This is a genomic window from Kitasatospora aureofaciens (assembly GCF_001188955.3).
GTDB lineage: Bacteria > Actinomycetota > Actinomycetes > Streptomycetales > Streptomycetaceae > Kitasatospora > Kitasatospora aureofaciens.
The window spans coordinates 1-192,705 of sequence record NZ_JPRF03000016.1; the positions used below are offsets into that span (position 1 = coordinate 1).

Here is a 192,705-nt window from a genome sequence, read left to right on the forward strand (position 1 = left end):
CGACTCGGGCCGGTGGCCGTACGCGCCGCGGCGCGCCGCCCGGCCGGGGCCGGGTGTCCCCGGCCGGGCGGCGCGGATTCTGCTCGGAGGCCGAGCCGGCGGCCGTCGTCAGCGCTGGGCGATGTCCACGTTCTCCAGGACGCCGACGGCGTCCGGAACCAGGATCGCGGCCGAGTAGTAGGCGCTCACCAGGTAGGAAATGATGGCCTTCTCGTCGATTCCCATGAACCGCACCGAAAGGCTCGGCTGGTATTCGTCCGGAATTCCGGTCTGGTGCAGGCCGACGACGCCCTGGTTGTCCTCGCCGACGCGCATCGCGAGGATCGAGCTGGTGCTCCCGCCGACGATCGGGATCTTGTTGCACGGGAAGATCGGCACCCCCCGCCAGGCGCTGACCTGCTTGCCCTCGACCTCGACCGTGCCCGGGTAGAGCCCGCGCTTGTTGCACTCACGGCCGAAGGCGGCGATGGCCTTGGGGTGGGCCAGGAACATCTTGGTGCTGCGGCGGCGGCTGAGCAGCTCGTCCATGTCGTCCGGGGTGGGCGGGCCGGAGTGGGTCTGGATCCGCTGGTCGTACTCTGCGTTCTCCAGCAGGCCGAACTCGGGGTTGTTGATGAGCTCGTGCTCCTGGCGCTCGCGCAGGGCCTCGATCGTCAGCCGGAGCTGGTGCTCGGTCTGGTTCATCGGCTTGTTGTAGAGGTCGGCGACCCGGGTGTGGACCTTGAGGATGGTCTGCGCGACGCTCAGCTCGTACTCGCGCGGCTTGAGTTCGTAGTCCACGAAGGCACCGGGCAGCTCGTACTCGCCCTGGTGGCCGGCGGAGAGGTCGATCGCCGCCTCGCCGTGCTTGTTCTGCGCCTGCTGGAAGCCGTTCAGGTACTCCATGATCTGCAGCTGCAGCGACTCGGAGCGGTCGTGCAGCTCCTGGAAGGACGGCCAGGCGAGCACCATCACGGTGCCTGCGGTGGCGGCACGGACGGTGTACGGCCAGCTGCCGTCCTCCTCCTGGAGCGCCTCGTCGCCCAGATGGTCGCCGTCGGCCAGGGTGCCGACCACCGTCTCCTCGCCGTACTTGCCGGTGCCGAGCCGCTCGAGCTTGCCGTGCGCGATCAGGAAGACCTCGCTGATCGGCGTGCCGGCGGTGACCAGGACGTCGCCCGCCTGGAACTGCCGCTGGACGAAGCGGCCGGCCAGCTCCTCCAGCACCGCCTCGTCCTCGTAACCGCGCAGCACCGGCACCTCGGCCAGCGTCTGCGGGACGATCCGCACCTCGGAACCCGTCTTGACGAAACTCACCCGGCCGCGGCCGACCTTGTGGCGCAGGCGGCGGTTGACCCGGTAGGTGCCGCCGGAGACCTGCACCCAGGGCAGCGTCCTGAGCAGCCAGCGCGGGCTGATGCCCTGCATCTGGGGCGCGGACTTGGTGGTCGTGGCGAGGTTCCGCGCGCCCGCCGTGCTCAGGGACTGCTGCTGCCGGATGTCCGGCTGCGCGCCCGGCGCAGGAATACCGGCATTGGTTTCGGTCGACATAGGGAAAACCCTTCGCATGCCCGATGAAGTGTCGCCTTGCACATTCTCGTTACAGCTTCATGGTGGGCCGTTCGAGGGAGGTCCGCAATCACTCGTTCGAGTGGTTCTGAATAACCGAACAAATAGTACGACTAGATCGCCTGATCGATATTTGTTCGACTTCTTATTCGAAAACACCGGGATGCCGCGCCCGGTCCTCCTCCGTCGACCGTGCGGCTGACACTACAGCGGACCGTTCCAGTCCAGTGTCGGTTCCAGCACCCCTTCCAGGGTGAGCAGCCAGCGTTTCACGTCGATGCCGACCCGGCCGCCGCCGAAACCGCCGATCCCGTCCGCCGCCACCACCCGGTGGCAGGGCACCAGCAGGGCCACCGGGTTGGCGGCCATCATCTGCCCGACCGTCCGGGCGGCCAGGCCCGGTTCCGTGACGTCCTCGAACACCCCGCTGCGGGCGGCAAGTTCACCGTAGGTGATGGTCCGTCCGTACGGCACCTGCTCCCGGAGCGTGCGCAGGACGGTGCGGTGCGGCCCGGAGCTGAGGCTCCAGTCGATCGGCAGGCCCAGCTCCCGGGTGCGGCCCGCCAGGTAGGCGCCGATCCGCTCGGTGACGGCGGTGACCTTCGCGGGGTCGGTGCACGGCGGCGTCTCACCGTCCCGTCCGCCGTAGCCTGCGGCCGCCACCCCGAGCGGGGTCACCGCGATGTGCATCGGACCGCTGGGCAGCGGGGTCGGCACGGTCAGCCAGGACAACGACCAGGACTGCGGCACGCTCGGGCCCCCACCCTCCGCCGGGTCGGCCGCCAGCCGGCCCGGCGACCTCGGGGCGCTCCGACCGAGCCGCCCCGCGCGCCATCGTACGGCGGGCGGGGCGGTCGGTGCGGGCGGTGCGGACGGGGCCGGTCCGAAGACGGGCCCCGTCCCCTCGGCCGGTCCGGTCAGAGCTGCCCCTTCAACCTGCGGGCGGTCGACGCGCAGAAGTGCACCAGGTCGGCGCGGTCCGGCGAGTGGCCCTCGCACAGCACGGCGAGCTGGGCGTCGGTGATCCGGTCCGGCCCCGGGATCTCCAGCAGGTACGCCAGGTCGGCCAGTACGGTGGCCAGCCGCTCCGCGTCCACGTGGTCCAGGGTGGCCGCGGCCTGGTGATGGCTGATGGTGAGCGAACCGGGCATGGTCAAACCTCCTCCGTACCCCCTCCGTCCACGGTACGACCGACCCGGCCACCCCGCCCGCCGCGGAGGCACGCACGCGTGGGCGGAGCGACCGGCTGTGCTCCGGGGCCGGCCGGGTACGGTGCGCGGTGGGCCGCACCGGTACCGGCCGGGGGTGCGCCCCGGAGCCGTCCGAGGGGTGAGTCAGCGGTCCGGGCCCTCCTCCCAGCGGCGATCCCGTACGGCCGGCAGGCCCAACACTACGGCCCCCGCCGCCACTTGCCAGACGGCTCCGACCAACAGCACGCCGCCGGTGCCGTACCGGGCCGACAGCGGACCGGCCGCCGCCAGGCCGAGCGGTCCCACGGCGAAGGAGCCGACCGCCCCGAAGGCGCTCAGCCTGCCCAGCAGTTCCGGCGGCACCCAGTGCTGCACCGTGGTGCTGTACAACGTCCCGCAGACCGCCGAACCGAGCCCCGCCGCCAGCGCGGCGGACGGCACCCCGCCGCCGACCGCTGCCCCCACACCGGCCGCGCCCGCCTCTCCTACCGCCGCGCGGCCGAACTCTTCATCGCGCACACCAGCGCCCTCGGGCCGGGCTGGACGCTCCGGCAGCTGAGGGAGCGGCGGTGAGGACCACGCGCCGGGCGGGGGTACCGCGCGGCGGCCCTGAGGGAGCAAATCGCCGTGGGTGTCGGCGAATCGGGTCTCGCGCGACGGAGCGGACTCACAGCCCGCGCGTTCACCCGGCGGCCCAGGTCGGGGTCACGGCCCGGTCGAGCCGGGCGTAGCCGGCGTCCTGGGTGAGCAGTTCCCGGTGGCTGCCGCAGGCGACCACGCGGCCCCCGCGCAGCAGGACGATCCGGTCGGCGTTCCGCACGGTGAGCAGGTTGTGCGAGATGATGATCGTCGTCCGCCCGCTCATCAGCCGCCCGAGCGGCTCCAGGATCCGCCGCCCCGACTCCGAGTCCAGGCCGGTGGTCGGCTCGTCGAGCAGCAGCACCGGTGCGTCCCGGACCATCGCCCGGGCGATCGCGATCCGCTGGCGTTGGCCGCCGGACAGCAGCCGCCCCTGCTGGCCCACCACCGTGTCGTAGCCCTCCGGCAGCCGGCTGATGAACTCGTGCGCGTCGGCGGCCCGGGCGGCCGCCACGATCTGCGCGTCGGTGGCCCCCGGTCGGCCGTAGGCGATGTTGTCCCGGACGGTGCCGTGGACGACCAGGGTCTCCTGGAGCAGCACCGCGATGTGCTCGCGCAGATCGCTCAGCGCCAGGCCGCGCAGGTCGATGCCGTCCAGCCGGACGGCACCGCGCTCCGGGTCGTAGAAGCGCAGCAGCAGCTTGGCGACGGTCGACTTGCCCGCCCCGCTCTCCCCGACCAGCGCGACCGTCTCGCCCGGTTCGGCGCGGAAGGAGACGTCGTTCAGCGCCAACCGGGACACGTTCGGGTAGCGGAACCGCACCCCTTCGAAAGCCACTGCTCCACGCACCCGGGCCGGACGCAGCGGTTTCGGCGGATCGGTCACGTCCGGCTGCTGGTCCTGGAGTTCGATGATCCGCTCGGCGGCGGCCGCGGCCGAGAAGAAGCCGTTGCTGAGCCGCCCGATCCCCTTGACCGGGCCGTAGAGGCGGCTCAGGAGGGCGACGAAGACGAGGAGCTCGCCCAGGGTGAGGCGGCCCTGGGTCAACTCCCAGGCCCCCAGGCCGAGCACGATCAGCGCACCGGCCAGTTCCAGCATCTCCACGATCGGCTCGAACAGCGCGCGCAGCCGGGTCGCCGCCATGGTCGCGCGGAACCGCGCCAGGTTCTCCCCCAGGAAGCGCTTCTGCTCCCAGTCCTGCCGGTTGTACGCCTGCACCAGAGCGATGTTACCGAGCGTCTCCTCGGCGAGGGCGCTGACCGAGCCGCTGCGGCGGCGCCGTTCGCGGGACGCGGTCCTCACCTTCCCCGAGAAGCGCCGGGCGGTGATCCAGAACAGCGGGGCCACCACCAGGGCCGTCAGCGTGAGGTCCCAGCGTAGGTAGAACAGCAGGCCGAGGAAGACGGTCAGCTCGGCGACGTACGCGACCGCTTCCAGGACGCCCGAGAGCAGGAAGGTCTCGACCGCCTCGACATCCGCGGTCAGCCGCGACAGTACGTCGCCGAGCCGCCGCCGCTCGAAGAAGCCCAGCGGTAGGCACTGGAGGTGCCGGAACACGTCCGTGCGCAGGTTGAGGAGGAAGCGCTCGCTGACCCAGGTGGAGAGCGTCTCGTCGACGAAGCCCAAGCCTCCCGCCAGCAGGGTCAGCCCGGCGTAACCGAGCGCCACCGGCAGGAACAGCCCGAGTCTGCGCGGCACCAGCACGTCGTCGACGACGATCTTGAACAGCCAGATCATCGCCGCGTCGACCACCGGGCCGAGCAGGACGATCGCCACCAGGAGGATCAGCCAGCGCCTCCCCCCTCGGGTGTAGGGCCAGAACTGCCGGAAGGTCCGCCGCAGCGGCACGACCGGGGCCGGGGCGACGACCGGGTCCGCCCGGCCGTCGCCGTCACCCGTGTCGACGGCCGTCAACCGCCGCAGGGACCACACCAGTTCGTCCTAGCCAGGGACCATCACCGGTCCGTGACCGTCAGCACCGGTTCCAGCGGCGCGAGCCGCGAAGGCCACGACGGCCCTCGTCGTCGAAGTCGCCGAAATCGTCGAAGTCGCCCCGGCCGCCACGGAAGTCCCCGCGGTCGTCCCCGCGGCCGCCGTACCCGCGGCCACCGCGGTCGCCGCGGTCGCTCCGCAGCGTCGGAAGGAGGTTGGCGAGGATGCTCATCACTGCCGCCTTTCTCTCGGTTTGTCCCCCACCGGAAAGTACGGACGGGCGGGCGGAAGTACTCAGCCCGGGACACATGTCACCGGATGTGTCCGGTGTCACCGAGTGTGTTCCGACGTGCGTCACGGGCTCCGTCACGGCTTCCGTCACGGGCCCGTTCCGCTCGGCCCGGGGACCGTTACCCAGCCGATGGGCGACCGTGACGCGGCCGGGCGGGCACCGCGACACGGTCCCCCTACCGTCACCGACGACGCATCGGACAACCGCGCGGGCCGGCCTCAGGGACCGGCCGTACGGGCCGGAGGCGTTCGCGAGAGCCGCGGTCTCGCCGTTGACGCGTTCGTTCACCAGAGTCTTCGTCTTCGAAGGAGCACCACCGTATGAGCAAGAGCCGTACCCACCGTTCGCCCGCCCGCACCACCCCCGTGGGCGCGCCGACCGCCAGCGCCCGGACGCTCGCCGCCTCGCCGCCCACCCGGCTGCTGATCCCCGCCATCAGCGTGGACGCCCCGGTGACCGACCTCGGCCTGAACGCCGACGGCACCGTCCAGGTGCCCTCGGCCGACCATGCCGACCAGGTCGGCTGGTACCGCAACGGCCCCACCCCGGGCGAGGCCGGCCCGGCCGTCCTGATCGGCCACCTCGACACCAGGAACGGCCCGGCGGTCTTCCGGCGCCTGCCGGAACTCCACCCGGGCGACCTGATCCGGATCCGGCGCTCGGACGGCGGCAGCGTGGACTTCAAGGTCCGCAGCCTGCTCCAGGCCGCCAAGGACCACTTCCCCACCGACGCGGTGTACGGCGACACCCCCGGGCCCGCACTGCGGCTGATCACCTGCGGCGGGCGGATCGGCTCGGACGGCCACTGGACGGACAACATCATCGTTCTGGCGGACCCGGCCTGACCGGGCCGCCGACAGCGGGGGCGGAACCGCCGGTCACCGTCCGCACGACCTACCCACCGGACCGGCCACCAGGACGGACCGGCTACAACGGTCACAGCAGCAGGACGGCCGGAGGGACGGCGAACCGGCACCGCGCCGCGCGCACACCGCGAACCTGGAGGACGAGCACCGACCGTGGCACCACCGACCCCGCTCCGCCGCCGCCCCGGCGCCGTGCCCGCGGCCGCCCTCGCCACCCTGGCCGCCCTGACCGTCCTCGGCGTCCTGGCCTTCGGCCACCCCGCCCCGGGCGGCCTGCGGGACGACGGCCCGCGCGTGGCCGTCACCCCGCCGACCTCGGCCAAACCGCTCTGGCCCGGCCTGGCCACCGCACCGCCGCCCGCCACGTCCGCGACCGGGTCCAGCACCCAGGCACCTCCGCCGCAGCCCGTACCCGACCTGACCGCCCCCGGGCACGACCTCACCGCGGTCGACCTCCACACCCTCCTGGCCAAGGACCCGGCGGTGAGCGCGGAGGAGCGGCGCGCGCTCGACTCCTGCACCGGCTGCGAGGTGCGGGCCCCCGAGTTCCGCGACCTCACCGGCGACGGGCTGCCCGAACTGATCGCCGCCGTCGCCACCCCGGGACAGGTCGCGCTGCACGTCTACACCCTCACCGGGGACCGCGTCCTGCCGATCCTGCGGGTGCAGATCAAGCCGGACTTCGGCGCCGCCACCCTGGACTCCGACCTGTGGCTGTACGAACCGACCACCGTCACCACCCGCACCACCAGCCACTACCAGTGGGACGGGACCAGGCTCGCCCTGGTCGAGAAGCGGGTGGACGGCATCGGCCTGCTCCCGCCCACCGATCCGGGCACCGACCCGCCGACCGGCACCGGAGCCGTCGGCGCGGTTCCCGGGCCGGTCCGCCCCTCCGCCGAGGCCAGGCCGGGCGCCGGCGCGGCCGTCCCGACCGCGCGCCCCGGCCGACCCCAGCCCCAGCCCGCTCAACCGTCCCAGCGGTACCAGCCGACCCCGCAGTACCAGCAGTCCTCTCAGTACCAGTCGTCCCAACCGTCCGCCCCTGCCGTCGTCCCGGAAGCGAAGCGATGACCACCGCCGCCGCCCCCGCCCAGCCGCACATCCTGCTCGTCGAGGACGACGAGGTGATCCGGGAGGCGACCCGGATGGCCCTGGAGCGCTACGGCTTCCCGGTCACCACCGCCGCCGACGGCCTGGAGGGGCTGGAGGCCTTCCACGCCGTCCGCCCCGACCTGCTCCTGCTGGACGTGATGCTGCCGCTGCTCGACGGGGTCGGCCTGTGCCGCCGGATCCGGGAGGAGAGCCAGCTGCCGATCCTGATGATGTCGGCCCGCACCGACCCGGTGGACGTGGTGTCCGGCCTGGAGGCGGGCGCGGACGACTACGTGGTCAAGCCCTTCGAGAGCGCCGTCCTGGTCGCCCGGATCCGCACCGTGCTGCGCCGCATCCGGGTGGCCCCGGCTCCTGCCGCTGCGTCTCCTGCCGTCCTTTCCTCCCCCTCCTCTTCCTCCTCCCCTTCCTCCTCCTTCCCCCCTTCTTCCGCGTCGCCCGACTCCCCGGCAGCCCCCGTCGCCCCCTCCCCCGCTCCCTCCCCCACCCACGCCGTCCGCAACTTCGACGGCCTGCAGGTGGACACCGACAGCATGGAGGTGCGGGTCGACGGCCGCCTCGTCCCGCTCACTCCCACCGAGCTGCGGCTGCTGCTGGAGTTCACCGCCGCGCCCGGCATCGTGCTGGAGCGCTCGACGCTGCTGGAGCGCGTCTGGGACTACGAGTGGGGAGCCGACACCCGGGTGGTGGACGTCCACGTCCAGCGGCTGCGCGCCAAGATCGGCTCCGGCCGGATCGAAACCGTCCGCGGTTTCGGCTACAAGCTCCGGCGCCCCGCATGACCGTACGCCGACCCCGACCGCTCCCCTCCCGGCTGACGCTGCGCCGGATGACCCTGCGCCGTCAGATCGCCACCGCCGTCGCCGCCATCTCCGTCCTGGTCGCGGTGGCCGTCGGCCTGCTGGTCCACCAGGCGATGATCCGACAGCATGTCGACCAGGCGCGCTCCTCCGCGCTCACCGCCCTCAACTCCGCCCTCACCGACTACGCGCGCGGCCTGACCCCCAACCCCGTCGCCGCCCTCGACGACCCGGCCCTCCCCACCCGGCTGCACGACCTCGCCGCCGGCGGGCGAGAGGGCACGGTGCTCGCGACCGACCAGCAGGGCGAGTCGATGTGGGCGGCGGCCCCGGTCCGGGGCGGAGTGCTCTCCGCCCGGGTGGACTTCACCCAGGACCGCCGGGCCATCGCCGACCTGGACCGGATCATCCTGCTCACCGTCGTCGCCGCGGTCTTCACCACCGTGCTGGCCGGCGTGCTCGTCGCGGACCGGATCAGCCGCCGCCTGCGCACCGCGGCCACCGCCGCCCGGGGCATCGCGGCCGGCGGCACCGACACCCGGATCGGCGAACTCGTCGACGGGAAGGACGAGGTCGCCGACCTCGCCGCCGCCGTCGACCTGATGTCCCGCACCCTGCACCGCCGCCTGGAGGACGAACAGCGCTTCACCGCCGACGTCGCCCACGAACTGCGCACCCCGCTCACCGGCCTGGTCACCGCCGCCGAACTGCTGCCGCCCGGCCGCCCCACCCAACTGGTGCAGAACCGGGTCCAGGCCCTGCGCGCCCTCGTCGAGGACCTCCTGGAGGTCTCCCGCCTGGACGCGGACGTCGAGTCCCCCGACCTCTCCGCCGTCCCCCTGGAACGCGCGGTGCGCCGCACCGTCACCCTCACCGGCCTCGACGTCCGGATCGGGATCACCTCCGACCAGGAGGTCCGCACCGACCTGCGCCGCCTCGACCGCATCCTCGGCAACCTGCTGCTCAACGCCCACCGCCACGGCGCCAGCCCGGTCGAACTCCACGTCGACGGCCGCCGGATCACCGTCCGCGACCACGGCCCCGGCTACCCCGACGACCTCCTCGACCACGGCCCCCAGCGCTTCCGCACCAACGCCCCCGAACGCGGCCACGGCCACGGCCTCGGCCTCACCATCGCCACCGGCCACACCCGCGTCATCGGCGCCACCCTCACCTTCGCCAACCACCCCGCCGGCGGCGCCCTCGCCACCCTCACCCTCCCCCCGGACTGACCGCCTCCTCATCGCGTGGTGGCTACGGACGGCGGTCTCTCCGGTCGTCCCGCGAGTCCCATTCGTCGAGGGTGCGCCGGGTCTCGGCGGCGAGCGGGTGGTGCGGGCCATAGAGCCGCTCGGTGTCGACGAGTACTCGGAGCTGGGCCGTGCGGGCGCCGATGTGGTCACCGGTCGCGAAGAGCAGGTGTGCTGCGCGGCCGCGGACCTCCAGTGCGAAGGCCGGATCGTCGTCGGCGAGCCGGTCCAGCTGAGGAAGCAGGGACCGGTACTCGGCGAGTGCCGAGACGTGGTCGCCGAGGTGTTCCAGGCACTGCGCTGCCTCGACGCGGAAGCGTAGGGCCTGCGGGTCAGCCGGGCCGGCCTCGGCGGAGCGCTGCTCGATCAGCAGCCGGAACTCCGACAGTGCGGCGCGGAACTGACCGTCCTCCAGCAGAGTCGCGGCGTAGTGCTTCCGCAGCATGTGGACGACCGGAGAGTTCCGGCCACGGGCCTCAGCGGCACCGGACAGCGCTCTGCCGAGCACGCTCACGGCTTGGGTGACCCGACCCGCGTCCAGCAACCCCTTGGCCTCCTTGACGGCGGCGCCGATCTCGGCCGTCCCGCCGACGGGTGCGGGAGGGCCCGGGTGCGGGTCCGCGGCGGGCACGGTCGGCGAGTGCCGTGACCGGCACGGCGGCTGCCCGCCGTGCCAGGGCGCGTAGGGCTGCCGGAACGGACGGGTCGGGTCCATCGGGACCCCGGGGCCGTCAAGGCGGTTCGACGCGGGCCCGGGAAGCAGGGGCGCCAGCTCGCGGTAGACCTCCGCCGCATCGGCCGGGCGGTCCCGCGGGTCCTTGGCGAGCAGCCGCAGGACCAGGGTCTCCAGTGGTTCCGGCACCTCTGGCCGGAGCCGGCGCAGTGGCAGGGGCGGCTCGTGGAGGTGCCGGTGCAGCACGCCCAGCGCGGAGGCACCGGCGAAGGGGACCGTGCCGCCGAGCAGTTCGTGCAGGATCACGCCGAGCGAGTAGAGGTCGGCGCTCGGGCCGACCTCGCCTCCCATGGCCTGCTCGGGCGCCATGTACGCGGGGCTGCCGATGGGAGAGCCGGTGAGGGTGAGGCGCGTGGTGTCGGAGTCCAGGACGGCGGCGACACCGAGGTCGAGCACGACGACGGTGCCGTCGGGACGGACCATGACATTGCGCGGCTTGAGGTCGCGGTGCACGGCCGGTACCGCGTGCACGGCGGTCAGCACCGGGCAGAGCTGCGCCGCCACGGCGACCGCCCACGGCCAGGGGTAGGGATCGTGCTCGGCCAAGTGGTCGGCCAGGTCCGCGCCTTGGACGTACTGCATGACCAGGTAGAGGTCGTCGCCGTCGCTGGCGGCATCGTGCACGGTGACCAGTCCGGGGTGATCGACCTGGGCGGTGACCCGGCACTCCCGGACGAAGCGCCGCCTGACCCCGTCGAAGTCCTCCGCCGCTTCGGGCATCCGGTCGGTCCGGAGCAGCTTGACCGCCACCTGCCGGTCCAGGACGTTGTCGTGGGCCGTCCACACCTGGCCCATGCCGCCCTGCCCGACGAGCGTCGCCAGCTCGTACCGCCCGGCGACGAGCCGGCCCTTCATGAGCGCTCCTGCTGCTCGAGGTAGGCACTCAGTTCGTCGAGCCCGGCCCTGACCTGCCCGATGCGGTCCTGGCGAGGCAGGCCCACAGGTGGGTGGCCCGGTGGCACCGCCAGCAGTGCCACCGGGGTCCCCTGGCCGGGAACCGCCCCGCCCGAAGGCTGCGGCCGCAGGTCGACGGCAAGGAAGTACGCCGGGACGAAGACCATGGTCCCGAGCAGGAGCACCACCCCGGTGGTGGCCTGCCAACTGTCCTTCCCGGACGGCCCGATCAGCGCCACCCCGCCGACGGACGCCGCCGCCACCGCGACGAGCACCAGCCAGTCGCGTCGGCGGCGGTGCACGAGCGCGAGGTACAGCATCGATATCCAGCCCAGCATGCCGATGGTCAGCACCGGAACGGCGGTGAGGACCACCCTGAGAAGCACCCTCCACACGCGCGCGCCACGTCGACGCGGCGGCGTTGTGGGGACGGGGCCGTACATGGGCCAGCTCCTGCTCGGCGGAGGTTGATCGGTGATTGCCGGGGTCAGCCTACCGACCCGTCCGCCGGGCGCCCTCCGCCCATCAGGACGGGCTGATGCTCCCGTCCGTCAGCCCGTCGTACAGGCCCTGGACGAACAGTTCGCCCAGTCTGGCCGCCAGGCGTGCCGCCTCCTCGAAGGCGGCGACCGCGCGGAACCGCTCACCGTAGCGCTGCTGGTCGGCCAGCGGCAGCCGGGGCACCTGGAGCCGGCGCACATCGAGCCGGGTCGCGGACGTGGTGAAGCTGCTGGCCTGCCGGTTGTTGGCGCTGCTGCGCAGGAAGCCGGCGAGGAACCACGGGTCCAGGGTGGCCGGGTCGGGGCGCAGCAGGTAGACGTTGCGGCCCAGCGCGGCACCGGCGGTGGCTTCGTCGATCACGCGGGTCGCGGTGCCCCGGCCGAGCACGGGGATCACCACGTCCCCGGCCCGGATGAGCACTGGCTCCTCGTCCTCGCCCTCGGGCAGCACGCCGGAGGGGGCGCCGCCCGACACGATGTCGTGCTCGCTCAGGACCGGCGGGCCGCCGGTGCCGGCTCCGGCACCGCCCGTCCGCATCACCAGGGCTCCCGTCCTGGCCAGTTCGCCCAGGCTGGTCATGGGCCAGCGCACGAGCGCGCCCTGGACGCCCACCACCGGCGCCAGTTCCACGGTGCTCCGCAGGGCATCGGTCAGGCGTTGGCGGACCTCGCTCAGCCCGGCCTCTCCGGTGCCCGCCGCCCGAATCGGCAGGTGCCGGGCCGGGGTCACGTCCACGTCGTCGTCCAGCAGGTCGACCAGCGGGACGGTGCGGCTGACGCCGGGCCGCTCCGGTGCCGCGCCGGCGTGGTCGAAGGCGTACCAGTCCGCCAGCACCGTGTTGCGCAGTTCCTGCCAAGGCAGCTTTTCCCCGCCGTCCGAGTGCTCGGCCGCGTTCACCAGCAGCAGTCGCTGCGGTTGCGGCGCGTCCGCCGCAGGACGGCGCAGCACCCACAGGTGCAGGGGAATCCCGTACGGCGGGGCCACGCCCGCGGGCAGCGCGACGACCGCCCGGAGCGCGCCGCGCCGCAGCAGGTCCGCCCGGATCCGCCGGCCCGACCGGCGGGACGCCGCGGCGGGCGGCATCAGCAGCACGGCGCAGCCGTTATCGCGCACATGGGCGAGGGCGTGCTGCACCCAGGCCAGCTCGGACTCGGTCCGCGGCGGCAGCCCGTACTCCCAGCGGGTGTCGTAGGCGAGCTCCTCGTGCCCCCAGGAGCGCTCGTTGAACGGCGGGTGGCACAGCACGACGTCCGCGCGCACGCCGGTGTGCGCGTCGGCGCGCAGGCTGTCGCCCACCTGGATCCGCACCTCCCCGTCCGTGTGCAGGGCGAGGCGCACCGCGGTCAGCGCGGCGAGGTCCGGATCGGCCTCCTGACCGATCACCGTGGTGGTGGGACCGGCCGCGCCGAGCAGGCCGCCGAATCCGCAGGCGGGGTCCAGCACCAGCTCGGCCGGGCCGGCGAGTTCGGCCATCAGCTCCGAGAGCGGCGCGGGGGTGAGCGTGTACTGGCGCGGCCCCGCCTCCAGGTGGCGCCCCATCAGGAACTCGTACGCCTGGCGTGCGCCGAGTTCGTTCGCGAGCTCCACGCCACCGCGCAGCAGCGCCAGACGCCCTGTCAGCTCGGGCCCGCTCGGCACGGGTACCGGGTGGTTTTCGCCCAGGCGGGCGCGAAGTGCCTCGGCGAGCGCTCCGGGCAGCTCGCCGGCCAGACGGCGGTCGTCCGCGGTGGCCAGCTCCTGCCAGCGGGTGGGCTGATCGCGCAGCAGGAGCACGGCACCGACCAGCCGCAGCGCGGTCGCCGCGCCGTCCGGATCCCCTTCGATCTGTTGCCAGACCCGTTCCCGCAGGGGCACCTGCGCGAGCTTGCCCTGGTCGCGCAGCCACTGCTCGACGTCGGCCAGGTCGAAGACCGGGCTGGTGTCGGTGCCGCCGACGGGCTTGGGGAAGTCCGTGTGCCTGCGCCGCCAGTTGCTGACCGCGGCCCGGCCGACACCGGCCAACCGCGCGATCCCGGCGGCGGTGACGTCTGTCCTGTTCTCCGGCACCGAGTGGGCCCCCTCCCCGCGACGCTACGACTGAGAACGATTCTACAACCAGCCTCACGGCGAGTTCTCATGTTGACGCGGTTCACAGGCGATGATCTGATTAGCCCGCCGCTCACACAGCTCCCCGCCCGAAAGGTGCACGCCCCGATGTCTCAGCAACTCCGCCGGGCCACCCTGATCGCCTGCAGCGCCACCGCGGTCCTCGGCCTCGCCGCCTGCGGCCCGGACAACGCGAACCCCTCGGCCACCGCGGCAGCCCCCGCCGCGTCCGCCCGCGCCGCATCGTCCACCGCGCCGGCCCCCGGGCCCGCCGCGAGCACCGCCGGCCTCCCCGACGGGAACAAGCTGAACGCCCTGCTCCTGCCGGCCACCGCGATGCCGCCGAAGTTCAAGCTCGACCCCAGCGGCTCCCAGAGCACCGGCGACGGCGCCATCCCGCCGGCCTCGCCTTCCGCGGTGCCCGCCGACAAGGCGTGCGACATGCTCAACGGGACAGGGTGGGTCAACTCGGCGGGGATCATCGCCGCGTCCTTCGCCAAGAACAACTACGCGGACGAAGCCCAGAACATGTTCGCCCAGGAGCTGGACGCCTACCGCGGCGACGACGCTCAGACGGTCATGGCCAACCTGAAGAAGACCCTCACCGCCTGCCACACCTTCACCGTCACCCAGGACGGCCAGAACTACTCCGCGACCGTCACCCTGCAGAGCCTGCCCGGCGTCGGGGACGAAGCACTCCAGGCGGTCATCACCTCTCCGGAATGGACCGGCGGAAGCACGCTGGTCGCCGCCCGCGTCGGCAAGGTCGTGGTGGCGACCTATGACAACGAGCAGAGCAAGACCGGAACCGCCGGCGTGGCCCTGACCAAGACCCTGGTCAAGAACGCGGCTTCCGCGCACTGAACTCGGGGCCCGAGCGAGCAACCCATGCCCGGCCGTCCACGACGGCGGCGGCGCGGCGGCAGGCCCGGCGCGGCGAGGGGAGCGCCGGGCCTGACAACGACGAAGGGCCGGCTCGATCGAGCCGGCCCTTCCACCACTGAGCCCCCTGTCGGGTTCGAACCGACGACCCCCGCTTTACAAGAGCGGTGCTCTGGCCAGCTGAGCTAAGGAGGCACGGTGGCCGTCCGCGACGGATCACGGCGGCACCGGGGGCAGTCTACCGGGCCGGGGTGGCGGGGTGGGGGGATATCCGGGGGTTGGCGGGGTGGGTGGGGGGTGGGCGGGAGGCGGGTGGGCGCGGGGTGAGCGTGATGGAACCGATGCCGAAATCGGGGCGGAGGGGGCTGACAAGCGTCGGTGGCGCAGGTAGCGTCGCCGGGAGTCGGCTCCGGTAGTGGTTCAGACCACTGATGGACCGACGGAGACGAACCACCCCCCCTTTACTCGGATCGTCCGGCACGTTCCTGCCGGTGAAGGAGAGAACGACCATGGCTTCTGTCACGTACGACCAGGCGACCCGCATCTACCCCGGGGCGACCAAGCCCTCGGTGGACGCGCTGGACCTGGAGATCGCGGACGGCGAGTTCCTCGTGCTGGTCGGCCCGTCGGGCTGCGGCAAGTCGACCAGCCTGCGCATGCTGGCCGGCCTGGAGGACGTCAACAGCGGCGCGATCCGGATCGGCGACCGGGACGTCACCCACCTGCCGCCGAAGGACCGGGACATCGCCATGGTGTTCCAGAACTACGCGCTCTACCCGCACATGACCGTCGCCGAGAACATGGGCTTCGCGCTCAAGATCGCCGGCGTGAACAAGGCGGACATCCGCACCAAGGTCGAGGAGGCGGCGAAGATCCTCGACCTCACCGACTACCTGGACCGCAAGCCGAAGGCGCTCTCCGGTGGTCAGCGCCAGCGCGTCGCGATGGGCCGCGCGATCGTCCGCCAGCCGCAGGTCTTCCTGATGGACGAGCCGCTGTCGAACCTGGACGCCAAGCTCCGCGTCTCGACGCGCACCCAGATCGCCGGCCTGCAGCGCCGCCTGGGCATCACCACCGTGTACGTCACCCACGACCAGACCGAGGCGCTCACCATGGGCGACCGGGTCGCGGTCCTCAAGGACGGTCTGCTGCAGCAGGTCGACACCCCGCGCAACATGTACGACAAGCCCGCCAACCTGTTCGTGGCCGGCTTCATCGGCTCGCCGGCCATGAACCTGGTCGAGGTGCCGCTGGTGGACGGCGGGGTGAAGTTCGGCGGCTCCGTCGTCAACATCTCGCGCGAGAACCTGGCCGGCGCCGGCACCGACAAGACGGTGATCGTCGGCATCCGCCCCGAGCACTTCCAGATCGTCGACGCCGGCGGCATCGAGGGCGTCGCCGTGACGGTGAACGTGGTCGAGGAGCTCGGCTCGGACGGCTTCGTCTACGGCACCACCCAGATCGGCGGCGTGGACAAGGACTTGGTCGTCCGGGTGCCCGGCCGCCAGATCCCGACCCGTGGCGAGACCATCCACGTGGTGCCGATCGCCCAGGAGACCCACGTCTTCGCCGCCAGCAGCGGCGTGCGCCTGAGCGTCTGCGACTGAGGAAGCCGCACCTGGCGGAGCCCGTCGGACCCCTTCCGGTCCGGCGGGCTCCGTCCGTACACCCCCGCGTCAACACGGTGCAGGGACGAACCCGGACACCCTGTCACTCGATGGTGTAACGGAGGGCGATCCGCCCCGTACCCACCGCTACTCTCCTGAGGGTGAAGCAGCTTGTGCGCCGTATCGGCCAGACCTTCGCCCTGACCCTGCCGGTCGTCCTGGTGACCACCGGCACCCTCGCCGTGACCCGCGTCCCGTGGGCTCCACCGACCGGGCTCGACCAGCAGGTCGTGGCGGCGGCCAGCGGCGACGGCGCCGGGATCGGGCGCTCCGCCACCGCCACCACCAAGACGGACGGGCTCGCCCCGCAGGACTCGCTGCGGGTGGCGCTGCTGGACGAGCTGCGCGCCAAGAACCCGTCGGCCGCCCTGGACCTGCTGGAGCGCTCGATGCGCGAGCAGCCCTCGCTGACGCCGTACTGCACCTCGCTGGCCACCGAGTTGGGCAAGGCCGCGGTGCGCAAGTACCAGGGTGACGTGCAGCGGGCCCGGTCCTTCGCCCGCCCGGTCTGCGACGGCTCCTTCGCGGCCGGCGTCACCGGCTGACAGGCCCGTCCCGCCTGACAGTTGAAGCAGGCCGCCCCCGACCGGACGGCGTCCTATTGTTCAGGCATGACCGCTGACTCCGGCCCCACCGCCGACCTCGCGTCCTCGCAGACCCACCAGCCCCACCAGCCCCGGCCGACCACGACGCCCGTCACCCAGGCCGTGATCCTGGCCGGCGGCCAGGGCTCCCGGCTGCGCCCCTACACGGACGACCGCCCCAAGCCGCTGGTCGAGATCCCGGGGACGGGCATCCCGATCCTCGGCCACCAGCTGGCCTGGCTGGCCGCCGAGGGCGTCACCGACGTCGTGGTGTCCTGCGGCCACCTCGCCGACGTGCTGGAGGAGTGGCTCGACCGGGCGGACCTGCCGCTGCGGGTCAGCACGGTGGTCGAGGCCGAGCCGCTGGGGCGCGGCGGCGGCCTGAAGCTCGCGGCGAAGGCGCTGCCGCGCCCGGACGAGCCCTGGTACGCCAGCAACGGTGACATCTGGACCCGCTTCAGCCTGCGCGACATGGCCGCCTTCCACCACGAGCGGGACGCCGTCGCGACGCTCGCGCTGGCCCGGCCGCGCATCCCGTGGGGTGCCGTGGAGACCGACCAGTTCGGCAACGTGCTGGACTTCATCGAGGCCCCGCCCTCGCCCTTCCTGATCAACGCCGGCCTGTACGTGTTCAGCCCGGAGTTCGCCGAGCTGCTGCCGGACGTGGGCGACCACGAGCGGACCACCTTCCCCCAGCTCGCCCGCGGCAAGCGGCTCGCCGGCTACCAGCTGGCGCTGGGCGTGTACTGGCGCGCCATCGACACGGCGAAGGACCTCACCGAGGCGGCCAAGGAGCTCGCCGCCTACCGCGACAGCGCCCAGTGACCCAGGGCGCGGCCGCGGCAGCGCTACGGCCGGGTGCTCCCCCACGGAGCACCCGGCCGTAGCGCGTCCGGCGGCCTCAGGTGGCGGTCGGCGTCCCCGGACGGGAGGACTGCCCACCGGGCAGGTCGGACAGCGGACCGCTGCCCAGCACCGGCCCGCTGCCCAGCACCCCGCCGAGCAGTCCGGAGCCGTTGCTCGGGCTGGGCTTGGGCGCCGTGCCCGAGCCGCCGGGGGCCGGGGTCCGCTGGGTCGGCGCGGAGCCGGACCCGGCGGATCCGGCGGACGGGGCGGAGGTGGCCGACGAGGAGCCGCCGGTCTCGGCCTTGCCGGAGTGCTTGCCGCTCGGCGAGGCACCGGCCGGCTTGGCCGGGGCGCTGGAGGGCGCGGTGGCGCTCGGCGTCGGGGTGGCCGGGCGCGGGGCGGCGGGCGGGGGCGAGGTGGACGTGCCCTGTCCGCCCGGGGCGCCGGACGGGCTGCCCGACGGCCAGACCGGCGTGCCGTAGTCGGTGGCCGGACGGCCCGGTGTCTGGTGGGGCCGGGCGCCGGTGCGGACGGCCGCGCCCAGCATCGAGCCGAGCAGCAGGGTCAGGCCGACCACGACGGTGGTGACCACCGCGCCGCGGCGCAGCACCCGGCGGCGCAGGGCGCCCGGCGCGCCGGAGCCGATCCGCCGCCAGGCCTCCAGGTTGAGCCGCCCGTCGAGCGAGGCGAAGGGCGCCCCGGCGATCAGCAGCGGGCTCCAGGCCGCGAGGAAGATCAGGTCGGGGGTGTCGTAGACCGGTACGGCCCGCCAGCTGACGGTGAACAGCAGCGCGGCGGAGAGCAGCATCGCCGCTCCGGCCGCGAGCCGCTGCCAGAGGCCGAGGACGGTGAGCACGCCGACCACGATCTCGGTGAACGACACCACCAGGCCGGAGCCGACGGGGTGCGCCATCGCGAAGGCGAGCAGCGGCTCGGCGACCTTCCACGGGTGCAGCGAGGAGAGCCAGCGCATCATCGAGCCGCGCTCGCCGCCGTCGAAGTACACCGGGTCGCAGAGCTTGCTGAACCCGGCGTAGAGGGAGAGCGAGCCCAGCACGGCGCGCAGCGGCAGCAGCACCAGGCCGAGGTCGACCCGTCGGCCGGGGTACCAGGGCTGCCTGCCCTCGGCGTCGGTGGCGGAGACCTCGGGCAGTTCGCCGCTGGGGGTCCAGCCGTGCGGCTCTCCGACCGGGCCGATGCCCGCGTCGGTGGCGGTGCCGGTGCCCTCGCGCGGCTGGCGGGGGACGGTCCGGGCACCGGGGTAGGCCGGGAGCACCTGGGTGTCGGCCTCGTCCGGGCCGGTGCCCGCCGGGGAGCGGTTGGTCCGCACCGCCTCCAGCAGCCGGGTGGCCGCGAGGTCCCCGGGGGCCGTCTGGCCGGTCCAGGTGACGGGGGTGACCCGGCCCTTGCGGCGCGGTGCGCCGCCGGCGGCCCCGGCGGCCGCCCCGGCCAGCGCCGGGACGGCGGAGGCGGGTACGACGACCTGTGGGGTGACCAGCGGACGGCGGATCAGGCCCTGGTCGGCGTAGGGGTCGCCGAAGGCGGCGCCGGTGGACAGGAGTCCGACCGGGGTCTCGATCAGCGGCGCCACCGGGGCGCCGAGCTGGAGCCGGAAGCTCGCCTGGGTGTTGCTGAGGCGCGCGGGGTCCGACGGCACCTTGACGGTGTCGAGCGCTGGGCTCGCGTCTATCCCGGTGCTGCCGCCGCCGAACAGGGGGCGCCGAGGTGTTCTGGTGTCCACGTCCACGCCCGACTAACCGGGTGACGGCCGCTTAGGACACTCTCGCGGGTGGATGTCCGGCGCATACTTGAAGTGATCATGAAAAAAGCGATCGGACCCGGTCGGGCCCGATCGCTTTCCACTCGGATCACGGGGAATTCAGAAGATCCCCTGCGGGCGGCACACCCGCCGTGCTCGGCGCTGCGGACGGAACGCCGCCCGCCGCGCTCAGCGCTCAGCGCTCCGCGTTCAGCGCTTGGCGCGCAGCCGCGCGGCCTCGTACAGCACGATGCCGGCCGCGACACCGGCGTTCAGCGACTCGGTCAGGCCGCTCATCGGGATCCGCACCCGCATGTCGCAGGTCTCCGAGACCAGCCGGGACAGGCCCTTGCCCTCGCTGCCCGCGACGATCACCACGGGGCCGGTCAGCAGCTCCAGGTCGCCCAGCTCGGCCTCGCCGTCGGCCGCCAGGCCCACCACCATCAGGCCGGCCTTCTGGTAGGCCTCCAGGGTGCGGGTCATGTTGGTGGCACGGGCGACGGGCAGCCGGGCCGCGGCACCGGAGGAGGTCTTCCAGGCACCGGCGGTCATGCCGGCCGCGCGGCGCTCGGGGATGACCACGCCGTGCGCGCCGAAGGCGGCGGCGGAGCGGACCACGGCGCCCAGGTTGCGCGAGTCGGTGACCCCGTCCAGCGCGATGATCAGCGCGTCCTGGCCGGCGTCGGCGGCGTCGGCCAGCAGGTCCTCGGGGTGGGCGTACTCGTACGGCGGGACCTGCAGCACCAGGCCCTGGTGGTTCATCCCGCCGGTCATCTGGTCCAGCTGGGGCCGCGGGGCCTCCATCAGCGGGATGCCGCGGTCGTTGGCGGCCTGGAAGGCGTCGCGGACGCGGTCGTCGGTGTCGATGAACTGCTGGACGTACAGCGCGTTGGCCGGGACGTCGCCCTGCAGCGCCTCGACGACCGAGTTGCGGCCGAAGACCAGCTCGGCGCTGCCCGCGCCGCCGCGACCGCCGCGACCGCCGGCACCGGCCCGGCGCATGCCGGCCCGGGCCTTGGCGTCCCGCTCGCGCTTGAGCGCGGCGTTGGCGGCCCGCTGCTTGGGGTGGCCCTTGCGCGCCTCACCGGGCGGGGTCGGGCCCTTGCCCTCCAGTGCCCTCCGGCTGTGCCCGCCGGTACCGACAGACGCGCCCTTCTTCGATCCGGGGTTGCGGCGGTTCCTGCGCTGGCTGTTGCCGGCCATGGCTGTACTTCCTGTCTGTCCGGCATGCCCGGCCGCCCCGCTCGGTGCGGCGGCGGCCGACGGCATGCGCTACGTCATGCGGGAGGGCCGCACCGGTCCGGTACGGCCCACCCATCACCCCGATCATCAGATGGGGTTACTGGCTGTTGATCGTCCAGCGCGGGCCGGACGGGGTGTCCTCGATCACCAGCCCGGCCAGGCCGAGCTGGTCGCGGATGGCGTCCGCGGTGGTGAAGTCCTTGCGCTGACGCGCCGCCTGCCGCTGGTCCAGGACCAGGCGGACCAGCGAGTCGACCACGCCGTGGAGGTCCTCACCGCGCTCCGTCCCGGCCCACTGCGGGTCGAGCGGGTCGAGGCCCAGTACACCGAGCATCGCACGGACCTCGGCCAGACGCGCCACCACGCTCTCCTTGTCGTCCGCGTTCAGGGCACTGTTGCCCTGGCGGACGGCGGTGTGCACGACGGCCAGCGCCTGCGGGACGCCGAGGTCGTCGTCCATCGCCTCGGCGAAGGCCGGGGGCACCTCGGGCGCCGCGTCGACCGTGCCGCAGCGCTCGACGGCCCGCTGGACGAAGCCCTCGATCCGGCCGAACCCGGCCTCGGCCTCGCGCAGCGCGTCCTCGCTGTACTCGATCATCGAGCGGTAGTGCGCGGCGCCCAGGTAGTAGCGGAGCACGATCGGCCGCCAGCGCTGGACCATCTCGGAGACCAGCACCGAGTTGCCGAGCGACTTGCTCATCTTCTCACCGGCCATGGTGACCCAGGCGTTGTGCACCCAGAAGGCGGCGAAGTCGTCGCCGTAGGCCTTGGACTGGGCGATCTCGTTCTCGTGGTGCGGGAAGATCAGGTCCAGCCCGCCACCGTGGATGTCGAAGGCCGTGCCCAGGTACTTGTGGGCCATCGCCGAGCACTCCAGGTGCCAGCCCGGGCGGCCGCGGCCCCACGGGGTGTCCCAGCTCGGCTCGCCCGGCTTGGCGGATTTCCACATCGCGAAGTCACGCTGGTCGCGCTTGCCGGTCTCGCCCTCGCCCTCGGGCTGGCGCAGGTCGTCCAGCTTCTGGTTGGAGAGCGCGAGGTAGTCGGGGTACGACTTCACGTCGAAGTAGACGTTGCCGTCGGCCGCGTAGGCGTGGCCCTTGGCGATCAGCCCCTGCATCATCTCGATCATCTCGGGGATGTGCCCGGTGGCCCGCGGCTCGACGGTCGGCGGCAGGCAGCCGAGCGCGCTGTAACCGTCGTTGAAGGCGCGCTCGTTCTCGTAGGCGATCTGCCACCACGGCGTGCCGAGCTCGCGCTCCTTGGCGATCACCTTGTCGTCGATGTCGGTGACGTTCCGGGCGAAGGTCACCTGGTAGCCGCGGTAAGCGAACCACCGCTGCATGATGTCGAAGTTGAGGCCGGACCGGATGTGCCCGATGTGTGGCGCCGACTGGACGGTAGCGCCGCACAGGTAGATCGAGACACAACCCGTTACAAGCGGGACGAAGTCGCGTACCTGGCGGGTGCTGGTGTCGTACAGACGAATGCTCACAGCGTCAAGCGTAGTGGGCGGCGGGGGGTGCCCCGCGACATTACCGGGGAACGGCAGGGCGTTCCCCGGGATCCGGCGGGTGCGGTCCCGGGGAAGCGCAGGTCGCGCGTGCGGCTCAGATGCTGCCGACCACCTTGCTCGGCGAGAGCCGGACGACCACCCGGACGTCCTCCGGACCGTCCCAGGTGTACTCGTCCTCGCCGCGGTACTTGGCGGCCAGCTCGTTGATCAGCTCCCGGCCGCCCTCGGTGGTCATCGTCACCGAACCGCGGGCCTCCAGGTACTCGTACGGGCTCTCCGCCGGGTTGATCAGGATCGAGACGCGCGGGTCCTTCACCAGGTTGAGGTGCTTGCGGCGGCCCTGGACGGTGGAGAACAGGATGTCGTCGCCGTCTCGCTTGACCCAGACCACCGAGGACTGGGGGCTGCCGTCGGGCTGGATCGTGGAGACCACGGCGAAGCTCTTGCCGTCGATCAACGCCTTCGCACGGTCGGAGAGTTGGGCACTCATCGGATTCTTCCTCTTCTGGTCGGCGACGATACGGACCCGAGGGCGAGCTCCGCACGGGCCCGGATCGAACCCTACCGATCCGGGCCCCCGCGACATCCGGTGAACACCCGTCAACAACGGTGTATTTCCGGCCGACCGACCGGCGGGCGGCTCAACGCCGCTCGTACACCAGCGCGGTGGCGATCGCGGCCAGCCCCTCGGCCCGGCCGGTCAGTCCCAGGCCGTCGGTGGTGGTGCCGGAGACCGAGACCGGCGCGCCGACCGCCTCGGACAGCGCGGCCTGCGCCTCGGCCCGCCGCTTGCCGATCTTCGGGCGGACACCGATCACCTGGACCGCGACGTTGCCGATCTCGAAGCCGGCCGCGCGCACCAGCCGGGCCGCCTCGCCGAGCAGCTTCACCCCGGAGGCACCGGCCCACTCCGGGCGGTCGGTGCCGAAGTGGGCGCCCAGGTCGCCGATCCCGGCGGCCGAGAACAGGGCGTCGCAGGAGGCGTGGGCGGCGACGTCGGCGTCCGAGTGCCCGGCGAGCCCGAACTCGGCGTCCGGCCACTCCAGTCCGGCCACCCACAGCGGGCGGCCGGCCTCGAAGGCGTGCACATCGGTGCCGATCCCCACCCGGGGGATCAGGGGTTCAGTAGGCATCGGCGGCCCTCCGGCGGGCGAGTACGGCCTCGGCGAGCACGAGGTCCAGCGGACGGGTGACCTTGAACGCCTCCTCGTGGCCGGGCACCACGACGACGGTGCCGCCGTAGCGCTCCACGAGTCCGGCGTCGTCGGTGACGGGCGGGGCGGCGACGCCGCCCGCGGTTTCCTCGGCCAGCGCCTTGGCGTGCACCTCGACCAGGGTGGCCCGGTCGAATCCCTGCGGGGTCTGCACCGCGCGCAGGGTGGCCCGCTCGGGCGTGTCGACGACCGGCTCGGGGCCGCCCGGGTTGGGCTCGACCCGCTTCACGGTGTCGGCCAGCGGCACCGCGGGGACCACCGCCCCGCACCCGGCCCGGACGGCGGCCGCGACGGCGTCCACCACCTCGACCGGGACGAGCGGGCGGGCCGCGTCGTGCACCAGGACGATCCCGACCTCCTCGGGGATCGCGGCCAGGCCCAGCCGGACCGACTCCTGGCGGGTCGCGCCGCCGGCCACCACCCGGATGTCCTTGTCGTCCAGTCCGTGGCTGTCCAGCAGGGCGACCACCTCGGCCACCCCGTCGGCGGGCGCGGCGACCACGACCAGGCCGACCGCCCGGCTGCGGGCGAGGGCCCGTACGGCGTGCACCAGGAGCGGCACGCCACCCAGTTCCCGCAGGGCCTTCGGGGCGCCGGGCCCCAGCCGCTCACCGCGTCCGGCGGCGGGCACCACTGCTGCTGCGACTGCTCCTGAGGCGTTCAGGTTTCACTCCTTCGGCGAAGTGGGTATGGCCTTGGCGTGCCCGGCGGGCGCGGGGGCCCCTTCCGAAGAACCACTGGTCCACTGCCCGCCGTACACCTGCGCGGAAACGGTCTTGCAGGCCTGGACCGGCTCGGGCGGGGGGGGCGTCGTCCGGACACGCCTCAGCGCCCGGAGTGCCACTGCACCACTCCCAGACGGTTCGTCCTGGGAACGGCACGCCGGCACCGGGCGCTGTGGGCAATGGGCGGCAGCCCGACCGCACTACGAGGCGAGGACCTCGTCGAGCAGCGTCTCCGCCTTGTCCTCGTTGGTGTTCTCCGCCAGCGCGAGCTCGCTGACGAGGATCTGACGAGCCTTCGCGAGCATCCGCTTCTCGCCGGCCGAGAGGCCGCGCTCGCGCTCACGACGCCAGAGGTCGCGCACGACCTCGGCGACCTTGATGACGTCGCCCGAGGCGAGCTTCTCCAGGTTCGCCTTGTAACGACGGGACCAGTTGGTCGGCTCTTCGGTGTACGGTGCGCGGAGCACCTCGAAGACCCGGTCCAGACCCTCCTGGCCGACCACATCGCGCACGCCGACGAACTCCGCGTTCTCGGCGGGCACGCGGAGCGTCAGGTCTCCCTGCTGCACCTTGAGCACCAGGTAGGTCTTGTCCACACCTTTGATCTGGCGAATTTCGATGGCCTCGATCAGCGCAGCCCCGTGATGGGGGTAGACCACCGTGTCGCCAACCTTGAACGTCATGTGACAGGACCCCTTCCGTGGCTTTCCAGAATAACACGCCTTGCGGCTCACCCGAAGGGCGTTTTCGCAGGTCAGGGCCGGTCTCGGGGCTTGACAACCACCCCCATGACGTGCTGCGACCGATGTTCGAGACGGGCTTCCCGCAGGTCGGAGGCGGTTCCGACGTCTGCCGAAACCCTTGCGCAACACCCCGGCAGCCATGATTGGATCTTGAGCTTTCACCCCTTTTCCGGCCGTGACCCGATCGTTATTCGATCTTGGTCGAAGCTTGTCCTGAAGCTGACTCGTCCATGCCATAGGGGTGGCCGGACGGCCCCCGCGGAGCCCCGGGAGCGCGACACGGGGACCACCCCGTGAGGAGCGCATAAGTGAGGTCGATAATCTGAGGCCTGACCTGTCGACACGTGACCTAGGAGTAGCCGCCGCCGTGAGCCGCAGCCTTCGACGCGGCAGCATCGCCGCCATCGCCGCCATCGCCATCGCCTCGCTGTCCTCCTGCGCGGCCAGCACCACGCCGGACACCCTGCAGATCAAGCCGGACAACGCCGCGGCGACCCTGGGGACGAACCTTCGACTGAACAACATCGTGCTCGTCACCGGGGTCGGCACCTCGGGTGACTACACGGGCCCCGCCAATGTGGTCGTGAACATCTCCAACACGGCCGGCACCCCGGCGGAGCTGCAGTCGATCACCGTCGGCAGTGCCACCGCCACCTTCGCGGACGCCGCGGGCGCCCCGCAGTCCAGCATCGTCGTGCCGCCCGGCGGCTCCGTGGTGCTCGGCGGCCAGGGCAACCCCTCCGCCTCGTTCAGCTCGGCCTCCGTCCACATCGGCGGCTTCGCCACCGCCACCTTCGCCTTCAAGGACGGCCAGAAGGTCGATGCCCAGGCCGGCGTGAGCCCGGACTCCGGCGAGAACGGCCGCGGCCTGTACAAGGGCTTCGGCCCGACCCCGCCCCCGACCCCGACCCCGGCCGCCGCGCCCACCAAGGCCGCCACGCCGTCCGCCGGCGCCACCGCCACGGGCACCCCGACGGCCCCGGCCACCCCGTCGGCCGGCGCCACCACCGCGGGTGCCCCGGTCGCCGGTGCCACCGCGACGGCGACCGCCCCGGCCGCCCACTGACGCAGTCAGGGCAACGCGGGAGGCCCCGCCGGCAGTCGCCGGCGGGGCCTCCCGCGTCCGCTCGGGCCCGCGGTCTACGGCTCGAACTTGTAGCCCAGGCCGCGGACGGTCACCAGGTAGCGCGGCGCGCCCGGGTCGGGCTCGATCTTCGCCCGCAGGCGCTTCACATGGACGTCCAGGGTCTTGGTGTCGCCGACGTAGTCCGCGCCCCAGACCCGATCGATCAGCTGCATGCGGGTAAGCACCCGGCCCGCGTTGCGCAGCAGCATCTCCAGCAGGTCGAACTCCTTGAGCGGCAGGTCGACCTTGGCGCCGTCCACCGTCACCACGTGCCGGTCCACGTCCATCCGCACCGGGCCCGCCTCCAGGGCGCCCGGGCCGCCGCCGTTCTCGCCCGCGCCGCCGTCCTCGCCGCGGCGGCGCAGCACCGCGCGGATCCGGGCGACCAGCTCGCGGGTGGAGTACGGCTTGGTGACGTAGTCGTCAGCGCCTATCTCCAGCCCGACGACCTTGTCGATCTCGCTGTCCTTGGCGGTCACCATGATCACCGGGACGTTGGAGCGCACCCGGAGCTGGCGGCAGACCTCGGTGCCCGGCAGTCCCGGCAGCATCAGGTCGAGCAGGACGAGGTCGGCACCGTTGCGTTCGAACTGCTCCAGGGCGTCGGGGCCGGTCGCGGCGACGGCCACCTCGAAGCCCTCCTTGCGGAGCATGTACGAGAGGGCGTCGCTGAACGACTCCTCGTCCTCGACCACCAGTACTCGGGTCACGATCAGGCCTCCGGGGCAAGCTGGGTTGTCTTTGTCAGGGGTACTTGCCGCTCCCCGGCGGGGAGCGAACGGGCCGTACGGTCGGTGCGGTCCGTGGTGAGGGTTCGGGGTGCCGCGGCGGGCCCGGCGGTCTCGGCGCCGGGCGCGTCGCGGGGTCCGCGGTCGTCGGCCAAGTGGTCGTCGGACCCGTGGCCGTCGGACCCGTGGCCGTCGAGGGCGTCGCCGTCGGAGTCGTCGGCGAACCCGTCGTCGCCGGCGGGCGCCTGGCCGGCGGGCAGGCGCACGGTGAACGTCGAACCCTGCCCCTCGACGCTCCACACCGAGACGGTGCCGCCGTGCGAGGCGGCGACGTGCTTGACGATGGACAGGCCGAGGCCGGTGCCGCCGGTCTGCCGGGAGCGGGCCGGGTCGACGCGGTAGAAGCGCTCGAAGACCCGCTCGCGGTCCTTCTCGGAGATGCCGATGCCCTGGTCGGTGACCGAGATCTCGATCAGTTCGCCGTCCGCCTCGCCGAGCGCCGCGGCGCTGGAGATCCGGCGGGTGGCGATGGCCACCCGGGTGCGGGGCGGGCTGTAGTTGACGGCGTTCTCCACCAGGTTGCCGAGCGCGGCCGCGAGCTGGCCGCGATTGCCGTGCAGGTAGAGCCCTGCGATGCCACCGGCCGCGATCAGGATCTGCTTGGCGGCGGCCTGCTGGCGGCAGCGGTCGATCGCCTCGGCGATCAGCTCGTCCACCGCGACCGGCTCCGGGTCGGCCATCAGCCGGTCGTCCTGGACCCGGGAGAGGTCGATGATCTCCTGCACCAGGCTGGCCAGGCGGGTCGCCTCGACCTGCATCCGGCCGGCGAAGCGCTGCACCGCCTCCGGGTCGTCGGCCGCGTCGGCGACCGCCTCGGAGAGCAGCGAAAGGGCGCCGACCGGGGTCTTGAGCTCGTGGCTGACGTTCGCCACGAAGTCCCGGCGGACGGCCTCCACCCGGCGGCGCTCGGTCTGGTCCTCGACCAGCACCAGCACCAGCCGGGAGCCCAGCGGGGCGACCCGGACGGAGACCGCGAGCGGCTCGGCCGCGCGGGCCGCGCCGGGGCGGGGCACTTCCAGCTCCACCTGCCGGATCTCGCCGTCCCGGCGGGTGGCACGGGCCAGTGCCAGCATCTGGTCCACGGCGACCGCACCACCGCGCACCAGGCCCATCGCGTACGCCGCCGAGCTGGCCTTGACCACCTCGTCGCCCTCGCCCAGCACGATCGCGCAGGAGCGGAGCACGGAGAGTACGGTGTCGACCCCCGGCGGCAGCGGGGGCTCCGGGGTGCCGGTGCCCAGTGCCTGGTGCCGGCCGTACTGCTTGCCGCTGGTGTACCTGCCCCTGGCCTGCTCGCGCTCGCTCCAGCGGAAGGCGATGGAGGCGGTGAGGCCGACGCCGAGCCCGGCTATGGCACAGGCAGCGGCAGCGGCCACGTTCACGTCCATGTGGCCAGCGTAAGCGCACGGCCACACCACTCCCCAAGGGCTGGATCAAGGCATCGACCGTGCGTTGCCGAGAATTCACCTCCACGTGGCTGCCGATTCACCGTAGCGGCCGTGCGCCGTCGCCCGAACGGCACAGAGTTGTCCATGCAGCCCGTGTGGGAGAGACCGGTGCGCCGAACGGCGGCCAAGGTCTCGGGTGTGCGCGTACCATTCGCGCCACCAGCAGCGGTCGCCCGAACGCCAACGGCGGTCGGACGGGCTGACCGGTCGGCACCGCCACCGACACAGCTACTGAGGAGAGAACATGCGCGACGCGTACCACGAGGAACTCGATGCGATCGGCGACAGCCTGGTCGAGATGGCCCGGCTGGTCGGCTCGGCCCTGGGCCGGGCCACCACCGCTCTCCTCGACGCGGACCTGGCGCTGGCGGAGGGCGTGATCGCCGCCGACGAGAAGATCAACGACCTCCACCACGAGCTGGAGAACCGGGCCATCGACCTGCTCGCCCGTCAGCAGCCCGTCGCCACTGACCTGCGGATCGTGGTCACCTCGCTGCGGATGAGCGCCGACCTGGAGCGCTGCGGCGACCTCGCCCGGCACGTCGCCAAGGTCGCGCGGATGCGCTACCCGGAGTCGGCGGTGCCCGCCGACCTGCAGTCCACCGTCCTGGAGATGGGCCAGCTCGCCCAGCGCCTGGTGGCCAAGGCGGGCCTGGTGATCGCCACCAAGGACGTCGACAAGGCCCTGGAGATGGAGCAGGACGACGACCGGATCGACGCCCTGCACCGGGAGCTGCTGTCGCACCTGATCGACGAGCGCTGGCACCACAGCATCGAGACCGCCGTCGACATCACCCTGGTCGGCCGCTACTACGAGCGCTTCGCGGACCACGCGGTGTCGGTCGCCAAGCGCGTGGTGTACCTGGTGACCGGCGAGCACGTGGCCGAGTTCGTGGCCGCCGCCGAGGCGGCGGAGGCCGCCGGGGTGGAGTGACGGCGCGGGGTTGAGTGACGCCCGGGTGGAGTGACGGCCCGGGTGGAGTGACGGCCCGGGTGGAGTGACCGTCGCTCACCCCGGGGGCCGAGTAAACCTGTGGCGAGGGGGGTGTGGACGCACGGTCCTCCGTACGTCCCACCACTGCGCGCCCGTTGACGCTCCCACCGAACGGCGGCTTCACTCGAGGGTGGGGCACCGCGGTGTGCCCGTCACTAGGAGGGAAGAGCTCGATGAAGGCCAACCCGACCCGACCGGCAACCGCCCACGACACCGTCGAGCCGCCCACCCCGAAGCTGTTGCCCGTCCTCGCGGCCGGCTGCGGCTGCGGCCCGGGCTGCGGCTGCGGCTGCCAGTCCGGCGCGCCCTGCCAGTGCGGCGGCGCGGACGGCGGCTGCTGCGGCGGTCACTGAGGAAGTCCACCGTCACCGGACCGGGGGGCGGCCCGGGATGCACCGTTCGTGCATCCCGGGCCGCCCGTCCTGCGGTTGCCGTCAGAACTGCACGTCGGTGCAGGAGTAGAAGGCGTTCCCGGTGTCGGCGATCGTCCACACCGCGACGACCACCTGGTGCCCGGTGCGGCCGGTCGGGACGGTCGCGGTGTGGCTGAGCGTGCTGGGCACCTGCGCACCGCCGTACGGGACGACCAGGAAGGGCGTCAGGTCGAGGTCGGCCCGGGTGACGGGCTGGGAGGCGTCGTAGCCCGGTTTGGTCAGGTAGTACCTGAAGTCGGTCGTCGCGTGCCTGGCCGTGAACCTCCAGGTGAAGGTGAGCCGCTGACCCGCCGTCACCGGCGTGGTGGGCCAGGCGCCGCCGTGCGGGTCGTCCAGTTCGGCGAAGCGGGCGTTGCCGCCGGCGCAGATGGTGCCGTCGGAGGGCCCGGAGGCCGGGAAGCCCTTCGGCCCCTCGACACTCTGCGGCTCCCACTGGATGTCGCCGCAGTCCCACGGGACGGCGCTCGCGTCCGCGTCGCAGAGCGCGGCCCGGCTGGGCGGCGTGGTGATGTACCCGTGGGACTGGGCCGGGACGGCCAGGGTGAGCGGGATCGCCAGCGCGGCGGCGACCGCCCCGACCAGATGACGTGTGCGCATGGTGCTCCTCCGTGGGGGTGGATGGAGAGTGCGCCGGGGCGCAGACGCGCGCGTGGGGGTGCGGCGGCCCGGGACATGGGGGATCCCTTGGCATGCCTGCGCCAGCCCGGTGCCCTCACGGTAGGAGCCGGCGCCACCACCCGTCAATGGTCTGAACCATTTTGGACGAGACCACAGCTCGCCCACCAGACCCCAACTCGCATGAACCCCAGTCCCGTTGAACGCCGAAGGCCCCGCACCCGGCGAACCGGGTGCGGGGCCCTGGGACGACCTGAGACCTGCGGCTTACTTCTTGCCCTGGTTCTTGACCGCCTCGATGGCCGCGGCGGCGGCGTCCGCGTCGAGGTAGCGGCCACCCTTGGCGACCGGCTTGAAGTCGGCGTCGAGCTCGTAGACCAGCGGGATGCCGGTCGGGATGTTCAGGCCGGCGATGTCCGCGTCGGAGATGCCGTCGAGGTGCTTGACCAGCGCGCGCAGACTGTTGCCGTGGGCGGTGACCAGGACGGTCCGGCCGGCGGCCAGGTCCGGGACGATGGCGTCGTACCAGTACGGGAGCATCCGCTCGACGACGTCCTTCAGGCACTCGGTGCGCGGACGCAGCTCGCTCGGGATCTCGGCGTAGCGGGCGTCACCGGCCTGCGAGTACTCGGCGTCGTCGGCCAGCACCGGCGGCGGGGTGTCGTAGGAGCGGCGCCACAGCTGGAACTGCTCCTCGCCGAACTCGGCCAGGGTCTGGGCCTTGTCCTTGCCCTGCAGCGCGCCGTAGTGCCGCTCGTTCAGGCGCCAGCTGCGGCTGACCGGGATCCAGTGGCGGTCGGCCTTGTCCAGCGCGATCTGCGAGGTGCGGATGGCACGGCGCAGCAGCGAGGTGTGCACCACGTCCGGGAACAGGCCCTCGGCGGCCAGGAGCTCGCCACCGCGGGCGGCCTCCTTCTCGCCCTTCTCGTTGAGGTCGACGTCGACCCAACCGGTGAACAGGTTCTTCTGGTTCCACTGGCTCTCGCCGTGGCGGAGCAGGATGAGTCGGTACGTCGTGTCAGCCATGGCCCCCAGCTTAGTGGAGGGCAGGAAAACCCCTGGTGGGGACCTCGGGCGGCTGTGTAACGTGTGCGGCGGTTACCTGCCACTTACCCACGTCGGCTGACCGGGCCTGCCCGCGCCGCTCAGCGGACGCCTGCCCCCGGGAGCCCCCACATGCTCGTCGCCCTGGCCGCCAACCCCCGGATCCGAAGACTGGTGCGCGAGACGGTGGGCGGGCTGCCGCGGCAGTTCTGGTGGCTCTGGGTGAGCACCCTGGTGAACCGGCTCGGGTCCTTCGTCGTCACGTTCCTGGCGCTCTACCTGACCGCCGAGCGGGGGTACTCGGCGTCCTACGCCGGGCTGGTGGCCTCGCTGTTCGGTGCCGGCTCGGCGGTCGCCGCGGTCGGCGCCGGGGTGCTGACCGACCGGATCGGGCGCCGTCCGACGCTGGTCGCCGCCCAGCTCGGCACCGCGGCGTCCACCGCCGTACTCGGCTTCGTGGACGGCCAGGCGGCGATCGCCGCGGTGGCCTTCGTCGTCGGGCTGTGCAACAACGCCACCCGGCCGCCGACCTCGGCGATCATCGCCGACCTCGTCCCGGCCGAGGACCGGGTCCGGGCGTACTCGCTGAACTACTGGGCGATCAACATCGGCTTCGGCCTCTCCGCCGCCGTGGCCGGCCTGATCGCCACCCGCGGCTACCTCACGCTCTTCCTGCTGGACGCCCTCACCACCCTGGTCTGCGCGGTGGTGATCTTCATCCGGATCCCGGAGACCAGGCCGCAGGCCGCGCCCGGGAGGGACGCGGACGAGGCCGGGGCGAGCACCAGCCTGCTCACCGTGCTCCGGGACGCCCCCTTCATGGCGCTGGTCGGGCTGACCCTGCTGATCGCCCTGGTCTTCCAGCAGGGCAGCACCACCCTGGCCGTCGACATGGGCGCCTCCGGCATCACGTCCACCGAGTACGGGCTGGTCATCGGTCTGAACGGGCTGCTGATCGTGGTGCTGCAGATCCCGCTGACCCGCTGGCTGGAGGGCCGCTCGCGGACCGCGATGCTGATCACCAGCTGCCTGCTCACCGGCTGGGGTTTCGGGCTGGCCGCGCTGGCCGGATCCTCGGCCTGGCTGTTCGCGCTGTCGGTGGCCGTCTGGACCGTCGGCGAGATCCTCCACACCCCGGTGATGATGGGCCTGGTGAGCGAGCTGGCGCCGACCCACGGGCGCGGCCGCTACCAGGGCGTCTACTCGCTGTCCTGGTCGCTCGCCTCGCTGCTCGGCCCGGCCGGCGGCGGGCTGCTGCTGCAGTACGCCGGGCCGGCGGTGCTGTGGTCGGTCTGCGGGGCGATCGGGACGGCCGCCGCGCTCGGGTACGCGGTGCTGGCCCGTCGCACGGGTGCGACGGGGCGCCGTCCGGGTGCGGTGATCGAGGTGGCGCCGGCGGAGGAGACCGAGAAGGCCCCGGCGGGCGCCTGAGCGCCCGGGCGGGTCAGGCTCCCGGGCTCCCCTCGGCGGCCGGGGCGCCCGGGGCGGCCAGGTGGGCGAAGGCGGCCAGGTTGCGGGTGGACTCCCCGCGCTTGGTGCGCCACTCCCACTCGCGCCGGATCGCCGAGGCGAAGCCCAGCTCCAGCAGGGTGTTGAAGGGCTCGTCGGCGTTCTCCAGCACCGTGCCGAGCAGCCGGTCGACGGCCTGCGGGGTGAGCGCCTCCAGCGGCAGGCGCCCGGCCAGGTAGACGTCGCCGAGCGCGTCGACCGCGTACGCCACGCCGTAGAGGCGGGTGTTGCGCTCCAGCAGCCAGCGGTAGACGGCCTCGTGGTTCTCGTCCGGGCGGCGGATCACGAAGGCGTTCACCGACAGGGTGTGGTCGCCGACCCGCAGGGCGCAGGCGGTGTTCAACTTGCGGGTGCCAGGGAGGGTCGCCACCAGGGTGTACGGGTCGGCGGCGGCCGGCTCCCAGGCCACCCCGGCCTCGTCCAGGGCGGTGCGCAGGAGGGTCAGGGCCTCGTCCTTGGTGCGGATTGCCATGGGGGTGACGTTACTCGGCGGTACGGGGACAGCGCAGCCCGGTGCGGGCCGCAGGAGTCAGCGGCGCAGGGCCCCGGTCAGTCGGCCGGCCGGACGGGCCATGCTGCCGGCGTACACCTCGGCGGTGGTCGCCGCGGCGGTGTCCCAGCCGAAGGCCGCCGCGTGCCGGGCCGCCGCCGCACCGCGCCGGGCCACCAGCGCCCGGTCGGTGACGTACGGCTCCAGCGCGTGCGACCAGGCCAGCGGGTCGTGGCCGTGCACCAGGGTGCCGGACTCGCCGTCCCGCACCGCGACCGGCAGGCCGCCGACCGCGGCCGCCACCACCGGGGTGCCGCAGGCCTGGGCCTCCAGCGCCACCAGGCCGAAGGACTCGCTGTACGAGGGCATCACCAGGGCCGTCGCCGCGCGGTACCAGTCCGCCAGCCGGGTCTGGCCGACCGGCGGGTGGAAGCGCACCACGTCGCCGATGCCCAGCTGGGCGGCGAGCTTGTGCAGGCTCTCCGGCCGGGCCAGCCCGGTGCCGGACGGCCCGCCGACCACCGGCACCACCAGGCGCTCGCGCAGCTCCGGACGGCGATCCAGCAGCGCGGCCACCGCTCGCAGCAGCACGTCCGGCGCCTTCAGCGGCTGGATCCGCCCGGCGAACAGCAGCACCGCGGCGTCCTGCGGCAGGCCCAGCCGGTCCCGGGCGTCGGCCGCGGTCCGCGGGCCGCCGGGGCGGAAGACGTCCAGGTTGACCCCGGGGTGGACGACGGCCAGCTGGTCCGGCCGGGCCGCGTAGTGCAGCGCCAGCTCGGCGGCCTCCTCGGTGGTGTTGGCGATCAGCCGGTCGGCCGCCTCGACCACCTGGGTCTCGCCGATCACCCGGGCCGCGGGCTCGGGCGTGTCGCCCTCGGCCAGTGCGGCGTTCTTGACCTTCGCCATGGTGTGCATGGTGTGCACCAGCGGCACCCCCCAGCGCTGGGCGGCCAGCCAGCCGACCTGCCCGGAGAGCCAGTAGTGCGAGTGCACCAGGTCGTAGTGGCCGGGGCGGTGGCCGGCCTCGGTGCGCAGCACCCCGTGGGTGAAGGCGCACAGCTGGGCCGGCAGGTCCTCCTTGACCAGGCCCTCGTACGGCCCGGCGGTGACGTGCCGGACCAGCACGCCCGGCGCCAGCTCGACCGTCGGCGCGTCGTCCGAGCAGATCGCCCGGGTGAACACCTCGACCTCGATGTTGAGCTCGGCCAGGCGCTTGGCCAGCTCGACGATGTACACGTTCATCCCGCCCGCGTCCCCGGTGCCGGGCTGGTGCAGCGGCGAGGTGTGCACGCTGAGCATGGCTATCCGGCGCGGGCGCCGGCGGCCCGGGACGAGCGACTGGAGCCGGCCGCGCGCGGGCGCGGCCGACTGGGCACGGCGTACCGAACGGACGGGGTGCTGGATCACCTGGCTGAAGCCTCCTCGTGTGCGGCCCGTCTCGGCGGGTCCGCGTGGACGGGCCGCCGCATGTCCGGTGTGCGCTGCCCCGTCCGGGCACACATCACCACCAGTGTGCCAACCACGCGGCGGTCGCCCGGCATTCCCGGTCGCGGCGATCGACCGGCCGCTCCGGCATCCGCCCAGGTCAGGGCGGCGGCCGACCGGCCCCACCGGGGCCGATTACCCTTCTCGCATGGCTGCCTCCTTCGACCCCGCGACCGCCGCGCCCGCCCGCGGCCGGGCCGGACGGCCGGTGGGGACGGTCACCCGGGGCACCACCAACACCAACCGGCTGCGCCGGATGGACCGCTGGATCGCCCACACCCTGGGCCGGACGCTGCGCGCCGCCGAGCGGCCGCCGGTCGCGGTCGACCTCGGCTACGGCGCGGCGCCGTGGACGGCCGTGGAACTGGCCGGACGGCTGCGCACGGTGCGGCCGGACGTCCGGGTGGTCGGGATCGAGATCGAGCCGGAGCGGGTCGCGGCCGCGCTGCCGTACGCCGAGCCGCCGCTGCTCACCTTCCGGCGCGGCGGCTTCGAGGTGCCGCTGGACGGCGGCGGGCCGGCCCAGCTGATCCGGGCGGCCAACGTGCTGCGGCAGTACGACGAATCGGCGGTGCCCGGGGTGTGGGAGCGGCTGTGCTCCCGGCTCGCCCCGGACGGGCTGCTGGTGGAGGGCACCTGCGACGAGATCGGGCGGCGGCACGTCTGGGTCGCGCTCGGGCCGGAGGGGCCCCGAACGGTCACCTTCGCGGCCCGGCTGGGCGGCCTGGTCCAGCCCTCCGACCTGGCCGAACGGCTGCCGAAGGCGCTGATCCACCACAACGTGCCGGGGCGGCCGGTGCACGCCTTCCTGACCGACTTCGACCGGGCCTGGGCGGCGGCCGCGCCGTACGGGGCGTTCGGGGCGCGGCAGCGCTGGGTGGCGGCGTGCACGGCGCTGGCGGGCAGCTGGCCGCTGGTGGACGCGCGGGGGCGGTGGCGACAGGGCGAGGTCACACTGCCGTGGACGGCGCTCGCACCGTAGCGGCCCCTTTCCCTGCTGGTGGACCTGCGCGCTGGTGAGCGACACGACGCATTCACTCGAACGAGTTATCGAATATCTCTGGCGCGTTGACGCCCCGTCACGCCACGATGGAAGCCACCGAGCGGCGACACCACACGCCGCTCGGTGGCCGCCCTGTCCAGTCACGCACAGCACCGCAGCAGCCCGTCAGCAGCCCTCCGGCCCGAGCAGCTCCCCCCGGGCCCGTTCGAACACCCGGTACATCTCCGCCCCGAACAGCACGAACCGCACCTCCGCCAGCTCCGCGCCCGCCCGCGCGTCATCGCCGTCCAGCACGCCGGCGACGGTGCCCAACGCGATCCGGGCCGCATCCGCCGGCGGCCAGCCGAAGATCCCGGCCGACACGGCCGGGAAGGCCACCGTGCGCGCGCCCAACTCAGCCGCCGCACGCAGCGACTCGCGATAGCAGGAGGCCAGCAGCCCAGCCCGCTCCTCGTACTCCTCCGCCAGGTACACCGGCCCGACGGTGTGCACCACCCACCGGGCCGGCAGCCGCCCCGCCGTGGTCGCCACCGCCCGCCCGACGGGCAGCCCCCTGCCCCAGTGCGAGGCCCGCAGCCGACGGCACTCCGCCAGGATCTCCGGCCCGCCCCTTCGGTGGATCGCGCCGTCCACCCCGCCCCCGCCGAGCAGGGACGAGTTGGCGGCGTTCACCACCGCGTCCACCCGCTGTTCCGTGATGTCACCCTCGACCAGGGTGATCCGTGCCACCGTCACCAACCCCTTCCCCGGGCCCGCCCGGCAGCCGCCGGGCCGGGATCCGAGCCGTCGTCCGAATCCGATCACCGCACCGCCACCGGCGTGGCAATAACCACAACGGCGCCGGTCGGCCAGAGAAATCCCCGGAGATCACGTTATGGTCGCGAGAAGTTCCCCGACGCACGGTGCCAGGCGGGCACTGCGGACGGACTCCGGCCGTTACGCAGTCGGGGAAAGGGAGGAACCACCGATGCCCGCAACGGGAGACGGGCGGGCACCTGGTGCCGCGGACCTGCCGGGCGCCCATGACGGCGCCCCGGTCGGCCATGCCCGCAACCGCCCGACGACCGGCCCGGCCACGGCCACTCCCCCGATACCCCACCCCCGCTCGCAGCCGGTCCGGACCGCGCACGGCACCCGCCACCCCGCGCACCTCGTCGAGGCGGGAAGCGTTCCGGCGGCCGGTGACGGGCCCGCCGACGGCAGCACGCCACTGCGGCTGCTGGTCATCGAGGACGACGCCTCGGACGCCCAGTTGATCAAGGCGGCGGTCGCCGACAGCGGCACCTCCATCGAGATCCACTGGGCCCGCGGCCTCGAACAGGCCACCCAGCTGCTCGCCCAGGCCTTCCCCGCCACCCGGCGCGGGCGCTCCCGCGGCAACGACTTCGGCTGCGTGCTGCTCGACTTGGCCTCCCCGGCCGACCTGCCGCACCCCTCCGACGCCTCGGACGGCCTGGAAGGCCTGCACGAACTGCTCCGCCGCGCCCCGCACATCCCCGTGGTCGTGCTCACCGACGCCGCCGGGGCCGAACTCGGCGCGGCCGCCGTCGCCGCGGGCGCCCAGGACTTCCTGCTCAAGCACGAGACGGACGGCCCGCTGCTGGCCCGCGCACTGCGCTACGCCGTCGAACGCAAGCGCGCCGACGAGTCCCAGCGCCGCCTGGTCGAGGCCGAATTGCGGGGCCAGGAGAACGCCCGGCTGCAGCGCCACCTGCTGCCCACCCCGCTGCTGGACGGCGCCGGGCTCTCCTTCACCCGCCGCTACCGCCCCGGCCGCCGCCGCGCCCTGCTCGGCGGCGACTTCTACGACGCCGTGCGCACCGACGACGGCACCGTCCACGTCGTGATCGGCGACGTCTGCGGCCACGGCCCGGACGAGGCCGCGCTCGGTGTCGCGCTCCGGATAGCGTGGCGCACCCTGGTCTTCGCCGGCCTCACCGGCGAAACCCTGCTCACCACCCTCCAGCACGTGCTGGAGCACGAACGGCGCAGCGACGAGATCTTCGCCACGCTCTGCATGCTCGTCATCGAACCCGGCGCCGCCGTCGCCGGCCTCGACTCGGCCGGTACCCCCGAGCGGGCCCGGCTCTACCTCGCCGGACACCCGGCGCCGCTGCTCCTCGGGCGCGACCACCCCCCGGTCACCCTGCCCTCCGAGTTTGCGGGGCCCGCGCTCGGCCTGCTGCCGTGCCACGACGGGCAGGCCGCCTGGCCCGCCCACGAGGTCGAACTCCAGCCCGGCTGGCGGCTGTTGCTCTACACCGACGGGCTGATCGAGGGCCGGGTCGGGGCCGGGTCGCGGCGCCTCGGCCAGGACGGGCTGGCCGACCTGGTCGCCGACCACCAGTCCGCCGGGCTCACCCGGGGCCGGCTGGTCGACAGTGCGATCGCCGAGGTCGAGGAACTCAACGGCGGCGCGCTGACCGACGACGTCGCGGTGCTGCTGCTGGAACGCAATCCGGTGCAACTACTGCTCGGCTGAGCCCAGCCGCAGGAAAGGACGCAGCCCGGGCAGGGAGTTCACCTGCCCGGGCTGCGGTCTCGTTCCGCCGGGTTCGCTACCAGGGGCCGTACGGGCCGGTGTTGCTCCGGCCGCCCCGGCCGCTGCCGCCGGTCAGGGCCCGGATCGCGGGGCGGACGTCCACCACGTAGACGATCGAGGCGACCAGGCCGGCCAGGGTGCCGATGCTGCCGAGGAAGTTCGCGCCGAACAGCAGGTCCCAGCCGAAGCTGATCCCGAGCACAGCCAGCCAGAACCCCTTGGTCTTCTTGTCCGCCGCCCGGTAGGCGTCCTCCCGGCGGGTGGCCGCGTCGACCAGCGCGAAGAACTTGTAGCCCAGAATGGCGACGGCCATCCACCAGAACGGGTTCAGGTAGGAAAAGGCCAGGATCTGGAACACTCCGGTCATCGCGGTCTCCTACGTCTCTCGGCTTGCTGCACCCCGGCCGCCGCCCATCCTGGCACGGCGGCCACCCGCACGTGTGAACGTCCCACCGTCACCGGATGTGCCCCGGCCGGGCGGGGCCGGTCACTCCGAGGCGTCGGCGCCGCCCTTCCGGGCCTTGGCGGACTTCTGCGGCGCCGGAGCCTCGGCGTCGTCCACCAGTTCGCCCCGGACGGGCTCGTCCGCGGAGTCCACGGCCTCGGTGTCCGGGGTGTTCTGGGGGCGGGCCTTGTCCACGACGACCTTGCCGCGCTCGGCCAGCTCGTCGTACGTCTCCTTGGCCCGGACGGCCAACTCCAGCGCACGGGCCACCTGCTGGAGGGCGAAGTCCTGGGCCCGCTCCTGCAGGACCTTGAGGTCCGTGGGGAAGGCGGTGACGGCCTCGCTGACCTTGGCCGGTGCTCCGGCCAGCAGCTCCTGCGCCTCGTGCAGCCGGGCGGTCGCCCTGTCCTGTGCGGCCTGGCGGTCGGCCGCCAGCGCCTCGACCCGGCCCGGCACCTCGCGCAGCTTCTCGTACGCGAGGTCCCCGGCACCGGCCAGGGCGTAGAGCGGGGTCGGGTCGGTGAGGGTCTTCTTGATGTCGTCGGTGATCGGCATGGTTACCGGTCCTCCAGGGGGGTGTGCTGGGTGGCCGCGCCGTCGGTCATCGGGGTGGACCCCGAAGCGGCGTTCTCCTTGAGGAAGGCGTCGTAGACCGCGAGCAGCGCCTGCTTCTGCTGCTCGTTGATCAGCGGATCGGCCAGGATCGACGCCCGGAGCTCCAGGCCCTCACCCCGCCGCTCCTCCAGGATCCCGGCCTGGACGTACAGCGTCTCCGCCGAGATCCGCAGCGCCTTCGCGATCTGCTGCAGGATCTCCGCGCTCGGCTTGCGCAACCCTCGCTCGATCTGGCTGAGGTAGGGGTTGGACACGCCGGCGGCCTCCGCCAGCTGGCGCAGTGAGTACTGCGCGTTGCGGCGCTGCTCGCGGATGTACTCGCCGAGGGAGCCGACGTTCAGGGAGGCCATGGGGACAGCGTGCAACACCCTGCTTGCAATTGCAAGCACGGTGTTAGCGGGAGCAAACGCGGCGCGCCGACCGGGTGACCCCGATCGGGCGTTCCGGTGACTTCAGGGCAGGCGGACCGGCATCAGGACGGAGAAGGTGCCGGTTCGGCCGGGGGTGCGGATGGCCAGGGGGGCGATGGGGCCGCCGAGTTCGAGGAGGAGTTGTCCGGGGTGGCCGGCGCGCAGGGCGTCGAGGAGGAAGTCGCGGTTGACGGCCACCTGGAAGTCCTCGGGGGCGGGGTCGTCGGCGACGGTGAGGTGGCCGTCCTCGGTGAGGGTGAGGAGGGTGACCTGGCAGTCGGCGCCGTGCGGGCCGGAGGGGAGGGTGCAGGTGGCGCCGGCTTCGACGGCGGCGCGCAGTTCGGCGGCGGGGAGGGTGATCCGGTGCCGGGGGTCGAGCCGGGTCAGGGTGCGGTGGTCGGGGTAGTCGAGGTCGACCGTGGTGCCCTCGACGCGGTGGTCGGGGGTTTCGGCGCGGAAGGTGCCGGCGCCCAGGGTGAGGGCGATCTCGGTCGGGCCGGTGGGCAGGAGTGCGCGCAGGGCGTCGACCAGGGCGGTCGGGACGGTGCTGCCGGCGGTGGGCTGCTGGGGCGCCCCGAGGGCGGGCAGCTCGGCCAGGGCCATCCGGTAACGGTCGGTGGCGACCAGGCGCAGGACCGGACCGTCGGGTTCGAAGAGCACTCCGGCGAGAGAGGGCAGTTCCGGGTCGCCGCAGACCGCGAAGCGGACCGCGTCCAGGGCGGCGGCCAGGCCGTCGGCGCGGACGGTGAGGCGCAGCTCGGCGGGGGTGGTGGTCATCGGGTGCTCCCTCTGCTCGATCGTTGTGCGGATCAGGGAGAGTTCGCGGCGGGCGTCGGACAGGCCGTCCTCCAGCCGGCGCAGGTGGGCGTCGAGGACGCGCTCGGCCTCGCCGCTGCCGGGGACGGCGGCGAGGACCGCGCGGATCGCCGTCAACGGCAGGCCGACCCGGCGCAGCCGGGCCAGCAGGCGGGCGTCGGCGAGTTGGGCGGGCCGGTACCAGCGGTAGCCGGTCTGCGGATCGACCCAGGCGGGGGTGAGCACCTCGGCGCCGTCGTAGTAGCGCAGGGTGCCGACGCCCAGGCCGCTGGCGCGGGCCAGTTCGCCGATGCTGTGCAGCTCGCTCTCCATGCCGGTGACTCTCGGGGCTCGACCTGGTCGAGGGTCAAGCGAGGTGGGCGAGCTTGTGCGGGTTGCGGACGGCCCGGATCTCGGAGACCAGGAGGGAGCCGTCCGGTCCTTCGGTGAAGTCGAGCACCGAGACGGAGTCGACGGCGCCGTCGACGGTGATCAGCAGGCCGGGCTGGCCGTTGACCAGGACCGGTCGGGCGCCCACGCCATCGCCCAGCTTGCGGAGCAGGCCGAGCAGGAAGCGGGCCACGTTGTCGGCGCCGGTGACCGGCCGCACCGCCGCGGTGATCACGCCGCCGCCGTCGCTCCAGGTGGTGACGTCGGGGGCGAGCAGGGCGAGCACCCGGTTGAGGTCGCCGCCGACGCACGCCGCCAGGAACTCGTCGGTGGCCCGGCGGCGCAGCTCCGGCGGGGCGTCGAAGCGGGGGCGGCGGGCGCGCACGTGCGCCCTGGCCCGGCTGCCGACCTGGCGGCAGGCGGTCTCGGTGCGGTCCAGTGCCTCGGCGATCTCCTGGTAGGAGAAACCGAAGGCCTCCTTGAGGACGAACACCGCCCGTTCCAGCGGGGAGAGGCTCTCCAGCACCACCAGCAAGGCCAGCGAGACGGTCTCGGCACGCTCGACGCCGTCGGTCGCGTCCGGCTCGGTGACCAGCGGCTCGGGCAGCCAGGGGCCGACGTAGGACTCGCGGCGGACGGCGGCGGAGTCGAGGCGGTTGAGGGCGAGGTTGGTGACCGTACGCGCCAGGTAGCCGCCGGGGCTGGCGACCGGGCCGGTGACCTGACTCCAGCGCAGCCAGGTGTCCTGGACGAGGTCCTCGGCGTCGGCGACGCTGCCGAGCATCCGGTAGGCGATGCCGAAGACCGTCCGCCGGTGTCGTTCGAAGTCGGCGAGCCAGGTGTCGGGGGTGTCGGTCACGGTCGGGACGCTACCGCACGGTAGCGGGGCGGGACGGCCCCTAGGAACGGAAGGTGTCGTAGGCGGGGGCCAGGAGGGCGGCGAGGTCACGGCCGTGGACGGTGATGCCGGAGCGGCCGAGGCGGTTCAGCGAGGGTTCGGCCGGTTCCTCGTCGGGGGTCTTCAGGGTGAAGTCGCCGCGCCAGTAGGCGGCGACGTTGACCGTCTCAGGCTTCGGCCGTTCCGTCACGCGTCCTCCTCGGCCACGGCGTCCTCGCGGGTGAGGGCGACCAGTTCACGCAGCGCCTCGACCGGCAGGTCGGTGAGCCACTGCTCCCCCGCGCCCACCACGGTGTCGGCCAACGAGCGCTTGGCGGTGAGGAGTTCGTCGATCCGCTCCTCGACGGTGCCGACGCAGACCAGCCGGCGGACCTGGACGTCGCGGCGCTGGCCGATCCGGAAGGCGCGGTCGGTGGCCTGCTCCTCGACCGCCGGGTTCCACCAACGGTCCAGGTGGATCACCTGGTTGGCGGCGGTCAGGTTGAGGCCGGTGCCGCCGGCCCGCAGCGAGAGCAGGAACACCCCTGGGCCGTCCGGGGACTGGAAGCGCCGGACGAGCTCCTCGCGGCGGCCACGCGGAACGCCCCCGTGCAGGTACAGCACCTCCTCGCCGAGTCGGCGTTCCAGGTACGGGCGGAGCATCGTGCCGAACTCGGCGTACTGGGTGAAGACCAGGGTGCGGTCGCCCTCGGCCAGCGCCTCCTCCAGCAGTTCGGCGAGCCGGGCGACCTTGCCCGAGCGCTCGCCCAACGGCGAACCGTCGTGCAGCAGTTGGGCCGGGTGGTTGCAGACCTGCTTGAGCTTGCCGATCGCCGCCAGCACCGTGCCGCGCCGCTCCACGCCCCGGATGCCCTCGACCCGCTGCAGCAGGTCGGCGACCACCGCCTGGTAGAGGCCGGCCTGTTCGGCGGTGAGGTTGCACCAGACGGTCATCTCCTGCTTGGCGGGCAGCTCGGCCGCCACCGCCGGATCCGACTTGAGCCGGCGCAGCACGAACGGGGCGGTGCGGCGCCGGAGTTCGGCGGTCCGCCCGGGGTTGCGGTGGACTTCGACCGGGATCGCGTAGCGCTCCTTGAAGCGCTCGGCCGGGCCGAGCAGTCCGGGGTTGGCGAAGTCCAGTACGGCGTGGAGTTCGGCGAGCCGGTTCTCCACCGGGGTGCCGGTGAGGGCGATCCGGTGCCGGGTGACGGGCAGCGCGCGGATCGCCCGGGACTGGGCGGTGCCGCTGTTCTTGATGTGCTGCGCCTCGTCGGCGACCACCCGGCGCCAGCGGATCGCGCGCAGTGCGGCGAGGTCGCGCTGGACCAGTCCGTAGGTGGTGATGACCAGGTCCACTCCCCCGACCGCGTCGGCGAGTTGCCCGGCGTCGAGGCGGCCGGCACCGTGGTGGACGTGGCGGCGCAGGGCGGGGGCGAAGCGTTCCGCCTCGCGCTGCCAGTTGCCGACCAGGGACATCGGGCAGACGAGGAGGGTGGGGCCGGCTTCGCCGTCGTGCTTCTCGGCGGCGAGCAGGGCGAGGGTCTGGACGGTTTTGCCGAGGCCCATGTCGTCGGCCAGGACGGCGCCGAGGCCGAGGCCGGACATGGTCCTGAGCCACGCGAGCCCGCGCCGCTGGTAGGGCCGCAGTTCGGCCCGGAAGTCCGGTGGCGGCGGCCGGTCCTCGGGGGCGGCACCGGCACCGCCGGCGAGCAGGTCGCCGAGCGGGCCGTCCACCCGGACGCCGGTGACCGGCAGCCCGGCGACCGTCGCGTCGGGGTCGAGGGCGAGCCGCAGCAGGTCGGCGGCGACCAGCAGGCCGTCGCGCTGCTCGGTGAGGAAGGCGAGCGCGGCGGCGATCTGGGCCGGGTCGGCCTCCAGCCAGGTGCCCCGGACCCGCACCAACCCCTGTTTGGCGGCGGCCAGTTCGGCGAGTTCCTGCTCGGTGAGCGGAGTGCCGTCCGGGCCGAGCGCGGCCTGCCAGCGGAAGGCGACGACGGCGTCCCGGTCGACCTGGCTGGTGACGGCGAGGGTGCCGGGCGCGGGCGGGGTGGTGGCGCGCAGGGCGAGTCCGAGCCGGGGGCGGCGGCGCCACCAGGCGGGCAGCAACACACCGAAACCGGCCTCGGCGAGGGCGGGCGCGGCGGTGCGCAGGAAGTCGAGGGCACCGGTCCGGTCGAGCGGCAGGGCGGACGGGCGGGTGCGGTGGCGCAGTCCGTCCAGGACCGGCCAGCGGTGGGCGGCGCGGCCGAGTTCGGCGGCCAGGACCTCGGCCGGGCCGGCGGGCTCGTCCGTCGGAGCCGCGGGCGGCCCCTGCGTGGTCCTGCGGGCGAGTGCGGCGTACGCCGCGCCGCCCTCGTGCAGGTCGGCGGCGCGGACCAGCAGGGACGGCTCGTCGACGGCCTGGAGCAGGAACTCCAGGTGCCAGGCGTCGTCGGAGGGGCGGCCCCCGGGGCCGTCGTCGGCGGGGCCGAGCGGTTCGACCAGCCGGAAGCAGAGCCGCAGCGCGGGGTCGGCGGGCTCGGCGGTGGCGTACCAGTCGGCGATCCGGCGGCGCAGTTCGGCGACGTCCCGGGGCGGGGCGTCGACCTCGCCGGAAGGGGTGGTGAGGGCGTGCAGCCAGCGGTCGGCGGCCGTCCCGCCGGAATCGGGGAAGGGCGTGTCGGCCAGTGCGGCGCGGGCCTCGGCGTCCACCAGGGCGGCCAGGGCGGCGTCGAGCAGCGCCTCCCCGGTGGTCGCGCCGGTGGGCCACTCACCGAGCAGTACGGGCGGGCAGCCCGCCGCGAGTGCGGCGGCCTCGTGGCGCCCGGCCGGGGTGGGATCGGGCCGCCAGCGGGCCTGTGGACGGCCGTCGGCCAGGACGGGCAGCGGCAGCACCCGGCCCCGGCCGACCGTGCGCCAGGCGAGGTCGTGCACCCCGGTGAGCCAGCGCAGCGAGGGGCCGTAGACCACCTCGACCCGGCCGGTGCCGGGCAGGTCGGTGTCGGTGACGGCCCAGTGCGGGTCGTGGACCTCGCCGAGCAGCTGGGCGGCGGCTCCGGCGTCGAAGAGGAGCGCGGGCACCCGCCAGGGGGCGAGGACGGCACCGCCGCGCGGCGGGGTGACCGGCAGGTCGGGCGAGGGGGCGGGCAGGGTGCCGACGGTGGGCAGCAGGAGGGTGGCCCAGCGTTCGGGGGCCTGTGCGGCGAGCCAGCCGAGCCCGGGCCCGATGCCGCCGAGGACGGCGGCCAGGCTCCCGGCCGGGCAGGCGAAGGGGTGGGCGCGCGGGGCGGGCCGGTCGGGCCGGGGTTCGCCGGCGCCGGGGTGGGCGCGGGCGTCCTCGGCCCAGAGGGCCAGCCGTCCGTCCGCCCGCCAGAGCGCGTGCAGGACGAACATGCGGGGCCTTCCGGGGGGATCGGACTGTCCTTCGCAGCCTAGTCGGGTGGTCCGACAGTGCCCGTCGGCCCGGGCACCGGGCCGTTCGGGGGTCCGGAAGAAGGCTTCGGAGGAACGCTTCGGAAGGAGGCTCCGGGCGCATGGTTGAAACTTGAACGAAAGCGTCGTACGCTGGAGCCAAGAAGTTGAAGCCTAAACAATTGGCTTCGAACCCGAGGAGGAGCCATGGGCCTGTTCAACCGCACCAAGACCGCCACCACCGCCACTGTCCAGGCCCCGGCCGGCCCGGATCTGTCGCACCTGACCGGCGACTGGACCGTCGACGCCATGCACAGCGAGATCGGCTTCTCGGTCCGCCACGCGATGGTCACCAACGTCAAGGGCCGCTTCACGGAGTACGACGGCAAGCTGCACCTGGACGGCGCCACGCCGGGCAACTCCTCGGCCGATCTGGTGATCAAGGTCGCCAGCATCGACACCAACCAGGCCCAGCGCGACGAGCACCTGCGCACCGGCGACTTCTTCGCCGCCGAGACCTACCCGGAGATCCGCTTCCGCAGCATCTCCACCGAGGCGGTCGGCGAGGACTCCTACCGGATGAACGGCGAGCTCACCATCAAGGACACCACCCGCCCGGTCGTCCTGGACCTGGAGTACACCGGCAGCGCCACGGACGCCTACGGCGCCGAGCGGGTCGGCTTCGAGGGCAAGGCGGTCGTGGACCGTACCGACTTCGGCCTGACCTACAACGCCGCCCTGGAGACCGGCGGCGTGCTGATCGGCGAGAAGGTCAAGCTCAGCTTCGACATCTCCGCCGTCAAGGCGGCCTGAACCGGCCGTCCCCGGCCCGGCGGCCCGTGCCGTCGCCGAGCCCACCGAGCCCACCGAGCCCACCGCCCCTGCCTATCCCCCCGAGGCAGGGGCGGTGTTCTGCGCGGCGGCGACCAGTTCCGCGTCCGCCGCTGGCAGCCAGCTGCCCGCCGGGCGGCTCAACCAGCTCTCGGCCGTACCGAGTTCACTCGCGGCGGCGGCCAACGCACGCAGCCCCGGGTGACGCTCGCCGGGCCGGTGCACCAGGCTCACCAGGCACAGCGGCACCGGCTCCACCAGCGGCACGTTCACCGACCCCGGGATCTTCGGCCCACCGACCGTGGTCAGCATCGGGTCGCCGTGCCGGGCCAGGTAGCGGGCGGTCTCGTCCAGGCCGACCGGCGGGACGTACGGCTCGGCCGCGGCCAGCCCGTGCTCGCGCAGCAGCCGGGCGCCGAGGTCGGCCCACTCGGTGGTCGCCGGGTTGCCCGCGCAGATGTCGACGGGGTGCCCGGCCAGTTCGGCCGGCCGCAGCGCCGGGCGGCGGGCCAGCGGGTGGGTGTCCGCCATCATCACCGAGATCCGCTCCAACCGCACCGGCAGCTGGGCGAGTTGGCCGCGCACCGGGGCGGACAGGCCGGCGAAGCGGCCGAACGAGGCGTCCAGCCGGTGCGCCAGCAGTTCGGCCGCGGCCGCGGCCAGGCCGCCGTGGAACCGGGCCAGCAGCTCGCCCTCCGGCCAGGCGGCGCGGGCCCGTTGGAGCACCCGGTCGGCGGTGAGGTCCGGACCGGTGACGTCGCTGTTGAGGTCGAGCAGCAGCGGCCGGGCGGCGGCGCCGGCGCCGGTGCCCGCCTCGGCGAGGATCTCGTCGTGCAGCGCGAGCAGCCGGCGCGCCCTGGGCAGCAGCCGCTGCCCGGCCGGGGTCAGTTCGACGCTGCGGGTGGTGCGGACGAACAGCGTGTCGCCGAGCAGCCCCTCCAGGGTGCGGACGTCGCGGCTCAGTGCCTGCTGGGCGACGTACAGCCGCTCGGCGGCCCGGCCGAAGTGCAGGGTCTCGGCGGTCGCGACGAAGCCGCGGAGCAGACGGGGGTGCAGGTCACGGGGCATGGGCGAGAGATTAACAACAAGGTGTTGTGGGAGTGGCGAAACAGGTGTTGGACGCCCGCCCGCCGACACGGCGAGGCTTGGGGCATCCCCTCCCGCCCCGTGCCCCAGGAGCCCGTTTGCCCCCGCGCGCCCTCCTCGCCTCCTACCGCCGGCTGTTCGCCGCCCCCGGCGCCACCGCCTTCACCCTGGCCGGGCTGCTCGGTCGGCTCGCGCTGTCCATGAACGGCGTCTCGCTGGTGGTGCTGCTCGCGGAACGGCGCGGGTCCTACGCGCTGGCCGGGACGGTCTCGGCGGCCGGGCTGGTCACCGGCGCGCTCGGGATGCCGCTGCTCGGGCGCCTGGTGGACCGGTACGGCCAGTCGCGGGTCGCGGTTCCGGCCGCGCTGTACAACGCCGTACCGCTCTTCGCCCTGCTGCTCTGCGTACGGCTCGGCGCACCGGACTGGACGCTGTACGCCTGCTGGACCGCCTGCGCGGCCGCGCCGAACCTCGGCGGCATGGCCCGGGCCCGCTGGGCGCACCTGTACCGGGACGACCAGGCCGCCCGGCACCTGGCCAACTCCTTCGAACAGGCGATGGACGAACTCTGCTTCATGGCCGGTCCGGTGCTCGCGATGCTGCTCTGCACCACGCTCGCCCCGGAGGCCGGGCTGCTCGCCTCCGGAACCCTCGGCACCACCGGCGCCCTGCTGTTCGCCGCCCAGCGGCGCACCGAACCGCCGCTGCCCGTCGGTGTACCCGCCGGTCAGCGGCACGGCTCCCCGCTGCGGGTACCCGGGCTGCGGGTGCTGGTGCTGACCTTCCTCGCCACCGGCACGGTCTTCGGCGCGACCGAGATCACCACCGTCGCCTATGCGGACTCGCTCGGCCACAAGGCCGCGGCCGGTGCGCTGCTGGCCCTGGTCGCGGCCGGGTCCTGCGTGGCGGGGCTGGTGTTCGGCCTGCTGACGCCGCGTCGGGCGCCCGGGGTGCGCTTCCTGGTCGGGGCCGCCGCGATGGCCGGGGTCCTGCTGCTGCCGCTCGCCGCCGGGCTGGGCGGAGCCGGGCTCGCGGTGCTCGGCGCGGTGCTGTTCGCGGCCGGCACGGCCACCGCGCCGACCATGGTGACCGGCATGACGCTGGTTCAGGAGCTGCTGCCGCAGCGGCAGTTCAACGAGGGGATGGCGGTGGCGGTGTCCGGCATCGTGGTCGGCATCTCGGCCGGGGCCGCGCTCGCCGGAACGGTCGCCGAGCACGCCGCGCCCGGCACCGGCTACGTCCTGCCCGCCGGAGCGGCCGCGCTCGCCCTGCTGATCGCCCTGGCCGGGCGGCGCCACCTGCGCGCGGCGGGGGTGCGGGAAAATGCCGAGCGGGTTGTCAGTGCCTCCGTCTAACTTCTAGGCATGGCGGAAATCACCTACGTCCGAGGCGATGCCACCACGCCCCGTGGCAAGGGCGTGAAGGTGATCGCGCACGTCTGCAACGATCTGGGCGGCTGGGGAAAGGGCTTCGTGCTCGCGCTCTCCAGACGCTGGCCCGAGCCCGAGGCCGCGTTCCGACGCTGGCACCGGGAGCGGGCGAAGAACGACTTCGGCCTCGGCGCCCTGCAAATGGTGCAGGTCGAGCCGTACGTCTGGGTGGCCAACCTGGTCGGCCAGCGCGGCATCCGGACCGGGCGCTCCACCGGCGTGCCGGTGCGGTACGAGGCCATCGACACCGGGCTGGCCGCGCTCGCCGAGCACGCGCTCGAACTCGGCGCCTCCGTCCACATGCCGCGGATCGGCTGCGGACTGGCGGGCGGGCGCTGGTCGAAGGTCGCGCCGCTGATAGCGGACCGGCTGACGGCGCGCGGCGTGCCGGTGACGGTCTACGACGTCGACTGACCCGGCCGAACCGGTCGAGTCGGTCGAGTTGGTCGAGTCGGTCGAGTTGAGCCGGTCAGGTCGGCTGAGTCGGTCAAGCCGGTCGAGCCGAGTCGGCCGTGGCGGCGCCGGGCGCTGACCCGGGCCCGGCCGGCCAGGCGTACACGTACTCGGGCAGCAGGTACCCGCCCGGGAACTCCCCTTCCTGCGCCCTGATCCGCACACCGCCCTCCCGCTCGTAGAAGGCGATCGCGCGGGTGTTGGCGCTCAGCACCTCCAGGTACAGGTCGGCACCGGGGTACCGCGCGGCGACCTCGGCGCGGGCTGCCGCCAGCAGCTCCCGGCCGATCCCACCGCCGGTGAGGCCCGGGCGGACGTGCAGGTTGTCCACCAGCACCCCGCCGTCGGGCTGCGGCACCAGGTAGACGAACCCGGCCGGTTCCCCGGCCCGTTCGGCGATCAGCAACACGGGCGTGTTCTCCGGCGTCCCGTAGTCGACCGTCAGGCGCAGCTCCCACAGCTCGCGCCGCTGGACGGCCAGTCCGTCCCCGATCGCTTCGTCGGGGACGATCCCGCGGTAGCTGGTGCACCAACTCTCGGTGTGCAGGTCCGCGACGTGCACGGCATCCCGCTCTCCGCCGTGCCGAATGGTGATCCGCCCTGATCCGGTCATGTGACGAGCCTCCCACAGAGATGGAGTTGAACATGTTCAACCTCAACGCCTACAGTTCTGCCGAGCTTTTGAACGCGTTCGAAAAGATGGGGGCGGTGGGCGTGGCACCGGGTGCGGAGGGGGCATCCGGTGCCGCGAGCACCGACAGCACCGACACCGGGTGGAGCGTCGTCTCCGGTTAGGCTCTGCCCGTGGACGACCTGGCAGCGACGAACCGAACGGACGGCGGGAAGGGTGCGGCCGACGCCTCGGCCGCACCCGGCACGGACGGCGGGCCCATGCCCGGCGGCCGGGCCCAGCCCAAGACAGACAAGAGCGAGGCGACCCGGGCGCTGATCCTGGAGACGGCCATGCGGCTGTTCCAGGAGCGGGGCTACGAGAAGACCACGATGCGCGCCATCGCCACCGAGGCGGGCGTGTCGGTCGGCAACGCCTACTACTACTTCTCCGCGAAGGAATTCCTGATCCAGGGGTTCTACGACCGGATGACCCACGACCACGCGGCCGACGCCAGGCGCCGCATGGCCCACACCCGGGACTTCTCCGAGCGGCTCCAGATCGCGCTGACCTCCTGGCTCGACACGGCCGCGCCGTACCACGAGTTCGCCGCCCAGTTCTTCCGCACGGCGGCCGACCCGACCAGTTCGCTGAGCCCGTTCTCCAACGAGTCCCACCCCGCTCGGGCGACGGCCGTCGAACTGTTCCGCGACGTCCTCCAGGGCTCCGACCTGGCGCCGAAGCTGGACGCCGAACTGGTCGAGCTGCTGCCCGACGTGCTCTGGCTGAACCTGATGGTCGTGGTGCTCTACTGGGTCTTCGACCGGACCGAGGACACCGAGCGGACCAGGGAGTTCGTCCGGCGCTCGACGCCGATGGCCGCCCGGTTGATCAACCTGTCGCGCTACCGGGTGTTCCGGCCCATCGTGCGGGACGCCAAGGGGCTGATCCAGGACTTCATCCTCCCCACCATCGGGAAGACCGCGGTGAAGTAGACCGCGGCTCGCAGGACTTGTGGAACCCCGGAGGCCGGCCCGCGATCCGCGGGCCGGCCTCCGCCGTGGTCGCCGGCCTCCGCCGTGGTCGCCGGCGGCTCAGAACTCGGTCGGCGTCCAGGCCCGCAGCGGGGTACGCAGCAGCAGATCGGCGGCGGCCGCCGCGCCCGGGCGCAGTTCGGTGAGCAGTCCGGCCGCAGCCAGCCTCGGGGCCGTCTCGGAACCCAGGTAGAGCGAGCCCAACGCGCCGGCGCCCAGGGCGAGATCGGCGTCGTCGGTGGTGCGGGTGCAGCGGCCGGTGCCGTCCTCGGCGACCTCGATCGCGAAACGGCCGGAGGCGTAGCCGAGCCGGTCCTCGACCTCCAGCACGACCCGGCCCGCGGCGCCGTACGTCCTGGCGCCGAAGGCGGCCCCGACGTCCAGCAGCCGCAGCCACATGAGGTCGGCGTTCGCCTCGTCCGGGACGGCCGCGCGCGGGTCCTGGAGCAGCAGCGGCAGCGGGTCGTCCGGGGAGACGCCCTGGACCACCACCTTGCGCACCCAGTCGACGGACAGCACCAGGCGCCACAGCTCGACGGCGGTCGGCAGGTCGAGGGCGAGGAAGTCGTGCACGGTGAGCGTGCCGGCGGGGAGGGCGCCCTCCCACTTGTTGTCGATCCGGTAGACCACCATCCCGGTGACCCCGCCGTCGGCGTCCCGGTGGACGGCGGCGAACGGCTCCTTGAAGCTGTCGCCCGGCACCTGGATCACATTGGTGTTGCGCTCCCACCAGATCCCGTCACGGGCGATCGCGCCCGGCTGGGTGAGCCTCCAGCGGTCGTACAGCTCGGCGCCGAGCTCGCGCTGCTCCGCGAGCGTCACGAAGTCGATCCGGCCGCCGGGCACGCCGGGCAGGCCCTCGCGCAGACCGCTGGTGCGCCCCAGGTCGATGCGCCAGCCGGAGCCCCACGTGGCGGGGCCGAAGCCGAAACGGCCGTAGATGTTGTACTCGGCGGCGGCCAGGATGGCGACCGCGCAGCCACGCTCGGCGGCGGAGGCGAGGTCCCGGCGCATCATCGCGCTGAGCACGCCCCGGCGGCGGTGGGTGGAGCTGACCGTGACGTTGGTGATCGCGTCGGCCGTGACCACGGCCCCGCCCGGGACGGTCAGTTCGACGTCGAAGCTGCGGAAGGTGGCGATCTGGCGCTCGCCGTCGAAGCCGGCCACCATCCGGCCCGGCTGCCACTGCCGACGGCGCAGGTCCGGCGCGACGCCCGCGTGCGGCCGCAGGAAGCCGAAGTTGAGCGCCCGGTTCCACTCCTCCACTTCGTCCACGGAGACGGCCCTGACCTGGACCCCGTTCACGGTGTCGACGGCCGTGTCATCGATGCTCTTGCCCATCGAGCCACCGTACGGCCGCCGACCTGGGGCGTCATTCGAATTATTCGGTGCCCGACCCGGCCCGCGCTCCGTCGTGCCGCCCGGGCGTCACGACCCAGTGGTTGGTGCGCAGGATCCGGTCCGCGAAGTCGAGGTCCCGCTGGCCGAGCAGCCGGAAGCCGAGCGCACGGCAGATCCCGTTGGACGGGCCGTTGGTCACCCCCGGGTTGGCGTGCACCTCGCCCCAGCGGCCGTCCGCCGCGGCGGCGTCCAGCACCTGCCGCACCGCCGCCTTGGCGAGACCGCGGCCCTGGAACCCGGGCAGCACCATCCAGCCGATCTCGGAGACGGTGACGCCGTCCTCCTCGTCCTGCCAGAGCGTGACCAGACCGGCCGCCCCGCCCGGCCCGGCGTCGCCGTCCGGCACGATCACCTTGATCCAGGCGCTGTCCGCCGCCACCAGGGCGAGGTCCTTGCGCAGCCGCGCCTCCACCTTCTCCCGGGGCAGCGGGCCGCCCAGCTCGGCCATCATCCCCTCGTCACAGCGCATCCGGACGTACGCCTCGGCGTCGCCCGGTTCGACGTTCCGCAGGTGCACGACGCCTCCTCAGAAGTGTTCGGAGCGGCCACGCTAACGCGGGCCACCGACATCGGCGCGGGAGCCGGTCCGACATCTCCCGTGCCGGCTCGGGCACGACGGCGAGCCGAGCAGCCCGGCCACCCCGACACCCCCGCCGCCGAGCACCTCGCGCCGACCCTCCTCCAGGCCGACGCCCTGGTCACCCCCGCCCCGGAGCCGGCGCGGGAGGCGAAGGACGTGGTCACGCTCCCCCCGTCCGGGAGCCGACCGGCCGGCCGTGAGCGCGGGCCGGTCGGCTCCCGGGCCCTGGCTAGGGCCGGGCGTAGTAGTCCGGGATGCCCATGATCCAGAGGCTGGCCTGCTTGACCGGCATGCCGACCCGTGGGGCCTCGATCATCTGGTCGTCGCCGATGTAGAGGCCGACGTGGTGGATGTCGGCGGCGCGGCCGGTGTCGGTCCAGAAGACCAGGTCACCGGGGCGCAGTTGGCCGTAGCCGATCGGGGTGGACTGGGCGTACTGGTCGGCCGCGAAGTGGTTGAGCTGCTTGCCGCCCTCACGCCAGGCCATCATGGTCAGCCCGGAGCAGTCGTAGCCCTCCTGCCCCTCGCCGCCCCAGACGTAGGGCAGGCCGATCTTGGACTTGGCGAAGGCCACGGCGGCGGCCGCGCCCTCGGCCGACCAGGGGCGAGGCTCGGGCAGTACCGCCTGGGCCCTGGCGGCGGCCGCGGCCGTTTCGGCATCCCGGGCGGCCTGCTCGGCGGAGGCGCGGGCGGCCGCCCCCGCCTCCGCTTCCCGGGCGGCGATCGCCTCCAGTGCCTCGCGGCGTTCGCGCTCCAGCTCGACCGTGGTGTTCCGGGCCGCGGCCAGCTCGGCGAGCAGCCGCTCCCGGCGCCGGTCGGCGGCGGCGACCTCGCCCTGCTGGGCGGCGAGCCGCTGCTGCGCCCTGGTCCTCGCCGCGCCGACCTCGGCGGCGGCCTTCTCCGCGGCCTCGGTGGCGGTGCGGGCGGCGGCGGAGGCACTGCGGGCGGCGGCGGCCGTGGAGGTGGCGGCGTCCAGGATCTGCCGGGTGCGCTCGCTGACCACGCCGACCGCGGCGGCGCGGTCGCCGGCCTCGCGCGGGCCGTGGGCGCCGAGCAGGGCGTTGAGGGCGGACAGTTCGGCGCCCGCGCCCTGGCGGTACGTCTCGGCGGCGAGCCGGGCCGCGTCCTCGGCGGCCTCGGAGCGCTCGGTCTCGGCGGCGGCCGCGCGCCGGTTGGCGGCGGTCTCCTCGGTGCGGGCCCGGGTGAGGGCGAGCCGGGCGCCGTTGTATGCCTCGACGGCCTGTTCGGCGCTGCGGCCGGCCCGGTCGAGTTCGGCCCGGGCGGCGGTGAGCGCCGCTTCCAGTGCGGCCGCGGAGACGGCGTTGCCGTCGGCCTCGGTGCGGGAGCGGTCGATCTCCTCGGTGGACGGGTACGGGTCCTGGCCGACCGGGGGCTGCCCGGCCGGGGCCTGCCCAGCCGGGGACCGGACGGACGGGGACCGGACTTCCGACGGCTGACCGCCCGGTGGCCGGCCGGTCGCCGGGTCGGGGTCCGCCGGGTCGGCCTGGGCGGCGGGGAGCAGCCCGAGCAGGGCGGTGAGGGACAACAGGAGGGTCGGCAGGATCCTGCGCGCCACGAGACATCCCTTCTCACGGGTCCGGAGGGGACGGCGGCGGATGCCGAGCTGCGCGCGGGCGGGCGGCGGCCGGGCAACAGCGGGAGGTCCGACGAATCATCCCATCACGTGACAGAACGGTCATTCGTCGCTCATGTTCTCAACTCCGGCGCCGTTCACACCGCGAACGCGCTCCACCGACCGGGTGACCATCCGATGATCCGACCAGGCACCAACTCCGGTCCGGCGCACGGGGCATACGAACTACCGGTGGATCCGGCGGGTCCTCGTCCGCAGGTGGGGATGCCGCCCGGGCCGGCGCTCCGCCCCGGCCGGGCCGACCCCGTACGTCCGGTTGCGCCCGGCACGGATCGTACGGCGGCGCTGCTGCGCCGCGGCCGAGCGGCCCGGGACGCTGCCGACGGCCACCTCCACCGGCTGCGGGTGCACCGCGGGCTGGTGCGCCGCCGACCCGGCCACCGCCGCAAAACGGCGGTCGGCCAGCCGCGCCTGGCGGCGGGCCAGCGCCCGGGCGGCGTGCGCGTCGAGGTGGGCGGAGGCCCGCGCGGCCATCCGCTCGGCGACCCGGTGGGCGGCCGGATGGTTGGCGGGCACCTTGTCGGGCGCGCCGGCGATCAGGTCGAAGAGCCAGGTGCGGGCACGGTCCGCACGCCGGTGCAGCAGACGTTCGCGTCGGAGCGCACGCGCCCGGCGGCGGGAGCGCGTGGTGTACCGCCAGCGAGCCCACGGACTGCTCGGGCGGGCCAGCCGGATCGCGCCGATCCAGGACAGGCCGGGGACCATGATCCCGAGCAGGCCGGTCCACACCTTGCCCTTGAACAGGGTGATCACCGAGGCCAGCGCGTTCACCGAGATCACGGTGATCAGGCCCCAGCGGGTGTCCTCGCCGGGCAGCGCGCCGAACGGCACGTACCCGATCAGCAGCAGGCCGGTGAACAGGATGCCGAAGATCACGGCGTCCACCGACTTGCGGCCCTGTTCGCTCCAGTACACGTCGTCCAGGTGCAGGATCAGCGCGAACTCGTCCAGCACCAGGCCGCAGCCGATGCCGAAGAGCAGCCCGAACCAGTCGATCCACGGGGGCGTGCCGTAGGCGGCGAACACCCCCATGCCGCCGACCAGCAGGAAGCCCAGGCCGAACACCATGTGGTGGATGTGGAGGCCACCGGGGGTGACGTTGCCCGGCCACCAGCGCACCTGGGCGCGGATCATCCGCACGCTGAACCGGATGAAGACGAAGGAGGTGATGAAGCCGACCAGCAGCAGGAACAGCGGTTGCTTCTGCGCGTTGACGATGTGCTCGCGGTAGCTGTCCAGCAGTGTCGACATGGGTCTTACCTTCGTTCCTGGTGCTGCGTCCTGCCTGCCGTGACATGGCCCGAAACCAGTGCCGGCCCGAATGCGCCGGCCCCGGTCAGAACCCCCGGGTGCGCTTGGCCGCCCGGCGCGGCACCGCCGGGTAGAGCGAGGGCAGCTCGGCGCCCACCGGCAGTTTCAGGAACAGCCGGGCGATCTCACCACCAAGATTCACCCCGATCGCCAGCGCCATCGCGATCGCCGCCGCCCGGAACACCGACACCAGGCCGGTGCTGGAGTGCCCCTGGGCGAAGGCGAGCATCCCGAGGTAGAGCGCCGAACCCGGCATCAGCGGGCCGATCGCGGCGGTCACGTACGGCAGCGCCGAGCCGTTGCGGTAGCGCGCCATCAGCTGGCCGAACAGGCCGACCAGTCCGGCCGCCACCCCGGTCGCGGCGATCGGGTTGACGTGCGCGTTGTACACCAGCGCGCCGTAGCTGGCCCAGCCGATGCCGCTGTTGAGGGTGACCAGCGCGAGGGTGCGGCGGTCGGTCTGCAGCAGCATCGCGAAGGCCAGGGTCAGCACCATCGCGGCGACCATCTGCACCGGCGGGTAGCTGATGCCCACCAGGCTCTCGTCCGGCTTGAGCCTCGCCTCGAAGCCGACGCCCAGGTAGAGGATCATGATCACGCCGATCACGATGCCCGCGACCAGGTAGATCACTTCCAGCAGCCGGGCCGCAGCGGTGATGTAGAAGCCGGTCAGGCCGTCCTGGACGGCGGCGACCAGGGCGCGCCCGGGGAGCAGGGCGAACAGGCCGCCGGTGATCACCACCGAGCCGCGCAGGCCCCAGTCATTGAAGGACAGGATGATGCCCGAGGCGGCGGCCGGCATCGCGGCCGCCACGAACTGGTAGAACTCCGGCAGCCGGCGCCGGGCCAGCGCGGAGGCCAGCCGGTCGCCGAGGACGGCCGCGACGAAGGCGCTGCCGAAGACCAGCCAGGCCTTGTCGTCGAGCCGCCCGCCGACCAGGAAGGTCGCCGCGCCGGCCAGCAGACCGGTGGTCAGGGCGAGCAGCCAGGCCGGGTAGGGGTGCCGGTTGCGGCGGATCAGGGCCAGCCGGCGGTAGGCGTCGTTGACCGTCACCTTCTCCGCGGTGATGTCGGCCACCAGCTCGTAGACCGCGTTCAGCCGGGTGTAGTCGGAGGTCCGGCGGCGCACCACGCGGTCGGCGGTGACCGGCGGCTCGACCAGCGAGGGCTGGTGCGAGATGCCGATCAGGGTGAAGGTCACCTGCGGCTCGCAGCGGTCCAGCCGGTAGGCGTGCGCGATGCCGAGCATGGCCGCCTCGACGTCCTCGGCGGCCTCGCCGCTGGCCAGCAGCAGTTCGCCGATGCGCAGCGTCAGGTCGAGGATGCGCGGGACGTTGCGGGCAGTGCCCGCGGAGGGGTGCATCTCGCGGGCGGTGCGCTCGAAGGCGGGGCGCTCGGACATCGGGGTGCGCAGCAGGGTGCGCATCCGGTCCGGCCAGGGCACCTCCCCGGGGGCGCCGACGGTCAGCTCGGGGACCGGGATGCCGGTGGGCGGGGTGTAGCCGGCCGCGCGCCACTCCTCGGGGGTGAGGGTGTCCTCGGCGACCGAACGACGGCGGCCCGGGCGCTCGGCGGCCGGGCGCCCAGGGGCCGTGTCCTGGGGAGCCGCGTCCCGGGGGCGCAGGTCGACGGTCAGTTCGGGGTGCGGCTCCAGCGGCGGCTCCGGCGACGGCCCGGGCTGCGGTTCGACCCGCGGCTCGGACGCGGGCTCCGGTTCGGGGGCCAGCAGGCCCCTGGTCTCCGGGACCGGTGGGGCCAGCGGCACCTCGATGGTGGGCTCGACGGGCGGCGCGGGGTGACCGAGCAGGCCTTCGGTGGGCGGCGCCTCGGCGGGGTGCACAGGCCGGGGAGGTGTCTGCCCCACCTGGCGGACCGCCCGGCCTCCCCTCGCCCGCTTGCCCGCACCCGGTCGGCCCCGCTTAGGCACTTCCGCTCCTTGCCGCCCCTGGTGGCCGCCGGCCACCGTTCGATCTCGGGTTACACCTTGCCTGATCGAACAGCTGGACGCACATGTACGAGACGTCCCGCGGCGGCGGGCCCGGGCGCCTACCCGGCGCGGTGAACGGGCGGCGTGCTCCGCGCCGGAGCGGCGGGCCCGGAGCAGCTCGACCGCCACCGGGATCCCCGAGACCAGCGCGATGCCGACCAGGACGGCCGCGACGGTGTCCCGGACGAAGGGGATCCGCCCGGGGGAAGTACCCGAACAGGTAGCCGACCTGGTCCGTTGAAAAGACTCGCCCGGATCCGGAATGGTTCCCCGGCCCGCCGCGCGGGGCCGACCGGGCCGGGGAACCGGACCGCCTGCGGCTCAGATGTCGTAGCGCTCGATGATCTCGGTGTGCCGTCGGAGGTCCGCCCCCGCCGCGTCGGCCAGGTCGAGCCAGGTCACCGGGTGCTCCCAGCCGGCCGTCAGGTCGTGCAGCAGCGCGTCGGCGCGCTCGGCCGAGGCGGTCGGCGGGAGGCCGAGGGCGGCATAGACGCCGGGCAGGTCGCCGTCCTCCCGCTCCGGGTCCGAGAGCCGGTACTGCTCCCCGCTGTACACCCAGACCGCGTAGCCGGCCGCCCGCAGCGCGTCCCGGAACGCGGCCCAGGCCTCGTCCCCCGGCCGGACGCCGTCGATCCAGTAGGTGGTGTAGCCGGCCGGGTCGAGCAGGGTCAGCAGCCCGAAGGTGGGGCGCCACTCCTCCCGCTCCTCCTCGGCGGCGTCCTCCGCCGGCGGGCGCTCCAGCAGGGCCGGGGCGAAGACCACCACGTCACCGTGGTTGAGCGTCAGGTCCGCGCCGAGCACCGGCAGGATCCGGGCGGTGGCCGGGCCCGTCCGGACGGCGGGCAGGTCGGCCCTGGTGCCGTTGGCGCGGGTGGCGCGGACGTTGATCAGCTGCCACTCCTCGTCCACCGGGCCGTCGGGCTCGTCGAACTCGATGCCGATGCGCGCGCCGGTGGAGCGGACCACGGCCCAGTCCCGGTTGGCGGTGGCCGCGGTGATCAGGTGCCAGAGGTCGGGTTCCTGGACCGTCCGGTGGAGTTCGTCCTCCCCCGCCTCCTCGGCGGGCAGGGCGTGTTCCAGCAGCTCCTGGTAGAGGCGCTGGGCGGTGGCGTGGTCGCCCAGCTCGGTCGCGGCGGCGGCGGCCAGCCGCCGGGTGTTGATCCGGCTCGCCTCCAGCGCCAGGATCGCCTCGCACTGCTCCAGCACCTCGGCCCAACGCTCCTCGGCGGCGGCCCAGCGGGCGCGTATCCAGTGCCCGTCGGCCGGGCTGGTCGCGGCCAGCCGGTCGGCGAGGCGGCGCACGCCCTCGGCGTCCCGGGCCTCGATCAGGGCCTGACCGAGCGTGCCGGTCAGCTGCTCGCTGCCCGGGTCGGCGTCCAGCCGCTGCCAGAGCAGCTCGGCGGCGGCCCGGGCGTGGCCGAGGCCACCGAGCACGTTGGCCAGCAGCACGGCCAGGTCGGTGGCGCCGGCCTGCTCACCCCGGTACCGGTCCAGGGCGACGGAGAGCAGGTCGGCGCCGGTCTCGAAGGGCACCCGGGCCTCGGCCAGGTGTGCCGTCAGTTCGCCCGGCGGGACGGGCAGCTCGGGCACCGGCAGTGCCTCGGCGGCCGCGCGCAGGGCTGCGACCTGCTCGGCCACGCCGGCGGTGCGGCGCAACTGGGCGAGCTTACGCTCCCCGGTGGCCGCGAGCGTGAGCGCCACCGTACGGGCGCCGCGGGCGAGCGCCAGCCGACCGGCCGCCAGCAGCAGGTCCACGCAGGGGCGGTGGGAGCCGGTGCCGTCCAGGTAGCCGACCCAGCCGGCCAGCACGGCGCCCAGCTCGGCGTCGTTCTCCCATGCACCGGCCGCGATCAGCAGCTCGACCGTCTCCGTCCAGCTCTGGCGCAGGTCTGCGTGCCGCTCGGCCTCGGCCCGCTCGGGCAGCAGGGCGAGCGCCTCCTCGGTGCGCCCGAGCGAGGCGAGCGCGCGGGCCCGCTGCACGGCGCCCGAGCGCCGGTCGCTCTCGTCGAGCTCCTCGCCCCGGGCCCTGGCCGCCCGGTCGGCGGTGTCCAGCAGGGCGAGCACCTCCTCGTGCCGCCCCAGCAGGTGCAGGGTGCCGGCCCGGGCGCGGTGGAAGCGGAGCGAGACCTGCTGGCCCGCGTTCCGCATCCGGGCGGCGGCGGTGTCCAGGTGGGCGAGGGCGTCGGCGGGCCGGCCGTCGTCCTCCAGGGCGTCGGCGTACTCGCGGGAGAGGCAGTCGAAGCAGGCGCGGCCGGGCTCGATCCGGTCCAGCGTCTCGCCGACCACGTCGAGGCGCTCCCGCACGTACCCGGGGCCGTCGACCCGGGCGTGGCAGATCGCGAAGTCCTGCACCACGCAGACGGACTGCGGGCAGCCGGCCGTCTCCTCCCGGTGAGCGAAGTCCAGCAGGTCGACCACCTCGGGCAGGACGGACTCGCCCTGCTGCCGCTTGTTCAGCAGGTTCTGCATCCGCCAGTGCCGCAGGTAGACCTCGACCCAGGGCAGGCCGAGGGCCCGGGCGGAGGCGACGGCCTCCGGGTAGACCGCGTCGAGCTGCTCGTTGCGCCCCTCGGTCGCGTGCTCCGGCAGCTCGTACATGGCGTCGGCCAGCCGCCGGTGGCCGGCCGCGTGCAGCTGCTGGTGGGTGTCGCGCACCCAGGCCCAGATGTCGGTGGTCATGTCCGTTCCCCCTGCGTCGTGCTGATGAGTTGTCTACCGCGGGCCACTGACAATCCGTCCGCCGGGCGGTCGGTCACGCCTGTTCCCGGAGGTCGCCGGGGCTGTCCGGGACGTCCGGCAGGCCGGCCGGGACGGCGGCGGTCAGGGCGGAGACGGCGGTGCCGACGCCGGCCAGCGCGGCGCCGAGGTCGCCCTCGGCGGGGCCGGTCGAGGCCGCCGCCATGATCACCTTGAGCGAGCGGAGCAGTCCGGCCGCGGTGGCGCTGCCGGTGTGCCCGGCGCGGTAGGCGGCGAGCAGGTCCTGGACGGCCGGGCAGGCCAGGTTGAGGTAGAGCCGGGCCCTGACCTCGCCGTCGGTGCGGGCGGTGAACGCCCGGGCCAGCCGCAGCGCGGCGGACGGGATCCGGGTCTCGGCCTGGTCGTCCTCGATCCGGGCCTTCAGTTCGGCCTCGCGGTCCGGCACCAGGACCAGCGGCAGGCCGGGCGGGTCGAAGCGGGCCGGGACGAGCTGCTCGCCCGGGTCGGCGAGGGCGCCGGCCAGCCAGGCCGACTCCTCGGGCGGCAGCGGGCGCTCCGGGTCGCGGAACAGCTCGCGGTTGCCCTGCTCGCTGCCCAGCTCGACCAGACGGCAGCCGCGCAGCTGGGCGTAGCGGCGCAGGAACGGCAGGACGGCGTAGCGGTCGCCGCGGGCGATCGGCACCCGCATCGCCCGGTACAGCATCTCCTCGAAGCCGCCGCCGCTGCCGAGCGCGACGTGCACGGCTCCTCCGCCGGCCGCCCGCAGCCCGCCCGCGGTGAGGTCACCCTGCGAGGTGGGCACCGGGACGTCGTCGGCGAGCAGGGTGAACAGCCGCTCGTCGCAGAGCGCCGCGCCGAGCAGGTCCTGGCCGTGCCGGGTGAGGATCCGGCGCCAGGCGGCGGGCCGCAGCCGGGCCGTCTCGTAGAGGCCGTCCACGACGGCGTCGGCGAGGACCTGCTGCAGCGCGCGGTAGTGGTCGTCGCGCTGGAGGTTCTCGCGGCTGGCGGTGGGGGTGAGCCGGTTGGACTCGATCACCCCGCCGATGAACCCGGCCCAGCTGGGCAGCAGGTCGCGGGCGTCCTCGGCGAGCAGCATGCCGCGCAGGTAGACGGCGAGGTCGCGGTTGTCGCTGCTGCCGTAGGTGCCGCCGTCCTGGACCCAGAGCAGCCCGACGGCGTCGGTGGCGCCCTCGGACGGGCCGACCGGGAAGGCGGTGAGCGGTTCGAAGCGGCGGCCGAAGGCGGTGGCGAAGCGCATCCGGGCGGCGTGCCGGTCGCCCGCCACTTGTTGGCGCCAGGGCACCTGGACGGCGTTGACGGGCTGCTCGTCCTCGCCGACGAAGACCGGGATGGGCAGCAGCACGCAGTAGCGGCCGAGGACTTCGCGCAGCGCGTGCTCGTCGGCGAGGTGGGCGTGCTCGGCCTTGAGCGCCAGCTCGACCACGGTGCCGGGCTGCGGGCGGGCGGGCACCGGCTCGACCTGGTAGTGCTCGCCGCCGCGGCTGCGGTAGCGGTGGCCGAGCTGCGGCTCGCGGTGCGAGGTGGTGGTGACGGTCACCTCGTCGGCGACCGAGAAGGCGGAGAGGAAGCCCAGGCCGAAGGCACCGATCAGCTCCTGGTTGCCGGTGAGTTCGCGCAGCATCCGGGTGTAGCCGGTGCCGACGGTGGCGAGGTAGGCGTGGATCTCCGGTTCGGTGAGGCCGGCCCCGGTGTCCTCGATGGCGACGGTCCGCCGTGCGGCGTCGGCGCGTACCCGGATCAGCGGCCGGTGCTCGCCGTCCGGGTCCTCCAGGAGCCGGCGGGTGTGCGAGTCGTGGGCGTTCTGGACCAGTTCGCGCAGGGCGACCAGCGGGGTGGAGTAGAGATGGGTGGCGAGGACGTTCACCAGGCCGCCGAGGTCGACCTCGGTGGTGCGCAGGTTCTCGGCGGGGGTGGGCTCGGTCGTGGCACCTTCAGACATGGGTCCCCAGTGTGCCAGTGCGACAATCTGCCGACCATTTCTTTCTCTGCATCAGCCCGCACCGCTGAAATGACGGATTCTGGTCAGCTCCGAATTGACCGATCCCCCACTATCGAGGGAAATGCCACCCGTTTGGTGGAGTTCGTCCACGGCGCTGGTGAAGGCTGATCACGCGACGTCAGGCAACGGTGCTCCGGGGCGGCCACTCCGGACCGCGCCACATTCGCACTTCCAGTCCAGGAGCCCAGCGTGTCCCGCATCCGCGCAGCCGCCGCCGTCACCGCCCTCGGGGCGTTCCTCCTCGTCGGTGTCGGTGCCACCACCGCGCACGCCGACAACGGCGCCGGCGCGAACGACCACTCCAACAGCAGCGTCGTGAGCGACGCCGGTTCCGGCAACGTCATCGGCACGGTCGCCGGGAACGTGGCCAACACCCAGCAGACGGCCACCGGTTCGGGGGCGAGCAACCAGAACAACGGCCTCGCCGTGACCGGCAACGGCGGCAGCATCGGCGCCCTGCAGGGCAACGGGAACGTCGGCGCCCGGGTCTCCTACCCGCACGTCCTCCACTAGACCGCCCTCCCGCCCCCGGGGCCGGGTGTCCGCCTCCCCCGACGCGCGGGGCGGGCATCCGGCCCGCGCGCTACTCCGGCACCCCCAGCACCGCCCGGCCCAGTCGACGCAGGCAGTCGCCGAGGTCCGGCCTGGCGCTGTGCGGACGGTTCCGCACCCCGTCGTTGACCAGCGAGAACAGCGCGTGCACCCGGATCCGGGCGGCCAGCGCGTCCTCCTCCGGGCGCACCTGCCGCAGCAGGCCGACCCAGGTGCGCAGGAAGTCGCGCCGGAAGTCCACCGCGATCCGGCGGTCCGGCGGGGCCAGCCGCTCCGTCTCGCTGAGCATCGCGCCCAGGTAGTCGCCGTTGCGCAGCGCGAAGTCGACGTACGCGCCCAGTCCGGCCGCCAGCGCCGCCCGCGGCCCGGCGGCGGTCGCGATCGCACCGTCCACCTGGTGCCAGAGCCGCTCCCGGCTGCGCACCAGGGAGGCGGCGAGCAGGTCGGCCTTGCTGTCGAAGTGCCGGTACACGCTGGGCCCGGAGATGCCGACGGCGGCGCCGAGCTGGTCGGTGCTGACGTTGTCGAAACCGCGCTGGTGGAACAGCCGGACAGCTGCGGCGAGCAGTTCCTCCCGGCGCGCCTGCGGCCTCGGCCGCGACACCGGCGCGGCTTCCGGCCCGGCGGCCGTACCGTCCAGGGACACCGCGAGGACGGCCGCGACCAGTTCGCGCAGCAGCGCCTCGGCCCGGCGGGGCTGCGGCGCGACCGACAGGTAGGACAGCCCGGCACAGCCGGAGAGCGCCGACCAGCACAGCAACTCCGCGTCCGCCCGGGCCAGCTCGGGCCGCTCGGCGCGCAGCACGGCTGTCATCAGGGCGACGTCCGTACGGAGTTCGCGGCGCAGCTCGGCCCGGCGGGCGGGCGGCAGCAGCCGGGCGTCGCGCTGCACCAGGGTGCCGAGCGGGCGGTGGCCGACCGCCACCGCGGCCAGTGCGGCGCCGAGTTCGGCGGTGGTGCGGGCCGTGCGCAGGCCGTCGGCGAGTGCGTCCAGGCCCAACCGGACGGCGCGGTCGAGCAGTTCGGGCTTGCCGCGGAAGTGCCGGTAGAGGGCGGGCGCGGTGATGCCCACCCCGGCGGCGACCTCGGTCATCGAGACCTGGTGGTAGCCGCTGCGGTGGAAGCGGTCGGCGGCCACGGCGAGGATCTGGGCGCGTCGGCCGGGCGGCCGTCGGACCACCATGGCGGGCCTCCCTCGCGTTCGTCCTCAACCCCGCCAGAAGGCTAGCAAGGATTCACTTCGCCGCCGGGCGGGACTGCTCTTCCAGGCCGGTTCCCAGGGGTCGCAACGCTGGACAGTCGAGGCTACCGGGGATTAACTTGTCGGGCCACCACCTGGCACGTTCCGCCTCCGCCGGCCCGCCGGCCGGCACCGTCGAAGGGAGCGCCGCCGTGCGCCGCACCGTGTTCAACGAGGACCACGAGGCCTTCCGGGAGACCATCCGGGACTTCATCGCCAACGAGGTCGTCCCGGTCTACGAGAGCTGGGAGGCCGACGGCCACCCGCCCCGCGACTTCTACCGCCAGCTCGGCGAACTCGGCGTCTACGGCATCGAGGTGCCGGAGGAGTACGGCGGCGCGGGCGAGAGCGGTTTCAAGTACCAGGCGGTGATCGCCGAGGAGACCGCCCGGGCGGGCGTGAGCTTCGGCTCCTCCGGCGTGCACACCGGGCTGGTGCTGCCGTACCTGCTGGAGTACGCCAACGAGGAGCAGAAGCGGCGCTGGCTGCCCGGCTTCGTCTCCGGCGACATCATGACCGCGATCGCGATGACCGAGCCCGGCGCCGGCTCCGACCTCGCGGGCATCTCCACCACCGCCCGGCTCTCCGAGGACGGCACCCACTACGTCCTGAACGGCGCCAAGACCTTCATCACCGGCGGCGTGCTGGCCGACCTGGTCCTGGTGGTCTGCCGCACCGCACCGTACGACCCCGAGAACCGCCGGGCCGGGCTGTCCATCCTGTGCGTGGACACCACCTCGCCGGGCTACTCGGTGGGCCGCAAGCTGCAGAAGATCGGCCTGCGCACCTCGGACACCGCGGAGCTGGCGTTCAGCGACGTCAAGGTGCCGGTGGAGAACCTGCTCGGCGAGGAGGGCCGGGCCTTCTCCTACCTGACCCACAACCTGGTGCAGGAGCGGCTGGCGATCGCCGTCGGCGCGTACGCGGCGGCCGCGGCGGCGGTGCGGTTCGCGGTGCAGTACGTCAAGGACCGCAAGGTGTTCGGCAAGGCGGTGGCCGAGTTCCAGAACACCAAGTTCACCCTGGCCGACTGCCAGGCCCAGGTGCTGGCGCAGCAGTCGATGGTGGACCGCGCGCTGGAGCTCTACCAGGACGGCGAGCTGACCGTGGCGGACGCGGCCGCCGCGAAGCTGTTCTGCACCGAGTCGGCCTCCACCGTCATCGACAAGTGCCTTCAGCTGCACGGCGGTTACGGCTACATCCTGGAGTACCCGATCGCCCGGCTCTACACCGACAACCGGGTGTTCCGGATCTACGGCGGCACCAGCGAGGTCATGCGCAGCATCATCGCCAAGTCCCTGGGGCTGTAGGGCGGACCGGCCTGACCGACCGGGCCGACCGACCGGGCCGACCGAGCCCGATGCGGCCCGGTCGGCTCAGTTGGCCGAACCGTGCTCGGCCCGCCAGGCCTCCCAGCCCGCCGCGGAGGCCACCTTGGCCTCGCGCAGGGCCCGCTGGGCAAGCACGGCCGGCGCGGCCTCCAGGCCGCGCACCCAGCTGCGGCCCGCGCTGAACAGCGCCGCGCACACCAGCGCCGCCCCGGCCGCGCCGAGCACCGAGCCGATGCCGGCCAGTGCAACGCCGCCGACCAGCAGGGAGCGGTTGACCTGGAACCCGTTGGAAGTCGTCTGGTTGGTCGCCATGCCTCCACGATGCGGGCAGTCGGCGCGGGCCGCACCTCGGGTGGCCCGCTCCGGGGCTCTCCGGGTGCGCGTCGCCGGTGCGTCCGCCAGCCTGGGCACACAACCCGGGCACCCGGCTTGAGGAGGAGGTGGCGCGATGCCCGATCTCGAACGGCTCGCCGTGGAGCACACCGGCCTGGCGGCCGAGAGTCCGCACGGGCGCAGCGCCCACCTGGTGCTGCACGACGGGATGCTGCGGCAGACCGTGATCGCGATGACCGCGGGCACCGCGCTGGACGAGCACAACCCGCCCACCGCCGGGAGCGTGCAGGTGCTGCGCGGTCGGGTCTCGCTGACCATCGCCGGCCGACAGCTGGAACTCTCCGTCGGCGAGCTGGAGCCCGTCCCGCAGGAGCGGCACGGGCTGCTGGCGCACGTCGACTCGGTGGTGCTGCTGACGGCGGTCACCGCGTAGCGTCGGCCCCCGGGGCGCCGGCGTCGGCCCCCAGGACGCTGCCGCTGACCAGCCGGAGCCCGCGCAGGAACTCGAACCCGTCCGGGGCCAGTTCGGGCGCGGCCAGCCACTGGGCGACATAGCCGGCCAGCAGGATCTGGTAGAAGGTGCCGCGGGCGAGCTCCTCGTCGTTGTCCGGCACCTCGGTCACCCCCTGGAACACCGCGGCGAGACCGAGCCGGCCTTCCTTCTGCACCTCCTCGAGGGCCCGCGCCAGCTCGGGGTTGTGCCCCGCCTGGGCGAGGGCCTCGAACTGGGCCGCCCAGAGCCCGCGGTGCTCGACGAAGACGTCCCGGAGGCCGTTCCAGACGGCCGCGAAGCGCACCTCCGGATCGTCCGACACCTGATTGGCGCCGTACACCACCGCCCCCAGGGCCTCGCCCATCTCGCCGATCGCCTCGATCATCGCGGCGTTGAGCAGCGTGTCCTTCGAGCCGAAGTGGTAGCCGATCGCGGCCAGGCTGACGCCCGAGGCGGTCGCGATGTCGCGGGCCGTGGTGCGTCCGTAGCCCTTCTCGTACAGGCAGCGCTTGGCGCCGGCCATCAGGTCTTCGCGGTTTCCCATGCCCCGATCGTACGGAAGTGCTGCACAGATGTCTTGCACGAGAGTCTTGGACTTTCGTTTTACACGCTTGTACTAGACAAACGTCTGACACGTCCGTACCGTCTTTCCCATGACCGCAACCACCGGCCGCGCAGGCCGTCGCGAATGGATCGGCCTGGCCGTCCTCCTGCTCCCGACGCTCGTCCTGTCCATGGACATGGGCGTGCTGTTCTTCGCAGTCCCGTACATCTCCACCGAGCTGGCGCCCAGCGGCACCCAGCAGCTGTGGATCATGGACATGTACTCCTTCCTGCTGGCCGGGCTGCTCATCACGATGGGCGCGCTGGGCGACCGGATCGGCCGCCGCCGACTGCTGCTGATCGGCGCCGCGGGCTTCACCGGGGCCTCCCTGCTGGCCGCCTGGTCCGGCAGCGCCGAACAGCTGATCGCCGCTCGCGCCCTGCTCGGCGCCGCCGGGGCCACCGTGATGCCCTCGACCCTCGCGCTGATCCGCAACACCTTCCACGACACCAAGCAGCGGCAGACCGCGCTCGGTGCCTGGGGCGGCATGCTCACCGCCGGCGCCACCCTCGGCCCGGTCGCGGGCGGGCTGCTGCTGGACCACTACTGGTGGGGCTCGGCCTTCCTGGTGGCCGTGCCGGTGATGGTCCTGGTGCTGCTGACCGTGCCCGTCCTGCTGCCCGAGTACCGCACCACCGCCCCCACCGGCCGCTTCGACCTGCCCGGCGCCGCGCTCTCGCTCGCCGCGATCCTCCCGCTGGTCTACGGCGTCAAGACCCTCGCCGTGGACGGCTGGAGCCCGCGGCCCGCCCTCGCCACCGCGGCCGGACTGCTGCTGGCCGGCGCCTTCGTGTGGCGCCAGCACACCGCGGCGAACCCCCTGATCGACCTGAGCCTGTTCCGGATCCGCACCTTCAGCGGGGCGATCAGCGTCAACACCCTCGCGATGTTCGCCATGATGGGCTTCGCCCTCTTCACCTCGCAGTACCTGCAGCTGGTCAAGGGCATGAGCCCGTTCACCGCCTCGCTCTGGTCGCTGGTGCCCAGCGTCGGCGTCGGCGCCGCGATCGGCATCGGCTCGGCGCTGGCCGGCAAGGTCCGCCCGGCGGCCCTGATGTGCGGCGGCTTCGTGGTCGGCGCGACCGGCTTCGCGATGATGACCCAGGTCGGCCCCCACTCGCCGCTGGCCCTCATCCTCACCTCGGCGGGCGTGCTGGCCGCGGGCACCGTCGGCACCATGACGATGACCGCCGAGATGGTCGTCTCCGCCGCCCCGGCCGAGCAGGCCGGCGCCGCCTCCGCCACCTCCGAGACCGCCGTCGAACTCGGCAGCTCCCTCGGCATCGCCCTGCTGGGCGCGGCGGGCGCCGCGGTCTACCGCCACCAGCTGGACGGCGCGCTCCCGGCGGGTGTCGACGTCGCGGCCGCCGGCACCGCCCGGGACACCCTCGGCGGCGCGGTATCCGTCGCCGCCCACCTTCCCGGACGGCTCGGCCCCGACCTGCTGGAGACCGCCCGCGGCGCCTTCACCGACGGCCTGCACGTCGCCGCCGTCGTCGGCCTGCTCTTCGCCCTCGGCGCCGCCCTCCTGGCCTACCGACTGCTGCGCCACCTCCCCGCGGCCGCCACCACGGCCCCGGAGCAGGAGCCCGTCGCCGCCTGACCCGTCCACGGCTTCCGGTCCGCGCGAGTCATCGAGAGCCTCCGCCCGCCCGGGCGGGGGCTCTCCGCCGTCCGCGCCGGAGCCAGGGGCGGGGTTCGCGAAGACCCGGTGCAGGAGTGGCCAGGCATGCCAGGGTGGCGGCCATGGAGAACGTTCACGGGCGGGTGCGCGGGAGTTACGACGCGGTGGCGGAGGAGTACCTGGAGCGGATCGGGGGTGAGCTGGCGCACAAGGTGGTGGACCGGGCACTGCTGAGCGCCGTCCTGGAGGAGGCGGCCGGCGGAGTCGTGGCGGACCTCGGGTGCGGGCCCGGGCACGTGGCGGGGTGGCTGGCCGGGCAGGGCGCGCGGGTGGTCGGGATCGACCTCTCGCCCCGGATGGTCGAGCTGGCCGGGCGTGAGCACCCGGAGGCCGCGTTCCGCACCGGCGACCTGCTGGCGCTGCCCGCCGGGGACGGGGAGTTCGCGGCCGCGGTGGCACTGTACTCGGTGATCCACCTGGAGCCGGACGAGCTGCTGCCCGCCTTCGTCGAGATGCGGCGGGTGCTTCGGCCCGGCGGGGTGCTGCTGGTCTCCTTCCACCTGGGCAAGGAGGTCCGACGGCTGGAGGAGTGGTGGGGCCACCGGGTCCACGTGGACTTCCACTTCCTGGAGACCGACGCCGTCGCCGACCGCCTCGCCGAGGCCGGGTTCGCCGTCGAGGCTCGGCTCGAACGGGTGGGCCTGCCCGAGGAGGCCGACACCCGGCGCGGCTACCTGCTGGCGCGGCGCCCGTAAGGGCCGCTCCACCCGGGGGTGGACACCGCTGCGTCCACCTCGGGGTGCGTGTCGCGGCGGCCCGACCGGAGGACCGTTGAGGGGTACCCACGACCGTCAGGAGCCACCCGATGTCCCTGCCGTCCCTCCTCTCCCTGCTCGGCCTCCTCTGCTGGATCGCCTACGAGCTGCTGCTGCGACGCCGCGAGGACGGCGAGGCCGGCACCTGGCACACGGACGACCGCGACCGCGGCTCGACCCGGCTGCTGCTCTCCTGCTACGCCGCGTCCGTGCCGGCCGTGGTGCTGTTCGACCGCGCCTCGATCGGTGAACCGCCGACCTGGGCACGCTGGTTCGGGGTCGCGCTGGTCCTCGCCGGGCTGGCCCTGCGAGCCTGGGGCATGCGGACCCTGGGCCGCTACTACACCCGCACCCTGCGCACCGTGGCCACCCAGCACGTGGTCCGCTCCGGCCCGTACCGGCTGATCCGCCACCCCGGCTACGCCGGCAGCCTGCTGGTCTGGATCGGCTACGCGCTCGGCGCCGGCGGCTGGGCCGCCGCCCTGGTGGTTGCCGCGCTGCTGCTCGGCGCGTACGGCTGGCGGATCGCCGCCGAGGAGCGGCTGCTGCTGGCGTCCTTCGGTCCGGCGTACGCGCGGTACCGGAAGGAGTCCAAGCGCCTGGTGCCGTTCGTCTACTGATCGGTCCGGCCGTGGGGCGGGTGCGGGCGGACACCACTTCGGGGCCGCGTCGCTCACGCTCCGCTCGAACGGCACCTGGTTTTCGGCCAGCGTTTCCCGGCTGGTGTATCCGTTCGCCGTCAGGTCCAGGCATACTGGCGAGCATGGGCGCTCGCGCCCACCCGTGACTCTAGACAAGAAGGGACCGGTGGCCAGGGATGCTGCGGAACGGTCTTGAGCCCTGGCACATTTTGGTGGTGCTGGCGGTCGTAGTCCTGCTGTTCGGATCGAAGAAGCTGCCGGAGATGGCCCGCGGCCTGGGCAAGTCGATGCGCATCCTGAAGGCGGAGACCAAGGCGATGCGCGAGGAGGACACCCCGGCGGACGCCGGCACCGCGCAGAGCACGGCCACCCCCCAGCAGGGCGCCGACCGCCCGGCCGTCACGCCGACCAACGTGACCAAGGCCACCGAGACCAAGCACACCGGCACGACCGCCTGAGTCGTCCGAACTCCCCGTCGAGCCCCTGGTGGACCTTCCACCAGGGGCTCGACGCCGTTCGGGGGTCGGAGCCGGGACCGGAGCCGCGGGCCGGGCGTCCGGCGGCGGATCGGCCGAACAGCCGATCGGGGCGGGCGGGGGCCGTGCCGGTGGGCGAGGCTGGGCAGGATGTCCGAGAACCCTGGCTCTCCACCCCTCGACTTCCGGGCCGGAGCGTGGCTGCTCTGCGCGTTCACGCTGCTGATGGTCGGGTACTTCACGCTGCCCCTGGAGTGGTTCGGTGACCGTCGGCCGGTGCTCAGCTGGCTGGTCTTCGCGGGGGCACTGGGCGGGATGACCTGGCTGATGGTGGTCAAGATCGTCGGGGTGGTGCTGGGAACGGCGAAGCGGCCGGTGGTCTGGCTGGCCTTCCTGATCTTCCTGGCGATGACCATCTTCTCGGCGTCGTACTACGTGATGGGTACGCACAGGGCCGAGTTCGCGGGGCTGGAGACGCGGCTGGACGCGCTGTACTTCACGGTCGTGACGATGTCGACGGTCGGGTACGGGGACATCACTCCGGCCGGCCAGTCGGCGCGGCTCGTGGTGGTGCTGCAGATCGGGTACAACTTCGTGTTCCTTGCGGCGGCCGCCGGGACGGCGTCCCAGGCGGTCCGGAGCAGCATCGAACGGCGGGTCCGGCGCGAGGAGTGACTCCGGCTCGGCGGCCTGCCCCCACCCGGCCCGCCGCGCATCCTGCCGGACTGTCAGCCGTGGGGCTCGGGCGGCGGAGTGCGGGTCCGTCCACAGGCTGTGGACGGACCCGCACTCCGCCGTGGCAGGACCGACGACAAGGCCCGGACCCCCGGTGCGGCCGTCCGGGACGCCCTGGCGCGGCGTCAGTCGTCCTGGTTGTCGGCCGTCGCGTGGAGGGTGGTGAGGAGCGCGCCGAGGCGGGCGTTCCAGTTGGCGTAGGTGAGGGGATCGATGGAGTGCTTCTTGCCCAGGTCCTTGACCGTCTTCTGGGCGGCCCTGAGCTCCTGGGCGGCGTCGTCGGGATTGCCCTCGTTGAACCGGGCGGCGCTGTCGTCGAGGATCCGCAACAGGTCCGCCTGCTTGTCGCGTTCCTTGGTGATCGGAGCCTGGGCGACCGCCTGGCGGAAGGACTGGAGCTGGAGGGCCGCGGGCTGGTTGCGCGGGACGGCCTGGGTGGGCGCGGCCTGGGACGCAGCTGCGGTCGGGGCCGTCGGGGCGGCGGAGGAGGCGCCGGACGTGGGGGGCGTGGCCGGCGTGGTGACCGGAGCGGTGGCCGCGGGCTTGGCGGCGGTGGGCTTGGCGGCGGCGTTGCCGGCCGGCTCGTCGAAGGCGGTGAGCGCCAGCGCGGTGATCCCGGCTATGCCCGCTATGCCGAGGGCGCCGAGGACGAGCGGCTTGTTGCGGCGGTTCCGCGCCGGCGCGGGCGTGCCGGGGAAGCCGGCGAGGGCCCCGGGCGGAGCGGCGGGGACCGACGGCAGCAGGGAGGTGGCGGCAGCGGGTTGGGACGGCAGGAGCGCGGTGTGCTGCTGGTTCGGGGACACCGGCTGGTGTGACGGCACCGGCTGGTGTGACGGCACCGGCTGGTTCGGGGGCACCGGCGGGAGCATCTGGGTGGGAGCGGCCGTCGCGAGCAGTTCGGCGGTCGGGTCGCCGACCGCCAGGCCCGGGACGGTGGAGAGCAGCTCGGCCCGTGCCGCGACGGCGTCGGCCGGGCGGTGGGCCGGGTCCTTGGCCAGCAGGCGCAGCACCACGGCGTCCACGGCCGGCGGCAGGCCGGGACGCCGGGCGGACGGCGGCAGGGGCTGCTCACTGACGTGCTTGAAGGCGATCGCCACCGGAGACTCGGCCGTGAACGGGGTCTCGCCGGTGAGCATCTCGGTCAGCACGCAGCCGACGGCGTAGAGGTCGGTGCGGCCGTCCAGGTCGGAGGCGGTGGCCTGCTCGGGCGAGAGGTAGGCGGCCGTACCCAGCACGCTCGCGGTCTGGGTCAGGTTGCTGGAGGACCCGGCCCTGGCGATGCCGAAGTCCACCACCTTCACGCCGCCGTCGTCGGTGATCATGATGTTCCCGGGCTTGATGTCCCGGTGCACCAGCCCGGCCCCGTGCGCGACCGCCAGCGCCTCGCACACCGCCGCCGCGATGCCGACCGCGCGCTCCACCGGCAGATTCGGCTGCTGGACCAGGACGGCGGCCAGCGAACGGCCCTGGACCAGCTCCATGACGATGAACGGGGTGCCCTGGTCCACACCCGAGTCGAAGACCATGACGATCCTCGGGTGCACCAGCATGGCGGCGTGCTGCGCCTCACGGCTGAAGCGCTCGGCGAAGCGGGGGTCGTCGGCGAGGCCGCCGTTGAGGACCTTGACGGCCACCTGGCGGCCCAACACCCGGTCGACGCCGCGCCAGACGGTGGCCATGCCGCCGACGCCGAGCATCTCGACGAGTTCGTAACGCCCGTTCAGCGCCCGTCCGATCACCTGGAGCTCCCCTCACGTGCGGCGCCCGGGGTTCCGGGGATGCCTGGTGCACCCGTGCACGATAGCCGTCTTGAGGTGGGGGACGGTTGGGGGCTGTGCGGGGTTCTGCGGGTGGGGGTGGGCTCTCGGGAGAGTGGGTGACGCCGGGGCGGTTCCCGCTCGCCCGGTTCGGTGGGAGGCGGTGAGGCGGGCGTTGCCCTGCGCGCCCACGGAGGGGCAGGGCCGGGCGTGGCGGCCGGGGGACCGGGCAGCGGTCCCCCGACCGCCGGATCGGGGTGCGGCCCGCCCTGACTGCGGGCGGGCGGGCCGCACGTTCCGGGCCGGCCGGCCGGGGCGCGTCCGGGGTGAGCGCCCGCCGGTCCGGCCGGGGCCGGCCGGGTGGACGGCGGGCACGGGGGAGCCGACCGGCCACCCGGGGTTCGGGTGGTTGTGCGTACTGCGGTTACTGCGGGGTGGTGCGGTCCGGGTGGGCGGCGAGCCCGGGGGGAGTCGCTCGCCGCCCACCCGGAGTTCTGGGGGTCATCTCCGGGCCGACTGCTCGTCCTCGGAGGGGCCGGTTCTGCTCGGACGGGCGTTCGGCGGGGTGGGTAGGGCCGGTGGGAGCGTGCCGGTCACGCCGCCCTTGCCGGGCTTGGCGCCGTTGCCGCCGCTGGTGTCCTCGCCGTTGGTGTTGCCGTTGGCGTTGCCGTTGCCGTTCGGGGTGCCGTTGCGGGTGGACGGGCTCGGCTGCGCGGGGGTGCCCTGGTGGTCGCCGTTGGAGTGGCCGGGCGTGCCGTCGCAGAAGTCCGGTACGCCGTCCGCTCCGCCGGCCGCCGCGATCAGCGGGGCGAAGAGCGGGTCGGCAGCCAGTTGGCGGGGGCGTTCGCCCTTGTTCGTACGATCCGCGAAGTTCTGGCAGAGCGGGACCAGCGCGGCGGGTGGGCTGGGGTGGTCGCCGCGGGCGCCGGGTGTGGCGGGGGCGGACGGGGCGACGCCGTGCGGCGGGTCGGCCTGGGCGCCGGTGGTCGGCCGGGCGGATCCGCTCGGGGAGGCGGAGCCGGGGCTGCCGGTGGTGCCGGGGCTGGCGGTGGTGCCGGTGGTGCCGTGGGTGGAGTCGGTTGGGCTGCCCGAGGCGGCCACCGAGTGCTCCGGCTCGGTCGGGCCGCCGAGGGCGGGCAGGTTCCCGGTGCCGGCGGCGACCGCGACCCCGCACAGCGCGGTGGCGCCGAGCACGGCGGCAGCGGCCTTCGTGCTGAAGGCCCTGGCCAGCGCGGCGGTTGCCATCGATCGTCTCCGGACGGGGGTCACTAGGGGGTCGGGCGTGAGACTCGCCTCCCGGAACGCGGCCAGCGCGGCCTCCTCGCCGGCCAGTTCCGCGGCCGTCGCCGGGGCGGCGGCCGCGGCCAGTACCCGGGCGAGCTGCCCGGGACCGTCCGGTCCGGTGAGCGAGGCGTCCTGCCCGGCCGACGGGCCGCCCACGGCACCGCCGAGCAGCTGCTCGGCGGCATCACGGTCGATCCGACGGGATCGGTTGGTGCTCATCTCATGTCCTTCAGCGTCGCGGCCCGGCGTTCTGTCACACCCTGCGGAGAACTTTTTTTCGCGGGTTTTCCGGCGGCTTCCTCCGCGGGCTTCCCGGCGGCCGGGATCCCGACGCCGGAGGCGAAGGGCTGCTCCAGCAGCTTGGCCAGCCGCCGCAGCCCCCGGTGGGCGGCCATCCGGACGGTGCCGGCCCGCTTGCCGAGCACCTGGGCGGCGCTCTCGGCGTCCAGCTCCATGACCACTCTGAGCAGAACCGCCTCGGCCTGGTCCCGCGGCAGCCGGGAGATCAGGGCCAGTGCGTCGGCGGTGCCGACCGTGGTGAGCGCGGCGCGCGCGGTGTCGTCCCCGGCGGCCAGCTCGACCAGGTACTCGAACGGCAGGTCGGTGACCGGGCGGCGGCGCCGGGCACGCAGGTGGTCCATCGCGCGGTTGCGGGCGATGGTGGCGGCCCAGCCACGGAAGCCGTCCCCGTCGCCGGAGAAGCCGCGCAGGTCGCGGGCGATCTGCAGCCAGGTCTCGGAGGCGATGTCCTCGGCGTCCTGCACGTCCTCCGGCCGTCCGCCGACCAGCACCCTCAGGTAGCGCAGCAGGCCCGGCTGGACGGTCCGGAACAGCAGCCGGAACGCCTGTTCGTCCCCGTCCTGGGCGGCACGGACCGCCTCGGTCAGGTCGGTGGGAACGGGGCCCCTGCCCGGTGGTGGTACTGGTCCGGACCGGCCGAGGGGGCTGCCGGTGCCCGCTCCGGGGCTTTCTGCACTCTGCACCCGCCACATCATGCGCCATCCGGGCGAACGGGTCGGCTCCGGTCGGAGGACCGGACCGGCCGGGGTCGAGGTCCCGGCGACGGCCGCCGGGCGGCCAAGGCCCCCGGTCGCTGTTCCCCGCCCGGGTCGTCGGTGGGCGAATCGATTCGACCCGCCGACGTGTCCCCGGCGCGCTCGCGCTCCGGGTGGCTGCCCGGGCCGTGCCGGCATCTGCCGCTGGACGCTGCGCGACTACGGCCTGCCGTGGCCGCGGCACCGCGCAGAGCCGGCCCGCACCTCCACGTGCAGGTCAGCGGGGGTGTCACGGGCCGCCCAGTGACAACTGTCATGCGGATCCCGCAACGGACGGCACTGCTCTGACGGAGGGTCGGCCGGAAAGACTGGAGGCACGACGCGGGCAGCGGCCCGCAGTCACCAGTCGGGGGAGGAACCCACCATGAGCAGCCAGACCGTCGCCGTCGCCACCACCGCTCCCGCCCAGGCCGACGAGGCGCCCAACCCGCTGGCCGCCGGCCTGCGCCCGCTCGTCCTCGACGTGGTGGCGCCGCTGGCCGGGTACTACCTGCTGCACTCCGCCTGCGGCCTGAGCGAGTTCGCCGCGCTGGCCTGGAGCAGCGCCTTCTCGGCCGGCCGGACCGTCCTCGGTCTGCTGCGCGAGCGCAGGCTCAACCTGTGGTCCTCGCTGATGCTGGTGGTCAACCTGGCCGGTCTGGCGCTCACCTTCGTCACCGGCGACGCCCGGATGATGATCGCCAAGGACGGCCTGCTGAGCGGCAGCGTGGCGCTGGCGATCCTGGCCTCGGCACTGATCGGCCGGCCGGTGATGACCCCGATGCTGATGCCCTTCGTCACCAAGGGCAAGCGGGACCGCGCCGCCGCCTGGCAGCGGCTGGCCGAAGGACGGGCGGCCGCCTCGCGGGCCTTCCACCGCCAGGAGCGGGTGTTCGCCGGCATCTGGGGCGGCGCCCTGCTGACCGAGTGCGCGGCCCGGGTGGTCGGCGCCTTCACCCTGCCGGTCTCGACCATGGCCTGGCTGTCCACCGTGTTCCTGATCGGCGCGATCGTGGGCGGCTCCCTGCTCGGCCAGATCGCGGTCGAGCCGATCGAGAAGCTGGTCGAGGCCGAGGCCGAGGCCCCCACCGCCGCCTGATCCCCGCTCGGCCGCTGCCCGGACTGCCGGTTCCGACCGTTCGAACGGTCGGAACCATCGGGACCTCCCGGGAGTCCTTATAACGAGGGGGTAACGGGCCCCCCATCCAGGAAACGGGGAGCCCACCATGCGGACCGACGCGCTGACCACCACCGAGGACCGCACCCTCGCCTGGGACGGCTGCCTGAACGTCCGCGACCTGGGCGGACTGCCCACTGCCTCGGGCCGCCCGACCGCCCGTGGCGCGATAGCCCGGGCGGACAACCTGGACCGCCTCACCCGCGAGGGCTGGGGCGCCCTCCTCGACCACGGTGTCCGCACCGTGGTCGACCTGCGCAACGCCGAGGAGTACAAGCCGCTCCTCCCGCTCCCCGAGGGCGTCGAGCTGGTCCGCGTCCCGCTGGACGAACTGGCCGGCCCCGCCTGGTGGCGGACCCACGGCCGACTGGACGGCACCCCATTGGCCTTCCGGCCCTACCTGGAGCACTGCCCGCACGCCGCCGCCGCGCTGGTCACCGCGATCGCCGACGCCCGACCCGGCGGGCTGGTGGTGCACTGCGGCGCCGGCCGCGACCGCACCGGCCTGGCCGCCCTGCTGCTGCTCGCCCTGGCCGGGGTCGACCGGGCCGCGATCGCCGAGGACTACCTGCTGAGCGGCCCCAACATCCGCCCGCTGTACGGGATGCTCGGGCTGCCGGACCCGTACCGCCGGATCGACGCGGTACTGGCCGAGGCCGGGACCACCGCCGAGGCCGCCCTGGAGGCCACCCTCGAAGGGCTCGACCCGACGGGCTACCTGCTCGCGGCGGGCGTCACGCCGGCCCGGATCGCCGCCGCCCGGAGCCGGCTGCTGCCCGGCGCGTAGGGCGCCGGGGCGTTCGAGGGACAGGAGAACAACCTACCTGCGGGTAGGCGTCAACTGATGGTTGACGATCCTCGGATCGACAACCTACGGTTGACGCATGGAGAATCCCGTTGTTCCCAACACCACTCCGCTGCGCCTCGACGACCTGATCGCCGCGATCAAGAAGGTCCACACCGACGCGCTCGACCAGCTCTCCGACGCGGTCATCGCCGCCGACCACCTCGGCGACCTCGCCGACCACCTGATCGGCCACTTCGTGGACCAGGCCCGCCGCTCCGGCGCCTCCTGGACCGACATCGGCCGCAGCATGGGCGTCAGCAAGCAGGCCGCCCAGAAGCGCTTCGTCCCCAAGGGCCCGGGCACCACCGCCGACCTCGACCCCAGCCAGGGCTTCGCCCGGTTCACGCCCCGGGCCCGCAAGGTCATCGTGGCCTCGCAGGAGGAGGCCAGGAAGGCGAGCAACCCCGAGATCACCGCCGTGCACATCCTGCTCGGCCTGCTCGCCGAACCCGAGGGCATCGGCCTCAAGGCGCTCGCCGCCCAGGGCGTCACCCCGGAGGCCGTCCGGACGGCGGCCACCGCCGCCCTGCCGGCCGCCGTCGAGCAGGCGATCCCCGCGCTGATCCCGTACGACGCGCAGGGCAAGAAGGTGATCGAGCTGACCTTCCGCGAGGCGCTCAAGCTCGGCCACAACTACGTCGGCACCGAGCACATCCTGCTCGCGCTGCTGGAGTTCGAGAACGGCGAGGGCGTGCTCACCGGGCTGAAGGTGGACAAGCCCGAGGCGGAGACCTTCATCGCGGAGGCCATCGCCGCCATCGTCGCCGCCCGGGACGCGGAGTCCGGGCAGCAGCAGTGAGACCTCCGTCGGACCGCCGTGCCCGGGGTGGAACTCCCGCCCGGGGCACGGCACTTCCGCGTTCCGCTCAGAAGCCGGAGACGTGGGTGGTGACGATCCGGACCCGTCCGTCGACGGCCGCCTCCAGCGCCGCCCTGAGCCGGGCCGAACGGGCCGGGCCCAGCAGTTCCATCGCCTCCTGCGTCGACGCCCAGCGGTGGGTGTCCAGCTCGCCGGCCGGCACGGTCACCGGGGTACCGTCCGGGACGGTGCCGAAGTCGAACATGAAGTGCTGGGCGGGGTGGTCGAGTTCGGCCGAGGCGTGGGTCCAGGAGATGGCCAGCAGGTCCCCGGCCTCCTTGACGATGCCGGTCTCCTCCTCCAACTCCCGCACGGCGCACTCGACCGGGCCCTCGCCGAGGTCGATCGTCCCGCCCGGGAACTGCCAGTGCTCGCGGTACCCGGCCTTCACAATCAGGATCCGGCCGGACTCGTCGCGCAGCAGGCAGCCCGCCGCCGCGTAGATCCGGGGCAGGGACGCCAGCCACTCCTCGCGGGATCTCAAGGGCTCAGCCGTCACGGTGTTCCTCCAAGGGCAGGGGGCGGTTCAGTCGCCCCCACTCTGCCATCGCCGTCCGGACGCCATCGGACGCCATCGGACGCCGCTTGGACGTCGTCGGATGCGGCTTGGATGTCGTCGGATGCGGCGTGGATGTCGTCGGACGCCGCCGGATGCCGCGGGATGCCGTCGGGGTCGGCGCCGCCGGGACCGATGAGTCGGGGCCCGCGCGACGGTCCAATCCGCATGGAGAACGTTGCGGCCGAAGCCGTACTGACCTGTGACCTGGGCGCGCTGACCGCCCCCGACCTGGCCGTCGTCGACGCCCTCGCCCGGCTGCGGCTGGCCGCCGGACGGCACCGGGTGGGCGTGGTGCTGCTGAACGCGAGCGGCCCGCTGCGGGAACTGCTCGCGTTCAGCGGGCTCGCGGCACTGCTGCCGGGAGCGGGCGATCCGCCGGACGCCGTGGAACTGCCCTGGCCGGCCGCCCTACTCGGCGGGGAGCCGGTCCGGGAGGCCGAACAGCGGGAAGAGCACGTCGGTGTCCAGGAAGTTGGTGAGCCCGGTGATCCGGCCCTCTGACACCTCCAGCACCACCAGCGCCCACGGCTCGTGCCCGCCGTCCGGGCTCGGCCGGTACTGGGCCAGCGCCGGGCCGCCGTTGGCCGTCACCGGGAGCAGCCGGGAGCCCCGGCAGCCCTGCCCCGGGCCCAGCATCCACGCCCGGATCTCCTCCTGGCCCTGCAGCCACATCGAGAACGGCGGCATGTTGAGCGTGACGTCCTCGTGCAGCAGCGCGGCCAGGCCGTCCATGTCGTACGCCTCGAAGGCGCGGACGTAGCGGTCCAGCAGCGCCCGGTGCGCGTCGTCCAGCGCGGGGGCCGGGCGGGCGGCCGAGGCGTCGGCGGCGAGCACCGAGCGTGCCCGCTGCAGCGCGCTGTTGACCGACGCGACGGTGACGCCGAGCAGTTCGGCCACCTCGGCGGCCTTCCAGCCGAGCACCTCGCGCAGGATCAGCACGGCCCGCTGCCGGGGCGCGAGGCGCTGCAGCACGGCGACGAAGGCCAGCTTCACCGACTCGCGCTGGGCGGCCACCTCGGCCGGGTCCCCCGTCTCGGGGAGCACCCGCCCGTCCGGTGCGGGGCCGATCCACGTGACCTCGGGGAGCTGGGTGGCGCTCGCGGTGGCCACCGTCACCGGCCCGGCGAGGTCCATCGGACGGGCGCGGCCCTTGCGGCCGTTGAGCGCGTCCAGGCAGACGTTGGTGGCTATTCGGTACAGCCAGGAGCGCAGCGCGGCCCGCCCCTCGAAGCCCTTGTGCCCGCGCCAGGCCCGGACCATGGTCTCCTGCACCGCGTCCTCGGCCTCGAAGACCGAGCCCAGCATCCGGTAGCAGTAGCCGGTGAGTTCGGTGCGGTACCGCTCCAACTGGAGCTCGACCGGCTCCTCCGTGATCACGTCGGTCATGGCGCGCCCCCCGTCGTACTGCCGTGTGCTGGCTTACGGGACGACGGTAGCGCAGCCCACTGACAACTCTTTCCGGGGCCAACGGGAAGGCTCCCTGAGCACACGTCAGGGGCGGACGCCGGGTCGGTGGCGTCCGCCCCTGACGGCCCCGCAGGCGGGAGTTCGAAGACGGCCCCGGGGGCCCTCCGGGGAGCTCCGGGGCCCTCCGAGGACCTCCGGGGGGCGGCCGCCGGTCAGTGGGCGGAGTGCTTCTCCGCACCACGGTGCCGGTGTCCCTTGAGCTCCCCCTGGACCGGTGGGGCGGCGTGCACCCCCGGGGGCGTGACATCGCGCCCGATGTGGCGGAAGGTGTCGCCGTTGGCGTGCCCGGCCTCGGCGGTCACCGCGCCGGGCCGCGGCTTCGGCCCGAGCCGGCTCGGTGTGGTCGCCATGCCCCGGCGGTCCAACAGGTCCAGGGTGCCCTGGCGGAACTTGGCGGTGCTGCCCGCTGCGTGCTTGGTCACGTCGACCTCCCTTCGGCGGCCACGGCCGGACGGGTGCCGGCCGGAGGGACCGCATGGGCGTTATGTCGGGATTTTACCCGGGTCACGGGCCGGTGCCACCGCGGAGGCAGGGCGTGCTCAGCCCATGACCTCGTGGACGAAGCACCAGCGCCAGTCCTCCCCCGGCTCGTACGAGCGGATCACCGGGTGGGAGGTGTCGTGGAAGTGCGCGGTGGCGTGCCGCTGCGGCGAGAAGTCGCAGCAGCCGATGTGGCCGCAGTCCAGGCAGATCCGCAGGTGCACCCAGTCCCGACGGCCCTGGGCCAGGCAGTCGGCGCAGCCGTCGACGGGTGCGAGGGGATCGATGTCCCGGGGTGCCACGGCGAGGTCTTCGCAGGCGCTCATGCTCGAAGGCTATGACGGCCCGGGCGGGGCCGCCGCTTCAGGACGCGCCGGGGGTGGGCGGCGCGGCGGGGGTGGGCGGCGCGGCGGGGGTGGGGATGGGGGGCGTACCGGGCGAAGTGGCCGGTGCGGCACCCGGGGCCGTCCAACTGGCCAGGAGGGCCAACTTCTGGGCGGTGGGCGAGTCCGGCGGGGCGGTGTAGACGACCAGCATCTGGTCCGGCGAGCCGTTGACGGTCAGGGTCTCGTAGCCGAACTCCAGCTCGCCGACCAGCGGGTGCCGGAGCAGCTTCACGCCGCTGGTCTTCTCCCGCACCAGGTGATCCGCCCACAACCGGCGGAACTCCTCGCTGCGCAGAGACAGTTCGCCCACCAGCGCGGCCAGGGCCGGGTCGTCGGGGTGCAGTCCGGCGTCCCGGCGCAGCTGGGCGACGGTCTCCGCGGCGACGGCGTCCCACTGGGGGTAGAAGTCGCGGGCGGCGGGGTCGAGGAAGGCGTCCCGGGCCTGGTTGGGGGGCGAGCCCGCGGTGGCGCCCGCGCGGTCGGAGAAACCGTTCACCGCGTCGCCCAGCGCGTTCCAGGCCAGGACGTCCATCCGGCGTCCCAGCACGAAGGCCGGCACCCCGGTCATCAGGTCCAGCAGCAACCGCGTCCCCGGGCGGACCCGCCGGTCCCCGCGGGCCCGGCCGGCCGGGGCCTTCGGCGGGCGGTTCAGCGAGCGCAGGTGCGCCGCCTCCACCTCGTCCAGCCGCAGCACCCGGGCCACCGCGCCCAGCACCGCGTCCGAGGCGCTGCCGCCGCGGCCCTGCTCCAGCCGGATGTAGTAGTCCACGCTCACCCCGGCGAGCTGCGCGACCTCCTCCCGGCGCAGGCCCTGCACCCGGCGACGGCCGTGCGCGGGCAGGCCCACCTCCTCCGGCTGGATCCGGGCCCGGCGCGAGCGGAGGAAGTCCCCCAGGGTGTTCTCCATGCCAGGCAGGGTAGCTCCGGGCGGGCGGCGCGAGGGTGGTACTGCCTTTCCCGGGATGCCCGTTCCCGGGAACGGGCATCCCGGGTGAGGGGTTCCCGGGTGAGGGGTTCCGGGGAAGGACGTGGCCCTGGGTGGGCGCGCGGCACCGGCGCAGAGTGGTCGACGTCAGCCCGCCGACCCGGCCCAGGAGTCCCCGATGAGCTACCCCGCCCTCGCCACCCGCACCGCCGTCGTCACCGGAGCCGCCAGCGGCATGGGCGCCGCCACCGCCCGGCTGCTCGCCGCCAACGGCGCCCGGGTCGCCCTGCTCGCCCGCCGCACCGACCGGATCGAGGCGCTCGTCGCCGAGATCGCCGCGGCGGGCGGGCAGGCCCTCGCCGTCACCGCCGACATCACCGATCAGGACTCGGTCGACGCCGCCGCCGCGGCCGTCCACGACGCGTACGGGCCGGTCGACCTGGTGGTCAACAACGCCGGGGTGATGCTGCCCAACCCGCTCGCCGACGGCCGGATCGACGAGTGGACCCGGATGATCGACACCAACCTCACCGGCGCCCTGCGGGTCATCCGCGCCTTCACCGCCGACCTCACCGCGGCCGCCGCCGACGGCCGCACGGCCGACCTGGTCAACGTCTCCTCCATCGGCGCGCACGTCGTCTTCCCCGACTACGCGGTGTACGGCGCCACCAAGGCCGCGCTCACCCAGCTGTCCACCGCCCTGCGCGCCGAACTCGGCCCGCGCGACGTCCGGGTCAGCGCCGTCGAGCCCGGCCTGACCGACACCGAACTCGGCGGCCACATCGACAACCCCGCACTGCGGGAGCAGCTCGGCGGGATGTTCGCGGCCATCCCGGCGCTCACGGCGGAGGACGTCGCGGATCTCATCGCCTACACCGTCAGCCGCCCCCGGCACGTCAACCTGCGCCACCAGGTGGTGCTGCCGACCCGGCAGGCGTGACGGACGGACGCAGATCCCGCTCCGGGTCCACGGGTGGCATGGGAGCATGCCACCCGTGGCGATCGTGACGGGGAGAACGAACGGCGACACCGACGGGGGCGGCAGTACGGCCCCTGCGCGGCGGCCGGACACCAGCGGGGGCATACCCGGGCAGCCGGGCGACGGCAGGGGCAAAGGCGCCCCCGGGCAGCCGGGCGGTGAGCGGCGGCGGGCCCGACCGCTGTCCGACGGCGGCCGGATACGGCAGCCCGTCGCCCTGATCCGGCTGCTCACCGGCCTGCTCGCGATCGCGCTCACCCTGCTGCTCGCGGACTACGCCCGGGCCACCACCGGGGGCTTCGCCGCCGACGTCGCCGAGGCCGGCGCACTGGTGCCGCGGCCGCTGGCGAGCCTGGCCGGCGGACTCACCACCGCCGCCGTACTGCTGCTGCCCGTCGGACTCGCCGTCCGCCGCCTGCTCGGACCGGACCGGCGGCGCGCCCTCCAACAGGTCTCCGACGGACTGCTCGCCGCCGTCACCGCGTACGGCGCGACCCTCGCCCTGGACCTCTGGGCCGACGACCTCGCCCCGACCTCGCTGCTCACCACCCTCACCCACCGGCTGCCCGGCGACGTGCTCGGGCACACCGAGCCGGTCTACGGCTATCTCGCACCCGTCCTCGCCTTCATGACCGCCTCCGGCAGCCGTGAACGGCGCCTGCCCTGGGCCGTCCTCGCCCTCTCCGGCCTCGCCGGACTGGCCGGCGGGTACGCCACCCCCACCGCGCTGCTGCTCGGCCTGCTGATCGGCTGGACCGGCGCCCACGGCACCCTGTACGCCGTCGGCACCCCGGACCCGCGGCCGAGGCCCGGGGACGTCCTGCGTGCCCTGCGGGACAGCGGGCTGCGGCCGGTCGAGGCCGTCCCCGCCGGACCGGACCGCTACCGGGTCCGGCAGGCCGAGGAACGGCCCGACCTCGACGTCCAGCTCCTCGACCGGCAGGCCGTCACCGCCGCCGCCGTCGGCCGCGCCTGGCGCCGCCTGCGCCTGCGCACCGCCCCCCACCCCCGCGCACTTCGCTCACCGCGCACCGGGCTGGAGCACGAGGCCCTGGTCACCTACGCGGCCCTCGCCGCAGGCGTGCGCACCCGCCGCATCGCCGCCACCGCGGGCCTCGGCCACGACACCGCCCTGATCGCGTACGAGCACCTGGCCGGGCGCACCCTGGACCAGCTCGACGACGCGGAGATCACCGACGAGCTCCTCACCGACGCCTGGAGCCAGCTCGCCCTGCTCCAGCGCCGCGAGATCGCCCACCGCGCCCTCGTCCCGTCGTCCCTGCTGGTCGACGACAGCGGCGCGGTCCACCTGGTCGACTTCGCGGACGGCGACATCGCGGCGAGCGAACTCGTCCTGCGCTGCGACATCGTCCAGCTCCTCACCACCCTCGCCCTCCGCGCCGGCGCCGCCCGCTCCGTCCGCACCGCCACCGACGTCCTCGGCCCCGACCCCCTGGGCGCCGCCCTGCCCCTGCTCCAGCCGATAGCCCTCGCCCGCACCACCCGCCAGGCACTCAAGCGCGGCCAGGGCGGGGAGTCGGACGCGCGGGCGCTGGGGGTCGGCCCGGAGGAGGCGCCCGGCGGCGCGCGCCCGACCGGGCGGCACACGGCCCCGCTCCTGCTCACGGGCGCGGCCGGCACCACTGTCCCGGCGGCCGATGTCCCTGCGACCGATGCCCCGGCGACCGATGCCCCGGCGGCCGATGTCCCTGCGACCGGAGTCCGGCCGGGGCACGGCGACGCGCCGTCGGCGGCCGGGACGGCCCACCCGGCGGGCGCGGCTTCGAGCACCGACCCGACCGGAGCGCGCTCCCGGCACTCCGACACCGGCGCGCCCACGACGATCGGCACACCCGCCGACCGGGCCGATCCCGCAGCTGCCGGGCCGACCGCAGGAGGAGACGGCGGCACGGGCAGCGCCCCGTCCATCGCCGGGGAGCAGCCGCAGGTGCCCCGCGCCGAACGGTCGGCCAGGTCCGGCGACATCCCTGAAGCCCCGGACCAGGCCCCCGACGAGGCCGACCCGACCGGCGGGTTGCTGGAGGAGATCCGGGCGGAGGTACTGCGCGGTCGGCCGGAGGTGGTGGGGCGGCCGGTGCGGCTGGAGCGGTTGCGGCCGCGGACGCTGCTGGCCGTGGTGGGCGGGGTGGTGGCCGGCTGGCTGCTGATCCCGCAGTTCTTCGCGGCCGAGGACAACCCGGTCGCTGCCCTGGCCGACGCCGATCCGTGGTGGCTGGCGCTGGCGCTGGTGGCGGCGGGACTGAGTCATGTGGCGGCCGGGATGGGGTTCGTCGGCTTCGTCCCGGAGCGGCTGAACTTCCGCAACGTGGTGCTGACACAGCTCGCCGGGGCGTTCGTGAAGCTGGTGTCGCCCGGGGGTGTCGGCGGGATCGCGCTGAACACCCGGCTGTTGCAGCAGGCGAACGTCCCGACCGCGAAGGCGCTGTCCAGCGTCGGGGTGGGGCAGGTGATCGGGCTGGTGCTGCACCTGCTCCAGCTGGGGGCCTTCGTCTACCTGGTGGACGCGCAGCCGGGCGGTTCGGAGCTGGAGGCACTGCCCGCCGTGGTCGTCGGGCTGGTGGTGGCCGCGGTGCTGCTGGCGGTGGTGTGGTCGATCCCGCCGGCCCGGCGGTGGCTGGCGGCGCGGCTGCGACCGCTGACCGCCGAGGTGCTGCCGCGACTGCTGGACCTGCTGCGCAACCCCGGGCGGCTGGCGGTGGGGGTGGCCGGGCAGCTGCTCGTGTCGCTCTGTCTGATTGCCTGTCTGTACTGCTGCGCCCTGGCGATCGGCCGGGAGCCGTCCTTCGCCTCGGTGGCGGTGGTGTTCCTGGTGGGCAACGCGGCGGGCAATGCCGCGCCGACCCCGGGCGGGGCCGGCGCGGTGGACGGGGCGCTGGTGTTCGGGCTGCAGCAGACCGCGTCGATGGAGGAAGGCGGTGCGGTGGCGGCGGTGGCGCTCTTCCGGCTGCTGACGCTGATCCTGCCGGTGCTGCCGGGCTGGGCGGCGATGACCTGGCTGCAGCGCCGCAAGGCGCTGTAAAGGTGTGTGGCTGTGGAGCCGTGTGGCTGTGTGGCTGTGGAGCCGTGTAGCTGTGGGGAGGCTGGGGGCCGGGCGGCCTACTCGCGGTAGTCGTCCTCGTCGAGCTGGACGATCCGGTTCTGCTCGGCGGCGTCCGCGACGTCGGTGGCCGGGTCCGCCCCGAGGGCCCGGCGCTCGGCGACCTCGTCGTACTCGTCGCTGGTGACCTCCTCGTCGGGCTCGACGGTCTCGACGGTCTCGTCGATCAGGTAGTCCTCGTGGTCCTGCGGCATGGCGTCCGTCCTCACTGTCGGGAGACTCCCAGGGCCCGGATGGCGTACTGGCAGTATCCGTCGCCGGGCGCGCTGACGCGACGCGCCGGGACCGCTCCGGCGTGTTGGCCGGGCCCTGCCGCCGGAAGCGGAATTGACCCATGAATCCTGCCCCTGAATGACCCATGGAACGGGTGCATTCTCCTCCTAGGGTCGTAGTCATGACGACGAACGAGATCACCACCACCCCCGCCCGCCTCGACTACGCCCGCACCGTGCCCAAGGTGTTCCGCGCGATGATCGCCCTGGACGCCGCCGCCCGCGAGGGCCTGGACCCGGCGCTGGTCGAGCTGGTGCAGATGCGCACCTCGCAGCTGAACAACTGCGCGTACTGCCTGGATATGCACGCCAAGGACGCCCGCAAGGCCGGCGAGACCGACGAGCGGATCTACCTGCTGCCCGTCTGGCACGAGGCCCCGGCCGGGGTGTACAGCGAGCGCGAGCGGGCCGCGCTCGCGCTCGCCGAGGAGATCGTGCGGATCGGCGGCGGCGTCTCGGACGCGGTGTACGCCCGGGCCGCCGAACACTTCGCCGAGGCGGAGCTGGCGCAGTTGGTCTCCGTGTGCTTCACCATCAACACCTGGAACCGGATCAACATCACCACCCGCAAGACCCCGGGCACCCGGTAACCGCGGCGGCCGCGGCGGGGCGGTGCGCACCCGGCCCCGGTGGACCCTCCGCGGTCCCTTCGCGGACCCGCGGCCGGACCGGGCGGACCCGCGGCCTGACCCGGCGGGCCCACCGAAGGCCCCGGTGGGCCCACCGAAGGCCCCGGCGGATCCACCGAAGGCCCTGGCGGACCCGCACCGCAGGGCCGCGCGGAACGCGCCGCAGGCCACCGGGGGTACGATCGGTGCCGTACCCAGGGCTTACCCACACCCACCCGGTGGCCCCGAGCCCATACCGACGACGGGGAAAAGATGTCCGGCTCGCACTACTTCTCCAGTGCACCCGAGGTCGCCAGCGAGCGTCGGCCGATCACGGTCTCACTGCCGGACCTGACCCTCGAACTGACCACCGACACCGGGGTGTTCTCGCACGGTCGGCTCGACCCTGGCACCCGGATCCTGTTGGAGCACGCCCCCCAGCCGCGGGTGCGCGGACCGATCCTGGACGTCGGCTGCGGCTACGGCCCGATCGCGCTGACCTGGGCGACCCGGCGCAAGCGGCTGCCGGTGTGGGCGGTGGACGTCAACGAGCGCGCGCTGGAACTGGTCCGGCTGAACGCCGAGGCGCTGCGGCTGGGCAACGTCCACGCCGCGCTGCCGGACGACGTCCCCGAGGACCTCCGGTTCGCCACCATCTACTCCAACCCGCCGATCCGCATCGGCAAGGCCGAGCTGCGCCGCCTGCTGACGCACTGGCTCGGCCGGCTGACTCCGGACGGCTCGGCGTTCCTCGTGGTGCAGAAGCACCTGGGCTCGGACTCGCTGCAGAAGTGGCTCAACGAGCAGGGCCACCCGACCTCCCGGGTCACCTCGGTCAACGGGTTCCGGATTCTGGAAGCGCGGCCCCGCCCGGATGCGGGCGAGGGCTCGGAGAGTGGACGGGGAACGACGTCGTGAAGCAGCTGCGCGGGACCGAACTGAAGCGACTGCACCGCTCGTGGCGGCGCAGCAACGAGTTCCGGCTCGCGATGATCCTGGAGAACCTGCAGTCGCCGTTCAACGTCGGCTCGGTGGTCCGGACCGGGGCGGCGATGGGCGCCGAGAAGCTGTACCTGACCGGGGACACCCCGTCGGTGCGCTCGTCCGGTGCGCAGAAGGCCGCCATGGGCACCGACAAGTACCTGAAGGTGGAGCACTTCCCGACGGTCGCCGAGGCGGTCGCGGCCGCGAAGGCGGACGGCTTCAAGGTGGTCGGGCTGGAGCTCGCGGACGAGGCGGTGCCGATGTTCGCCGCCGAGCTGACCCCGGCGGTGGCCTTCGTGCTCGGGCACGAGGACCGCGGGATCACGCCCGAGGCGCTGGCGCTCTGCGACCAGGTGGTGTTCGTGCCGCAGCTGGGCCGGGTCGGCTCGCTGAACGTCTCGGCGGCCGCGACGGTGGCCTGCTACGAGGCGCGCCGCCAGGGGTACGCGCTCAGCGGCACCCCGGACGGGAGCGACGCCGGGGGCGACCTCGGGGGCGACTTCGGCGACGAGGACTGAATCGACCGGAGGGCCGAACCGGCCTGACATCTGGACCAGATGACCGGAGGGGTGTGCCGAAAGGCCCACCCCTCCGGCGTTTTTCCGCGCCGGAAGCGCTCGGATATCTGCCGAACGGCAGATGTGCGGATGCGGCCCGGCCGGAAGCATTTCGGGCGTGACCGAACTCCAGATCCTCGACCTCACCAAGGAGTACCGGGGCGGCAAGCGCGCCGTGGACTCCTTCACGCTGACGCTCCGGCCCGGAGTGCTCGGCCTGCTCGGCGCCAACGGCGCCGGCAAGTCGAGCCTGATGCGCATCCTGGCCACGGTCACCCGGCCCACCTCGGGGCGGGTGCTGTGGGAGGGGGTGGACATCACCCGCAGGCCCGGGCCGCTGCGCCGTGCCGTCGGCTACCTGCCGCAGGACTTCGGCGTCTACCCGCAGCTCACCGCCCGCGAGTTCCTCGCCTACCTGGCCGCCGCCAAGGGGCTGCGCCGGCGCTCCGCCCGGGCCAGGATCGAGGAGCTGCTCGAACTGGTCAACCTCTCGGACGCGGCCGGGCAGCGGCTGGGCGCGATGTCCGGCGGAATGCGCCAACGGGTCGGCATCGCCCAGGCGCTGCTCAACGACCCGGCGCTGCTGATCGTCGACGAGCCGACGGTCGGGCTCGACCCGGAGGAGCGGCTGCGCTTCGGCAGCCTGTTGAGCGGGATGGGCGCCGAGCGGATCGTCGTGCTCTCCACCCACATCGTGCCGGACGTGGCGGCCACCGCCGACCGGATCGCGGTGATGGGCGGCGGGCGGCTGCTGCACCACGGCAGCACGGAGGAACTGCTGCTCAGCGCCGAGGGCTCGGTCTGGGAGCTGACCGTCCCGGCCGACCAACTCCCGCCGCTGCGCTCGCGGTTCCTGCTCGGCGGCACCACCCGTACCCCGCAGGGCGTCCGGGCGCGGGTGCTGTCCCGGCACGCGCCCGCCGCCGGGGCGCGGCCGGTACCGCCCCGGCTGGAGGACGCGTACCTGCTGCTCACCGCCGACCGGTCCGCGACGGAGCAGGTGGCCGCATGGTGACGCGCATCGGGGCACTGGCCCTGGCCGACTTCCGGGAGCGCCGACGGCGGCCCGGCTACCTGGTCGTGCTCCTGGGCACGCTCGCGCTCGGGCTGCTGGCCGCGCCGGTGGGTGACTCCCGCTGGGAGGTCTTCCAGGTAACGGACCTGCACGGCCGCTACACCAGCGGCTACGTGGGCACGGTGACGGCGCTCGGCGGTGCGGTCTGGCTCTCGCTGGCGGGCTTCGGGATTGCCCGGGGCGCCATCGGGCGGGACGAGCAGAGCGGCGTCGGCCGGCTCCTCGCCGCCACCCCGCTGAGCCGGGTCGGGTACCTGGCGGGCAAGTTCGTCAGCAATCTGCTGCTGTTCGGCTCGATGCTGCTCGCACTGGCGGGGACGGCGCTCGCGGTGCAGCTGATCAAGGGCGACTCCGACCGGGTGGACACGGTGCGGCTGCTGCTGCCGTACGTCCTGGTCACGCTGCCGCTGCTGGCGGCGGTAGCCGGGTGCGCGGTGCTGTTCGACACGGTGCCCGGGCTGCGCGGCGGGCTCGGGGCGGCGGTCTGGTTCGTCGTCTGGCTGGTCCTCGTGCTGGGCGCGCAGGCCGGCGGCGGGCCGGACCTGCTGGGCATGCGGCGGATCACCGCCTCGATCCGGGAGGTGCTCGCGGCCGGCGGGCGACCGGTCGACGGGGTGGAGTTCGGCGTGGGCCTGACGGCGGACAACCGGGTGCTCGGCACCTTCGACTGGCCCGGCCTCGGGCCCGGCGAGGCGTTCGGACCGGCAGCCACGGGGGTGCTGCTGGTCGGTGCGGCGGTGGGGATCGCGCTGATCGGGGCGCTGTGGTTCCGGCGCTTCGACGGGCCCCGGGCCCACCCAGCAGCCGGGGCTGGCGGGGCGATCGGGGCTTTCGGGCCGACCGGGGTCCTCCGGCGGACCTGGGACCTCCGGCTGGCCGGGGTTTTCCGGCCGACCGGCCAGGACGGTCCGGCCGGGGGCGCGGCGGCGTCCTCGGCCGGACCGGCGGGCTTCGCCCTGGATCCGACCCGGCTGACCGCTCCCCGCCAGGGGCGGATCGGGTTCGACGCGCTGCTCGGGGAGCTGCGGATCCTGGTGCGGGGGCAGCGGCTCTGGTGGGTCGGGGTGGCCGTGCTCGCGATGGCGGCGGCGGCCGTCGCCCCCGACGGGCCGAGCCACGCGGTGCTGCCATTCGCGATGCTCTGGCCGATGCCGCTCTGGTCCCGGATGGGTCACCGGGCCGACGGCGGCAGCATCGACCAACTGCTCGGCGCCTGCCCGTCCCCGCTGCGCCGGGGGCTGGCCGGTCTGTTCGCGGGCATCCTCCCGGCGCTGGCGGTGGCCGCCGTACCCGCGCTGCGACTCGCCGGTGCCGGGCAGGTCCGGGCGGCGGCCGGCGCTCTGGCGGGCGCCCTGCTGATCCCCGCCCTGGCGCTGCTCTGTGGCAGCCTCACCCGCGGCCCCCGGATGTTCCAGACCGTCTACCCGCTGCTCTGGTACGGGATGGTCAACCACGTCTCCGGGCTGGACTTCCTCGGCGCCTCCGGGAGCCGCGCCCCGGCCCCGCTCGCGGTCGCGGGCCTGGCCACCGCACTCGCCGCGGCCGCCCTTGCCCTGGACGCGATACGCCACGCTGTCCGGTGACACGCCACTCCGTGCACCGCGCGGAGGAGGGACGGTTCCCCCGACGGGGGGAGCCGGTCCCGCCCCGCGGCGGAGGCCGTGACCAGGAGTGAACTGGGAGCTTGGAGGCAGCCGGAGAACCGGCCGATTCCCTTCTCTCCGCAGAGGATTGACCATGCGCAAGTTCACCGCCGCCGTCGCGCTCACCACTGCGGCCCTGGCCCTCGCCGCCGGGTCCGCAGGCACCGCCTCGGCCGCGCCCGTACCGGCCCAGCGCCCCGGCCAGCACCTCACGCTGCACAGCTGGACCCTGCTCAGCGACCACGGCCCGGGCCCCACCCCGGGCGAACGGCTCACCGCGCAGGTCAGCGCCCGCACGATCGACGGCCGCGCCCAGGGGCACGTCGTGGTGCAGCACGTCTTCGAGACATCCGGCACCGTCCGTGCCGAGTTCGACGTCGACTGCCTGGCCGTCGACGCGAACGGCGCCGTCACCGTGACCGGGCCCATCTCGAAGACCGTGATCACCCCGCTCGGGGGCGAGCCGTACCTCTTCGAGGAAGGCCTGCACCCCGAGGCCGGCCTCACCTTCTACCCGACCGACGAGCAGCACCAGCGCCGGGCCGGCTGGAGCCGGACCGACCCCGACCTGCACACCGAGGTCGTCAAGTGCGGTGCGGTCCCGGCCAGCCTCTGGGTCCTCGACGGCGGAACCTTCCTGCGGCGGTGAGGGCGACCGCCCACCGAGCCCCTCCGACCTCCTCCGGGCTCCCCCGCTCGGCCCGCCCCGCCCCACTCGGCCCGCTGAACGAGCACAGGATCCGATCCATCGTCAACCCATCGTCACGGTCGGGGATTTGCGGTAACGTCGCCCGCGCCGACTATGCCGTGTTTCAGGCGGGGATCACCGGATTCACCAGGTCCCCGACCGAGGAGTGCGGCCCGCGCGGCGTGCGAGCCATCGTGGTCGCCCCGGCCCGATCGCCACCGACACGGTCGGCGACCTGCCCGGGGCCGCGCTGGAACGGATGCGGGGAACGTTGCGCTCGGCCGGGTCGGCAAGCCCGAGGAGGCGGCCGATCCGGTCTCCTCCCTGCCCTCCGATCGAGCGGCGCACATCAACGGGCCGGCCTTCGAGATCCACGTCCATGGCGGCACCTTCCGATGGGCAGACGAGTGGGGGCGGAAATGCGGGAAGTGCAAGGTCCGACGGCCAGAGCCGGCGAGGAACGCTACGACGCGATCGTGGTCGGCAGCGGCCTCGGCGGACTGGTCAGCGCGGCCTACCTGGCCGCCGACGGGCGCCGGGTGCTCGTCCTCGAACAGCACGACGTTGCCGGGGGCAACGCCCACGTGTTCCGGCGCCGGCGCAAGTACGAGTTCGACGTGGGCACCCACTACATCGGCGACTGCGGGCCGAACGGCATCTTCCCGGCCATCCTGTCCGGCCTCGGCGTCCGCGACCGGGTGACCTTCCGCCCGATGGACAACGAGCAGGGCTTCGACCGGATCATCACCCCCACCGCCACGCTGGACGTGCCGGCCGGCTGGGACGCCTACCGCGACCGGCTCCGCGCGGCACTGCCCGAGGAGGCCGAGGGGGTCGACCGCTTCGTCCACATCGCCCGGACGGTGTCCGGTGCCACCCGGGAGAGCCTGGTCGGCCACCACATGGTCGAGCTGTTCCGCGAGCAGCCGGACACCATGCGCTGGGCCCGCCGGAGCCGGTCCCTGGCCGAGGCCCTGGACCACTGCGGGCTCTCCCCGAAGGCCCGCACCCTGGTCGCCGCACAGGCCGGCAACTACGGCACCATGCCGGACGGCATCACCTTCGCCGAGCACGCCGCCATGCTCGACCACTACATGCGCGGCGCCTACTACCCGGAGGGCGGCGGGCAGATGCTGGTGGCCGCCTTCGTGGAAGCCCTGGAGTCCTACGGTGGCGAGCTGCGCACCCGCTGCGAGGTGCGCCGCATCCTGATCGAGCAGGGGCACGCCACCGGTGTCGCACTCGCCGACGGCACCCGGATATCCGCCCCCCTGGTGATCTCCAACGCCGACTACCGCCGCACCGTGCTCGACCTGTGCGGCGGCGAGCAGGCCTTCCCCGCCGACCTGGTCGCCCGCACCCGCGCCGCCACCATGCGCGGCGGCCTGGTCACGGCGTACGTCGCGCTCGACACCGAGCTGCCCGGCCTGCCCAACGCCAACATCTGGTGGCACGGCAGCGACGACATGGAGGCCGCCTACGCGGCGATGGTCGAGAGCTGGGAACGCGACGGCACGGTGGACTCGATCCCCCAGCTGCTGTTCTCCTTCGCCTCCCACAAGGACCCGGGCGCGGCCGCCGTCTGCCCGCCCGGCCACAGCAACTTCCAGCTGATGACCCTCTGCCCGCCCGGCTACGGCTTCTGGGGCGTCCGCGGCGGCCCGGTCGACGGCGAACCCTACCGCCGCGACGCCGCCTACCAGGCCCGTAAGCGGCACTTCACCGAGCTGATGGTGACGGCCGCCGAGAAGGTGATCGGCCCCTTCCGGGACCGCATCACCCACCTCGAGGCGGCCACCCCCCTCAGCCACGAGCGCTACATCCGCGGCACCGGCGGCACCCCGTACGGCATGGCCCGCTGGGGCAACGTCAGCCAGCGCCCGGACGTGCGCACCGACGTCGAGGGCCTCTACGTGGTCGGCCAGAACATCCGCTTCGGCAGCGGCCTGAGCGCGGTCGCCACCGGCGGGATGGCCGCCGCCGGACAGATCCTCGGACGCCAGCTGCTCCCCGAGGTGGCAGCCGGCGCCGTCCTCGGCGACCCGGCCAAACTGCCCGACCGCGGCCCGGACTGGGATCCACTGCTGGTCTCCCGCGGCCTCGCCCGCCGGACCGCCAAGGGCTTCGCCCGCCTCGGCTGACCCCCGCCCGACCACTCCCGCGACGCCCGCCTCTCCCCGGGGCGGGCGTCCGTCGTCCCCGTCCTCGCCCACCCGGACCAGTAGCCCCGACCTCCCGCCCCACGCCGCCCACCCAACGCAAGAGGCCCGGCCAGAACATCCGACCGAACCTTCCACCTATCGAGCCGCCTACGGGATTCGAATCCGCGACCTACGCATTTCGACCGAGAGTGATCATGCTGGCCGCTGCCAGTATCGACCACCTGGTGATGAACCCGCAGTTCAGAGCGTTGCACCGTGATCCACGATCTCACCCGAACCGGCCCTGTGCTGCCCCCGTCCGCTCACGCATCGCTCACGCACTGGCAGGTTGCTACGCGCGCCGAGACGGGGGCATAGCTACGTCTTGTCGGTTCGAGCTCGCCGCCCGGCGGTCGACCTGCTCTGCGACCGCTGAACAATCCACTCTTCGATGACGGCCGGCCTCCAAACAAGCGTTCTCTCCTCGTGCCTGAACGATGTACAGGTGTCCTCGTGGGATACAGCGCATTCCAGTCGCGATCGGAACTGACGAGGAGTGAGCGGTCCGCCGCCGCCACCGCCCGGGCCGCCCGGGCCGCCCGCGAGTTCCTGCACACCGCCCTGCGCGACGGACTCCGTTCGCTCACTCTGCTTGTCCTCGCCGACGCCGGCCAAGCCCGCCGGGAACCCTCCTGGGGCGAGCCGGCCCGGCTGTCCCTACCGCACGGCGTCCAGGACGGCCTCACCGCCGCCCTGGGCGCCGCCGTCACCGACACCCCCGACACCGCCCCGCTGTGCACGCTGTTACGCTGCGCCGGCCCCTCGACGGCCGTGTGAGCGAAGGCCTGCCCGCACCGCCCCGTCCGTCCGCGTCTCCACAGAGAAAGACCCAAAGCGCCGTCATGGCTGTTCTTCTCCTGCTCATCCCGCCGTTGATATGGGCCCTCGCCAAACTCGCGACCCGGTACTTCAACCGCCGCACCGCCGATCTCCAGCAGAAGACCGAGGCCCTCAAGGCCGCCAGTGCCGCCCGCGCCCAGATCGACCCCACCGCGTTCGGCCTGCCCTCCGACGGAGATCTCGACCCGACCCGTGCCACCGCGCCCGGCGCCGACGCGGCACAGTTGGCGCAGGCTGAGGAAGCCGCAACAGCTGGCGACTGGAAGCCCTTCGCCGCCTACCTCGCCGAGGCCGGCACCGACTGGAACGAGCGCTACCGCCGCCTGTGGAAGCTCGCCGAGCACGCCAGCAAGGACGACGGCTGGCTCAGCGCCTGGCGCGCCGCCGAACCTGGCTCTGCGGACGCGGCCGTGGTCCACGCCACCGCGCTGATCGACCTCGCCTGGCAGGTCCGCAGCAGCAAGCAGGCCAAGCACGTCACCCGCGAGCAGTTCGACGCTTTCCACCGCGTCCTGGGCGAGGCCACCGAGGCGAGCCGCGCCGCCGCCGAACTCGCCCCCGACGACCCGTCCCCGTTCGTCTCGCAACTGCCCATCGCCATGGGCCTCGGCTGGTCACACGAGCAGTTCGATGCCCTGTGGCAGCAGGTGATCGCCCGAGCTCCGTACCACTACAGCGCCCACCAGACCGCGCTGCAGTACTGGTGCCGCAAGTGGAGCGGCTCGCACGAGCAGATGTCCGCGTTCGCGGAGCGGGCCGCCGCCGGAGCGCCTCCCGAGAGCCTGCTCTCCGGTCTGCGCCTGGCCGCCCTCCACGAGCTGGAGTTCACCGAGGACGACTACCGGTCCTGGATGACTCCGCAGGCGAACCAGGCCATCGACAAAGTCATCGCCGACCTGAAGACCGTCCCGACTGACGACCCACGCCTGCCCGGTCTGCACCACCTCCTCGCCTACGGTCTCACCCACAACCGCCGCTGGGCAGAGGCCGTCGAGCAGTTCCGCCTGGCCGACCGGTACATCGACCACGCGCCCTGGACCTACACCGGCCGACCGAAGGCCACCTACATAGAGATCCGCAACCGCGCCCGCACCGGCTGGGACAAGGCGGGCCGCCCCACACCGCCCACCGCCTGACAGGGACGCCCGTCAGCCGAGTGATCGGCAACGGGCTATACGCCCATCGCGCTGGCCAAGTCCAACGCGCCCCACCGATAGTCTGTTTACCTCGTACACCTTTACGGGACCGCAGGCGACCGTCCCGATCGCCTGCGACCGTCCGACTGCGACATGACAAACCCCGTGGGCGGCAGTCTTGACCTCCTGTCGGCCCGGAGCAGATGGCAGGCCGGGACCGGCAGTTGGAGGGCTACTGTCAGCGGATGCTCGACGCCATCCGCGACTTCGCGGGCGGCATCAGGCGGCGCGCGACGCCGGTCGACTCCCTGCGCGCCATGACCGCGGCACGCTTGTCCACCGGCTGTCCACCGAGGCTCTCCGGCACCGAGTGAATCAACTCGCCACCCTCGACATAACTGCAGGTCACAGGCTCCCTCCGGAGAATCGGTGACACCAGCGAACCGACGACCCACGCACTGCGATGCACAGAATCCGGGTGTCCGATCTTCCCGATTCCCATGGCCAAGGAAACGGAAAAACCCCAGGTCAGATGCCTGACCTGGGGTTCACCTTGAGCCGCCTGCGGGATTCGAACCCGCGACCTACGCATTACGAGTGCGTTGCTCTGGCCAACTGAGCTAAGGCGGCACCACTGCCATGTGTGGTGGCAACGCGGGTCAGTCTACACAGGTTCGCAGGTGATCCGTAGCCGGGATGGTCGGGGGGCGGGTGGGGGTGCGTGGGGGCAGATAGTTTTCGCTTCAATCGATCGCCGGTGCGACGTTACGATGAGCGCCCCCTGTCACCCCTTCCCCACCTCCGGAGCGCACCGTGTTCGGTGTCAACGACCTGACGACGTACGTCCTCGGCGCCCTCGTGATCATCCTGCTGCCTGGTCCCAACTCGCTGTACGTGCTGTCGGTCGCCGCCCGCAAGGGCATCCGGACCGGGTACCGGGCCGCGGCGGGCGTGTTCGTGGGCGACCTCACGCTGATCAGCCTGACCTCGCTGGGGGCGGCCTCACTGCTGAAGGCCAACCCGGCGGTGTTCGCGGTGGTCAAGTTCGGCGGCGCCGCCTACCTGCTGTGGATCGGGTTCGGGATGCTGCGGGCCGCCCGCCAGCTCTGGCGCGAACGCCGGGCGGAGGCCGACCCGGCGGACGGCGCGGAGGCGGCGGTGGAGGCGGGCGAGCGGCCGTTCCGGCGGGCGCTGGTGATCAGCCTGCTCAACCCCAAGGCGATCCTGTTCCTGCTGTCGTTCTTCACCCAGTTCGTCGACCCGTCCTACGGGCAGCCCGCGCTCTCCTTCGCCCTGCTCGGCGGCATCCTGCAGACCTTCAGCCTGCTCTACCTCTCGCTGCTGATCTTCGCCGGCACCACGCTCGCCACCGCCTTCCGCCGCCGCCGGCGCCTGTCGGCGACCCTGACCAGCGGTGTCGCCGTGCTGTTCGCGGGCTTCGCCGCGAAGCTGGCGGTCTCCTCCGCCTGACCGGCGGCACGGCGAGCCCGCCGACGGCACGGCGGACACGGCGAGCACACCCCGCGGACACGACACGGCGAGCACGGCGGCCACCGCGGGCACGGCGCCGACCGCAGCAGGAGGGTGACTACGAGTCGCAGCGCCTGTCCTGCTCCGGCGCCTCTCCCGTGAGCAGGAACCGGTTGACCGCGCCGTCCACGCAGGTGCTGCGCCGCCCGTACGCGGTGTGGCCGTCCCCGTCGTAGGTCAGCAGCCGGCCGGACTCCAGCTGCCCGGCCAGCGACCGGGCCCAGTCGTACGGCGTGGCCGGGTCGCGGGTGGTGCCGACGACGACGATCGGGGCGGCGCCGGCGGCCCGGATGGTGTGCGCCGCGCCGGTGGCCCGGACCGGCCAGTAGGCGCAGGTCAACGCCATCCAGGCGATGTCCCGCCCGAAGTGGGGCGAGGCCCGCTCGAAGTCCGGCACCGCCCGCTGGACGTCCTCCGGCGAGCGGAACGGGGCGGGCAGGTCGAGGCAGTTCACCGCCGCGTTGGCGAACATCATGTTGGGGTACGAGCCGTCCGCCTCACGCCCGTAGTAGGCGTCGGAGAGCTTCAGCAGCCCGGTGCCGTCGCCCGCCTTGGCGTCGCTGAGCGCGGTGCGCAGCTCGGGCCACAGGAACTCGGCGTACAGGGCCTGGACGACCCCGGTGGTGGCCTGGGACCCGGTGAGCCGGCGCCCGTGGTCGCTGCTGCGCAGCGGGTTGGCGTGGACGGCCGCGAGCAGGGCGGTGAGCTGCTCGCCGACCTGCTGCTCGGTGCGGCCGAACGGACAGTCCTCGCGCTTGGCGCAGTCCTTGGCGAAGGCGGCCCAGGCGGTCTCGAAGCCGCCGGCCTGGGTTCGGTTGCCGGTGACGGAGTCGAGCGCCGGGTCCATCGCGCCGTCCAGCACCACCCGTCCGACCCGGCTCGGGAACAGCCCGGCGTAGGTGGCGCCGAGGAAGGTGCCGTACGACTTTCCGACGAAGTTCAGCCGCTCGTCGCCGAGCAGGGCACGCAGCACGTCCATGTCGCGGGCCGCCTCGACGGTGCTGAGGTGGCCGAGGACGGGCCCGGCCTGCTTGCGGCAGCCCTCGGCGAACTCCTTGTCGGCGGCGACCAGCGCGTCGATCGCCCGCTGGTCGCCGGGGGCCAGGTCGGCGGAGGTGAAGGCGTCCATCCGGTCGCCGCTCAGGCAGCTGACGGGGTTGCTGCGGCCCACCCCGCGCGGGTCGAGGCCGACCAGGTCGTAGCGAGCGCGCACCGCGCGGTCGTACGTCCTGGCGACGGCCTCCAGGTACTCGATCGCCGAGCCGCCGGGGCCGCCCGGGTTGAGCAGCAGCGAACCCACCCGGGGGTCGCCCGAACCTGCCGCCTCGACGGCCGCGCGGGCGGCCGAGAGGGTGAGGTCGCCGTCGCCGGGGCGGTCGTAGTCCATCGGCACCCGGAAGGTGGTGCACTCGAACCCGCCATCGCAGGGCTGCCAGGTCGGCCGCTGCGCGTAGTACGGCGCGAGCGCGGCCGTGGCGGCGGTGGGCAGCGGCTCCAACGGGGTGACGGCGGAGGTCGCCCCGGGTACGGCGGAATCGGTCGAGTCGGACGGGCCGGGCCCACCGGACGCCACGCTCGGCCCCCCGCTGCACCCGCCGGCCGAGACCGCCACCAGCCCGGTCGCGAGCGCCACTGCCGCCACCCGCGCCCAGACCGGAACCCGGCCCTGCACCCGGCCCGGCACCCGGCCCCGGCCCGGCACCCGCACCCGCACCCGCACCCGCACCCACCCGAAGCCCCTCATCCGCTTCCTCTCCACCACGCCGGGAAAATCCGAGAAAGTACGAGACCGAAGAAACGTCGCTGCCCGGCACCCAACCCGGGTACCGGGCAGCGTAACGACCAGGTGGCCAGCGCCGACCGGAGCTCAGGACGCCCTGGTCAGCGTCTCGGCCAGGAACTGCGCGGCCTGCCGGACCAGCCGCAGCCGCTCCCGGTCCGCGGTGTAGTCCTGCACGTTGTCCGAGACCCGCACCTCGGCCTTGGCCGCCGGACCCGGCCCTGCCTTGAGCGCGGTCTGGAGCTTGCGGGCCGCGTCCAGCCCGGCGGCGTCGCCCTTGGCCGCGGCCAGCAACAGCTTGGCCGAACTGCCCGCGGGGGCCTCGGCTCCGGTCTGGGCGAGCGCGGCGGCGTCGTACCGGCCGGAGACCGCGGCGGCCGCGCCGTAGAGGTCCGGCCTGGCCAGCCCGGCCGCGGCCGCGCAGGGCGCGCCGCCCTCGACCCCGAGGGCGCCCCAGGAGGTCGGGCCGGGCGGGAGGGTGCGGAAGGAGGCGGCGATGGTGACCCGCAGCGTCGCGTCGTCGGCGACGGCGGCCGGGGCGGCGGCGACCAGTTCACAGGGGTGCGCGGTGCCGTTCGGCGCCTCGGGCGCGACCAGGATGAACGGACGGATGCGGCCGGTCTGCAGGGCGGCGCCGACGCCCTCGACGACGTCCGGCACCTCGGCGTCGGCGGTCTTGCCGGGAGTGGCGGCGTGCATCACCACGACCGGGAAACGCGCGTTCGACTCCTTGGCGTACTGCGGCGGCAGCCAGACCCGAACGTTGCGCGGCTTCCCGTCGGGGCCGAGCACGGCGGACTGGAGCAACTCGCCGCCGCCCGGGTGCCCGACGCTGTCGAAGCGGCTGGCCACGGCGGACGCCCCGGCAGGTGCCGCACTCGCAGCCGACGTCGCGGCGCCCGACGCCGCGGCCGACGCGGCAGCCGTGGGCGGCGCCGCCTGCTGCCGGACCGCCGTCTCCGGCACCGACCCGGGCCAGGCCCCCGCCTCGGCCGCGTCCACGGCGGACTGCGCCCGGTCCGCTCCCGTCCGGCCCCTGCTCAGAACACCGAACGCCCCGAGCGCGGTGAGCAGCGTCAGCGCGGTGACGCACACCCCGCACACCATCGCCCCGCCCGCCCGCACCAGCATCGGCCACCGTTCGCCCGCGAGCTCGTAGGTCGCGGCGGCCCGCAGGTCGCGCCAGCGCTGGAGCGCACCGCGTGCCAACCAGATCCCGCCGAGAGCGGCAGCCAGCAGGGGGATGACGAGGAGCGGACGAACCACGGAACGCACCACCTCGGGAGGAGGGCCGACGCCGGGATGGACCCAGTGCCGTACAGGAGGCGACCGCTCCGGCGGCGGGCCCTCCCGGACGGGGAGGCCCGGGTACGGCCGGGGCACAGTCGGCCCCCAGCGTGCACAACGGGTGCGCCGTCACACGCGGGTGTGCCCGGCGAGTACCGGCCGTTCACTCGAAGGTGGGACGCCGGACCGACTCCGGGAGGCCTACAACAACAAAGCGAGACGGCGGTGAACCGGTACGAGGCGGCGAGAGCCCGAACGCCGGACGGCCTCAGCCCGCCCGCAGCGCCACCGTCATCGCCTCGACCGCGAGCAGCGGGTCCACGTTGCGGTCCAGCGCCGTGCGGCAGGCGAGCACCGCCTCGATCCGGCGCAGCGTGCCCTCGGCCGGTCCGGACTGGGCAACCCGGTTCAGGGCCTGGCGCTGGTCCTCGTTGGCGAGCGCGCCGGTGGAGCCCAACTGGATCGCCAGCACGTCCCGGTAGAAGCCGAGCAGGTCGAGCAGCGCGACCCCGAGGGTCTCCCGACGGGTACGGGTGGCTCGGCTCTTCTGCCGCTTCTCCAGTTCCTTGACCGCCCCGGCCATGCCCCGCGGCGCCTTGCCGCCCTCGGCGGCGCCGTAGACGGCCTTCAGGTCGCCCGTCTCCTTGGCGTCCTGGGTCTCGGCGAGCGCCTCGGCGTCGGCCTTGGCGGTGTCGACCAGTCGCTGGGCCGCGGTCAGGCAGCCGCCGATGTCGGCGACCTCCAGCGGGATCCGCAGCACCTCGGCGCGGCGGGTGCGGGCCTGCTCGTCCACGGCGAGGCGGCGCGCGCGCTCGATGTCGCCCTGCCCGGCGAGCGCGGCCAGCCGGGCGGTCTCCGGGTCGACGCCGTCCCGGCGGACCAGCATGTCGGCGACCGCGTCGGCGGCGGGGGTGCGCAGCACCAGCAGGCGGCAGCGCGAGCGGATGGTCGGCAGCACGTCCTGGACGGAGGGGGCGCAGAGCAGCCAGACGGTGCGCGGGGAGGGCTCCTCCACCCCCTTGAGCAGCGCGTTGGCGGCGGCCTCGGTGAGCCGGTGGGCGGCGTCCACCAGGATCACCGACCAGCGGCCACCGGTCGGATAGCTGGAGGCGCGCAGCACCAGGTCGCGCATGTCGCCGACACCGATGGACAGGCCGTCGGTCCGGACGTACTTGACGTCGGCGTGGCTGCCGGCCAGCACGGTGTGGCAGCCGTCGCAGAACCCGCAGCCGGGCGTGCCGCCGAGCGCGAGGTCAGGACTGGTGCACTGGAGGGCTGCCGCGAAGGCGCGCGCCGCGGTGACCTGCCCGGCCCCCGGCGGGCCGGTGAACAGCCAGGCGTGGGTCATCAGGGAGGCGTTCCCGCCCTGGCCCGGAGCGGCACCGCGGCCGGCCTCGACCGTCGCCCCGGCTGCCCGGGCCGCGGCGGTCAGCTGGTCGACCACCCGATCCTGGCCCACCAGGTCGTCCCAGACGGCCACAGCTGCTCCCAAGCTCCGTACGGCAGCGCTCCCGGCGCCGATTCCCCGCCGTCGAGCATACGTCTCCGCTCCGACAGCCACTGCTCCGTCCGGGTCACGGGGGTCACGGGTGCGGCCCAGCTACGCGCCACCGCAGCACGCAGCACCGCAGCACGCAGCACCGCGACATGCAGCCGGCAGCACCACGCAGCCGGCAGTACAGCGACGGGACGGGCGGCGCCCCCGGGGACCACTGCCCCGACGGCGCCGCCCGTCCATCCATCCGTCCATCCGTCCGCCCGTCGTCCGGGCCGGCTCAGCCCCGGCGGCCCCAACGCCGGCCCTTGCCCTTGCCGCCGCCCTCGCCCCGGCGGTCGTCCCCGTCGTGCCGGTCACCGCCGTCGCGCGGGCCCGGCTCGCCCGGGCCGCCGCCCTGCTCCCAGCGCGCCCACTCGTCGCGTGAGCCGAGCAGGGTGTCGGTGAGGCTCGGCAGGTCGTCCATCGGGGTCTCCTCGGCCCACTCGGGCCGGGGCCGCTCGGCGCTGGACTGCGGGTCGACCGCAGACGGGGCAGCGAGCGGCTGGGCGGCCGACCGACCGTCCACCACCGGCAGCTCGCGGGTGCTGTCCACCTGCTCCCCGGGACGAGCCGGCTCGACCCGCGGCAGGACCGCGGTCTCGTCCACCGCCGGCACCTTGGGCAGCACGGCCGTCTCGTCCGCCGCCGGCACCTTCGGCAGCACCGCCGTCTCGTCCACCGCCGCCGGAACCCTGGGCAGCTGGGTGGTCGCCTCGGCGGCCTCCGCAGCCCGGACGGCCGCCTGCCGATCGCGCAGGGTCAGCTCGCGCGTCGCCTCGTCGCCGAGGCCCTCCGCCGCACCCTGCGGGCTCTCCGGGACCGCCCGCAACTCCGTCGTGGCCGCGTCCCGGCCCGACGGACCCGAACCCGCACCCGAACCCGGCCGATCCGAACCCGCACCGGCCCCAGAACCCACACCGGTCCCGGAGCCAGAACCCGAATCGGCTCGGTCCGAAGCCGTCTCCGCCGCCGCAGCAGCCGCCGCGAGCGCCGCGGCCTGAGCCAGCCGGGCCTCCTCGGCCCGCTGGAGCGCCTCCTCCGCCCGGCGCCGCTGCTCCTCGCGCGCCAGCTCCCGCTGCCGCTGGAGCTCCGCCTGGGCGGCCGCCTCGGCGGCGATCCGCTGGCGCTCGGCGGCCTCCGCGGCCAGCCGCGCCTCTTCCTCGGCCCGCCGACGGGCTTCCTCCTCGGCGCGGCGGCGCGCTTCCTCCTCCGCGCGGCGGCGGGCCTCCTCCTCGGCCTTGCGCCGGGCCTCGGCGGCGGCCCGCTCCGCCTCCTCCTTGGCCACCCGCTCCTTCTCGGCCTGCTCGGCCCGCAGCTGCGCCAGCACCTCCTGGCGCTTGCGCTCGGCGGCCTCCTCCTCGGCCTTCTTGCGGGCCTCCTCCGCGGCGCGCCGCTCGGCCTCCTCCTTGGCCAGCCGCTCCTGTTCGGCGCGCGCGGCCTTCTCCTGCTCGGAGAGCGGCAGCTCCCGGTCGAGCCGGTGCCGGATGGCGGTGGTGACGGAGCCGGGGGCCTGGCTGCCGTCCACGACCAGGTAGCGCGCCGGGTCGGCGGCCGCGAGGGCGAGGAAGCCGGACCGGACCCGCTGGTGGAACTCGGTGGGCTCGGACTCCAGCCGGTCCAGCGCCTCGGTGAAGCGCTCCCGGGCCCTGTTCGGGTCGACGTCCAGCACCACGGTCAGATCGGGCAGCAGCCCGCCGGTCGCCCAGCGGGAGATCCGGGCGACCTCGGTGGCGGCCAGGTCGCGCCCGGCGCCCTGGTAGGCGATGGAGGAGTCCATGTACCGGTCGGTGATCACCACGGCGCCGCGGGCGAGGGCCGGCCGGATGACGTTCTCGACGTGCTCGGCGCGGTCGGCGGCGTAGATCAGCGCCTCGGCGCGGTGGGACAGGCCGGTGTTGCCGACGTCCAGTACGAGGCCGCGCAGCCGCTGGCCGACCGGGCTGCCGCCGGGCTCGCGGGTGAGCACGACCTCGTGCCCCTTGCCGCGGATCCACTCGGCGAGCGCCTGGGCCTGGGTGGACTTGCCGGCGCCGTCCCCGCCCTCCAGGGCGATGAAGAAGCCGGTGCCCGCGCCGCGGTGCGGCACCGGGCCGCTGCCGCCGCGCACCGCGTCCACCAGGTCCCGGCCGAACGGCACGGTGCCGCGCCGGTCGTCGGTGCGCAGCAGCACGACGGCGGCGAGCACCAGCGTGAGCAGGCCCGAGGTGGCGACGGCGAGGGCGGCCCCGCCGTGGATGAAGGTGAAGGAGCCGGGCTCGACGGTGCCGTACTCGACGTCCCCGTAGGCCGCGGCGATCAGCGGCACGGCGACCAGCGCGGCGGCGACCACGGCCCGCAGCACCGCGTGCAGGTGCTCGGTGACCTTGGGCAGCCGGGCCTCCTCGACCTCCTGGGCGAGCAGGGTGCGCCCGGCCGAGACGACGATCCCGGCGGCCAGCCCGGCCACCACGGTGAGCAGCAGGACCAGCACGAAGTCCAGCACCAGCCCGGCCAGGATCAGCGCGACGCCCTCGGTGAGCAGCGCCAGCGCGAGCAGCCGGCGGCGGGAGAGCGACGGCAGGGTGGCCCGGGTGAGCCCGGCACCGAGCGCGGGGGCGCCGGCCGCCGCGAGCACGATCAGGCCGTAGCCGATCGGCCCGGCCCGGTGCTCGGCGGCCGTGAGCAGCGCCAGTGCGGCGACGCCCGCCATCGAGGCGAACCCGGCCGCGACGGCGAAGGTGAAGTACGGGGCGCTGCCGGTGCGGCCCTTGCTCAGGGCGGGGCCGGGGGTCGCGTCCGTCGGGGCGCGCAGGCCGGTCAGCGGCGAGTGCGGGGCGACGGCCACCGGACCGCCGGGCAGCTGCTGGAGGTAGCCGCGGACGGCCGCGGCGGCGAACAGGCCGGCCGCACCGAGCGACGCGAAGGTCAGCTGGTGGGCACGCAGCCAGTCCGAGCCGAGCGCCGCGCCGATGTTGTTGAGCAGGGTGAAGACGACCAGGCCGACGGCGCCGAGCGCCACGGTGACCCAGCCGGTGAACCGGTCGAGACTCCGGACGGTGTCCAGGTTGGCGGCGGCCGGCCGCTGTTCGGCGGCGGGCGCGTACGGGTTGGCCGGCGGCAGCAGGCCGGGGACGGCGGCGGCCTTGGCGATCCCCCACACCCGCTCGGCGGCACCGGTGAGGAACACCGTGGCGAGCAGCACGTAGGTGGCCGCGCCGGAGGGCTTCGGGCCGGAGCCCAGCCAGACCGTCCACCAGGGCGCGATGCCGATCAGCAGGGCTCGCAGCGCGTCCGCGCCGAACAACGTCCAGCGCCGGTCGAGCTTCCCGGCGACCAGCCGGTGCACCGGCTCCAGCAACGCCACGCCGACCAGCCCGGTGGCCACCACCCGAACGGCCAGGACCGCCGCGGTGGCGAAGGCGAGGCTGCGCGGCAGGTCGCCGAACTGGCCTGCCCGGGCGGCGGCGATCACGGTGAGCGCGAGCAGCACCAGAAGCCCGAGCCGGTCGGCGGTGCCGCCGATCAGCTGGGTGGTCCACAGGCGCCGGTAGGGCCTGGTCCGCAACAGTGCCCGGGCCCGGTCCACGGGGGTTCCGGCGGGCGCGACCTCGGGCAGGTCCGGCCCGGTGGCTCTGGCGGCCGGGGCGGCGCTGGGGATGGGCTGCTCCTCGCTCGTCATACGGTCAGCGTAGCGGTCTGGGCTTTGCCCGATTGAGATGAACGGGGTTCCGGTTCCCCGTCATCACCGGCTTGTGACGATCCCCGCACAGAGCGGTCGGCCGCCCCGCACGGACCAGGGGCCGCCCCGCACAGTCCCGGCGTCCGGGCCGCACAGTCCCAGACGGCCGCCCCGGACGCCGTGGGCCCCCGGTCCCGCGCCGCCGCAGCCGTACCGGTCACGCGCCGACCCCGGACGGGCCTCGGGCCCACACCCCCGGACGAACGCCGGGCCCGCGCTCCCGGACGGGGGGCACGGGCCCGGTGGTACCGCTGTCGGAGGGATCAGCCCTCGTCGGTGGCGGCGGCCTTGCCCGCGGCGGTCTTGCCGGCCGCGGCCTTCTTCGTGGCCGTCTTCTTCGCCGTCGCCGTCTTGGCGGTGGTGGTCTTCTTCGCGGCCGTCTTCTTGGCGGCGGTCTTGGTCGCCGCCGTCTTGGTGGTGGTCGTCTTCTTGGCCGCCGCCTTCTTCGCCGGGGCCTTCTTCGCCGCCTTCTTCACCGGCCCGCGGGCCCGCTTCTCGGCGAGCAGCTCGTAGCCGCGCTCCGGGGTGATGGTCTCGACGTCGTCGTCCTTGCGCAGCGTGGCGTTGGTCTCGCCGTCGGTCACGTACGGGCCGAACCGGCCGTCCTTGACCACCACCGGGCGCTCGCTGACCGGGTCGGTGCCCAGCTCCTTGAGCGGCGGGGCGGCGGCGGCCCGGCCGCGCTGCTTGGGCTGGGCGTAGATCGCCAGCGCCTCTTCGAGGGTGATCGTGAAGAGCTGGTCCTCGCTGGTGAGCGAGCGGGAGTCGGTGCCGCGCTTGAGGTACGGGCCGTAGCGGCCGTTCTGCGCGGTGATCTCCGCGCCCTCGGCGTCGGTGCCGACCACGCGCGGCAGCGAGAGCAGCCGCAGCGCGTCCTCCAGGGTGACGGTGTCCAGCGACATCGTCTTGAACAGCGAGGCGGTGCGCGGCTTGACCGCGTTCTTGCCGGTCTTCGGCGTGCCCTCGGGCAGGATCTCGGTCACGTACGGGCCGTAGCGGCCGTCCTTGGCGACCAGCATGTTGCCGGTGACCGGGTCCGGGCCGAGCTCGAAGTCGCCGCTGGGCTTGGCCAGCAGCTCCTCGGCCAGCTCGACGGTCAGCTCGTCCGGCGGCAGCTCGTCCGGGATGTCGGCGCGCTGGCCGGGCTCGCCCTCGACGGCGGAGGCGCGCTCGACGTACGGGCCGTAGCGGCCGACCCGCAGGGTGATGTCCTCGCTGATCCGGAACGAGCTGATCTCCCGGGCGTCGATCGCGCCGAGGTCGGTGACCAGCTCCTTCAGGCCGCCCAGGTGGTCGCCGTCGCCGTTGCCGGCCTCGGCGGCGGCACCGGCCGCGCCCTCGCCCTCGCCGAAGTAGAAGCGCTTCAGCCACGGCACGGACTGCGCCTCACCGGCGGCGATCCGGTCGAGGTCGTCCTCCATCTTGGCGGTGAAGTCGTAGTCGACCAGCCGGCCGAAGTGCTTCTCCAGCAGGTTAACCACGGCGAAGGAGAGGAAGGACGGGACGAGCGCCGTGCCCTTCTTGAACACGTACCTGCGCTGGATGATCGTGTCGATGATCGACGCGTAGGTGGAGGGACGGCCGATCTCCCGGTCCTCCAGCTCCTTGACCAGCGAGGCCTCGGTGTAGCGGGCCGGCGGCTTGGTGGCGTGGCCCTCCGGGGTGATCCGGTCGGCGGCCAGCGGGTCGCCCTGGGCGACCTGGGGCAGCCGGCGCTCGCGGTCGTCGAGCTCGGCGTTCGGGTCGTCGGCGCCCTCGACGTAGGCCTTGAGGAAGCCGTGGAAGGTGATGATCTTGCCGGAGGCGGAGAACTCGACGTCCCGGCCGTCGGCGGAGGCGCCGCCGACCCGGACGGTGACCGACTGGCCGACCGCGTCCTTCATCTGGGAGGCGACGGTGCGCATCCAGATCAGCTCGTACAGCCGGAAGTCGTCGCCGCTCAGCCCGGTCTCGGCGGGGGTGCGGAAGCGGTCGCCGGAGGGGCGGACGGCCTCGTGCGCCTCCTGGGCGTTCTTGACCTTGCTGGCGTAGGTGCGCGGGGCGTCCGGCAGGTAGTCCGCGCCGTAGAGCTGGGTGACCTGCGCGCGGGCGGCGGCGATCGCGGTGTCCGACAGGGTGGTGGAGTCGGTGCGCATATAGGTGATGAAGCCGTTCTCGTACAGCTTCTGGGCCACCTGCATGGTCCGCTTGGCGCCGAAGCCCAGCTTGCGGCTGGCCTCCTGCTGGAGCGTGGTGGTGCGGAACGGCGCGTACGGCGAGCGGCGGTAGGGCTTGGACTCGACGCTGCGGACGCTGAACGCGGTCTGCGCCAGGGCGGCGGCCAGCTGGCGGGCGGCCTGCTCGTCCAGGTGCAGGGTGTTGGTGCTGCCGGCCTTGAGCCGGCCGTCCGAACCGAAGTCACGGCCGCTGGCGATCCGCTTGCCGTCGACCGAGGCCAGCCGGGCGCCGAAGGTCTCCGGGTTGGCGGCGTCGGCCGGCGTGCGACCGGTGCCGAAGGTGCCGACCAGGTCCCAGTACGAGGCGGTGCGGAAGGCCATCCGCTCACGCTCCCGCTCGACCACCAGACGGGTCGCCACGGACTGCACCCGGCCCGCCGACAGCTTCGGCATGACCTTCTTCCACAGCACCGGCGAGACCTCGAAGCCGTAGAGGCGGTCGAGGATGCGGCGGGTCTCCTGGGCGTCGACCAGGCGCTGGTTCAGCTCGCGCGGGTTGGCCACCGCCTCCTGGATCGCCGTCTTGGTGATCTCGTGGAACACCATCCGGTGCACCGGCACCTTGGGCTTGAGCACCTGCTGGAGGTGCCACGCGATGGCCTCGCCCTCGCGGTCCTCATCGGTGGCGAGGAAGAGCTCGTCGGACTCCGCGAGCAGCGACTTCAACTTGCTGACCTGGGACTTCTTGTCCGCGTTGACCACGTAGATGGGCGCGAAGTCGTGGTCGACGTCCACTCCGAGGCGGCGCACCTCGCCGGTGTACTTGTCCGGCACCTCGGCCGCGGTGCTGGGCAGGTCGCGGATGTGCCCGACGCTCGCCTCGACGATGTAGCCGGGGCCAAGGTAGCCCTTGATCGTCTTCGCCTTGGCCGGCGACTCGACAATGACGAGTCGCTGTCCGTGCGCGGTCTCGCTGCTCGGGGACACCTTCGCTCTTCTCTCCCGGTCCTGATTGGCTGGTCGGCGCTGGCAGCACGGGCTGCGCTCCGCCCGACCCCTCCACCGTCCCGGGGTCGCCGCTGAACGACACCCCACCAGCGGAGTGTGACCGTACCCCGGCCACCCTTGTCAAACGGACGGATCCCGCTTTTTCGCTTGCCGCGCTCACCGACGCCACTCGAACGGTAACCCGATGACGGAGGTTCGCGCCCCGTGGAGGGGGGCTTCGGCAGGTTCCGGAGGATGGAATGACGGATTTCAAGATCTGTCAACGGATAAATCGGGGCGCTCGCGGTATGCGGTACTGCGCCCTCCGGATCACGCCGGGGCCTCAGCGGCCCAACGCGGCCAGAAGTCCGGCGCCCGCCACCAGACAGGCCGCGCCCAGTGCACCCCACAGCAGGTCGACGGCCGCCGCCCGGCCGGCCTCCCCGGCCGCCAGCACGGCCCGGCAGGGGCGGTCCGGGTCGTAGCAGATCCGCACCGGGGCGCCGGGGGCGAAACGCTCCGGCCGGCGCAGCGGGGTGTGCCCGCGCGGGCGGGTGAGCACGAGTTCGGCGATCCGGCCGGCCCCGGAGCGGTCCGCGCAACCCTCCGGCGACAGCACTGAGAAGGACAGCAGCGGCGCGCTGTCGAGCTGACCGTGCGCGTCGTTCTCGGCGACGACCGTGGCCACCGCCGACACCCCCCGGCGGCGCACCCAGTGGCGCAGGCGCACTTCGGCGGCGCACCACAGCAACAGCACGCCACCGAAGAGCGCGAGCACCAGCCCGCTCACGGCCGCCGTCGTCGTGTCCACCCCTGGCCCCCGGCTCCCCAGCTCTGTCCACAGCCTGTGGACAGAGCCTCACAGCAGCCGACCAACAGGGGGCGGCCGAGCGGGGACCACGGGGCGAACCTGGGGGCACCGGCAGGTGAACGGGGGGATCCGCAGCCTCACGCGGGGCCGTGGCGGCTCGAGGGAGCTGCCGGACGGGCCTGACCGGCCTGACCGGACCGGCCTGACCGGACCGGCCTTCGCCGGACGGGCCTTGCCGGGCAGGCCTCGCCGGAGCGGGCTTCACCGGGCCATACCGACCCGGCCTCAGCGAACCGGGCCTCAGCGAACCGGGTTGATGAACCCCTGCTCGGTCAGCAGCCGGAGCGACTCCGGCACCCGGTCCCGGAGCACGACCCGGTCCTCGCCCAGCAGGTGCGCGATGGCGTCCACGATCTCGCCCGCCGACAGCGTCCCGTCGCAGACCCCGACGAACCCGGCGCCGACGGTGTCCACCTTGGTGGCCCGCCGCATGCCCCTGTTGTGCCGCAGCACCACGTGCTCCGGGTCCTCCGCCCCCGGCGCGCCGACCTGCTCCTGCACCACCTCGTCGGCCAGCACGTAGCGGGCCGCGAGCAGGCCCGCGTCGTCGTGCGAGCGCAGGAAGTCCTGCCGGTCGAACCACTCGTCGATGTGCGGGCCGAGCGGCTGCTCCACCGGGTGCGGCCACTCCTCCACCCGTACGATCGGACGCTCGGCTCCGCCGGCCCGCAGGGTGATCCAGCCCATTCCGATGCCCTCGACCCGGCCCGCCTCGAAGGCGTCCAGCCACTCGCCGTACCGGGCCTGGTAGTCGCCGCCGGGACCGCGGTGGTCACCGCCGTCGCGCAGCCACAACTCGGCGTACTGGGCCACGTCCTGGACCTCGCGCTGAACGATCCACGCGTCCAGTCCGGTGCCCGCCACCCAGCCGGCCAGCCGCTCGCGCCAGTCCTCGCCCCTGACGTGCTGCCAGTTGGCGAGCAACTGGCAGTAGCCGCCCGGCTCCAGGTGCTCGGCGGCCGAGCGCACCAGACTGCGGCACAGGTCGTCCCCGGCCATGCCGCCGTCACGGTAGGTGAACCGGCCGGCTGGCGAGATGACGAACGGCGGGTTGGAGACGATCAGGTCGAACTTCCGCTCCCCGACCGGCTCGAAGAGGCTCCCGGTGAGCGCCTCGGTGTTCTCGAACCCGGACAGCGCCAGGGTCAGTTCGGTGAACCGCAGCGCGCGCGGGTTGAGGTCGGTGGCGGTGACGCTACGGGCGTGCCGGGCGGCGTGCAGCGCCTGCACCCCGGAGCCCGAACCGAGGTCCAGCGCGGCCCGGACGGGCCGGCGCACGGTGATGTTGGCCAGCGTCGTGGACGCCCCGCCGACCCCCAGCACCAGGTCCTTGCGGGACACCCCGTGCGCGGTCTCGCCGGAGCCGATCCCACCCGCGCCGCCCACCGCGCACCCCAGGTCGGAGACCACCCAGGCATCCGAACTCGGGAGCCCGGCCACCTCGTTGGCGTACGGCCGAACGTCCACCGTGGCGCGCACCAGATCGCCGTCCGGGCGCAGCCAGCCGTCCGCCAGGCAGTCCTCCACCGGTAGCGCGGCGGCCGCCGCCTTGTACGGCACCGGCTGCTGCAGCAGGAACAGCCGCACCAGGGTCTCCAGCGGGGTGCCGCCGCGCGTCGCACGCAGTGCCGGAACGGCCTCGCTACGGGCCAACGCCGCGTAGCCGGTGGGCCCCAGCAGGTCCAGGCACCCATCGGCGGTGAACGAGGCGGCCAGCAGCGCCTCGCGCAGCTTGGCCAGACGGGTCGGGTCGAGAACGGGGCTACTGATCACCCCGCCATTGTCCCCCGGTCCACCCCGCCCCGGCCCCACCGGCCCACCAGTCCACACGGAACGGGCGAGGGCCCGCCCTCGGCCGGTCCCGGCCCGCTACAGGCTTGTCCGGGCCGGCGCGCGGTCGGTCCGCCACCGGGGGGCGGGCCAATCACCACCTCGCCCCGGGCCAGGGGGCCCCACCCCTCAGCAGGAGCGCGCCCTCACCCACACGCCCCCTGCCACGGCTGAGTCCCCCACCGTCCGGACCGGAACACCGACCGCGAACGCAGGCGCCGGGGCCGAGGTCGGATCCGGGCCCGGGTCCGGGTCTGGGTCAGGGTCTGGGTCAGGGTCCGGGGAAGGCCGTTCCCTTGAACGGCCCCGGCCCCTGCTGCTTCCCTGACCTTCCCCGCCTTCCTCCCCCGCTTCTCCGCGCCCTCGATCAGCTCGCGCTGGGTGCCGGAGTGGCCGGGGTCGTGGCCGAGGCCGCCGGGGTGGTGGAGGCGCCCGCCGAGGGGGTGGCCGCCGGGCTCGCGGTGTCCGTCGCGCCCGGCGCGGGGGTACCGCTGGGGGCGCCTGCCGAGGCGGAGGCACCGGCGCTCGGGCTCGCGCTCGCGCCCCCGGTGGCCGGGGAACCGCCGGCACGGCCGCTCGCCCCGGCGCTCGGGGTCGTCTGGGTGGGCTTGCAGCCCTCCTGCTTGGCCATCGCCGCGCCCAGGTCGCCGCGTTGCAGCTTGGCCTGCGCCTGCGTGGACAGCGAGGACAGCTGCTGCAGCCGGTCGGCGACGCTGTGCAGCCCGTCCGCGAACTTCGCCTGGTCGTTGTTGGGCAGCGCGTCCAGCTTCTTCTGGACGTCCAGGTAGCCGTCGGACGCCTTCTTCAGCTCGTCGACGGTGTTCTTCTGCAGCGCCGCTCCGTTGTCCACCTTGGGCACACCGGCCGCGTCGATGGCGGCCCCGATGTCCTGGTTGGTCTTGGCGAGTCGCCCGATGTCCGTCGAGAGCCGCTTCTGCAGGTCGGCCGGGGACTCGCCGGTCTTCACCTGGCCGGTGTCGGCGAGGGCGGTCTGTGCCTGGGCGATCGGGTCCTTGGCCGCACCGCAGACGTTCGACGCCCAGGACTCCAGCTGCTTGCTGTTGTCGTCGCCGCCGCAGCCGACGGCTCCGAACGCGAGCAGCACGCCGAGGGCGGGTACGGCCAGCAGTCGCTTGTTCACCGGGAGAAGCCTTTCGGTTTCGGTCGTCTTCGGTCGTCGAACCTACACGGCCGTCACCAGGCGCCCGGTTCCCGCCCGCTCGACTGCCGGGCACCTCGGCTGCGCCGCTGCTCGGCTCCCGGATCGTCCCTGCCCGAACTCCCACCCCGGCCCGCTCAGAGCACGCCCCCGCCGCCGCTCAGGCCCGCTCGACCCTGATCGGACCGCCCGGCCGGACGGTGCGCAGCACCTGGGCGTCCCCGTCCAACGCGCCGAGGACGTTGCAGGGACTGGCCAGTCGGCACTCGCCCTCGTGCGAGATCGGGGTCGGGCCGTACGGCAGGGCGAGGCTCTAGCCATCGGTCCAGAACGCGACCGTGCCCGGCTCGACGCCCTGCCGGGCGCCGTCCTCGCGCGGCGCGCTGACGGGCGTGCGGAAGTAGACCTCCTCGCCCCAGGGGCCGGTCGTCGAACTGATCGGCAGCCTGGGCCAGAGTGCCTCGGTGGTGGGGGTGGCCGACAGCGTGGCGGTGGCCTGCCCGGCCGGCCACAGGATGCGTATGTGCTTCCTCTTCCGCGACTGGTCCGATCGAGGATCGGACCCGGTCGTGCCGGAAGCAGCGAACCGCCAGGCTCAACAATCTGTCAACGACTGCCCGGAGGGCGGGAACGCCGGAGGGCACGAGGCCGGAAGGCGGAACGCCGGAAGGAATCCCGGGCGCCGCCGGGAAGCGGTCCACGGACCGCGACGAGGTCGGAGAGGTCAGACCGCGACAGAGGCGGCCGAGACCGGCCAGCTCATCCGGATCACGCCACCGTCGGCACCCTTGGTGACCTCCAGGTCCTCGACCAGACCGGTGATCACAGCGAGGCCCAGGGTGTCGTCGTCCGGGTCGCCGCCCTCGGCGGCACCGGGGGCCGGGACCGCAGCGGGGCCCGCTTCGTCCTCGACCTCGATGAGGAAACGCTTCTCCTGGTCGGTCAGCGCGACCCGCACCGTGCCGCCGATGCCACCACGCTGGTGCAGGCCGACCGCACGCGAGCACGCCTCACCGACCGCGAGCCGCACCTCGTCGAGCACCGACTCGTCGACCCCGGCCCGTCTGGCGACGGCCGCGGCGACCAGCCTGGCCGTCCGCACGTGCTCGGGAAGCGCGCTGAATCGAAGTTCGACGGTTGCCATCTCTCCCCCTCGGGGTGCTCCGACCGGAGCCGACGGTGCGGCCCCGCGGGGCCGGCACTCGACCGGCCCTGAGGCGTCCGGGGAACACGGGTCCTCATACGGGCCCCTGCGCCCCGGACGCGTTGGAACGGGCGGGCCGACCACGTGGACCGGCCCGGACGCGTCAGTCGGTCGCGGAGACCGCGTCGTCCACCGAGGTGTGGATCGGGAAGACCTTGGTCAGACCGGTGATCCGGAAGATCTTGAGAATACGCTCCTGGTTGCACACCAGGCGCAGCGAGCCCTCGTGGGCACGTACCCGCTTCAGGCCACCGACCAGCACGCCCAGACCGGTCGAGTCGAGGAAGTCAACGCCCTCCATGTCGACGACGAGGTGGTACTTGCCGTCGTTGACGAGCTCGACCAGCTGCTCCCGCAGCTTCGGGGCGGTGTACACATCGATCTCGCCGCCAACCTCGACGACCGTACGATCGCCGACTGCGCGGGTCGACAGGGACAGGTCCACGGAACCTCCAGCACCTTGCCTTGCTACGTCATGTGCGATCCTCGGCCGGACGGCCGCCACCGCATGGTCGCGAGCCCGGGCACGCCAAGCCAACGCGTGGCAAGCCTCAGCGCTGCGACCCACGGCCGTACGGCCGTCACGGCCACATTCAACCACCTGCGACCATGCCCGCACGATGGCTTACGACGATTCTGCGTCACGCCGGTGACACACTGGGTCCTCATGCCGCCCCGACACAGCCTGCCCGAGGCACTGCTCACGACCCTGTCCACCAGTCGGGGCCGGGCCGATCGGCTCACCCATACGGAGCACCTTCCCGCCCGACCTGCGCGTTATTCACCGTGGCCCGACTCGATCCGACCGGAGATCGTCGCCTCGGCCCGGGACATCGGGGTGGAACAGCCCTGGGCGCACCAGGCAGAAGCGATGAACCTGGCCAAAACCGGCCAGACTGTGGTCATCGCCACAGGCACCGCCTCGGGCAAGTCGCTGGGCTATTTGGCGCCCGTGCTCAGCGATCTGCTGGAGGGCACCGAGGCCCGCAACGGCCGCGGCGCCACCGCGCTCTACCTGGCTCCGACCAAGGCGCTGGCCGCCGACCAGCGCCGCCGCGCCGCCGAACTCGCCCCGCCGAGGGTCCGGGCAGCCCTGTACGACGGCGACACCCCGCCGGAGGAGCGCGAATGGGTGCGCCAGTACGCCTCCTACGTGCTCACCAACCCGGACATGCTGCACCGGGGCATCCTGCCCGCGCACGCCCGCTGGGCCTCCTTCCTCAAGGCGCTGCGCTACGTGGTCGTGGACGAGTGCCACAGCTACCGGGGCGTGTTCGGCTCGCACGTCGCCCAGGTGCTGCGGCGGCTGCGCCGCATCTGTGCCCGTTACGGTTCGTCACCCGCATTCCTGCTCGCCTCCGCCACCACCGCCGACCCGGCCGTGACCGCCCGGCGGCTGACCGGCCTGCCCGCCGTGGCCGTCACCGAGGACGCCTCGCCGCGCGGGCCCATGGTCTTCGGCCTCTGGGAGCCGCCGCTGACCGAGAACGTCGGCGAGCACGGCGCCCCGGTACGCCGCACCGCCACCGCCGAGGCCGCGCACCTGCTGACCGACCTGGTCGAACGGCAGACCCGGACCGTCGTGTTCGTCCGCTCCCGCCGCGCCGCCGAACTCGTCGCGCTGCAGGCCCAGGACCAGCTCGGCCGGCCGCTCGCCGAGCGGGTGGCCGCCTACCGCGGCGGCTACCTCGCCGACGAACGCCGGGCCCTGGAGCGCGACCTGCACTCCGGCCGACTGCTCGGACTCGCCTCCACCTCCGCTCTCGAACTCGGCGTCGACATCTCCGGACTCGACGCCGTCCTGATGGCCGGTTACCCCGGCACCCGGGCCTCGCTCTGGCAGCAGGCGGGCCGGGCGGGGCGTGAGGCCCAGGGCGCATTGGCCGTCCTGATCGCCCGGGACGATCCGCTGGACACCTACCTGGTGCACCACCCGGAGGCGCTGTTCGCGACGCCCGTCGAGGCCACCGTGCTCGACCCCGACAACCCGCACGTGCTCGCCCCGCACCTGTGTGCGGCGGCGGCCGAACTCCCGCTCACCGACGACGACCTGGAGCTGTTCGGCCCCTCCACCGCACCACTGCTGCCGGTGCTGGAGCGGCGCGGCCTGCTGCGCCGGCGCGCCGACGGCTCCTGGTACTGGACCCGCCGGGAGCGCGCCGCCGACGCCGTCGACCTGCGCGGGAGCGGCGGCAGCCCGGTGCAGATCGTCGAGGCCGACACCGGCCGGCTGCTCGGCACGGTGGACGCCGCGGCCGCCCACACCACCGTGCACACCGGGGCCGTCCACCTCCACCAGGGACGCACCTACCTGGTCCGGGAACTCGATCTGGAGGACTCGGTCGCCCTGGTCGAACCGGCCGACCCGCCGTACACGACGGCCGCCCGTGACATCACCTCCATCTCCGTCCTTGACACCGACACCACCGTCCAGTGGGGCGAGGGCCGGCTCAGCTTCGGCTCGGTGGAGGTGGTCAACCAGGTGGTCGGCTACCTCCGCAAGCGGATCTCCACCGGGGAGATCATGGGCGAGAGCAAGCTCGACCTCCCGCCCCGCACCCTGCGCACCCGCGCGGTCTGGTGGTCCGTCACCGAGGACCAGCTGCTCGACGCGGACCTCCCGCTCGACCGGCTGCCCGGCGCCGCCCACGCCGCCGAACACGCCTCGATCGGCCTGCTGCCGCTGTTCGCCACCTGCGACCGGTGGGACATCGGCGGCGTCTCCGTCCCGTTGCACCCCGACACCGGGCTGCCCACGGTGTTCGTCTACGACGGCCACCCGGGCGGGGCCGGCTTCGCCGAACGCGGCTTCCAGCGGGCCGTCCCGTGGCTCACCGCCACCCGCGCCGCAATCGCCTCCTGCGAGTGCGAACGCGGCTGCCCGTCCTGCGTCCAGTCGCCCAAGTGCGGCAACGGTAACGACCCACTGGACAAGGCGGCAGCCGTCCGGCTGCTCGACGTCCTACTGGCCGGGGCGCCGGGGACCGGCTCCGCAGCGGGCCCGGACGGTGGAGCGCCGGCCGCTTCATGACCCTGCCGCCGCACCGCTCGTGCTGCTCGGAACACCGCCGGGACCTGCACCGGCACCGCCATCCGCACCCGGGCCAGCACCGGAGCCGGCACCAGCGCCGCCCTCGGCCGCGGTGACCGTAGCCCGAAGCGGTCCGGCCCGGGCCCTCGCCCGCACCGGGCCGACCGGCAGCCGCAGCGGGAGCCCGCCCACCGACACCTCGGCCACCACCTCGACGGCGTCCGCCGAGCGGTCCACCGTGCAGGACGCCAGAGCCGCGCCCTGCGTCGCGGCGATCCCGGCGGCCCGAGCGCAGCCGCCGTCCGGATCCAGCAGCAGCCGGTCCGCTGCCGCGAGGGCTGCCAGGTCGGCGGCCGACTCGGCCCGGTGCCGGGCGGCCACCACCGCACCGACCGCGATCGTCGCGGTGAAGGCCACCGTGCCCAGCATCGCCAGGGCGAGCAGCCAGACCGTCGCCGAGCCCGCGTCCGCCCCGTACCCGTGCCGGCCGGCCGCAGCGGCCCGGGCGGTGCGGACTCGCTCCAGCCGCTCCACCGGCCACCGGCGGCCGGTCAGGCGGGCCACGAGCCACCACCTCCCTCCGCGGTGCCACCCAGTACGTCCTCCCGGGCGGCCACGGCCATCGCGCCGACCCGCACCGCGAGCAGACCGCCCAGCCGGCCCGGCCCCGCGCACGGGGCGTCCACGTCGACCCGCACCGTGTCCGCCGCGACCGCCAGCCGTACCCGCGCTCCCGGCGGCGCCGCCGCGCGGGCGAGTTCGACGGCGTCCGTCTCCCCGCGCGCGGCCGCCCTGGCACCGATCCGGGCCGCGTCCACGCAGGTGATCTGCGCGGCCGCCGCGAGTACGCCCCAGATCAGCATCGCCGCGAGCAGGACGAGCGCCGGCAGCACCACCGCCGTCTCCGCCGTGACGAAGCCACCGTCCCCGCGCCGCGCCGACCGCACCGCCTGGCGCTGTGCCGCCGCCGAGCTCCCGCAACGCCCGTCGGCCGCTCGGAGGACGGGCGCAGCACGGGGCCTCGGCCTGCCCCTACGTCGCATGGAGTGCCCGTTCCAGCATCTCGGTCAGCGCCCCGGTGATGGCCGTGCTGGTCACCACCTTGTAGAGCCCGGCGGCAAGGGCGCACGCGCCCAGCGTTCCCACTGCGTATTCGGCGGTGGTCATTCCGGCGTCCGACCGGCCCCGGCGCCGGACCGTCCGGCGCAGCCGGCCCTCGGCCCCGCGACTCCTCCGTCGCCATCCCCCGAGCAACTGCCGAAGCGGCTGTCCGGTCCCGGCCTTGATCATCATCACTGCGGTCATCGTTCTCTCCTGTCTGGAGTTTTCTTCCGGTTTCGTTCCGGTCTTTCCCGTGACTCCGGCGGCGCGGGAGCCGACGTCCACTCACATCGCCTGGGCGAAGCGGCTGGTGAGGCCGATCACCACCGGCACCACGCCGATCAGGACGAAGGCCGGGAGGAAGCAGAGCCCGAGTGGCGCGGTGGCGAGCACCGCGGCCCGGCGGACCCGGGTGTGGGCCGCCCGCGCGGCCGCTGTCCGCTGTGCCTGGGCCAGTCCGATCAGCGGACCGGCCACAGGGGCCCCGCCGAGGCTCGTCCGGACCAGGCAGCGTGCCAGCGGGGCCAGTGCGGGGTGCTGTTCACCCAGCCTGGTCCAGCACAGTTCCGGCGGTGCGCCCAGGGCCAGTTCGGCTCCGATCGCCACCAGCCTGGGCCCCAGCGGTGCGCCCACACTCCGGCCCACCGCCGACACCGCCACCGAGGGCAGTGCCGCCGATCCGAGGCAGGCCGCCAACAGCTCAGCGCCCAGTGGGAGTTGCCTGGTCAGCAGTTCCTCCTCCAGCGCCGCCCGGCGATCCGTCGGCGAACGGGCCCGAGCCGACCAGCGGTGGACCCCCGCCGCTGCCAGTCCCCCGGCCACGACGCCGACGACATCCCCGACCAGCACCGCCACCGCCAGCCCGGCGCCGACCGCCGAGACCAATCGCCGCAGAGGACCAAGCCCTGGACGTCTCGGGCTCGTTCGCCGTCGCTCCGCGCCCCGCTCAGGCGCCCAGGCGAACGCTCGCCGCCCGGCCGTACGCCGCAACGTCCCCACCGTCATGGCGGCCGCCGTCACCGCCGCCGCAGCGAGGGGCCCGGCCGCGATCCATCCGGGGCCTCGCATTACGCCACCCCCGCTCCGGTACCGAGCGCCCGCGCCTGCAGCGGTCCTCGACGCCCGTCACCGCCTCCACCAGGCCACTCAGCGCCCTGCGGGGCTTCCAGCGCGCCCCGGGCCGCCACCCGGACGATGCGGGCCGTCCAGAGCACCCCTAGACCCTCCAGAGCCGCACCCGCCGCAAGGCAGCCCAGTCCGGCCGAGGTGTGCAGCAGGACCTCCAGCGGGCGTGCCCCTAGCCCACTGCCCAGGAGCAGGCCCGCGCCCGGCAGGGCGGCCAGGACCGCGATCGTCGTACGCGGGCCGGCCAGCTCCCCGGCGATCTCCTCCGCCAACTCCCGTTCACCGCGCAGCGCCTCGGCGACCCGGTCCAGCGCCGCGGCCAGCCCCGATCCGCCGTCGGAGGCGACCCGCCAACAGGCCGCGATCGCCGCCGCCCCGCTGCCACCTGGCAGTTCGGCCAGCAACAGGAGCGCGGCGGGAACGTCCCCGCCGTACCGGCCCGCGGCCAACCGGGCCACCGGTTCGGCTCCGAGCCGGCGCAGCCCCTCCGGATCCGCGGCGAGCCGCGCGGTGACCAGGTGCAGCGCCTGCTCCGGCGTCGCGCCGCTGCGCAACTCCCCGGCCAGCGCGGCGCAGAGCTCCACCACCGCCGCAGCCCGCTGCCCGGCCTCCGCGGCCAGGCGCCGCCGCAGCCGCCACCGCCGCAACGGAAGGACGGCCAGTGCGGCCGCGAGCACCGGTACCGGCGAGTCGGTGGCCCGGCCGAAGGCCAACCCCGCAGGCAGGACCAACAGTTCGGGGACCAGCAGTCCCGGAAACCGAGCCCAGCCCCGTCGTTCCGCCTGCGGGCCCGGCCCGTACACCGGGGGCCCACTGCCCGCCAGCACCAGTCTGGAGCGCCGCCCGCCCGGCAACTGTTCCTGGACGGCACGCCACCCGGCGACGGTCAGCAGGCAGAGCACCGTCGCCCAGCAGAACCCGATCTGTTCCTGCGTCACCTCACTCACCTCCACGTCATCGCCTCTTCCGGCCGCAAGACCGGAGCAGCACCAGGGCACCCGTCGCGCACCCGGCCAGCAGCAGCACGAACCCGATCTCGACCAACCGCAGCTCCCGTGCCGCCTGGGCCGCCGACGCCATCGACACCGACGTGGTCAGCGCCGACACCGCCGCCGCGCTCATGGCGCCACCGCCTCGAGGACCACTCCGCGCGCCGCCAGCAGCCTGACCAGTCGCTCCCAGCCCGCCCCGGGCACCAAGCCACCCGCCGGGGGGAACTCCACCGCCGGGATGGTCACGGCCAGCCCGTCGCGGTCCCCGGCCAGGGTGTGGATCTCCGCCACCCGGCGGCGCCCCGAGCCCGGATCCCGGACCAGGTGCACCACCACGTCGAGCGCGGCGCGCAGTTGGCTGTGCAGCGCCGGCCGGTCGAGCCCGGCGAGCGAGCCCAGTGCCTCCAGCCGGACCGGCACGTCCGCCGCCGTATTGGCGTGGACGGTGCCGCAGCCGCCTTCGTGCCCGGTGTTGAGCGCGGCCAGCAGGTCCGACACCTCGGCTCCGCGCACCTCGCCGATCACCAGCCGGTCGGGGCGCATCCGCAGCGCCTGCCGGACGAGGTCCCGCAGGGTGAACTCGCCCAGCCCCTCCTGGTTCGGCGGTCGGCTCTGCAGCCGAACCACGTGCGGGTGGGCCGGGCGCAGCTCGGCGGAGTCCTCGGCGACCACGATCCGTTCGTCCGGACCGACCAGGGCGAGCAGCGCCGCGAGCAGCGTCGTCTTGCCCGAACCCGTACCGCCGGAGACCAGCAGCGACAGCCGGGCCCGCACGATGCCGGCCAGCAGCTCGGTGCCCTCCGGCGGCAGCGCTCCGCCCGCCGTCAACTCGTCGAGCGTGAACGGCCGGGGTCGGCAGACCCGCAGCGAGATGTGCGTGCAGCCGGTCGCGATCGGCGGCAGCACCGCATGCAGTCTGGTGCCGTCGGGCAGCCGGGCGTCCACCCAGGGCCGGGCGTCGTCCAGGCGCCGCCCGGCCGCGGTGGCCAGCCGGTGGGCCAGCCGCCGGACCGCCTCGGCGTCGGCGAACCGGATTCCGGTGGCCCGGTGCAGGCCGCCGCCACGGTCGACCCACACCTCCTCCGGACCGTTCACCAGCACGTCCGTGACGTCCGGCGCCGCCAGCAGCCGCTCCAGCGGGCCCGCACCCACCAGTTCGGCGCGCAGCGAGCGCACGGTGTCCAGCACCTCGTCCCCGCCGAGCGGCGGCCGGGTGGCACGCAGCACGGCCGCGACCGATCCCGCCGTCGGGGCGGCCCCCGACTCGGCGAGCCGCAGCCGCACCGCGTCCACCAGCTCCGCCGTCCGCTCCTCGCGGGCCGTCCGGCCGTACGGGCAGGGCCCGTGATCGGCCGACGGCGGCCCGCCGGGCGGCGGCACGCTCCGGAGCGGCCGGTGCTCCCGCGCACCGTCGCCCGGGCCCGGGGCACCGCCTCGAAGACCTGTTCTGCGCAGGCGGACCATCAGTACACACCTCCTCCGACCGCCGACACCGGCGGTAGCACTTCGTTCAGGAAGGTCGCGCAGAAGCGCGCGAGTGGGCCGCCGTCCCGCATCCCGGGCGGCACGCCCTTCTCGACGTCCTCGGCCAGGCCCGGCTCCGGTTCCAATTCCCCGGCCAGCTCCAGTCGCAGCCCGCGGGCGATCCGGTGTGCCGGGAGCCCGCTGGCCCGCACCGGCCGGACCACGGCCCGGACGTCCCCGAGTCGCATCCGGGCCGCCGAAGCGACCCGGTCGGCGGCCGCCACGGCGCGCAGCTCGGCCGGGACCACCAGCAGCGCCAGGTCGGACTGCTGCAGCGCCTGTCCGGCGGCCGCGTCGAGATGACGGGGCACGTCGACGACCACCAACCCGCCGCGTCGCCGGGCGGCGGCCAGCACGCTGCGCATGGCTTCCGGCGGCACAGTCAGGGTGTCGCCGCGGTCCCAGGACAGGCAGGACAGCGCGGAGAGCCGTTTGAGGGCCGGCAGCGCCCGGGCCAGCTCGGCCCCGCTGACCCGTCCGCGCGCACCGGCCAGGTCGGGCCAGCGCAGACCGCGCGCCGTCTCCCCGCCGAGCAGGACGTCCAGACCCCCGCCCAGCGGATCACCATCGAGGAGCATCGTCCGCCGCCCCGTCCGTGCGGCCGTGACAGCGAGGGCGCAGGCCAGCGTGGAGGCCCCGGCGCCGCCCCGGCCGCCGAGCACGGCGACGGTGACCGCCGGCGAACCGACGCCCTCGGCCGCGTCCGCGATCCGGTCCAGCAGCCAGGCCTCGGCGTCGGGCAGGAACAGCACGTGCTCGGCGCCCAGTTGGACGGCCCTGACCCACACCCCGGGATCGTCGAGGTCCAGCCCGAGCAGCAGCACCCCGGCGCGCCTGCCCAGCCCCGCGCAGCGCTCCGCCTGGTCATCCCCGACCAGGACCAACGGGGCGGCGTCCCACAGCTCGCGCGGCGGCGGCGCGCCCCTGATCAGCCTGGGTTCGGTGCCCGCCGCCGCACAGAGCCGCAGCAGGTGCTCGGCCAGGCCCTCGTCCGCGGTGACCACGAGCGGCCCAGCGGCCGCGGGGCCTTCGGCGGTGACGTGGTCGGCAATCGGCGTCGACATGGTGTTCTCCCCTCTGCGCCGCGGCCACCGGGGTGGCCACGACGCGCGTCGGACGGTTCCGACGGACGGCCGCCGGGCGGGCCTCTGGAAGAAGGGGGGATGAGGCCCTGCCCGGCGACCGCCGCCGACCATCACGGTGGGGGGAGATCCGGATTCCGTCATCCACGTTCCGATTGCCTGTGGATAACTCGGGGGCTGTGGATGAAAACGTTCACCCGGGCGGGGGGCTATTCGTCGAAGAATTGACGAAAGGGGATCACGGAGATGAACCGGCTCTCCGCCGCCCCGAGGCCGACCGCCTTCCGGACGCCCACGCGCCGGCTCTTCCGCACCCCGTCGTAGCGGCCCGCGGCACAGCTCGAAACGAGCGCGCGCGCCGCGCCCGCCATGAGCAAACGGCAACGCAGAGTGACGAAAGGTGGTGGACAGACGGAGCTGTCGACACCCCCTGCACACCGCCGACGAGGCCCTGCGGAAGCTGCGGCAACGGGCCTTCAAGCCCTGAAAACGGCCCCGGACGTGCGACGACCCCCGCCGGGGGGGAGAGCGGGGGTCGTCTATCCACAGCCCGACTCGGGGGGGAGGAGCCGGACCGGGTTAGCACGGTCGCGAACGATCCGTGACTTCCATGGTGTACCCGAGCGGCCAGAAACACAAACCCGCACGCCCGCGAGTACACCGAATGGCGGGGTGTTTTGTGGCTCCCTCTATCCTCGGTTCCCGTGGACACCACCGAGAACGCCGACGACCACGCCGACGAGTCCCAGGGCGGCCCCACCGGGCCCGACGAGCCGACCGCACCGGGCCGACCCCGGCCGAACGGACTGCGCACGGCCGCCTTCTTCGACCTCGACAAGACCATCATCGCCAAGTCGAGCGCGCTGGCTTTCAGCCGCTCCTTCTATCAGGGCGGTCTGATCAACCGTCGGGCCGTACTGCGCAGTGCGTATGCCCAGTTCGTCTTCCTGGTAGGCGGCGCGGACCACGACCAGATGGAGAAGATGCGCGAGTACCTCTCCGCGCTCACCCGGGGCTGGAACGTCCAGCAGGTCCGCGAGATCGTCGCCGAGACGCTGCACAACCTGATCGACCCGATCATCTACGACGAGGCCGCCTCGCTGATCGAACAGCACCACGCGGCCGGCCGGGACGTGGTGATCGTCAGCAGCTCCGGCTCCGAGGTGGTCGAACCGATCGGCGCGCTGCTCGGCGCGGACCACGTGATCGCGACCCGGCTCAAGGTGGAGGACGGCTGCTACACCGGCGAGATCGAGTACTACGCCTACGCCGAGAACAAGGCCGCCGCCATCCGGGAGTTGGCCGAGGCGGAGGGCTACGCCCTGGCCGAGTCCTACGCCTACAGCGACTCCTCGACCGACCTGCCGCTGCTGGAGGCGGTCGGCCACCCCTCCGCCGTCAATCCCGACCGCGCGCTGCGCAAGGAGGCGCAGGCCCGGGAGTGGCCGGTGTTGGTCTTCGACCGGCCGGTGCAACTGAGACGGCGGCTGCCCGAGTTCTCGGCGCCGAGCGGTTCGGTACTGACCGCGGTGGCGATCGGGGCGGCGGCGGTGACCGCCGGGGTCGTCTGGTACCTGGCGCGTCGGCGCAGGCCCACGACCCTGCGCCCCCGACGGAAGCCGTGATCTAGCACGAAGACCGCCAAAACGGGCAATCGACACAGACTTCTCGTTTCGGGTTCCCCTTTCGGCCGAAACGCGATACAAATGAAGCACGGCCCGCGAGACCCGGTCAGGACCGAAGAGGTCAAACCGACAACGCAGTTCAGGCCCACGGACCGCACGTACAGGTATCCGAGCACCCACATGCAGCCGACCCGCTGTCGGGCCGCCGGACCAGACGAACGGGCAGGATCCCCGTCTGATCGGCACTTCCGGTGCATGCTTGGTCACCCGGTATCTGCACCAGCGGCGGCACCCAGCAGGATCAGGTGCCGCCGCATCTTCGTGTCCGCAACGTCTTCAGCGCCCGCAGCGCCCTCGGAGCCGGCTACGCCCTCGGGGTCCGCAGCGCCTCCGAGCGAGGGCGGCCGGGCCGCTCAGGCCATGCCGCGCTGCATCGCCTCGCAGACCGCCGTGCTCTCCCGCACCCCGAGCCGCAGCGCCCGCCCGCAGTGCGCGATCCAGGCCGCCATCCCCTCGGGCGTACCCGCCAGGTAGCCCGCCAGGGCGCGGCGGTAGGTGCCGGTGCCCAGCTCGGCCAGGCCGACCTCGGCGGGGCAGATCGACTTCGGGTCGAGGCCCTCGGCAATCAGCACGATCCGCTGGGCGGCCCGCGCGATCAGCCCGTTGTGGGTGCCGAACGGCCGCAGGGCGAGCAGTTCTCCGTGCACCACCGCGGCGACCACCAGGGCCGGCGTCCCCACCCCGTGCCCCTCCGCGCGGGCCACCAGCAGCCGGGAGAGCTGGTCCAGCCGGGCCGCGACCTCCTCCGCGTCCGGGGCGGGTGGCAGCACCGGCAGCGGCCCGGTCCCGGCCTCGACCTCGACGCTCTCCACCGGCTCGAGCTCCAGTGGGAACAGTTCGTCGGCGCGCTCCCCCGCCCGGCGCGGCCGACCGGCGGCCGGGTCGGCGTCGCCGACCGCGAGCAGGTGCAGCCTGGCCAGCACCTGCAGCGGCGAGTGCCGCCAGACGCTGAGCAGCTGCCCCGCCTCGGCGGCCATGCGCAGGGCCGCGCCGACCGTGCGGGCCTCGGTGTCCAAGCCGAAGTCGGTGCGGCGCCGGACCTCCTCCAGCGGCCAGTCGGCCCCGGCCACGGCCGCCGACGCGCGGGCGCCGCGCAGCGCGGACTCGGAGGTGACCTCGGCCGCTCGGCGGCGCATCACCCGGTGGCCGTACAGCCGGTCGACGGCCTTGCGCACCTCGGCCACGGCGTCGGGCACCCCGGGGAGCTGGGCCAGCGGGGCGAGGGGATCTGTTCCAGTGCTCACCTACCCGAGAGTAATGAACGGCCCGCCCCTCCCGGAACAGCAACCCCACATCACCCGTTCGAGGCAATCCTCACTTCCCTTCCCCGGCGGGGCACAAACCCCCGCTAGCATGGCCACTATCGGAGACGATAACTATTTCCAGTTAGGGGTGTCCCACGCGCGCCCCTGAGCACGCGGCCCGCCCCCAGGGCCCAGAGCGAGAGCCGGAGCCCCAGATGAAGATCGCCTTCGTCGGCAAGGGCGGCAGCGGGAAGACCACGCTGTCCGCACTGTTCATCCGCCACCTGGCCGCCATCGGTCGGCCGGTCATCGCCGTCGACGCCGACATCAACCAGCACCTGGGCCCCGCCCTCGGCCTGACCGACGCTCAGGCGGCCGAGCTGCCCCCGCTCGGCGGGCGCCTGCCGGAGATCAAGGAGTACCTGCGCGGCAGCAACCCGCTGATCCGCTCGGCCGACGAGATGATCAAAACCACGCCGCCCGGCCGCGGTTCGCGACTGCTGCGGATCGTCGAGGAGAACCCGGTCTACGCCGCCTGCGCCCGCCCGATCGCACTGGACGAGGGCTCGGTCCGACTGCTGGCCACCGGCGCGTTCACCGAGGAGGACCTCGGGGTGGCCTGCTACCACTCCAAGGTCGGCGCGGTGGAACTGCTGCTCAACCACCTGCTGGACGGCCCGGACGAGTACCTGGTCACCGACATGACGGCAGGTTCGGACTCCTTCGCCTCCGGCCTCTTCACCCGCTTCGACCTGACCTTCCTGGTGGCCGAGCCGACCCGCAAGGGCGTCTCGGTCTACCGCCAGTACAAGGACTACGCGCGGGACTTCGCGGTCCAGCTGCGGGTGATCGGCAACAAGGTGCAGGGCCCGGACGACCTGGCCTTCCTGCGCCGCGAGGTCGGCGACGACCTGCTCACCACCTTCGGACAGTCGGACTGGGTGCGCCGGCTGGAGCAGGGCGCCGAGCCGCCGCTGAAGTCGCTGGAGCCGGCCAACCGGGCCGTGCTGGAGCAACTGCGGACCGAGGCCGAGGCTGCGTACGAGCTGCGCGACGCGCGCCGCTACACCGAGCAGGCCGTGCTCTTCCACCGGCGCAACGCGGAGAGTTGGGCAAACGCCAAGGTCGGCGTCGACCTCGCGACCCAGGTGGACGAGGGCTTCGTGCTCGGCGGGTTCCCGGGCGAGTTCACCGCCGACGGCGCGTCGGCCACTCCCGCGGGAGCCACCGCCTGACCCCAGCGCGAACGGCACCCCCACCTGCGAATTCCCGCCAGTTCGATCACCACCCAATGGGGTGAACCGGGGATTTTCCGCTTCCCGTCGGGAACGACGCCGTGCAAAGCTTTCATTACCCTCGGTTTACCGAGTCTTGACGGCCCTCCCGCGGCCCTCGGCGAGACATCCCGCGCCTCGCCCTGGCCCTCGGCGGGCCGGATGGTCGACGCCGGCCGGTGACACCCGCACTCCCCGCCGCGCCCACGCCATCCCGCCACACCGTCGCGCCCACGACAGCCGATCCGCCCCGGAGCCCGACCCCGGGCTCACCACCGGACCTGACTGCGTTCGTTCCCCCGGACAGACGGGAAGACCATGACCCTCGACATCTCCAGTGCCCCCATCGCCTCAGACACCACCGACCACGCGCCACCGGACCCCGGCCCCCGGATCCGCTGGACCCAGGACCTCTCCGCCTCCCTGGTGGTCTTCCTGATCGCCGTGCCGTTCTCCCTCGGCATCGCGCTCGCCACCGGCGCCCCGCTCACCGCCGGTCTGGCCGCCGCGGCCGTGGGCGGCATCGTGGTCGGGCTGTCCGGCGGCACCCCGCTCATGGTCAGCGGTCCCTCCGCCGCGCTGACCGTGATCACCGCCGGGCTGATCGCCCAGTACGGCTGGCGGGCCACCTGCGCCGTCACCGTCGCCGCCGGACTGCTGCAACTCCTGCTCGGCGCACGCCGGGTGGCCCGGACGGCACTCGCCGTCTCGCCCGCGATCGTGCACGGCATGCTGGCCGGAGTCGGACTCACCATCGCCCTCGCGCAGCTGCACGTCGTCCTCGGCGGCTCCCCGCAGAGCTCGGCGGTCGCCAACCTCCTGGCGCTGCCCGAGCAGTTGTCCGGTCCGCACCCACCGGCGGTGCTGGTCGGCGCGGTGACCGTGGCCGTGCTGCTGGGCTGGCCCCGGCTCGACCGACTCCCAGGCCGTGCGGGCGAGTTCGGTGCCCGTCTGGCCAAGGTGCCCGGCCCGCTGGCCGCCGTGGCGACCGCCACCGCGCTCGCCCTCGCGCTGGACCTGCGACTCGCCCACATCGAACTGCCCTCCTGGCAGCCGCAGTCTCTCGTGCCCGCACTCCCGCACGGTTCGCTCGCCGGGGTGCTCGCCGCCGCCCTCACCGTCACCGCCGTCGCGAGCGTGGAGTCGCTGCTGTCCGCCGTGGCGGTGGACCGGATGTCCCAGCGCACCGGTGACCTCGACCGCGAGCTGCGCGGACAGGGCCTCGCCAACCTGGTCAGCGGGCTGGTCGGCGGACTGCCGATCGCCGGCGGCGCCGTGCGCAGCACCGCCAACGTCCGGGCCGGCGGGCAGACCAGGTGGGCCTCGGTGCTGCACGGCGTCTGGGTACTCGCGGCCGCACTGGCGCTGGCCGGTGGGCTGCGCCGGATCCCGCTGGCCGCCCTGGCCGCCCTGGTGCTGGTGGTCGGGCTGCAGATGGTGAGCTTCGCGCACATCCGCAACGTGCACCGGCACCGCGAGTTCCCGGTCTACCTGATCACCATGCTCGCCGTGGTCGCCTTCGGCGTGCTGTGGGGTGTCGGCCTCGGCGCCGCCACCGCCGTACTGCTCGCGCTCTACCGGCTGACCCGTGCCCACGTGGACGTCGAGACCGGCCCCGACGGCTCGGTCACCGTCCACACCCATGGGCCGCTCACCTTCACCGCCGTCCCCCGGCTGAGCCGGGCGCTGGCCGGAATCCCCGAGGCCACCGAGGTCACCGTGGTGCACGACGGCTCCTTCCTGGACCACGCCGCGTACGAGACGCTGCACGACTGGCGGACGGGACACCAGGCCGCGGGCGGCCGGGTCTCGCTGGTGACGCGGCGCCAGGACGACGAGGTGCTCGATCCCGACGGCACGGTCCGCACGGGCAGCTCGCCGGGCCCGCACCGCTGCCGGGCCTGGACGCCCTGGGTCGGCCACCACTGCATCGAGCAGCAGGAGGACCCGCACGGCCGGCTGCTGGACGGCGTCCGGGTGTTCCAACAGCACACCGCCCCGTTGATCAGGCCCGAACTCGCCAGGCTGGCCCGAGAGGGGCAGACGCCCTCCCAGCTCTTCCTGACCTGCTCGGACTCGCGGATGGTGACCAGCATGATCACCAACAGCGGCCCCGGCGACCTGTTCGCCGTCCGGAACGTGGGGAACCTCGTACCAGCCCCGTTCGAGCCCGGCGCGGCGGACGACTCGGTGGCCGCCGCGGTCCAGTACGCGGTCGAGGTGCTGGAAGTGCGCTCGATCACGGTCTGCGGCCACTCCGGCTGCGGCGCGATGAAGGCCCTGCTGGACGGCGTGCACGACGAGCGCACCGGGCCGCCCACCCCGCTGGCCCGCTGGCTGCGCAACGGCCGCGGCTCACTGGACCGGCTGCGACGGGTCCCGGCCGAGTTCGCCGACCGGCCGGTGGTGGACCTCGTCGAGCAGCTCTGCATCACCAACGTGGTGCAGCAGCTGGACCAGCTGATGGCGAATCCGGCGGTGGAGCGCCGGGTAGAGGAGGGCAGCCTGCGACTGGTCGGGATGTACTTCGACTTCGCCACCGCCCAGGCCTACGTCCTCGACCGCGCCGCCGGGACGTTCAGTCCGGTCGAGGCCCGCACCGAAGCCCACGCCGGCGCCTGTGCCGAAGCCCGGCCGGACGGGCGACCTGACGAGAAGTCGGCCGAACGAGCGGGAAAGGACGGCCGGGTTCCCGTCGACGGCGGCGAGGACGGGCCCCAGCTGGCCGCCTGAGAGCCGGGCCCGTGTCCCCGCCGGGCGGGCCGGGGCGCGGGCCCCCCGGCCGCCGTGCGGTCCGCCGCCCCGCGCGGCGGACCGCACGGCCGGTCGTTCGATCTTCGGTCATAGGTCTACACCAATTCCAAGGAGCCTCTTGTCAACTGACCCGTTCGCCTGGTGAGCTTGTGCGCTGGGACACACGGGACAATCCCCACGCACGGGATCGCCCCAGATCATGACTCGATGAGGAGTGCGCGTTGAGCAACGAGAGCCTGGCCAACCTGCTCAAGGAGGAGCGGCGTTTCGCCCCGCCGACAGAGCTCGCCGCGGCCGCCAACGTCACCGCGGCCGCGTACGCTCAGGCCTCCGAGGACCGGCTGGGCTTCTGGGCCGAGCAGGCCCGCCGCCTCAGCTGGGCCGTCGAGCCGACCGAGACGCTCGACTGGTCCAACCCGCCCTTCGCCAAGTGGTTCGCCGACGGCAAGCTCAACGTGGCCTACAACTGCGTGGACCGCCACGTCGAGAACGGCCTCGGCGACCGGGTCGCCATCCACTTCGAGGGCGAGCCCGGCGACAGCCGCTCGATCACCTACGCCCAGCTCAAGGACGAGGTCTCGCAGGCCGCCAACGCGCTGCTGGAGCTCGGCGTCCGCAAGGGCGACCGGGTGGCGGTCTACCTGCCGATGATCGCCGAGGCGGTCGTCGCGATGCTCGCCTGCGCCCGGATCGGCGCCACCCACTCGGTGGTCTTCGGCGGCTTCTCCTCCGACGCCGTCGCCTCCCGCATCCAGGACGCCCAGGCCAAGCTCGTCATCACCGCCGACGGCGGCTACCGGCGCGGCAAGCCCTCCGCCCTCAAGCCGGCCATCGACGAGGCGCTCACCAAGGTCGAGGGCGTCGACCACGTCCTGGTGATCCGCCGCACCGAGCAGGAGATCCCCTGGACCGAGGGCCGCGACGTCTGGTGGCACGAGATCACCGCGCGCCAGTCCACCGAGCACACCCCCGAGGCGCACGAGGCCGAGCACCCGCTGTTCATCCTCTACACCTCGGGCACCACCGGTAAGCCCAAGGGCATCCTGCACACCTCGGGCGGCTACCTCACCCAGACCAGCTACACCCACCACGCGGTCTTCGACCTCAAGCCGGAGACCGACGTCTACTGGTGCACCGCCGACATCGGCTGGGTCACCGGCCACTCGTACATCGTCTACGGCCCGCTCTCCAACGGCGCCACCCAGGTCATCTACGAGGGCACCCCGGACACCCCGCACCAGGGCCGGTTCTGGGAGATCGTCCAGAAGTACGGAGTGACGATCCTCTACACCGCACCGACCGCGATCCGTACCTTCATGAAGTGGGGTGACGACATCCCCGCGAAGTTCGACCTGTCCTCGCTGCGGGTGCTGGGCAGCGTCGGCGAGCCGATCAACCCCGAGGCGTGGATCTGGTACCGCGAGCACATCGGCGGCGGCAAGTGCCCGATCGTGGACACCTGGTGGCAGACCGAGACCGGCGCCGTCATGATCAGCCCGCTTCCGGGCGTCACCGAGACCAAGCCGGGCTCGGCCCAGCGCGCCCTGCCGGGCATCGCGGCCACCGTGGTGGACGACGAGGCCAACGAGGTCCCCAACGGCTCCGGCGGCTACCTCGTGCTCACCGAGCCGTGGCCGTCCATGCTCCGCACCATCTGGGGCGACGACCAGCGCTACATCGACACCTACTGGTCGCGCTTCCAGGGCCGTTACTTCGCCGGTGACGGCGCCAAGAAGGACGAGGACGGCGACATCTGGCTGCTCGGCCGGGTGGACGACGTCATGCTGGTCTCGGGCCACAACATCTCCACCACCGAGGTCGAGTCCGCCCTGGTCGGCCACCCGTCCGTGGCCGAGTCCGCCGTGGTCGGCGCCGCTGACGTCACCACCGGCCAGGCCATCGTCGCCTTCGTGATCCTGCGCGGCGGCATCGCCGAGAGCCCCGAGCTGGTCGAGGAGCTGCGGGCGCACGTCGGCCGCACGCTCGGCCCGATCGCCAAGCCGAAGCAGATCAAGGTGGTCGGCGAGCTGCCGAAGACCCGCTCCGGCAAGATCATGCGCCGCCTGCTGCGCGACATCGCCGAGGGCCGCGAGGTCGGTGACACCACCACCCTCGCCGACAGTACGGTGATGAGCCAGATCCAGGCCCAGCTGCCGCCGAACGGCGACAACGGCTGAGTGCGGCGCTGACGACGGAGCGCGCAGCGGGCTCGGCGCGCTGAAGCCGTGACGGGGCCCGGGCGGTGTTCACCGCCCGGGCCCCTTCGTCATGCCCGCAGACGGTGTGACACCCGGGCGACGGGCAGGTCGTCGTAGCGCGGCCCAGCTGCGCGGCCCAGCTGCGCCGCCCGACCGCGGTGCCCGACCGCGTTGGGCGACCGCGGTCCGAGCGGTCCGCAGCCGGGCTTGGAGTAGCGCACCTGGAGGCCCGGCGTCTCCCGGACGGGGGCGGCGGCTGCGGCCGATGACAGGGGGGCGTTCACCCGACTGCGCGCGGCCCGGGCTGTTCGGGCGACGGTCCACTGCTACTCGGGAGTGCAGAACCGTCCCGCAGGGCTTAAGTCCTTTAACAGGACGATCCCGATGTCACCCGAAAAGTCCCGTTAGACTGCTAAGGACGCATCAAGATCCTTGAGCAGGAGTCGCGGGCGTCAGAGGGCGCGCCGGGAAGTCTGGTCGGCAACTGCACCACCCGTGCATCCGTCGCCGCTCCCCGCCCCAGGAGGTCCCACGTGACCGACCAGCCGCCCGTCCACGAGCCGACGACCCGCCGCCAGCAGTTCCTCGGCCGGCTGTCACTGCCCGAGCGCACCTTCATCACCGACGCCCTGCGCACCGAGACGGTCGGCGGCATGCTGCTGCTGACCGCCGCCGTGGTCGCCCTGATCTGGGCCAACGTCTGGCCGCACTCGTACGAGAGCGTGCTCGACTACCGGATCGGCCCGTCCGCCCCACTCCATCTCGACCTCACCCTGGCCACCTGGGCCAAGGACGGCCTGCTGACGATCTTCTTCTTCGTGGCCGGCATCGAACTCAAGCGCGAGTTCGTCGCGGGCGAGCTGCGCACCCCGAGCGCCGCACTGCTGCCGGTGGTCGCCGCCGTCTGCGGCGTCGCCATGCCCGCGGTCCTGTTCGCCCTGGTGAACTCCGGCAGCGGCGGACACCCAGGCGGCTGGGCCATCCCGACCGCCACCGACATCGCCTTCGCGCTCGGTGTGCTCGCCGTGGTCGGCAGCCACCTCCCCTCGGCGCTGCGCGCCTTCCTGCTCACCCTGGCCGTGGTGGACGACCTGATCGCGATCCTGATCATCGCGATCTTCTACAGCTCCGGGATCAAGTTCTGGGCGCTCGGCCTGGCCTTCGCCGGCCTGGTCCTGTTCTGGTTCCTGCACCGGCGCGGGGTGAAGGGCTGGTACCTGTTCGTACCGCTGGCCGTCGTGGTCTGGGCGCTGATGCACGAGAGCGGCGTCCACGCCACCGTGGCGGGCGTCGCGATGGGCCTGATGCTGCGCTGCCACCGGGAGGGCGACGAGAAGCACTCCCCCGGCGAGCACATCGAGCACCTGGTCCGCCCGCTCTCGGCCGGGCTGGCCGTCCCGGTGTTCGCGCTGTTCTCGGCCGGGGTGACGATCTCCGTCCCGGCGCTGCGCGAGGTCTTCACCCAGGCCACTCCGCTCGGCATCGTGACCGGTCTGCTGGTCGGCAAGACGGTGGGCATCTTCGGCGGCACCTGGCTGGCTGCCCGGTTCACCCGGGCCGAGCTGAACCCGCGGCTCAAGTGGGCCGACCTGTTCGCCGTCTCGGTGCTCGCCGGGATCGGCTTCACCGTCTCGCTGCTGATCAGCGAACTGGCCTTCCCCCACGACCTGGCGCTCGCCGACCGCTCCAAGACCGCCGTCCTGGTCGGCTCGCTGCTCTGCGCGACGATCGCCACCGTGCTGCTGAAGCTGCGCACCCGGCACTACCGCACGCTGTGCGAGGAGGAGGACCAGGACGCGGACGGCGGCGTGGGCGGCAGCGTGGACGGCGACGGCGTGCCGGATGTCCGCCAGCAGGACGAACCGGCCCGGCGCCTGCCCCGCGAGGGGTTCGGAGGCGACGGCTGAAGCCCTTCCGGAGGGGTCCAGCACGCCTTCCGAAGCCAGGACACGTCCCTCCGCCGGGGCCCCGGAGTGGTGTCCGACTGACCGGTAGGGGCATGATTCTGAGCTGTCGACACACCACTGACGCCTCCGGATCCCCCACCGGCACCGGAAACCGCACACCGCGACGGCGTCACGCCGCAACAGCTGCAGAGGAGAACCGCTGATGCCCACAGGAGCCGCAGACCCGTCCAGCAACGGCCGGGCGCCCTACGAGGGTGAGCGTTCGGTGGGGCAGCTGTTCGCGGCGGCCACCGCCGACCTGTCCTCGCTGGTCCACGACGAGATCGCGCTCGCCAAGGCCGAGATCAAGACGGATGTCAAGCGCGGCGCCGCCGGCAGCATCTTCTTCGTCGTGGCCGGCGTGATCGGCCTGGCAGGCATTCCGATGGCGAGCATCGCGATCGCCTTCTTCTTCCACTGGCTGGGTGTGCCGCTGGGCTGGTCGTTCGCGATCTCGTTCGCCCTCCACGTGTTCGTCGCGGCGCTGGTCGGCTTCGTGGCCGTGCGCATCTTCAAGAAGGTGACCAAGCCGGAGCGCACCATCGAGGGCGTCCAGAAGACCGCCGAGGTGCTGAAGAACGCCCGGCCGCGGCCGGCCACCCAGGAGGAGATCGACCGGGGTCTGGGCCGTATCCCGTAACCGCGGGAGGGGCGCTCGAACCCGCCGAGAGCGAGTGCCGGGCACGTGTCCGGCTCGCGGATGTGACACGCTCTCGGTATGCCGCTCGACCAGACGCCCGTGACCGCGCAGCCGTCCGCCGACTCCGTCCCCGACGTCGGCCCCGGCACCGTCCCCGGCACCGTCCCCGGCACCGTCCCCGGGCCGGCCGCCGAGCGGCACGGCGAGGGCGCTGCCGAGGCCTGGAACATCCGGCAGTCCGGCCCGTGGGGGCACCGCGACCTCGCGGCCAACGGCGCCCGTTTCCACATCACCGAGCTGGGTTCCGGCCCGCTGGTGCTGCTAGTGCACGGCTGGCCCGAGTACTGGTGGGCCTGGCGCCACCAACTGACCGCGCTGGCCGCGGCCGGCTACCGCGCGGTGGCGCTCGACCTGCGGGGCATCGGCGGCAGCGACCGCACCCCGCGCGGGTACGACCCGGGCAACCTCGCCCTGGACATCACCGGCGTGATCCGCTCGCTCGGCGAGCGCCGGGCACACCTGGTCGGGCACGCCTCCGGTGGCACCCTGGCCTGGGTGGCGGCGGTGATGCGCCCGTCGGTGATCCAGAGCCTCACCGTGGTCTCCGCGGCGCACCCCCGGGACCTGCGCCGGGCGCTGCTGACGGACCGCAAGCAGATGGCCGCCTTCGACCACGTGCTGGGCTTCCAACGGCCGTGGATACCGGAACGCCGCCTGGTCGCCGACGACGCCGCGCTGGTCGGCCGCTACCTGGACGAGTGGACCGGGCCGAACAAGCTGGACGAGGCGGCCGTGCACGCGTACCGGCAGGCCATCCAGATCCCCAGCACCGCGCACTGCTCGATCGAGCCGTACCGCTGGCTGCTGCGCTCGATGGCGCGCCCGGACGGCATCCAGTTCGCCCGGCGGATGAAGAAGCCGATCACCGCGCCGACCCTGCACGTCCAGGGCGCCTCGGACCCGGTGCTGCTGCCGCACACCGCGCTGGGCGGCGGCGAGTACGTGGCGGCGCCGTACCGCTGGCGGCTGATGCCGGGGGTGGGGCACTTCCCGCACGAGGAGGCGCCGGAGGAGTTCACCGCCGAGCTGCTGGACTGGGTCGGCCGCCACAAGGAGTGACGCCCGGAGGGTCCGCCGGACGGTCTCCGCGACGGGATCGGACGGCCCAACTCCCTTAATGTTGTGCTCATATGACAAACGCATAGGCCAGTTCTGGCGAGCCCGGGCGGTTACTCCCACCGGCCCAGGGGCATCCATTCCGGTATGACCTGGATGCCCGATCGCGACGACGCCCCGCGCGGCCGACGCCACAACAGTCCCCAGCGCTCCGCACACCGCCCCGACCGGGCGGACGACCTCGGCTTCGACGGCCTCGACCGCCGTCAGCGCGGGGTGCAACGGCAGATGGGCATCCGGCGCATCCTCGGCCGGCGCGCCCGGTGGGTGGGCGCACGACTGCGGCGCGAGACCTGAGGCCCCGCGCCGCTCCGGCGGTCCGGACGACGGCCGATCAGCCAGCCGGCCGGTCAGTCGGACGACGGCCGGTCAGCCGGTCAGCCGGTCAGTTCACGATCTGCGGCGACAGCGCGGTGAACCAGAGCAGGACGAAGGTCGCCACCGACATGATCGGCACCAGCACCTTGGTCTCGACGCTGTTGCCGCTGCGCTTGATCAGCACGATCTCGTAGCGCTCCTTGTGCGGCCACAGCAGCGGCGCGCCCTTCTTGGTCAGGCAGTCGCCCAGCAGGTGCGCCAGCGTGCCCAGTCCGACCGCGTACGGCAGCCAGCCGGGCGAGTTGGGCATCCAGGTGTTCATCCCGAAGGTGCCGAGCGCGGCCAGGCCTATGACGGTGATCCACGCCTCCGGCCCGTTGCTCGGCGGGCAGAGCCGCAGTGCGCGGATCGCCAGCGCCAGTAGGAAGAACGTCACCGAAAGGGTGAAGTAGCGGCCCAGGAAGGTGACGCCCGCCCAGGTGCCGCCGCCCATCAGCGCGACGAAGAGCAGCGAGTGGGTGGCGTGCCGGTGGCCGCCGGAGGCCCAGGCCACGAAGCGGCAGAGCGCCTTCGAGACCGGGCCGAGGAAGTTGGCGATCGAACCGTCGTGGTGGTCGAGGTCCGGCAGCAGCGCCGCGCCCGCGCACAGCACCGTGCCCATCAGTATGTCCGCCGGCTGCAGCGTGGTGTGCAGCAGCAGCGGGGGCAGGAACGGAGCCGAGGCCGCGTACAGCATCGCCCCGCTCACCGCATGTGAATGACCCATCATCGGACTGCCACGACCTCCCGTTGACTCACTCCGGGACGGCAACCCGGTTGAGCCGAACGGGTGAGCGCGGCCGAGGCTACCAGGGCGGACTGACGGTACGACGGATCCCGCACCGGCCGCCGCCGCGAGTCGACGAGAGGTCAGAGCGCGCAACCCTGGGTGTCCACCCTGGCGCTCGCACTCCCGCCCGCCGTCGCGTCCTCGCGCACCTCGGCCGAGGTCAGCACGTACCCGGTGTCGGCGCTGTCCAGGGACTTGGCGAAGACCACGCCGTACACCTGGCCGTCCGGGGTGAGCAGCGGGCCGCCGCTGTTGCCCTGGCGGACCAGCGAGCGGACCGAGTAGACGTCGCGCACCACCTGGCCGCGGTGGTAGATGTCCGGGCCGTTGGCCTGGATACGGCCGCGGATGCGGGCGGGCTGGACGTTGAAGGCCCCGTTCTCCGGGAAGCCCGCGACGATCGCGCTGTCGTTGGTCCGCGCCTCGCCCGCGAAGGTCAGCGGGGGCGCGTTCAGCTTGGGCACGTCCAGGACGGCGATGTCGCGCTGCCAGTCGTAGCGGACCACCGTGGCGTCGTAGAGCTGGCCGACGCCGCCGATCTGCACGGTCGGCTCGTCGACGCCGCCCACCACGTGGGCGTTGGTCATCACCCGGTGCGGGGCGAAGACGAAGCCGCTGCCCTCCAGGGTCTTGCCGCAGGAGGTCGCGGTGCCGACCACCTTGACCAGGCTCTGCCGGGCCTTGGCCACCGCCGGGCTGTTGGCCAGCGCCGGGTCGGGGGTGTCGACCTGGGTGATCGGCTCGTGCTCGAAGGGGTTGAAGACCTGGGGGAAGCCGTTGCGGGCGAGCACCTTGGAGAAGTCGGAGAACCAGTTCGGCGCGTCGCCGGGCAGCGCGTCCTGGACGCCGCCGAGGATCGCCGAGGTCCGGACCTGCTTGGAGACCGTCGGCAGGGACGTCCCGGCCAGCGCGGAGCCGATCAGCCAGGCCACCAGCAGCATCGAGATCACGTTGACCACCGCACCGCCGGAGGCGTCCAGCAGCCGGGCCGGGCGGCGGTCGATGTGGCCGCGCAGCTTCCAGCCGAAGTGGGCGGTGACCGCCTGGCCGATCGCGGCGCAGACGATCACCACCACGACGGCCACCACCGAGGCGGTGGTGCCGGGGCTGAGGTGGTCGAGCAGCAGCGGCAGCAGCTGGACGGCCAGCAGGCCGCCGCCGAGGAAGCCGACGAGTGAGAGGACGCCCACCACGAAGCCCTGCCGGTAGCCCGAAACGGCGAATCCGACAGCGGCGAGGATCAGCAGCACATCCAGGACGTTCACCCCGACACCCTCCCACGCTTCGCGACCGTGTCGCGCCGACGGTGCGTCACGAGCTGCCGGCGTCGCCGCCCGGCAGGGCACGGGAGTGCTCGAGGTCACCCTGGACGAGCGCGAGCGCGTCGTCCGAGAGGTCGACGATCCGGGACGGGTCCCAGGGCAGCTCCAGCCCGCTGTGGTGCAGCACCCGGTCGATCACCCCGGCGGTGAACCCCCAGACCAGCCGCCCGGCGACCGCGAAGGCCGGACCGACGTGCCCGGACGGGTGCCGCAGCCGGACCCGGTTCGCCGGGTCGGCGAGGTCGGCGATCGTCACCCGGAACACCGCGCCGGTCTCGCCCTGGTCCACGGGGTGGACCGGCGACTCCTCGCGCCACCAGCCCAGCACCGGGGTCACCACGAAGCTGCTCACCGGGATGTACAGCCGGGGCAGCGCGGCGAAGACCTGCACCCCGGCCGGGTCCAGGCCGGTCTCCTCCCAGGCCTCGCGCAGCGCCGCCGCGATCGGGCCGGGACCGTCCGGGTCGCCGTCCTCCGGATCCAGCGCGCCGCCCGGGAAGGACGGCTGGCCGGCGTGCGAGCGCAGCGAGCGGGCCCGCTCGATCAGCAGCAGGTCCGGCCCGTCCGGGCCCTCGCCGAACAGCATCAGCACGGCCGCCGCCCGGCCGCCCTCGCGCGGCGGCAGGAAACGGCTCAGCTGCTCCGGCAGCACCCGCTCGGCCGCGTCCCGGACCGGCTCCAGCCAGCCCGGCAGGCCGCTCCGCTCGATGGCTCCCTTGATCACGTGTCCACCCCCAGGTCGGCGACCCGGCCTTGGTGGGCGGCCGCGTCGGCGCGGGCGGCGGCCTCGCCGGGGAAGTCCGACGGCGGCTTCAACCGCTGGCCGGGCTGACCGCCCATCTCGTACTTGAGCAGCTTGCGGGCCTTCTCCGGGTCCAGCTCGCCCTCCCCGTACGCGGGGCAGAGCGGGGCGATCGGGCAGGCCCCGCAGGCGGGCTTCTGGGAGTGGCAGATCCGGCGGCCGTGGAAGACCACGCGGTGCGAGAGCATCGTCCACTCCGACTTCGGGAAGATCTCGGCGACGGCCAGCTCGACCTTCACCGGATCCTCCTCGGTGGTCCAGCCGAACCGGCGGGCCAGCCGCCCGAAGTGGGTGTCCACGGTGATGCCGGGAACACCGAAGGCGTTGCCGAGCACCACGTTGGCGGTCTTGCGGCCGACGCCGGGCAGGGTCACCAGGTCGGCCAGCCGGCCGGGGACCTCGCCGCCGAACTCGTCGCGCAGCGCGGTGGAGAGGCCGATCAGCGCCTTCGCCTTGTTCCGGAAGAAGCCGGTGGGGCGGATGACCTCCTCCAGCTCCTCCGGGTTCGCCGCCGCCATGTCCTCGGGCGTCGGGTACTTCGCGAACAGCGCCGGGGTGGTCTGGTTCACCCGCAGGTCGGTGGTCTGCGCCGACAGCACGGTGGCCACCAGCAGCTGGAACGGGTTCTCGAAGTCCAGCTCCGGGTGGGCGTACGGGTACAGCTCCGCCAGCTCGCGATTGATCCGCCGGGCCCGCCGCACCATCGCCAGGTGCGACTCCGGTTTCCTCGGCTTCACGGGCGGCTTCGCGGCCGCCTTCGCAGTCGGCTTCGCAGTCGCCTTCACGTCCGGTTTCGCAGCCTGCTTCACGTCCGGCTTCACGTCCGGCTTCGCGGCCGACGTCACGGCCTGCTTCGCGGCCGGCTCGGTCGCGGTCTTCCGGGCCTTGCTCTCTGCCATGCACGAAGGCTACGCCGAGCGGCGGACCGCTCGGGACCGATCAAGGACGTAAAAAGGGCCTGCCGGGGCGGCTGTTGTGTAGTGGGGGCGGTCCGGCTGGTGGGAGAGCGGATGATCAGGGTCCTGTCGGCCGAGGACGTGACCATCGTGCGACAGGGGCTGGTCGCCCTGCTCGGGTACGAGGCCGACCTGGTGGTCGTCGCCGACGTCGAGCGCGGGGACGAAGTGGTGCCGGCCGCGCTGCGGACCGGGCCGGACGTCGCGGTGATCGACATCGATCTGCCCGGACCGGACGGGCTTCGCGCGGCGGCCGAGCTGCGCGAGCGGCTCCCGGCGTGCCGCACTCCTCGCCGGACAGCCGCGGCCCGCCGAACTGCGCCGGGCGCTGGCGGCCGGGGTGCCCGGCCTCCTCGGGAAGGACGTGCCGGCCGAGGAGTTGGCGGCCGCGACCCGACGGGGGGCCGCCGGGGAGCGGGTCGTCGACCCGGAACTCGCCGTGGCCGCGCCGGGGTGCGGGAGAACCCGCTGACGCCCCGTGAGGCCGAGGTTCTGCGGCCGGCGGCGCAGGGCGCGACCGTCACCCAGATCGCCGCCCGGTTGGTCCTCTCCACCGGCACCGCGCGCAACCACCTGGCGGCCGCGGTGGCCGAGCCCGGCGGGCGCAGCCGGGTTGGACGCGGTCCGGATCGCCGGGGAGCCGGGCGGGATCAACCGGCGGTGGTCCGGCCTGTGGCCGGCACCGAGGCGGCGAAGGAGCCGACCGCCGGCAGGAGGGCGATGCCCCGGGTGCCGCGGGCCATCGGATCCGGTCGGCGGGTGTTCACCGCAGCGAGCGGCCGATGGTGCCCTCAAGGGTGTTGAGCAGGCCCGCCAGGGCCTCGGCGAGGCGGTCCTGCTCGTCGGGGGTGAGCCCGGAGAGCAGGACGCGGTCGTAGGCGACGAGCTCCTGGACCAGGCCGTCGACCAGCTCCCGCCCGGCGTCGGTGAGCGAGAGGTGGGCGACCCGGCGGTCCCGTTCGTCGGTGCGGCGGCTGACCAGTCCGCGCTCCTCCAGCAGCCGCAGGCGCTTGGTGACGGCGGCACCGGAGGCGAAGCTCTCCCGGGCCAGCTGGGTGGGCGTCAGCTCGGCGTCAACCCGGCGCAGGGCGCCGAGGATGTCGAACTCGGCGCGGGTGAGGCCGGCCCGGGTGAGCGGGTCGGGGGTCTGCTGGAGGAGCGCGGCGCAGCGGTTGATCCGGCCGAGGACGGCGATCGGGCCGGTGTCCAGGCCCGGATAGGCGCGCTCCCACTGGCGCAGCACACCTGCGACGACGTCCTCCACGTGCGCTGCTCCCGTTCCGCGACCGACCGTCCGTCGATCCTAGGGTCTGGCGCCGCGCCGCTCCAGAAGGGCCGCCAGGAGGTGGTGGGCGTGCTGTTCGGTGTCGGCGGTGCGCTGGTGCGGGAGGGCTGGACGGCGCCACTCGCCGGTGGCGGCGTCGGCGGCCTCGCGCAGCTCCAGCAGGGCGGTGGCCAGTCCACTGCGGACCGCCGCGGCCTCGGAACCGACGGCCGCGTCGGCTGCGGCCACCCGGGCCTCGCGGGTGGCGGTCTCGGCTCCGGTCAGGGCGCGGGACAGCCGGGTGGCGGCGCGGCGGTTGGTGACCAGAAGACAGGCGGCGAGGCCGGTGAGCGCGCCCACGCAGGTGTCCAGCCACCGGTCGGCGACCAGGGTCCGGGCGGGCTGGAGGCCCGCGAACTCGGTCATCAGCAGGGCCATCGGGGTGACGAAGACGGTGGCCAGCCAGTAGCTGCGGGCGATCGTCGCCTCGGCGCCGAACTGGCACAGCAGCCCCAGCCCGATCATGGCCGGCTGTCCCGAGTGGGCGAGGGGCAGTACGGCGGTGAACACCGCCAGGCCGATCAGGTTGCCCAGCACCCGCTGCAGCGCGCGATGCCAGGAGAGCGTGCTGTTGGCCTGGAACACCGAGGCCGCGGTGACCACCGCCCAGTACGGACGGCCGACGCCGAACGCCAGCGAGAGCCACCCGGCGGCGGCACAACCGACCGCGACCCTCAGGCCGATCGGCAGCAGCGCGGAGCCGGGGCGCAGGGCCTGGCGCAGCGAGGGGCGGGGGCCGGGGCGGTGGGCGCGCAGTTCGGCGGCCTCGGCCTCGGTGAGGTCGAGCAGCGGCAGCGGGCGGCCCCGGCGCAGGTCACGGGCCCAGGCCGTGTACCGCTCGGCGGCAGCGGCAGCGGATTCGGCGGCCGATTCGGTCGTCGATTCGGTCGTCGATTCGGTCGTCGATTCGGTCACCGATTCGGCGGCCGGACCGGCGGGCGCGGCCAGGGCCGACTCCGCGTGGACGAGCAGCCGCTCGGGCGCGTCGCCGAGCGCGCGCCACCGGGCCGGGGAGGAGAGGGCGAGGCTCTGCCGGGCCGCGTCGACCGCGCCGACCAGGGCGGTGCGGGCGGCCGCGTCGGGGGTGCCGGGCGCGCTGCGGGCCAGCCGGGCGGCGGCCTCCAGCGCGCGGGCCGTGGCGATCCGCTCGGGCCCGTACGGGCGCAGCAGCGCGGGGGCCATCCCGACCAGCCAGGCGAGTGCGGCGCCGAGTGCGGTGAGCGCCAGGTGCGGCGGGAGGTCGGCGGGGCGCTGGGGGACGAAGGCGCAGCTGGCGCTGGTGAAGGTGATGATCAGGCTGCCGGGCGGGCCGATCCGGGCGGCGTCGCAGCCCAGCTTGTGCAGCGCGGCGAGCCCGGCCGCCACCGCGACCAGCACCACGGCGTCCCGGGTCAGTGCGGCGGCGGTGAGGGCGGCGGCGGTGCTGAGCACGGTGCCGAGCAGCACGCCGGCCAGGGTCCGGGCCCGGGCGCGGTAGGGCAGGCCGTGGCCGTACAGCGCGCCGAGGCCGCCGGCCGAGGTGTAGAGCGCGAGGTCGAGCCGGCCGAGGGCGAGCAGGGTGAGGTTGAGGACGCCGAGGGTCGCCACGGCGCTGAGCGCGGGTTTGTGCCAGATGTCCCCGGGCGGGCCGACCCGGAGTGCCTGTCGGAACTGGAGGGCTGTGGCCATGGAAAAAGATTAGCAGGTAATTTACCTGTGAATCATCTGCCATGACAGGTCGGGAAAAATATTTCTCCCCGGAGCGATGAGTTCTGCGACGAGCCCCGGTCTACCCCCATGACCGACTCGCCCGACAGAAGGAACACCCCATGAGCACCGTGATCTCCGCCGACGGCACCACCATCGCCTGCACCGTCACCGGCTCCGGCCCGGCCGTCGTGCTGGTCGACGGGGCGATCGGCCACCGCGCCTTCGACCCGGGCGTCGCGGTCGCCGAGCAGCTCTCCGCCCACCACACCGTGTGGGCCTACGACCGCCGCGGCCGCGGCGGCAGCGGGGACACCGCGCCGTTCGCCGTGGAGCGCGAGATCGAGGACCTGGCCGCCGTCATCGCGGCGGCCGGCGGCTCGGCGGCCGTCTTCGCCATCTCCTCCGGCGCCGCGCTCGCGCTGCGGGCCGCCGCCGCGGGCGTCGGGATGGCCCGACTGGCCGTCTACGAGCCGCCGTTCAGCACCGAGGAGGGGCAGGCCGAACGCTTCGTCGGGTACGTCACCGAGCTGGAGGCGGCGCTCGCCGAGGGACGGCGCGGGGACGCTGTCGCGGCCTTCCTGACCTTCGTGGGGCTGCCCGGGGAGATGCTGGAGGGCATGCGTTCCGCCCCGGTCTGGCCGGTGTTCGAGGCGGTCGCGCCGACCCTGGCGTACGACGCGGCGGCGCTCGGCGCACGGACCGGTGCGACCGTGCCGGTCGAGCTGCTGGCCACCGTCGCCGTGCCCACCCTGGTCCTGGACGGCGGCGCCAGCCCGGAGCTGCTGCGGGCCCCCGCCCGCGCGGTGGCCGGGGCGGTGCCGGGCGCCGAGTACCGGACGCTGGCCGACCAGACCCACGAGGTGGCGGCCGAGGCGCTGGTCCCGGAGCTGCTGAAGTTCTACGCCTGACGGACGCCCGTCCCGAGCCGCTGAACCCCCGTCCACCGCCGCGTCCTAGTCTTCCCACGGTCCGACCATCAGGGAAATCACCGATGGAATCGAGGAAAGAGGAAGCATGGACGGGGACTTCAAGGACTTCGCGGACATTCCCACCACCACCCTGGCCGATGTCCTGGGCCGCGCCCAGGTCATGGACATCGGCCTGCGCCCGCTCTGGTCGGGCATGCCCCGGGTGGCCGGACCGGCCTTCACCGTGCAGTGCCCGCCCGGCGACAACCTGATGCTGCACGCGGCGATCTACCGGGCCGAGCCCGGCTCGGTGATCGTGGTGGAGTCCGGCGACCTGGACCACGCGCTGGCCGGCGGCAACGTCTGCGCCGTGGCGCAGCGCCGGGGCGTCGCCGCCTTCGTGGCCGACGGCCTGATCCGGGACCTCGGCGAGGTGCGGGAGTTGGGCTTCCCGGTGGTCGCCCGGGGCGTCATCCCGATCCCGGGGGCGAAGAAGCAGCTGGGCACCCACGGCGCCCCGGTGCGCTGCGGCGGCGTGCTGGTGGCGGCCGGCGACATCGTGGTGGCCGACGAGGAGGGTGTCGTGGTGGTGCCCGCCACTGAGCGGGTGACGGCCCTGGAAGCGGCCCGGGTGAAGCTGGCCAAGGAGTCCGCCGAGACCCTGGACGACTGGCAGGCCGCCCACCACGCCCGGATCGAGCAGAGCCTGGCCGAGCTGGGCTTCACCGGTTGACGCCTCCCGGAACCGCCGGTACGACGCGCCGGCGCAGCGCGTCAGTACAGTCCGTTCAGCTCCCCGAAGCCGAGCGCCCCGTCGAGCTCCGTCAGCGTCCCGGCGCCGAGCAGTTCGACGGCGGCCCGGTGGGCCGTGGTGTACGCGGCCTGGGCGAGCCCGGTGCCGACGCTGACCCGCCGCACCCCGGTGGCGGCGAGTTCGGCGACACCCGGCCCGCCCGCCCCGGCCATCGCGTTCACCGGCAGCGGGGAGCGCCGGCACAGCTCGGTGAGGACGTCGAGGTCCAGCAGCCCGGGGACGAACAGGCCGTCGGCGCCCGCCTCGGCGTAGGCCTCGGCCCGGACCAGCACGTCGTCGAGCCCGCCCAGTCCGAACAGGAACACGTCGGTCCGGGCGTTGACCAGCAGTTCGGGCAGTCCGGCCGCCGCTGCCGCGGTACGGGCCGCGCGCAGCCGCCCGGCCTGCTCGGCCACCGGGAACAGCGGCCCGCCGACGGCCGTCGAGTCCTCCAGGTTGACCCCGGCCGCGCCGACGCCGACCAGTGCGGTGACGGTCGCGGCCACGTCGGCGGCCAGCGGCCCGTACCCTCCCTCGGCGTCGACGGTGACCGGCAGGTCCACCGCGGCGACGACCCGGCGGGCCGCCTCGACCGCCGCCGCCCGGTCCATCCGCTGGCCGTCGCCGTGGCCCAGCGACCAGGAGACGCCGCCGCTGGTGGTGGCGATCGCCCGGGCGCCGGCCGAGGCGATCACCGCGGCGCTGCCCGCGTCCCAGGCGTTGGGCAGGACGAGCACGCCCTCCGCGACGAGCTCGCGCAGCCGCAGCGCCCGCTCGCGGGTCTCGGGGGTGGTGGACATATCGGGTCACCGGCTTTCGTACGGATCGGTGGGGACGCAGGCATCCTGCGCCCCGGCCGTAGGCCGCCACCAGTGATTAAGCTGGGGCCGAATCTTCCGAAGGGGGACCGCGGATGCGGACGGAACTCCAGTTCTCCACCCAGGACTTGGCGCTGACCCGGTTCGCCGTCAGCCCGATGCAGGAGGTGGTGACCAGCCTGCGGGCGCTCGCCTGCTCCCCCGTCCCGGCGCTGCACCGCCGCTGGGCCGGGCAGGTGCGCGCCCGGCTGGCCGCCGCCGGGCTGGACCGGGGCCGGCTGGCCGCGATGGTCCCGCCCGACGGCCACCTGCCCGACTTCCTCAACCCCGCCCCGGCGGGTTGCTCGACCACGCTCGCCGAGGAGCTGGCCGTGATCACCGCGACCGGCGCCGAGCAGGTCCGGGCCGATCTCGACGTCCTGGCCGCCGAGGCCGGCGGCCGGCTGCCCGCCGCACTGACGGCGCTGCACCGGGACCCGTCCGGCCAGCTGCCCCGGCTGGCGGCCGAGATCGAGGCGTACTGGGAGCTGGCGCTCGCCCCGTACTGGGCGCGGATCCGGGCGCTGCTGGCGGCGGACGTCTTCCACCGCTCCCGGCAGGCGGCCGAGCACGGCCCCGCGCGGATGCTGGACGACCTGCACGAAACGGTCCGCTGGGACGGCACCGCGCTGCGGCTGGAGCGGCGGCACTGCGCCGTCACCCGGCTGACCGCCGGGGCCGGCCTGCTGCTCGTGCCCTCGGCCTTCGCCTGGCCGCGGGTGCTCACCCGGGTGCTGCCGCCGGACCCGCCGCAGCTGGTCTACCCGGCGCGCGGTACGGCCGCGCTGTGGGAGGAGCGGCCCGGCTCGGCGGCGCGCACCGACGCACTGGCCGCCGTCCTCGGCCGGTCCCGGGCCCAGTTGCTGGCCGAGCTGGACTCCCCCGCCTCGACCACCGAACTGGCCCGCCGGACCGGACTGTCCCCGGCCGCCGTCTCCCAGCACCTCACCGCACTGCGCGCGGCGGGCCTGACCAGCGCCCACCGGGCCGGCCACACCGTCCTCTCGGCCCGTACGGGAGTGGGCGACTCCCTGTTCGACACCGACGGACAGTCGCTCGACCGGGCGACGCCCGCGGGGCGCCCCGCCCGATGACCCGCCGGTGCGAATGGCCCCGCACCGCACACCCGGACACACCCCCTCCTCATATGATCGGAGCGACATGCGCCATGCTTGGTGATGCAGAACACTGAACGGAACTTGCGCCGGACGGCCCACCCGCCGGACGGCCGAGAAGGAGGAAGCACGTGGACGACGTTCTGCGGCGCGCCGCACTCTTCGCGGCACTCGACGACGAACAGGCCGGCGAGCTGCGCGCTTCCATGACCGAGGTCACCCTCGCCCGTGGTGAGTCGCTGTTCCACGAGGGCGACCCGGGCGACCGGCTGTACGTCGTCGCCGAGGGCAAGGTGAAGCTGCACCGCGCCTCCCCGGACGGCCGCGAGAACATGCTGGCCGTGCTCGGCCCCAGCGAGATGATCGGCGAGCTGTCGCTGTTCGACCCGGGCCCGCGCACCGCCACCGCCAGCGCGCTGACCGAGGTCAAGCTGCTCGGCCTCGGCCACGGCGACCTGCAGCCCTGGCTGCACGCCCGCCCCGAGGTCTCCATCGCGCTGCTGCGGGCCATCGCCCGCCGACTGCGCCGGACCAACGACGTGATGTCCGACCTGGTCTTCTCGGACGTGCCCGGCCGCGTCGCCAAGGCCCTGCTGGACCTCTCCCGCCGCTTCGGCGTCCAGTCCGAGGAGGGCATCCACGTCGCCCACGACCTCACCCAGGAGGAGCTGGCCCAGCTGGTCGGCGCCTCCCGCGAGACCGTCAACAAGGCGCTCGCCGACTTCGCCGGCCGCGGCTGGCTGAAGCTGGAGGCGCGCGCGGTGGTCCTGCTCGACGTCGAGCGGCTGTCCCGCCGCTCGCGCTGACGCGCCGAGCACTCCGAGCGCTCCGAGCACCGCGAAGGGCCCGTCCGATCCGGACGGGCCCTTCGTCGTTCCCCGGCCCGGTCCCCACCAGGCCTCGGGCAGGAACGGTCCGGGCCCGGGATCAGTCCTGGTCCGGGATCAGCCCGTGCTCCTCCAGGTACTCCAGCTGGGCGCGCACCGACAGCTCGGCGGCCGGCCAGAGCGCCCGGTCGACGTCGGCGTAGACCCGGGCGACCACGTCGGCGGCCGTCCGGCAGCCCGCCTCGACCGCGGTCTCGACCTGGGCGAGCCGGGTGGCCCGGTGCGCCAGGTAGTAGTCCACGGCGCCGAGCGCGTCCGCGAGCACCGGCCCGTGGCCGGGCAGCACGGTGCGGACGCCGTGCGCGGAGGCCATGGTGTGCAGGTGGCGCAGCGAGTCCAGGTAGTCCCCGAGCCGGCCGTCGGGGTGGGCGACCATCGTGGTGCCGCGGCCGAGCACGGTGTCCCCGGTGAGGACCGCGCCGTCGTCCGGCAGGTGGAAGGTCAGCGAGTCCGAGGTGTGCCCCGGGGTGGCGACGACCCGCAGGTCGAGGCCGCCGACGTCCAGCCGCTGCCCGCCGACCAGGCCCTCCGCGCCCAGCCGGTGCGCCGGGTCCAGGGCCCGCACCTCGGTGCCGGTGAGCTCGGCGAAGCGGGCCGCGCCCTCGGAGTGGTCGGCGTGGCCGTGGGTCAGCAGGGTGAGTGCGATCCGCTTGCCGCGCTCCTCGGCGAGGTCGAGCACCCGGCGCAGGTGGCCCTCGTGCAGCGGGCCCGGGTCGATCACCACCGCGAGGTCCGAGCCCGGCTCGGAGAGCAGCCAGGTGTTGGTGCCGTCCAGCGTCATCGGCGACGGGTTCGGCGCCAGTACGCACAACGCCCGGGGGGTGGCCTCGCCGCCGACCACGGCGGCGGGGTCACCCGGCAGGAGCCCGCTCATGCGCACTCCTCGACGGTTCGCTCGCTCCGCTCGTTCACCGGCCGCCCTCGCCGTCGCGATGCAGGGCCCGCAGCGGCAGGGCCCGGACGAGCGCGCGCTGGGCGACCTCGACGAACGGGACCTGGCTGGTGCAGGCCGGGGAACGGGAGGGCAGTCGGCGGGCGGGCAGCTCGGGGGTGGTCCGGCGAGCCACGTCGTTGTGGTCCATCGGTCGTCGGTCCTTTCTGGTTCGTCTGATCGGCATCTCTTCAGCGGTGGTCATCGGTACCGGGCTCGGCGGCACCCGGCTCAGGAGCTCTCGGGGAACTCCCCGTCGATGGTCAGTTCGTCGTACCCGGGCCAGCGGACCGTCATCCGGTCACCGCGCACCTCGGCGCGGCCCAGTACCGGCTCCAGCGTCCGTCCGGCGGCCGCGGCCAGCGCCTCGGCGGCGGTCCGCACCGGCGACAGCTCGCGCAGCACCGTCACGGTCGGCGGCAGCATGCCGAACCGGCCCTCGTGGTAGCCCCGGACCGCCTCGACCGGCGTCAGCCAGGCGACCCGGTCGGCCTCGCCGACCTCCAGTGCCGCGCGCTGACCGGCCGGCAGGGCGGCGACGAAGAACCAGGTGTCGTAGCGCCGCTCCTCGAACTCCGGGGTGATCCAGCGGGCCCAGCCGCCCAGCAGGTCGCTGCGCAGCACCAGGCCGTGGTCCCGCAGGAACTCGGCGAGGGACAGCTCGTGCGCCTCCAGCGCGGCCCGCTCCGCGGTCCAGTCACGCGGCGCGGCGACGCTGTGCGCGTCCGGGCCGGCCAGCAGCACGCCGGCCTCCTCGAAGGTCTCGCGCACGGCCGCGCACACCACCGCCCGCGCCGTCCGGGCGTCCACCCCGAGGCGGCGCGCCCACTCCTCGGGCGACGGCCCGGCCCAGCCCGGCTCGACCTCGGCGTCGCGCGGGTCCACCCCGCCGCCCGGGTAGGCGTACATCCCGGCCGCGAAGGCCATCGAGGTGCGACGGCGCAGCAGGTAGGCCTCCGGCCCGTCGGCGCCGTCGCGCAGCAGCACGACCGTCGCGGCGGGCCTGGGCACCGCGGGGGTGAGCAGGCCGGAGTCGACCGCCCGGATGCGGGCGGGCCAGCCGGGCGGCATCGGGAGCGTCGTTGCTCGATGGTCCATGCCCGGATGCTAAGCGCACGGAGGCGGGGTTGGACAGGCCCGACCCCGCCTCCGCGATCACACTCAGGCGTTCTTGACGCGCACCTGGAGCTCGACCTCGACCGGGGCGTCCAGCGGCAGCACCGCGACGCCGACGGCGCTGCGGGCGTGCACACCGGCGTCGCCCAGCACCTGGCCGAGCAGCTCGCTGACGCCGTTGATCACGGCGGGCTGGCCGTGGAAGTCGGGGGCGGAGGCGACGAACCCGACGACCTTCACGACCCGCTCGATCCGGTCCAGGTCACCGATCACGGACTTCACGGCGGCCAGGGCGTTCAGCGCGCAGGTCTGCGCGAGCTCCTTGGCCTCCTCCGGGGACACCTCGGCGCCGACCTTGCCGGTCGTCGGCAGCTTGCCGCCGACGACCGGCAGCTGGCCGGAGGTGAACACGAACTCGCCGGACTGCACGGCCGGCACGTACGCGGCGACCGGGGCGGCCACCGGCGGCAGGGTCAGACCCAGCTCGGCGAGCTTCGACTCGACCTGGCTCATGCGTTCTTCTCCCGCTTGAAGTAGGCCACCAGCTGCTCGGGGTTCGGGCCCGGCACGACCTGGACGAGCTCCCAGCCGTCCTCGCCGAAGTTGTCCAGGATCTGCTTGGTGGCGTGCACGAGCAGGGGCGCCGTCATGTATTCCCACTTGGTCATGGCCAGACTCTAGACGAGCCGTCCCGGCGATCGCCGCCGCCCGCCGACCGGCGTGTGAGGTGGGGCACAAAGGGGGCATGATTCAGTCCTGGCACCCCGGGTGCTCCGGGCATCGGCAGCGCTCCCTGGTTACCCTCGCGAGAGGGCACCCTCATGGAGGAAGGCCCCACCCGTGCGGGCCCCGGCAGGGGCGCCCCGCGGGAGGGGAGCCCGTAGGGACGGAGACGGACGGAGACGCAGCGTGGCACGCACCCCCGGCCAGGCGGCCCGGCGCGACCCCGACTGGGAGGGGGTCCGGCTGCACGTGGTCAGCGGCAAGGGCGGCACCGGGAAGACCACGCTGGCCGCCGCGCTGGCCCTGGCCCTGGCCGCCGACGGCGGACGGGTGCTGCTGATCGAGGTCGAGGGGCGGCAGGGCATCGCCGAGCTGTTCGGGATCGCCGCGCTCCCGTACGAGGAGCGCCGGATCGCCTCGGTCTCCCCCTCCCAGCTGGGGCTGCCGGCCGGGGAGGTGCCCGCGGGCGGGGCGCGCGCCGGTGAGGTGCTCGCGCTGGCGATCGACACCGAGCAGGCGCTGCTCGAGTACCTGGAGATGTTCTACAAGCTCGGCCGGGCCGGCAAGGCCCTGCAGAAGGTCGGCTTCGTCGACTTCGCCACCACCATCGCCCCCGGCGTGCGGGACGTGCTGCTCACCGGCAAGGCCTGCGAGGCGGCCCGCCGCAAGGGCCCGGACGGGCGGCGCCGGTACGACGCGGTGGTGATGGACGCCCCGCCGACCGGGCGGATCACCCGGTTCCTGAACGTCAACTCCGAGGTCGCCGGGCTGGCCCGGATCGGCCCGATACACACCCAGGCGCAGGCCGTGATGCGGGTGCTGAGGTCGCCGGAGACGGCCGTGCACCTGGTCACCCTGCTGGAGGAGATGCCGGTGCAGGAGACGGTCGACGGCATCGCGGAGCTGCGCGAGGCGAAGCTCCCGGTGGGCGGGGTGATGGTCAACATGGTCCGGCCGCCGGTGCTGGACGCGGCCGCGGTCGCCGCGGTGGACGGGGACCACCGCGAGGAGGTGGCGCTGGCCCTCGGCGAGGCCGGGCTGGGGGGCCGCTCACGCCGGACGGAGACGGTCCGGGCGGCGGTGGAGCCGCTGCTCGACCCGCTGCTGGAACAGGCCAGGGAGCACGCCGAGCGGGTCGAGCTGGAGCGCGAACAGCGCGCCGACCTGCAGCAGCTGCGGCTCCCGACGTACGAACTGCCGCTGCTGGGCGAGGGCGTGGACCTCGGCGGGCTGTACCGGCTGGCGGGCGAACTGAAGCGGCAGGGGGCGGCATGACCTCGACGAACAGCGGCATGGCCTCGGCGAACAGCGGCATGGCCTCGACCGGCAGCCGGCTCGCGGTGGACGGGCTGATCGACGACCCGGGAACCAGGATCATCGTCTGCTGCGGCTCCGGCGGCGTCGGCAAGACCACCACCGCCGCGGCGATCGGCCTGCGGGCCGCCGAGCGCGGCCGCAAGGTCGTGGTGCTGACCATCGACCCGGCCCGGCGGCTGGCCCAGTCGATGGGCCTGACCGAACTCGACAACACCCCCCGGGTGGTCAAGGGCGTCACCGGCAACGGCGAGCTGCAGGCCATGATGCTCGACATGAAGCGGACCTTCGACGAGGTCGTGCTGGCCCACGCCGAGCCCGAACGGGCCAGGGCGATCATGGAGAACCCGTTCTACCAGTCCCTGTCGGCCGGCTTCGCGGGCACGCAGGAGTACATGGCGATGGAGAAGCTCGGACAGCTGCGCGCCGCCGAGGAGTGGGACCTGATCGTCGTGGACACCCCGCCGTCCCGCTCGGCGCTGGACTTCCTGGACGCGCCCAACCGGCTCGGGTCCTTCCTGGACGGCCGGGTGATCCGGATCCTGACCGCGCCGGCCAAGGTCGGCGGTCGCAGCGCGATGCGGTTCCTCAACGCCGGGATGGGCCTGCTCACCGGCACCCTGGGCAAGATCTTCGGCGCCCAGCTGCTCACCGACGTGCAGACCTTCGTGAGCGCGACGGACTCGATGTTCGGCGGCTTCCGCGAGCGCGCCGACCGCACCTACCAGCTGCTCAAGGCGCCGGGCACGGCGTTCCTGGTGGTGGCGGCGCCCGAGCGGGACGCGCTGCGCGAGGCGGCCTACTTCGTGGACCGGCTCGCCGCGGACCGGATGCCACTGGCCGGGCTGGTACTCAACCGGGTGCACAGCACGGGCGCGCCGCAGCTCACCGCGGAGCGGGCGCTGGCGGCCGCCGAGGCCCTGGACGACAACGGCTCGGAGCACTCCTCGCCCGAGGCGGAGCTGCTCGCTGCCGGGCTGCTGCGGCTGCACGCCGAGCGGATGCAGATCATGGGGCGCGAGCGGCGCACCCGGGACCGCTTCGTCTCGGTGTACCCGGACGTGCCGATCGTGGAGGTGGCCGCGCTGCCGGGCGATGTGCACGACCTGGACGGGCTGCGGGCCATCGGGGAGCGGCTCAGCGGCGCGGCATGAGCACCCCCCCGGGGGGCCGTGCCGACGGCGCACCGCCGCCGGGCTCAGCCCGCCTGGGCGTAGTCCGTCAGTATCACGCCGGTCGCGAGGGACTCCTCGTACTCGGTGCGGGCCGTCTCCAGCAGCCTGCGCCACGAGATGACCGTCGGGCGGCGGCGCAGCAGCGCCCGGCGCTCGCGCTCCGTCATCCCGCCCCACACCCCGAACTCCACCCGGTTGTCCAGCGCGTCCGCGAGGCACTCCGTACGGACGGGGCAGCCGCTGCACACCGCCTTCGCCCGGTTCTGTGCCGCCCCCTGGACGAACAGTTCGTCCGGATCACTCGTGCGGCAGGCGGCCTGCGCACTCCAGTCGTCAACCCAGCCCATGCCGGCGCCGTCCTCTCCCGATGATTCGAGGCTCCCCCACGGCGGCAACGGCATATTCACCGTTGCCAGTTGAGGACGTTACGGAAGATGGACAGCTTGCAACAGCCCCTTCGGGCTCAATCTCGAATGACCCGATCGGACTATGGGTATCGGTCATCTCACTCGTTGGAGTGATCGCAGGTCGCGAGCCTTGCCAACCCGCAGGCCCCCACTCTCGCCGCAAACGCCGTCACGGAGCGCAGTCGTTCACTCGAGCGCGGCAGGTCCCAGCCGCCCCAAAACCCGTGCGATACCGGGCAATCCGGGCAAGTCTCCGCACTCACAAGAGTGAATGATGTTGACGCACCGAAGCTGTCGCAAGCTTGTGACAAGCCTAGGCGAACACCTGCCCCCATGTGCGGGAATTGGGGACGTAGGGTTCTCCCCATGGCACCGAAGCGCCCACTGGCACCCCAGCCCCCAGGCAACCCCGGAGCTCCGCGCCGCAGGAGCAGCGGATCACCGATGGACCACGTCGGCAACGGCGTGAAGTTCCTGGGCGTCAGCGTGCTCTCCGGAGTCCTGCTGGCAGGCCTCGCCCTGCCGGCCGTCGGCGCCATGGGGCTGACCGCCAAGGACACGGCGGAGAGCTTCCAGAACATCCCCGACGACTTCAAGACCCCGCCGCTCACCCAGGCCACCCAGATCTTCGACGCCAAGGGCGGCCTGATCGCGAAGGTCTACGAGCGCGACCGCACGGTCCTCAGCGCCGACCAGATGTCGCCGTACATGCGCCACGCCCAGGTCGACATCGAGGACGCCCGCTTCTACGAGCACGGCGCCGTCGACCTCAAGGGCGTCCTGCGCGCGGTCGGCAAGAACGCGGAGAGTGGCACGGCCGCCCAGGGCGCCTCCACGCTGACCCAGCAGTACGTGAAGAACGTCAACGTGGAGAAGGCCGGTGACGACCAGGCCGCCGTCCTGGAGGCGCAGCGCAAGACCCTGGGCCGCAAGATCCAGGAGCTCAAGGTCGCCATCAAGCTGGAGGAGGACCTGACCAAGGATCAGATCCTCACCAACTACCTCAACATCACCTTCTACGGCCACCAGGCCTACGGGGTCGAGGCCGCGTCCCAGCGCTACTTCAGCAAGAGCAACAAGGACCTGACCATCGCCGAGGCCGCCACCCTCGCCGGCCTGGTCCAGAACCCGTCACAGTACGACCCGGTGCGCTACCCGGACAACACCATCAAGCGGCGCAACACGGTCATCGACAAGATGCTCGAGAACAAGCACATCACCGCCGACCAGGCGAAGGAGGCGAAGGCCGCCCCGCTGGGTCTGAAGTACAAGGACCCGCAGAACGGCTGCATCACCGCCCAGGCCGGCATGGGCTTCTTCTGCGACTACGTCCGCCACGTGGTCAAGCAGGACCCGGCCTTCGGCAAGACCGCCGACGACCGCAAGAAGCTGTGGGACACCGGTGGCCTGAACATCTACACCACGCTGGACCCGGACAAGCAGGCCGCCGCCCAGAACGCCGTCACCAAGAAGGTCAACGTGACCGACCAGGTGTCGGCCGCGGCGACCATGATGGAGCCCGGCACCGGCAAGATCCTGGCGATGGCCCAGACCCGCCCGTACGGCCTGGACCAGAACAAGAACCAGACCGTCGTCAACCTCAACGTCGACGCCTCGATGGGCGGCGGCAACGGCTTCCAGACCGGTTCGACCTTCAAGCCGATCCTCGCCGCGGCGGCGCTGGAGGCGGGCATGTCGAACACCCAGTCGTTCCCGTCCGAGAACAAGATCGACTACCCCCAGGTGTCGACCTGCAACGGCACCTGGAAGAACACCGACAAGCCCAAGGCCACGGTGAAGAACGAGTCGGCCGGCGAGGTCGGGCCGTACGAGCTCAAGCAGGCCATGGCGCTCTCGGTCAACACCTACTTCGTCGAGATGGAGCAGCAGGTCGGCCTCTGCGCGATGAAGCAGATGGCGAACAAGCTGGGCATCACCCAGTCCGCCAAGGGCGACGCCTTCCAGGAAGTGCCCTCGATGGTCCTCGGCACCCTGGAGCTCTCCCCGCTGACCATGGCGAACGTCTACGCGACCTTCGCCGCGCGCGGCAAGTACTGCACCCCGATCGCGATCAACAAGATCACCACGGTCGACGGCAAGGAACTCAAGGTCCCGCAGTCCCAGTGCAACCAGGTCTTCTCCGAGCAGACCGCGGACTCGCTCAACACCGTCCTGCTCAACGTGACCGAGAAGGGCACCGCGGCCGCCCTCGGTCTCGACGACGGCCGCAAGATCGCCGGTAAGACCGGTACCACCGACGAGAAGAAGGCCGCCTGGTTCGACGGCTACACCCCGTCGCTGGCCACCGCGGTCTGGCTCGGCGGCCCGGCCGGCGGCGTCAAGATGAAGAACATCAACATCGGCGGCAAGCACTTCGACGAGGTGTTCGGCGCCGACGGCCCCGGTCCGATCTGGCAGATGGCGATGAACCAGGCGCTCAAGGGCACGCCCCTGGAGCCCATCCAGACCACCAACATCCCGGACCCCCAGGCGACCACGCCCCCGCCGGCCGCTCCCCCGGCAGCCGACCCGAACGCCCAGCCGCCGCAGCAGCAGCCGGGTGCCCAGAACCCGCCGCCGGCCGGTCCGGGGAACGGGAACGGCCCCGGTGGGGTGATAGGAGGAGGGTTCACCCTCCCGCCGGGCATGATCGGCGGCGGGAACGGCAACGGGAACGGCAACGGCGGCAAGCACGGCGGCGGCAACGGCTGACCGGGGCTCTCCGGCTCTCCCGCCCGTACGAACGCCGAAGGGGCGCCCTCCGGAAGATCCGGAAGGCGCCCCTTCGGCGTTCGTCGTGCCGTGCGCCGTGCCGTGCGTCCCGCTCAGGCCAGCGCGGCCTTCACCGCCGCGGCCACCCGGCCGCCCTCGGCCAGTCCGTCGACCTTCGGCTTCACCAGCTTCATCACGGCGCCCATCGCCTGCGGCCCGCTCGCCCCGCTCTCGGCCACGGCGGCGGCCACGATCGCGGCCAGTTCCTCGTCCGACAGCTGCTTGGGCAGGTAACCCGCCAGCACCTCGCCCTCGGCGCGCTCCCGCGCGGCCTGGTCGACCCGGCCACCCTGGTCGAAGGCCTCGGCCGCCTCGCGGCGCTTCTTCGCCTCGCGGGTGATCACCTTGAGCACCTCGGCGTCGGACAGCTCGCGCTTCTCCTTGCCCGCCACCTCCTCGCTGGTGACGGCGGACAGCGTGAGCCGGATGGTGGACGAGCGCAGCTCGTCCCGGTCCTTGATGGCAGCCGTGAGGTCCTCCTGCAGCTGCTCCTTGAGCGTCGTCATGGCCACGAGTCTCCCACCTGCGCCGTTCGGTCGCTTGCCATTAAGCGCCGGGTGTCCCCTGGCCCGGCCTGTAACCACTTACCCTGGTTACATGACCGATCGAGACGGAGCGCCGGACCCCGAACACCCCGCGCCCGGCCTGGTCCTCACCACTCCGGGCGGCAGAAGCTTCCTCTTCGACCCCGGTGCCCTCTGCCTCGAACTGCTCACCACCGGCGGCCCCGGCGACCTCTCCCGGTTCGAGGCCCTGCACCGCCCGTCCGACCTCACCGACTGGCTCCCCCGCTCCCGGCTGCGGCTGCCCGCCGGAGCCGTACGGATCACCGCCGAGCAGCTCACCGACGCCCGCACCCTGCGCGACGCCCTCTGGCGGCTGGCCACCGCCCGCGCCCACGGCACGACCGGCACCGTGGCCGACCACGCGGCCGACCACGCGGCCCTCAACCGGGCCGCCGCCCACCCGCCGCTCGTCCCGCAGATCGGCCCCGACGGCACCGCGGCCGCCCCGCTGCCCGCCGACGGGGCCCAGCTGGTCTCCACCCTCGCCCGGGACGCCATCGCCCTGCTCGCCGGCCCGTACGCGGACCGGATCCGGGAGTGCGGGGCACACAACTGCCGGCTGCTCTTCGTCGACACCTCGCGGCCCGGGCGGCGGCGCTGGTGCTCGATGGAGCGGTGCGGCAACCGCAACAAGGTCCGGGCCCTGCGCGCCCGCCGGGACTCCGAGGATTCCGCAGCGGGGGTCGTGCCCGCAGCGGGGACCGCGCCCACAGCAGGGGCCGTGCCCGCAGCGGGCCACCGGACGTTCACCAGCTGATCCACCGTCTGAGAGCATGGGCTGATGCGACCGCTGTACTCCGTTCCCCTCGGTGTCGCCGCCGCCGGCGCCGCCTGCCTCGCCTACTCCGTCGGGTACGAGGTGCGTGCCTTCCGGCTCCGCCGGATCGAGGTCCCCGTCCTGCCGCACGGCGCCAAGCCCGTCCGGATCCTGCAGGTGTCCGACATCCACATGGTGACCGGGCAGGGCAAGAAGCAGCGCTGGCTGAAGAGCCTGGCCGGCCTGCGCCCCGACCTGGTGGTCAACACCGGCGACAACCTCTCCGACCCGCTCGGCGTCCCGGCCACCCTCGACGCGCTCGGGCCGCTCATGGACTTCCCCGGCGTCTACGTCTTCGGGTCCAACGACTACTACGGCCCGGCCCGCAAGAACCCGGCCCGCTACCTCCAGGCCATGCGCAGCGGCGTCCACGGCATGAACAACCCCGACGGCACCGGCAACCGCGGCATCAGCGGGGCCGTCCACAACCCCTGGGAGAAGCTCCGCGACGGCTTCGACGCGGCCGGCTGGCTCGACCTGACCAACACCCGCGGCCGCCTCACCGTCAACGGCCTCGACATGGAGTTCACCGGCCTCGACGACCCCCACATCCGCCGCGACCGCTACGCCGAGGTCTCCGGCGGCCCCTCCGCCGACGCCGACCTCTCCCTCGCCGTCGTCCACGCGCCCTACCTGCGCGTCCTCGACGCCTTCACCGCCGACCGCTACCCCCTGATCCTGGCCGGCCACACCCACGGCGGCCAGCTCTGCATCCCCTTCTACGGCGCCCTGGTCACCAACTGCGACCTCGACACCCGCCGGGTCAAGGGCCTCTCCACCCACCAGGCCGGCGGCCACCGCTCCTACCTCCACGTCTCCGCCGGCTGCGGCACCAACCGCTACACCCCGGTCCGCTTCGCCTGCCCCCCGGAAGCCACCCTCCTCACCCTCACCCCCGCCCCCCGCTGACCCCGACCGGACGCCCGCCCGAAACCGGATTTCGTGTCTCGGCGAGCGTCCGGTAGAGTTCTACTCGTCGCGAAGGAGACGGAGCGACAAACAGAAAGACCGGGGTGTGGCGCAGCTTGGTAGCGCGCTTCGTTCGGGACGAAGAGGCCGTGGGTTCAAATCCCGCCACCCCGACCCAGTAGGACCAGCTCAGGGCCGGTATCCCGCAAGGGAGACCGGCCCTGACTGGTTTTTCGACTCCCTTGGGGGCCGCTGGGGAGTGAGCTGGGAGTGGATCATGGAAGGCCCCTCCGGCGCGGCTTCTACTGACCCCCCTTCAGCAGGGCGTCGAGCACAGCCACGGGCTGCGCCGTTGGCGGCTCCGTGGCCGCTGAAGACGTAGGTCCGTCCGTGGCAAGCGCAGGGCTTCGGCCGGTTCCGCTCGATCTGCCTGGTCAGCAGGGCCGAGAGGAAGGGCGGGGTGTCGATCGTGCGGTACGAGTCGTCCTTGGGCGGGCAACGGTGGAGCTCCCCGTTGTCCAGCTCGTACAACTGCCACTCGATCCGCACGCTCGTGGTCCGGACGTACTCCGTTGATCCCCGAGGACCAGGTGCAGCGTGCTGCGCCAGATTTTGATGCTGCTCACCGCGCAGCCGCGCTCCCGCTCCGCCTTGGCCCACCCCCGATCCGGGCTCGCGCTCGTCGGTCTTCTCCGCACCGGAACATCACCGAGATCCTTCCGGTTCACCGCCCGGCCCTGGCGGCGAAGGCCTGGCCGGACGCTCGGCCGGGACTTCCCGGCCGAGCGCCCGGCGAGGGTGGCGGCTGAGTCGGTCGGCGACGGCGGCAAGCCTTCGGGGAGTGGTCAGAGCCAGCCCAGCCGGGCCGCCTTCAGGCCGGCCTCGAAGCGGCTGCTGGCGTCGAGGCGCTCCATCAGCGCGGCCATCTGCCGTCGGACGGTGCGCAGCGAGACGCCCAGGCGCTTGGCGGCGGTCTCATCGGTGAGGCCGGTCGCGAGCAGTTTGAGCAGTTCCTTCTCGACCGGGCTGAGCCCGGGCTCGGCATCGGAGCCGGAGGGGGTGTCGGCGCCGAGTGGGACGGCGGTTTCCCAAGCCTGCTCGAACAGTGCGACGAGATTGGCGACGATGGCCGGCTCGCGGGTGCACAGCGCGCCCCGCCGGGTGTTCGCGGGGTCGATGGGGACGACGGCGACCTTCCGGTCGAAGACCAGCAGCCGGGGCGGGAGCACGGGGGCGGTCCGCACCTGCCCGCCCAGCCCGGTCATCCAGCGCGCGTAGCCGAAGGTGGCCGCGTCATTGCGGACGCTGTTTTGATACAGGGTCAGCAGTGAGATTCCCCGCCTCATCGCGTCCTCGTCCAGCGGGCGGGAGGCGTCCAGGCTGGCCTGCGACTGGGCACCGCCCGGCATCACGCTCAGGCACTCGGTGCTGAGCTCCCGCGCCAGCGCCTCCAACTGGGCCTGGATGGCGTCCAGTCCGACCAGGCGCACACTGCCCTCGTGCTCGGCGAGCGGGCGCTGGTCGGCGTATTCGGAGACCGCGCGGGCAGCGGCGGCCCGCTGTGCGACCAGCTCCTGCTGGCGGCGGAGCAGTTCCTGCTCCTGTCGACGCAGAGCGGCCTCCAGGGCCAGCTCCGGACTGACCACCCGGAAGGTGCCCGGTGCGTCGCGGGAAGGCCGCAGCAGCTCACTGTCGGCCAATTGGTCGAGCGCGTCGCGGACCTGGGACTCCGGCATGGACAGCCGGGCGCTCAGCTCGGCCACCCCGCGGGCGGGGCAGGCGAGCATGGTCTCGTAGACGGCGGCGAGCCATTCGGGACGAAGAGGCCGTGGATTCACATCCCGCCACCCCGACCCGGTGCAGAGGGCCCGTCGGAGAGATCCGATAGGCCCTCTGACGTTGCATCCGGAAGAATCCCCGCGCCCGGCGCGGGTGGAGGTCGGGCAGGTTTTCGCGAATCGGCGGGCGCTCTCCGATGCCCAGGTGCACCGCCCGCTTCAGGCGGGCACCAGCGGCATACGGGAACGCGGGGCCGAGTCCGTCGTCGTCGGCTGGGTCGGCTGGAACGAAGACGACCGGGACCACGGCGACGAGATCGTCTTCACCGGCCGGGGCGGCCGCGCCCTCGACGCGGGGCGGCAGGTCGAGCACCGGAGGTTCGAACGGGGCAACGCCGCCCTGGTGACCAGCATGACCACCGCGAGGCCGGTACGGCTCGTCCGGTTCGAAGGGGGCGGGCGGGCGCCCGGGTACCGGTACGGCGGGCTGTTCCGGGTCGAGGAGTGCTGGTGCGAGAAGGGGCGGTCGGGCTTCCTCATCTGCCGCTACCGGCTGGTGCGCTCCGGCTGATCGGTCAGAGCACGGTAAGGAGGGCGGTGCGGGAGGTGATGCCGAGTTTGGGATAGGCCTTGTAGAGGTGGTGGGCGACGGTGCGGGGGCTGAGGAAGAGTTGGGCGGCGATGTCGCGGTTGGTGAGGCCCTGGGCGGCCAGGCGGGCGATCTGGAGTTCCTGAGGGGTGAGGGAGTTCAGGGGGGTGAGGGGGCCTGGGGGGGGGGTGCCGGTGGCGGAGAGTTCGGTGCGGGCGCGAGTGGACCAGGGGTGGGCGGCGAGGCGGTCGAAGGTTTCCAGGGCGGCGGTGAGGTGGGGGCGGGCGTCGGTGCGGCGGCGGGTGCGGCGGAGCCATTCGCCGTAGAGGAGGGCGGTGCGGGCGTGTTCGAAGGGGCGGTGGGCGGTGGCGTGGAGGTCGAGGGCGGCGAGGTAGGCGGGTTCGGCGAGTTCGTCGGGGCCGAGCAGGGCCTGGCAGCGCAGCCGTAGGGCTTCGGCCCAGGGGCGGTCGGCGGCGGCGGTCCAGCGGGCGAAGCGTTCGTAGGGTTCGGCGGCGCGGTCCGGGGTGCCGAGGCGGACGGCGGCCTCGACCAGGTCGGGGACGGCCCGGGTGGCGCTGACGTGGTGGCGGTGCGGGCCGGTGGTGAGGGCGTGGAGGCGGTCGGCGGCGCCGGCGGCCCGGCCCTGGCCGAGGTCGTGCAGGGCGAGTGCCCACTGGGCCCAGGGGTGGCCGGCGGCGGGGGCGGCGGTCTGCGGGCCGGTGGTGGCGAGGGAGGTGGCGGCCAGGTCGGTGCAGCGGTCGGTGCGGCCGTCGAGGGCGGCCAGATAGGCGAGCAGTGCGCTGAGTTGGCTGACCCACTGGTGCTGGCCGGTGTCCTGGGCGAGGGCGAGCGCCTCGGTGGCGGTGAGTTCGGCGTCGGCGTGGCGGCCGTGGAAGAGTTCGGCCTCGGCGAGGAAGAACTGCAGGGTGGGCATCACCCCGAGGGCGCCCTTGGCGCGGGCCTCGGCGACCAGTTCGCCGCCGAGGTCGACGGTCTCCTCGTCGCGGCCGAGGATGAGGGTGGCGCCGCAGAGTTGGACCAGGTCGGCGGGGCTCTCGGCGCCGGCCCGGCGGGCGGCTTCGACGGCCTCGCGGGCGGCCGGAAGCGCGGCGGCGGGCCGGCCGAGGGCGGGGAGCACCGCAGCGGGCAGGTAGCGGGCGAGCGGGGCGACGGGGTCGTCGGCGGCCAGGGGGAGGGCGGCGAGCCGGTCGAGCACGTCGGCCACCGGCTCCTCCCCCGCGTACCAGGCGGCGTGGAAGGCCTGGAACAGCATCCGGGCGGCGTGGGCGGGCTCGATCGCGGCGCCGCCCTCGGTGTCGTCCGCAGCGCCGTCCGCAGCGCCGTCCGCAGCGCCGTCCGCAGCGCCGCCCGCCGTACCGTCCGCGGTGGAGTGGTCGACGGCGAGAGCGGCGTCGAGCAGCAGCCGGTAGGCCGTCGGGTACGAGCCGCGCCAGAAGTGCGCGGTGGCCCGGACGTGGTCCAGCAGGGCGTGGGCGAAGGGGCTGTCGGTACGGGCGGCGGCCTCGTCGGCGAGGGCTTCGGCCCGGGTCAACTCGCCTTCCTCGGTGGCGGCTTCGGCGGCCAGGACGAGGCGGCGGGTGGCGCCGTCGCGGTCGGGGGTGAGCCGGGCGGCCCGTTCGTAGGCGGCCGCGCCGCCGTGGCCGCCGCGCCGCCCGGTGCGGACGGCGGTGCGCTCCAGCGCGTCGGCGAGGGCGGCGTCGGGGGCGGTGGCGGCGAGGGCGAGGTGCCAGGTGCGCCGGTCGCCCTCGGGCAGGGCCTCGGCGATGGTGCGGTGGACCGTCAGCCGCTGGTGGTGCGGGGCTCGCTGGAGGATGGCGGAGCGCAGCAGCGGGTGGCGGAAGGCGATCCGGCGGTCGGGGGCGACGGTGACCAGGCCGGTTTCCTCGGCGGGGGTGAGGTGTTCGGCACCGATGCCGAGCGCGGCCGCGGCGGGCAGCACGACGTCGAGTTCGCCGCTCTCCTCGGCGGCGGCGACCAGCAGCAGGGTCTGGGTGGCCGGGGGCAGGCCGGTGACCTGGCCGTGGAAGGCGATCAGCAGCCGGCTGGTGAGCGGCAGCCCGGCCGCGGTGTGGGCCTGCGGGCCGCTGGCGACGGGGAGTTCGGTGAGCGCGAGCGGGTTCCCGGCGGCTTCGGCGAGCAGTCGGTCGCGGACGGCGGCGGGCAGGTCGGGGCCGGCCCGCTCGGTCAGCACCCGGGTGGCGTCGGCGTCGGCGAGGGCCGCCACCCGCAGTTCGGGCAGGCCGAGTCGGCGATCGAACGGGGCGGCGCCGCCCTCGGTGCGGGCGGCGAGAAGCAGGGCGACGCCTTCGGCCTGGAGGCGGCGGGCGGCCAGCAGCAGGGCGTCCAGGGAGGCCTTGTCGAGCCACTGCACGTCGTCGATCACGCACAACAGGGGCCGCTCGGCGGCCAGTTCGGCGAGCAGCCCCAGGGTGGCGAGGCCGACCAGCAGCCGGTCGGCGGCCCCGGCGGCCGGTGCCGTTCCCGGCTCGGCCGAGCCGTCGCCGAGCCCGAACGCCGTCTCCAGGGCCCGCCGTTGCGGCCCGGGCAGCACGTCCAGCCGGTCCAGGCCGGACGCCAGCAGCAGGCTGAGCCCGGCGAAGGGCAGTTCGGCCTCGTACTCGACGCCCGCCGCCCGGATCACCCGGAACGCCTTCCCGGCCCGTTCGACGGCGTCGTCCAGCAGGGCGGTCTTGCCGATCCCCGCCTCGCCGCGGAGCAGCAGCGCCCCGCTGCGCCCGTCCCGGGCCTGCGCCAACAGGTCGTCGACGGCGGCCTGTTCGTGTTCCCTCCCGTACAGCATGCCCCGACCCTACCGAGCCGGCCGCCGGTACCCGGGAGCAATACCTACGTAGGCACGTACGGATACGTGACGGATTCGCCCGCGGCCGCCCGTCCCTACCTTTGTGAGCAGCGGGAACGACCCGCCGACGACGCGGGAACGACCCGCCAACCACTGACCGGAACACGGGAGATGACCATGACCGAGATCACCGCCGCCACCCTCCAGCAGCTCGCCGAGCGCTACCTCGCGGTGTGGAACGAGACCGACCCGGCGGCCCGCCGCAAGCTGATCGACGAGGTGTGGGCCGAGGACGGCCGCTACACCGACCCGCTGGCCGCCGTCGTCGGCCGGGACGCGATCGACGCGCTGATCGGCGCAGCCCAGGCCCAGTTCCCGGGGCTGGAGTTCACCCTCGGCCCGGTGGACGCACACCACGACATCGCCCGGTTCACCTGGAACCTCGGCCCGGCGGGCGCCGAGCCGGTGGTGATCGGCTTCGACGTGCTGGCGGCCACCCCGGAGGGCCGGATCGCCACCGTGCACGGCTTCCTGGACCGCGTGCCGGGCGCCTGAGCAACCCGGACACCCCACCACAGGGGCGCCGCACCCCCACGGCGGCGCCCCCACCCCGGAGGAGAGCCCCACATGAGCACCGCCCTGGACACCCCACCGCCGACCGGAGCGGCGGCCCCGACGGAGCAGGCACCCGGCCCGACGGGACAGTCGCCCGCCCCGACGGAGCAGGCACCCGCCCCCAGGGGCCTGCTGCCGGTCGTCCTGACCGCCACCTTCATGACCGCCCTCGACACCTTCGTCGTCAACGTCGCCGTCCCCTCCGTCCAGGCCGACCTGGGCGCCGGCCCGGCGGTCGTCCAGTGGGTGATGGCCGGGTTCGGCCTGGCGATCGCCGTCGGCCTGGTCACCGCCGGACGGCTCGGCGACCGGTACGGCCGCCGCCGGGTGTTCGCGCTCGGCCTGGCGCTGTTCACCCTCGCCTCGGCGGCCTGCGGCCTGGCCCCCACCGCCACCGCGCTGGTCGGCGGCCGGGTCGCCCAGGGTCTGGCGGCCGCACTGATGGGCCCGCAGGTGCTGGCGATCCTGCGGACCGCGTTCAGTGGCCCCGCGCAGGCCCGGGCCTTCGCCCGGTACGGACTGACCATGGGCATCGGCGCGGTGTTCGGCCAGCTGATCGGCGGGCTGCTGATCCGCGCGGACCTGCTGGGCCTCGGCTGGCGCAGCTGCTTCCTGATCAACCTGCCGATCGGCCTGGCCGCCCTGGCCGCCGTCCGCCGCTGCCTGCCGGAGTCGCGCGCCCCGCAGCGGCCGGGCCTGGACCCGGTCGGGGTGCTGCTGGTGTCCGTCGCGCTGACCGCCCTGGTGCTGCCGCTGATCCAGGGCCCCGGGCTCCACTGGCCGCTGTGGACGGTGCTCTGCCTCGCCACCGCCGCCGTCCTGCTCGCCGTCTTCGCCGTCCACCAGCACCGGGCCACGACCGCCCAGGGCACTCCCCTGGTCGACACCCGGCTGTTCCGCAGCGGCGCCTTCCGCACCGGGCTGCTCGCCCAACTCGCCTTCTGGCTCGGCCAGGCCTCCTTCTTCCTCGTCCTCGCGTTGCACCTGCAGCTGGGCCGCGGGCTGGACGCGCTGGGCTCCGGGCTGGTGTTCACCGCTATCGGCCTCGGCTACCTGCTCACCTCGAACGCCACCCACCTGGTCACCGCCCGCCTCGGGGAGCGCCGCACGATCACCGTCGGCGGGCTGCTGATGGCCGTGGGGCTGGGCCTGCTCGCCCTCGCCGCGTACGACGCGGGGGACGCGAGCGTCTGGTGGCTGGCGCCCGGGCTGTTCGTCGACGGCTTCGGCATGGGCCTGGTCATCGCCCCGGTGACCACCGTCTCCCTGGCGGCCGTCGAGCCCGGGCTGGCCGGCGCGGCGGCCGGGGTGGTGGCCACCGTGCAGCAGGTCGGTGGAGCCGTCGGGATCGCGCTGATCGGCCTGGTCTACTACGGCGCCGGTGACCCGGCCGCCGCCTTCGGCCGCAGCGTGACGGCGCTGGCGGTGCTGGAGCTGGTGCTGGTGGGACTGGTCGGGCTGCTGCCGCGCCGTTCGTGAACGCCGTGACAGCCGCGGGCGGGTGGGGGTGAACCCCACCCGCCCGTTCCGTTCCGTCCCCCCGATCGGGTTGGATGGTCGGATGAGCGAGGAGAAGAGCGCCCTGCCGGCGTGGGAGCAGCGGTTCCGGGCGGCGCGCGTGTCACTGCCCGACTGGGCCGAGGACGCCCCCGACCGGGCGCTGTACGTGTCCAACGCGACCGGCACCTACGAGGTCTACGCCTGGGACCGGGCCACCGGCACCCACCGACGGGTCACCGACCGCCCGAACGGCACCACCGACGCCGAGCTGTCCCCGGACGGCGACTGGGTCTGGTGGTTCGACGACCACGACGGCGACGAGTTCGGCATCTGGCGCCGCCAGCCCTTCGCGGGCGGCCCGGACGAGGAGGCCGTGCCCGGCCTCGCCCCCTCCTACTCGGCCGGACTGGCCCTCGGCCGCGACGGCACGGTGGTCGTCGGCCGGTCCACCGACGAGGACGGCACCACCCTGCACCTGCGCCGCCCGGGCGCGGCCGAGCCGGTCGAGATCTACCGGCACGAGGAGTACGGCGGCGTCGGCGACCTGAGCCACGACGCCACCCTGCTCGCCATCGACCACACCGAGCACGGCGACGCGATGCACTCCGCGATCCGGGTGCTCCGGCTCACCGGTGACGGGGTCGAGACCGTCGCCGAGCTGGACGAGGTGACCGGCCGGGACGAGCCGCGCGGCGTCGCCTGCCTGGGCTTCGCCCCGGTCGAGGGCGACACCCGGCTGCTGGTCGCCCACCAGCGCACCGGCCGCTGGGAGCCGATGATCTGGGACGTCGCCACCGGCGCCGAGACCGCCTTGCCGCTGCGCGACGAGCAGGGCCGCGAACTGCCCGGCGACGTCTCCGCGCAGTGGCGCCCGGGTGCCGCGGAGCTGCTGGTCGAGCACGAGTACGAGGCGCGCAGCGAGCTGTTCACCTACACGCTCGCGGACGGCCGGCTGACCAGGCTGGAGACCCCTCGCGGCACCGTCGGCGGCGCCACCGCCCGTCCGGACGGCACGGTGGAGTACCTGTGGTCCTCCGCCGCCGAGCCCTCCGCCGTCCGCTCCACCGCCGGGGCGGTCGTGCTGCGGGCGCCCGGCCCGGTGCCGCCCGGCTCCGTCCCGGTCGAGGACGTCTGGGTGGACGGGCCCGGCGGGCGGGTGCACGCCCTGGTGCAGCGTCCGCGCACGGCCGGCCCCGGCCCTTACCCCACCGTGTTCGAGATCCACGGCGGCCCCACCCACCACGACAGCGACTCCTTCACGGCCGGCCCGGCCGCCTGGCTGGACCACGGCTTCGCGGTGGTCCGGGTCAACTACCGCGGCTCGACGGGCTACGGCCAGGCCTGGACCGACGCGCTGCACGAGCGGGTCGGTCTGATCGAGCTGGAGGACATCGCGGCCGTCCGGGAGTGGGCGCTCTCCAGCGGCCTGGCCGACCCGCGGCGGCTGGTGCTCACCGGCGGCAGCTGGGGCGGCTACCTGACCCTGCTCGGCCTGGGCGTGCAGCCCGACAGCTGGTCGCTGGGCGTCGCCGCCGTGCCGGTCGCGGACTACCACACCGCGTACGCCGACGAAATGGAGGCGCTCAAGTCGCTGGACCGCACGCTCTTCGGCGGCACCCCGGAGGAGGTCCCGGAGCGCTTCACCGCCTCCTCGCCGCTGACCTACGTCGAGCAGGTGCGGGTGCCGGTGTACATCAGCGCCGGGGTCAACGACCCGCGCTGCCCGATCCGGCAGATCGACAACTACGTCGAGCGGCTGGAGCAGCTCGGCAAGACGCACGAGGTGTACCGGTTCGACGCCGGGCACGGCTCGCTGGTGGTGGAGGAGCGGATCAAGCAGCTGCGGCTGGAGATCGACTTCGTCCGGCGGCACCTCGGCGTTCCGGGCGGGAGCTCCGGAGGGGCCGGGTGAGACGCCTGCCTGCGTTCGCGGGGGCGGTGCTGGCCGGGGCGCTGGCGCTCAGTGGCTGCTCGGGCTCGCACGGCGACGAGGCGGACTGTCCGCCGCCGGTCGCTCCCCGGCCGGCGAGCCCGGCGGCGGCCACACCGACGGCCGCCGCCTCCACGGGTGCGGAGGAGGACACCGCCGAGCGCGGCGGGTCGCACGGGTCGAGCGGTTCGCACGGGTCCAGCGGTTCCAAGGGCTCGTCCGGCTCGAAGGGCTCGTCCGGCTCGAAGAGCGGCGGCACCGTCCACCACCACGTCGACCACCACGACTCGAACGACGTGGTCGGCGGCCACGGCCACTGCAGCGGTGGCTCCGCGCCGGTGAACGAGGACACCGGGGCGCCGTTCGGCGGCGGGGTGAACACGCCGGCCCCGTCGCAGTCCCCGACACCGACCGTGGTGCCGACGCCCGTCGCGCCCCCGGCCAAGCCACTGCCCAGTCCGACCGGCAAGCCGTCCAGATGAGCCGGTCGGTCGCGGCCGGTCGGTCGCGAGCCCGCCCATAGCCCGCCTGTCGCGAGCCCGCCTGTCGCGAGCCGGTCAGTCCAGGACCGGGTCCAGCCCCAGGGCCCGGTCCTGCTCGGCCTCCGCCTCCCGGCGCATCAGACGGAACCACATGAAGATCACGAAGCCCGCGAAGACGAACCACTCCAGGGTGTAGCCCAGGTTCTGGAACGCCCGCAGGGTGAGCCCGTCCCCGCCCTGCGGCTGCACGGTCGGGACCGCGGTCAGCCCGGCGGGCACCTGGTCGGCGGCCACCCAGCCGTCGTACCAGCCGTCGTACTCCAGCACGTTCAGCAGCGAGGCCCGGTTGATCATGCCGAGCTGCCCGGCGGGCAGGCCGCCCGCGACCGCGCCGTTGCTGCCGACCGACTCGTTGGCCTGCAGCCGCCCGGTGACGGTCACCTGCCCGGCGGGCGCGGCCTCGGCGGCGGAGGCGGAGCCGGACGGGGCACCGGGCGCCCAGCCCCGCACCACGGCGACGGCGTGTCCGTCGGCGGTGCGCAGGGGGGTGAGCACGTAGTAGCCCTGCTTGCCGTCCAGCACCCGGTTGGGAACGAGGAGTTGGTGCTCCGCGTCGAAGCTGCCGGTCACCGTGACGGGCTTGCCGACGGTCTCCGTGGTCACCTGCGGGGTGGCCTGGCCGAGCAGTGCGTCGATCGGCCGGGCATCACCCGAAGCTGTGAGGGACGCCTTGGTGTCCTGGTGGGTGGAGACGCGGTCCTCGAACCGGCCGAGCTGCCAGGAGCCCAGCCAGACGCACACCACCACGGCCGCCATCGCCAGGGCGGTGCCGCCCAGCCAGCGCGGAGTCAGGAGGAACCGGTACACACCCCCCACGGTAACCATTCCTCACACCTCTGCGGACCACAGGGTCCGTCGCCGCACGCCGGTCCGGCCCGGGCGGGCGCTCAGCCCGCCGCGGGGGCCCCGGTCGGCTGGGCCGCGGCGCCGCCGACCTGCTGCACGCCGCCCCGGTAGAGCGTCCCCCCGCAGCCGACCGGCAGCGAGGCCGTCGCGGCCTCCGGGCTGCCCGGCGCCGGGGTGTGGGCGATGGTGGCGGTGGCCTGCGCGGAGGTGGGGTTGCCGCTCGGGGTGGCCGTCGGGCTCGGCGCTGAGCTGGTGCCGGACGTGGGCGAAGGGGTCGGCAACCGGCGCGAAGGGGTCGGCAACCGGTGCGAACGGGGCGGCGGCCTCGTACACCCCGGGTTCCTCGCCCGCGGGCCCGGCGCCGTACGGCGAAGCGGGGGAGGGTGCGGCGCCCGGCTTGGGCGCCTTGCCCTGGGCGGGCACCGGACGGCCGTTGGGGCGGGGCGCGTCGGTGGCCGGGGTCGGGCGGGTGCCGTTCGGGGCGCCCTGCGGACGGGCCTCGGCGGCGCCGGGCACGGCCGGGGCCTCCGGCGCGCTCGGTGCGCCGGACGCCACCGTGGCCGGGGCGGGCTCGGCGGCGGGGGCCTTCTTCTGCCGCGGCCGGAACCAGGCGCCGGTGGACTCGGACTCCGAGGTGGCCGGCGGGATCGGCGGGATCTGCCACTCCGGCGGCAGGTTCGGCGGGGTGGCGGAGCGGCCGCCCTCCATCACGCCGAGGACGGGCGAGGCGGGCGCGGAGCGGTGCCGGGGGCCGCCCGGTTCGCCGGGGGGTGCCTGCTCGGCCGGTCCTTCGTCGCCCTTGGCAGTCTCGTTCTTGACGGTGCTGCGGACGACGACCGGCGGGATCGGGCGCGAGCCGGGGATGTTGATCCGGACCCGGGTGGTCAGGGTGGTCTCGGTCCTGGGACCGTCGTCCTCGCCGCCCGACCCGGCGTCGGTGCCGGCCGCGGCCCGGTCGCCGCCGGGGAGGCCCGGGGTGCCGTAGGGCGGCGTGCCCGACGGGTAGGCGTCCGGACCCGTGCGCCGGGGCGTCGGGTTGGCGTTGTCAGATTCGCGGCTGCTCAATGCTGCTCTGCTCCGGGTTCGCGGGCGGGCCGTGCGGCGCGACCGCGGTTCGTGGTCGCCGGGCCTGGGGCAAACGGCGGTCGGGTACGACGTACTGCGGGACCACCATACTGGGAAGAACTGAGCGGTGAACGGCTTCGGACAGATCCTGATACGTCCGGTTCCTCCGGTATGAGAGTACGGCGGAGTGGTCCTGACTGCGCGTTGTGCGCGCTACCGTACGCGGCTGCCCACCGGGGTCAGCGAGGGGGGTTGGGCACTCCGGGGAACCAGCTGCTCCGGGTGGGCAGGGTGGCGCAGATCACGCCCAGGATCGAGCCGACGAACAGCCAGGCCAGCGAGGTGGCGTTGGACCACAGCACGTTGTCGCCCTCCGGCCGGGGCACCATCAGCAGCACCATCGCGAGGAACCAGCCGGCGGCCGGCGCCGCGGCGCCCAGCCGGGTGCCGGTGACCCGCAGGCCCGCGTAGAAGGTCGCGGCGGTGGCGGCGAGCGCCAGCAGAACTCCCACGGGCGGCCACAGGGCCTGCACAAAGGATCCGCAGGCGGACACCACGACGCCCAGCAGGAAGAACAGGACATACGCCGCGATCCGGGCGAGGCGCGGGGGTTGGGGCTCGGCCAGCCGCTGGTCACGGGTGCCGAAGGCGGTCACCGCGATCGAACGGCGCTTCGGCTTGGCGGCGGACGCGGTCATCGGGTGTTCCCCTCGCTGGGAGTCGGGGCGGTGGTGTCGAGGCCCGCGAACAGGTCGCGTTCGGGCCGCCCAGGCCCGGCCTGGCCGTGCACCAGCTGGTAGTACTCGGTGGCGAACAGCGGCTGGCCGAGGTGGTTGGAGAGCGCGAACGAGGAGCCGTTCACGGTGATCTGGGTGGCGTGCGCGGCCATCGCGGCGGCCTTGCGCCCGGCGTGCGCCGTGCCGTCCAGCACGGTGGTGACCACCTCGTCGGCCACCACCCCCGGCACGTCGGCGGGTTGGGCGGTGCCCGGGAAGGCCGCCTCGGCGGCGGTCGCGGCGAGCCCGGCGTCGAGCACCGAGCGGGGCATCCGGTTCCAGTACACCTTGGCGATCCGCCAGGGCGCGCCCAGCTCCGGGCGGTGCGCCGGGTCGGCGGCCAGCTCGTACGCGCGCATCGCGACCCGGTGCGCCTGGATGTGGTCGGGGTGCCCGTAGCCGCCGTTCTCGTCGTACGTGACCAGCACCTGCGGCCGCACCTCGCGGACCACCGCGACCAGGTGGTCCGCCGCCTCGTCCACGTCGGCCTGCCAGAAGCAGCCGGGGGCGTCGTTGTCGGGCACGCCCATCATCCCGGAGTCGCGGTAGCGCCCCGGGCCGCCGAGGAAGCGGAAGTCGGTGACGCCGAGGGCGCGCATCGCCTCGGTCAGCTCGCCGATCCGGTGCGCGCCGAGGGTGTCGTCCCGATCGGCCGTCAGGTGGGCCAGCTCCGGCTGGATCACCTCGCCGCCCTCGCCGAGGGTGCAGGTCACCAGCGTCACCCGGGCGCCCTCGGCGGCGTACCGCGCCATGGTGGCGCCGTTGCCGATCGACTCGTCGTCGGGGTGGGCGTGCACCAGGAGGAGGCGGCGGCCGGTAGTCGCGGTCATGGGAGGAAGCCTAGGGCCTGCCGCGGAACTCGCCTCGTCCGCCCGCAGGCGGGAGTCCGGCGGTAGACCCTCGTCCACGCTCGCGGGGGGTTCAGAGCTTCAGACCGTTGATCATCCCGGCGAGGTTGCTGGTGACCTGGGTGATCGACGGGGCGATCGAGCTGGAGGCCAGGTAGAAGCCCAGCAGCGCGCAGACGATGGCGTGCGAGAGCTTGAGGCCGGCGCGGCGGACCATCACCACCACGATGACGAGCATCAGCACGGCTGCGGAGACGTTCATGGCCATGTCGGCGCATACCCCTTCTCGGGCGCCGCCCCTGGGGTGGGCGGCGGTGGGAGCGTACGGGAACCGGGGTCGGGTGACCGGGGCCCGGGACGGGGCCGACGATCACTCGCGCGACCAGTCATACCCGATGGGTAAGGGGAGCATTACATTCAGTGAGTCCACGCGTGCCGGGCACTCGGCCGTCCGAGGGGCGCACGGGCCGGTCGGAGGCGGTTTGGGGCCCTTTGGGGTGTACCTGGAGACGATGCTCCGAACGAGTGATCGTCAGTCACCCGGCAGTCGGAGTCAGCCGTCGTAGGGTCTGGTGCCATGACCTCCCACACCCCTGCGGACACCTTCCCCCGGCAGTACGCGCGGACCCTGCGCTACACGGTCGGCGCCCCCCGCTCCTTCTCCGTCGCACCGGACGGCTCGCGGGTCGTCTTCCTCCGCTCGCGCTCCGGCAGCGACCGGGCCAACCTGCTCTGGACCCTCGACACCGCCACCGGCGAGGAGCGGATCGCCGCCGACCCGGCCGTCCTGCTCGGCGGCGGCGAGGAGGACCTCTCCCCGGCCGAGAGGGCCCGCCGCGAGCGCAGCCGGGAGGGCTCGGCCGGCGTCGTCGGCTACGCCCTGGACGCGGAGGGCCGGCAGGCGGCCTTCGCGCTGTCCGGCCGGCTGTTCACCGCCGATCTGCTCACCGGCGACGCCCGCGAACTGCCCGCCCAGGGCCCGCTGCTGGACCCGCGGATCTCCCCGGACGGCGCCCACGTCGCCTACGCCAACACGGCAGGCGAGCTGCGGCTGACCCGTACCGACGGCACCGGCGACCGGACGCTCGCCGAGCCGGAGGGCCCCAACGTCACCTGGGGGCAGGCCGAGTTCATCGCCCAGGAGGAGATCGACCGCGACCGCGGCTTCTGGTGGTCCCCGGACGGCGAGCGGCTGCTGGTCGAGCGCGCCGACGACAGCCCCGTGCGCCGCTGGTGGATCGCCGACCCGGCCAACCCTGACCGCGAGCCCGCCGAGGTCGCCTACCCGGCCGCCGGTACCCCCAACGCCGAGGTCGGCCTCTGGCTGATCGACCTGCAGGGCGGGCGCACCCAGGTGTCCTGGGACCACGAGGCCTTCCCGTACCTGGCCCGGGTGCACTGGTCCAAGGGCGGTGTGCCGCTGCTGCTGGTCCAGTCCCGCGACCAGCGCGCCCAGCGGGTGCTCGGCCTGGACGTGGCCACCGGCGGCACCGAGGTGCTGCTCGAGGAGCGCGACGAGGCCTGGCTGGAGGCCTTCCCGGGCGTACCGGCCTGGACCCCGGACGGCAAGCTGGTGCGGATCTCCGACGAGGGAGGGGTGCGGGCACTGGTGGTCGGCGACCAGGCCGTCACCGGGGCCGACCTGCACCTCCGCTCGGTCGTCGCGGTCACCGAGCGGGAGGTGTTCTTCAGCGCCTCCGGCGGCGCCGGGGAGACCGACCCCGAGCCCGGCTGGATCGCCGTCGGCCGGATCAGCCACGACGGCAAGCAGCTGTCCTGGGAGTCCGCCAACGGCCGCCCGTTCACCTCCGTCACCAGCGCGGTGCACGCGGGCGGCATCACCGTCCGGGCCACCGCCGAGCCCGACCTGCCCGGCACCCTGGTGCAGGTCGCCCGTGACCTGCCGGAGGGCGTGGTGGTCGACGACGTCGCCACCGTCGCCTCGTACGCCGAGACCCCGGTCATCACCGCCCGCCCGGTGTTCCGCTTCGCCGGCGAGCGCCGCATCCCCTCCGCCGTCTTCCTGCCCACCGGCTACGACCGCGAGCGCGACGGCCTGCTGCCCGTCCTGATGGACCCGTACGGCGGCCCGCACGGCCAGCGCGTCGTCCAGGCGCACAACCCGCACCTCAACTCGCAGTGGTTCGCCGACCAGGGCTTCGCGGTGGTCGTCGCCGATGGGCGCGGCACCCCCGGGCGCGGGCCGGCCTGGGAGAAGTCCATCGCCTTCGACTTCGCCGGGGCCACCCTGGACGACCAGGTGGAGGCGCTGCGGGCGCTCGCCGAGGAGTTCCCGCTGGACCTCGGCCGGGTCGCCATCCGCGGCTGGTCGTACGGCGGCTACCTCTCGGCCCTCGCCGTGCTGCGCCGCCCCGACGTGTTCCACGCGGCGGTGGCCGGAGCGCCGGTGGCCGAGTGGGCGCTGTACGACACCCACTACACCGAGCGCTACCTGGGCCACCCGGCCGAGCGGCCCGAGGTGTACGAGGCCAACTCGCTGACCGGCTACGCGGCCGGGCTGGAGCGCCCGCTGATGATCATCCACGGCCTCGCGGACGACAACGTGGTGGCCGCCCACACCCTGCGGCTGTCCTCGGCCCTGCTGGCCGCCGGGCGCCCGCACACCGTGCTGCCGCTGTCCGGTGTCACCCACATGACCCCGCAGGAGGAGGTCGCGGAGAACCTGCTGCTGCTCCAGGTCGACTTCGTCAAGCGCTCGCTGGGGCTGTAAGGGCCCCCGACCGGCGCGAACGGCGGCCGGCACCCCCGAGCGGGGCGCCGGCCGCCGGCATGACATCCGTCATACCGAAGGCACGACGGCCGACACTGCCGCCGGCCCCCGCCCGCGCGGGACTCTGAGGTGGTGCGGACAGGACCGCACGCGACAACCGTCAGGGGAGAGGAGCCGGGCGATGGCTTCCGAGGTGGCCGCCTTCCGCGGCGTCGGCAAGAGCTACGGGCGGGTGCGCGCCGTGGACGGGCTGGACCTGGTGCTCCGGCCGGGCGAGACCGTCGCCCTGCTCGGCCCGAACGGCGCCGGGAAGTCCACCAGCCTGGACCTGCTGCTCGGCCTGCGCGAGCCCGACCAGGGCAGCGTCACGCTGTTCGGCGGCACCCCGCGGGCGGCGATCGCGGACGGGCGGGTCGGCGCGATGCTGCAGAGCGGCGGGCTGATGACCGACGTCAAGGTCCGCGAGCTGGTCGAGCTCGCCTGCAAGGTGCACCCGCGCGGTCGGTCGGTCACGGGGGTGCTGACCGACGCCGGGATCACCGAGATCGCCGAACGCCGGGTGGACAAGCTGTCCGGCGGCCAGGAGCAGCGGGTCCGCTTCGCCCTGGCGATCGCCGGCGACAGCGACCTGATCGTGCTGGACGAGCCCACCACCGGCATGGACGTCAGCGTCCGGCAGGGGTTCTGGGCGAGCATGCGCGCCCAGGCCGACGCCGGCCGCACGGTCCTGTTCGCCACCCACTACCTGGAGGAGGCCGACTCGATCGCCGACCGCGTCCTGGTGCTGCACCGGGGCCGGCTGATCGCCGACGGCAGCTCCGCGGAGATCAAGGCGCGAGCCGGGGCCCGCCGGATCGCCTTCGAGATCCATGACGTCGACCTCTCCTCGGCCGCCGTCCCGTTCGACGAGACCGTGCTGCGCGCCCTGCCGGGCGTGCAGTCGCTGGACGTCACCGCCCGCGTCCCGGGGGTGCGGACGGTGCGGATCCGGACCGCCGACGCCGACGCGGGCGTGGCCGGGATCTATCGGGCGGGCCTGTACCCGCGCGGCCTGGAGGTCACCGGGGTCGGTTTGGAGCAGGCCTTCCTGACCATCACCGGCGAGCTGGACAAGCAGGACCTGGCGGAGGAGAGCGCGCGATGACCACCCTGATCAAGCTGGAGATCCTGCGGACCCTCCGCAACCGGCGCTACCTGTTCTTCACCGTCGTCTACCCGGCGCTGATGTACGTCTTCTTCATCAACGCCTACGGCTCCGGCAACCAGGCCGGCGGACTGCCCGTGAAGACCTACTTCATGGTGTCGATGGCCACCTTCGGCGCGGTCGGCGCGGTGCTCTCCGGTAGCGCCCAGCGGATCTCGCTGGAGCGCAAGAGCGGCTGGGTGCGGCAGCTGCGGCTGACCGCGCTGCCCGGCCGGGCGTACACCGTCGGCAAGATCGCGTCGACGGCGGTGACCACGCTGCCGGCGATCCTGGTTGTCTTCGTGGTCGGTGCCACCCAGGGCGTCTCGCTGAGCGCGCCGCAGTGGATCGGGCTGGCGGCCGCGCTGTGGCTGGGCAGTTTCGTCTTCGCCGCGCTCGGAGTGGCGCTCGGCTACGCGGCGGCGCCGGACGCGGTGCAGCCGATCGTGATGATCACGTACATGGCGATGGCGCTGCTCGGCGGCACCTGGTTCCCGGTGAGCGGCTCGCTGGAGAAGTTCGCCCGGTTCAACCCGGTGTTCCTGTACAACAAGCTGGCCACCTTCACCCAGCCCGGGCACTCCCTGGACCTGGTCGCGGTCGCCGGGCTGGCCGCCTTCTTCGCGGTGTTCACCGCCGCCGCCGCAGCGCTGTACCGGCGCGACACCCGCCGGGCATGATGATCCACATGAGTGACGCGCGCCGGACCCACCGCACCGACGAGCAGCCGGAGGCGGGTGCGGCGCGCGCGTCGTTCATGAACTCCCCCGGCTCCCCGGTGGAGACCAGGCGGCAGCTGCTGGTCAAGGTCGCCTGGATGCTGCTGTGGATGACCTACCTGGCCTACCCCGCGGGCGACCTGATCAACGGCGGCCACAGCCTGGTCGGCCAGGTGCTCGGCTGGGGCTGCCTGGCGGTCTTCGTGGTCTCCTACGTCCTGCTGGTGATCTTCCGCTCGCAGGCGGGGATGAAGCCGCGGGCCTGCCGGGTGATCGTCGGGACGATGATCGTGCTCGCGGTGGTGTCCTCGTTCGCGCTCGGCGGCGCCTTCCTGACCATGTTCATCTACGCCTCGGTGTGCCTGGCGGTCATCAGCCCGCCGAAGCACGCGTTGCGCGCGCTGGTCGTCATGGCCGCGCTGACCGCCGCGACCGGCCTGCTGGTCCACGCCGGGAACGACAACATCTCCACCTTCGCGCTCAGCGCCTTCCTCTCCGGCGTCGCGATGACCGGCCTGCAGCGGCTGGTCGAGACCATGAAGGAACTGCGCGAGGCCCGGGCCGCGGTGGCCCACCTGGCCGCCTCCGAGGAGCGGCTGCGGCTCGCCCGCGACCTGCACGACCTGCTCGGGCACTCGCTCTCGCTGATCACCCTGAAGAGCGAGCTGGCCGGGCGGTTCATGGACGCCGGCAAGGACGAGGCGGCGCGGGCCCAGGTCGCCGACATCGAGCAGGTCGCCCGGCAGTCGCTGATCGACGTGCGGGAGGCCGTGACCGGCTTCCGCCGCCCCACCCTGCCGGTCGAACTCGCCGCCGCCCGGACCGCCCTGTCCGCCGCGCAGGTCCGGCTGGAGGCCGCGCCGGAGCTGGTGGACGCCTGGCCGTCGCTGGCCAACGAGGAGGCGGGCGCACTGGCCTGGGCGCTGCGCGAGGCCGTCACCAACATCGTCCGGCACGGCGAGGGTGCCACCGTCTGCACGGTGACGGCGGACGAGACATGGGAGGGCAGCGGCGAGCGCTACGCCGTCCTGGAGATCACCGACAACGGGCGCGGACCGGGCAAGTCCCAGCCGGGCAACGGCCTCTCGGGCCTGGACGAGCGCCTCGCCCTGGTCGGCGGACGCCTGGAGACCGGCCCGGGCGAGCGCGGCAAGGGCTTCCGCCTGCGGGCCTGCGTACCGCTGCGCACGGTGTCGGCCCCGTCCGAGCCGCCCAAGGTGGTCTCCTAGCCGTCCGGCCCCTCAACTGCCTTCCAGGCCACGGTGGTACCGGACGGCCGGGCGGCCGTCCAGCAGGAACTCGGCGATGACGGCGAACCCGTTGTGGGCGAGGACAGCCATCGAGGCGGGGTTGTCGAGCGTGGTGACGGCGGTCAGGGAGCGCAGACCGTAGCTGTGGGCGGCGAGCCGGCGGACCTGGGCGACGGCCGCCTTGGCGACGCCCCGCCCGGCTGCGGACTCGGCGATCCGGTAGCCGAGTTCGGCGCTGCCGTCCACGAGGTCCATCAGGTTGATGCGACCGACGAGGGTTCCGGTCGGATCGAGGACCACGTGGAACCGGCAGACGCCCGCGGCCTGTTCGGCGAGCAGCGCGGCGTGGCGCTCGGCGAACCCGGCGAAGTAGGCGTCGCCGCGGTCGGGCACGGTACGGGCGAACCAGGCCCGGTTGGCCAGTTCGAAGGCGAACACGGCGTCGGCGTGGTCGGGGCGCAGCGGCTCCAGGGTCAGCATCCGGCCAGTCTCGCGCCCACCGACTCGGTGCACCATCCAATTCCGCCCCCGGGCCGACCGCCCGGCCCCTGGCGGAGGGTCAGGCCCGGCCCCCTCTAAGGTCGTGGCCATGGGTAACGCAGAGAACAGTCCCTCGATCCGCGTGCTGCTCGCCGAGGACCAGGGGATGGTCCGGGAGGCGCTGGCGGCGTTGCTCGGGCTGGAGGGGGACATCGACGTCGTCGCGCAGGTGGGTCGCGGGGACGAGGTGGTGGCGGCGGTGCTGGCGAACGACGTGCAGGTCGCCGTGCTGGACATCGAGATGCCGGGCATGACGGGCATCGAGGCGGCCGCCGAGCTGCACCGGCAGGCGCCCGGGACGAAGGTGGTGATCGCGACGACCTTCGGACGTCCCGGCTACCTGCGCCGGGCGATGGAGTCCGGGGCGGACGCCTTCCTGGTGAAGGACGCGCCCGCCTCCGAGCTGGCCGAGGCGATCCGCCGGGTGCTGCGCGGGGAGCGGGTGATCGACCCGGCGCTGGCGGCGGCCGCGCTGGCCGAGGGCGCCAACCCGCTGACGGCGCGCGAGCGGGACGTGCTGGGCGCGGCCGCGGACGGCGCGGTGAACGCGGACATCGCCAGGCGGCTGCACCTGTCGGAGGGGACGGTCCGCAACTACCTCTCGATGGCGATCCAGAAGACCGAGGCGCGCAACCGCACCGAGGCGGTCCGGATCGCCCGCGAGAAGGGCTGGCTCTAGCGGCTAGTTGAGCCGGTGGCGGGCCGCCCGGGCCTCCTGGCGGACCTTGGCGGCGGTGTCCGGGTCGAAGGCGTCCAGGATCTGGGCGTAGGAGTCCATCTCCGCCGAGCCGCGGAGGAAGTCGCCCATCCGCACCAGGAGTTCGGCCCGTTCCAGCCGGAGCTGGGCCGGGTGGCGGGGGAGCAGCAGGGCGAGTTCGGTGGCCCACAGCTGGGTGCGGGCGTGCTCGGGCCGGTCGGAGGCCCAGACCCGGATGTTGCCGAGCACCCGCAGCACGATGTCCAGTGGCTGTGCCGGGGTGAGCAGGGCGGGGGCGAAGTCGTGCCCGGCGGCGGCGACCAGGCGTTCGGCGTCGGCCGGGTCGAGCAGCCGTCCGCCGTGGAAGGGGTCGGCGAGGACGTACTCCTCGCCGCCGGCCGGTCCGCCGACCGCGACGATGAAGTGCCCGGGCAGCGCGATGCCGTGGACGGTGAGCCCGGCGCGCCGCCCGACCTCCATCCACACCAGGGAGAGCGTGATCGGCAGTCCGCGCCGCCGTCTCAGCACGTCGGGCAGCAGCGAGGACTCCAGCCGGCGGTAGTCGGACTGGCGTCCGTGGAACCGCTCCCGCCCGCCGAGCACGGCGGCGAGCAGGGCGGCGGTCTCCTCCGGTCCGGCGGGCGAGCGTTCGGCGACGGCGGCCCGGACGGCCGCCGCGTGCCGGTCGAAGGCGGCCTCGCAGGCGGCCAGCAGGGTGTCCACGCCGGGCGGTTCGCCCGGATCGCCCGGGTCGAGCGCGGGGTCGTGCTCGGCGGCGGCGAGTAGGCAGAGCAGCACCGGGTCGGGCTGCTCGGCGCGGGCGGCGGTCCGGAAGCGGTCTCTGCTCTGCTCGGTCACGGTGACGGCGGCGGCCTTCGTACGACGGGCGGACAAGCGGACATACCAGGGCGGAACGGTCGGGCGGCTACTCCTGGGGAAGAAGCGCGTAGTGGTAAGTGTGACTGGTCGTGAAGCCGAGTCCGTCATAGAGCGCGATCGCACCGCCGTTCTCCGCCTCGACCTGCAGGTACGCGCCGCTCGCCCCCTCCTCCGCCGCGCGGGCGGCGAGCACCGCCATGACCGCCGTCGCCAGTCCGGCCCGCCGGGCGTACGGCTGCACCTCGACCGCGCCGAAGCAGGCCCACGGGCCGTCGACGACGCAGCGCCCGATCGCCAGCGGAGGCTGCCCCTCGGCGCCGGGGACGGTGGCGAACCAGACCGAGGGGCCGCCGTGCAGGACCTGCCGGGCGGCCTCCTCCACGCCCGGGTCCGCGCTCACCCGGCGGTAGAGCGACATCCAGCCGGCGTCCGCCGTCCGGGAGAGCCGCACCCTCTCGTGCCCTGCGCCGGACCGGGCGACCGCGGCCAGCGGCGCGGTGAGCACCAGGGTGGGCGCGTAGCCGGCGCCCAGCCGGTCGAGTTCGGCGCGCAGGTCCTCGGGCGATCCGGGGGAGATCACCTCGACGTACGCGGGCAGTGCCCGCTCCGCGTACCAGGCCCGCACGGCGGCCAGGGCCTGGGGCAGCGGCAGTCCCGGGTCGCCGAGCGCCTGGACGGAGTTGGCCCGCCGGGTGAATCCGGCCGCGGCGCGCAGTGTCCACTCGCCGAGCCGTTCCTGTTCGACGGCCGGCCAGCCGCGCCCGGCGATCCGCTGCAGTTCGACCGCGGTGGCGGTGGGCAGCGGCGCCCGCCGGGCCGGGAACGGCGGCACGACCTTGCCCGCGACCAGCAGTTTCTCCGGGAAGGCGACCGGCCCGCCCGCGCGCGGCTCGACCACCAGTCCGTGATCGTCCCATGATGTGAGAACGCCGATCGCATCGCGGAACACCGGGCGGTCGTCCACGAACTCCGAGAGGCGTCGCACGGACACGCGAAGTCCCACGTCAGAGCGATCTATCCGGACTTCTGGACGGCTCTCCAGCGAGTCTCGGGTCATGATCCGGCCACCTCCTGTGCATTTGCGGTCCCCGACCCGCGATACTAGGGGCGGGCATCGACGACGCCGCGCTCACCGCGCACGCGAGCAGAACAGAACGGGCCGCCAGGCCCTTCCGAGGAGGAACGACAGCGTGACCTACGTCATCGCGCAGCCTTGTGTCGACGTGAAGGACAAGGCGTGCATCGAAGAGTGCCCGGTTGACTGCATCTACGAGGGCCAGCGTTCCCTCTACATCCACCCGGATGAGTGTGTCGACTGTGGCGCTTGCGAGCCGGTCTGCCCGGTCGAGGCGATCTTCTACGAGGACGACACTCCGGAGGAGTGGAAGGACTACTACAAGGCGAACGTCGAGTTCTTCGACGACCTGGGTTCGCCCGGTGGCGCCTCGAAGCTCGGCCTGATCGAGCGGGACCACCCGTTCATCGCGGCCCTGCCGCCGCAGAACGCCGACCACTGACGATCGGTGGCTACTGAGCTGTGAGCACGAACAGCACGCGCGCGCCGTTCCCGGGCCACCCGGGGGCGGCGCGCCGCGTTTCCGACCGGCTGCCCGTCTTCCCCTGGGACAAGCTGGAGCCCTACAAGGCCACCGCCCTCGCCCACCCCGGTGGCCTCTGCGACTTCTCCGTCGGCACCCCCGTCGACCCGGTCCCCGAGGTGATCCAGAAGGCGCTGGCCGCCCACACCGACACCCCCGGCTACCCGACCGTCTGGGGCCCGCTGGAGCTGCGCGAGGCGATCGCCGGCTGGCTGCACCGCCGCTGCGGCGCCGAGATCGGCCCCCGGGCCGTCCTGCCGACGGTCGGCTCCAAGGAGCTGGTGGCCTCGCTGCCCACCCAGCTCGGCCTCGGCCCCGGCGACCAGGTCGCCTATCCGCGGCTGGCCTACCCGACCTACGAGGTGGGCGCACGGCTGTGCGGCGCCGAGCCGGTCGAGTACGACTCGGTGGACGAGCTGGACGGCTCCCGAGTGCGCCTGCTCTGGGTGAACTCGCCGTCCAACCCGACCGGCCGGGTGCTCGGCACGGACGAGCTGCGCCGCGCCGTCGAGTGGGCCCGGGAGCACCGGGTGCTGCTGGTCAGCGACGAGTGCTACTTCGAGCTGGGCTGGGAGGCCGAGCCGGTCTCCGTGCTGCACCCGGACGTCTGCGGGGGCGACCACGAGGGCCTGTTGGCCGTCCACTCGCTCTCCAAGCGCTCCAACCTGGCCGGCTACCGTGCCTCCTTCGTGGCGGGCGACCCGGTGGTGGTGGCGGAGCTGCTGGGGCTGCGCAAGCACGGCGGCATGATCGTGCCGGCGCCCGTCCAGGCGGCGACGATCGCGGCGCTGACGGACGACGCCCACGTGGCCGAGCAGCGGGAGCGGTACGCGGCCCGGCGCTCGGCGCTGCGGGCGGCGCTGGAGGCGTACGGCTTCCGGGTCGAGCACTCCGAGGCGAGCCTGTACCTGTGGGCGACCCAGGACCGCCCGTGCTGGGAGACGGTGGCCGAGTTGGCCGCGCTGGGCATCCTGGTGGCGCCCGGCGACTTCTACGGGCCGTCCGGCGACCGCTTCGTGCGGGTCGCGTTCACCGCGACCGACGAGCGGGTCGCCGCGGCCGTGGAGCGGTTGGCCGCGGCGCGCTGACGGGACGTCGAAGGGGGCCGGTGCTGTTCGGCACCGGCCCCCTTCGGCTCGCCGGGAGGACTACAGCGGCAGGCCGTTGAGGTTGCCGCCGTTGATGCCGTGCAGCAGGCCGCCGAGCGGGCCGAGCGTGTTGGTCACGCCGGACAGGCCGGACAGCGGGCTGTTCGGGCCCAGGTCGGCGCCGCCGAGCCGGTTGGCCGAGCCGTGCTCCGCGAGGCCCAGGACGTCGGTGGCGGGCAGGCCGCCGGGCACCGCGTGCTCGACCGAGCCGAGCGGCAGGGCGCGCTCCACGGCGCCGGTCGGCAGCGCGTCGGTGACGGTGCTGGTGCCGGGGACGGCGCTGGAGAGCCGGTCGGCGCCGGGCAGGGCCTGGGAGAGCCCGCCGACCGGGTTGGTGCCGGCGGTGGCGCTGCGGGTGCCCGTGCCCGTGCCCTTGCCGGTGACGGCCTCGCCGAGCTTGCCGGCCAGGGTGGAGGCGACCCTCGGGGTGACGGCGGAGAGCTGGCCGGTGGTGGCGGCGGTCTGGTCGACCGGAGCGGTCAGCGAGCCGGCCTTCTCGTTCGCCTCGGGGAGCTGGTGGGCGACGATGTTGCCCGCGGCGTCGGCGGAGGCCGGCACGCCCGCGGCGACGGTGGCCGCGCCGGTGGTGCCGGCCGCCTGGCCGAGCTGGTGGGTGGTGTGCTGCAGGGTGGAACCGGTGTCGGTGTTGGTCAGCTGGCCCAGCGGCGCCGCGAGGTCGCTCTTGGGAAGCAGGGCGTCCCCGCCCAGGGCGGACGCGGAGCCGGCCGCGACCAGCGGGGTCGCTCCGGCCGCCACGACGAGCGCGGCCTGGGCGATCCGGCGCGTGAGGGGGTGAGACATGGGGCTCCTCGAAGGGGTCTGGGTCCGTCCCGTCCGCCGGGTGGACGATCCGAGCGTGGACGGGACCTGGCGGACGACGTTGTTACCGCTTGAGGAGCCAGAAGGTTTCGGCCTGGGCGCGAAAGCGCCTGGCCGAACATCGGATCGTATGACCGCAGCAGGGGAGCTCACCGGGCCCTGCCGGACGCCGTCGAACCGGCCCCAACAAGGGGAGTGACGGTTCCCCACCGGGGTTCGCCGGAACGGGCGGTCGGTCCACCGGGGTTGACCGGAATCACCCGTCCGGCGGCAACCCGAACGAATGTGCGTCAGCCCTGGCCGGACGGCGCCAGGGTGACCTGGACGAGCTTGGTCGACGTCCCCGAGGTCTGGGTCTGCCAGCCGTCCTCGGACTCGGTCTTGCGCCAGATCTTCCCGTCGTAGGCGACCGTCGCGATGCCCAGCTGCTGCGCCTGGGCGACCGCCCAGTGGGCCACCTCCCAGCCGCTGGTCCGCTCGGCGCTCGCCCCGGCGTCGGCCCCGGAGTCCGCCGAGGAGGTCAGAGCGGTGGTGGCCGGGTCGGGGGTCAGCGCGACGGCGTGCTCGGCGCCCTTGATCGTCGAGCTGTAGCCGGCGGCCGAGGTGACGGTCCGGCCGAACTCCCGGCGTACCCGGTCCGACAGCACCTGGGTGCGGTCCGGCAGCGCGACCGGGGTCGCCGAGGCGCCCGCGGTCGGCGACGGCGAGTCGGCCGGGTCCGGCTTGGCGTAGTCGTGCACCACGCAGCTGAACGAGGCGGGCTCACGGCCGGCCAGCGCCGAGGTGAGCAGCGTCGCCTTGGTCTCGTGCTTGGCGTACGCCTGCGGGTAGCCGCTCTTCTGCACCGCCTGGGCCGCGTCGGTCAGCGGCATCCGGGTGTAGCCGGGCACCTTGACCAGACCGTCCAGGAACTTGTTGGTCGCGTACACCGGGTCTGCGATCTGCTCCGGGGTGCCCCAGCCCATCGAGGGCCGCTGCTGGAACAGGCCGATCGAGTCCCGGTCACCGCCCGCGAGGTTGCGCAGCTTGGACTCCTGCATGGCGGTCGCCAGCGAGATCGCGGTCGCCCGGTCCGGCAGCCCGCGCGAGCGCGCCACCGCGGCGATCGTCGCGGCGTTGGCGGCCTGCGGCAGCTCGAGCGTGCCGCTGCCCGCCGCGGTCTTCACCGAGCACTCCTCCGAGGCGCCCTGCCGGAACCCGAACCACCAGATCCCGACCACCGCCAGACCCGCGACCATCGCCAGGCCGAGCAGTCCGACCAGCACGAGCAGCAGCGCGCGCACCGGACCGCGGCGCCGGGGCGCCACATCGTCGCCCGGCTCCTCGCCCAGCTTCTCGCTGTGCCTTCTCCTGGCCACCGTCGCCCCTCTCGCGCCCGCCGTCTTGATCCGACACCGTACCCACTCGGACGGGTGTACGGCGCACTCCGGTTTCCGATCAGGTGGCGTTCCGTGTCACAGCACGACCACCCAGGGCACATGGCGGCGAGGCTAGGCTGACGCCATGAGCAGCCCGAACCCGACGCCCCTGGACCTGACCCTCGACGGCGGCACGCTGACCGCCCGCCTCGTCGACTTCCCCTCGGTGAGCGGCGACGAGCAGGCGCTCGCCGACGCCGTCGAGGCAGCCCTGCGCGGCTACCCGCACCTGACCGTGGACCGCTACGGCAACAACGTGGTGGCCCGGACGAACCTGGGCCGCGCCGAGCGCGTCGTACTGGCCGGTCACCTGGACACCGTACCGATCGCCGACAACCTGCCGTCGTACGTCGAGGGCGACCTGCTCTACGGCTGCGGCACCTCGGACATGAAGTCCGGCGTGGCCGTCGCGCTGCGGCTCGCCGCCACCCTGCCCGAGCCCAACCGCGACCTCACCTACGTGTTCTACGACTGCGAGGAGGTGGAGGCCCACCGCAACGGCCTCGGCCACCTCGCCAAGGACCGCCCGGAGTGGCTGGCCGCCGACTTCGCGGTGCTGATGGAGCCCAGCGACGCCATGGTCGAGGGCGGCTGCCAGGGCACCCTGCGGGCGCAGGTCCGGCTCACCGGCGTGCGCGCCCACGCGGCCCGCAGCTGGCTCGGCGACAACGCCATCCACCGCGCCGCCGAGGTGCTCACCCGGCTCGCGGACTACCGGCCGCGCCGGGTGGAGATCGACGGCCTGGAGTACCGGGAGGGCCTCAACGCGGTGCGGATCGACGGCGGCGTGGCCGGCAACGTGATCCCGGACGAGTGCGTGATCACCGTCAACTTCCGCTACGCGCCCGACCGCAGCGAGGCCGAGGCGGAGAAGCACGTCCGCGAGGTCTTCGACGGCTTCGAGCTGACCGTCACCGACTTCGCCCCCGGCGCCCTCCCCGGTCTGGCCCAGCCCGCAGCCAAGGCCTTCCTGGCGGCCACCGGCGGCCAGGCCCGCGCCAAGTTCGGCTGGACCGACGTCGCCCGGTTCAGCGCCCTCGGCATCCCGGCGGTCAACTACGGTCCCGGCGACCCGAACTTCGCCCACAAGCGGGACGAGCACTGCTCGCTGACCGCCATCGCCGAGACGGAGGACCGGCTGCGCGCCTGGCTGACCAGCTGAACCGAAACGTTCGGGGCCGACCGAACCGGCGGTCGAACTCCACCTTCCGGTTGCCCAACCGACCTTCTCCCGTTGCCTGAAAACGGGGGAGGGCGGGCGTAGGGTTTCGTCATGACAGGCACAGGAGACGACAAGCACTACGGACACGGCCCCGAGCAGGTCGGCGTGCCGCGGAAGAAGAAGGCCTGGCCCGAGAAGCAGAAGGGCCCGGTGCTGGTGCGCCGGGACCAGGTCGGCACCAGCACCACGGACCAGCGCCTGCTGGACACCACCGGTCCCACCGACTGGCTGCACACCGATCCCTGGCGGGTGCTGCGGATCACCTCCGAGTTCGTCGAGGGCTTCGGCGCCCTCGCCGAACTCCCGCCCGCCGTCAGCGTCTTCGGCTCGGCCAGGACCCCGGTCGGCTCGCCCGAGTACGAGGCCGGAGCGGCCATCGGCCGGGCCCTCGCCGAGGCCGGCTACGCGGTGATCACCGGCGGCGGCCCGGGCGCGATGGAGGCCGCCAACCGCGGCGCCTCGGAGGCCGGCGGCCTCAGTGTCGGGCTCGGCATCGAGCTGCCCTTCGAACAGGGCCTCAACGAGTTCGTCGACCTCGGACTGAACTTCCGTTACTTCTTCGTCCGCAAGACGATGTTCGTCAAGTACGCGCAGGGCTTCGTCGTCCTGCCCGGCGGACTCGGCACGCTGGACGAACTGTTCGAGGCGCTCACCCTGGTGCAGACGAAGAAGGTCACCCGATTCCCGGTGATCCTCTACGGCAGCGCGTACTGGGGCGGCCTCTACGAGTGGCTGAAGAACACCCTGGTCGCGCAGGGCAAGGCGGCCCCGCACGACCTGGAGCTGTTCCACATCACCGACGAGGTCGACGAGGTCCTGAAGATCCTCGCCGAAGCCCGTCGGCCCGTGAGCGACATCTAGGACCTGTCTTCGAGCCCGCGTCCGCGGGACGGAGGCGAGCCGAGCGCCGTCGAGAGGGGGCCCTACGCCAGCCCCCGGCGGGCGACCGCCGGGGGGCGGGTGCCCCGGATCGAGGCGACCATGTCCAGCACCTGGCGGGTCTCCTCCACCTGGTGCACCCGGTAGACCTGGGCGCCCAGCCAGGCCGAGACCGCGGTGGTGGCCAGGGTGCCGAGGAGCCGCTCGTTCACCGGGCGGTCCAGGGTCTCGCCGACGAAGTCCTTGTTGGAGAGCGAGACCAGCACCGGGAAGCCGGTCGCGGTCATCTCCGGCAGCCGCCGGGTGGCCTCCAGCGAGTGCCGGGTGTTCTTGCCGAAGTCGTGCCCGGGGTCGATGATCACCGCGTCCCGGCGGACGCCCAGCTCCACCGCCCGCTCGGCGAGGCCCACGGTGACCCGCAGGATGTCCGCCATCACGTCCTCGTACCCGACCCGGTGCGGCCGGGTGCGCGGCTCGGCGCCGCCCGCGTGGGTGCACACCAGTCCGACGTCGTGGCGGGCGGCCACCTCGGCGAGCTTCGGGTCCACCCCGCCCCAGGCGTCGTTCAGCAGGTCCGCGCCCACCTCGCAGACCGCCTCGCCGACCTCGTGCCGCCAGGTGTCCACGCTGATCACCGCCTCGGGGTGGCGCTTGCGCAACTCGGCCACGAAGGGCACGGTGCGCCGCAGCTCCTCCTCGACCGTGACCTCGTCGCCCGGGCCGGCCTTCACCCCGCCGATGTCCAGGACCGCCGCGCCCTCGGCCATCGCGCGGTCGGCGGCGGCGAACGCGGCCTCGTCGGCGAAGGTCGAGCCCTTGTCGAAGAACGAGTCCGGGGTCCGGTTCACGATCGCCATGATCACCAGCTCGTCGTCACCGAATTCCCGCGGTCCCAGGCGCAGTGCCACCGATGTCTCCTCCACAGCTCCTACGGGTGCGATGATGGCCCCCGGCCTCACCAGGGACCATGCTGTCATGATCAGCCCGGTTCCCTGGCACCTCGGAGGAGGCCGACCGGGAGTTCGGGAGGACAGCTCGTGTTCTGGGTGATCGTGGTCGCCATGGCCGTGGTGGTCGGCGGCGCCGCGCTGGTGGCGCTCGGCGGGGGCGGCTCGATGCCGGAGGCGGTGCCGGACCGCATCGCCGTGCGGCTGCCGCAGGACCGCCCGCTGCACAAGGCGGACGTCGACGACCTGCGCCTGCCGATGGCCGTGCGCGGCTACCGGATGGACGAGGTGGACGACGTCCTGGACCGCCTCGGCGCCGAACTCGCCTACCGCGACTCGCGGATCGCCGAGCTGGAGGCCGCCGCCCACCTGCGCGGCGCGGTCGAGGCCACCACCGCCCCCGACCCGGCCGCCGAACCGCTGCCCGGCCTGGAGTCCTTCGCCCAGGTGGTCGAGCCCGCCGTCGAGAAGCCCGCCGTCGCGCTCGCCAAGGAGCCGGTCCCCGAGGACGCGAAGCCGGTGACGGGGAAGCCGGTGGAGGACCAGTGACCGAGCCGTTCGACGGTGCCGTCCTGGGCGCGGACGGCCTGCGCCGCTGCGGCTGGGGCGACTCCACCGACGACTACCGCGTCTACCACGACACCGAGTGGGGCCGCCCGGTGCACGGCGACGACGCGCTGTTCGAGCGGGTCTGCCTGGAGGCCTTCCAGTCCGGCCTGTCCTGGCTGACCATCCTGCGCCGCCGGGAGGGCTTCCGGGCCGCGTTCGCCGGCTTCGAGATCGGCAAGGTCGCCGAGTTCGGCGAGGCCGACAGGGAGCGGCTGCTCGCCGACACGGGCATCATCCGCAACCGGGCCAAGATCGACGCGGCGATCGCCAACGCCAGGGTCGCCCGCGACCTGGACGGCGGACTGGACGCGCTGATCTGGCAGTTCGCCGCCGACCCGGACCGACCGGCCCCCCGCACGCTGGGCGAGGTGCCGGCCGTCACCCCTGAGTCGACGGCGCTGGCGAAGGCGCTGAAGAAGGCGGGCTTCCGCTTCGTCGGCCCGACCACCGCCTACGCCCTGATGCAGGCCTGCGGCCTGGTCGACGACCACCTGGCGGACTGCCACGTCCGCACCGGCGGCGGGAAGCGGTAGGCGGCGGGAACCGGTAGGGCGCCGGCTCTCAGCGCCCGACGTACTTCGGCTTCTCCTTGGCGATGAAGGCGCGCACCGCGATCCGGTGGTCCTCGCTCTCCCCGGCCAGGGTCTGCAGCTCGTCCTCCTTGTCGAGCAGTTCGTCCAGTGAGTGCGAAGCGCCGTACGCCAGCGACTCCTTGACGGCTCCGTAGGCCACCGTCGGGCCCTCGGCCAGCTCGCGGGCGAAGACCCGTGCGGTGGCGGCGAGTTCCTCGGCCGGCACGACCTTGGTGGCCAGGCCCAGCTCCATCGCCTCGGCGGCCTTGACCGTCCGGGGCAGCATCAGCAGCTCGGTGGCCTTGGCGTGCCCGACCAGCCGGGGCAGCGTCCAGGACGCGCCGGAGTCGGCGGTCAGGCCGATCCCGGTGAAGGCGGTGTTGAAGCCGGCCCGGTCGGAGAGGATCCGGAAGTCGCAGGCGAAGGCGAGCGAGGCGCCCGCCCCGGCCGCCACCCCGCCGACCGCGGCGACGGTCGGCTTGGGCATCCCGGCCAGCGCGCGGGTCAGCGGGTTGTAGTGCTCGGCGACGGTGCGCAGCGCGCCCTCGCCGGTCTCCTCGAAGCGCTTCAGCAGGGCCAGGTGCTCGTTGAGGTCCTGTCCGACGCAGAAGGCCCGCTCGCCCGCGCCGGTCAGCAGCACCGCGCGCACCGCCGGGTCCCCGGCCGCCTCGATCACGGTGTCGCGCAGCGCCACCTTGGTGGCGACGTCGAGGGCGTTCATCGCCTCCGGTCGGTTGATGGTGATGACGGCCAGGCCGCCGTCCAGCTCGTACAGCACGGAATCCGACATGGGCGAGGGCTCCCTGGTGATCGTCGCGTGGGTGGTGGTGCCAGGATGCCGGAGCACGGGGCGGCGTGGGGAGTGTGAGGTATCGCACCTTCCGGCCGTACCGGTACCGCCGCCACGCCGGGGCTTATGACGCCAATTGCGGTGGTTGCGGCCGGTCCGGCCCTGGTTGCACCGAGAGTGATGTTGGTCATCAGGCCGTGGCATGCGGGATAATGGCTTCCGATCAATGCGTTCGATACCGGCGGTGGACGGACTGCCGGTGCGTAGCTGAGCGGTTGCAGGAAGGGGAACGAGCATGGCGGCCATGAAGCCGCGGACGGGTGACGGCCCGCTCGAAGTCACCAAAGAGGGGCGGGGCATCATCATGCGCGTTCCGCTCGAAGGCGGCGGACGCCTCGTGGTGGAGCTCACGCCTGACGAGGCCAAAGCCCTGGGCGATGCCCTGATGGAGGTCACCGGCTGACCGCAGCGGGTGCTCGTCGTCTCCTGGAGACGTACCGCCGGGCCCGGGCACGACGTCACGTCGGCCCGGGCCCGCGCGTTCCCCGCGGTCAGGACAACCGGGGCAGGTCCTAGCGCTTGACGGCGCAGAGCAGCCCGTCCGAGACCGGCAGCAGCGCGGGCAGCAGCGCGTCGCTCTCCCGCACGTCGCGGACCAGGTCCCGCACGGCGCCGGTCTGCGGGTCCTGCAGCTCGGGCTCGGCGAGGCGGCCCTCCTGGAAGACCCCCTCGAAGCAGACCATGCCGCCGGGCCGCAGCAGCCGCAGCGACTCCAGCAGGTACTCGCGGGACTCGGCCGGGTCCCCGTCGCAGAACACCAGGTCGTACTGGCCGTCGGCGAGCCGGGGGAGCACCTCCAGGGCCCGGCCCGGTATGAACCGTGAGCGGTTGGCCGCGAACCCGGCCGCCTGGTAGGCCTCGCGGGCCAGTTGCTGGCGCACCGGCTCCGAGTCCACCGTGGTGAGCACGCCGTCCGGCCGCATCCCGCGCAGCAGGTAGACCCCGGACACCCCGGTGCCGGTGCCGATCTCGGCCACCGCCTTGGCGTCCAGTGCCGCGGCCAGCAGCCGCAGGCACGCCCCGCCGCTCGGCCCGATGGCCCGTATGCCGGTGCGCGCGGACTGCGCCCGGGCGTAGGTCAGCACCGCGTCCTCGCCCACGTAGGTGTCGGCGAGGGCCGCGCGCGCGGGCCCGAACTCGCTGATGGCTGCCTCTTTCGGAGCCCCGGGCGGCGGCCCGGCGCGGAGGGATGTCGATATTTCCTGCCACAGATTACTGGCCGGGCGGGAACCGCGTACGGCGGCGGGCCGTTGTCACTCAGGACCGGGTGCACAAGGCCTCCCGGGCACTTTTATCCGGGCTTGACGGGTGAGGTGGATATGGTGGTGGCCCTGCTGGGCAGAAGAGCCGACCGAGGAGGTGTGGCCGAGGGCGACGTCCCTGTGCGGCGGCACTTCCGCGGCACCTCGTCGGCCCGTACGCCGAAGCCCGTGATGAACCAGCCTGCGCACTCCGACCTGGACCAGCCCGCCGCCGAGACGCCGGCCGCCGGTACCACCGAGGCCCCTGTCCTCGCGACCTTCGCCGAGGGTCCCGACGCGCAGACCTGGACTCCGCCCACGTGGGAGGAGATCGTCGAGGCCCACAGCGCGCGCGTCTACCGCCTCGCCTACCGTCTGACGGGCAACCAGCACGACGCCGAGGACCTCACCCAGGAGGTCTTCGTCCGGGTGTTCCGTTCGCTGTCCACCTACACCCCCGGCACGTTCGAGGGCTGGCTGCACCGGATCACCACCAACCTGTTCCTGGACATGGTCCGCCGCCGCCAGCGCATCCGCTTCGACGCGCTCGGCGAGGACGCGGCCGAGCGGCTCGCCTCCCGTGAGCCCAGTCCGGCCCAGCACTTCAGCGACACCCACTTCGACGCCGACGTGCAGCAGGCCCTGGACACCCTCGCCCCGGAGTTCCGCGCCGCCGTGGTGCTCTGCGACATCGAGGGCCTGTCCTACGAGGAGATCGCCGCCACGCTGGGCGTCAAGCTCGGCACCGTCCGCAGCCGCATCCACCGCGGCCGCTCCCACCTGCGCGCCGCGCTCAAGCACCGCGCCCCCGGCTCGGCGCCGGGCCGCGAGCGCCGCGGTGGCTCGGAGGAGCCGGTGCCGGTGGGCGCCGTCGCCGAGGTCGCGGCCGCACCGGGCGGGCGCGGACGGAGGCGATCGTGAGCGGAAGCAGCCGGTCCGGTCCGGACCGTTCGGATGCGTCCGACCGGTCCTCGACCTGGCGGGGCTGGGCCCTGCCGGGCCGCCGCGGCGCCGGGGATCCGGCGGGCGGCGAACCCGGTGACCCCGTGCTGCCCGCCGTTCCGCTGCCCGCCGACACGGCCCTGCGCGCGGTGCCCGTACGGCCCGTCGAACCCGCGGTCGAGGAGCACCACCTCGGGGACCGGCTGTCCTCCTTCCTGGACGGCGAACTCGGCCACGACTCCCGCGAGCGGGTGCTGGCCCACCTGGCGACCTGCCCGCAGTGCAAGGCCGAGGCCGACGAGGGCCGGTCCGTCAAGCACCTGCTGACCCGCGCCGACACCCCCGGCCCGTCCTCCGCGCTGATGGCCCGGCTGATGGCCGTCGGCAGCCTGCCCGAGGACGCCCCGGCGGACGCCGACTGGCCGCCCCGGCGCGGCCGCGACGACGACGACCTGCCCGGCGGCGGGGTCCCCGCCGCCGGCACCTTCGGCGGCAGCAGGCTCACCGGTGGCACCTTCGGCCGCGGCGCCGGCGCCTCCTTCGGCGCGGGCGCGCTCGGCGCCGTCGGCGCCGCGGCGCGGGTCGGGCAGGGTGCCCGGGTCGATCGTCCGCACCAG

At 73.9% G+C, this 192,705-nt stretch carries 180 protein-coding genes, 3 tRNA genes and 3 pseudogenes; 83 read left to right on the top strand and 103 right to left on the bottom strand.

All coding sequences use genetic code 11. The features are described from left to right. Nucleotides 1-108: 108 nt before the first annotated feature. From HS99_RS08930 to HS99_RS08955, 6 genes are all read right to left on the bottom strand, one after another. Nucleotides 109-1,530, bottom strand: coding sequence for a family 2B encapsulin nanocompartment shell protein (locus HS99_RS08930; protein WP_030284413.1), 1,422 nt, complete (start codon nt 1,528-1,530; stop codon nt 109-111). A 222-nt stretch (nt 1,531-1,752) separates the two neighbouring features. Beyond that, nucleotides 1,753-2,298: a methylated-DNA--[protein]-cysteine S-methyltransferase gene (locus HS99_RS08935; protein WP_030284415.1), complete on the bottom strand. Its 546-nt coding sequence runs from the start codon at nt 2,296-2,298 to the stop codon at nt 1,753-1,755. Nucleotides 2,299-2,465: 167 nt separating this feature from the next. Continuing rightward, on the bottom strand, nt 2,466-2,699 hold the full coding sequence (locus HS99_RS08940) for a hypothetical protein (RefSeq protein WP_046387441.1): 234 nt from the start codon (nt 2,697-2,699) through the stop codon (nt 2,466-2,468). 183 nt (nt 2,700-2,882) lie between these two features. Continuing rightward, the gene (locus tag HS99_RS44705; RefSeq protein ID WP_157846563.1) at nt 2,883-3,257 is read right to left on the bottom strand and encodes a hypothetical protein; all 375 of its coding nucleotides are present in this window, start codon (nt 3,255-3,257) and stop codon (nt 2,883-2,885) included. 163 nt (nt 3,258-3,420) lie between these two features. Beyond that, nucleotides 3,421-5,232 carry an ABC transporter ATP-binding protein gene (locus HS99_RS08950; RefSeq protein ID WP_232543161.1) on the bottom strand — a complete coding sequence of 604 codons (1,812 nt, stop codon included), beginning with the start codon at nt 5,230-5,232 and terminating at the stop codon, nt 3,421-3,423. A gap of 58 nt (nt 5,233-5,290) precedes the next feature. Beyond that, a complete protein-coding gene (locus HS99_RS08955) occupies nt 5,291-5,482 on the bottom strand; it encodes a hypothetical protein (RefSeq protein ID WP_030284423.1) in 192 nt (63 codons plus the stop codon). A 380-nt stretch (nt 5,483-5,862) separates the two neighbouring features. Here HS99_RS08955 and HS99_RS08960 point away from each other — a divergent pair, with 380 nt between their 5' ends. The 4 genes from HS99_RS08960 (at nt 5,863) to HS99_RS08975 (ending at nt 9,553) form a co-directional block, all read left to right on the top strand. Next, nucleotides 5,863-6,387: a class F sortase gene (locus HS99_RS08960; RefSeq protein ID WP_063737814.1), complete on the top strand. Its 525-nt coding sequence runs from the start codon at nt 5,863-5,865 to the stop codon at nt 6,385-6,387. Between the two features lie 174 nt (nt 6,388-6,561). Continuing rightward, nucleotides 6,562-7,482 carry a hypothetical protein gene (locus tag HS99_RS08965; RefSeq protein WP_030551647.1) on the top strand — a complete coding sequence of 307 codons (921 nt, stop codon included), beginning with the start codon at nt 6,562-6,564 and terminating at the stop codon, nt 7,480-7,482. Next, nucleotides 7,479-8,303: a response regulator gene (locus HS99_RS08970; protein WP_030551648.1), complete on the top strand. Its 825-nt coding sequence runs from the start codon at nt 7,479-7,481 to the stop codon at nt 8,301-8,303. Before HS99_RS08965 ends, HS99_RS08970 begins: the two co-directional genes overlap by 4 nt. Before the next feature lie 47 nt (nt 8,304-8,350). Beyond that, nucleotides 8,351-9,553 carry a sensor histidine kinase gene (locus HS99_RS08975; protein WP_030551649.1) on the top strand — a complete coding sequence of 401 codons (1,203 nt, stop codon included), beginning with the start codon at nt 8,351-8,353 and terminating at the stop codon, nt 9,551-9,553. A 22-nt stretch (nt 9,554-9,575) separates the two neighbouring features. Here the strand turns inward: HS99_RS08975 and HS99_RS08980 are convergent, their stop codons facing one another. The 3 genes from HS99_RS08980 to HS99_RS08990 all read right to left on the bottom strand — a co-directional run bounded on the left by HS99_RS08980 (nt 9,576) and on the right by HS99_RS08990 (nt 13,745). Beyond that, nucleotides 9,576-11,159 (bottom strand): serine/threonine-protein kinase, encoded by a 1,584-nt coding sequence (locus tag HS99_RS08980; protein WP_030551651.1) that lies wholly within the window; start codon nt 11,157-11,159, stop codon nt 9,576-9,578. Further along, nucleotides 11,156-11,572, bottom strand: a complete 417-nt coding sequence (locus HS99_RS08985; protein WP_030551653.1) for a hypothetical protein — start codon at nt 11,570-11,572, stop codon at nt 11,156-11,158. The genes HS99_RS08980 and HS99_RS08985 overlap by 4 nt, the downstream gene beginning before the upstream one ends. 151 nt (nt 11,573-11,723) lie before the next feature. Further along, nucleotides 11,724-13,745 (bottom strand): N-6 DNA methylase, encoded by a 2,022-nt coding sequence (locus HS99_RS08990; RefSeq protein WP_030551655.1) that lies wholly within the window; start codon nt 13,743-13,745, stop codon nt 11,724-11,726. A 147-nt stretch (nt 13,746-13,892) separates the two neighbouring features. Between HS99_RS08990 and HS99_RS42365 the strand changes: the two genes are divergently transcribed. Further along, on the top strand, nt 13,893-14,648 hold the full coding sequence (locus tag HS99_RS42365; protein WP_050366712.1) for a hypothetical protein: 756 nt from the start codon (nt 13,893-13,895) through the stop codon (nt 14,646-14,648). Between the two features lie 139 nt (nt 14,649-14,787). Here HS99_RS42365 and HS99_RS09000 read toward each other — a convergent pair. Next, nucleotides 14,788-14,861: transfer RNA gene (locus HS99_RS09000), tRNA-Thr, on the bottom strand. A gap of 314 nt (nt 14,862-15,175) precedes the next feature. Between HS99_RS09000 and HS99_RS09005 the strand changes: the two genes are divergently transcribed. From HS99_RS09005 to HS99_RS09015, 3 genes are all read left to right on the top strand, one after another. Continuing rightward, nucleotides 15,176-16,273 (top strand): ABC transporter ATP-binding protein, encoded by a 1,098-nt coding sequence (locus tag HS99_RS09005; RefSeq protein WP_030288546.1) that lies wholly within the window; start codon nt 15,176-15,178, stop codon nt 16,271-16,273. Nucleotides 16,274-16,434: 161 nt separating this feature from the next. Beyond that, nucleotides 16,435-16,878 carry a hypothetical protein gene (locus tag HS99_RS09010; RefSeq protein WP_030288545.1) on the top strand — a complete coding sequence of 148 codons (444 nt, stop codon included), beginning with the start codon at nt 16,435-16,437 and terminating at the stop codon, nt 16,876-16,878. Nucleotides 16,879-16,944: 66 nt separating this feature from the next. Then, a complete protein-coding gene (locus HS99_RS09015) occupies nt 16,945-17,742 on the top strand; it encodes a nucleotidyltransferase family protein (protein WP_078867559.1) in 798 nt (265 codons plus the stop codon). A 76-nt stretch (nt 17,743-17,818) separates the two neighbouring features. Here the strand turns inward: HS99_RS09015 and HS99_RS09020 are convergent, their stop codons facing one another. The 7 genes from HS99_RS09020 to HS99_RS09050 form a co-directional block, all read right to left on the bottom strand. Continuing rightward, entirely contained in the window at nt 17,819-19,510 is a 1,692-nt protein-coding gene (locus HS99_RS09020) for a DoxX family membrane protein (RefSeq protein WP_050366711.1), read from the bottom strand. A 222-nt stretch (nt 19,511-19,732) separates the two neighbouring features. Beyond that, nucleotides 19,733-20,725, bottom strand: coding sequence for a 23S rRNA (guanosine(2251)-2'-O)-methyltransferase RlmB (gene rlmB, locus HS99_RS09025; RefSeq protein ID WP_030288542.1), 993 nt, complete (start codon nt 20,723-20,725; stop codon nt 19,733-19,735). 136 nt (nt 20,726-20,861) lie between these two features. Beyond that, nucleotides 20,862-22,256: a cysteine--tRNA ligase gene (gene cysS, locus HS99_RS09030; RefSeq protein ID WP_050366710.1), complete on the bottom strand. Its 1,395-nt coding sequence runs from the start codon at nt 22,254-22,256 to the stop codon at nt 20,862-20,864. Nucleotides 22,257-22,371: 115 nt separating this feature from the next. Further along, complete coding sequence (locus HS99_RS09035) at nt 22,372-22,767, bottom strand: PPOX class F420-dependent oxidoreductase (RefSeq protein WP_030288538.1); 396 nt, start codon at nt 22,765-22,767, stop codon at nt 22,372-22,374. 151 nt (nt 22,768-22,918) lie between these two features. Continuing rightward, on the bottom strand, nt 22,919-23,410 hold the full coding sequence (gene ispF, locus HS99_RS09040) for a 2-C-methyl-D-erythritol 2,4-cyclodiphosphate synthase (protein WP_030288537.1): 492 nt from the start codon (nt 23,408-23,410) through the stop codon (nt 22,919-22,921). Next, nucleotides 23,400-24,155, bottom strand: coding sequence for a 2-C-methyl-D-erythritol 4-phosphate cytidylyltransferase (gene ispD / locus HS99_RS09045; protein ID WP_030288536.1), 756 nt, complete (start codon nt 24,153-24,155; stop codon nt 23,400-23,402). Before ispD ends, ispF begins: the two co-directional genes overlap by 11 nt. A 261-nt stretch (nt 24,156-24,416) precedes the next feature. After that, nucleotides 24,417-24,899: a CarD family transcriptional regulator gene (locus HS99_RS09050; RefSeq protein ID WP_030244332.1), complete on the bottom strand. Its 483-nt coding sequence runs from the start codon at nt 24,897-24,899 to the stop codon at nt 24,417-24,419. A gap of 427 nt (nt 24,900-25,326) precedes the next feature. On the opposite strand from HS99_RS09050, the gene HS99_RS09055 reads away from it, so the two are divergent. Next, a complete protein-coding gene (locus HS99_RS09055) occupies nt 25,327-26,025 on the top strand; it encodes a hypothetical protein (RefSeq protein WP_051835594.1) in 699 nt (232 codons plus the stop codon). A gap of 74 nt (nt 26,026-26,099) precedes the next feature. On the opposite strand, the gene phoP is transcribed toward HS99_RS09055, so the two are convergent. After that, entirely contained in the window at nt 26,100-26,795 is a 696-nt protein-coding gene (gene phoP / locus HS99_RS09060) for a two-component system response regulator PhoP (RefSeq protein WP_030061050.1), read from the bottom strand. A gap of 2 nt (nt 26,796-26,797) precedes the next feature. Beyond that, the gene (locus tag HS99_RS09065; RefSeq protein ID WP_078867558.1) at nt 26,798-28,261 is read right to left on the bottom strand and encodes a sensor histidine kinase; all 1,464 of its coding nucleotides are present in this window, start codon (nt 28,259-28,261) and stop codon (nt 26,798-26,800) included. A gap of 304 nt (nt 28,262-28,565) precedes the next feature. On the opposite strand from HS99_RS09065, the gene phoU reads away from it, so the two are divergent. Continuing rightward, nucleotides 28,566-29,255 (top strand): phosphate signaling complex protein PhoU, encoded by a 690-nt coding sequence (gene phoU / locus HS99_RS09070; RefSeq protein WP_030288528.1) that lies wholly within the window; start codon nt 28,566-28,568, stop codon nt 29,253-29,255. A gap of 233 nt (nt 29,256-29,488) precedes the next feature. After that, a complete protein-coding gene (locus tag HS99_RS09075; protein WP_030555054.1) occupies nt 29,489-29,668 on the top strand; it encodes a hypothetical protein in 180 nt (59 codons plus the stop codon). Nucleotides 29,669-29,749: 81 nt separating this feature from the next. On the opposite strand, the gene HS99_RS09080 is transcribed toward HS99_RS09075, so the two are convergent. Beyond that, nucleotides 29,750-30,346: a lytic polysaccharide monooxygenase gene (locus tag HS99_RS09080; RefSeq protein ID WP_030555052.1), complete on the bottom strand. Its 597-nt coding sequence runs from the start codon at nt 30,344-30,346 to the stop codon at nt 29,750-29,752. A gap of 285 nt (nt 30,347-30,631) precedes the next feature. Continuing rightward, nucleotides 30,632-31,390: a phosphoglyceromutase gene (locus HS99_RS09085; protein ID WP_030288521.1), complete on the bottom strand. Its 759-nt coding sequence runs from the start codon at nt 31,388-31,390 to the stop codon at nt 30,632-30,634. 150 nt (nt 31,391-31,540) lie between these two features. Between HS99_RS09085 and HS99_RS09090 the strand changes: the two genes are divergently transcribed. After that, nucleotides 31,541-32,839: an MDR family MFS transporter gene (locus HS99_RS09090; protein ID WP_030288518.1), complete on the top strand. Its 1,299-nt coding sequence runs from the start codon at nt 31,541-31,543 to the stop codon at nt 32,837-32,839. 13 nt (nt 32,840-32,852) lie between these two features. Here the strand turns inward: HS99_RS09090 and HS99_RS09095 are convergent, their stop codons facing one another. Both HS99_RS09095 and mshA read right to left on the bottom strand, forming a co-directional pair. Continuing rightward, a complete protein-coding gene (locus tag HS99_RS09095) occupies nt 32,853-33,389 on the bottom strand; it encodes a type III secretion system chaperone family protein (protein ID WP_030288516.1) in 537 nt (178 codons plus the stop codon). 57 nt (nt 33,390-33,446) lie between these two features. Next, nucleotides 33,447-34,814 carry a D-inositol-3-phosphate glycosyltransferase gene (gene mshA / locus HS99_RS09100; RefSeq protein WP_046387125.1) on the bottom strand — a complete coding sequence of 456 codons (1,368 nt, stop codon included), beginning with the start codon at nt 34,812-34,814 and terminating at the stop codon, nt 33,447-33,449. A 226-nt stretch (nt 34,815-35,040) separates the two neighbouring features. Between mshA and HS99_RS09105 the strand changes: the two genes are divergently transcribed. Continuing rightward, on the top strand, nt 35,041-35,874 hold the full coding sequence (locus HS99_RS09105) for a class I SAM-dependent methyltransferase (protein ID WP_046387126.1): 834 nt from the start codon (nt 35,041-35,043) through the stop codon (nt 35,872-35,874). A gap of 186 nt (nt 35,875-36,060) precedes the next feature. On the opposite strand, the gene HS99_RS09110 is transcribed toward HS99_RS09105, so the two are convergent. Next, nucleotides 36,061-36,624, bottom strand: coding sequence for an O-acetyl-ADP-ribose deacetylase (locus tag HS99_RS09110; protein WP_030555049.1), 564 nt, complete (start codon nt 36,622-36,624; stop codon nt 36,061-36,063). A 238-nt stretch (nt 36,625-36,862) separates the two neighbouring features. Between HS99_RS09110 and HS99_RS09115 the strand changes: the two genes are divergently transcribed. Then, a complete protein-coding gene (locus HS99_RS09115) occupies nt 36,863-38,377 on the top strand; it encodes a PP2C family protein-serine/threonine phosphatase (RefSeq protein WP_030555047.1) in 1,515 nt (504 codons plus the stop codon). Between the two features lie 76 nt (nt 38,378-38,453). Here HS99_RS09115 and HS99_RS09120 read toward each other — a convergent pair whose 3' ends face one another. From HS99_RS09120 to HS99_RS09150, 7 genes are all read right to left on the bottom strand, one after another. Next, nucleotides 38,454-38,804, bottom strand: a complete 351-nt coding sequence (locus HS99_RS09120; protein WP_046387329.1) for a DUF2516 family protein — start codon at nt 38,802-38,804, stop codon at nt 38,454-38,456. Nucleotides 38,805-38,924: 120 nt separating this feature from the next. Next, on the bottom strand, nt 38,925-39,437 hold the full coding sequence (locus HS99_RS09125; RefSeq protein ID WP_046387330.1) for a hypothetical protein: 513 nt from the start codon (nt 39,435-39,437) through the stop codon (nt 38,925-38,927). 2 nt (nt 39,438-39,439) lie between these two features. Further along, on the bottom strand, nt 39,440-39,847 hold the full coding sequence (locus tag HS99_RS09130; RefSeq protein ID WP_046387331.1) for a helix-turn-helix domain-containing protein: 408 nt from the start codon (nt 39,845-39,847) through the stop codon (nt 39,440-39,442). A gap of 102 nt (nt 39,848-39,949) precedes the next feature. Continuing rightward, entirely contained in the window at nt 39,950-41,035 is a 1,086-nt protein-coding gene (locus HS99_RS09135; protein ID WP_030555045.1) for a DNA polymerase III subunit beta family protein, read from the bottom strand. 34 nt (nt 41,036-41,069) lie between these two features. Continuing rightward, nucleotides 41,070-41,876, bottom strand: coding sequence for an RNA polymerase sigma factor SigJ (sigJ, locus tag HS99_RS09140; RefSeq protein WP_046387333.1), 807 nt, complete (start codon nt 41,874-41,876; stop codon nt 41,070-41,072). Nucleotides 41,877-41,991: 115 nt separating this feature from the next. Beyond that, on the bottom strand, nt 41,992-42,180 hold the full coding sequence (locus tag HS99_RS09145) for a hypothetical protein (RefSeq protein WP_030288503.1): 189 nt from the start codon (nt 42,178-42,180) through the stop codon (nt 41,992-41,994). Continuing rightward, nucleotides 42,177-45,341 carry a DEAD/DEAH box helicase gene (locus tag HS99_RS09150; protein WP_030288501.1) on the bottom strand — a complete coding sequence of 1,055 codons (3,165 nt, stop codon included), beginning with the start codon at nt 45,339-45,341 and terminating at the stop codon, nt 42,177-42,179. Before HS99_RS09150 ends, HS99_RS09145 begins: the two co-directional genes overlap by 4 nt. 225 nt (nt 45,342-45,566) lie before the next feature. On the opposite strand from HS99_RS09150, the gene HS99_RS09155 reads away from it, so the two are divergent. Beyond that, a complete protein-coding gene (locus HS99_RS09155) occupies nt 45,567-46,172 on the top strand; it encodes a YceI family protein (protein ID WP_030288499.1) in 606 nt (201 codons plus the stop codon). A gap of 72 nt (nt 46,173-46,244) precedes the next feature. Here the strand turns inward: HS99_RS09155 and HS99_RS09160 are convergent, their stop codons facing one another. After that, nucleotides 46,245-47,258: a LysR family transcriptional regulator gene (locus HS99_RS09160; protein WP_037830829.1), complete on the bottom strand. Its 1,014-nt coding sequence runs from the start codon at nt 47,256-47,258 to the stop codon at nt 46,245-46,247. 116 nt (nt 47,259-47,374) lie between these two features. On the opposite strand from HS99_RS09160, the gene HS99_RS09165 reads away from it, so the two are divergent. Together HS99_RS09165 and HS99_RS09170 are read left to right on the top strand one after the other, a co-directional pair. Further along, nucleotides 47,375-48,631 (top strand): MFS transporter, encoded by a 1,257-nt coding sequence (locus tag HS99_RS09165; RefSeq protein ID WP_030288493.1) that lies wholly within the window; start codon nt 47,375-47,377, stop codon nt 48,629-48,631. Between the two features lie 9 nt (nt 48,632-48,640). Next, a complete protein-coding gene (locus HS99_RS09170; protein ID WP_030288491.1) occupies nt 48,641-49,120 on the top strand; it encodes a macro domain-containing protein in 480 nt (159 codons plus the stop codon). Between the two features lie 73 nt (nt 49,121-49,193). Here the strand turns inward: HS99_RS09170 and HS99_RS09175 are convergent, their stop codons facing one another. Next, nucleotides 49,194-49,772 (bottom strand): GNAT family N-acetyltransferase, encoded by a 579-nt coding sequence (locus tag HS99_RS09175; RefSeq protein ID WP_046386115.1) that lies wholly within the window; start codon nt 49,770-49,772, stop codon nt 49,194-49,196. Nucleotides 49,773-49,804: 32 nt separating this feature from the next. Here HS99_RS09175 and HS99_RS44710 point away from each other — a divergent pair, with 32 nt between their 5' ends. Beyond that, nucleotides 49,805-49,954 carry a hypothetical protein gene (locus tag HS99_RS44710; RefSeq protein WP_157846604.1) on the top strand — a complete coding sequence of 50 codons (150 nt, stop codon included), beginning with the start codon at nt 49,805-49,807 and terminating at the stop codon, nt 49,952-49,954. A 9-nt stretch (nt 49,955-49,963) separates the two neighbouring features. After that, entirely contained in the window at nt 49,964-50,764 is an 801-nt protein-coding gene (locus tag HS99_RS09180) for a TetR/AcrR family transcriptional regulator (RefSeq protein ID WP_223886040.1), read from the top strand. 99 nt (nt 50,765-50,863) lie between these two features. Here HS99_RS09180 and HS99_RS09185 read toward each other — a convergent pair whose 3' ends face one another. The 7 genes from HS99_RS09185 to HS99_RS09215 form a co-directional block, all read right to left on the bottom strand. Continuing rightward, complete coding sequence (locus HS99_RS09185; protein ID WP_046386116.1) at nt 50,864-52,144, bottom strand: GNAT family N-acetyltransferase; 1,281 nt, start codon at nt 52,142-52,144, stop codon at nt 50,864-50,866. 40 nt (nt 52,145-52,184) lie between these two features. Then, the gene (locus HS99_RS09190; protein WP_030555039.1) at nt 52,185-52,721 is read right to left on the bottom strand and encodes a GNAT family N-acetyltransferase; all 537 of its coding nucleotides are present in this window, start codon (nt 52,719-52,721) and stop codon (nt 52,185-52,187) included. A gap of 292 nt (nt 52,722-53,013) precedes the next feature. Next, entirely contained in the window at nt 53,014-54,360 is a 1,347-nt protein-coding gene (locus tag HS99_RS09195) for a C40 family peptidase (RefSeq protein WP_051835591.1), read from the bottom strand. A 243-nt stretch (nt 54,361-54,603) separates the two neighbouring features. Next, entirely contained in the window at nt 54,604-55,689 is a 1,086-nt protein-coding gene (locus HS99_RS09200) for a hypothetical protein (protein WP_198429381.1), read from the bottom strand. 85 nt (nt 55,690-55,774) lie between these two features. Further along, on the bottom strand, nt 55,775-57,514 hold the full coding sequence (locus HS99_RS09205; protein ID WP_370863232.1) for a threonine/serine exporter family protein: 1,740 nt from the start codon (nt 57,512-57,514) through the stop codon (nt 55,775-55,777). A gap of 543 nt (nt 57,515-58,057) precedes the next feature. After that, nucleotides 58,058-60,415, bottom strand: coding sequence for a nitrogen regulation protein NR(II) (locus HS99_RS09210; protein WP_030555031.1), 2,358 nt, complete (start codon nt 60,413-60,415; stop codon nt 58,058-58,060). Nucleotides 60,416-60,488: 73 nt separating this feature from the next. Then, the gene (locus HS99_RS09215; RefSeq protein ID WP_043389063.1) at nt 60,489-62,393 is read right to left on the bottom strand and encodes an ATP-binding protein; all 1,905 of its coding nucleotides are present in this window, start codon (nt 62,391-62,393) and stop codon (nt 60,489-60,491) included. 249 nt (nt 62,394-62,642) lie between these two features. Between HS99_RS09215 and HS99_RS09220 the strand changes: the two genes are divergently transcribed. Continuing rightward, complete coding sequence (locus HS99_RS09220) at nt 62,643-62,966, top strand: hypothetical protein (RefSeq protein ID WP_030288470.1); 324 nt, start codon at nt 62,643-62,645, stop codon at nt 62,964-62,966. 70 nt (nt 62,967-63,036) lie between these two features. On the opposite strand, the gene HS99_RS09225 is transcribed toward HS99_RS09220, so the two are convergent. Then, nucleotides 63,037-64,188 carry a TetR/AcrR family transcriptional regulator gene (locus tag HS99_RS09225; RefSeq protein WP_037830819.1) on the bottom strand — a complete coding sequence of 384 codons (1,152 nt, stop codon included), beginning with the start codon at nt 64,186-64,188 and terminating at the stop codon, nt 63,037-63,039. A gap of 209 nt (nt 64,189-64,397) precedes the next feature. Between HS99_RS09225 and HS99_RS09230 the strand changes: the two genes are divergently transcribed. Continuing rightward, nucleotides 64,398-65,555: an acyl-CoA dehydrogenase family protein gene (locus tag HS99_RS09230; protein ID WP_030288467.1), complete on the top strand. Its 1,158-nt coding sequence runs from the start codon at nt 64,398-64,400 to the stop codon at nt 65,553-65,555. Between the two features lie 66 nt (nt 65,556-65,621). Here the strand turns inward: HS99_RS09230 and HS99_RS09235 are convergent, their stop codons facing one another. Continuing rightward, nucleotides 65,622-65,888, bottom strand: coding sequence for a hypothetical protein (locus tag HS99_RS09235; protein ID WP_030288465.1), 267 nt, complete (start codon nt 65,886-65,888; stop codon nt 65,622-65,624). A 136-nt stretch (nt 65,889-66,024) separates the two neighbouring features. Here HS99_RS09235 and HS99_RS09240 point away from each other — a divergent pair, with 136 nt between their 5' ends. Then, nucleotides 66,025-66,342: a cupin domain-containing protein gene (locus HS99_RS09240; protein WP_030288463.1), complete on the top strand. Its 318-nt coding sequence runs from the start codon at nt 66,025-66,027 to the stop codon at nt 66,340-66,342. On the opposite strand, the gene HS99_RS09245 is transcribed toward HS99_RS09240, so the two are convergent. After that, nucleotides 66,332-66,946: a TetR/AcrR family transcriptional regulator gene (locus HS99_RS09245; RefSeq protein WP_046385460.1), complete on the bottom strand. Its 615-nt coding sequence runs from the start codon at nt 66,944-66,946 to the stop codon at nt 66,332-66,334. The two genes, HS99_RS09240 and HS99_RS09245, sit on opposite strands and share 11 nt — an antisense overlap. A 109-nt stretch (nt 66,947-67,055) precedes the next feature. Between HS99_RS09245 and HS99_RS09250 the strand changes: the two genes are divergently transcribed. The 5 genes from HS99_RS09250 (at nt 67,056) to HS99_RS09270 (ending at nt 71,237) form a co-directional block, all read left to right on the top strand. Next, the gene (locus HS99_RS09250; protein ID WP_043389058.1) at nt 67,056-68,609 is read left to right on the top strand and encodes an MFS transporter; all 1,554 of its coding nucleotides are present in this window, start codon (nt 67,056-67,058) and stop codon (nt 68,607-68,609) included. Nucleotides 68,610-68,752: 143 nt separating this feature from the next. Next, nucleotides 68,753-69,385: a class I SAM-dependent methyltransferase gene (locus HS99_RS09255; protein ID WP_030288458.1), complete on the top strand. Its 633-nt coding sequence runs from the start codon at nt 68,753-68,755 to the stop codon at nt 69,383-69,385. Nucleotides 69,386-69,495: 110 nt separating this feature from the next. Next, complete coding sequence (locus HS99_RS09260) at nt 69,496-70,065, top strand: methyltransferase family protein (RefSeq protein WP_030288457.1); 570 nt, start codon at nt 69,496-69,498, stop codon at nt 70,063-70,065. Nucleotides 70,066-70,262: 197 nt separating this feature from the next. After that, nucleotides 70,263-70,544 (top strand): Sec-independent protein translocase subunit TatA, encoded by a 282-nt coding sequence (gene tatA, locus HS99_RS09265; RefSeq protein ID WP_030288456.1) that lies wholly within the window; start codon nt 70,263-70,265, stop codon nt 70,542-70,544. Between the two features lie 168 nt (nt 70,545-70,712). Further along, nucleotides 70,713-71,237 carry an ion channel gene (locus HS99_RS09270; protein WP_037830814.1) on the top strand — a complete coding sequence of 175 codons (525 nt, stop codon included), beginning with the start codon at nt 70,713-70,715 and terminating at the stop codon, nt 71,235-71,237. A 185-nt stretch (nt 71,238-71,422) separates the two neighbouring features. Here HS99_RS09270 and HS99_RS47695 read toward each other — a convergent pair whose 3' ends face one another. The 3 genes from HS99_RS47695 to HS99_RS09285 form a co-directional block, all read right to left on the bottom strand. Then, nucleotides 71,423-73,036, bottom strand: a complete 1,614-nt coding sequence (locus HS99_RS47695; protein ID WP_050366706.1) for a protein kinase domain-containing protein — start codon at nt 73,034-73,036, stop codon at nt 71,423-71,425. A gap of 519 nt (nt 73,037-73,555) precedes the next feature. After that, a complete protein-coding gene (locus HS99_RS09280; RefSeq protein ID WP_051835589.1) occupies nt 73,556-74,557 on the bottom strand; it encodes a hypothetical protein in 1,002 nt (333 codons plus the stop codon). Continuing rightward, complete coding sequence (locus tag HS99_RS09285; protein WP_232543167.1) at nt 74,554-75,330, bottom strand: RNA polymerase sigma factor; 777 nt, start codon at nt 75,328-75,330, stop codon at nt 74,554-74,556. The genes HS99_RS09280 and HS99_RS09285 overlap by 4 nt, the downstream gene beginning before the upstream one ends. Nucleotides 75,331-75,757: 427 nt before the next feature. Here HS99_RS09285 and HS99_RS09290 point away from each other — a divergent pair, with 427 nt between their 5' ends. From HS99_RS09290 to HS99_RS09300, 3 genes are all read left to right on the top strand, one after another. Then, nucleotides 75,758-76,471, top strand: coding sequence for a VC0807 family protein (locus HS99_RS09290; protein WP_043389055.1), 714 nt, complete (start codon nt 75,758-75,760; stop codon nt 76,469-76,471). 127 nt (nt 76,472-76,598) lie between these two features. Beyond that, nucleotides 76,599-77,336: a tyrosine-protein phosphatase gene (locus tag HS99_RS09295; protein ID WP_030288445.1), complete on the top strand. Its 738-nt coding sequence runs from the start codon at nt 76,599-76,601 to the stop codon at nt 77,334-77,336. Between the two features lie 97 nt (nt 77,337-77,433). Then, nucleotides 77,434-78,195: a Clp protease N-terminal domain-containing protein gene (locus HS99_RS09300; RefSeq protein ID WP_030288442.1), complete on the top strand. Its 762-nt coding sequence runs from the start codon at nt 77,434-77,436 to the stop codon at nt 78,193-78,195. A gap of 67 nt (nt 78,196-78,262) precedes the next feature. Here the strand turns inward: HS99_RS09300 and HS99_RS09305 are convergent, their stop codons facing one another. Beyond that, on the bottom strand, nt 78,263-78,754 hold the full coding sequence (locus HS99_RS09305) for an NUDIX domain-containing protein (RefSeq protein WP_078867556.1): 492 nt from the start codon (nt 78,752-78,754) through the stop codon (nt 78,263-78,265). A gap of 225 nt (nt 78,755-78,979) precedes the next feature. Here HS99_RS09305 and HS99_RS46430 point away from each other — a divergent pair, with 225 nt between their 5' ends. Continuing rightward, nucleotides 78,980-79,315 (top strand): STAS domain-containing protein, encoded by a 336-nt coding sequence (locus HS99_RS46430; RefSeq protein ID WP_046385860.1) that lies wholly within the window; start codon nt 78,980-78,982, stop codon nt 79,313-79,315. Here the strand turns inward: HS99_RS46430 and HS99_RS09315 are convergent. From HS99_RS09315 to HS99_RS09330, 4 genes are all read right to left on the bottom strand, one after another. After that, nucleotides 79,223-80,200: a sigma-70 family RNA polymerase sigma factor gene (locus tag HS99_RS09315; protein WP_030288438.1), complete on the bottom strand. Its 978-nt coding sequence runs from the start codon at nt 80,198-80,200 to the stop codon at nt 79,223-79,225. The two genes, HS99_RS46430 and HS99_RS09315, sit on opposite strands and share 93 nt — an antisense overlap. A 233-nt stretch (nt 80,201-80,433) precedes the next feature. After that, entirely contained in the window at nt 80,434-80,703 is a 270-nt protein-coding gene (locus HS99_RS09320) for a hypothetical protein (RefSeq protein WP_030288436.1), read from the bottom strand. 117 nt (nt 80,704-80,820) lie between these two features. Next, on the bottom strand, nt 80,821-81,087 hold the full coding sequence (locus HS99_RS09325) for a UBP-type zinc finger domain-containing protein (RefSeq protein WP_030288435.1): 267 nt from the start codon (nt 81,085-81,087) through the stop codon (nt 80,821-80,823). A 37-nt stretch (nt 81,088-81,124) separates the two neighbouring features. Then, nucleotides 81,125-82,054, bottom strand: coding sequence for a helix-turn-helix transcriptional regulator (locus HS99_RS09330; RefSeq protein WP_063737815.1), 930 nt, complete (start codon nt 82,052-82,054; stop codon nt 81,125-81,127). Between the two features lie 196 nt (nt 82,055-82,250). On the opposite strand from HS99_RS09330, the gene HS99_RS09335 reads away from it, so the two are divergent. Both HS99_RS09335 and HS99_RS09340 read left to right on the top strand, forming a co-directional pair. Further along, on the top strand, nt 82,251-83,012 hold the full coding sequence (locus HS99_RS09335) for an SDR family oxidoreductase (protein WP_030289330.1): 762 nt from the start codon (nt 82,251-82,253) through the stop codon (nt 83,010-83,012). 55 nt (nt 83,013-83,067) lie between these two features. Continuing rightward, nucleotides 83,068-86,091, top strand: coding sequence for a lysylphosphatidylglycerol synthase transmembrane domain-containing protein (locus HS99_RS09340; protein ID WP_050366705.1), 3,024 nt, complete (start codon nt 83,068-83,070; stop codon nt 86,089-86,091). 77 nt (nt 86,092-86,168) lie between these two features. Here HS99_RS09340 and HS99_RS44715 read toward each other — a convergent pair whose 3' ends face one another. Further along, nucleotides 86,169-86,363 carry a hypothetical protein gene (locus HS99_RS44715; RefSeq protein WP_030556817.1) on the bottom strand — a complete coding sequence of 65 codons (195 nt, stop codon included), beginning with the start codon at nt 86,361-86,363 and terminating at the stop codon, nt 86,169-86,171. Between the two features lie 200 nt (nt 86,364-86,563). On the opposite strand from HS99_RS44715, the gene HS99_RS09350 reads away from it, so the two are divergent. The 10 genes from HS99_RS09350 to HS99_RS47700 all read left to right on the top strand — a co-directional run bounded on the left by HS99_RS09350 (nt 86,564) and on the right by HS99_RS47700 (nt 96,547). Further along, nucleotides 86,564-87,031, top strand: a complete 468-nt coding sequence (locus HS99_RS09350) for a carboxymuconolactone decarboxylase family protein (protein WP_030556816.1) — start codon at nt 86,564-86,566, stop codon at nt 87,029-87,031. 291 nt (nt 87,032-87,322) lie between these two features. Continuing rightward, nucleotides 87,323-87,967, top strand: a complete 645-nt coding sequence (locus tag HS99_RS09355) for a class I SAM-dependent methyltransferase (RefSeq protein ID WP_033346980.1) — start codon at nt 87,323-87,325, stop codon at nt 87,965-87,967. Continuing rightward, entirely contained in the window at nt 87,964-88,551 is a 588-nt protein-coding gene (locus HS99_RS09360) for a TrmH family RNA methyltransferase (protein ID WP_046386525.1), read from the top strand. The genes HS99_RS09355 and HS99_RS09360 overlap by 4 nt, the downstream gene beginning before the upstream one ends. A gap of 157 nt (nt 88,552-88,708) precedes the next feature. Next, entirely contained in the window at nt 88,709-89,605 is an 897-nt protein-coding gene (locus tag HS99_RS09365; RefSeq protein ID WP_030556812.1) for an ABC transporter ATP-binding protein, read from the top strand. Then, on the top strand, nt 89,599-91,248 hold the full coding sequence (locus HS99_RS09370) for an ABC transporter permease subunit (protein ID WP_030556810.1): 1,650 nt from the start codon (nt 89,599-89,601) through the stop codon (nt 91,246-91,248). The genes HS99_RS09365 and HS99_RS09370 overlap by 7 nt, the downstream gene beginning before the upstream one ends. Before the next feature lie 154 nt (nt 91,249-91,402). After that, a complete protein-coding gene (locus tag HS99_RS42375; RefSeq protein WP_030556809.1) occupies nt 91,403-91,957 on the top strand; it encodes a hypothetical protein in 555 nt (184 codons plus the stop codon). Nucleotides 91,958-92,424: 467 nt separating this feature from the next. After that, entirely contained in the window at nt 92,425-94,137 is a 1,713-nt protein-coding gene (locus tag HS99_RS09380) for a phytoene desaturase family protein (RefSeq protein WP_030556807.1), read from the top strand. A 513-nt stretch (nt 94,138-94,650) separates the two neighbouring features. Then, nucleotides 94,651-94,974 (top strand): hypothetical protein, encoded by a 324-nt coding sequence (locus tag HS99_RS09385; RefSeq protein ID WP_030556806.1) that lies wholly within the window; start codon nt 94,651-94,653, stop codon nt 94,972-94,974. A 65-nt stretch (nt 94,975-95,039) separates the two neighbouring features. Further along, the gene (locus HS99_RS09390) at nt 95,040-96,173 is read left to right on the top strand and encodes a DUF4034 domain-containing protein (RefSeq protein WP_046387024.1); all 1,134 of its coding nucleotides are present in this window, start codon (nt 95,040-95,042) and stop codon (nt 96,171-96,173) included. A 245-nt stretch (nt 96,174-96,418) separates the two neighbouring features. Further along, complete coding sequence (locus HS99_RS47700; protein WP_267885585.1) at nt 96,419-96,547, top strand: hypothetical protein; 129 nt, start codon at nt 96,419-96,421, stop codon at nt 96,545-96,547. 182 nt (nt 96,548-96,729) lie between these two features. On the opposite strand, the gene HS99_RS09395 is transcribed toward HS99_RS47700, so the two are convergent. Next, nucleotides 96,730-96,803 (bottom strand) — tRNA-Thr (locus HS99_RS09395). A 183-nt stretch (nt 96,804-96,986) separates the two neighbouring features. Between HS99_RS09395 and leuE the strand changes: the two genes are divergently transcribed. Beyond that, nucleotides 96,987-97,643 carry a leucine efflux protein LeuE gene (gene leuE / locus HS99_RS09400; RefSeq protein ID WP_030556803.1) on the top strand — a complete coding sequence of 219 codons (657 nt, stop codon included), beginning with the start codon at nt 96,987-96,989 and terminating at the stop codon, nt 97,641-97,643. Nucleotides 97,644-97,761: 118 nt separating this feature from the next. On the opposite strand, the gene HS99_RS09405 is transcribed toward leuE, so the two are convergent. The 11 genes and pseudogenes from HS99_RS09405 to bldG all read right to left on the bottom strand — a co-directional run bounded on the left by HS99_RS09405 (nt 97,762) and on the right by bldG (nt 114,677). Then, on the bottom strand, nt 97,762-99,447 hold the full coding sequence (locus HS99_RS09405) for an alpha/beta hydrolase (RefSeq protein ID WP_078958704.1): 1,686 nt from the start codon (nt 99,445-99,447) through the stop codon (nt 97,762-97,764). Between the two features lie 123 nt (nt 99,448-99,570). Then, nucleotides 99,571-100,749 carry an alpha/beta hydrolase gene (locus HS99_RS09410; RefSeq protein ID WP_030556802.1) on the bottom strand — a complete coding sequence of 393 codons (1,179 nt, stop codon included), beginning with the start codon at nt 100,747-100,749 and terminating at the stop codon, nt 99,571-99,573. Nucleotides 100,750-101,038: 289 nt separating this feature from the next. Further along, on the bottom strand, nt 101,039-102,250 hold the full coding sequence (locus HS99_RS09415; RefSeq protein ID WP_030556801.1) for a DNA polymerase III subunit delta': 1,212 nt from the start codon (nt 102,248-102,250) through the stop codon (nt 101,039-101,041). Nucleotides 102,251-102,545: 295 nt separating this feature from the next. Continuing rightward, nucleotides 102,546-105,965 carry a dTMP kinase gene (tmk, locus tag HS99_RS09420; protein ID WP_063737816.1) on the bottom strand — a complete coding sequence of 1,140 codons (3,420 nt, stop codon included), beginning with the start codon at nt 105,963-105,965 and terminating at the stop codon, nt 102,546-102,548. A gap of 323 nt (nt 105,966-106,288) precedes the next feature. Beyond that, nucleotides 106,289-109,168, bottom strand: a complete 2,880-nt coding sequence (topA, locus tag HS99_RS09425; RefSeq protein ID WP_030289386.1) for a type I DNA topoisomerase — start codon at nt 109,166-109,168, stop codon at nt 106,289-106,291. 343 nt (nt 109,169-109,511) lie between these two features. Further along, entirely contained in the window at nt 109,512-109,979 is a 468-nt protein-coding gene (locus tag HS99_RS09430) for a DUF3592 domain-containing protein (protein ID WP_030289388.1), read from the bottom strand. A gap of 300 nt (nt 109,980-110,279) precedes the next feature. Beyond that, a complete protein-coding gene (locus HS99_RS09435) occupies nt 110,280-111,812 on the bottom strand; it encodes a DUF7059 domain-containing protein (protein ID WP_030289390.1) in 1,533 nt (510 codons plus the stop codon). 424 nt (nt 111,813-112,236) lie between these two features. Beyond that, complete coding sequence (locus HS99_RS42380; RefSeq protein WP_050366704.1) at nt 112,237-113,010, bottom strand: hypothetical protein; 774 nt, start codon at nt 113,008-113,010, stop codon at nt 112,237-112,239. 178 nt (nt 113,011-113,188) lie between these two features. Beyond that, a pseudogene (locus HS99_RS40880) lies at nt 113,189-113,551 on the bottom strand (cyclophilin-like fold protein). Between the two features lie 201 nt (nt 113,552-113,752). After that, the gene (locus tag HS99_RS09445; protein ID WP_030556797.1) at nt 113,753-114,172 is read right to left on the bottom strand and encodes an ATP-binding protein; all 420 of its coding nucleotides are present in this window, start codon (nt 114,170-114,172) and stop codon (nt 113,753-113,755) included. Nucleotides 114,173-114,335: 163 nt separating this feature from the next. Further along, the gene (gene bldG, locus HS99_RS09450; protein ID WP_030289397.1) at nt 114,336-114,677 is read right to left on the bottom strand and encodes an anti-sigma factor antagonist BldG; all 342 of its coding nucleotides are present in this window, start codon (nt 114,675-114,677) and stop codon (nt 114,336-114,338) included. A 222-nt stretch (nt 114,678-114,899) separates the two neighbouring features. Between bldG and HS99_RS09455 the strand changes: the two genes are divergently transcribed. Next, nucleotides 114,900-117,263, top strand: a complete 2,364-nt coding sequence (locus HS99_RS09455; protein ID WP_072654991.1) for a DEAD/DEAH box helicase — start codon at nt 114,900-114,902, stop codon at nt 117,261-117,263. Here the strand turns inward: HS99_RS09455 and HS99_RS09460 are convergent. From HS99_RS09460 to ssd, 8 genes are all read right to left on the bottom strand, one after another. Further along, a complete protein-coding gene (locus HS99_RS09460; protein WP_050366703.1) occupies nt 117,258-117,827 on the bottom strand; it encodes an Rv3654c family TadE-like protein in 570 nt (189 codons plus the stop codon). The genes HS99_RS09455 and HS99_RS09460 overlap by 6 nt on opposite strands. Beyond that, entirely contained in the window at nt 117,815-118,210 is a 396-nt protein-coding gene (locus HS99_RS09465; RefSeq protein ID WP_030289403.1) for a TadE family type IV pilus minor pilin, read from the bottom strand. The genes HS99_RS09460 and HS99_RS09465 overlap by 13 nt, the downstream gene beginning before the upstream one ends. Before the next feature lie 85 nt (nt 118,211-118,295). Then, complete coding sequence (locus HS99_RS48110; RefSeq protein WP_234355171.1) at nt 118,296-118,568, bottom strand: DUF4244 domain-containing protein; 273 nt, start codon at nt 118,566-118,568, stop codon at nt 118,296-118,298. An 81-nt stretch (nt 118,569-118,649) separates the two neighbouring features. Then, nucleotides 118,650-119,249, bottom strand: a complete 600-nt coding sequence (locus tag HS99_RS45780; RefSeq protein WP_043389450.1) for a type II secretion system F family protein — start codon at nt 119,247-119,249, stop codon at nt 118,650-118,652. Nucleotides 119,250-119,431: 182 nt separating this feature from the next. Continuing rightward, nucleotides 119,432-120,427 (bottom strand): type II secretion system F family protein, encoded by a 996-nt coding sequence (locus tag HS99_RS47705; protein ID WP_078938825.1) that lies wholly within the window; start codon nt 120,425-120,427, stop codon nt 119,432-119,434. 16 nt (nt 120,428-120,443) lie between these two features. After that, entirely contained in the window at nt 120,444-120,611 is a 168-nt protein-coding gene (locus tag HS99_RS44725) for a hypothetical protein (RefSeq protein WP_157846627.1), read from the bottom strand. After that, entirely contained in the window at nt 120,608-121,861 is a 1,254-nt protein-coding gene (locus HS99_RS09485; protein WP_223886038.1) for a TadA family conjugal transfer-associated ATPase, read from the bottom strand. The genes HS99_RS44725 and HS99_RS09485 overlap by 4 nt, the downstream gene beginning before the upstream one ends. Nucleotides 121,862-121,944: 83 nt before the next feature. Continuing rightward, on the bottom strand, nt 121,945-123,069 hold the full coding sequence (ssd, locus tag HS99_RS09490) for a septum site-determining protein Ssd (RefSeq protein WP_030556783.1): 1,125 nt from the start codon (nt 123,067-123,069) through the stop codon (nt 121,945-121,947). Nucleotides 123,070-123,893: 824 nt separating this feature from the next. On the opposite strand from ssd, the gene HS99_RS09495 reads away from it, so the two are divergent. Next, nucleotides 123,894-124,712 carry an HAD family hydrolase gene (locus HS99_RS09495; protein WP_030288083.1) on the top strand — a complete coding sequence of 273 codons (819 nt, stop codon included), beginning with the start codon at nt 123,894-123,896 and terminating at the stop codon, nt 124,710-124,712. Nucleotides 124,713-125,125: 413 nt separating this feature from the next. Here HS99_RS09495 and HS99_RS09500 read toward each other — a convergent pair whose 3' ends face one another. Continuing rightward, complete coding sequence (locus HS99_RS09500; RefSeq protein ID WP_078938823.1) at nt 125,126-126,016, bottom strand: Fic family protein; 891 nt, start codon at nt 126,014-126,016, stop codon at nt 125,126-125,128. A 215-nt stretch (nt 126,017-126,231) separates the two neighbouring features. Between HS99_RS09500 and HS99_RS09505 the strand changes: the two genes are divergently transcribed. The 7 genes from HS99_RS09505 to HS99_RS09535 all read left to right on the top strand — a co-directional run bounded on the left by HS99_RS09505 (nt 126,232) and on the right by HS99_RS09535 (nt 136,301). Beyond that, nucleotides 126,232-127,251: an ATP-binding protein gene (locus tag HS99_RS09505; protein ID WP_030288088.1), complete on the top strand. Its 1,020-nt coding sequence runs from the start codon at nt 126,232-126,234 to the stop codon at nt 127,249-127,251. A 357-nt stretch (nt 127,252-127,608) separates the two neighbouring features. After that, nucleotides 127,609-130,023 carry a SulP family inorganic anion transporter gene (locus tag HS99_RS09510; RefSeq protein WP_078938824.1) on the top strand — a complete coding sequence of 805 codons (2,415 nt, stop codon included), beginning with the start codon at nt 127,609-127,611 and terminating at the stop codon, nt 130,021-130,023. Nucleotides 130,024-130,265: 242 nt separating this feature from the next. Next, nucleotides 130,266-132,221, top strand: a complete 1,956-nt coding sequence (gene acs, locus HS99_RS09515) for an acetate--CoA ligase (RefSeq protein WP_063737817.1) — start codon at nt 130,266-130,268, stop codon at nt 132,219-132,221. Between the two features lie 554 nt (nt 132,222-132,775). Beyond that, complete coding sequence (nhaA, locus tag HS99_RS09520) at nt 132,776-134,149, top strand: Na+/H+ antiporter NhaA (RefSeq protein WP_046385981.1); 1,374 nt, start codon at nt 132,776-132,778, stop codon at nt 134,147-134,149. 202 nt (nt 134,150-134,351) lie between these two features. After that, nucleotides 134,352-134,828 (top strand): phage holin family protein, encoded by a 477-nt coding sequence (locus tag HS99_RS09525; RefSeq protein ID WP_030557840.1) that lies wholly within the window; start codon nt 134,352-134,354, stop codon nt 134,826-134,828. A 78-nt stretch (nt 134,829-134,906) separates the two neighbouring features. Next, nucleotides 134,907-135,947, top strand: coding sequence for an alpha/beta fold hydrolase (locus HS99_RS09530; protein ID WP_078938690.1), 1,041 nt, complete (start codon nt 134,907-134,909; stop codon nt 135,945-135,947). A gap of 144 nt (nt 135,948-136,091) precedes the next feature. Next, nucleotides 136,092-136,301, top strand: a complete 210-nt coding sequence (locus HS99_RS09535) for a hypothetical protein (protein WP_030288100.1) — start codon at nt 136,092-136,094, stop codon at nt 136,299-136,301. A gap of 88 nt (nt 136,302-136,389) precedes the next feature. Here the strand turns inward: HS99_RS09535 and HS99_RS09540 are convergent, their stop codons facing one another. The 4 genes from HS99_RS09540 to nth form a co-directional block, all read right to left on the bottom strand. Next, a complete protein-coding gene (locus HS99_RS09540; protein WP_030557838.1) occupies nt 136,390-137,091 on the bottom strand; it encodes a metal-dependent hydrolase in 702 nt (233 codons plus the stop codon). Nucleotides 137,092-137,231: 140 nt separating this feature from the next. Then, entirely contained in the window at nt 137,232-138,416 is a 1,185-nt protein-coding gene (locus HS99_RS09545; RefSeq protein WP_030288103.1) for a MarP family serine protease, read from the bottom strand. A gap of 46 nt (nt 138,417-138,462) precedes the next feature. Further along, nucleotides 138,463-139,197 carry an NUDIX hydrolase gene (locus HS99_RS09550; protein ID WP_046385980.1) on the bottom strand — a complete coding sequence of 245 codons (735 nt, stop codon included), beginning with the start codon at nt 139,195-139,197 and terminating at the stop codon, nt 138,463-138,465. Next, on the bottom strand, nt 139,194-140,174 hold the full coding sequence (nth, locus tag HS99_RS09555) for an endonuclease III (RefSeq protein WP_078938689.1): 981 nt from the start codon (nt 140,172-140,174) through the stop codon (nt 139,194-139,196). Before nth ends, HS99_RS09550 begins: the two co-directional genes overlap by 4 nt. A gap of 111 nt (nt 140,175-140,285) precedes the next feature. On the opposite strand from nth, the pseudogene HS99_RS40885 reads away from it, so the two are divergent. Then, nucleotides 140,286-140,877, top strand: a pseudogene (locus HS99_RS40885) (response regulator transcription factor); the annotation flags it as partial. 117 nt (nt 140,878-140,994) lie between these two features. Here HS99_RS40885 and HS99_RS09560 read toward each other — a convergent pair. Together HS99_RS09560 and HS99_RS09565 are read right to left on the bottom strand one after the other, a co-directional pair. Beyond that, nucleotides 140,995-141,495: a MarR family winged helix-turn-helix transcriptional regulator gene (locus tag HS99_RS09560; RefSeq protein WP_030288107.1), complete on the bottom strand. Its 501-nt coding sequence runs from the start codon at nt 141,493-141,495 to the stop codon at nt 140,995-140,997. A 39-nt stretch (nt 141,496-141,534) separates the two neighbouring features. Next, nucleotides 141,535-143,223: an FUSC family protein gene (locus tag HS99_RS09565; protein WP_030598964.1), complete on the bottom strand. Its 1,689-nt coding sequence runs from the start codon at nt 143,221-143,223 to the stop codon at nt 141,535-141,537. Nucleotides 143,224-143,363: 140 nt separating this feature from the next. Between HS99_RS09565 and HS99_RS09570 the strand changes: the two genes are divergently transcribed. Together HS99_RS09570 and HS99_RS09575 are read left to right on the top strand one after the other, a co-directional pair. Beyond that, entirely contained in the window at nt 143,364-144,152 is a 789-nt protein-coding gene (locus HS99_RS09570) for an alpha/beta fold hydrolase (protein ID WP_030288109.1), read from the top strand. 106 nt (nt 144,153-144,258) lie between these two features. Further along, entirely contained in the window at nt 144,259-144,885 is a 627-nt protein-coding gene (locus tag HS99_RS09575; protein WP_030288111.1) for an RraA family protein, read from the top strand. 41 nt (nt 144,886-144,926) lie between these two features. Here HS99_RS09575 and HS99_RS09580 read toward each other — a convergent pair whose 3' ends face one another. Beyond that, the gene (locus HS99_RS09580) at nt 144,927-145,745 is read right to left on the bottom strand and encodes an isocitrate lyase/PEP mutase family protein (RefSeq protein WP_030288113.1); all 819 of its coding nucleotides are present in this window, start codon (nt 145,743-145,745) and stop codon (nt 144,927-144,929) included. Nucleotides 145,746-145,858: 113 nt separating this feature from the next. On the opposite strand from HS99_RS09580, the gene HS99_RS09585 reads away from it, so the two are divergent. Further along, nucleotides 145,859-146,896: a DUF5937 family protein gene (locus HS99_RS09585; RefSeq protein ID WP_030288115.1), complete on the top strand. Its 1,038-nt coding sequence runs from the start codon at nt 145,859-145,861 to the stop codon at nt 146,894-146,896. A 152-nt stretch (nt 146,897-147,048) separates the two neighbouring features. Continuing rightward, the gene (locus HS99_RS09590) at nt 147,049-147,723 is read left to right on the top strand and encodes a Crp/Fnr family transcriptional regulator (protein ID WP_030288117.1); all 675 of its coding nucleotides are present in this window, start codon (nt 147,049-147,051) and stop codon (nt 147,721-147,723) included. A gap of 121 nt (nt 147,724-147,844) precedes the next feature. Here HS99_RS09590 and HS99_RS09595 read toward each other — a convergent pair whose 3' ends face one another. The 5 genes from HS99_RS09595 to sp36 all read right to left on the bottom strand — a co-directional run bounded on the left by HS99_RS09595 (nt 147,845) and on the right by sp36 (nt 150,519). After that, the gene (locus HS99_RS09595) at nt 147,845-148,678 is read right to left on the bottom strand and encodes an MBL fold metallo-hydrolase (protein WP_030288119.1); all 834 of its coding nucleotides are present in this window, start codon (nt 148,676-148,678) and stop codon (nt 147,845-147,847) included. 34 nt (nt 148,679-148,712) lie between these two features. Beyond that, nucleotides 148,713-148,886, bottom strand: coding sequence for a hypothetical protein (locus HS99_RS44730; protein ID WP_157846654.1), 174 nt, complete (start codon nt 148,884-148,886; stop codon nt 148,713-148,715). Between the two features lie 80 nt (nt 148,887-148,966). Then, nucleotides 148,967-149,833, bottom strand: coding sequence for an NUDIX hydrolase (locus HS99_RS09600; protein WP_030557831.1), 867 nt, complete (start codon nt 149,831-149,833; stop codon nt 148,967-148,969). A 63-nt stretch (nt 149,834-149,896) separates the two neighbouring features. Further along, nucleotides 149,897-150,364, bottom strand: coding sequence for a RidA family protein (locus HS99_RS09605; protein WP_030288123.1), 468 nt, complete (start codon nt 150,362-150,364; stop codon nt 149,897-149,899). Then, entirely contained in the window at nt 150,361-150,519 is a 159-nt protein-coding gene (sp36, locus tag HS99_RS42385) for a Sp36 family protein (RefSeq protein ID WP_094743074.1), read from the bottom strand. The genes HS99_RS09605 and sp36 overlap by 4 nt, the downstream gene beginning before the upstream one ends. Before the next feature lie 241 nt (nt 150,520-150,760). Between sp36 and bagA the strand changes: the two genes are divergently transcribed. Both bagA and bagB read left to right on the top strand, forming a co-directional pair. After that, a complete protein-coding gene (gene bagA, locus HS99_RS09610) occupies nt 150,761-151,849 on the top strand; it encodes an ATPase BagA (RefSeq protein ID WP_046386725.1) in 1,089 nt (362 codons plus the stop codon). 17 nt (nt 151,850-151,866) lie between these two features. Further along, on the top strand, nt 151,867-153,042 hold the full coding sequence (bagB, locus tag HS99_RS09615) for an ATPase BagB (RefSeq protein WP_197698055.1): 1,176 nt from the start codon (nt 151,867-151,869) through the stop codon (nt 153,040-153,042). Between the two features lie 44 nt (nt 153,043-153,086). Here bagB and HS99_RS09620 read toward each other — a convergent pair whose 3' ends face one another. Then, entirely contained in the window at nt 153,087-153,410 is a 324-nt protein-coding gene (locus tag HS99_RS09620) for a WhiB family transcriptional regulator (protein ID WP_030240986.1), read from the bottom strand. A 504-nt stretch (nt 153,411-153,914) separates the two neighbouring features. Here HS99_RS09620 and HS99_RS09625 point away from each other — a divergent pair. Next, nucleotides 153,915-156,182, top strand: coding sequence for a transglycosylase domain-containing protein (locus tag HS99_RS09625; protein WP_030288129.1), 2,268 nt, complete (start codon nt 153,915-153,917; stop codon nt 156,180-156,182). A 113-nt stretch (nt 156,183-156,295) separates the two neighbouring features. Here the strand turns inward: HS99_RS09625 and HS99_RS09630 are convergent, their stop codons facing one another. Further along, complete coding sequence (locus HS99_RS09630; RefSeq protein ID WP_030288130.1) at nt 156,296-156,748, bottom strand: GatB/YqeY domain-containing protein; 453 nt, start codon at nt 156,746-156,748, stop codon at nt 156,296-156,298. A 91-nt stretch (nt 156,749-156,839) separates the two neighbouring features. Between HS99_RS09630 and HS99_RS09635 the strand changes: the two genes are divergently transcribed. The 3 genes from HS99_RS09635 to HS99_RS09645 all read left to right on the top strand — a co-directional run bounded on the left by HS99_RS09635 (nt 156,840) and on the right by HS99_RS09645 (nt 158,708). Next, entirely contained in the window at nt 156,840-157,565 is a 726-nt protein-coding gene (locus HS99_RS09635) for a CGNR zinc finger domain-containing protein (RefSeq protein WP_030557829.1), read from the top strand. Between the two features lie 24 nt (nt 157,566-157,589). Then, nucleotides 157,590-158,534 carry a metallophosphoesterase gene (locus HS99_RS09640; protein WP_030288132.1) on the top strand — a complete coding sequence of 315 codons (945 nt, stop codon included), beginning with the start codon at nt 157,590-157,592 and terminating at the stop codon, nt 158,532-158,534. A gap of 100 nt (nt 158,535-158,634) precedes the next feature. Next, a tRNA-Pro gene (locus HS99_RS09645) sits at nt 158,635-158,708 on the top strand. Between the two features lie 180 nt (nt 158,709-158,888). On the opposite strand, the pseudogene HS99_RS46440 reads toward HS99_RS09645, so the two are convergent. Both HS99_RS46440 and HS99_RS09650 read right to left on the bottom strand, forming a co-directional pair. After that, nucleotides 158,889-159,107 (bottom strand): annotated as a pseudogene (locus tag HS99_RS46440) (LacI family transcriptional regulator); the annotation flags it as partial. A 272-nt stretch (nt 159,108-159,379) separates the two neighbouring features. Beyond that, nucleotides 159,380-160,321 carry a helix-turn-helix transcriptional regulator gene (locus HS99_RS09650; RefSeq protein WP_046386802.1) on the bottom strand — a complete coding sequence of 314 codons (942 nt, stop codon included), beginning with the start codon at nt 160,319-160,321 and terminating at the stop codon, nt 159,380-159,382. A 145-nt stretch (nt 160,322-160,466) separates the two neighbouring features. Here HS99_RS09650 and HS99_RS09655 point away from each other — a divergent pair, with 145 nt between their 5' ends. Continuing rightward, on the top strand, nt 160,467-160,883 hold the full coding sequence (locus HS99_RS09655) for a YDG/SRA domain-containing protein (protein WP_050366700.1): 417 nt from the start codon (nt 160,467-160,469) through the stop codon (nt 160,881-160,883). A gap of 4 nt (nt 160,884-160,887) precedes the next feature. Here the strand turns inward: HS99_RS09655 and HS99_RS47710 are convergent, their stop codons facing one another. Beyond that, on the bottom strand, nt 160,888-163,722 hold the full coding sequence (locus tag HS99_RS47710; protein WP_063737818.1) for a helix-turn-helix transcriptional regulator: 2,835 nt from the start codon (nt 163,720-163,722) through the stop codon (nt 160,888-160,890). A gap of 177 nt (nt 163,723-163,899) precedes the next feature. On the opposite strand from HS99_RS47710, the gene HS99_RS09665 reads away from it, so the two are divergent. The 4 genes from HS99_RS09665 (at nt 163,900) to HS99_RS09680 (ending at nt 168,249) form a co-directional block, all read left to right on the top strand. Continuing rightward, nucleotides 163,900-164,277 (top strand): nuclear transport factor 2 family protein, encoded by a 378-nt coding sequence (locus tag HS99_RS09665; RefSeq protein ID WP_030288179.1) that lies wholly within the window; start codon nt 163,900-163,902, stop codon nt 164,275-164,277. Between the two features lie 72 nt (nt 164,278-164,349). Then, nucleotides 164,350-165,816 carry an MFS transporter gene (locus tag HS99_RS09670; RefSeq protein WP_078867535.1) on the top strand — a complete coding sequence of 489 codons (1,467 nt, stop codon included), beginning with the start codon at nt 164,350-164,352 and terminating at the stop codon, nt 165,814-165,816. 82 nt (nt 165,817-165,898) lie between these two features. Then, on the top strand, nt 165,899-167,749 hold the full coding sequence (locus HS99_RS09675) for a S9 family peptidase (RefSeq protein ID WP_030551925.1): 1,851 nt from the start codon (nt 165,899-165,901) through the stop codon (nt 167,747-167,749). Next, nucleotides 167,746-168,249, top strand: a complete 504-nt coding sequence (locus HS99_RS09680; protein ID WP_030551927.1) for a hypothetical protein — start codon at nt 167,746-167,748, stop codon at nt 168,247-168,249. Before HS99_RS09675 ends, HS99_RS09680 begins: the two co-directional genes overlap by 4 nt. Before the next feature lie 75 nt (nt 168,250-168,324). Here the strand turns inward: HS99_RS09680 and HS99_RS09685 are convergent, their stop codons facing one another. The 5 genes from HS99_RS09685 to HS99_RS09705 all read right to left on the bottom strand — a co-directional run bounded on the left by HS99_RS09685 (nt 168,325) and on the right by HS99_RS09705 (nt 172,112). After that, entirely contained in the window at nt 168,325-169,116 is a 792-nt protein-coding gene (locus tag HS99_RS09685) for an SURF1 family protein (RefSeq protein ID WP_030288187.1), read from the bottom strand. Nucleotides 169,117-169,137: 21 nt separating this feature from the next. Next, nucleotides 169,138-170,220 carry a hypothetical protein gene (locus tag HS99_RS09690; RefSeq protein WP_063737819.1) on the bottom strand — a complete coding sequence of 361 codons (1,083 nt, stop codon included), beginning with the start codon at nt 170,218-170,220 and terminating at the stop codon, nt 169,138-169,140. Nucleotides 170,221-170,459: 239 nt separating this feature from the next. Then, the gene (locus HS99_RS09695; RefSeq protein ID WP_223885982.1) at nt 170,460-170,918 is read right to left on the bottom strand and encodes a DUF6113 family protein; all 459 of its coding nucleotides are present in this window, start codon (nt 170,916-170,918) and stop codon (nt 170,460-170,462) included. Continuing rightward, nucleotides 170,915-171,826 (bottom strand): N-acetyl-1-D-myo-inositol-2-amino-2-deoxy-alpha-D-glucopyranoside deacetylase, encoded by a 912-nt coding sequence (mshB, locus tag HS99_RS09700; RefSeq protein ID WP_030287381.1) that lies wholly within the window; start codon nt 171,824-171,826, stop codon nt 170,915-170,917. Before mshB ends, HS99_RS09695 begins: the two co-directional genes overlap by 4 nt. Nucleotides 171,827-171,917: 91 nt before the next feature. Next, nucleotides 171,918-172,112, bottom strand: coding sequence for a DUF2304 family protein (locus HS99_RS09705; protein ID WP_030287384.1), 195 nt, complete (start codon nt 172,110-172,112; stop codon nt 171,918-171,920). A gap of 309 nt (nt 172,113-172,421) precedes the next feature. On the opposite strand from HS99_RS09705, the gene HS99_RS09710 reads away from it, so the two are divergent. The 4 genes from HS99_RS09710 (at nt 172,422) to HS99_RS09725 (ending at nt 177,706) form a co-directional block, all read left to right on the top strand. Next, entirely contained in the window at nt 172,422-174,575 is a 2,154-nt protein-coding gene (locus HS99_RS09710) for a S9 family peptidase (protein WP_030554372.1), read from the top strand. A 181-nt stretch (nt 174,576-174,756) separates the two neighbouring features. Then, nucleotides 174,757-175,719, top strand: coding sequence for an ABC transporter ATP-binding protein (locus tag HS99_RS09715; protein ID WP_030554374.1), 963 nt, complete (start codon nt 174,757-174,759; stop codon nt 175,717-175,719). Beyond that, the gene (locus tag HS99_RS09720) at nt 175,716-176,438 is read left to right on the top strand and encodes an ABC transporter permease (RefSeq protein ID WP_030287390.1); all 723 of its coding nucleotides are present in this window, start codon (nt 175,716-175,718) and stop codon (nt 176,436-176,438) included. Before HS99_RS09715 ends, HS99_RS09720 begins: the two co-directional genes overlap by 4 nt. An 8-nt stretch (nt 176,439-176,446) precedes the next feature. Next, nucleotides 176,447-177,706, top strand: coding sequence for a sensor histidine kinase (locus HS99_RS09725; protein ID WP_107048801.1), 1,260 nt, complete (start codon nt 176,447-176,449; stop codon nt 177,704-177,706). A gap of 12 nt (nt 177,707-177,718) precedes the next feature. On the opposite strand, the gene HS99_RS09730 is transcribed toward HS99_RS09725, so the two are convergent. Then, nucleotides 177,719-178,207, bottom strand: a complete 489-nt coding sequence (locus tag HS99_RS09730) for a GNAT family N-acetyltransferase (RefSeq protein WP_030287394.1) — start codon at nt 178,205-178,207, stop codon at nt 177,719-177,721. Nucleotides 178,208-178,316: 109 nt separating this feature from the next. Here HS99_RS09730 and HS99_RS09735 point away from each other — a divergent pair, with 109 nt between their 5' ends. Next, entirely contained in the window at nt 178,317-178,946 is a 630-nt protein-coding gene (locus HS99_RS09735; protein ID WP_030287396.1) for a response regulator transcription factor, read from the top strand. Between the two features lie 3 nt (nt 178,947-178,949). On the opposite strand, the gene HS99_RS09740 is transcribed toward HS99_RS09735, so the two are convergent. Together HS99_RS09740 and HS99_RS09745 are read right to left on the bottom strand one after the other, a co-directional pair. Continuing rightward, nucleotides 178,950-179,858: a transglutaminase family protein gene (locus HS99_RS09740; protein ID WP_370863231.1), complete on the bottom strand. Its 909-nt coding sequence runs from the start codon at nt 179,856-179,858 to the stop codon at nt 178,950-178,952. A 31-nt stretch (nt 179,859-179,889) separates the two neighbouring features. After that, nucleotides 179,890-180,900, bottom strand: coding sequence for a GNAT family N-acetyltransferase (locus HS99_RS09745; protein WP_030554376.1), 1,011 nt, complete (start codon nt 180,898-180,900; stop codon nt 179,890-179,892). Between the two features lie 133 nt (nt 180,901-181,033). Between HS99_RS09745 and fdxA the strand changes: the two genes are divergently transcribed. Together fdxA and dapC are read left to right on the top strand one after the other, a co-directional pair. Beyond that, nucleotides 181,034-181,360 carry a ferredoxin gene (gene fdxA / locus HS99_RS09750; protein ID WP_030287402.1) on the top strand — a complete coding sequence of 109 codons (327 nt, stop codon included), beginning with the start codon at nt 181,034-181,036 and terminating at the stop codon, nt 181,358-181,360. A 20-nt stretch (nt 181,361-181,380) separates the two neighbouring features. Next, on the top strand, nt 181,381-182,529 hold the full coding sequence (dapC, locus tag HS99_RS09755) for a succinyldiaminopimelate transaminase (protein ID WP_046386879.1): 1,149 nt from the start codon (nt 181,381-181,383) through the stop codon (nt 182,527-182,529). 60 nt (nt 182,530-182,589) lie between these two features. Here the strand turns inward: dapC and HS99_RS47715 are convergent, their stop codons facing one another. After that, on the bottom strand, nt 182,590-183,390 hold the full coding sequence (locus tag HS99_RS47715) for a hypothetical protein (RefSeq protein WP_050366594.1): 801 nt from the start codon (nt 183,388-183,390) through the stop codon (nt 182,590-182,592). Nucleotides 183,391-183,698: 308 nt separating this feature from the next. Next, on the bottom strand, nt 183,699-184,766 hold the full coding sequence (locus HS99_RS09765; protein WP_167344909.1) for a VldE C-terminal domain-containing protein: 1,068 nt from the start codon (nt 184,764-184,766) through the stop codon (nt 183,699-183,701). 145 nt (nt 184,767-184,911) lie between these two features. Here HS99_RS09765 and dapE point away from each other — a divergent pair, with 145 nt between their 5' ends. Both dapE and HS99_RS09775 read left to right on the top strand, forming a co-directional pair. Beyond that, nucleotides 184,912-185,988 carry a succinyl-diaminopimelate desuccinylase gene (dapE, locus tag HS99_RS09770; RefSeq protein WP_030287411.1) on the top strand — a complete coding sequence of 359 codons (1,077 nt, stop codon included), beginning with the start codon at nt 184,912-184,914 and terminating at the stop codon, nt 185,986-185,988. Between the two features lie 111 nt (nt 185,989-186,099). Then, complete coding sequence (locus tag HS99_RS09775) at nt 186,100-186,909, top strand: LOG family protein (protein WP_046386880.1); 810 nt, start codon at nt 186,100-186,102, stop codon at nt 186,907-186,909. A gap of 62 nt (nt 186,910-186,971) precedes the next feature. On the opposite strand, the gene folP is transcribed toward HS99_RS09775, so the two are convergent. Continuing rightward, nucleotides 186,972-187,784, bottom strand: coding sequence for a dihydropteroate synthase (gene folP, locus HS99_RS09780; RefSeq protein ID WP_046386881.1), 813 nt, complete (start codon nt 187,782-187,784; stop codon nt 186,972-186,974). Between the two features lie 180 nt (nt 187,785-187,964). Here folP and HS99_RS09785 point away from each other — a divergent pair, with 180 nt between their 5' ends. Together HS99_RS09785 and HS99_RS09790 are read left to right on the top strand one after the other, a co-directional pair. Continuing rightward, the gene (locus HS99_RS09785; protein ID WP_063737820.1) at nt 187,965-188,423 is read left to right on the top strand and encodes a DivIVA domain-containing protein; all 459 of its coding nucleotides are present in this window, start codon (nt 187,965-187,967) and stop codon (nt 188,421-188,423) included. Next, nucleotides 188,420-189,016: a DNA-3-methyladenine glycosylase I gene (locus HS99_RS09790; RefSeq protein WP_030287419.1), complete on the top strand. Its 597-nt coding sequence runs from the start codon at nt 188,420-188,422 to the stop codon at nt 189,014-189,016. The genes HS99_RS09785 and HS99_RS09790 overlap by 4 nt, the downstream gene beginning before the upstream one ends. A 28-nt stretch (nt 189,017-189,044) precedes the next feature. On the opposite strand, the gene HS99_RS09795 is transcribed toward HS99_RS09790, so the two are convergent. Then, nucleotides 189,045-189,845, bottom strand: coding sequence for an enoyl-CoA hydratase-related protein (locus tag HS99_RS09795; RefSeq protein ID WP_030287421.1), 801 nt, complete (start codon nt 189,843-189,845; stop codon nt 189,045-189,047). A gap of 295 nt (nt 189,846-190,140) precedes the next feature. Between HS99_RS09795 and HS99_RS09800 the strand changes: the two genes are divergently transcribed. Continuing rightward, a complete protein-coding gene (locus HS99_RS09800; RefSeq protein WP_070043274.1) occupies nt 190,141-190,308 on the top strand; it encodes a DUF3117 domain-containing protein in 168 nt (55 codons plus the stop codon). Between the two features lie 109 nt (nt 190,309-190,417). Here the strand turns inward: HS99_RS09800 and HS99_RS09805 are convergent, their stop codons facing one another. Beyond that, a complete protein-coding gene (locus tag HS99_RS09805) occupies nt 190,418-191,050 on the bottom strand; it encodes an O-methyltransferase (protein WP_030287423.1) in 633 nt (210 codons plus the stop codon). A gap of 174 nt (nt 191,051-191,224) precedes the next feature. Between HS99_RS09805 and sigE the strand changes: the two genes are divergently transcribed. Both sigE and HS99_RS09815 read left to right on the top strand, forming a co-directional pair. Beyond that, nucleotides 191,225-192,067: an RNA polymerase sigma factor SigE gene (gene sigE, locus HS99_RS09810; protein ID WP_223886262.1), complete on the top strand. Its 843-nt coding sequence runs from the start codon at nt 191,225-191,227 to the stop codon at nt 192,065-192,067. Then, nucleotides 192,064-192,705 (top strand): anti-sigma factor family protein (locus HS99_RS09815; RefSeq protein WP_305953105.1); only part of this gene is annotated, 642 nt, incomplete at its 3' end. The genes sigE and HS99_RS09815, both read left to right, overlap by 4 nt.

Coding starts and splice junctions, on each gene's coding strand:
- HS99_RS08930 (WP_030284413.1), bottom strand. CDS start 1,530: ATGTCGACCGAAACCAATGCCGGTATTCCTGCGCCGGGCGCGCAGCCG.
- HS99_RS08940 (WP_046387441.1), bottom strand. CDS start 2,699: ATGCCCGGTTCGCTCACCATCAGCCATCACCAGGCCGCGGCCACCCTG.
- HS99_RS08955 (WP_030284423.1), bottom strand. CDS start 5,482: ATGAGCATCCTCGCCAACCTCCTTCCGACGCTGCGGAGCGACCGCGGC.
- HS99_RS08960 (WP_063737814.1), top strand. CDS start 5,863: ATGAGCAAGAGCCGTACCCACCGTTCGCCCGCCCGCACCACCCCCGTG.
- HS99_RS08970 (WP_030551648.1), top strand. CDS start 7,479: ATGACCACCGCCGCCGCCCCCGCCCAGCCGCACATCCTGCTCGTCGAG.
- HS99_RS08975 (WP_030551649.1), top strand. CDS start 8,351: ATGACCCTGCGCCGTCAGATCGCCACCGCCGTCGCCGCCATCTCCGTC.
- HS99_RS08980 (WP_030551651.1), bottom strand. CDS start 11,159: ATGAAGGGCCGGCTCGTCGCCGGGCGGTACGAGCTGGCGACGCTCGTC.
- HS99_RS42365 (WP_050366712.1), top strand. CDS start 13,893: ATGTCTCAGCAACTCCGCCGGGCCACCCTGATCGCCTGCAGCGCCACC.
- HS99_RS09005 (WP_030288546.1), top strand. CDS start 15,176: ATGGCTTCTGTCACGTACGACCAGGCGACCCGCATCTACCCCGGGGCG.
- HS99_RS09015 (WP_078867559.1), top strand. CDS start 16,945: ATGACCGCTGACTCCGGCCCCACCGCCGACCTCGCGTCCTCGCAGACC.
- rlmB (WP_030288542.1), bottom strand. CDS start 20,725: ATGGCCGGCAACAGCCAGCGCAGGAACCGCCGCAACCCCGGATCGAAG.
- HS99_RS09035 (WP_030288538.1), bottom strand. CDS start 22,767: ATGAGTGCCCAACTCTCCGACCGTGCGAAGGCGTTGATCGACGGCAAG.
- ispF (WP_030288537.1), bottom strand. CDS start 23,410: ATGCCTACTGAACCCCTGATCCCCCGGGTGGGGATCGGCACCGATGTG.
- HS99_RS09050 (WP_030244332.1), bottom strand. CDS start 24,899: ATGACGTTCAAGGTTGGCGACACGGTGGTCTACCCCCATCACGGGGCT.
- HS99_RS09065 (WP_078867558.1), bottom strand. CDS start 28,261: ATGGACGTGAACGTGGCCGCTGCCGCTGCCTGTGCCATAGCCGGGCTC.
- phoU (WP_030288528.1), top strand. CDS start 28,566: ATGCGCGACGCGTACCACGAGGAACTCGATGCGATCGGCGACAGCCTG.
- HS99_RS09075 (WP_030555054.1), top strand. CDS start 29,489: ATGAAGGCCAACCCGACCCGACCGGCAACCGCCCACGACACCGTCGAG.
- HS99_RS09080 (WP_030555052.1), bottom strand. CDS start 30,346: ATGCGCACACGTCATCTGGTCGGGGCGGTCGCCGCCGCGCTGGCGATC.
- HS99_RS09085 (WP_030288521.1), bottom strand. CDS start 31,390: ATGGCTGACACGACGTACCGACTCATCCTGCTCCGCCACGGCGAGAGC.
- HS99_RS09090 (WP_030288518.1), top strand. CDS start 31,541: ATGCTCGTCGCCCTGGCCGCCAACCCCCGGATCCGAAGACTGGTGCGC.
- HS99_RS09095 (WP_030288516.1), bottom strand. CDS start 33,389: ATGGCAATCCGCACCAAGGACGAGGCCCTGACCCTCCTGCGCACCGCC.
- HS99_RS09105 (WP_046387126.1), top strand. CDS start 35,041: ATGGCTGCCTCCTTCGACCCCGCGACCGCCGCGCCCGCCCGCGGCCGG.
- HS99_RS09115 (WP_030555047.1), top strand. CDS start 36,863: ATGCCCGCAACGGGAGACGGGCGGGCACCTGGTGCCGCGGACCTGCCG.
- HS99_RS09120 (WP_046387329.1), bottom strand. CDS start 38,804: ATGACCGGAGTGTTCCAGATCCTGGCCTTTTCCTACCTGAACCCGTTC.
- HS99_RS09125 (WP_046387330.1), bottom strand. CDS start 39,437: ATGCCGATCACCGACGACATCAAGAAGACCCTCACCGACCCGACCCCG.
- HS99_RS09130 (WP_046387331.1), bottom strand. CDS start 39,847: ATGGCCTCCCTGAACGTCGGCTCCCTCGGCGAGTACATCCGCGAGCAG.
- HS99_RS09135 (WP_030555045.1), bottom strand. CDS start 41,035: ATGGAGAGCGAGCTGCACAGCATCGGCGAACTGGCCCGCGCCAGCGGC.
- sigJ (WP_046387333.1), bottom strand. CDS start 41,876: ATGCTCGGCAGCGTCGCCGACGCCGAGGACCTCGTCCAGGACACCTGG.
- HS99_RS09150 (WP_030288501.1), bottom strand. CDS start 45,341: ATGTTCGTCCTGCACGCGCTCTGGCGGGCGGACGGACGGCTGGCCCTC.
- HS99_RS09155 (WP_030288499.1), top strand. CDS start 45,567: ATGGGCCTGTTCAACCGCACCAAGACCGCCACCACCGCCACTGTCCAG.
- HS99_RS09160 (WP_037830829.1), bottom strand. CDS start 47,258: ATGCCCCGTGACCTGCACCCCCGTCTGCTCCGCGGCTTCGTCGCGACC.
- HS99_RS09170 (WP_030288491.1), top strand. CDS start 48,641: ATGGCGGAAATCACCTACGTCCGAGGCGATGCCACCACGCCCCGTGGC.
- HS99_RS09175 (WP_046386115.1), bottom strand. CDS start 49,772: ATGACCGGATCAGGGCGGATCACCATTCGGCACGGCGGAGAGCGGGAT.
- HS99_RS44710 (WP_157846604.1), top strand. CDS start 49,805: ATGTTCAACCTCAACGCCTACAGTTCTGCCGAGCTTTTGAACGCGTTC.
- HS99_RS09185 (WP_046386116.1), bottom strand. CDS start 52,144: ATGGGCAAGAGCATCGATGACACGGCCGTCGACACCGTGAACGGGGTC.
- HS99_RS09200 (WP_198429381.1), bottom strand. CDS start 55,689: ATGTCGACACTGCTGGACAGCTACCGCGAGCACATCGTCAACGCGCAG.
- HS99_RS09210 (WP_030555031.1), bottom strand. CDS start 60,415: ATGACCACCGACATCTGGGCCTGGGTGCGCGACACCCACCAGCAGCTG.
- HS99_RS09215 (WP_043389063.1), bottom strand. CDS start 62,393: ATGTCTGAAGGTGCCACGACCGAGCCCACCCCCGCCGAGAACCTGCGC.
- HS99_RS09225 (WP_037830819.1), bottom strand. CDS start 64,188: ATGGTGGTCCGACGGCCGCCCGGCCGACGCGCCCAGATCCTCGCCGTG.
- HS99_RS09235 (WP_030288465.1), bottom strand. CDS start 65,888: ATGGCGACCAACCAGACGACTTCCAACGGGTTCCAGGTCAACCGCTCC.
- HS99_RS09240 (WP_030288463.1), top strand. CDS start 66,025: ATGCCCGATCTCGAACGGCTCGCCGTGGAGCACACCGGCCTGGCGGCC.
- HS99_RS09245 (WP_046385460.1), bottom strand. CDS start 66,946: ATGGGAAACCGCGAAGACCTGATGGCCGGCGCCAAGCGCTGCCTGTAC.
- HS99_RS09250 (WP_043389058.1), top strand. CDS start 67,056: ATGACCGCAACCACCGGCCGCGCAGGCCGTCGCGAATGGATCGGCCTG.
- HS99_RS09255 (WP_030288458.1), top strand. CDS start 68,753: ATGGAGAACGTTCACGGGCGGGTGCGCGGGAGTTACGACGCGGTGGCG.
- HS99_RS09260 (WP_030288457.1), top strand. CDS start 69,496: ATGTCCCTGCCGTCCCTCCTCTCCCTGCTCGGCCTCCTCTGCTGGATC.
- tatA (WP_030288456.1), top strand. CDS start 70,263: ATGCTGCGGAACGGTCTTGAGCCCTGGCACATTTTGGTGGTGCTGGCG.
- HS99_RS09270 (WP_037830814.1), top strand. CDS start 70,713: ATGTCCGAGAACCCTGGCTCTCCACCCCTCGACTTCCGGGCCGGAGCG.
- HS99_RS09280 (WP_051835589.1), bottom strand. CDS start 74,557: ATGAGCACCAACCGATCCCGTCGGATCGACCGTGATGCCGCCGAGCAG.
- HS99_RS09285 (WP_232543167.1), bottom strand. CDS start 75,330: ATGTGGCGGGTGCAGAGTGCAGAAAGCCCCGGAGCGGGCACCGGCAGC.
- HS99_RS09290 (WP_043389055.1), top strand. CDS start 75,758: ATGAGCAGCCAGACCGTCGCCGTCGCCACCACCGCTCCCGCCCAGGCC.
- HS99_RS09295 (WP_030288445.1), top strand. CDS start 76,599: ATGCGGACCGACGCGCTGACCACCACCGAGGACCGCACCCTCGCCTGG.
- HS99_RS09300 (WP_030288442.1), top strand. CDS start 77,434: ATGGAGAATCCCGTTGTTCCCAACACCACTCCGCTGCGCCTCGACGAC.
- HS99_RS46430 (WP_046385860.1), top strand. CDS start 78,980: ATGGAGAACGTTGCGGCCGAAGCCGTACTGACCTGTGACCTGGGCGCG.
- HS99_RS09315 (WP_030288438.1), bottom strand. CDS start 80,200: ATGACCGACGTGATCACGGAGGAGCCGGTCGAGCTCCAGTTGGAGCGG.
- HS99_RS09325 (WP_030288435.1), bottom strand. CDS start 81,087: ATGAGCGCCTGCGAAGACCTCGCCGTGGCACCCCGGGACATCGATCCC.
- HS99_RS09330 (WP_063737815.1), bottom strand. CDS start 82,054: ATGGAGAACACCCTGGGGGACTTCCTCCGCTCGCGCCGGGCCCGGATC.
- HS99_RS09335 (WP_030289330.1), top strand. CDS start 82,251: ATGAGCTACCCCGCCCTCGCCACCCGCACCGCCGTCGTCACCGGAGCC.
- HS99_RS44715 (WP_030556817.1), bottom strand. CDS start 86,363: ATGCCGCAGGACCACGAGGACTACCTGATCGACGAGACCGTCGAGACC.
- HS99_RS09350 (WP_030556816.1), top strand. CDS start 86,564: ATGACGACGAACGAGATCACCACCACCCCCGCCCGCCTCGACTACGCC.
- HS99_RS09355 (WP_033346980.1), top strand. CDS start 87,323: ATGTCCGGCTCGCACTACTTCTCCAGTGCACCCGAGGTCGCCAGCGAG.
- HS99_RS09370 (WP_030556810.1), top strand. CDS start 89,599: ATGGTGACGCGCATCGGGGCACTGGCCCTGGCCGACTTCCGGGAGCGC.
- HS99_RS42375 (WP_030556809.1), top strand. CDS start 91,403: ATGCGCAAGTTCACCGCCGCCGTCGCGCTCACCACTGCGGCCCTGGCC.
- HS99_RS09390 (WP_046387024.1), top strand. CDS start 95,040: ATGGCTGTTCTTCTCCTGCTCATCCCGCCGTTGATATGGGCCCTCGCC.
- HS99_RS47700 (WP_267885585.1), top strand. CDS start 96,419: ATGCTCGACGCCATCCGCGACTTCGCGGGCGGCATCAGGCGGCGCGCG.
- HS99_RS09405 (WP_078958704.1), bottom strand. CDS start 99,447: ATGAGGGGCTTCGGGTGGGTGCGGGTGCGGGTGCGGGTGCGGGTGCCG.
- tmk (WP_063737816.1), bottom strand. CDS start 105,965: ATGACGAGCGAGGAGCAGCCCATCCCCAGCGCCGCCCCGGCCGCCAGA.
- HS99_RS09445 (WP_030556797.1), bottom strand. CDS start 114,172: ATGGCAACCGTCGAACTTCGATTCAGCGCGCTTCCCGAGCACGTGCGG.
- HS99_RS09455 (WP_072654991.1), top strand. CDS start 114,900: ATGCCGCCCCGACACAGCCTGCCCGAGGCACTGCTCACGACCCTGTCC.
- HS99_RS48110 (WP_234355171.1), bottom strand. CDS start 118,568: ATGACCGCAGTGATGATGATCAAGGCCGGGACCGGACAGCCGCTTCGG.
- HS99_RS44725 (WP_157846627.1), bottom strand. CDS start 120,611: ATGAGCGCGGCGGCGGTGTCGGCGCTGACCACGTCGGTGTCGATGGCG.
- ssd (WP_030556783.1), bottom strand. CDS start 123,069: ATGTCGACGCCGATTGCCGACCACGTCACCGCCGAAGGCCCCGCGGCC.
- HS99_RS09505 (WP_030288088.1), top strand. CDS start 126,232: ATGAAGATCGCCTTCGTCGGCAAGGGCGGCAGCGGGAAGACCACGCTG.
- HS99_RS09510 (WP_078938824.1), top strand. CDS start 127,609: ATGACCCTCGACATCTCCAGTGCCCCCATCGCCTCAGACACCACCGAC.
- HS99_RS09525 (WP_030557840.1), top strand. CDS start 134,352: ATGCCCACAGGAGCCGCAGACCCGTCCAGCAACGGCCGGGCGCCCTAC.
- HS99_RS09530 (WP_078938690.1), top strand. CDS start 134,907: ATGCCGCTCGACCAGACGCCCGTGACCGCGCAGCCGTCCGCCGACTCC.
- HS99_RS09535 (WP_030288100.1), top strand. CDS start 136,092: ATGACCTGGATGCCCGATCGCGACGACGCCCCGCGCGGCCGACGCCAC.
- HS99_RS09540 (WP_030557838.1), bottom strand. CDS start 137,091: ATGATGGGTCATTCACATGCGGTGAGCGGGGCGATGCTGTACGCGGCC.
- nth (WP_078938689.1), bottom strand. CDS start 140,174: ATGGCAGAGAGCAAGGCCCGGAAGACCGCGACCGAGCCGGCCGCGAAG.
- HS99_RS09565 (WP_030598964.1), bottom strand. CDS start 143,223: ATGGCCACAGCCCTCCAGTTCCGACAGGCACTCCGGGTCGGCCCGCCC.
- HS99_RS09570 (WP_030288109.1), top strand. CDS start 143,364: ATGAGCACCGTGATCTCCGCCGACGGCACCACCATCGCCTGCACCGTC.
- HS99_RS09575 (WP_030288111.1), top strand. CDS start 144,259: ATGGACGGGGACTTCAAGGACTTCGCGGACATTCCCACCACCACCCTG.
- HS99_RS09580 (WP_030288113.1), bottom strand. CDS start 145,745: ATGTCCACCACCCCCGAGACCCGCGAGCGGGCGCTGCGGCTGCGCGAG.
- HS99_RS09585 (WP_030288115.1), top strand. CDS start 145,859: ATGCGGACGGAACTCCAGTTCTCCACCCAGGACTTGGCGCTGACCCGG.
- HS99_RS09595 (WP_030288119.1), bottom strand. CDS start 148,678: ATGAGCGGGCTCCTGCCGGGTGACCCCGCCGCCGTGGTCGGCGGCGAG.
- HS99_RS44730 (WP_157846654.1), bottom strand. CDS start 148,886: ATGGACCACAACGACGTGGCTCGCCGGACCACCCCCGAGCTGCCCGCC.
- HS99_RS09600 (WP_030557831.1), bottom strand. CDS start 149,833: ATGGACCATCGAGCAACGACGCTCCCGATGCCGCCCGGCTGGCCCGCC.
- HS99_RS09605 (WP_030288123.1), bottom strand. CDS start 150,364: ATGAGCCAGGTCGAGTCGAAGCTCGCCGAGCTGGGTCTGACCCTGCCG.
- sp36 (WP_094743074.1), bottom strand. CDS start 150,519: ATGACCAAGTGGGAATACATGACGGCGCCCCTGCTCGTGCACGCCACC.
- bagB (WP_197698055.1), top strand. CDS start 151,867: ATGGCCTCGGCGAACAGCGGCATGGCCTCGACCGGCAGCCGGCTCGCG.
- HS99_RS09620 (WP_030240986.1), bottom strand. CDS start 153,410: ATGGGCTGGGTTGACGACTGGAGTGCGCAGGCCGCCTGCCGCACGAGT.
- HS99_RS09625 (WP_030288129.1), top strand. CDS start 153,915: ATGGACCACGTCGGCAACGGCGTGAAGTTCCTGGGCGTCAGCGTGCTC.
- HS99_RS09630 (WP_030288130.1), bottom strand. CDS start 156,748: ATGACGACGCTCAAGGAGCAGCTGCAGGAGGACCTCACGGCTGCCATC.
- HS99_RS09635 (WP_030557829.1), top strand. CDS start 156,840: ATGACCGATCGAGACGGAGCGCCGGACCCCGAACACCCCGCGCCCGGC.
- HS99_RS09640 (WP_030288132.1), top strand. CDS start 157,590: ATGCGACCGCTGTACTCCGTTCCCCTCGGTGTCGCCGCCGCCGGCGCC.
- HS99_RS09650 (WP_046386802.1), bottom strand. CDS start 160,321: ATGCTCGCCTGCCCCGCCCGCGGGGTGGCCGAGCTGAGCGCCCGGCTG.
- HS99_RS47710 (WP_063737818.1), bottom strand. CDS start 163,722: ATGCTGTACGGGAGGGAACACGAACAGGCCGCCGTCGACGACCTGTTG.
- HS99_RS09665 (WP_030288179.1), top strand. CDS start 163,900: ATGACCGAGATCACCGCCGCCACCCTCCAGCAGCTCGCCGAGCGCTAC.
- HS99_RS09670 (WP_078867535.1), top strand. CDS start 164,350: ATGAGCACCGCCCTGGACACCCCACCGCCGACCGGAGCGGCGGCCCCG.
- HS99_RS09675 (WP_030551925.1), top strand. CDS start 165,899: ATGAGCGAGGAGAAGAGCGCCCTGCCGGCGTGGGAGCAGCGGTTCCGG.
- HS99_RS09695 (WP_223885982.1), bottom strand. CDS start 170,918: ATGACCGCGTCCGCCGCCAAGCCGAAGCGCCGTTCGATCGCGGTGACC.
- mshB (WP_030287381.1), bottom strand. CDS start 171,826: ATGACCGCGACTACCGGCCGCCGCCTCCTCCTGGTGCACGCCCACCCC.
- HS99_RS09705 (WP_030287384.1), bottom strand. CDS start 172,112: ATGGCCATGAACGTCTCCGCAGCCGTGCTGATGCTCGTCATCGTGGTG.
- HS99_RS09710 (WP_030554372.1), top strand. CDS start 172,422: ATGACCTCCCACACCCCTGCGGACACCTTCCCCCGGCAGTACGCGCGG.
- HS99_RS09715 (WP_030554374.1), top strand. CDS start 174,757: ATGGCTTCCGAGGTGGCCGCCTTCCGCGGCGTCGGCAAGAGCTACGGG.
- HS99_RS09720 (WP_030287390.1), top strand. CDS start 175,716: ATGACCACCCTGATCAAGCTGGAGATCCTGCGGACCCTCCGCAACCGG.
- HS99_RS09725 (WP_107048801.1), top strand. CDS start 176,447: ATGAGTGACGCGCGCCGGACCCACCGCACCGACGAGCAGCCGGAGGCG.
- HS99_RS09730 (WP_030287394.1), bottom strand. CDS start 178,207: ATGCTGACCCTGGAGCCGCTGCGCCCCGACCACGCCGACGCCGTGTTC.
- HS99_RS09735 (WP_030287396.1), top strand. CDS start 178,317: ATGGGTAACGCAGAGAACAGTCCCTCGATCCGCGTGCTGCTCGCCGAG.
- HS99_RS09745 (WP_030554376.1), bottom strand. CDS start 180,900: ATGACCCGAGACTCGCTGGAGAGCCGTCCAGAAGTCCGGATAGATCGC.
- HS99_RS47715 (WP_050366594.1), bottom strand. CDS start 183,390: ATGTCTCACCCCCTCACGCGCCGGATCGCCCAGGCCGCGCTCGTCGTG.
- dapE (WP_030287411.1), top strand. CDS start 184,912: ATGAGCAGCCCGAACCCGACGCCCCTGGACCTGACCCTCGACGGCGGC.
- HS99_RS09775 (WP_046386880.1), top strand. CDS start 186,100: ATGACAGGCACAGGAGACGACAAGCACTACGGACACGGCCCCGAGCAG.
- folP (WP_046386881.1), bottom strand. CDS start 187,784: ATGGCGATCGTGAACCGGACCCCGGACTCGTTCTTCGACAAGGGCTCG.
- HS99_RS09795 (WP_030287421.1), bottom strand. CDS start 189,845: ATGTCGGATTCCGTGCTGTACGAGCTGGACGGCGGCCTGGCCGTCATC.
- HS99_RS09800 (WP_070043274.1), top strand. CDS start 190,141: ATGGCGGCCATGAAGCCGCGGACGGGTGACGGCCCGCTCGAAGTCACC.
- sigE (WP_223886262.1), top strand. CDS start 191,225: ATGGTGGTGGCCCTGCTGGGCAGAAGAGCCGACCGAGGAGGTGTGGCC.